The sequence below is a fragment of the Sulfitobacter sp. IGS-18 genome, assembly GCF_059628195.1.
The window spans coordinates 1,009,564-1,232,311 of record NZ_CM184556.1; the positions used below are offsets into that span (position 1 = coordinate 1,009,564).

Consider the following 222,748-nt stretch of genomic DNA (forward strand, 5'->3'; position numbering starts at 1 on the left):
CGGCCGCGCTGCTGCCACTCATCGCCATCGCCGCGATGCTGGCGGGGGCGCTGGTGCTGCTGGTGCCGACCTTCCTGAAAACCCGCTTTGGCGTGGATGAGGTGGTGACAACCCTTCTGCTGAATTTCGTCGTGCTGCTCTGGGTCTCCATGCTGCTGGAGGGGCCGTTGAAGGACCCGATGGGGCTGGGCTGGCCCAAATCCGCCCGGCTGGTGGCCGAGGCGCGGCTGCCGCGCATCATCGACGGGCTGCGCCTGCACTGGGGCTTCGGCCTTGCGCTGATTTCGGCGGCTGTGGTCTGGGTGATCCAGCGCCGCACCACGCTGGGCTATGAGATGCGCGCCGTGGGGCTGAACGCGGAGGCCGCGCGTTTTGCGGGCATCCCGGTCAATGCCACGCTGATCAAGACCGCGCTGCTGTCAGGCGGCCTCGCCGCGCTTGCCGGGTTCTCCGAGGTCTCGGGGCTGAAGGGCAGCCTGACCTTGGATATCTCGCCCGGCTTTGGCTACACCGGGATCATCGTGGCGATGCTGGCGCTGCTGAACCCGCTGGGCGTGGTGGTGGCGGCGCTGTTTGTCGCGGGCATCTTCGTCGGCGCGGACAGCATGAGCCGCGCGGCAGGGGTGCCGACCTATCTGGCCGACATCATGCTGGCGGTGGCGCTGCTCCTGATGGTGCTGGCGATCATGCTGACCAAATTCAGGGTGAGGCGCGGCTGATGGACATCCTTGATATTCTCATCTCCGCCAGTTTCTGGACCGCCGCGATCCGCATCGCCTCGCCGCTGATCTTTGCCGCATTGGGCGAGCTGATCTGCGAACGCGCGGGCGTGCTGAACCTCGGCATCGAGGGGATCATGGTGGTGGGCGCCTTTGCCGGCTGGCTGACGGTCTATCTGGGCGGCGGCCTCTGGTTCGGGGTCTGCGTGGCGATGCTGGCGGGCATGGCATTCGGGTTGCTGCACGGTGTGCTCTGCGTGCCCTTTGGGCTCTCGCAGCATGTGGTGGGGCTGGGCATCACCCTGCTGGCGACTTCGCTGACCTATTATTGCTACCGTCTGGCCCTGCCGGAGGTCACCTCGCCGCCCAAGATCGCGGCCTTCCAGCCCTGGGAGGTGCCGCTGCTGTCGGATCTGCCGCTGGTGGGCCCGGCGCTGTTTTCGCAGACGCCGCTGACTTATCTGGCTTTTGTGCTGGTGGTTGTGGTGAGCGTGGTGCTCTACCGCACGCCGCTGGGGCTGGCCCTGCGCGCGGCGGGTGAAAACCCGGCGGCGGTGGAGGCGCAGGGCCTGAGCGTGTCGGCCATCCGCATCGGCGCGGTGATGGCGGGCAGCGGGCTGATGGCGGTGGGCGGGGCGTTCCTGACCATGAGCGCCTTCAATTCCTTCTTCTTCGAGATGGTGAACGGGCGCGGCTGGATCTGCATCGCGCTGGTGGTCTTCGGCTCGTGGCGGCCCGGCAAGACCCTGCTGGGCGCGGTGCTCTTTGCCGCTTTCGACGCGTTGCAGGTGCGGTTGCAGCAGACCCCGCTGGGGGCGGGGATACCCTATCAGTATTTCCTGATGGCGCCCTATATCCTGTCGATCCTGGCGCTGGTGGTCATGTCGCGCCGCGCACAGGTGCCTGCGGCGCTGATGGTGCCCTTCAACAAGGGGGAGCGTTGAATGACCTCTATTTATCCACAAAGGACAGCCCCCGACCGCGGGTGGGGGTGAAGCCCCCGCCCATGGGGGCGGTCGGGGGCTGTCCGGCCCGAGGCCGGACGGAACTTAACTGAAAGGACAGCTCCATGTTCGACATCATCATCAAGGGCGGCACATTGCCGGACGGCACCACCGCCGACATCGGCATCGCGGGCGACCGGATCACCGCCATCGGCACGCTCGACACGCAAGCGGGCGAGGTCATCGACGCTACCGGTGATCTCGTCTCGCCCCCCTTCGTCGATCCGCATTTCCACATGGACGCCACGCTCAGCTACGGCACCCCGCGCATCAATGCCTCGGGCACGCTGCTCGAAGGGATCGGGCTCTGGGGCGAGCTGAAGGGCGTGATGACACAACAAGAGGTCTTTGACCGCGCGCTGGAATATTGCGACTGGGCGGCCTCGCTCGGCCTGCTGGCGATCCGCAGCCATGTGGACACCTGCGACGACCGCCTGCTGGGGGTCGAGGCGCTGCTGGAGGTCCGCCGTGCCGTCAGCCCCTATATCGACCTGCAGCTGGTGGCCTTCCCGCAGGACGGGCTCTACCGCGACCCCACCGCCTATGCCAACACGCTTCGCGCGCTGGACATGGGGGTGGATGTGGTCGGCGGCATCCCGCATTTCGAACGCACCATGGTGGATGGCGCGCGGTCGGTCACCGCCCTGTGCGAGATTGCCGCCGAGCGCGGGCTGATGGTGGACCTGCATTGCGACGAAACCGACGACCCCCATTCGCGCCATATCGAAACCCTGGCCTATGAGACGCAGCGCCTTGGCCTGCAGGGCCGGGTGGCCGGGTCGCATCTGACCTCGATGCATTCGATGGACAATTACTATGTCTCCAAACTGCTGCCCCTGATCGCCGAAGCCGGGGTTGCCGCCATCCCCAACCCGCTGATCAACATCATGCTGCAGGGCCGTCATGACACTTTCCCCAAACGGCGCGGGTTGACGCGGGTGAAGGAGATGCAGGCGCAGGGCATCACCGTGGGCTGGGGGCAGGATTGCGTGATGGACCCCTGGTATTCGATGGGCACCGGCGACATGCTGGACGTGGCCTTCATGGGCCAGCATGTGGCGCAGATGAGCAGCCCGGAAGAGATGCTGCGTTGTTTCGACATGGTGACAGAGGTGAATGCGCGGATCATGGGGCTGCAGGATTACGGGCTGCAGGTCGGCGCGCAGGCCTCGCTGGTGGTGCTGGACGCGGGCAATCCGATCGAGGCGCTGCGCCTGCGGCCCGACCGGCTGGTGGTGGTGGCGAAAGGCAAGGTGATCTCGCGCCAGAGCCGCAATGACGCGCGGCTGAACCTGCCGGGGCGGCCCGCATCGGTGCGGCGCAGGCATCCCGCCCATGGGCGCGCAACGGACGGGGCAGCAGGACAGGGTTAACCCTGTGCCGGTAGAACCCCATCTGTCGCGACATCCGCATCCGGTCTGACACGCCGGGCGCATTCGGAGAAACAGAGGCCCGTCCTCAGCGGGCCACTTTGAACCGTTCAACGTGCAGGGTCATCCCTGTCTCATCCATCCGATCCGGCGGCGCCGCCATTTCAACGGTCCCCACAGATCCACAGACCCAGATAAGGCAAGCAAAGCGGGCCGCTGCGGCGGGCGCTAAAGCGATGCGTTGGAACGCGATGAAATATCTGATTTCAGACGATCCCGGATCACTCAGGCCGAAGCCGCAACCATAGGCTTTGCACCGCTGTCATCTGCCGCCACTGCCCTGCTACCTGCTACCTGCTACCTGCTACCTGCTGCCTGCAGGTGAAGACATGTCATGATAGACCTGTCATTTTTGACATGTCATGTATGACATGTCTTCCCCTGCAGTATGGCGCGCCAAGTTGCGTCCTCGGGGCCGGGCGCGAACCTCTGTCGGGCACCCGCTTCAACGCTGCAACTTCGATTCCGACCTAGTATGGCGGAAACGAAATGCGCATCATTTCCCACTGCCCCCGGATCGCTTGCGATCCGGTTCGCACCGGACCCCGCCCCCGTCAAACCGCAGGTTTGCCTTCGGCAAAACGGCGGGTGCGAAACTCCGACCTCGCAAGATGCTGCGAACTATGGAAAAATGGAGATGCCCCGCCAAATGGAGGGCCGCCCTCGGGGTCGGGTGCGAACCTGCCGTTGAGAGCTGCATTTAATGAACCGAACTTTGATTCCGGGTGACTAGGCTTCCTGCTGCGCGGCCTGACGGGCCAGCGCAAAGGCCCCCTGCATGGCATTGCCCTGCGGGGCGACCAGGTTGCGCACCACGTCCTCGGACAGGTAGCCGCGGTAATGCGGCCCCACGCCGCCGGTCAGGCAGAGCCTGTCGCCGGGCGTGAAATCAAGCGCCGCCAGCCCCTTTTCCAGAAAGTCCACCGCCCGGGCGATGATCTGCATCGCGGCAGGGTCCTGTTCCTGCGCGCCGCTCAGCACCTCGGGCGCGAGGGTCGCGTAATCGGTCGGCGTGGCGGTCAGGCAGAACCGGCGCATCTCGTGCAGCCCGCCCATCCGGTCCAGCGTCCGGCGGGTGAGGGCGCTTTGCGGTTCGATCCCGTCGTGGGCCAGCAGCGTGCGTTCCAGCAGCCGGTGGCCCAGCCATGCGCCCGAGGCCTGATCGGAGATCTGGAAACCCCAGCCCGACACGGTGCTGACCACGCCGCCGCACTGGCGCGAGATGAAGGTGCCGGTGCCGATGCCCAGCACATAGCCGTCATGTGCCCCCAGCGCCCCGGCGACGGTGGTTTCCTTGTCGCCCGACACCATGGTGTGGCCATAGGGCAGGGCGGCGGCAACCTCGGCCATCGTCTCGGGGCTGTTGGCCCCGGCGGCGCCGACATGGCCGATGATCCGCTCCAGCGGTGTATCGGCAAGCCCGGCCTGGGCCAGCGCCGCGCGCACGGCGGCGGTGATATTGGCGATCGCCCCGCCGAAATTGTTCTCGACATTGGCGGGCCCGCCCCGCGCATCGGCCAGGATGCCGCGTGCCGCAGTGCCGGCCGCGGCCCGGCACCCGGTGCCGCCTGCGTCCACCGCAATCAGAATGGGTTCATGCATATTGGTCATGGCGGCTTCTATAGGGCACCTGCACGCGCAGTACAGGGTGAAAATGCGACTTGCCCCGCTGCTTTTTTGAGCACACCCCCCGCGCCGGGCAGGCGGCCGGGCACGGGCGCGCCCATTTCACTTTATCCCCGCACGTCCCGGCCTTCGGGTCAACTTTGCGTGATGCCGCCCGTTGGGCGAGGTCGGAAAATCCCGCGCGCCGGGTCAAAGCCGTGTCACGCTGCACAAATCGGAGGCACTCCGCCGCGTCGGCGGGATTGGAGGTTGTAATTTCCTCTTGTTAGCGCTAACGAGAGCCAAAGACGTATCCAGATGTCCTGCAACAGGCGGGATGCGCGGTGTCGCGCGGAATGGACCGGTCCGGAAGGGGAGAGAAATATCATGACCACGAAAATCGCAATCAACGGATTTGGACGGATCGGGCGCAACGTGCTGCGTGCGCTGCTGGAAAACGGCGCCCGGGGGATCGAGGTGGTGGCGGTCAATGACCTGGCCCCGGCGGCGACCCTGCTGCACCTGCTGAAATATGATTCCGTACACGGGCGGCTGACCGAAACGGCACGCCTGGACGGCGACACATTGCGCGTCGGTGATCATACCATCCGCCTGACGGCAGAGCGTGACCCGGCCAGGCTGCCCTGGGCCGACGTGGACATCGTCTATGAATGCACCGGCATCTTCACCACCCGCGAGGGCGCGGCCAAACATCTGGAGAACGGATCGAAGCGGGTGCTGATCTCGGCCCCCGGCAAGGGGGTGGACCGCACGGTGGTCTATGGTGTGAACCACGGCGATCTGACGGCGGATGACGTGATCGTTTCCAACGCCTCCTGCACCACCAATTGCCTGGCCCCGGTTGCCATGGTGCTGGAGCAGAATTTCGGGATCGAGACCGGCTATATGACCACGATCCACGCCTATACCGGTGACCAGCCGACCCATGACGCGCCGCACAAGGACCTGTATCGCGGGCGCGCGGCGGCACTGTCCATGGTGCCGACCTCGACCGGGGCGGCGGCGGCGATTTCAGAAGTCCTGCCGGGTCTGAAGGGCAGGCTGGAAGGCTCTGCCGTGCGGGTGCCGGTGGCCAATGTCTCGATGGTGGACCTGTGTTTCCTGCCCGGGCGCAAGGCCACGGTGGCAGAGGTCAATGCGGCGCTGGCAAAGGCCGCGCAGGGCCCGCTGAAAGGGGTTCTGTCCTATGAGACCGATCCGCTGGTCTCGGTGGATTTCAACCATGATCCGCATTCCTCCTGCTTTGCCGGCGCGCAGACCAGCGTGACCGATGGCGGTCTGGTGCGGGTGGTCAGCTGGTACGACAATGAATGGGGTTTCTCCAACCGGATGAACGACACCGCCCGCGCCATGGCGGCGCTGCTCTGACCCGGGTGGATCAGAGCGAGGCGGCAGCCCGGCTGGCCTGATCGTATTGCCCCGACATGGTGCGCAGGCTGGCGGCGACCAGACGCAGGTCGTCGCCGCCCAGATCCATCCGGTTGAGCCCGTCGAGAAAGCAGGTCTCGCGGATCGCGCGGTAGGCATCGCAAAGCGCGGCACCGGTCTCCGAGGTGCGGTAGAACACCTCCTTGCCGCGTTTTTCGGCCACCAGAAGGTCCGACTTCAGCAGCTTTTTCAGCGCGTAGTTGACGGTATGGGTGTCCTCGATGTTCAGCAGGAAACAGATGTCCGTCAGTCGCTTTTCGCGGCTGCGGTGGTTGGTGTTGTGCAGCACCAGGATTTCCAGCGGCGTCAGGTCGGCATTGCCCGCCGCCGCCATGCAGCGCGACATCCAGCGGGTGAAGGCGTTGAAGGCGATGATCATCCCGTATTCCAGCTCGGAGGCTTCCCAGCCCTCGCCCTCTGCCAGGTGGCGGGAAGAGACGATACGACGCCCCGGCAGGGCTTTCGGCGGCTGGGACATGACAACTCCTGAACCAAGGTAACCCGTCTGACGTTAACAAATCGCCGGTGTTTTGCAACGGTATTTGTGGTAAATGATGGGCGGATTCCGTGGCAGACGCTGCCGGAAGGGGGGGCTCAGGCCATCTTCACCCCGCCGCGCCCCGGCGCCGGGGGGAAGGCCAGACCGCCCCAAAGGTTCCGGCCCGACATCAAGGTCATTTTGCAACACCCTGAAAAATGACATGATTATGGCTATGCAGGTCGGGCAAGCTTTGCTACCTATGGGGTAATAAAAAACTGAGGCAGGCAGAACGAGCAATGAAAACGGGCTTTAAGGGCACGTTTGTCATCAGCTGGTCGCAAACAGAAATAGACGGCCTTGAAGCCGCGCCGGTGCAATCTCTCTCTGTAGGGGCGGCATGGGCCTGGCGAGGGGACGCGATCCGGGTCGATGGCCCGAATGACGTATTGCGGCTGGACCAGGCAGACGAGGCGGAAAATCTGCGCAAACGCGCTGCCAGAATGGTGCGGCGGCTGGTCGGCGCGGCGCTGGAAGAAAGCGGCGGCGTCTTCAGGGGCGGTCTGCGCGGGGCGGGGCAGGATACCGGTCCGCTGATGGACAACAGCTTTGTCGTGACCGACGGCGGGCGCAGCTATACCGTGACGCTGATCGAACTGGGCCGTGGCAGCCAGCCCCTGCTGATGTTTCTGGATGAGATGCCGCCGCGCAACTGCGATCTGTGGATCGTGCATCACACCCTTGGCCCCTCCTGCGGCAATGCGGCTTCGGACACTGATGGCGGCGTGATCTGTTTCACCCCCGGCACCCGCATCCGCACGCCCCAAGGCCAGCGCCTGATCGAGGACCTGCGCGAGGGCGATCTGGTACAGACCAAGGATGACGGCGCCCAGCCGATCCGCTGGGTCGGCAGCAGGCGCATGTCCGGGGCGCGGCTGTTCGCGATGCCCAAGCTGCGCCCGGTGCGGATTGCGGCCGGCGTGCTGAACGCGGGCGAGCCCGATGCGGATCTGATCGTGTCACCGCAGCACCGCCTGCTGATCAAGGGGCCGACCGCGCAGGAGCTGTTCAACACCCCCGAGGTGCTGGTCGCCGCAAAGGACCTGATCAACGGCGATACCATCACCGTGGATCTGAAAATGCGCGAGGTCACCTATATCCACGTGCTCTTTGATTCCCATCAGGTGCTCTGGGCCAACAGCGTGGAGACCGAAAGCTTTCATCCCGCCTCCGCGGCGCTATCCGCGCTGGACGAGGGCGACCGCAAGCGGTTGCTGGCCACCCATCCGGAGCTTGAATACGATCCGCATACCTATGGCAGTTTCTCGCGGCGCAATCTGTCGGCCTCCGAAGCGGCGATCCTGAACCACGCGGCGTGAGGGGGCGAATTCTTTGAAGAATTCGGTCCGGCGTTTTTGAAAACGCCGTTGGGCGTTGCGACATGGTCTGCGGGTTGGGCTTTTTCGAGGCGGTGCGCCGCTGCGCATTCTTTGAAGAATTCGGTCCGGTGTTTTTGAAAACGCCGTTGGGCGTTGCGACGCGGTCTGCGGGTTGGGCTTTTTCGAAGCGGTGCGCCTTTGCGAATTCTTTGAAGAATTCGGTCCGGTGTTTTTGAAAACACCGTTGGGCGTCACGCCGCGGTCTGAGGGTCGGGCTTTTTCGAGGCGGTGCGCCTTTGCGAATTCTTTGAAGAATTCGGTCCGGTGTTTTTGAAAACACCGCCGGGCGTTGCGACACGGTCTGCGGGTTGGGCTTTTTCGAGGCGGTGCGCCGCTGCGAATTCTTTGAAGAATTCGGTCCGGCGTTTTTGAAAACGCCGCTGCACGTCACGCCGCGATCTGCGGGTTACAGCTTCGCGGGGCCGCTCCCGTTAACCGCCGGCGCGCTCTGCGATCAGCGCCTTGATGATCGATTTTGCGCTGTCGCTGGACCAGTCCGCATCCCCGCGCAGCCGTGCGATCTCGCGGCCTTCGGGGTTCACCAGCACGGTGATCGGCAGGCCGAAAATCCCCATCTGGCTGGCCAGGGCCTGTTTCGGATCCTGGTGGCGCGGCAGGCTGGTGACACCGGCCTCGGCAAAGAACTTCTTGATGCCTTCGGGGGAATTGCGCCCCGCTGCGATGGTCAGCACCTCGAAATCATCGCCGCCGAATTCCCTTTGCAGCGCGTCGAGCTGCGGCATTTCCTTGCGGCAGGGCGCACACCAGGTCGCCCAGAAGTTCACCAGCACATATTTGCCCCGGTAATCGGCCAGCGTCCCCTTGCCCGCCCCGTCGGCCAGGTCGAAGGCGGCATCGGAGGTGGCGGCAGGCGTGTCATGCACCACCAGCTTTTTCATGTCCCCCGCGCGCAGGCCCAGAATGTCCACCGTCCCGGCCAATGCGGGGTTTGCACCTGCCAACAGGGCCGTATACACGAGGCCGAACACGAATTTTCTCATCTGTCCCTCCGAGGGTTTGACATGACTGACACGACTTCCAACAAGATGTGGGGTGGCCGGTTTGCCGCCGGGCCAGACGCGATCATGGAGGCGATCAATGCCTCGATCTCGTTTGACAAGCGGATGGCCGCACAGGACATCGAAGGCTCGCGTGCCCATGCCGCCATGCTGGCCGCCACGGGCATCATCACTGATAGCGATGCGGATGCGATCCGGGAAGGCTTGCTCACGATCTTGTCAGAGATCGAAAGCGGCACATTCGAATTCTCCGCAGCCCTTGAGGACATCCACATGAATGTGGAGGCGCGCCTGAAGGATCTGATCGGCGCACCCGCGGGCCGGTTGCACACCGGGCGCAGCCGCAACGACCAGGTTGCCACCGATTTCAAGCTCTGGACCCGCGATCAGTTCGATGCCTTTGACGCCGGTCTGGTGGCGCTGATCCATGCCCTGCTGGCACAGGCAGAGGCGGGTGCCGATTGGGTGATGCCCGGTTTCACCCATTTGCAGACCGCCCAGCCGGTGACCTGGGGCCATCACATGTTGGCCTATGTGGAGATGTTCGGCCGCGATCTTTCCCGGGTGCGCGACGCCCGCAGGCGGATGAATGAAAGCCCGCTGGGGGCCGCGGCGCTGGCCGGCACCTCCTTTCCCATCGACCGCGACATGACCGCGCAGGCGCTGGGTTTCGACCGTCCCTGCGCGAATTCGCTGGATGCGGTCAGCGACCGGGATTTCGCGCTGGACTTCCTGTCCTGCGCCAGCATCTGCGCCATGCACCTCAGCCGCTTTGCCGAAGAGCTGGTGATCTGGTCCTCGGCCCAGTTCCGTTTCGTGGCGCTGTCGGACCGGTTTTCCACCGGCTCCAGCATCATGCCGCAGAAGAAGAACCCCGATGCCGCCGAGCTGATCCGCGCCAAGATCGGCCGCATCTTTGGCGCCAATACCGCGTTGATGATGGTGATGAAGGGGCTGCCGCTGACCTATTCCAAGGACATGCAGGAGGACAAGGAACAGGTCTTTGACGCTGCCGACAACCTGATGCTGGCGCTGGCCGCGATGGAGGGCATGGTGCGCGACATGACCGGGCAGCGCGACAACCTTGCCGCCGCCGCAGGCAGCGGCTTTTCCACCGCCACGGATCTGGCGGACTGGCTGGTGCGGGTGCTGGGCCTGCCGTTCCGCGATGCGCATCATGTCACCGGCACCCTGGTGGGCATGGCGGAAAAGGCGGGCTGCGATCTGCCCGACCTGACGCTGGAACAGATGCAATCGGTGCATGGCGGGATCACGGATGGTGTTTTCGATGTCTTGGGCGTGGAAAATTCCGTGAATTCGCGTATGTCTTATGGTGGGACGGCACCGGCGCAGGTGCGCGTTCAGATCGAACGGTGGAAGGACATTCTGGCATGAGGATCATCCTGGCCCTTTTGGGCATCTCGGCGCTGGTGGCCTGCGGCGCGGACGGCGAGCCGGTGCAGCCATCGGCGAATTCGACCGTCACCCTGTCCAGCAGCGGCATGCAGGCGGACACCAGCCTGGGGCTGCGGCAGGGGTCCTTCGGGATGTCGCTGGGGCTGGGCCTGTGAGGGCCGCCCTGATCATCGCGGCGCTTGCGGCTCTGGTCTCTTGCGGGCCGAAGAACCCCGATGACGATCCGGCGGGCCGGGCGGATACGCGCCAGCAGCCGACCAATCTGACGCCGGGGGTCAGCATCTCGGGCTATGCCAACATCGGCGTGAAGAAAAGGTTCTGACATGTCGGCACTGCGGATGACATTCCTCGGGCTTGCGGTCTGGGGAGCAATCCACCCGATGTATTATTTCATCACCTGGTTTCAGGCCAATGGCTGGGACATCATGGCGATGGGGGCGGCCTGGCATGCCAATGCGGCGGCCAGCGGGCTGGTCTGGGACCTGACCATCGCGGCGGTCACGCTGACGCTCTGGATCCTGGCCGAGGTCGCGGTGCGGCGCAACTGGGGAGCGCTGATCGCGATTCCCGCGACCTTCTGCATCGGGGTGAGTTGCGGGCTGCCGCTCTATCTGTTTTTGCGGACGGCGCCGGTCCGATAGGACGGGAGCCTCCGGCGGGGAATATTTAAGGCCAAAAAGAACATGGATCACTTTCTCTACCGCGACGGCGCGCTTTTCGCCGAGGATGTTGCTGTGGCCGATATTGCCGCCGCGGTCGGCACGCCGTTTTACGTCTATTCCACCGCCACCCTGCTGCGGCATTTCCGGCTGTTCGACGAGGCGCTGGAGGGCATGGATCATCTGGTCTGCTATGCGATGAAGGCCAATTCCAACCAGGCGGTGCTGCGCACGCTGGCGCAGGCGGGTGCGGGGATGGATGTGGTCTCGGGCGGGGAATACCGGCGCGCCCGGGCGGCAGGTGTGCCGGGCGAACGGATCGTGTTCTCCGGCGTGGGCAAGACCCGCGAGGAGATCCGCACCGCACTTGAGGGCGGCATCCGCCAGTTCAACGTGGAAAGCGAGCCGGAGATGGCGGTGCTGGATGCCTGTGCGCGCGCCCTGGGAAAGATCGCCCCGATCACCATCCGCGTGAACCCGGATGTGGATGCAAAGACCCATGCCAAGATTGCCACCGGCAAATCCGAGAACAAGTTCGGCATCCCGATCGCCCGCGCGCGGGAAGTCTACCGCATGGCTGCGGCCATGCCGGGGCTGGAGGTGGTGGGCATCGACGTGCACATCGGCTCGCAGCTGACCGATCTGGAACCCTATGAGCTGGCCTATCGCAAGGTGGCGGAGCTGACCGGGGTGCTGCGCGCCGACGGCCATGAGATCCGGCGGCTGGATCTGGGCGGCGGCCTGGGCATCCCCTACGAGCGCAGCAATGCCGATCCGCCGCTGCCTTCGGATTACGGTGCCATGGTCAAGCGGACGCTGGGGCATCTGGACTGCGAGATCGAGATCGAGCCGGGCCGGCTGATCGCGGGCAATGCGGGGCTGATGGTGAGCGAGGTGATCTATGTCAAATCCGGCGAGGGGCGCGATTTCCTGATCCTGGACGGGGCGATGAACGACCTGATCCGCCCGGCGATGTATGATGCCTGGCACGACATCATCCCGGTGGTGGAACCCGCTGTGGGCGTGGAACGTGCGCCCATCGACGTGGTGGGGCCGGTCTGCGAATCCGGCGATACCTTTGCAAGGCAGCGGATGATGCCGCCGCTGGCGGCGGGCGATCTTGTCGCCTTCCGTTCTGCGGGCGCATATGGCGCGGTCATGAGCAGCGAATACAACTCCCGGCCCCTGATTCCGGAAGTTCTGGTGCATGGGGATCAATTCGCGGTTATCCGCCGACGTCCGAGCTTTGACGAAATGATAAATCGCGATACCATCCCTGAATGGTTGTAAGGCATATTGCCTGCGGCCGCGCCGGAGGCAATTCCTGATGAACACATCCCCCAACACCGACCGCAAGGACGCCTTGTCCGCCCTGCGCTGGCCGCTGCGCCTGACATGGGCGGGGATGCTGGCCGAGGGGTTGGTGCAGGCGCTCTGGCCGCTGTTGAGCGTCACGCTTCTGGTGCTGGCGGCGCTGATGATGGGCCTGCAGGACGTGGTCAGCCTCGAAGTGGTCTGGGGCGCTGCGGTTGTGGCGGGCCTGGGCTGGCTGGCGGCGCTGGTCCATGCGCTGCGCCGGTTCCGCCTGCCCACGCAGGGCGCGGCCATGGCGCGGCTGGACCGCAGCCTGCCGGGGCGTCCGATTCAGGCGCTGCTGGACGATCCGGCCATCGGCAAGGGCGACCCGGCGGCGATGGCGGTCTGGCGCGCGCATAAGGCGCGGATGGCGGCGCGCGCGGCCACGGCCCGGGCGGTGCCTGCCGATCTGCGGGTGTCGCGGCGCGACCCCTATGCGCTGCGCTATGTGGCGGTGCTGGCCTTTGGCATGGCGCTGCTCTTTGGTTCGGTGCTTCGCGTGGCCTCGGTGGCGGATATGGCGCCGGGCCGGGGCGGGCTGGCGCAGGGTCCGGTCTGGGAGGGCTGGGCGGAGCCGCCGCGCTATACCGGCAAGCCGACGCTGTATCTGAACGATCTGGACGCCGGGCCGCTGACCCTGCCTGCGGGCACGCTGATCACCCTGCGGTTCTATGGCGATGTGGGCGCGCTGACGCTGGCGGAAACCGTGTCGGGGCGCACCACGGATGTGCCTGCGGCCTCTGACCCGGCGCAGGATTTTGCCGTGGTGCAGGATGGCAGCATCGCGATTGACGGGCCCGGCGGGCGGCGCTGGGATGTGACCATGCTGGCCGATACCGCCCCCGAGGTGGAACAGCTGGGCCCGCCCGAGGTCTCGGCGCTGGGCGAGATGCGCCTGCCCTTTGCCGCGCGGGACGATTATGGCGTGGAGGCGGGCGAGGCACGGATCACGCTGGATCTTGCCTCGGTCAGCCGGCGCTACGGGCTGGTGGTGGATCCGGACCCGCGCCCGGAGGTGATTGTGCCGCTGCCGACCCCGATCGCGGGGAACCGCGCGGATTTCGAGGAAAACCTGATCGAGGATTTCTCCAAACACCCCTGGGCGAACCTGCCCGTCCGGATCAGCATGAGCGTGCTGGATTCCGCCGAGCAGATCGGCCAGACTGCACCGCGCCAGATGATCCTGCCGGGGCGGCGCTTTTTCGACCCGGCGGCGGCGGCGGTGATCGAGATGCGGCGCGACCTGCTGTGGTCCAAGTCGAACACGACGCGGATGGCGCAGGTGTTGCGCGCGGTGGCCTACCGGCCCGGGGATCTGTTCCGCTCGGAGGTGACGGCGCTGCGGCTGCGCGATGTGATCAACCGGCTTGAGCTTCATGCCCGCTATGGTCTGAGCGACGAGATTCAGGACGAGTTGGCAGAGGACCTCTGGGGGCTGGCCATCGAGCTGGAAGAAGGCGTGCTGGCCGATGCGCTGGAGCGGATGCGCCGGGCGCAGGACCGGCTGAACGAGGCGATCAGGAACGGCGCCTCCAAGGAGGAAATCGCCGAGCTGATGGATGAGCTGCGCCGTGCGACAGAGGAATATCTGCAGCAGTTGCAGCGCCAGCAGGCGCAGGAGAACGAACAGAACGGCGACCCGCAGCAGCAGGGCGAACAGGGCGAGACCATGCAGATGACGCAGGACGACCTGCAGCGCATGATGGACCGCATTCAGGAACTGATGGAACAGGGCCGCATGGCCGAGGCCGAGGAGGCGCTGCGCGAGTTGCAGGAGCTGATGGAGAACATGCGCGTGACCGAGGGGCAGCCCGGCCAGAACGGGCAGTCTCCGGGGCAGCAGGCGATGGAGGGGCTGTCGGAGACCCTGCGCGAGCAGCAGGGGCTGAGCGACCAGGCATTCCGGGATCTGCAGGAGCAGTTCAACCCCGGCGCCCAGGCCGGCGAAAACCAGGGCAACGAGGGGCGCAACGGCGGCCAGGGCCGCGGCGAAAGCCACGAGGGCCAGAACGGGCAGGGTCAGGGCCAGGATCAGCAGCAGGGCGAGAACGGCCAGCGCGGCGAACAGGCCGGACCGGGACAGGGCCAGGAGGGGCTGGCGGAACGTCAGCAGGCGCTGCGCGAGGAATTGCGCCGCCAGCAGCAGAACCTGCCGGGTCAGGGCACGCCCGAGGGTCGCGCGGCGCGGGATGCGCTGGACCGGGCGGGCCGGGCCATGGACGGTGCCGAAGAGGCGCTGCGCAACAATGATCTGGCCGAGGCGATCGACAACCAGTCGCAGGCCATGGAAGCGCTGCGCGAGGGCATGCGCGCGCTGGGCGAGGCGATGGCCGAACAGGAACGTCAGCAGCAGCCCGGACAGGGCGACACCGAACAGGGCGGCCGCGCCAACCGTGACCCGCTGGGCCGCGAGGGCGAAAGCGCCGAGGGCGGATTGTCGGACGGCGGCCGCATCGGCGAAGGGCCGGATGCCAGTGACCGCGCCCGCCGCCTGCTGGATGAAATCCGCCGCCGCTCGGGCCAGACCGAGCGTCCGGAACTGGAACGCGATTATCTGAACCGGCTGCTTGACCGGTTCTGACGCGGGTTCGGAGGGGGCCTGAACTACAGCGTTTCGGGATAGGCTTGAAACATCCCGCGTCACTTTTCGCGTAGGACCGAAGGGAGAGGCAGCGAACAAGTGATTCAGGTATATCCCGAAACGCTTTAGGTCAGCACGTAGTTGCTGGCCTTGAGCGGTTCGGGTGCCGGTTGTTCGAGGGCTTCGGCCACCGAAATCTCGATGGTGCGGCACATGGCATCCAGCGGCAGCCCGTTGTGGACGTTCTGGAACGGCAGCTCCAGTTCATTGGTCACCATCTGCAACCCGAAAAAGACGTAAGCGACGACGGCGGCAAAGATTGGTGCGAACCAGCCGGTGGCTTCGATCAGGGCAAAGGGCAGCAGCCAGCAGTAGAGATAGGTCGTCCGGCGGATGAGCAGCGAATAGACGAAGGGCAGCGGTGTTGTCAGGATGCGTTCGCAGCCCGCCTGTGCAAGGGCCAGGGAAGAGAGGGTCTGTGAAATGGTCATCTGGCCAAAGCCGCTGATCGCCTCCTTTCCCGTCAGATTGCCGATCTGGTCCGCCATCGAACGCAGGGCGGCATCTGCGGGGTTCTGATGGGCGAGCATGGCATCGGCTTTCTTGGCGCCGACCCAACCGACGATATCGCCGCGCGTATCCACCTGCCGCAGGTAGCCGCGATGCAGATGTGCAAATGCCACGGCACAGGACAGGATCCGCGCGCGGTCCGTGCCGTTGCCGACAAAGATGCACATGTGCCGGCCCAGGTTGCGCACATCCGCGATCATCGACCCCCAGAGCTTGCGCGCCTCCCACCACCGGTCATAGGCGGCGTTGTTGCGAAACCCCAGAAACAGGGAAAGCGCCACGCCGAAGATGCCCATGGCCGAGATCGAGATATGGGGCAGGCCGACATGGTATCGGTCAAGGTAGAGCACCAGGCCGGTCAGCACCGCGATGCCCAGGATCTTGCCCATGATCTTTGGCACGATCGAGCCTTGCATGACGATAAACAGCTGCAGTGTTGAGGGATGGTCCCGGACAATCATTCTGATCTGGTCTCCTGGCGGGTTACCTGTGGGAAATGCGGAAACGCGGGGTCTGGAAGGGGGTGCCCCGTGAGGTTTTCTTAACGGCTGGGGCGGGGATTGGCGGGTCACGTTGCGCCGTTGCAGCGTGCAAAAGCGCCTTGTCCGGGAGAAGGGCCGGTTTGCAATTGGTCAAGGGGGGGCGAGGTGGTTGGCGCAGGAAAGCCCGACGCGGCAATCCACCGGGCGCTGCCCGCCCCGGGCGAGACACAACCTGATCTCCTCGCGCCTGAGGTGACAGAGAGTGCCGTGATGACATGTCATATTTGACATGTCATCACGGCAGTCTGATGAAGGCAGTCTGATGAAGGCAGTCTGATGAAGGCAGTCTGATGAAGGCAGTCTGATGAAGGCAGTCTGATGAAGGCAGTCTGATGAAGGCAGTCTGATGAAGGCAGTCTGATGAAGGCAGTCTGATGAAGGCAGTCTGATGAAGGCAGGCTGCGCGTCACCCCAAAACCCGGTGGCCCGTGCCCGGAACATTGCCCGTACCCGGAACAATGGTTCGCAGCTGCGCTAAGTGTTTGAGATGCAACATCAGACCCGGCCCCTGAGCCTCCGGCCCGAACCACGCCCGAACCGCCCGTCACGGGCGTTTTTCAGGCCGGGGAACGGGAAACACCCTCAGGGTGTGGATTGCGCCGCCAGTGAATCCAGCCAGATCAGCAGGTCCTGAACATTCCGGTCAAGCCAGAGCCGGAGCTGGTCAACGCCGCTGACATAGGAGGACAGATAGGGGTCCACCTGCGGCACCGCGCGGGCGATCTGCGGGGCAAAGACATAGATGGCAATCAGGATTGCCGCGCAGAGGATCACCAGCACGAAGCCACGGCCGAAACCGCCCCCGCGCGCGGTGACCGGCAGATCACCCTCGCCCGGCGCGCTCTGGGGGGTGCCGCGCTCATGATCGCTGCGCAGGGTGGAGTTGATCTCTTCGATGTCGGGCAGCAGCTCCCGGCGCGAGGACATGGCGGCGGCGCGGGCCTCTTCCTCTGACAGCGGTTCGGGTTCGCCCCGCATCCGCGCCATCCGGCGGCGGGCCTCCAGCGCGCGGCGTTCGCGGTCGTCTTCGGGGTCGGCCACATCCAGCCCCAGATCGGGCTGGCTTTCCAGCGGCTGCGCCTGCTCCTGGCGGCGTTTGCGCGCCTCATGCTCGGCTTCCGCTTCCTGGCGCAGGATGTCGGCCACCGCCGGATCCAGCTTGCGCCGCTCCGGCGCCGGGGCGGGCCGGGCGGGTGGCGGCGGGGGGGCGGTTTCCTCGTCCGGTGCCGGGGCATCGGGCGGCGGCACCTCCACGGCGTCTTCACTTACCTCTTCGGGGGCATGGTCCGGGTGATGCTGAAACCAGGTCTGGCCGCAATTGGAACATTGCACATCCCGCCCGGTTGCCGGCATGACGTCATCGGGCACTTCATATTGTGCATCGCAATTCGGACAGGTCAGCCTCATTGATGTTCCCGCTGCTCTCCATGGTCCCGTTTCGGGCCGTTAACCATTTTCGACCAGCATAGTGCAAGATTTCCGCAGGAAAAGTGCAATCTCGACGCTGGACCCCGATGTGGTGCATTGAATCCCCGGCGGTGCTCAGGCACAACAGGTCGACAAAACCCGGGGAACCTGCGTGATCGAGCTGGAAAATGTGGCCTACAGCTATGGCGGCGGCGAATTGCTGTCGGACATAACGCTGAAACTCGCGCCCGGGTCCTTTCATTTCCTGACAGGCCCCTCGGGTGCGGGCAAGACAACCCTGATGAAGCTGTGCTACGGTGCGCTCTTGCCCACGGCGGGCCATGTGCGCCTGTTCGGGGCGGATGTGCGCGGGCTGGGCCGGGATGACATTGCCATGGTGCGCCGCCGGGTCGGCGTGGTGCATCAGGATGTGCAGTTTCTGGACCATCTGGATGTGTCGGAAAACGTCAACCTGCCGCTGACCGTCTCGGGTCGCAACGCCGAGGCCGCGGGCGGTGACCTGGCCGAGCTGATGTCCTGGGTCGGGCTGACCAACCGGGCCAATGCGCTGCCGCCGGAGCTGTCGGGCGGCGAACGCCAGCGCGCCGCCCTGGCGCGGGCCGTCATCATGTCGCCCGACGTGGTGCTGGCGGATGAGCCCACGGGCAACATCGACTGGGACATGTCGCAACGCCTGCTGCGGCTGCTGATCGAGCTGAACAAGATGGGCAAGACCGTGCTGATTGCCACCCATGACCTGAGCCTGATCCGCGCCACCAAGGCGCATGTACAGGCCCGGGTGCTGCGCATCGCAAACCGCCGCGTCCAGCTGGCGGGGGCGGACCTGTGAAGCCGGGGGCAGGCAGCCTGCGCGCCCTTTTGGCGGGAGACCGGCAGGCGGACCGGGTGGTCCCGCCTTCGGGCTTCACCGCGCAGCTGACCCTTTTCGCGGCCGGTGCCATGGCGTTTCTCGCGGTCTTTGCGCTGGCGCTGTCGCTGGCGGCGGGCCGTCTGGCGGAACGCTGGGGGTCGGAGCTTGCCCGCACCGCCACCGTGCGCATCGTGGCCCCGCTGGACCAGCGCGCGGCCCAGACCGAAGCGGCGCTGCGCATTCTGGAAACCACCAGGGGGGTGGCAACCGCCCGCGCCCTGACGGATGCGGAACAACAGGCGCTGCTGGCCCCCTGGTTTGGCCCGGACCTGGCGCTGGACGCGCTGCCGGTGCCGCGGCTGATCGAGGTGATCGAGGACAGTGACGGCATGGATGCCGCAGGCCTGCGCCTGCGGCTGGCCGCCGAGGTGCCTGGTGCGGTGCTGGACGATCACGGGCGCTGGCGTGAACCGCTGGTGCAGGCGGCCTCGCGGCTGCGGCTGATCGGCTGGGTCTCGATCGCGCTGATCGCGGCGGCGGTGGCGGCGATGATCACCCTTGCCGCACAGGCCGCCCTTGCCGCCAATGCGCAGGTGATCGCGGTGCTGCGTCTGGTGGGGGCCACCGATGATTACATCGCCCAGGCCTTTGTCCGCCGCTTCACCCTGCGGGCACTCTCGGGGGCGGCGGCGGGCACGGTTGTGGGCCTGATCGCCGTGGTGCTGCTGCCCAGCGCCTCCGAAACCGGCGGTTTCCTGACCGGGCTGGGATTTCGCGGGCTGCACTGGCTGCTGCCCGTCCTGATTCCGCTGCTGGCGGGGGGCGTCGCCTTTGCCGCGACGCGGGCCGCGGCACGGCGCACCTTGAGAGGGCTTTCGTGATGCTGCAATGGATAAGGTCGATCCTTTACGTGGTGCAGGTGACAGTGGCGATGCCGCTTGTCGGCCTGGCCTTCGCCCCCTGGGCGATGTTCTCCAAACGCGGTGCCTATACCGCCTGCAAGACCTATGCCGCCTGGTGCATGTGGTCGGCGCGCTGGCTGATCGGACTGCGTTGCGAAGTGCGCGGCCCGGTGCCGCAGGGAGAGGTGCTGATCGCGGCCAAGCACCAGTCCTTCCTCGACATCATCATGATCTTTCACGCCCTGCCGCGGGCCAAGTTCATCATGAAGCGCGAGATCCTCTGGACCCCGGTGATCGGGCAATACACCAGGCGGATGCAGATGATCGCGGTGGACCGGGGCAAGCGCGGCAAGGCGATAGCCAAGATGATCGCGGATGTGAAGGCGGGCAAGATCGAGCCGGGGCAGATCGTGATCTATTCCCAGGGCACCCGGGTGGCGCCGGGCAAGCGCATTCCCTACAAGATCGGCAGCGCCGCGCTCTACGAGCAGTTGCAGCAGACCTGCATCCCGGCGGCGACCAACGCGGGCTATTTCTGGCCGCGCCGGGGGCTGTACCGGCGGCCGGGGGTCGCGGTGGTCGAATTCCTCGATCCGATTGCGCCGGGGCTGGACCGGGCCAGCTTCATGCAGCGGCTTGAAGAGGTGGTGGAACGCCGGTCGGACGCGCTGTTGCAGGAGGCGGGCTGGCGTGCGGCGGATTGAGGATATCGCGGCGCTTGAGGCGCTTTACGGCAGGCCCGGCGCGCCGTCGCTGCGCAAGGTGGCGGACCGGCTGACGCCGCTCTACCGCAAATGGATCATGGCGTCGAAGCTTTGCATTCTGACCACGGTGGGGCCTGACGGCACCGATGGCAGCCCGCGCGGCGACGATGGCCCGGTGGTGCTGGAACTGGATCCGCAGCGGCTGGCGCTGCCCGACTGGCGCGGCAACAACCGGCTGGATTCACTGCGCAACATCGTGGTGGATGGCCGGGCGTCGCTGATGTTCCTGGTGCCGGGGTCGAACAATGTGGTGCGGGTGAACGGCACCGCGATCCTTACCGACGATGCCGATCTGCGCGCGCGCTTCGACAAGTCCGGCCGCCAGCCCGCCACGGTGATCGTGATCACCATATCCGAGATCTATACCCAATGCGCCCGCGCGCTGATGCGGGCAGGCACCTGGGCCGGTGTGGACGAAAGCACCGGGTTGCCCAGCGTGGGAGAGATCCTGGCCGAGATGACCAGCGGCGAAGAGGGCGGCGCGCCCTATGACGATGCCTGGGGCGCACGGGCCGCCAGGACGATGTGGTAATGGCAACCTCTGCCCCATAGCAAAAGGGGGCCTGTATCGCGACACGCCCCCCGCTCTTTTTGGCTCATAAATATCCCTGCGCAACGCGTGCCGGTCCCGCCACCTCACATGTGGATCGGGCCATCCCCGCAGGCCAGCGCGGCTTCGCGGACCGCTTCGGAATAGGTCGGATGCGCGTGGCATGTCATCGCCAGATCCTGCGCCGAGGCGCCGAATTCCATCGCCACGCAGACCTCGTGGATCAGATCGCCGGCGCCGGGGCCGATGATATGGGCGCCCAGGATGCGGTCGGTCTCCTTGTCCACGATGATCTTGACGAAACCGTCGCCTGCAAAAACCGCCTTGGCCCGGGCGTTGCCCATGAAGGAGAACTTGCCCACCTTATAGGCGCGGCCCGCTTCCTTGAGGGTGGCTTCCGTTTCGCCCACCGATGCGACCTCGGGGTGGGTGTAGATCACGCCGGGGATCACGCCATAGTTCACATGGCCGTGCTTGCCCGCGATCACCTCGGCCACGGCCATGCCCTCGTCCTCGGCCTTGTGGGCCAGCATCGGGCCTTCGATCACGTCGCCGATGGCATAGATGCCCTTGACGGAAGTGGCCCAGTGGTCATCGACCGCGATCTGGCCGCGCTTGGTCAGCTCGATGCCCAGGGCATCGAGACCGACGCCGTCGTGATAGGGTTTGCGCCCGGTGGCGACCAGCACCACATCGGCGTCGATCACATGTTCGCTGTCGTCCTTGCGCAGCTTGTAATGCACCTTGGCCTTGGTCTTGGTCGCCTCGGTCTTCTGCACGGCGGCCCCCATGATGAAGTCCAGCCCCTGCTTTTTCAGCATCCGCTGGAAGGTCTTCTGCACCTCGGGGTCCATGCCCGGCGTGATCGCATCGAGGAATTCCACCACGGTGACGTCCGAGCCCAGGCGCGCATAGACGCTGCCCAGCTCCAGCCCGATCACGCCGGCGCCGATGACCACCATCTTCTTGGGCACCTTGCCCAGTTCCAGTGCGCCGGTGGAAGTGACGACGACTTTCTCGTCGACCTCGACGCCGGGCAGGGACGCGGCCTCGGACCCGGTGGCGATGATGATGTTTTTCGCCTCATGCACCTCGTCGCCGACCTTGACCTTGCCGGCCTCGGGGATGCTGCCCCAGCCTTTCAGCCAGTCGATCTTGTTCTTCTTGAACAGGAATTCGATGCCCTTGGTATTGGTGTCGATGGTGGATTGCTTGTAGCTCAGCATCTGTTTCCAGTCGACCGAGGGGCTTTTGCCCTTCAGGCCCATCTCGGCAAAGTTGTGCTCTGCCTCATGCAGCATGTGGGAGGCATGCAGCAGCGCCTTGGAGGGGATGCAGCCGACGTTCAGGCAGGTGCCGCCCAGGGTGTCGCGCCCCTCGACGCAGGCGGTCTTCAGGCCCAGCTGCGCACAGCGGATGGCGGCAACATAGCCGCCGGGGCCGGAGCCGATTACGATGACATCATAGGTGGACATGTGTGTCTCCTTGGGTGTTGAGCGTGTTGACAGCGAGGGTAGGGGGGCCAGCCCCCCGGCGCAAGCGCCTCCCCCCGGTGGTATTTACTGGAACAATGAAATCAAAAGAGCGCCACCAGCAGCATCAGCAGGGTGGCAATGAAACCGGCAAACCAGATCAGCGACCGCCAGGGCCGCCAGCCCAGCGCATAGGCAGGCACATAGAGCAGCCGCGCGATCAGGTAGACCCAGCCGCAGAGCGCGGTGAGCGCATTGTTCTGCCCCGACATCTGGATCACGCCCACGGCAATGGCAAACAGGATCAGCCCCTCGAAGTGGTTGTCAAAGGCGCGGCCCAGACGCGCGGTGCGGTCGGTCAGCGTGTTGTTGGGGGGCCGGTCGCGGGCGGACATGGTGAAGCCGGGCCCGAGCTCGCGGTTGGCGGGCACCGCGTAGAGCGCGAATTGCAGGTATTGCAGGATCGCGGCGAGGGTGAGGGCGGTGAGTTCCGGGGTCATTTGGTGTCCAGAAAATACGCCGAAGAGGAGGTGACCGTGCCGCCATCGTCCGAGGCCAGGGCGTTGGACCTTTCGATCCATTGCTGCGCCTTGTCGCGGTCGTTGACCTTGAGCAGGAAGAAGGCATGGGTGTCGCTGTCGGCGTCCTTCCAGACCTGCAGCACGGTCAGCCCCGCGTTGCGCCGCGCCTCGTCATCCTTGTCGAAGGCGGCTTTCCAGTCGGCGAAGGAGGTGACGTGCTGGTGGACGATCATCTGCATGGCAGGTCCTTTCAAAGCGCCTGGAGATAGAGGACGGCGGTGGCGATGAAACCCGCCAGCCAGGCCAGCGTGCGCACCGCAGGCACGCCAAGGGCATAGACCGGCAGGTAGATGATCCGCGCGATCATGAAGACCTGTGCGGCCAGCAGGGTGGTGGCATTGGTCTTGTTCAGGACCTCAAGGATCAGCACGGCGGGAGCAAAGAGGGTCATTGCGACGAGGGAGTTGTTCAGCGCCCGTTCGATCCGCGCCACCATGCCCCGGGTGCCGCGGTTGTCGTCGCGCGAGGACATGATGTAGCCCATGGAAAGCTGGTTCATGGCGCCCATCACCTGCAACAGGATGGTGATCATGACCAGCAGGCCATAGGCGATGAGGATGGTGATTTCGGTCATTGGATGCGATCCTTGGTTAGGACATGTGGTGGATCGGTAGGGTGGGGTTTTCCCCCACCCTGTCGGTTTACAGATCCATCAGCAAGCGGCGCGGGTCTTCCAGTGCCTCTTTCACACGCACGAGGAAGGTGACCGCCCCCTTGCCGTCGACGATGCGGTGGTCGTAGCTGAGGGCGAGGTACATCATCGGGCGCACCACGATTTCGCCGTTCACCACCATCGCGCGGTCCTGGATCTTGTGCATGCCCAGGATGCCGGATTGCGGCGGGTTCAGGATCGGCGAGGACATCAGCGAGCCGTAGACGCCGCCGTTGGAGATGGTGAAGGTGCCGCCCTGCATGTCGGCCATGCTGAGCTTGCCGTCGCGCGCCTTGACGCCCAGGGTGTTGATTGTTTTCTCAATCTCGGCAAAGGACATGGCGTCGGCGTTCCTGACCACCGGCACCACAAGGCCGGTGGGGGTGCCCACGGCGATGCCCATGTGGACATAGTTCTTGTAGACCACATCGGTGCCGTCGATCTCTGCGTTCACATCCGGCACTTCGTTCAGGGCGTGGCAGCAGGCCTTGGTGAAGAAGGACATGAAGCCCAGTTTCACCCCGTGTTTCTTTTCGAAGAGCACCTTGTATTCGTTGCGCAGGTCCATCACCGCGGTCATGTCGACCTCGTTGTAGGTGGTCAGCATCGCGGCGGTGTTCTGCGATTCCTTGAGACGGCGCGCGATGGTCTGGCGCAGGCGGGTCATCTTGACGCGTTCCTCGCGGGCGGCGTCATCGGCGCTGGAGGGCGCGCGGGGGGCGGATTTCGCCTCTGGTGCCGAAGCGGCGGAGGTGCCAGCGGCGATGGCCCTGGCCACGTCCTCTTTCATCACCCGGCCATCGCGGCCGGTGCCGGTGACGGCATCGCGGCTGATGTTGTTTTCCGCCATCGCCTTTTTCGCGGAAGGCGCGTCTTCGACATCCTTGCCGCCCTTGCTTTCGGCGGCGGGGGCCGCTGCGCTTTGCTTTGCGGGGGCGCCGGCGCCGGCGCCTTCGCCACCGGAGATCACCGCGAGCTTTCCATTGGCCTCGACGGTGCTGCCTTCCTCGGCCAGGATCTGGGTCAGGGTGCCGGCGGCGGGGGCGGGCACCTCGACGCTGACCTTGTCGGTTTCCAGCTCGCAGAGCATTTCATCCTGCGCGACGGTATCGCCGACCTGTTTGAACCAGGTGCTGACGGTGGCCTCCGTCACGCTTTCGCCCAGGGTGGGGACCATGACATCGACATCATCGGCAGGGTCGCGGGGTTTCATTTCCTCGGCCCCGGCATCGACGGATTTCGGCGCCTCCTTGCCGGTGTCAGCCGCCTTGCCCCTGGGCGCTTCATCCCCGGCGGAGATATTGGCCAGCAGGGCATCGACGCCCACGGTTTCGCCTTCGGCGGCGACGATGTCGGCCAGGGTGCCTGCCACGGGGCTGGGCACTTCGACGGTGACCTTGTCGGTTTCCAGCTCGCAGAGCATTTCATCGACCGCCACGCTGTCGCCGGCTTTCTTGAACCAGGTGGCGACGGTTGCTTCGGTCACGGATTCGCCCAGGGTGGGCACACGTACTTCGGTCATGGGTTACTTTCCTTTGATGGTCAGCGCTTCGTCAACGAGAGCGGCTTGTTGTGCTTTGTGCTGGCTCGCCAGGCCCGTGGCGGGAGAGGCGGCGGTGGCGCGGCCGGCATAGGCCGGGCGGCCGTGTTTTGCACCGATGCGGCCCAGGACCCATTCGATGTTCGGTTCGATAAAGCTCCAGGCCCCCTGGTTCTTGGGTTCTTCCTGGCACCAGACCATTTCGGCATTCTTGAAGCGTTCCAGCTCCTTCACCGCGGATTGCGCGGGGAAGGGGTAGAATTGTTCGAAACGCAGGATGTAGATGTCGTCGATCCCGCGGCTGTCGCGTTCTTCCAGCAGGTCGTAATAGACCTTGCCGGAGCACATGACGACGCGCTTGATCTTGTCATCGGCGACCAGTTTGGTTTCTGAATTGCCCTTTTCCGCGTCGTCCCACAGGACCCGGTGGAAGCTGCTGCCGGTGGTGAATTCCTCGGCCTCGCTGACCGCCATCTTGTGGCGCAGCAGGGATTTGGGCGTCATCAGCATGAGCGGCTTGCGGTAGCTGCGGTGCAGCTGGCGGCGCAGCAGGTGGAAGTAGTTGGCGGGCGTGGTGCAATTGGCCACGATCCAGTTGTCGCCGCCGCACATGGTCAGGAAGCGTTCCAGCCGGGCGGAGGAATGTTCCGGCCCTTGCCCTTCGTAGCCGTGGGGCATCAGGCAGACGAGGCCGGACATGCGCAGCCATTTGCTTTCGCCCGAGCTGATGAACTGGTCGAACATGATCTGCGCGCCGTTTGCAAAGTCGCCGAACTGGGCCTCCCACAGGGTCAGGGCGTTGGGTTCGGCCAGCGAATAGCCATATTCGAAACCCAGCACCGCATATTCCGACAGCATGGAATCGATGACCTCGTATTCCGCCTGCCCCTCGCGGATATGGTTGAGGGGGTAATAGCGGTCTTCGGTCTCCTGGTTGATCAGGGCGGAATGGCGCTGGCTGAAGGTGCCGCGGGCGCTGTCCTGACCGGCAAGGCGGACCTTGTAGCCTTCGGTCAGCAGGGAGCCAAAGGCAATCGCCTCGGCGGTGGCCCAGTCAAAACCCTTGCCATCCCTGAACATCGCCGCTTTCGCCTCAAGCAGACGGCCCACTGTCTTGTGCAGGGGGAAATCCTCGGGCGCGGTGGTCAGCGCCTTGCCGACTTCGGCCAGCGTTTCCTTGGAAATTGCGGTCTTGCCGCGCTGGTATTTCTTTTCCTTGGACTTATCGAGATGGGACCATTTGCCATCCAGCCAGTCGGCCTTGTTGGGGCGGTAATCCTTGCCCGCCTCGAATTCCTCGTTCATCTTTTTCTGGAAATCGGCCTTCATGTCCTCGATCTCGCCCTCGGGGACAAGGCCGTCCTTGACCAGCCGGTCGGAGTAGAGGCTGAGCGTGGTCTTCTGGCCCTTGATCTTCTTGTACATGATCGGGTTGGTGAACATCGGCTCGTCGCCTTCGTTGTGACCGAAGCGGCGGTAGCAGATGATGTCGATCACCACATCCTTGTGGAACTTCTGGCGGAATTCCGTGGCGACGCGGGCGGCGTGAACCACTGCCTCCGGGTCGTCGCCGTTGACGTGGAAGATCGGCGCCTCGACCACCAGGGCATTGTCGGTGGGATAGGGCGAGGAGCGCGAGAAATGCGGCGCGGTGGTAAAGCCGATCTGGTTGTTCACCACGATATGCATTGTGCCGCCGGTCTTGTGACCGCGCAGGCCCGAGAGGGCGAAACATTCCGCCACCACGCCCTGACCGGCAAAGGCCGCATCGCCGTGCAGCAGGATCGGCATCACCTTGGTCCGCTCGCGGTCGTGCAGCTGGTCCTGCTTGGCGCGCGCCTTGCCCAGGACAACGGGGTTCACCGCCTCCAGGTGGCTGGGGTTTGCGGTCAGGCTGAGGTGGACGATGTTGCCGTCGAAATCGCGGTCGGACGAGGCCCCGAGGTGGTATTTCACGTCGCCCGAACCATCCACGTCTTCGGGTTTGAAGCTGCCGCCCTGGAATTCGTTGAAGATCGCGCGGTAGGGTTTCTGCATCACATTGGCCAGCACCGAGAGGCGGCCCCGGTGGGGCATCCCGATCACGATATCCTTGACCCCCAGCTGGCCGCCCCGCTTGATGATCTGTTCCATCGCGGGGATCAGGCTTTCGCCGCCGTCCAGGCCGAAGCGTTTGGTGCCCATGTATTTGACATGCAGGAACTTCTCAAAGCCCTCGGCCTCGACCAGCTTGTTCAGGATCGCCTTGCGGCCGTTCTGGGTAAAGGAGATTTCCTTGCCATAGCCTTCGATCCGTTCCTTGAGCCAGCCGGCCTCTTCGGGGTTGGAAATATGCATGTATTGCAGCGCGAAGGTGCCGCAATAGGTGCGTTTCACGATGTCCACGATCTGGGCCATGGTGGCCACTTCGAGGCCCAGCACGTTGTCGATGAAGATCGGGCGGTCCATGTCGGCCTTTTCAAAGCCATAGGCCCTGGGGTCCAGTTCGGCATGGGTGCCGGTGTCGCGCATGCCCAGCGGGTCCAGGTCGGCGGCGAGGTGCCCGCGGATCCGGTAGGCGCGGATCAGCATCAGGGCGCGGACCGAATCCAGCACCGCGCTGCGCACCTGCTCCTCGGTGATCTGCGCGCCTTGTTCGGCGGCTTTTTCCTTGATCTTGCGGCCTGCGGCCTCAGCCTCGACCGGTTCGGGCCAGATGCCTGTCAGCGCGCCGATGTTGTCGCCCATGGGTGCCGGGGGCCAGTCGCTGCGCGCCCAGGAGGGGCCTGCCGCCTCCGCCTTGACGGCTTCGCCGTCGTCGCCCATGGCCTTGAAGAAGGCCGCCCATGCCGCGTCCACCGCATTGGGGTCGTTGGCGTATCTGGCATACATCTGTTCAAGGTATTCTGCGTTTTCACCTTCCATGAAGGATGACGCGTGGAACTGTTCGTTTCCGGGTTGTTCGGTCATGATGTGGCCTCGTTCGGGCGGGGGTTATGGTCAAATTCGGTTTCTAGAGGGCTTGCCTCAACGGCCTTCGTCCGTCGGGTGCGGCTGCGGCCCAGGTGCCCCCAAGGCAGGGGGCGGTCTGCTGCGGCGCGCTGTGCACCCCTGGCGGGGAGGCGTCAAGGTCACTCAGCGTGGCGGGGTCGATCAACTGGCGCAGGCGGTTGTCGCGCTGAACCTGGGCGGCGATGCCGCGCAGCCATTGGTCGATGCGGTGACGCTCATGCGTACCAAGATCGTTGCGCGACAGGGGTGACTGGGCGCGATGCGCGGGAAAGCTGCTAGCGATGTCGGCGGCGGTGAGCCCCTGCGCCCAGGGTTCGATGCCGTCCAGATGGCGGCGCTGACGGGCGGCAATTGCGGCAGCCTGATCCGGGGCGAACAGGGTCAGCGGGCCGTCACCTTCGACATTTGCGGCGCGGGTGATCGCAAAGAGACGCCGCCGCAGCTGGTCCGCCCCGGCGGCATCCGGTGTCGGGGAAAGGGTTTCGAGGTGCCAGAACACATGGCCCAGGCCGATCGTTGTCAGATAGCCCGGTGATACATTCACGCGCGGGACATCACAGGTCACGCGGCCCTTGAGCGGGCCGTCAAAGCCGGCCATCGCCATCAGGCGTTCGGGCAGCGCAAGTGCGCGGTCCGGGCTGTGGTAGGGGGCGGCGATGACATGGAAGCCGAGGTCTGAAAGCTGCCGGAAACTTTCGGCGTAGCGCTGGACCGGAAACGCCTCCAGCCCGCGCGTGCCGAGATCCAGGCGGGCGTTCATGGTCTTGAGTTTCTGAACATAGGCGCTGGTCAGAAAACCGGCCTGTTCGCGGATCAGGACCAGAAGATCAATCCGGTCGAAGCCGAGCGTGGATACCGCGTCATGCAGGTGGCGCGCCGCGCGCTGGCGGCGGGTGTCGTCCTCGTGGGGGTCGAATTCGTTTAGGAATCTGCCGTCGACCAGCAGCATCTGTGACAGCCGCTCTGCCGAGAGGATGACCGAGGCGTCCGGATGTGCCGCGCAGAACTGGCCAAAGCGGTCGATCAGATCGCTTTGTTCCGCCCTGCGGTCCTCCGGGGCGGCCAGAAAGGCATGGGCCAGCGGTGCGCCATTGGCATTGGGGTTCAGCAGGTCCAGTGGCAGGACCAGACCGGCATCCGCCAGCACGGCGGCATTGCCCCGGAGCCAGTGCTGAAAGCTGCTGGTGCCCGTCTTGAATGGCTCGATATGCAGGATCAGCCGGCGCATCACAGGATGCTCGGTCGGGGGCGGACGGTAAGGGCGGGCGGCTGTCGCATCATGTCTCGCGGGTTGGATGGGGAGCGAAGGGCCGGCCTGCTGTCGGCCCTTCGCCTGGTTCGGGCAGGGGATCAGCCCTTTTCGATCGCGGCCTTCACGGCCTCGCCCAGGGTGGCGGGGCTGTCGGCGACAACGATACCGGCGGATTTCATCGCTTCGATCTTGTCCTCGGCACCGCCCTTGCCACCGGCGACGATGGCACCTGCGTGGCCCATGCGGCGGCCCGGAGGGGCGGTGCGGCCCGCGATGAAACCGGCGGTGGGTTTCCAGCGGCCCTTCTTGCGTTCGTCGGCCAGGAATTGCGCGGCTTCTTCCTCGGCGGAGCCGCCGATTTCGCCGATCATGATGATGCTCTCGGTCTCATCGTCGGCCAGGAACATTTCCAGCACGTCGATATGTTCGGTCCCCTTGATCGGGTCGCCGCCGATGCCCACGGCGGAGGATTGGCCATAGCCGAGATCGGTGGTCTGCTTGACCGCCTCGTAGGTCAGCGTGCCGGAACGGCTGACCACGCCGCAGGAGCCGCGTTTGTGGATGTGGCCGGGCATGATGCCGATCTTGCAGGCGTCGGGGGTGATGACACCGGGGCAGTTCGGCCCGATCAGGCGGGATTTCGACCCTTCCAGCGCGCGGGCGACGCGCATCATGTCCAGCACCGGAATGCCTTCGGTGATGCAGACGATCAGCTCCATCTCGGCGTCGATGGCTTCAAGAATGGAATCGGCCGCGAAGGGAGGCGGCACATAGATGACGGAGGCATTGGCCCCGGTGACATGGCGCGCCTCGTGGACGGAGTTGAACACGGGCAGGTCCAGGTGGGTCTGGCCGCCCTTGCCGGGCGTCACACCGCCGACCATCTTGGTGCCATAGGCGATGGCCTGTTCGGTGTGGAACGTCCCCTGCGAGCCGGTGAGGCCCTGACAGATGACTTTTGTGTTTTCGTCTACAAGTACGGCCATATTGGCAGTCTCCTTTGGATAGTGTTCTTGGTTGGCGAAGTGCCGGTCAGTTCTGTTGCAGCAGGAAGGCGTGTTCGTTCACGCCAAAGGCTCCGCCCTGGAATTCCTGATGTTTGAGGATGGATTTCTTGCCATTCACGACAATCTGCGCCACGCCGTTGCGGTGCGGGGTTTGCAGCGCGTTGAAAAAAGCTTCCCGCACATTGGTTGTGTTCTTTTGGTCCACCACGACGGTGACGGCGCATTCATGGGCAAAACGGGTGTTCACATTGACCTGAAATGACACGGGTGTCGCGCCGGTGAACTGTGCGCCGTAAATCGACTTGCCCTCACGCTCCAGGTCGCTGAACCCAGCGTCTTTGGCGGCAGAAAACAGCGCGCCAAGGTCCGGGGCATGTGCCATACAGGTCCGGGCAAAGGCGCGAATGGGGCCTGCGATACCGGCATCGGCCTTGACGTCGGGGAATATTACATCGGTCACATCTGCGGGGGAGATGCCAGCCACCGCGACAGGGGCACCGGCGCTGGTCCGCTGCGCCAGTGCCGAGGTGCTGGGGTGCACGGCTTGCGGCCCGTTGCGGATACCATCGTTGGCGGTGTTGTAATTGCACCCCGACAGCGCGGCACCCAGCAGGAGGATACCGGCGAGGCCTGCGGGAGTCTGTTTCTTGTGGTTCATCATTCTTTCCATTGTGTCAGGCGGCCGACTTGCGCAGCAGGACCGAGATATTGTCGTCGACCGGCAGGGTAAAGCGGTTGACCAGCCAGGTCCTGAACCCGATCTGCGCGGCGCATTTGCGCAGGCTGGACAGGGTGAAGTAATTGACGTGGTCGGGGTAGCGGAAGCCGCACCATTTCGGGCCGATCACGCGGCGGTTCAGCGAGGCGAAGTTCGGCACGCGGATGAAGACCCCGCCGTCGGGTTTCAGCGCCCGGTGCGCGCCCTTCAGCACGCCGGTCACATCGGTCTCATGTTCGAGATAGGAGAACATGACGATGCCGTCGAACTGGCCCTTGTCGAAATCCCAGATCGCCTCGGCGCCCGCGCCATGCAGGCAATAGCCGCCCTGCGCGCGCATCCGTTTGTCCGAAATCCTGTGCAGCGCGGTGGACAATTCGATGCCGTAAGGCGTCATCGGTGCCGTGATCCGCTGGCCCCAGCCCGACCCGATGTCAAGCACATGGCCATCGTTGAACCAGCGCCGGAAGCTGTTGGTCTTGTCACGGTACATGCCCAGCGCATTGCGCAGCCTGCGCACATAGGGGCTGAACCGGGTCGATCCCCTGGAGGCGGCTTTCTTGTCCTCGTAGGTCTTTTCCCAGGCGAAATCCTCTTCCAGCGCCTCGTAGGCGGGGGGATTTTGCAGATAGGTCATGGTGCAGCCATTGCAGGTGGCCACCTGCCAGGGGTCCGGCGAATAGGCGGGAAGCGGGGTGGCATCCGTGCCGTGGCAGACCGGGCAGGGACGCGGGGCGCTTTGATCCATCATGACCCCTCCGGCAGGCCAAGCCCGTCATAGAGGCGGTCAACCGCCATGAAGGTCACCGGGGCATGGGGCGCGTTGCGCAGGCCCACATGGACCACGGCAACTCGGCCGCGCAGCAGTTCGCGCCCCTCGATCAGGGTGGTGCCGGGGGTGACCGCATGGGTATCGGGCAGCGGAATCGGGGTGCCGAAGACCGGCGGTGTCGCCATCTGGATGCGCAGCGCCTCGATGGCTGCGGCGGTATGATCGCCGTCAAAGGCCACTTCGCAGCGCCGTTCGACACCGCGCTGGGCATCCGCCGGGCGCGGCTCAAGACTGTCGTCCCAGAAGGTCAGGGTGAAGGGGGCGGTTCCCGCGCTCATGTTGTCGCGGGCCTGGGCCTCCGTCTGACCGGCCTTGAAGCACCAGGCGTTGAAGCTGTCGATGGCCAGCTTCGCCTCGTTTCCGGATGCCAGAACCGGCCCTGCCGCAAGATATGCGGTCAGGGTTACGGTCAGGGTCACAAGGCGAAGGGAGCGCATCAGATGGCCTTTGGTTCGGGACTTAGCCTTTGACGGCTTTCACGATCTTTTCGGCACCGTCCTTGAGATCGTCAGCAGCGATCACATCGACATCGGAGTTGTTGATGATCTCCTTGCCCTTTTCGACATTGGTGCCTTCGAGGCGGACCACCAGCGGCACCTTGAGGCCCACTTCCTTGACCGCGGCGATCACGCCCTCGGCGATGACATCGCAGCGCATGATGCCGCCGAAGATGTTCACCAGGATGCCTTTGACTTGCGGGTCGGAGGTGATGATCTTGAAGGCCTCGGTCACTTTTTCCTTGGTCGCGCCGCCGCCCACGTCGAGGAAGTTGGCAGGCTCGGCCCCGTAGAGCTTGATGATGTCCATGGTGGCCATCGCCAGGCCGGCGCCGTTGACCATGCAGCCGATCTCGCCGTCCAGCGCGATGTAGTTCAGGTCGTATTTGGAGGCTTCGAGTTCCTTGGGGTCTTCCTCGGTGGTGTCGCGCAGTTCCGCGATGTCGGCGTGGCGGTAGATCGCGTTGCCGTCAAAGCTGACCTTGGCGTCCAACACCTTGAGGTCGCCGCCGTCGGTGACGATCAGCGGGTTGATCTCCAGCATCTCCATGTCTTTTTCCAGGAACGCCTTGTAGAGCAGGCCCATCAGCCCGACGCATTGCTTGACCTGCTTGCCTTCCAGCCCGAGGGCAAAGGCGATGCGGCGGCCGTGGAAGGCCTGGTAGCCGGTGGCCGGATCGACGGAGAAGGACAGGATTTTCTCGGGCGTCGATGCGGCGACCTCTTCGATGTCCATGCCACCCTCGGTGGAGCAGACAAAGGAGACGCGGGAGGTCTGGCGGTCCACCAGCAGGGCCAGGTAGAGTTCGGTTTCGATGCCGGAGCCGTCTTCAATGTAGATGCGGTTGACCTGTTTGCCCGCCGGGCCGGTCTGATGCGTGACCAGGGTGCGGCCCAGCATCTTCTTGGCCTGTTCGGCGGCCTCTTCCACGGATTTGGTCAGGCGCACGCCGCCTGCGTCACCGGCATCTGCTTCCTTGAACTTGCCCTTGCCGCGGCCGCCTGCGTGGATCTGCGCCTTGACCACCCAGAGCGGGCCATCCATCTCGCCGGCGGCGTTCTTGGCGTCCTCGGCCTTGAGGACCACGCGGCCATCGGAGACGGGCGCGCCGTAGCTGCGCAGGAGGGCTTTGGCCTGGTATTCGTGGATGTTCATCGCAAAAGGATCCCGTAGTTGGTTCAAGAGCAGGGCGCAGCGCGCGCGAGTCTTATCTGTCGGGAACCAGACTTTCTCAGTTGCGGGGATATTGAAAGTGGAAACTGCTGTTTGTGATCACACGCGGAAAAGGTGTGATCACAAAATCGGCGACTTTAAGCGGATGTCAATGAAACATGGGTGAACCCGGGTCTGGAGTTCACTTTTTACCCCCTTGGGGTTCGGTGCGGGCCGCGGGGATTCTGTGCGCCGGGGCCGCGCCGCGCCGCCCGTCATCCGGCGGAACTGCCCTGCGCGCCGTGCTCCAGCCAGGCGCGGTCCTGTGGCCCGAGACGGGCGTCCATCATGGCGTCATAGGCTGCCAGTTCGGCATCGCTGAGCTTGCCGATCCATTTGCCGCCACTGGCGCTGTGGAAGAAATCGGAATCCTTCTTCATGAAGCCGGTGCCGCCGCCCGGTGCATACCGCGCGGCATGGGCCTTCATGTTGTCGAAGGTGGCGGCCTGGATCAGCGCCTCCATCAGGGCGGCGGGGTGCGTTATGCCCAGCAGCCCGGCCACCCTTGCAAAGGTGCCGGGCAGATCGCGGGTCATGTCGGCATAGTGAAACAGCGCGACATTGGGGCGGTCGGCGAGGGCGGTGGCGGCCTTGTAGTGTTGCAGGATATGCGCAAGCGGCATGGCATCGGTATCGAAGCCTTCGGCCCCGCCGTCCAGGAAGCGGCGGAAGGTGGTGCCGTCGCGGTCATCCTCCGGATACCAGAAGTCGAGCAGGTGCATGGGGATGTTGCGCAGGTGTTTGCGGTAGGAGAAATGCGCATCCAGCGGGTGGCGGAAGACGCAGATATATTGCGCCTGGTCATCCAGCGGCAGACCGTCCATCGGCGTGTGGCTTTTCAGGCAGCGCCGATGGGACATGGCTTCGAGCCGCGCGGCCACCTCCGGCAGTTCGCGCAGGCGGATGTCGACCCATGGCATCCGGAGGGCGACTTCGGTTTCGACATCGGGGTCGCCGGAGAACAGCAGGGCGATGATGGTCTGCATCCAGGTGGTGCCGCATTTCGGCGGGGAGGCGACGATGACGTCGTCGGGGCGGATATTGACACTGTCCCAGCGGCGGTTGTCGGTCAGGGCACCGAGGTAGAGTTTTCGGCGGGTCATGTCTGGGCCTCCTGCAGGGTCCGGTACAGGGAAAGTGCTGTGCGGGCAGAATGCAATGGGAAAATGGCCGGGGGGGCTGTGCGAGGTGTGGCTGCCGTCGATCACTAGCAGCCAAGGCCCGGAACAAGCCGAAGGCGCCGGGCCATCGCCTGCCCGTGCCCCGGGTAGGCGATTTGGTGAAGCTGGGTGTCCCACTGATGGGATTCATCACGGTTGAGAAATAAAGTGGCATGAACATAGGTCAGCATCGCCTCCCCCGGGCAGGCGATGACCCGGCTTGCGCTTCAGATCGCAACGCATTCAACGATGCCCGGTGTGTGGCCAAGCCCGGCATCGCGGTACGTAGCCCTCAAGCACCCCGCCCGGCGCAGGCCGGGCCATCGCCTGCCCGCCCGTGGCACCGAAGGTGCCCCGTGAATCGTCGGCATGCCTTTGGCATGACGGGTAGGCGATTTGGTGAGGCTGGGTGTGTCCCCGATGGGGCTCATCACGGTTGAGAAATAAAGTGGCATGAACCAAGGTCAGCATCGCCCATCCCGGGCAGGCGCTGGCCCGGCTTGTGCCTTATCTCACACCGGCATCAGCGCCCAGTAGTCGAGGTCGAGCAGGACTTCGGGCAGGTATTTGCCGTCTTCGCCTTTCAGCCTGAAGGGCTCGCCCCCCCTGGTCGCCACCAGCCGCAGGCGGATGGCGCCGACGCCGGGGGTGGATGTTTCGGCCTTGTCCAGCACTTCGGACCAGGCGCGGATCGTGTCGCCTGCAAGGCAGGGGTTGGCATGTGCCCCGCCGTTCAGGCCCACGACCATCTGCGCATTGGCCAGCCCGTTGAAGGACAGCGCCCGGGCCATGGAGATCACATGGCCGCCATAGATCAGGCGGCTGCCGTCGGGGCGGGCGGAGGTGTCGAAATGCACCTTGGCGGTGTTCTGCCACAGGCGGGTGGCCAGCATGTGTTCGGCCTCTTCCACCGTGACGCCATCGACGTGGTCGATCTGTTCGCCCACCTGGTAGTCGCCCCAGCGGTGCGGCTCGCCCGCCAGTTCGAAATCGTAGTGCGTGAAATCAAGCCCCTTCGGGATCACCAGATCGCCCGCGTCCAATGCCGCGGGCAGCTCGGGGACAATCGTGTCGGGCGCGGGGGCGTCGAGGTTCCTTTTGCGCACCATGACCCAGCGGACATATTCCAGCACCGTTTCGTCATGCTGGTTCAGCCCGGTGGTGCGCACATAGACCACGCCGGTCTTGCCGTTGGAGTTCTGCTTGAGGCCGATCACCCGCGATTCGCTGCGCAGGGTGTCGCCGGGCCAGACCGGGCTCAGCCAGCGGCCCTGGGCATAGCCAAGGTTCGCCACGGCGTTCAGCGAGACATCCGGCACGGTTTTGCCAAAGACCACATGGAAGGCGATCATATCGTCCAGCGGGCTGAAGGGCAGGCCGCAGCCCTGGGCGAACTGGTCGGAGGAATAGAGCGCGTGGCGCGCGGGGTAGAGCATGTGGTAGAGCGCCCGTTCACCCGACGTGACGGTGCGCGGCACCGCGTGGCGAATGGTCTCGCCCAGGGTGTAATCCTCGAAGAAACGCCCGGCGTTGGTCTTGGCCATCAGTGGTCCCCCAGCCTGGTGTCGGGGGTATAGGTGCCTTCGACCTCTTTCACGACCGACTGGCCGCAGCGCATGACTCCGGCGGCGTGATCCCATGTCTGGGTGGGTGAGCCGTAAAGTTCCCAGCCCTTGTTCAGGGCAGCGGTGACCTTGTGGCAGAAGGCGGACGTGTCTTCTTCGGACAGGAAGCGATAGAGTTTCATGCAGGCTCCGTGCGGGTTCAGGAGGGGAAGGGCGAGACGCCCAGCCAGCTGTGGATCGTCACAACCACGGCAAAGATGACGGCGGTGATCACCACCAGCCGGATATAGGTGGCGCGCCCGGCATGGGGGGGCGGGGTCCAGCCGGGTTCGGCGCGGTTGATCAGGATGACGCTGACCACGGCCCAGGCCAGCAGCCCGCCGAAGAGGATGATCGAGGCCAGATCGCCGTTCACCAGCAGGTGCGCCACGGCCCAGGTCTTGACCGCGAGCAGCTGCGGATGGCGGGTCCTGTAGGCGGGCCAGGCCTTGGCCCCCTTGGCGGCGGAAGAACCGAAGATCCAGAAGGCCAGCAGCATCAGCAGGTTGTTGATATGGACCATGAAGGCGGGCGGATTCCAGACCGGGATGAAGTCGGCACCGCGATAGCCGATGATCATCAGCGCCACGCCGGCCACGATCAGAACCGCCACCAGCCCCTTGCCGGGTTCGCCGAGTTTCGCCCGGGCATCGGGGGCGAGGCGTTTGAAATAATGTGCGCCCACCCAGAGGATGAGACCGAGGATCAGAAGGAACATGGCGCTACTCCGCGCTGAGGGCTGCGATTGCCTCCAGTTTTGCCAGTGTTTCGCGGGCAGTTGCAACATGCAGGTTTTCCACGATCTTGCCGTCCACCACCGCGACGCTCTGACCGGAGGCGATGACTTCCTCGTAGGCGGCGATCTGGCGGCGGGCGAGATCGGCTTCTTCCTCGGTGGGAGAGAAGGCCGCATTGGCCACCTCAAGCTGTGCCGGGTGGATCAGTGTCTTGCCGTCAAAGCCCATGTCGCGGCCCTGATCGCATTCGGCGCGCAGGCCCTCGTCGTCCTTGAAGGCGTTATAGACCCCGTCGATGATGGCGCAGCCATGGGCCTTGGCCGCCAGCACGCAGAGGCCGAGGCCGGTCATCAGCGGCAGGCGGTCGGCGCGGAACCGCGTTTGCAGGTCCTTGGCCAGATCGTTGGTGCCCATGACCATGGCCTGCAATGACCGGTGCGCGGCGATGGCGGGGGCGTTCAGCATGGCGCCGGGGGTTTCCATCATCGCCCAGAGCGGCCTGTCACCGACGATTTCAGCCAGTGCTTCGAGGTCGGCGGGGCTGCCCACCTTGGGCAGCAGGATCGCGTCGGCATCCATGTCGCGGGCGGCCTGCGCATCGTCCTTGCCCCATTCGGTGTCCAGCGCGTTGATGCGGATCACCTTGAGCCGCGCGCCATAGCCGCCTTCGCCGAGCGCCCCGGCCAGGGTGGCGCGGGCGGCGGATTTCTCGTCCGGGCTGACCGCATCCTCAAGGTCAAAGATGATCGCATCGCAGGGCAGGCTGCGGGCCTTGTCCAGTGCGCGGGGTTTGGAGCCGGGAATATAGAGCGCGGAACGCAGGGGGCGGGTGATCTTGGACATGGGGCCTCCGATGGGGTTGGCCGCGCCGGGCGGCGGCGTGTGGACATATTGTTGCGCGCAGATGCTCATTTTTGATTGAAAAGTTCAAGGGGAAACACGCCGCAGCGCAGCGAAAATCAAATTGAACAGGTTCCGTACGCATCGTTAACCAGTATTTCAGGGAGTTGCCCGCATCCTTTGCCCCGTCGCCTGTTCAGGGGAAGATGGTTCCGGCAGGGCCGCCGGACACCCGGTCAGCAGGCACATTGGCACGTAACCTGGCCCACCCAGGTCGCACGGGCAGAGCCCGGACAGGTCCGCCGATCAGGGTGCAGCCTTTCGAATGAAGGCAGTGAAATGAAGCAGATGATGAAAATCTTCAATCTGGCCGCGCTGACGGCGGGGGCGGTGGCCTATCTGGCTGCAACCACGGATGTGGCCGCGCAGACCCGGCGCAACTGCGGGCCGCGCGATGTGGTGGTGGCACGGCTGGCGGAGGGATATGGCGAGACGCGCCAGTCCATCGGGCTGGGGGCGAACAATGCGGTGGTCGAGGTTTTTGCCTCTGACGAGACGGGAAGCTGGACGATCACGGTGACAATGCCGGGCGGGATGACCTGCCTTGTGGCCTCAGGTCAGGCCTTCGAACAGGTGGCGGAGGCGCTGCCCGCCCGGGGGCAGGATGCCTGAGGGCGGAAAATTCTCAGAAAAGTCATATGTCAGGTGACATATGAATGGGGTGGTCCGGCGTCAGGTCAGGCCATCCCAGATCAGCTTGGTCCCGGTGATCAGAAGCAGGGCATAGGTGATGCCAAAGAACAGTTTTTCCGGCACCACGTGATGTGCGCGTACCCCCGCCCAGGTGCCCAGAAGGGCGAAGGGCGCCAGCAAGAGATTGGCCGTAAAGGTCTGGCTGGTGAACATCCCCAGCGCGGCATAGGGGAAGAACTTGATCAGGTTGAAGACGCAGAAGATCAGGACGGTGGTGGCCTGGAACTGTGTCTTGGTCAGACCGCGTGTCAGCAGGAACACCGCCGCCGGGGGGCCGCCCGCATGGCTGACGAAGGTGGTGAACCCGGTGACCGAGCCGATGAACAGCCCGGCGCGGTCGGAAAACCGCAAATTTGTCAAGGGAAGCCAACCCCTTGCAAGGCTGACCTTCCAGAACACGAAACCGACGGAGACACCTCCGATCAGCAGGCGGAACACATCTGGTGAGGCGACCCGGTAGAGCGCCGCGCCCAGGGCGATGCCGGGCAGGCCACCGAGGATCAGCAGCCTGGCGTCGCGGGTGCTCCATTTCTTCCAGTAGGGTCTGAGCGAACTGGCGTCGATCAGCATCAGCAGCGGCAGCATCACGCCAAGTGCCAGGCCGGGTTCGACAACCAGCGCCAGGATGGTGGCAGCGGCAAAGGCCGCGCCCGAGCCGAAGCCGGCCTTGGACACCCCGGCAAAGAAGACCGCAGGCCCGGCGACCAGAAAGAAGAACAGATCGAAGGTCAGCATGTCTTAGTTTATACCCACCTGAAATCAGTGGATTTTCCGTGGAACTTGCCTGGCATCTGTCAGTTCGTCCTTCAATCGGTGCGTGACACCGGACACATACGAAGGAGTAGTATTATGAAACGCTTTCTGAGCACAACTGCCGTCATCCTTGCCCTGACGGGCGGCGCCTATGCGCAATCAACCGCAGAGGTGAACACCAACATGGGTGCGGTTGAATTCGAGCAGGGCGATTTCTATGCCAGCAACCTGATCGGCATGCGCATCTATAATGCGGAACAGGGTGTCAATGCGGACCAGCCCGTTGCGGCGGGGGCCGAGGCCGAATGGGACGACATCGGTGAGATCAACGACATCATCGTGGCCCAGGACGGCAGCGTGCGCGCCGTGATCCTTGGCGTTGGCGGGTTCCTCGGGCTGGGCGAACGTGACGTGGCCGTTTCGATGGACGACATCACGGTTGTCCGGCAGGACGGTGACATGAATGACCGGTTCCTCGTGGTTTCCACCAGCAAGGAAGCGCTCGAAGCCCTGCCGGAGTTCGACCGCAACATGGGCGATGAAACCCTGAACGGCGAGACTCTGGAGCAGAACGCGGAAGCCACGGCACAGGACGCTGAAAACATGGCTGAAAACGCGGCTGAGGCAGCCGAACAGACGGCAGAGGACGCCGGGGCCGCCGTTGCCACCACCGCCGACAACATGCAGGACGAGATGACCCGTCCGGCCTATGAGCGCGAGGGGTATCAGAATGCCGAGATGGCCGAGGTCGAGAAGCTGACGGCGGAAGAGATCAACGGCTCTTACGTCTATGGCTCCAATGACGAGACAGTGGGCGAGATCGACAACCTGATGGTCGGCGATGACGGCAAGCTGACCGAAGCCGTGATCAATGTCGGCGGTTTCCTGGGGATTGGCGAAAAGCCGGTTCTGGTAAGCTTTGACGACATCCAGGTGCTGAAAAGCGAAGATGGCAGCGACTATCGCTTCTACATCAACAGCACCAAGGAACAGCTGGAACAGATGCCTGAATATCAGGACTGAACACCCGGAACATGACTGAAAACCGGTCATGCTGTTCGAAAAGGTCGCCCTTTTGGGCGGCCTTTTTCTGTCGGGCGGTCCGGAACCGGGTGGTTGAAAGGCCGAACTTGCAGCACGGGCCGCATTTCGCTATGCCGCAACGAAATGCAACCCTGACGGAGAACATACCATGGCCAGACCCAAAATCGCGCTGATCGGCGCGGGGCAAATCGGCGGTACACTTGCACACCTCGCGGCACTGAAGGAACTGGGCGATGTCGTTCTTTTCGACATTGCCGAAGGCACGCCAGAAGGCAAAGCGCTGGACATCGCGGAATCGGGCCCTGCGGGCAAGTTTGATGCGACCCTGTCAGGAACGCAGGATTACGCGGATATCGCCGGTGCCGATGTCTGCATCGTGACCGCCGGTGTCGCCCGCAAGCCGGGGATGAGCCGCGACGACCTGCTGGGCATCAACCTCAAGGTGATGAAATCCGTGGGTGAGGGCATTGCGGCCCATGCGCCCGACGCTTTCGTGATCTGCATCACCAACCCGCTGGATGCGATGGTCTGGGCGCTGCGCGAATTCTCCGGCCTGCCGCATGAAAAGGTCTGCGGCATGGCGGGCGTGCTTGATTCGGCGCGCTTCCGGCATTTCCTTGCCTCCGAGTTCAACGTGTCGATGAAAGACGTCACAGCCTTCGTGCTGGGCGGCCATGGCGACACGATGGTGCCGCTGGTGCGCTATTCCACCGTTGCCGGCATCCCGCTGCCGGATCTGGTCAAGATGGGCTGGACAAGCCAGGAGAAACTGGATGCGATCGTGCAGCGTACCCGTGATGGCGGCGCCGAGATCGTGGGCCTGCTGAAGACCGGTTCGGCCTTTTATGCGCCCGCGACCAGCGCCATCGAGATGGCCGAAAGCTATCTGAAAGACCAGAAACGCGTCCTGCCCTGCGCGGCCTATGTGGACGGCGCCTATGGTCTGGACGGTTTCTATGTCGGCGTGCCGACAGTGATCGGCGCAGGCGGCGTGGAGCGTGTTGTGGAGATTTCCATGAACAAGGACGAACAGGCGATGTTCGACAATTCCGTCAAGGCGGTCAAAGGCCTGGTTGACGCCTGCAAGGGCATCGACAGCAGCCTGAGCTGATTGGCGGAGAGATGCCAGCCGCTTTGGTCTGGCAGGATGATGTGCAATGCCCCCGCAGATATCTGCGGGGGCATTTGCGTTTGAGGCGTATGTTGTCATTGCCGGGCAAGACCGACCTTTGCGTCACTTCGCTGACCCGGAGCGTGGCGCTACGTCCGAAGGAGGGGCGGGGGCCAAGCGGACACTCGTGAAAAATGCTGCGAACGGCGGGAAAGAGCCCGGAGTGACATGAGACACAAGCCGGGCCAGCGCCTGCCCGGGGTGGGCGATGCCGACCTATGTTCATGCCACTTTATTTCTCAACCATGATGAATCCTGTCGAGGGAACACCCAACCTCACCAAATCGCCTACCCGACCGGCGGGCAGGCGATGGCCCGGCGCCTTCGGCTTGTTCCGGGCTTTGGTTGCCAATGATCAACGGCAAGAAAGTCCCGCACAGCGGACCCTCGCGCGTCTCACAGGCGCGGGTCTGGCGTCAAAATGGGCAAGTGAGTCGCAGGTCTGTGATCACACAAAATATCCGTGTGATCACAAAACGAAAATTCTTGCGGATTTCTGCATTTTTCCGCCAAGCTTCCCCATAAAACCGCGTGTTAGCCTGTTCAGCCCTCGTGACACTCCTGCAAAAACCGCTATCACTAGGTCAGCCAAGGACCAAAATACAGCCACTCACATCAAAGGACCAGACTTATGGCCGATGTAAACCGGGGCAACCGCCCGCTGTCACCGCATCTGACAATCTACCGCCCGCAACTGACCTCCATGACGTCGATCCTGACGCGCATCACCGGCAATGCCATGCTGGTCGCGGCGCTGCTGATCGTCTGGTGGTTCCTGGCGGCGGCGACCAGCGAAGGGTATTTCGACGTGGTCAACGGTTTCGTGACCAGCTGGTTCGGCGATCTGATCATGTTCTTCAGCGTGCTGGGGCTTTGGTATCACACGCTGGCCGGCATCCGGCACCTGATCTGGGACAACGGCTATGCGCTGGATGTGCCCACGGCGGAAAAGCTGGGCTGGGCCTGCATCGGCGGTGCGGTGCTGCTGACGGTGCTGACCGTCATTATCGTGTAAGGAGAGACTGATGGCTTATCTGACAGACCGCAAACGCGCCACCGGCCTCGGCTCCGCCAAAACCGGGACCGCCCATTTCTGGGCGATGAAGGTCAGCTCCGTCGCGCTGCTGATCCTGATCCCGCTTTTTGTCTTTACCTTCGGGTGCGCGCTGGGCGGCACCTATGAAGAGATCCTGGCCTATTACAGCCGTCCGGGCCCCGCGATCATCGCGGCGCTGACGCTGGTTGTCGGCTTCAAGCACTTCAACGACGGGGTGCAGGTATTGATTGAGGATTACGTGCACGGGACGGCGCAGAAACTTGCGATCATCCTGATGACCTGCCTCAGCTACGGCGCGGCGGCGGTGGGCGTTTTCGCCATCGCGCGCCTGGCGCTCTGATCCATTCATTCCCGAGGGGAGACCGAACATGGCTGCATATGAGTATGAAACCCACGAGTATGACGTGGTTGTTGTTGGGGCGGGCGGTGCAGGCCTGCGCGCGACATTGGGGATGGCGGAGCAGGGGCTGCGCACGGCCTGTATCTCCAAGGTGTTCCCGACCCGGTCGCATACCGTGGCCGCACAGGGCGGCATTGCCGCGTCGCTGTCCAACATGGGCCCGGACAACTGGCAGTGGCACATGTACGACACGGTGAAGGGCTCGGACTGGCTCGGCGACACCGATGCGATGGAATACCTCGCCCGCGAGGCGCCCAAGGCGGTCTATGAACTGGAACACTACGGCGTGCCGTTTTCGCGGACCGAAGAAGGCAAGATCTATCAGCGGCCTTTTGGCGGCCATACCACCGAATTCGGTGAAGGCCCCCCGGTGCAGCGCACCTGCGCCGCCGCCGACCGCACCGGCCATGCGATTCTGCACACGCTCTATGGTCAGAGCCTGAAACAGAACGCGCAGTTCTACATCGAATATTTCGCCATCGACCTGATCATGTCCGAAGATGGCGTGTGTCAGGGTGTGCTGTGCTGGAAGCTGGACGATGGCACCATGCACCTCTTTGCGGCCAAGATGACGGTGCTGGCGACCGGCGGCTATGGCCGCGCCTATTTCAGCGCCACCTCGGCGCATACCTGCACCGGTGACGGTGGCGGCATGACCGCGCGGGCCGGCCTGCCGCTGCAGGACATGGAATTCGTGCAGTTCCACCCGACCGGCATCTATGGTGCCGGCTGCCTGATCACCGAAGGTGCGCGGGGCGAGGGCGGATACCTTACCAACTCCGAAGGCGAGCGGTTCATGGAGCGTTATGCGCCCACCTACAAGGACCTTGCCAGCCGTGATGTGGTCAGCCGCTGCATGACCATGGAGATCCGCGAAGGCCGGGGTGTGGGCGAGAACAAGGACCACATCCACCTGCACCTGAACCACCTGCCGCCCGAAACGCTGGACCTGCGCCTGCCGGGGATCAGCGAATCCGCGCGCATCTTTGCCGGGGTGGACCTGACGAAAGAACCGATCCCGGTGCTGCCGACGGTGCACTACAACATGGGCGGTATCCCCACGAACTATTGGGGTGAGGTGCTGGCCCCGACCAAGGACAAGCCCGACAATGTCTCGCCCGGCCTGATGGCCGTGGGCGAAGCGGGCTGCGCCTCCGTGCACGGGGCCAACCGCCTCGGCTCGAACTCGCTGATCGACCTGGTGGTCTTTGGCCGCGCCGCCGCGATCCGCGCCAAGGAAGTGGTGGATGCCAATGCCCCGGTGCCGGTGCCCAACAAGCGCTCGGTCGAGGCGGCGTTCAGCCGGTTCGACGGGCTGCGCTATGCCAGTGGACATGTGCCGACGGCAGAGCTGCGCCTTGAGATGCAAAAGACGATGCAGGCCGATGCCGCCGTCTTCCGCACCGACAAGACCCTGGCCGAGGGCGAGGAAAAGATGAAGAACGTGGCAGGCAAACTGGATGACCTGCATGTCACCGACAAGTCGCTGGTGTGGAATTCCGACCTGATGGAAACGCTGGAGCTGACCAACCTGATGCCCAATGCGGTGGCCACGATCACCGCCGCTGCGGCGCGCAAGGAAAGCCGGGGCGCCCATGCCCATGAGGATTATCCCGACCGCGACGACGAGAACTGGCGCAAGCACAGCCTGATCTGGTTCAAGGGCAACGAGGCCTCGCTGGGCTTCCGTGGCGTGCATCTGAAGCCGCTGACCAGCCATAACGAAGGCGGCATCGACCTGAAAAAGATCGCCCCCAAGGCGCGGGTGTATTGAGATGCGCCTTGCAGGCATCGCTGTTCTTGCCCTGGCCATAGCGGGCTGTACCGAAGTGACCGAGGCGGTGGACAGCACCGCGCGGGCGGGGGCAAAGGGGGTTGTCACCGAAACCCTTGCCACCCGTTTCCCGCAGGTCCCCAAGAAGCTGATCACGCCCTTCACCGATTGCATCATTGATTATGCCGATGCGCTGGAAGTGCGCGAATTCGCCCGCGCCGCCGTTGTCGGCGTGGACGATTCGACCGTGACCATCGTGCGCAACATCCTGGCGCGGCCCGACACGCAGACCTGTCTCAAGGCGCGCACCCTCGAAGCCGGGTTGAGCTGACCCATGAACGCCCTGCCGCATCCCACCTTCGAGCCGGTCGCGGAATCGCTGACCCTTGAGGCGATGCGCGCGGCGTTCCGGGCGGCGGACCGGCCGCTGCGGCAAAAGCTGATGGCGGCGCTGCCGCCTGCGGTGGTCGAATTCGCGGGCATCCGCATGTATGTGGACCCGCGCGACAATTACACCGACCGGATGATCTGGCTCTATGGCCAGCCGCCCGAGATGAAATCGCTGACCGCATTGACCGAAGTGGTCGAGGGCAAGAATTCCTTCATCCTGGATATCGGGGCCAATTGCGGGGCCTTTGCCGTGCCGCTGGCGGTGGCGGCGGGCAAGGGCAGCCGGGTGATCGCCTTTGAGCCGAACCCGGTGATGATCGGGCGTCTGGGCCATAACGTGCAGCTGAACGGGCTGGGCCATATGGTCCGGATCGAAGGCTGCGCGCTGGGCGCGGAACGCGGCGAGGCGATGCTGAATTTTCACGGAAACAACTTTGGCCAGGCCTCGCTGCTGCCGGTCAAGCGGCGGTCGCGCAGTGGCGGCAGGCTGGTGCCGGTGCGGCCCCTGCTGGATTTCGTGCAGGAGGCGGCGGGTCACGATGTCTCGGTTTTGAAGATCGACGTCGAGGGCGCGGAGCCTGCGGCCCTTGGCCCGCTGCTGGCGGCGGGCGGCTGGCTGCCGGATGTGATGCTGGTGGAAACCGATCACGCCGCGGATTGGGACAGCGACCTGCTGGGCATGATCGAAGGTCTGGGCTTCAGGGCCGCGATGCGGGCCGAACAGAACACATTGTTTGTCCGTTAGGGCAGGCGGAATTGAACGCCCCCTGGCGGGGTCTGATTGAAACCGGCGGCGACGCCAGAACAGGAGATGCTACATGGTTCAGCTGACGCTCCCCAAGAATTCCCGCATGACCAGCGGCAAGACATGGCCCAAGCCCGAAGGGGCCGGCAACCTCAAGGAATTCCACATCTACCGGTGGAGCCCGGATGACGACAAGAACCCGGCGCTGGACACCTATTTCGTGGACATGGACAGCTGCGGCCCGATGATCCTGGACGCGCTGATCAAGATCAAGAACGAGATCGATCCGACCCTGACCTTCCGCCGGTCCTGCCGCGAGGGGATCTGCGGCTCCTGCGCGATGAACATCGACGGGATCAACACGCTGGCCTGCACCTATGGCGTGGCCGAGGTGAAGGGCGTGGTCAAGATCTATCCGCTGCCGCATATGCCGGTGGTCAAGGACCTGATCCCGGACCTGACCCATTTCTACGCCCAGCATGCTTCGATCCAGCCCTGGCTGGAGACCGAGACACCGGCCCCCGCGAAGGAGTGGAAGCAATCCACCGACGACCGCGAGAAGCTGGACGGTCTGTATGAATGCATCATGTGCGCCTGCTGCTCGACCTCCTGCCCCAGCTACTGGTGGAACGGCGACCGCTATCTCGGGCCGGCCGCGCTGCTGCACGCTTACCGCTGGATCATCGACAGCCGCGACGAGGCCACGGGCGAGCGTCTGGACGACCTTGAGGACCCCTTCAAGCTCTACCGCTGCCACACGATCATGAACTGCGCCAAGACCTGCCCCAAGGGGCTGAACCCGGCCAAGGCGATTGCGAACATCAAGAAACTGATGGTCGAACGGACCGTTTGATCCTGAACAATTGAACATATGGACGCGCGGCGGGTGTCATAACCCGCCGCGCGTCCCAGGCTCCGGACCATGCTTGCACCGATCTTCTTTGTCATCGCGGTCATTGCCGTCGCCATCTATGCCCACCGCCACGCCGGCACACGGCAATGCCGCTGGCGCGAGGACCGCGCGGGGGCCAGGGGAGCGCTGATGAAATACAATTGCGTCACCTGCGGGGCCGAGGCCTTTCGCGCCAAGGGCAAGCCGGACCGCTGCCTGGCAAGGCTGAACCGGCCCGGTCTCTGAACACAGTTGCTTTCCGGTCCTGACCCGCGCAGGCTGCGGTCATGACCAAGATCGAATTCCTCTTCCCGCCCGACCTGCTGGGCCGCATCCCCGCGCCGCAGCCTGCGGCGAAATTCCTGCCCGAATGGTTTCGCGATCTGGACCGCGAAATGGAGATGAAGGATGCCCATGGGCTGCCCGGGCTGACGGTGCGCGCCTGTCTGCCGGTGGCCGATGTGATGGCACAGGGCTGGATCATTCCGACCCCTTTCGACATCTGGACGGTGGTTGAACCGCAGACCCGCGCGATGGAGTTTCGCTGGGCTTCCGATCTGCCCTTTGCCGCGTTCAACGGGACAGTTGACTGCGATGCGCTGGATGTGCCCGTCAATGTCCCGTTTCTGTGGACCAGCACCCGGGGGGCGCTGCGGATGCCCGCAGGCACGCCGATGGTGCAGGTGATCCCCTTTGAACGTGCGGCCCAGATGCGGCAGGCCGAGGTGCGCGCGGAAACCGCCGGGGAACAGGCGCGCCGTCAGGCCGCCAACAGCCGCAAGCACAGCGAGGAATCGGTCTATGCCCGCGAATGGCGGCGGCGTCATGAAAAGTCGCCTTCGGGGTGACGGCGGGCAGGATAGGCAAAGGGGGAGGCCATGACACAGACATCTTTCCAGGCAGATGTGATCATCGTGGGGGCAGGGCTGGCCGGGATGGCCGCCGCCCATGAGGCGGTGCAGCGGGGGCGCCGGGTGCTCCTGCTGGATCAGGAGGGGCCGCAGTCGCTGGGCGGGCAGGCCTTCTGGTCGCTGGGCGGGTTGTTCATGGTCGACACGCCGGAGCAGCGCCGTCTGGGGATCCGCGACAGCGCCGAGCTGGCGCTGAGCGACTGGATGGGATCGGCACAATTCGACCGGGAAGAAGACGCCAACCCCCGCGCCTGCGCCGAAAGCTTTGTCGATTGGGCGGCGGGGGGCATGCGCCAGTGGTGCCACGATCTGGGGATGCGCTGGTTTCCGGTGGTGGGCTGGGCCGAGCGGGGCGGCGCGCTGGCGGGGGGGCATGGCAATTCGGTGCCGCGTTTCCACATCACCTGGGGCACCGGCACCGGCGTGGTGAAACCCTTTGTCCGGCTGATGACGGAACATGCCGCCGCAGGGCAGCTGAAACTGGCGTTCCGGCATCGTGTGACCGGGTTGATCACCCGTGACGGCGGCGTGACCGGGGTGCAGGGCGATGTGCTGGAGGACAGCACCGCGGCGCGGGGGGAAAGCACCTCGCGCAGGGTCACGGGGCAGTTCGAATACGGGGCAGAGGCCATTGTGCTGACCACCGGCGGCATCGGCGGGAACCATGCGCTTGTGCGGGCCAACTGGCCGCGCGACAGATTGGGCGCGCCGCCCGCGCGGATGGTGTCCGGGGTGCCCGATTATGTGGATGGCAAGATGCAGGGGATCGCGGTGCAGGCCGGGGCAGGCACGATCAACACCGACCGCATGTGGCATTACTGCGAGGGGATCGAGAACTGGAACCCGATCTGGCCCAACCATGGCATCCGCATCCTGCCGGGGCCATCCTCGCTCTGGTTCGATGCGCGTGGCACCCGGATGGAAGCGCCATGTCTGCCCGGTTTCGACACGCTGGGGACGTTGAAGCGCATCCTGCAGGCGGGGGAGCACAGCTGGTTCATCCTGACGCAGAAGATCATCGAAAAGGAATTCGCCCTGTCCGGCTCGGAGCAGAATGCCGATCTGACCGAAGGCGGCTGGCGCGAAGTCCTGCAGGCGCGGCTCGGCAAGGGGGCAACCCCGGCGGTGGAGGCCTTCAAGGAGAAGGGCGCGGATTTCGTGGTTGCCGATGATCTGGAGAGGCTGGTGGCGGGGATGAACCGGCTGACGCCGGAACATCCGCTGGAGCTGGAGCAGATCCGCGCGCAGATCAGGGCGCGCGACCTGCAGCTGACCAACCCGTTTTCCAAGGATGCGCAGATCACCGCGATCCGGGGGGCGCGGGCCTATCGGGGCGACAGGCTGATCCGTACCGCGAAGCCCCATGCGATACTCGATCCCGCCAACGGGCCGCTGATCGCGGTGCGGCTGAACGTGCTGACCCGCAAGTCGCTGGGGGGATTGCACACCGATGTGCAGGGCCGCGTCCTGACGCCCTCAGGCGCGGTGCTGCCCGGCCTTTATGCGGCCGGAGAGGTCTGCGGCTTTGGCGGCGGCGGGTATCACGGATACAACGCGCTGGAAGGGACCTTTCTGGGCGGTTGCCTGCATTCCGGCCGGATGGCGGGGCAGAACGCCTGAGGTCAATACAGGCGCTGCGCCTGCCCGGTGGTCAGATCAATCCGCCACATCGCCTCCTGCGTGGGGCAGCAGCGCGGCTCGCCGGGGCCGGGCATGGTGGTCAGCAGCTGAAGCTGTCCGTTCTGGAACTGTGGCGCGCGGGGCTCGTGACCAAAGAGGTTGTAGACGGGTGTGGAGAGCTGCCAGCCCTGCACCGTCTGCCGGAATACCCCGGCCCCAAGTGCGACGTTGCCCGCCGAACCCGGGATATGGACATAGGCAATGCCAAGGCTGACCCGGGCCTGCGCGGGATCGGGGCTGTCGGGCATCCAGTAAGACGCCTCCATGCTGCCGGTGGTCGACAGGTTGCCGAGCAGCAGCGCATCGAGGTTGCCCCAGCCTTCCTGCGCCAGGGCGCCCTTTGCCGCCAGCAGCAGCGCCAGCATCGCTCCGATGATCCGCATCCCGTCCTCCGTCCCTTGATCCCGGGCCATGATTGCGCCCGCCGCAGGATCAGGCAAGCCCTTTGCACCGGGGGCGGGCTGGGCTGTGATGCTGAGGCATCTTTACTCTGCCCGCGCGCGGGGGCAGCTTTGCCAGGACCAAACCGGAGACCCGCCATGTCCCTTGCCCCGCCTGACGCCGATGCCCGCCGCGAGGTGGCACCCGTGATCTGCTATCCGGTGGAGAACCTGCCGCCGCCGGACATGGCGCTCTATGACGCTGCGCGCGCCAGTCTTGCAAAGACGGCGGAAGTCATTGTGCCGCCGCGCGAGGCGGGTGTGTTCACGGTGCCTGCGGGCCATTTCTTTCGGATCACCAGTGTCGAGGGGCCGCAGGTAGGCGACCTGAACCTGTGGCATCTGAATGACCTCTCCGAGCGGTTCTACTCCGGCAAGACCCGCGCCCTGCATGGCACGCATCTGACGCGGGGGGACCGCATGTGGTCCGCCTTTCCCCATCTGCGGCCGCTGGCCACGATCACGGCGGATACGCTGGGCTGGTACGGCATCGACGGTTACGGCGGGTCGGTGCATGATGTGATCGGCACCCGCTGCGATCCCTATACCCACAATCTGCTGTCAGGCGGCCAGTATCACCATTGCTGTCATTCCAACCTGACCCGCGCCCTTGCCGCGCATCTGGGCATGGACCTCTCGGAGGCGGAGCGCCATGTTCACGACGTGCTGAATGTCTTCATGTGTACCGGTTTCACCCGCGACACCGGGCAATATTTCATGAAGGCAAGCCCGGTGCGGCCCGGCGATTTTCTGGAGTTCTTTGCAGAGGTGGACCTGCTGGGCGCGCTCAGCGCCTGCCCGGGGGGCGATTGTTCGACCCTGCATTCCTCGGATGTTGCCAGTTGTCATCCGCTGCTGGTGGAGGTCTTTGCGCCGGAGCCTGCGACCCTGACCGGATGGCAAAGCCCCGCGCGGAATGCCTATGTGGGCGGGCACGGCAGCTGAGCCGTTGTCAGTGCTCGCGCAAGGATATTGCCTTTATCCGGTTCGTAAAGCGCTGCAACCTGTCGGAACCGCTTATCCGGGGCGCCCGGAAGCGGTTCCCGTTTTTAGGCTTTATGCGCCCGGTGCTGATCCGCAAATGAAGACATGTCAAAAATGACATGTCAAAAATGACATGTCATCATTTGCAAAGTACCGGGGGGGCGGGCAGGCGGAAAACATCGGGGGCTGGCATGTCGCGTAACTGGGAGGCTTCCCGACGCATTTTCTTAATCCCGTCAACAGGCCGCGCCGGGCGATCCTGACCCGGCTGCCAGGCATTTCCGGCCCGGACCGGACATTGATCCTACCGAACCAAAGCACTGCTGTGGTCGCCAGGGCAAGGCAGGGAGTCGCGTGGAAATCCGTCAACCGAAGGTCTGCTGCCAATCGTAGAGTTGTCCGAGAATATCACCAAGCGCGGATCCTTTGCGCGTCAGGGAGTAACCGACACGTTGACGCGCGTCACCTTTGGGGGTTCGCGCAACCATCCCGTTTTCCTCGAACTCTTTCAACTGGGCCCGCAGCACCTTTCGGCTGACGCCTTCCATCTCCCGCTGAAGCTCAAGAAAGTGACGCTCTCCTGCGGTGAGGCAATGAAGGATTTTTGGCCCGTGCTTTCCGCCCAAAATGCGCAAAGTCTCTGCCACCGGACATTGCCCTGTCACCGGGTCAGCCCATGGGCGGGTCGTTGGAGTTGCGTCTTTCATCTTTGATCTCCGGTTACAAAAAGGTGCCCAATTTCGCGCCCCCTCGGTTCAGGGCAATGTCGCCTGACCTTAGCAACGGCGGACCGCGCTCATGACCAAGCCCCAGATCGAGACTATCCCAATTCTGCCTTTGGGGATGCTTAATTCCTTCCTCATTATACACGGAGAGGATGCCATTCTTGTGGACACCGGGCTACCCGGGTCCGAAGCAAAGATTTTCAAGCGGTTGAAGAAACTAGGCCTGAGTTGGCTCAATGTAAAATTGATCGTTCTGACGCACGCGCATATTGATCATGCCGGGTCTGCCATCGGGATAAAGGCTTTGACCGCCGCTCCGATCTGCGCCCATGCGCTTGAAGTTCCATATTGTTCTGGTCAGCCACCCAGGCTTGCGGCAACGGGTCCGTTCGGTAGGGCATTCCAAAAGACCGGAGCAATTGAAAGACCGTTTTCCTATTTCAAACCGGATGAGATCATGGCGGCAGGGGAAATGGGCCTTGAGGATCGCGGGTTTCCACTGAAAATCATTCACACTCCCGGGCACACGCCGGGATCGGTTTCGGTGCTGTTGGAAGATGGCCGCGTCATTGCGGGAGATTTGGCAGCTTCCGGCGTGCTGCTCGGTGGTATTTTGATGCGCAGCAAACCCAAGCGCCCGCCTTTTGAAGAAGACCAATTGGCGGTGGCAGCCTCATTGGAGCACTTGTTGCAGCGCGGGTGCAAGACGTTCTACCTTGGCCACGGAGGGCCTTTGAGCGCGGATCGGATAAAGGAACACGTGTCAGCTCTGAGACGCGTTCAAATGTGATCCATGCGTCGCCACGTGCCAAGACCTCCTTCGCTGCCACCACGTAGCACGGTCAATATGGGCTCGTTCCGGACTTCCGCAGCGACATCCATGAACCTGCGCCATGCGTCCGGTGCTGATCCGCAAATGAAGACATGTCAAAAATGACATGTCTTCATTTGCAAAGAACCGGGGGGGCGGGCAGGCGGAAAACATCGGGGGTTCTGGCATGTCGCCGCAAACCTGAACCGCCCATGCCCTGCCGCTCGGCACCGGTCCCCATTGCACCTAACCGCCGTCAAACGCCGCCTTCAGCGCAATCTCGACCATGTCGCCGAAACTGCGCTCGCGCTCCGCGGCGGGCAGGGCCTCTCCGGTTTGCAGATGGTCCGAGACCGTCAGCACCGCCAGCGCACGGCGGCCGTGACGCGCGGCGAGGGTGTAAAGCTCTGCCGCCTCCATCTCTACCCCCAGGATGCCATGGCGCACCATCTGTTCGTCCAGATCGGGGCGTTCGGCATAAAAGACATCCGAGGAATAGATCCCGCCGACATGGGTCGTGACCGCCTTGGCCTCCGCCGCGGCCACGGCGGCGCGCAGCAGCGACCAGTCGGCACAGGGGGCAAAATTCACCTCCCGGAAGATGCCGGAGGAGGGCGATGTGATTGTGGTGGCCGTCATCGCGATGATGACATCGCGGATGCCCACATGGGGCTGCATCCCGCCGCAGGAGCCGATGCGGATCAGGGTCTGCGCATTGTAATCGCGGATCAGCTCGTTGGCATAGATCGACAGCGAGGGCATGCCCATGCCGGAGCCCTGAATGGTGACGGGATTTCCCTGCCAGGTGCCGGTGAACCCCAGCATCCCGCGCACTTCATTAACCAGCCGCGCGTCTTTCAGAAACGTTTCGGCGGCCCATTTCGCGCGATAGGGATCGCCCGGCATCAGGACAGTTTCGGCAATATCTCCGGGCTTTGCGCCGATATGAATGGTCAAGGCGTTCTCCTGTGTTGTCTGGGGACAAGCATGCAGAACCCGCAGGGCGGGGGCAAGTTGCAATGGCGGTTCGCAGTCTGATCCGGTTTCCGGGAATTGGCGGTTCCTGCGCCAATTCCCGCTGCGCTTTGACTACAGCAGCCGCCAGGACCAGGGGGGCTGACCTCAGATTTTCATTTTCGCAGGGTCGGTGCCTTTTTCAACTTCAGCGCGATACCAATTCGGCTGACGGCCTTTTCCTGTCCAGGTTTGCGACCGGTCCGCAGGGTTTGCGAATTTCGGCCTGGAGGCTGCTTTCGGCTTTGCCGCCTTCTTTGCCTTGCGCGCCGGTTTCTCGTCATCGGTCAATTCGCTCAGCGAGAAGCCGAATTCCGCAGCCGCCTTTTCTGCCGCCTTGCGTGCTTCACGACGGTCGCGGGCCTGCGCATTGGCCAGCGCCTTTTTTACGTCAGAAAGGATCTTCTCCAATTCCTTCGCGCTTTTTGATTTAAAATCCAATTCCATTGGTTCTTCCTTTTAGTCTGTCTAGACCTCAAGGCTGTAATACAAATGGCAGAGGATTCCAGTTCAAATTTGTGTCAGAGCTATTGCGCTGCAACCGCTGCGGGATCCACCAGGGTCACGATATCGGCCATGATGGTATTCAATTCGAAATCCTTCGGGGTATAGACCCGCGCAACGCCCATCGCCTTGAGCCGTTTTGCGTCTTCCTCGGGAATGATGCCGCCCACGATCAGGGGTATTTCGCCCAGGCCCGCTTGACGCATCTGCCCCAGCAGGTCCTCGACCAGCGGAATATGAGAGCCCGACAGGATCGACAGGCCAATGACATGCGCCTTGTCGTTGCGCGCGGCTTCGACGATTTCGGCGGGAGTCAGCCGAATGCCTTCATAGGCGATGTCCATGCCGCAGTCGCGGGCCCGCACGGCGATCTGTTCGGCGCCGTTGGAATGGCCATCCAGCCCCGGTTTGCCCACCAGGAATTTCAACCGGCGGCCCAGCCGGTCGCTGACGGAATCCACCGCGGCGCGTAGGTCATCCAGCCCTTCGGTCTTGTTCGACTGGCCTTTTGCAACGCCGGTGGGGCCACGGTATTCGCCATGGACGGCGCGCATCTGTGCGGCCCATTCGCCGGTGGTCACCCCGGCCTTGGCGGCTGCGACCGACGCGGGCATGACGTTGCGCCCTTCTGCTGCGGCGGCGCGCAGGTCCGCAAGTGCCGCCTTGACCGCACCCTCGTTGCGCTCTGCGCGCCAGGCGTTCAACCGCTCGATCTGGTCGGCCTCGGTTGCCGGGTCCACCACCATGATGCCGCCGTCGCTGGTCATCAGCGGCGAGGGCTCACCCTTTTGCCATTTGTTCACCCCGACCACGATGGTTTCACCGGCCTCGATCCGGGAAAGACGTTCGGAATTGGATTCGACCAGCCGACCTTTCATATAGTCGATGGCAGAAATTGCCCCGCCCATGCCGTCGAGATTGGCCAGTTCGGCGCGCGCGCCCTGTTTCAGCAATTCCACCTTGGCATCGACGGCCGGGTTGCCGTCGAAAAGATCGTCGAATTCCAGCAGATCGGTTTCATAGGCCAGGATCTGCTGCATCCGCATCGACCATTGCTGATCCCAGGGGCGCGGCAGGCCCAAAGCCTCGTTCCAGGCGGGCAATTGCACGGCACGCGCGCGGGCCTTTTTCGACAGGGTCACTGCCAGCATTTCGATCAGAATGCGGTAGACGTTGTTTTCCGGCTGCTGTTCGGTCAGCCCCAGGGAATTGACCTGCACGCCATAGCGGAAACGGCGGTGTTTCGGATCTTCGACACCATAGCGTTCGGCGCAGATTTCATCCCAGAGATCGACAAAGGCGCGCATCTTGCACATTTCGGTGACAAAACGGATGCCCGCATTCACAAAGAATGAAATGCGGCCCACGAGTTTCGGGAAATCCTCTTCGGCCACGCGGGGCCGCAATTGATCGAGCACGGCGGTGGCGGTGGCCAGGGCAAATGCCAGTTCCTGCTCGGGCGTCGCGCCGGCCTCTTGCAGGTGATAGGAACAGACATTCATCGGGTTCCATTTCGGCACATGGGTATAGCAGTATTCGGCCACATCCGCGATCATCTTGAGCGATGGGGCAGGGGGGCAGATATAGGTGCCCCGGCTGAGGTATTCCTTGATCAGGTCGTTCTGCACCGTGCCCTGCAATTGCGAAACATCCGCGCCCTGTTCCTCGGCCACGGCGATATAAAGCGCCAGCAGCCAGGGGGCGGTCGCGTTGATGGTCATCGAGGTGTTCATCTGTTCCAGCGGGATCTGGTCAAAGAGCGCGCGCATGTCGCCCAGGTGGCTGACCGGCACGCCGACCTTGCCGACCTCGCCCCGGCTCAGCACATGGTCGCTGTCATAGCCGGTCTGCGTGGGCAGATCGAAAGCCACCGAAAGTCCGGTCTGCCCCCGCTCAAGATTGGAGCGGTAAAGCGCGTTGGAGGCGGCGGCGGTGGAGTGGCCGGCATAGGTCCGGATCAGCCAGGGGCGGTCTTTCTGGGTCTCGGTCATCGGTCCATCCTTGAATCGGTTCGGCAATATTGTTGCGTTGACCCGTATCTAGAGGAAACTTTGCGCAACTGTCAATTCGCTGCGTTGCGGCATTTCCATCTCACCTCAAACCCCGGACCGGCCCTGTCAGATGTGACAGATCATCCGTGTCGCGCTGCGAAAACCAAAGATCAGGCGGAAAGGGCCAAGGTGTTCCTGGCCCGTGGCTTCAAAACCGAACCGTTCATAAAGCGCGCGGGCGCGCGGGTTGGTGTCGATGACATCAAGCCGGATGGATGATTTGCCCTGCGCCTTTGCCGTCTCCCTGATCGCATTCAGCAGCGCGCTGCCAAGCCCCTGACCACGCGCTTCACCTGCGACACAGATCCCATCCATCAGCAGCGTGTCATCCGACAATTCCCGTTCGACAAGGCCCAGCAGCGGACCGCGCCAGCAGGCGGAGAGGAAACCGTAGCTGCGCGCGATGTCCCGCAGGTTGCCGCCGATCAGCGATCCTTCGGCGGTCTTGAAGCCCGCCACGCCCTGCACCCTGTGACCGGCGTCGCGGGCCACCAGGGCAAATGCCGGGTTCAACTGGTCGGACAGGAACCGCAGCGCCTTTGCGGGCGGGCCCAGGACATAGCGCAATTTGCCGGAAAAGGCGGCCCAGTAGAGATCGGCGACGCGGCTTCGCTCATCCTCCGAAAAGCCTTTCGATATGGTGAATTCCATTGCGCTGCCTTTCCTGTCCCCCAATTACATATTGTCCTTGCCCCCTGCCGCTGCAAGGGTGCGCCCATGACGCAGATTGTCGAACTGCCGCTGTGGCTCTTTATCCTGATATTGCTTTTTGCCGCAGTCACGGCATTGAGCCACCTGCTGCTGCCCTCTGTCCGCTGGTTTTTCCGCCTGCGGCTGGAACGGGCGGTCAAGCGGCTGAACCGGCGGCTGAAACGCCCCATCGAGCCGTTCAAGCTGGCGCGGCGGCACGACATGATCCAGCGGCTGATCTACGACCCGGATGTCACCCGCGAGATCGTCAATTACGCGGCCAAGAACCGGGTGCCGGAAAACGTGGCCTTTCAGAAAGCCCGTGAATACGCGCGGGAGATCGTGCCCAGTTTCTCGGCCTTTGCCTATTTCAGTTTCGGGATCCGGGTGGCGCGGCTGCTGGCCAATTCGGTCTACCGGATCAAGACCGCCGACAGCAATGATGCGACCTTCGATGCGATCCCCAAGGATGCGACGGTGGTTTTCGTGATGAACCACCGGTCCAACATGGATTACGTGCTGGTGACCTATCTTGCGGCGCGGGATTCGGCGCTGGCCTATGCGGTGGGGGAATGGGCGCGGGTCTGGCCGCTGAGCTGGCTGATCAAGTCGCTGGGGGCATATTTCATCCGCCGCCGGTCGCGCGGCGCGCTCTATCGCAAGGTGCTGGCACGTTATGTGCAGCTGGCCACGGCAGGGGGCGTCAACCAGGCGATGTATCCCGAAGGCGGGCTGAGCCTGACCGGGGCGCTGCAACCGCCGAAGATGGGGCTGCTGTCCTATGTGGTGGAGGGGTTCGACCCCGAAAGCGAACGTGACGTGGTGCTGATGCCGGTGGCGATCAACTATGACCGGGTGCTGGAGGACAAGGTGCTGATTGCGGCCGACCAGCGTGGCGACAGACGCTTTGGCGCGCGGATCACGGTGGTGGTGGGGTTCATCCTGCGCAAGCTCTGGCAGCGGCTGACCCGTCAGGAAACCCGGTTCGGCACGGCAGCGGTGGCATTCGGCGCGCCCCTGTCGCTGCGCGAGGCGGGGGCGGATGCGACGGTCGAGGCCTTGTCGGACGAGCTGATGGCGCGGATCTCCGGTGCCATGCCGGTGCTGAGCGTGCCGCTGATCAGCACCGTCCTGCTGGAAGGCCAGGCGCTGGAGACGCAGGCTCTGCTGGACCGGGCCGCCCAGGTGCTCGGCCAGGTGCCGCTGGCCAACCGGGCGGTGGATGCATCGGAGCTGGAAACCGAATTGCGCCAGGCGTTGAACGGGCTGCGCGCGCGCGGCGTGGTGCATTGTGACCAATCGACCTGGCGCGCCAACCCGGAAGAAGTGGCGGTGCTGCGGTTCTATGCCAATTCGATTGCCCATCTGCTGCCGGAGAATGCTGCGCCCGCATTGGATGTTTCTGCGACTGCGAGGTCATAAAATTACAAAAATGACCCCTGAGAGGTTGCATAATTGCGCAACCAGTCATATTCCGTCCTGACAACCGGCGATTCTGCATCGCGGCACAATTGATTCACGGACAGGAGGCCCGCATGGCACTCGACACGACCATCGCGCAATACGACGCACCTGAGAAGGACCTCTACGAGATGGGCGAAATGCCCCCGATGGGGTATGTTCCCAAACAGATGTATGCCTGGGCGATCCGCCGGGAACGTCACGGCGACCCGGACAAGGCCATGCTTCAGGAAGTGGTCGATGTGCCGAAGCTGGACAGCCAGGACGTGCTGGTCCTGGTGATGGCGGCGGGCATCAACTACAACGGGGTCTGGGCCGCGCGCGGTGTGCCGATCAGCCCCTTCGACGGCCACAAGCAGCCCTATCACATCGCGGGGTCGGATGCCTCCGGCATCGTCTGGGCCGTGGGCGACAAGGTCAAGCGCTGGAAAGTCGGGGATGAGGTGGTGATCCACTGCAACCAGGACGACGGCGATGACGAACATTGCAACGGCGGCGACCCGATGTATTCGCCCAGCCAGCGGATCTGGGGATACGAGACACCGGACGGGTCGTTCAGCCAGTTCACCCGCGTGCAGGCCCAGCAGCTGATGCCGCGTCCCAAGCATCTGACCTGGGAGGAATCGGCCTGCTATACCCTGACGCTGGCCACCGCCTACCGGATGCTCTTCGGCCACGAGCCGCATGACCTGAAACCGGGCCAGAACGTGCTGGTCTGGGGGGCGTCGGGCGGTCTGGGTTCCTATGCGATCCAGCTGATCAACACCGCCGGTGCCAATGCGATTGGCGTGATCTCGGATGAATCCAAACGCGACTTCGTGATGGATCTGGGGGCCAAGGGCGTGTTGAACCGCAAGGATTTCAACTGCTGGGGGCAATTGCCCACGGTGAACACCCCCGAATATGCCACCTGGTTCAAGGAGGCCCGCAAGTTCGGCGCGGCGATCTGGGAGATCACCGGCAAGGGCAACAATGTCGACATGGTGTTCGAACACCCCGGCGAGGCGACCTTCCCGGTGTCCACATTTGTGGTCAAAAAGGGCGGTATGGTTGTGATCTGCGCCGGCACCTCCGGTTTCAACCTGACCTTTGACGTGCGCTACATGTGGATGCACCAGAAGCGCCTGCAGGGCAGCCACTTTGCCCATCTGCAGCAGGCGGCCTCTGCCAACAAGCTGATGCTGGAGCGGCGGCTGGACCCCTGCATGTCGGAGGTCTTTACCTGGGCCGACCTGCCCGAGGCGCATATGAAGATGATGCGCAACGAGCATAAACCCGGCAACATGTCGGTGCTGGTGCAGGCGCCCACCACCGGGTTGCGCACCCTGGAGGACGCGCTGGACGCCCGCGGCTGATCGCGCGCCCCATTTCCGTCATTTCCGACGCCCGCGAATCACTCTCGATTCGCGGGCGTTTTCCGTTCCGGCACGGTGCCCTGTTTCATTCCGGGGGGTTGGCATTTCCGCCCCCCGCCATTTCTGGGGAGGGGAAAGCGGCGAATTTTCGTCAAAATCTCCTACATGCTATGATTGAATTAACCTACCATTAACCATTTGGAAGCGAGGCTGTGCATGCGTAGTGACTGGATTTTGGACGTTCTTGCCGACCTCAGGACTTTTGCCTTGTCAAGCAACCTGCCCGCCCTTGCGGAGCAACTGGATGACGCGGCGCTTGTGGCCATGGCCGAGATCGCCGCTCTGGAACAGGGAACGCAGGGTACGGTGAATGGTCAAGACACGGCAGATAGATTTCATAATGGAGGCGCTGGAGCAGGCTGACTCCCACGCCGGATTGCAAAGCGCGACGGAGGCGCTGCGCGATCTGCTGGGCATTGACCATGTGCTGTATCACTGGGTCGATTCAACCGGCGAACAATACGGCTGCGGCACCTATTCGGTCGCCTGGCAGGAACGTTACATCGCGCAGAATTATCTGCGCATTGATCCGGTGGTGCTGGGCTGTTTCCAGCGCTTTCACCCGGTCGACTGGAAACAGCTGGACTGGTCGTCCAAGACCGCAAGGGCGTTTTTCGCCGAAGCGCTGGAATATGGGGTCGGCAATCAGGGGCTGTCGGTGCCGCTGCGCGGCCCGAATGGCCAGTTCGCGCTGTTCACGATCAACCACAGCTGCATGGATGCGGAATGGGAGGCCTTTGTCGCGGAGCACCGGCACGAGCTGATCCTGATTGCGCATTTCCTGAACGAAAAGGCGCTGGAATTCGAACCGGACCGGCTGCCGGAAACCGCGCAGGCCCTGTCGCCGCGCGAGGTGGATGCGATGACCCTTCTCGCCGCCGGTCAGAGCCGCGCGCAGGTGGCCGACCAGTTGCAGATCTCGGAACATACGCTGCGGGTCTATATCGAAAGCGCGCGGTTCAAGCTGGGGGCGCTGAACACCACCCATGCGGTGGCACGGGCGTTGAGCCGGGGATTGATCGTGGTGTGATCCCGGGGGGGCGCGGGTACAGGGGGCGCTGCCCCCGCAGCCTTTGGCTGCCCCCCCGGGAATATTTAAGGCCAAAAAGAGTGAAAGGTGTTGCGCCTGTCCGGTGAGCGGCGTGCGCGGTGCCAGCGCTGTGTTAACGGGTCTGCGGCTAGGGCTTTGGCATCTTGTCAGAGCGGAGAAGCCCATGCTGCGTTACCTTTATGCCGATCAATTGCACCAGCACCCCCAACTGGCCCGGCAGATGTTCCGGGACCGGGCCGATCAGTTTCGCACCCGGCTGGGCTGGGAGGTGCAGGTCGATGCAGCGGGCGAGGAGCGGGATGCTTATGATGCGATGAACCCGCTTTATGTGATCTGGGAACAGGCGGATGGCAGCCATGGCGGGTCGATGCGGTTTCTGCCCACCACCGGGCCGGTGATGGTGAACGATCATTTCGCGCATCTGCTGTCGGGCCCGCTGCGCAGCCCGCTGATCTGGGAATGTACGCGGTTCTGTCTGGCGCGCAGGGCGGATGCCCATGTGGCGGCGGCGCTGATGCTGGGCGGCGGCGAGATCATGCGCGGCTTTGACATCCGGCATTTCGTCGGGGTCTTTGATGCGCGGATGGTGCGGATTTACCGGATGATCGGCTCCAGCCCCGAGATTCTGGGCAGTGCCGGGCAGGGGCGTGACAGGATCAGCGTGGGTCTGTGGCACTATAGCGAAGCGGCACAGGCGCAGGTGGCGCAGCGTGCCGGGATCAGCCCGGAGCAATCGCGGTTCTGGTTCGATCAGGCTTTTGGCAGCCGGATGCCCGTGGTTTTGCAGCAAAGCGCCTGAACCCGCTGGCCCCCGCTGGCGGGCTCGCCTAATGTCGGCGCATGACTCTGCCCAGCCTTACATATTCCGACGATCAGGCCACCGCCTATGACGGTGTGGCCGAGATGCTGCGCGGCGCCGGGATCGACCTGGAAGACAGCCTGCTGATGCCACCGCCCGGCGGGGCCGACCAGGTGATGGCGGTGACCGGCAAGGCGGGATCGGGCAAGACGCTGCTGCTGGCCGAGCTTTACAAGGCGCTGGAAGAGGCCGGGGTCGAGGTGGTCTCGGGCGATTACGAGAGCCGCAAGCGCCGCGACAAGCGCACGCTGGCGATTCTCGCGCCCACCAACAAGGCGGCCTCGGTGCTGCGGCTGCGCGGGGTGCCCGCGACCACGATTCACCGCATCCTCTATACCCCCGTCTATGACCCGGAATACGAGCGGATCGCGGAATGGCTGGCGGGCAATGGCGAACGGCCCGTGGATGTGGAGGGGCTGACGGAACTGGCGCTGGACCGCGCCGCGGCCTTTTATGCGGGCAACAAGTCGATCCCCGGCGCGCTGGCAGCGGCGGGGCTGCGCGGCTCAGATTTCATCACCGGCTGGAAACGGCGGGAGGAACCGCTGGACATCGGCTTTGTCGATGAGGCCTCGATGCTGGATGACAAGCAGTTCGAGGACCTGAAAGAGATTTTCCCGACCCTGCTGTTGTTCGGGGATCCGGCGCAGCTGGCGCCGGTGAACCAGTCCGGCACCATGGTATTCGAAAAATTGCCGCAAAAGCGGGTGATGAACCTGAACCGCATCTTCCGGCAGGATGCGGATAATCCGATCCTGGATCTGGCCCATGCGCTGGCTGATCCGGACCTCGGCTTTGAACAGTTCGAACGGATGGTGGAAGAAACCGCGCGCCGCGACGATCGCGTGGTCTGGGGTCAGCGGGTCGAGGTGGACCTGATGGCGCGGTCCCCGGTGCTGGTCTGGCGCAATGCCACGCGGATCCGGCTGATCAATGCTTTCCGCAACGTGCATGGCGCGCCGGAGGATGCGCTGCTGGAGGGCGAGCCGCTGATCTGCGACGGGCTGGAACTGCCGCTCAAGCACCGCAAGAAGCGGCTGGACCTGGAGGCGCGGGGTCTGATCAAGGGGGCGCAGGTGATCTACCTCGGCGCGGGGCGCAAGCCCGGCTTCAGCCGGTTGCACGTGATGGGGGCAGAGGACCCGCAGGTGAGCGCCGCCAGCATCGTGAAAATTGAAAAACCGGATGAGGAAGAACCCTTCATCCCCTTTGCCGCGCGCATGGGGGCGACCTTTCTGCATGGGGCCGCGGTGACCATTCACAAGGCGCAGGGCAGCCAGTGGGAAACGGTGCAGGTCTTTGCCCCCGATCTCTACGCCGCCGCGCGCATGGGCCGGATGGAGGCGGGGCAGCCGCTGTGGAAGCGGCTGGCCTATGTGGCCATCACCCGCGCGCAGGAGCGGCTGATCTGGGTGGTGCGCAACCGGTTGTCGAAACCCGGCGGGCCGCTGGTGGTGGACGACCTGCGCAGCCAGCCTGTGGCACCCCTGTCGCTTGAAACCACCACGGAGGATTTCGGATGAAGAGCATCATTGTCACCGGCGCCAGTTCCGGGATCGGCCGGGCCACGGCGGAGCTGTTCCTGGAAAAGGGCTGGCGCGTGGGGCTGATCGCGCGGCGGGCGGAGCTGCTGGCGGAGATGGCGAAGGCCCATGCCAATGCGGTGGCCCTGCCTGCGGATGTCACCGATGCCGGTGCCATGGCCGCGGCCTTCGACACTTTCGGCAGGCTGGACGTCCTGTTCAACAATGCGGGCAGCTTTGGCAAGGCAGGCCCGATTGACGAGATCCCGCTGGAAAACTGGGAGCAGGTGCTGGGCGTCAACCTGCATGGCATGTTCATCGCGGCAAGGCTGGCCTTTGGCGCGATGCGGGCGCAGGGCGGCGGGCGGATCATCAACAACGGCTCGCTCTCGGCCCATGTGCCGCGCCCCGGATCGGTCTGCTATACCACCACGAAACACGCCATCACCGGGCTGACCCGGTCGCTGTCGCTGGACGGGCGGCCCTTTGGCATCGCCTGTGGCCAGATCGACATAGGCAATGCGGAAACCGATATGGTGGCGGCGCTGAAGGTGGATAATCCGCAGATGGACACGATGGAGGTGCGGCATGCGGCGGCCTCGGTCCTGCATATGGCGGAACTGCCGCCGGAGGCGAATGTGCAGTTCCTGACGGTGATGGCGACGAACATGCCCTTTATCGGGCGCGGCTAGGGGCGACCAATGGGTGTCACCCTTTGTGCCGCCGTTCTGCGGTGCCTGCGCAGGAGAGAGCTCTGTGGTGTCGCGGTGGAACGACATCATCCTTCTGCAAATGAAGACATGTCAAAAATGACATGTCTTCATTTGCAGATACGCGGTCGGGGGAAAGGCAGGGTTGCCTGAATGCCGGTGTCGGCGCGCAGGCGTTTCACCTGCGGCTGCGCTCCAAACCCCGGGTCAGGAAGTTTCGCTGAATCAAGAAACGCGGCCTCAGAGATTTTCGAATTGCCCAATAGCCTCGGTCGAAATACCTGAAACACCAGGCATGAGGTAACGCGAGTCAGGTTTTTCACATGACGCTTTAGCGGCGCAACATGTTGAAGATGGCGGAGGCGCCCCAGCCTGCGCCGATGGCGATGACCAGCGACATCAGCCCGTAGAGCAGGGCGTTTTCCCGCGACAGGTTGAACAGCCAGCGTTCCAGGCCGACCTTGCGCACGTCGATGACGGTGTCGTATCTGGCCACGACCCTGCCGGCCCGTGTCAGGAAGATGCGGGCGGCATAATCGCCCTCTGTCAGGGCGGCGGGCAGGCGCACGGCGGCGCGGAACAGCGTGTCTTCATCCAGTTTCACACCGCCCTCGATCACCTGGTACTGATCGGAGCGGGTGCGGATGCGGATCAGCGCTTCGGTAAAAAGCGTGGCATTGGAGATATGCATCGGCGCGCCGACAGAGCGGATCGCGCGGGGGATGGAGATCTTGTGGCGCAGGTCCTCGACACGGGTCAGGACGCGGTTCAGCGGCCCGGAGGTGACAACGGCATAGTAGCTGGGCGCGCGGTCGACCTCGACCGCATCGGTGTTGAGCCAGATGCCGAATTTCTTTTCCTTGCGCCGCACCAGCACCGGGACAGAAGGGCCGGAGACGGTCACGACCACCCCGAGCGGGCCGATGTCCGGCGGCGGGGCGTCGCGTTTGACCGCGCCATAGACCAGGATTTCGGAGCCGTCGAAATTGGTGGTGATGGAGACTTCGGCCTGGCTGAGGCCCAGCACGATCTCCTCTTCCTGGGCGGAGAGGGACATGGGCATCAGCAGGGACACCAGGGTGGCGACCAGACGCATCATGTCAGTTTCACCGGGGAAATGGAGTAAAGCTCTGCCGGTTCCAGCAGCAGTTCGAGCGCCAGTTTGCCGCAGACCACCAGCACCAGCAGGGCCAGCAGGATGCGCAATTGCTCGGCCTTCATCTTGACCCCGATGCGGGTGCCGACCTGGGCACCGATCACCCCGCCGATCAGCAGCAGCACCGCCAGCACCACATCGACGGTATAGTTGGTGGTGGCATGCAGCATGGTGGTGAAGGCGGTGACGAAGATGATCTGGAACAGCGATGTGCCGATCACCACCTTGGTGGGCATGCCCAGCAGGTAGATCATGGCAGGCACCATGATGAAGCCGCCGCCGACCCCCATGATCGCGGCGAGAATGCCAACCAGAACCCCCACCATCAGCGGCGGAATCACCGAGATATACAGCCCCGAGATCCGGAAGCGCATCTTGAAGGGCAGCCCGTGTACCCAGTTGTGTTTCTTGCGCGGTGCAAGTTTGCCTTTCCTGACATTGCGCAAGGCACGCAGGGATTCCGCGAACATCAGCGCGCCGATGATCCCCAGAAAGACGACGTAGAACAGCCGGACCAGCAGATCCACCTGGCCAAGCGACCTGAGATAGTTGAACAGGATGATCCCCAGCGCGGCCCCCACCAGCCCGCCGATCAGCAGCACCGATCCCATGCGCAGGTCCACCGTGCGTCGCCTGAAATGGGCCAGTACCCCGGAAAAGGAGGATGCGACGATCTGCGTGGCGCCGGTGGCAACCGCCACGGCGGGGGGGATGCCGATGAAGAACAGCAGCGGGGTGAGGAGAAAACCGCCCCCCACACCAAACATGCCCGAGAGCACGCCGACCAGCCCGCCCAGTCCCAGCACGAGGAAAGCATTGACCGAGACTTCTGCAATGGGGAGGTAGATTTGCATGCGCTCCATTAGCGCAGGTCATTTGACAAAATCAACTGTCCTCGCTGCTGCGCAGCAATAAGGACCGATGAAATGCAACGATCTGGCCCTATGTGGGGGGGTGAAATTCAACCTGAGGTTTGGTGCGGATTCGTGTTATCCTGCGGCCATTCAAAGCCAAGGGATTATCCAGATGCGTATTGCCGCCTATAACGTCGAGAACCTGTTCGACCGCGCCCGTGTGTTCAACGACGACAGTGGCAGCCACCAGCAGGTTCTGGATGCCCATGCCGAGATCAACACGCTTTTCGAAAAGCCGGTCTATTCGGAGGCCGACAAGGCGCGGATGCTGGAACTGCTGAGCATGCTGGGGATGCTGAATGACAACGAGGGCCCCTTTGTGCGCCTGCGCAAGATCCGCGGCCAGCTGATCCGGCGTCCGCGCGACCGCAGCAAGCCGCGTGAGATCGTGGCGGCGGGGCGCGAGGACTGGATCGGCTGGGTCGAGCTGAAGACCGAAACCGTGGATGCCACCGCGATCCTGCTGACCGCCCGGGTGATCTTTGATGCCGGGGCGGATGTGCTGGCGATGATCGAGGCAGAGAGCCGTCCGGTGCTGAAGACCTTTCAGGAGATCATGGCCAGGAAGCTGAACCTGCCGGAGACCTATGCCCATGTGATGCTGATCGACGGCAATGACCAGCGCGGCATTGACGTGGGGCTTGCCACCCGCGCGGGTTTTCCCATCGGGCGGGTGCGCAGCCATGCGGATGACCGCAGGCCGGACGGCAATGCGATTTTCAGCCGCGATTGCCCGGAATACGAGGTTACGACCCCGTCGGGGGCGGTGATCATGGTGCTGGCCAACCATTTCAAGAGCAAGTTTGGTGGCAATGATCCCACCTCGCGGGCCAGGCGGCTGGGGCAGGCGCAGGCGGTGGCGGGTTATTACCGACGGCTGCGCGACGAGGGGTTTGAACATATCGTGGTGCTGGGGGATCTGAACGACACGCCCGACAGCGCGGAGCTGGCGCCGCTGCTGGCCAGTGATCTGCGCGATGTGTCGGAACATCCCAATTTCACCGAGTTCGCCTTCAATGCCAACAACGGGCAGCGCGGGATCGGGACCTATGCCCTGGGCAACGACGATGACAAGATCGACTATCTGCTGTTGTCGCCCGCACTGTTTGACCGGGTGACCGGCGGGGGGATTTTCCGCAAGGGCGCATGGCCCGGGTCGCGCCCGCCGCGCTGGGAGGTCTATGCGGAGCTGACGGCGCGGCATCACGCGGCGTCGGACCATCATCTGATCTGGGCCGACATCGACATTTGAGCGGCGGCACCGAATTATTGGAATAATTCGGACCGGAGTTTTGCAAAACTCCGGCACCCCGAGGTGTCAGCGCGCGCAGGGACGGCGGGATTGGATATTTGGGGCCAAAAAGAGCAGGGGCTCAGCGTTCCTTGACATAGGGTTCGCCCCCGGCGCGCGGCGGGATCGCCTTGCCCACGAAACCGGCGAGGATGACAACCGTCATGACATAGGGCAGCCCGCCCAGCAGGGGGCCGGGCACCTTGAGGCCGATCACCGCCTGGATCACGTCGGGGCGGGTTTCCAGCGCGCCGAAGAGCCCGAAGAGCAGGGTTGCCCAGAGCGCGTACCAGGGCCGCCATTTGGCAAAGATCAGCGCGGCCAGGGCGATGAAACCGCGGCCTGCGGACATGTCCTTGACGAAGCCCGCCTGCAGCGCGGTGCTGAGGTAGGCGCCCGCAATGCCGCAGAGCACGCCGCAGATCATCACGGCGGCATAGCGCAGCCCGACAACCGAGACACCGGCGGTATCGACGGCGGCGGGGTTTTCCCCCACCGCGCGCAGGCGCAACCCGAAGCGGGTGCGGAACAGCACCCACCAGGTCAGCGGCACGGCGAGGAAGGCGATATAGACCAGCACCGAATGGCCCGAGATCAGATCGGCATAAAGCGGGCCGATCACCGGCACATCGGCCAGGGCCTCGGCCCCGGGCAGGGTGATCCCCTCGAAGCGGGCATTGCCGGCCAGCGGCGGGGTGCGTCCGCCTTGGCGGAACCAGTCCTGGGCGATCAGCACCGTCATGCCGGCGGCCAGGGCATTGATCGCGACGCCCGAAATCAGCTGGTTGCCGCGAAAGGTGATGGAGGCGACCCCGTGGATGCCCGCCAGCACCAGCGAGGCCGCGATGCCGCCCATCAGGCCGATCCAGGCCGATCCGGTCAGCGAGGCGACGGCGGCGGTGAAGAAGGCGGCGGCCAGCATCTTGCCTTCCAGCCCGATGTCGAAGATGCCCGCACGTTCGCTGAACAGGCCCGCAAGGCAGGCCAGCAGCAGCGGCGTGGCAAAGCGCACGGTGGAATCGAGCAGTTGGATGAGGGTGGTGTAATCCATTATTTCGCAGGCTCCGCCGGTTTGCGTTCGGGGCCGGGCGCGCGGCGCAGGCGGGCGGCGAGGAACATGCGTTCAAGCGGCATCCGCACCATGTTGTCCAGCGCCCCGGTGAACAGGATCACCAGCGCCTGGATCACCACGATCAATTCGCGCGGGATGCTGGTCCAGAGCGCCAGTTCGGCACCGCCCTGGTAGAGAAAGCCAAAGAGGATCGCGGCGATCACCACGCCCACCGGGTGGCTGCGCCCCATCAGCGCCACGGCGATGCCGATGAAACCTGCCCCCTCGGTCGAGTTCAGCAGCAGTTTCTCGCTTTCGCCCATGACGGTGTTCACCCCCATCAGCCCGGCCAGCCCGCCCGAAATCAGCATGGTGATCACAGTGATGCGCACCGGGTTGATGCCTGCGTATTTCGCTGCCGATTCCGAATGGCCGAAGGCGCGGATCTCGTAGCCCAGCCTGGTGCGCCACATCAGCACCCAGACTGCCACGGCGCTGGCCAGGGCGATCAGGAAGGTGACGTTCACGCTGTCGTCCTTGGAGGCCTTGATGCCCATGCCGGTCAGCACGGAATTCAGCGTCGGCAGGTCAAGATGGTCGGCAAAGCGCGCGCTGGAAGGATCGGCCTGGCCCACGGGTTTGAGGAATTCGTTCAGCAGATAGATCAGCAGGGCGGAGGCGATGAAGTTGAACATGATCGTGGTGATCACGATATGGCTGCCGCGTCTGGCCTGCAGGTAGGCCGGGATGAAGGCCCATGCCGCCCCAAAGACCGCAGCCCCCAGCGCGGCGGCAATCAGACCGATGGTCCAGTGCGGCCAGGGGATGAACAGCAACGCCAGCGCCACGCCAAGACCGCCCAGCATCGCCTGACCCTCGCCGCCGATGTTGAAGAGCCGCGCATGGAAGGCCACGGCAACCGCAAGCCCGGTAAAGATGAAATTCGTCGCGTAATAAAGCGTATAGCCCCAGCCGCGCACCGATCCGACGGCCCCTTCGACCATCAGCCTGGTCGCCGCCACCGGGTCTTCGCCGATGGCCAGGATCACCAGCGCCGAGATGATCGCCGCCAGCAGGAGCGAGATCAGCGGGACAAGGACCACTTCGGCCCATTTTGGCATCACGTCCATGTCAGATTCCCTTTTCCGCAGCGTGGACATGGGCGAGGTTGGCTTCGATCTCTTCCACGGAATGCGCGTGTTCTGTGTCGGTGATGCCGGCCATCAGCAGGCCCAGTTCCGCCTCATTGGTCTGGTCGGGCAGGCGTTCGCCCATGATGCGGCCGTCGAACATCACCGCGATGCGGTCGGACAGGGCGAGGATTTCCTCAAGCTCGACCGAGACCAGCAGGATCGCCTTGCCCTGATCGCGCAGGGCGACGACCTGTTGGTGGATGAATTCGATGGCGCCGATGTCCACGCCGCGCGTGGGCTGGCCGATCAGCAGCAGGTCGGGGTTCCGCTCGATCTCGCGGGCGAGCACGACCTTTTGCTGGTTGCCGCCGGAGAAATTCTTGGCCGCCAGCCGCGGGTTCGGGGGGCGCACGTCGAAACGTTCCATTTTCCCGGCGGTATCGGCGCGGATCGCGGCGTTGTTCATCAGGATGCCGCTGCGGTAGGCGGGATCGTCGTGATAGCCGAAGGCGGTGTTTTCCCAGGCCTGGAAATCCATGATCAGCCCTTCGCGCTGGCGGTCTTCGGGCACATGGGCGATGCCGTTCCTGCGCCGGGTCTTGCCGTCGGACTGGCGGCCCGTCAGGTCCAGCGGCTGGCCGTTCAGCATGACCTTGCCCTGACCGGTCTGCATGCCGCCCAGCACTTCGAGCAGTTCCGACTGCCCGTTGCCCGCGACGCCCGCGATGCCGACGATCTCTCCGGCGCGGACCTGCAGGTCGATGCCGCGCAGGCGTTCCACCTTGTGTTCGTCGATGACCCGCAGGCCCTGCACGTCCAGCACGACATCGCCCGGTGTGGCGGGGGTTTTATCCACCCGCAACAGGACCTTGCGGCCCACCATCAGTTCGGCGAGTTCAGCGGGGGAGGTCTCCGCGGTCTTGACCGTGGCGGTCATTTCGCCGCGCCGCATGACGCTGACGGTATCGGTGATCTCCATGATCTCGCGCAGCTTGTGGGTGATCAGGATGATCGTCTTGCCCTCTTCGCGCAGCCGGGCGAGGATGCGGAACAGCTGATCCGCCTCTGCCGGGGTCAGCACGCCGGTGGGTTCGTCCAGGATCAGGATATCGGCCTGCCGGTAGAGCGCCTTGAGGATTTCCACCCGCTGCTGCATGCCGACGCCGATGTCTTCGATGCGGGCGTCCGGGTCCACGTTCAGCCCGTAATCCGCCGCCAGTTCCACCAGCGCGCGGCGCGCCTTGGCCAGCGAGGGTTTGAGCATGCGCCCGTCTTCGGCCCCCAGAATGATGTTTTCGAGGACGGTAAAATTTTCAACCAGTTTGAAGTGCTGGAACACCATGCCGATGCCGCTGGCGATGGCCGCCTGGCTGTCGGTGATATTGGCCTTGCGGCCGGAGATGAAGATTTCGCCCCTGTCAGCCTTGTAGAAGCCGTAGAGGATCGACATCAGCGTGGATTTGCCCGCGCCGTTTTCGCCGATGATGCCGTGGATCGTGCCGGGCATCACGCGGATGGAAATGTCCTTGTTTGCCTGGACCGGGCCGAAAGCCTTGGAAATGCCCTTCAGCTCGATGGCCGGGGCAGCCGTCTCCGGCTGCCCCGTGTTCTTGTCCGCTTCCATGCGCTTAGAAGTCCAGCGCCGGGCAGGTGTCGTCGGACATGTAGTCGTGGACCTGAAGCGAGCCATCCGCAATTTGTGCCGCTGCGGCGTCCACGGCGGTCTGCATCTCTTCGGTCACCAGGTCGGCGTTGTTTTCGTCCATCGCATAGCCGATGCCGCCATTGGCAACACCCATGACGTTAAAGCCCTTTTCCATGCCGGGGCCGTCGGTGAAGGCCTGATAGACCGCGTTGTCGACGCGCTTGAGCATGGAGGTCAGGACCTTGCCGGGGTGCAGGTGGTTCTGGTTGCTGTCCACACCGATGGAGAGGATCCCCTCATCGGCGGCGGTCTGCAGAACGCCCACGCCGGTGCCGCCCGCAGCAGCATAGACCACGTCGGCACCCTGGGAGATCTGCGCCTTGGTCAGTTCGGAGCCTTTCACCGGGTCGTTCCAGGCGGCGGGTGTGGTGCCGGTCATGTTGGCGACGACTGTTGCATCCGGATTGGCCGCCTTGACGCCCTGTGCATAGCCGCAGGCGAACTTGCGGATCAGCGGGATGTCCATGCCGCCGATGAAGCCGACGGTGTTCGATTCGGAGGCCATGGCCGCCATCATGCCGACCAGATAGGACCCTTCGTGTTCGTTGAACACGACGGAGCGGACGTTGGGCTGATCCACCACCATGTCGATGATCGCGAAATCGGTTTCGGGATAATCGGGCGCGACCTGGCTCAGCACGTCACCAAAGGCAAAGCCGGTCATCACGATGGGATTGTTGCCCGCTTCGGCGAAACGGCGCAGGGCTTGTTCGCGCTGCGCTTCGGATTGCAGTTCGATTTCGCGGAAGGTGCCGCCGGTTTCCTCGGCCCAACGCTGCGCACCGCCAAAAGCAGCTTCGTTGAAGCTTTTGTCGAATTTGCCGCCAAGGTCAAAGATCAGTGCGGGTTCGGCCAGTGCGGCACCGGCGCAAAGCGCGGTGGCGGCGACGGCACCCATGAATTTGGTCATAAGGGTCATATCAGTCTCCCAGTTTTTCATGTTGGGGCGGGGCGCCTGTGGCACCCTGCCCAAGATCAGATGATCAGGATCAATTTAGGGCGCAGGCAGGGGGGAGGGTCAACAGCTTTCTGTGGCCATGGGGGCTTAATCGCGGAGCTTACCGTACGGAAGGTAGCGCTGCATGATCAGGGCGTCGGCATTCGGGCCGGGGGTGCGGCGGTAATAGCCCGGGCGCGTGCTGATCACCGCAAAGCCGTGGCGCTGATAGAGCGCGCGGGCCGGGGTGTTGTCGGCGGCAACCTCAAGAAAGGCAGTGGCGGCGCGGGTTTCAAGCCGGGTGAGCCAGCTTTGCATCAGGCTGTCCCCGATGCCCTGGCGCTGGTGTGCGGGGTCCACCGCCAGGGTCAGCAATTCGGCCTCGTCCAGGATCAGCCGGGTCAGGGCAAAACCATGCGGATGGGGCAGCAGGATGACATGCGGGCTGTCCAGAAGGCCGGCCATTTCGGTGGCGGACCAGGGGCGCTCATGGGTAAAGGCCGCCGCGTGCAATTCTGCCAGCCGTGCCGGGGTCATGGCAGGATGGTCGGCGGGGCGTCGCGGGCCGGGGCGGCATCGGCAGGCCGCAGGTAGAGCGGGGCGGGCCGTTGCGTGGTGGTGGCATGGCGGCGGGCCGCAAAACGGGCGATGGCCTCGGCCACCGGGTGGATCGGGGGCTGGCCGCCCGCGCCGATCAGCGGGCCGTCGAATGCGGGCAATGCGGTGCTGTCGAACAGCGCCGGGGTCTGAGAAAGTGACGGGTTTTCAAAGATTTGCAGATAGACCTGCCCGCGCCGTGCATCGACGGCGCAGGCGCAGGGGCCACTTGTGCCATGGCGCAGGGCGTCAAAGTTCGACACGCCGACCGCCGGAATGCCCAGACCCAGCGCAAGGCCCCGCGCGGCGGAAACGCCGATGCGGATGCCGGTGAAATTGCCCGGCCCGATGCCCACGCCGATGGCGTCCAGATCGCTGTAGCTATAGCCTGCGCTTTCCAGCACCCCGGCGCAGAGGTCCATCAGGCGCTCTGCCTGGCCCTTGGCCATGTCTTCATGCACCGAGGCGAGGATCCGGTCACCCGACAGCAAAGCGGCCGCGCAATGCGCGGCCGATGTGTCGAATGCCAGTACCAAAGGCCCTGCGCCGTGGTTGTCAGGCAACCGGACGCACCTCTGTCACTTCGGGGATGTAATGGCGCAGCAGGTTCTCGATCCCCATCTTGAGGGTCAGGGTGGAGGAGGGGCAGCCCGCGCAGGCGCCTTGCATGTGCAGGTAGACCACGCCCCGGTCGAAGCCGTGGAAGGTGATGTCGCCGCCGTCCTGCGCCACGGCAGGGCGCACGCGGCTGTCCAGCAACTCTTTGATCTGGCCGACGATTTCGCCGTCTTCACCGGTGTGATCCGCATGGCCGGAGGTGGCCTTGTGATCCTCGGCCATGACGCTGTCACCGGATTGGTAATGTTCCATGATCGCGCCGAGCAGGGCGGGTTTCACATGATCCCATTCCACCGCGTCCGCCTTTGTCACCGTCACGAAGTCGGTGCCGAAAAAGACGCCGATCACCCCGTCGACCGCAAAAAGCCGTGTTGCCAGCGGCGAGGTCTGCGCCGTATCCGCTGTCGGGAAATCGGCTGTGCCCATCTCAAGCACGGACTGGCCCGGCAGGAATTTCAGCGTCGCGGGGTTCGGCGTGGATTCGGTCTGGATAAACATGGTTTTCCCTATCTCTGGTTATCATAGATATGCGGGTTGAGGGCCGCCAAGTCAAGATGTCTGGAATGATTCTAAATCGGGCGCACCGCCCCGGCGGGCTGCGCGATCAGCGGGCGGGCGGTGCCGAAATAGTGTTTTGAGTTCCCTCCGAACAGGCGTATTTCCATGCCCATCGGGACATGAGTCGCGGGCACGCCCGCACTGCACTGTCCCTTTTCATGGAGAAGGAAATGGACATTATTCTGGGCCTGAGCGCGGCAAGCGTGACGGTCTTGATGTTTTGCTGGGCCTACAGCGCGCATCGGCGTGCGGAACCGGCCCGCTGGACCCGTCTGCCGGGGCTCAGCATGTTGACCTGTGTGGTGCTGACCATGCTTGGCCCGCTCAGCCTGGGCCTGTTTGTCAGGGCAGTGCTTGCGCCGGGCAGGGCGGTGGAGAGCTTCAGCCTCGAAGCGGCGCTTGTCGCCCTGGCGCTGATGGCGCTGGCGGCGCTGATCGGGCCTGTGATGTTGCGCAGCGCAAGGCGCCCCGCAGCACCAAGGGGCCAGAACCTCAATCGGGCCCCTGCCGCCGCCAAGGTGCGTTCGGCGGCCTGATCGCGAAAAGGGGCGGCTCAGCTGATCGCTTCGAGCCGCTCCTTGCTCATGTCGCCGGGGACGATGGTGACTGGCACCGGCAGTGACCCCGCCGAACGCGACATCTGGGTCACCAGCGGTCCGGGCCCCTTTTTCTTGTCCGCAGAGGCCCCGAGGACCAGGACGCCGATGTCGGAATCCTCGGCGATATGGGCGATGATCTCATCCGTCGGCTCGCCCTCGCGGATGACCAGGTCAGGGTCCACGCCCTGCTTGTCGCGCATCCATTTGGCAAAGACCTCGAAATGGACCTCGATCCGCTCGCGGGCTTCCTGACGCATGATGTCGCCCACGCCGATCCAATGGTTGAACTCGTCCGGCGGAATCACCGCCAGAACGGTCACGCCGCCACCTGTGCGCGCGGCGCGCAACGCCGCGAAACGCATCGCGTTAAGGCATTCGGTGCTGTCGTCCAGCACCACGAGGAACTTGCGCATCTGGGTCTCCCTTACAGGCGCGATCATGACCCCTGGGGCAGAACAGGGCAATCGCAAACTGTGGCTTGTCGGATCGGGTCGTGCCTGTCGGCCTAGGCCTGCGACGCGGCCCAATCCCAATACAGCGCCCGCGCGCGCCGGGTGACCGGGTTGGCGTTGGGGCCGATTTCATAGGTGGTGTCATCAAAGGCGCTGACCGGCGTGACCTTCATCATGTTGCCCGAGAGGAATACCTCGTCGGCGGCATGGAAATCCTCGAACGACAGCACGGTTTCATGTACTTTCAGGCCATCGGCCCTGAGGTTGGAGATGTGCCGCGCGCGGGTGATCCCGGCCAGGAAGGTGCCGTTGGGGATGGGGGTGAAGACCTCGCCGTCCCTGACCATGAAGATATTGGCGGTCGCGGTTTCCGCGACATTGCCCATCGCATCCGCGACCAGCGCGTTGCCAAAGCCTTTTGAGCGCGCCTCGTTAAGCATCCGGGCATTGTTGGGGTAAAGACAGCCCGCCTTGGCGTTGACCACATTGTCCTCCAGCACGGGGCGGCGGAACCGGGTGCGGGTGAGGGTTGTGGCCGCTTCCGGCGGGGCCATCGGAATTTCCTCAAGCGAGATGGCAAAGCCGGTGGCACCGGCGCGCGGCACGACGCCCAGGTCGTCGCCTTCCAGCGCCCAGTACATCGGCCGGATATAGACCGACTGGTCCCTGCCATAGCTTTCCAGGCCTTCGCGGATCAGCGCGACCATCGTGTCGGGTTCCACTGTGGGGGTGATCATCAGCGCGGCGGCAGAGCGGTTGACGCGGGCGCAGTGCTTGTCGAGGTCGGGCGACATCCCGTCGAACAACCGCGCGCCGTCGAATACGGTGGTGCCCAGCCAGGCGCCATGGTCCGCCGCGTTCATGATCATGCGGTCGCCGTCATGCCACTGGCCGTTGAAATAGGTCTTGATGTTGGTGCCGGTGGCCATGCTGTCTTCCTAGGGTTTCGGGGTGCTTCGGTAGATGCCTTCGGGCAGGTTCAGCGCGGCGGTGAGGTCGCGCAGCTGCTCGGGCGAAAGCGTGATTTTCGAGATCCGGTCGGTGCGCGGGTCCCATTGTTCGAATGTGATCTCGGAATCGAAGGCCTGTACGGTCACATCCTCGCGCAGGGGGGCGCTGCCTTCGTCGACCAGGGTGATCACACTGGCGTCGAATTCGTGTTCAATCGTAAACATGAGGCGAAACTGGTCCTTTCGGAGGCTCATTGCAAGAGGTCGCGTTAAAGTGGTGTGATCGGGGTGGCTCCTGTCGTGGGCTGTGCTAAAACGGGAGCGACCGAAAAGCCCAGAGGACCACCCCCCGATGATCAAGAAGACAGCCCTTGTTCTGGCCGCCGTTGCCATGCTGTCGGCCTGCGACGTGGTGCCGGTCGAGCCTGTTCCGGCGCCTTCCGGCACCGGCGCTGCCAGCGCGCCGCGGATCAGCAGCAGCCAGGCCGCGCGCAGCTTTGTCCAGGTGATCAAGACGGTGGAGCCGGTGGCGGAGCGTGAATGCCGGGCGCGCACCAGCGGTGTGAACTGCGATTTCAACATCGCGGTGGATGACCGGCCGGATCAGCCCGCCAACGCCTATCAGACGCTGGACAAACAGGGCCGCCCGGTGATCTTTTTCACCCTCGGCCTGATCGCGGATGCCCGCAATGCCGATGAGCTGGCCTTTGTCCTGGGGCATGAGGCGGCGCATCACATTGCGGGGCATATCAACCGCCAGCAGCAGAACGCGGTGGCGGGGGCGGTGATCTTTGCCGGGCTGGCGACGCTGAGCGGCGGCAGTGCCGAGGCGGTGCAGAACGCGCAGCGGCTGGGGGCCGAGGTGGGCGCGCGCCGCTATTCCAAGGATTTCGAGCTGGAGGCGGATGCGCTGGGCACGATCATCACCGCGCGGGCGGGCTATGATCCCTTGCGGGGGGCCGAGTTCTTTACCCGTATTCCCGATCCGGGTGACAAGTTCCTGGGCACGCATCCGCCGAACGCTGCGCGCATCGAGGTTGTGCGGCGGACCGTCGCGGGACTTTGACCGTCGGACCGGGCATGACCCGAAAGTTGGGGATCATCCTGACGGACCGGGGGTCGAAATACGCGGTCTCCGGCGCGGCGGTGCGGGACCGGGCCGGGGTCGATGCCGTTCTGAAAGAGCTGAAGCGGGACAAGGCCTATGCCAAGGCGACGCATAACACCTGGGGTGTGCTGCTGTCGGAGGCAGGCCCGCTCAAGGGTGACGATGGCGAGGCAGGGGCCGGCATGGTGATCCTGCGGATGCTGGAACGGGCGGGGCTGGAGGACCATCTGATCATCGTGACCCGCTGGTATGGCGGCAAGCATCTGGGCGGCGACCGGTTTCGCCACGTCCAGACCTGTGTGTCAGCCTACCTGGAGGGCGATGGCCACGGCGGCAAAGAAACAGGTTGAGGCGCTGAGCACGAAACTGTGCCAGATCGCGTTCTGAAAGCGGAATGCCGGTTTGGCAAAGACCCAGGCCCCTACCGAATAGATGATGCCACCCACGCTGACGAGGAACAGCGCCGCCGGGGGCAGCACCTGCCACATGGGCCAGAACAGCAGCACCGCCAGCCAGCCCATCAGGAGGTAGAGCGCCAGTGATCCGCGCCCGTCGGTGCCCCAGAACCACAGTTTCGCCACCGCGCCCACAAGCGCCAGCGCCCAGACGATGCCCAGCACCGCATAGGCAAAGCCGCTGCCGATCAGGGCGACGAAGGGGGTATAGGTGCCGGCGATCTTGAAATAGATCGCCGCATGGTCGATCCGGTTCAGCAGCGGGCGGGTCCGGTCGATGGGCGACAGGTGGTAGATGGCCGATGCCGCAAAGGCAAAGATCATGCAGCCCGCGTAAAGGGCGGCTGCGGTGGTCAGCCGCTGCGAACCCGCAGCCTCAACCAGCAGCAAGACAGAGGCGGGAATGGCCAGCACGAGGCCCGCGACATGCACCGCGCCGTCCGCCCAAGTTTCAGATCTGGAATATGGATAAGCCATGAGCGAAGGCTAGCATGCCGTCGTAAACTTTCCATGATGACCTGTCGTCAGCTTTACTGACGCGGAGGATGATATCAGCTTCGCTGACGCGGGGGAGATATCAGCTTCGCTGACGCGGAGGATGAATTCAGCCTGGCCGACGCCGAAGGCGTCAGCGCATATGCCGGTATCGGGCCTTGCCCTAGCGCGGCTTGTTGCTGTCGATCCAGCGCGACATCAGCGTCTTGTCCCGGAAACACTCCGGCGGGACGCTGCCGCGTTTCAGCCGTGCGATGCGTTCGGCAAAGGCGACCTGTTTGGAAGACGGGTAGTTGGCGAACCTGCCCGCAGGTGGCGCAGCCTTATGCGCCTCGATCCAGCTTGAGAGTGCCGTGCGGTCGCGTTCGATCCCCTTGGGCAGGGCGACGCCGGATTTTGAGGACAGGATGCGCGCATAGCTCATCTGCTTTTCAGTGGCGGGAAGCGGCTGATCCAGCGGCAGGTCGGGCTGCGCCCTTTGGCTGTCGAAGAGGTCGGCGGTGGCTGTGTGTAGGGACATTTCATGTACCTCGCGGGATGTATTGTTCAACATGTAGAACATAGGGGGAACATTTGCAAGTGTTCCTTTCTGCGATCCCCCATCTTGAGGCTAGATGTAGGTGCATGGTCAGGGATTTCAGCTAGATGTGCGCCATTTCCCGCCGATGCGCAGGTGGCTGTTCCGCTCCGCCGCAGCCCGCCGGAAGGCTGAATTTCTATCTGTGGTAGAAAGAATCCTTGACCGGTGACAGACACCTGATATGCAGGAGATGCACGTATTAAGTGCATTTTTTAAACAAACTACATTTTTTAAAGGAAATTGACATGACGACGTATCATGAGTTTGACCACGACCAGATCAACGCGGCCATTGAATCGGCCCGGGCACATTTCAGTGAAAACAACCTGGCCGAGATGTCCGCGACATCGGACATCACCGGCAACACCCACATGCAGTTGTCGGGTGGCTGTATCAAGGTGACGGTCGAGAACGGCAAGGTCTGCCTCAGCCTGCCGCTTGGCATCGGCAAGATCTGCCTGCCGATTCCCAGTGTGATCCCGAACGGCACGGCGGCCCAGGCCTGCCTGCACATCTGCACGACCTTCGGCATTCCCACCGGGGTCGAAGTCAACGTTTCCGTTGCCGGCGTGACGGTGGTCAAGCAATCCTTCGGGAAGTGCTGAGACCGCCGCACCGGCCTAGACAGCGGTGACAGAAGTCAGATGCCGGCCCCGGGTGATCGGGGCCGGCATTTGTTTGTGACAGGCATCTTCTGTGTGACGGGTATCAGGCCGGGACAACCCGCCCCCAAAGATCGTATTCGCCCGCTTCCTCGACCTCGACCGTGACGATATCGCCCACGGACAGCTCGGAAAAATCCTCGTCGATGAAGAGGTTGCCGTCGATCTCGGGCGCATCGGCCCTGGTGCGGCAGGTGGCGGCGTCCTCGTCGATCTCGTCCACGATGACCTCCAGCCTGCGGCCCACCTTGGCGGCCAGCTTCGCCTCGGAAATCGCCTGCGCCTTTTCCATGAAGCGGTCCCAGCGGTCCTGTTTGACCTCAGCTGCCACATGGTCCGGCAGGTCGTTGGACCGCGCGCCCGCGACATTCTCGTATTGAAAACAGCCGACGCGGTCGAGCTGCGCCTCGTCCAGCCAGTCCAGCAGGGTCTGGAACTCCGCCTCCGTCTCGCCGGGGTAGCCGACGATGAAGGTGGAGCGCAGGGTGATGTCCGGGCATTGCGCGCGCCAGGCGGCGATTTCGTCCAGGGTTTTCGCCGCAGCGGCAGGGCGGGCCATGCGTTTGAGCACATCCGGATGCGCGTGCTGGAACGGGATGTCGAGATAGGGCAGCACCAGACCGCCCGATTCCGATACCACATCCATCAGCGGGATCAGGTTGCGCACATGCGGATAGGGATAGACGTAGTGCAGCCGCACCCATGCCCCAAGCGACCCCAGATCGCGGGCCAGATCGGTGATATGGGCGCGATGCCCCCGGTCTTCGGCATGTTTGATGTCAACGCCATAGGCGGAAGTGTCCTGGCTGATCACCAGCAGTTCCTTCACGCCGTTTGCGACCAGTTTCTCGGCCTCGCGCAGCACCGCATGGGCCGGACGCGATTGCAACCGCCCGCGCATGTCGGGGATGATGCAGAACTTGCACTTGTGGTTACAGCCCTCTGAAATCTTGAGATAGCTGTAGTGGCGCGGGGTCAGGGAGACCTGTTGCGCCGGCAGCAGGTCGACAAAGGGATCGGGCGAGGGCGGCACGGCGGCATGGACCGCATCCAGCACCTGTTCATATTGGTGCGGGCCTGTCACCGCCAGGATGCGGGGGTGGTGTTCGCGGATGTAATCCGGCTCTGCCCCCAGGCAGCCGGTGACGATCACGCGCCCGTTCTCTGCCAGCGCCTCGCCGATGGCCTCAAGGCTTTCCGCCTTGGCCGAATCGAGGAAGCCGCAGGTGTTCACGATCACCGCATCGGCCCCGGCATAATCGGGCGAAACGCCATAGCCTTCGGCGCGCAGGCGGGTCAGGATGCGTTCGGAATCCACCAGCGCCTTGGGACAGCCGAGGCTGACCATGCCGATGGACGGCTGGCCGGGGCGGCTGGGGTCGCTGATCCGGGCGCGGGGGGCCAGATCGGGGCGAAGATCAGGTGGGTTTGTGCTCATGATCTGCGCTATAGAGGATGCAAAGGGGCTGGGAAAGCCTCATGGTTTGAGGAGTGCGGTTATGAAATGGATTGTTCGGATCATCGGCGCATTGGTGCTGATCCTGGTTCTGGTGGTGGTGGGGCTGCTGATGCTGCCCGCCGACCGGATCGCGGGGATAGCGGCGGATCAGCTGCGCAAGGTGACGGGGCGCGATGTGACCATCAGCGGCGGGGTGTCGATGACCTTCTGGCCGGTGCTTGGGGTCAGGGCCGGCGAACTTGAGGTCGGCAATGCCGACTGGGCCAAGGAAGGCGCGATGCTGAGCACCACGAATGCGGCCATCGGCGTGGATGCCATGGCGCTGCTGCGGGGCGAGATCAGGATCACCAACATCGAGGCGGAAAGCCCCACGATCCGGCTGGAAAGCCGCAAGGACGGGCGGGCCAGCTGGCAGTTTACCGATGCCAGCGGGGATGCGCAGATCGAAACCGCAACCTCGCCGGAGCGCGCGGCGCGGCCCGTGACCATCGAAAAGCTGAACATCACCGATGCGACGCTGATCTATGATGCCGAAGGGGCGGACCTGGTGTCTTACTCCGGGGTGGACCTTTCGCTGGACTGGCCCGAGGCCAGCGGCCCGGCGGACCTGCGCGCGGTGCTGCGCCCGGCGGCAGCGCCAGTGACGGTGACGGCACGGATCGGCGCGTTCTCGCAATTCCTGGCCGGAGAGGTGCAGCCGGTGAAGGCGACACTGACGGCGCAGGCGGGCAAGGCCAGCCTTGACGGGCGCGCGGCGTTGAACGGGGCGGTGGCGGGCAAGGTCACGCTTGAGACAGGCGATACCCAAGCCTTCCTGGCCGCCCTGGGCCAACCGGGTGTGGCGATGCCGCAGGGGTTGGGCCAGCGCCTGAATGTCACGACAGCGCTGACGCTGACGCCGGAACGGCAGTTGTCCCTGCGTGAGCTGGTCGCGGATCTGGGTGGCAACACCCTGCGCGGTGCGGCGGATGTGGGGCTGAACGGCACACCGCAGGTGAATGCGCAGCTGACGGCCGGGGCGCTGGACCTCTCGGGGCTGACCGGCGGTACGGAGGGTGCCGGGTCCGGTGGTTCTGGTGACAGCGGCGCAGGCTGGTCAAAGGCGCCGATTGATGCCTCCGGCCTTGCCGCCTTCAACGGGGCGATTGCGCTGAGCGCAGAGAGCATCGACCTGGGCGCGCTGAAGCTCGGGGCCTCGCGGACCCTGCTGACCAATGACCGCTCGCGCATGGTCTTCGAGATGCGCGAAGTGGCGGCCTATGGCGGGCGTCTGACCGGGCAATTCGTGGCCAACAACCGCTCCGGCCTGTCGGTGGGCGGCGCGGTGCAGGCGCTGGGCGTTCAGATGAACCCGATGCTGAGCGATCTGGCCGGGCTGACCCGGTTCAGCGGGCAGGGCGATGCCGAGGTGTCTTTCCTGGGTGTCGGGCAGAACGTGGATGCGATCATGCGGTCGCTGTCGGGCAAGGGCGCGGTCAAGGTCGGGCGCGGCACCATCGAGGGAATCGACCTGGATGCGCTGCTGGGGTCTTTCGACGTGAAGGGCGGCACCACGGTGTTCGATTCGCTGGGGGCGAAATTCACCATGGACGGGGGCGTGCTGCGCAATGACGACCTGTTGCTGCTCTTGCCGAATTTCAACGCGACCGGGGCGGGGCAGGTGAACCTTGGTGCGCAGACGCTGGATTATACCGTGACCCCCAAGGCGCTGCGGGTGAACGGCGACAGGGGTCTGGCGGTGCCGGTGCGCATCAGTGGCCCTTGGGCGGACCCGTCGATCCGGCCCGACCTGAAAGCGGCGGTCGATCTGAACTTTGCCGAGGAGAAGGCGAAGATCGAGGATCAGGTGAAGCAGAAGCTGGCGGAGGAACTGAACCTGAGCCCGCAGGGGGGCCAGTCCATCGAGGATGCGGTGAAGGACAAGGTCGAGGACAAACTGAAGAAGCGGCTGCTGAAGATCCTGGAATAGCGGCTTCAGGGCCCGGGGCCGGTTAACCCTTTGGCAAGCATGTCTTGGCAGGTTGTGGGCATGTCCTTCATGCCGCCGCATATGACGCCTGATCGCTGGCTGGGCCAGCTGTTCGCCTCCAGGGCGGCGCAGCGGGGCGGGGTCGTGCGCCGGTCGGCGCGGGATGTGGTGCGGATCGTCGGCTGTACACGTTTCGAGGAAGAAATACGCAGGCGCGGCTTTCGTGCGGTGCGCAACGGGAAAGACTATGTCGTCTTCTGCAATCGTGAGCCTCTGCATCTGATCGAGTGAGGCATTTCCCTGCAGGGAAATGGCCAAGACTTTTGCAAAAGTCTTGGGGTTCCGCCCGCCGCGCCGCTGCGCTACATCTGCTGCGCGCAGACGCAGGAGCATCCCATGGCAAACGACCTATTCAACAGCTTCATGAACGGCCCCGACGAAAAGGGCCGTTTCGGCGATTTCGGGGGGCGTTTCGTTTCTGAAACCCTGATGCCGCTGATCCTGGAGCTGGAAGAGCAATATGAGAACGCCAAGACCGATGAGAGCTTCTGGGCCGAGATGGATTTCCTTTGGAAACATTATGTGGGCCGCCCCAGCCCGCTCTATTTCGCCGAGCGGCTGACCGAGGAGCTGGGCGGCGCCAAGGTCTATATGAAGCGCGACGAGCTGAACCACACCGGCGCGCACAAGATCAACAACGTGCTGGGCCAGATCATCCTGGCCCGCCGCATGGGCAAGAAGCGCATCATCGCGGAAACCGGCGCGGGCCAGCACGGGGTGGCCACCGCCACCGTCTGCGCAAAGTTCGGGCTGCAATGTGTGGTCTACATGGGCGCCCATGATGTGGAGCGGCAGGCCCCCAACGTATTCCGCATGAAGCTGCTGGGCGCCGAAGTGGTGCCGGTCACCTCCGGTCGCGGCACGCTGAAGGATGCGATGAACGACGCGCTGCGCGACTGGGTGACCAATGTGCGCGATACCTTCTATTGCATCGGCACCGTGGCCGGGCCGCACCCCTATCCGGCAATGGTGCGCGATTTCCAGGCCATCATCGGCAAGGAGGTGCGCGGCCAGATGGAAGAGGCCGAGGGCCGTCTGCCGGATACGCTGGTTGCCGCGATCGGCGGCGGGTCCAATGCGATGGGGCTGTTCTATCCCTTCCTTGACGACAAGGGGGTGAACATCATCGGGGTCGAGGCCGGCGGCAAGGGCGTGAACGAGAAGATGGAACATTGCGCCTCGCTGACCGGCGGCCGTCCCGGCGTGCTGCATGGCAACCGGACCTATCTGCTGCAGGATGAGGACGGTCAGATCCTGGAAGGATTCTCGATCTCTGCCGGGCTGGATTATCCCGGCATCGGGCCGGAACATGCCTGGCTGCATGAAATCGGACGGGCCACATATGTCGCGATCACCGACCGCGAGGCGCTGGCGGCCTTCCAGAAGTGCTGTGAGCTGGAGGGGATCATCCCGGCGCTGGAACCGAGCCATGCGCTGGCCCATGTGATGAAGATCGCGCCGGAGCTGCCGAAGGATCACATCATCTGCATGAACATGTGCGGGCGGGGCGACAAGGACATCTTTACCGTGGCCAAGGCGCTTGGCTTCGAGATGGGGGAATTCGCGTAGACGCGAATGCGAGAGCTCTGCTCTCGCGCACTCGGGATATTTTGGGCCAAAAAGAGACTATCTGGTCAGTTCGAGGATGTCGAAGTCACTTTCCACCGCGGGGGCGGGGAACATCAGCCTTGCGCGGCTGGGGCTGACGCGTTCGAAGACCGCGACATTGGTCTGCACGCGCCCGTCTGAGGTGAAATCGGCGGGCAGGTCGGCGTAATCGGCGGGGTCTTCGTCAGCGGTATAGCCGACGCCTGCATAGATCGCCCGCCCCTCGCGGAAGGTGATCGTGCCGCGGGTGCGTTGCGAGCCTGTCAGTTTCTCGAAACCGAAGCTGCCGTCCGGGCGGAGGGTGAAGCGGCATTTGAAATCGGTATAGACCAGCAGTGGCGACAGCCCGCCCAGTTTCATGGTCCGGCAGGACCAGTCGCCTGCCAGGGTTTCATCGAAGGCCACTTGCGCCGTTCCCGACAATGCCTTGGTCAGGGCCGCCACATCCTCCGGCGCGCTGCCGGAGAGCGCCCGCAACAGGGCGCTTCCGGCCGAGGCATCGAAGCGGTCGAGCCGCGCGGCATCGCCGGGCCGCAGATCGCCTTGTGCCAAGGCCGCGCCGCTGCAGACCAGCAGCGCCAGAAGAGCGGCGAGACGCCTCATGATTGTCTGACCCTGAACATGTCGAGGTGGCGCCGGATCGGCGGGAAGAAGAACAGCACCAGCCCGACGTTGAAATAGAGCCAGATCATCCCCGGCAGCCAGAGCAGGGCAATCACCAGCCCGACGGCACCCGATATCCTTGTGGCGGTGGCGGCGGGCAGGAAGCGGAGCAGGACAAGCTGGAACAGCTTGCCGCCGTCGAGCGGATGTACCGGCAGCAGGTTGAACAGGGCCAGGAACAGGTTCATCACCGCCAGCCAGTAGATCGCCCAGGCGGCCACCCCATAGGCGAAATAGGGCGCGATGAGCGCGGCCACCGCCCAGATCACCAGGTTGACGATGGGCCCCATCGCCACGATCAGCTCCTGTTCGCGGAAACTGGCAGAGCGGGATTGTTCGCAGAACCCGCCGCCGCCGTGGATCATGATGCGCCGCACCGGCACGCCCTGCACCCGGCAGCCCCAGGCGTGGCCCAGTTCGTGCAGCAGGATCGAGCCGATCAGCATCCCGACAAAGATCAGGTCATAAAGGATCGCGCCGGCGCTGAAGGAAACGAAGATCAGCGGCAGGATGATGATGGTGCCGCCGATCTGTACCGGGATGCCCCAGGGGCCGTTGAATTGCCAGATGGGCTTGTCATTGCCGAACATCGGCGGTCTCCTCAGTCAGTCTCGGTGGCATGGGCGCGCAACACCTCCAGCGGCACGATATCCAGCGCGCGGCGGTGGGTTGCGGCAAGGTGGACCTGCGGCGCGCAGCCTTCGTCGGCGGCCTGCATGAAGCGGCCCGCGCAGAGGCACCAGGGGTCACCGGGTTTGAGCCCGGCAAAGCCGTATTCGGGGCGGGGCGTGCTCAGGTCATTGCCGACGTATTTGGAATAGGCGAGAAATTCGGCGGTCATCACGGCACAGACTGTGTGGCTGCCCTGATCGGCGGCACAGGTGTTGCACTGGCCGTCGCGGAAAAAGCCGGTCACCGGGTCGGTGCCGCAAATGGCCAGGGGTCCGCCCGTCACGTTGATGCTGTCTTCTGGTTCCATCTGGCTTCACATCTCCTGGGCGATGGCGCGGAACATGTCCACATTCTGCTGGTTTGCCCCCGGTTCGCGGAACTGGCGGTCTGCGGCGGTGGTGACGATGACAACCTGCCGCGCGGTGTCGATGTAGATATATTGCCCGTAGACGCCGCGGGCCATGTATTCGCCGGGGGCTGATCCGTCAGGTATCCACCATTGATAGCCATAGCCCGCCCCGCCCGGCGCGCTGGCCCTGGTCGAGGCGTCGACCCAGTCGGCGGGCACCACCTGCCGGCCCTGCCATGTGCCGCGCTGGGCGAACATTTGGCCAAAGCGGGCATAATCCCTTGTGGTGATGTTCAGCCCGCCCAGCACAAAGGCGGTGCCGACACCGTCACTCACGTAATAGGGGGCGTATTCCAGCCCCAGCGGCTGGATGATCTTTTCGCTGAGCAGGTCGGCCACCGTGCGGTTGGTCGCGCCGCGCACCACCATCCCCACCACATGGGTGTCGATGGAGACATATTGCCAGGTCTCTCCGGGCGGGGCGAATGTTTCTGTCAGACCGGCGGCGAAGTCATCCATCCTGCCGCCCAGGGCCAGCACCCGGCCCATGCGGTTGATGTCCGAATTGAAGTCCAGGTAATCCTCGTCAAAGGTCACGCCGCTGGCCATGTTCAGCACCTGCCGCAGGCTGGCCCCGTCATAGGCCCCGCCGGCCAGCCGCGGGGCGTATTTGGTGACCGGATCGTCGATGGAGTCAATCGCGCCCTCTGCCAGCAAGACCCCGACCAGCGCGGAAAGATAGCTTTTGGCCACCGACCAGCTGATCCGGCGGTCTTCTGCGCCGGTTCCCTTGTAATAGCTTTCATGGACGATCTGGCCGTCCTTGAGCACCAGCAGCGAGGTCAGGCTGCGTTCCTCTGTCCAGGCATCGGCGCCTTCGGGCAGCGCCTTGTCAGGGCCATAGGGCAGCGGGCTGGTCGGGCCATTCCCCCGCGGCACTTCCACGGTCAGGAAGGCCTGATCCATATGGCTGAAGTTGTTGACGATCTTTTCCTCGGAAAACAGGGAGTTGACGGCCATCAGCCGGGCAATCTCCTCGCGTTTCCAGAGCCCGACCGCGAGGATCACAACGCCCAGCAGCAAAAGGCCGCGGAAGGTCCATTTCAGAAATCTGCGCATGGGGTGGTTCCCTTTGTTTGCGGCTATCCAATCACAGGGCCGCGTGCGGCACCAGCGTCAGGCGCAATTTCAACCATGGGTCCATTTGATCCAGCGGCCATGGAAATCGGCGCGCCCCAGGTCCAGGGTGATGTCACCGGGCCAGAGCCGCAGGGACAGGGCCGCGCCGATCTTGCCGCTGGTGTCGCCGTCGCTTTCCATCGACAGCCAGGCCAGCGGGCGGTTGGCCGTGGCCTTGGCACCTGCGGCCTCGATCATCGCGCGGCCCCGGTCGCGGACGGGTTTCGGGAAATACTGCCAGGCGACGGTATGCTGGATCAGGTGCAGCCGGCCCTGCGGGGCGCTTGGCAGGCGTCGGGCCAGCCAGTCGATCGCGTCGCCCCTGGCCACCGGGGTCGTTGCCACGGAAGCCGCCGCACGCGTCAGCACCAGACGTTCGGGCTGGTCGGCCCAGAGATAGGCCGTCAGGCGCAAAAGATCTTCGCTGCGGCCGGGATCCAGCGGGTTCAGATCAACGCCGGCGCGGGATGCGACAAGGGGCCGGGCCGCGGGGGGCAGCGGCCCCGTCCATTCCGGCGTGAGGGTCAGCACCGGGGTCTGCGCGCCAAAGCGTGTGCCGTCGATTTCAAGGGCGAAGTGATCCCACATCAGGTTCAGACCGCCGCTGGCCCCCAGCTCGCTGAGGTGGATGGGCAGGTCGAAATGCTGCAGCGCCGCATGTGCGCCTGCAATCAGGGCGGCGGAACGGCGGACCTCGTTGGTTTGCGGTGCGCTGTCGGTCCAGTCGAGCAGGAAGGTCTCATGTCTGGACAGGGCCGCCAGCACGGCGTCGCGCAGTGCCGCATCACTGGTGGCATGGGGCGGATAGAGTGCTGCCAGATCGGGGGCGGCGCGGTTCAGCACCAGCGCGTGCAACCCGCCCGCGATGCGCAGGGGCAGCGAATGGCCTGCCGGACCGATGTCGCCCTCAAACGCCGCGAACTTGCGGCCCAATGCGCTGTCCGCAGGCCAGTCTGCCGCCAGGATGGTCAGCAGTTTCCCCATGAAGGGGGAGCCCATGCGGCTGCAGGTATCGGCTTGATATTCAAAGGCTTCCTGCAGGTTCATCGAAAGCGTTCCATCAGTTTTTGCAGCGGCGATTTCTGCACTGTCTGCGGTTCATCTGCCGGGGCGGATTCAGGTGCAGGCTCAGGCGCAGGTTTGGTGCCCTGCGGCCCCTTGCTGCCGGTGCCGGAGCGCGCGGGGCTGACCCGCATCGCCACCGTGTTCAGGAACTTTGCCGTGTCCCAGGCCGCCAGCTCCGCAGCGCCATCGCTGACGCCGCGCAGGACATCGTCGAGCCAATCCTCATCCGCCTTGGGAAAATCGCGCAGGACATAGCCCGGCACGGCGTCCTTGTGGCCCGGATGGCCCACCCCCAGCCGGACGCGGTGGTACGCCGGCCCGATATGCTGGTGCAGCGAGCGCAGCCCGTTGTGGCCCGCGTGACCGCCGCCGGACTTGCATTTGACCTTTCCGGGGGCGAGGTCGATTTCATCGTGCAGAACAATGATATCCTGCGGTTCGATCTTGTAGAACTTGGCCGCTGCCTGCACCGACTGGCCGGAGTTGTTCATGAAGGTCTCGGGCTTGAGCAGCACGGCGCGCAGGCTGCCGAACCGGCCCTCGCTGATGGCGCCCTGATGCTTGCCCTTCCAGGCGGGAAACCCGTGGTCGGCGGCGATCCGGTCCAGCGCCATGAAGCCGATGTTGTGACGGTTCCGGGCGTATTTGGCACCGGGATTGCCGAGGCCGACGATAAGTTTCATGCGTGTCTCCTGCGTGGTTCCGGTGCAGCTTATCAAAGGCAGGCTGGAAGTGGAACGCGCAACGGCAACCGGCAGGCCTGCGCCCGGCGCTGCGCCGACGGGGCGGCAGATGTGTGGGGATAATCGCTGGCAGAAGGGTGAAGACCCCGGCCTGGATCAGCTGGTGATGATGACCTGATCCGCCGTCATGCCGGTGGTCCCTTCAAGCCGGATGACGGCGATGCCGGGCACCGACCCGCCGCTGCGTGGCGTGAAGGTGATCCGCACGTCGGTATGGCTGCCATCGGGCGCTTCGATCAGTTCGACCGCATCCACCGCGTTGCCGGTCTGGAAGGTGCCGACCTGAAGCACATCTTCTGCCGGGTCGAAATCGGTCATGCGCAGGTAGAAATCATCGGCCTCTCCGCCACCGGCATTCCAGACGCGGGCGTCGATGGTATCGGCCCCGGCGCCACCGGTGATGACTGCCGCGCCGTCGCTGTCGCGGAACTGGTTCCACAGGGTAAAGTGGTCGTCGCCGTCACCGCCAAAGGCCGTGCCGCCCAATGCCACCTGCAATGTGTCGTTGCCGGCATCGCCATGGCCGGTTGTGCCATTGTTCACGTTCAGAAAATCGTCGCCCGCGCCGCCAAAGGCCTCTGACCCGATGCCGCTGACGTAAAGGCGGTCATCGCCGGCTTCGCCCCGCAGCAGGTTTGGTCCTTCGCCGTAGCCATTCAGCTGGTCGTTGCCGTCGCCGCCGTTGGCCGTGCCGCCGACAATCGTGAGAGAATCGTCACCCGCGCCGCCCTCGACCGTGGCAGAATTGGCCTGAACCATATCGTTGCCTTCCCCGCCATGAATAATGGCATCGTCGCCCCGTGCTTCGATGGTGTCATCGCCCAGCCCGCCGATCAGGGTCACATCGTCATTGTCTGTTTCAAGAATGTCGTCGCCATCCGCGCCATCGACGGTGATGCCATCGGCATCGGCAGAGAGCCAGTCGGTTTCTTCCGTCCCGGTTGTATCTTCAAACACCGGCAGTTCCGGCACACCTTCGCGGGTGACCACGTAATCCTGCGGCAGGAAAGTGACCAGTTCGTCGCCGTCTGTATTGGCCTCAAGGTAGTATCCGGCAACAGGCGCATTGGCCGTGATCTCTCCGATGCGGTCGGAGGGGTCTTCGCTGACATGAGGGACCCCGAGCAGATCGACCACACCCAGCAGTTCGAGGCCGTTTTCTTCTTCGAAATCCGCCAGTTCGTACCCGCTCGGCGGTCCACCGTAACTGTCCCCCCCGGGGATGTCGAATTGGGTTTCCCAGCTTGCCGATGACCAGTCCACCCCCTCCGGCACGAGGTAGAACCGCGCCTCGTCGACTTGCAGATAATCGTCGGGGTTCCCGGAATCTTCGGTGTCGGTGTAGTAGATGACGGCCAGCGAGCCGGTCTCATCCTCGCCCAGTTCGATCTGCACGCCCTGTTCGGTGGCGTCGAAGGTTGCGCCGGTGTCGGGTGGCGTTTCCGGTTCTTCGGGGTCGACGGGCGTGTCCGGATCATCGGGATCGACCGGGGTTTCCGGTTCTTCGGGGGTGTCGATGGGCGTGTCGTCGTCGTCCGAACTCAACGTGGCGGTGAGCAGCAAACCGGACAGCAAGGCCAGCAAGGCGATTGAACCCATGGTGTGCTCCCTATCGAAACGCGCGAATCATCAAGGATTATAGTAACATAGACTTCGTTAAAATGGACAGACGCCCCTTTGCTGGCTGTCTGGCCGGACCTCGGGCGCCGGAAGCCGGGTGGCGTTTCGTGGCCAGGATTTTTCTTATTCTGCGCCCATTGCCGCCAGATTTGCACGGCAGGATGCGCCTGCGCGGAAAGCACCGACAGCCGGGACCGCGGAAGCAACAGGGCAGTTGATCTGATGAAGCATGATATCGTCACGGCAGGCACGGCGCAGGGGGCTGACCTGCGGGTCGAAGTTGTCGACACCCAGGCGGGGTTCGCGGCCCTGAAAGAGGCCTGGCAGGCGCTGGAGCAGCGCGACCCGGAAGGCACGGTATTTCTGTCCTGGGACTGGCTGCGCGAGGCCTTTGCCGATCAGCTGTATCGCTGGAGCGTTCTGGTGGTCCGCGACGGCGGCGGCGCTGTGGTCTGTCTTGTGCCGCTGAAATACCGGGTGCATTGGAGCGGCAGCCGGCAGGAGTTCCAGACCCAGTTGCAGGCGGGGGGGCGTCTGCTGTGGAGCGAATATACCGGATTTCTCTGCGCGCCCGAATGTGCGCAGGCGGCGCTGGAGGCCGCGGCACGCCATCTGGCCGCGATGCCCTGGATCTCGCTGTCGATGCGCTATGTCGCCCAGCAGGAGCGCTGCCGCATCTTTACCGATGCGCTGGAGGCGGCGGGGATCGCTGTGCGCTATCTGCCCTATATGATCAACCGGGGCGAGACGGATAATCTGAAATGCCCGCAGGTGGCGCTGCCGGCTGATTTTGACACCTATCTTGGCACCCGGGTGAGCCGGAACAAGCGCCAGCAATACAACCGCTTCCGGCGCAAACACCTGGAGACGGAGACCTACCGGATCACCCATGCCACCGAAGAGACGCTGGAGGCGGATCTGGATTGTCTGATGGGTTTCTGGGCCGACACATGGGGCGAAAAGAAGGGCCGCCAGACCGCCGGGATCGTGGCGCAATACCGCAGGATGCTGACAGCCGCCGCGCGCACCGGCAACCTGTTCCTGCCGCTGCTGTGGCAGGGGGACAGGCCGCTGGGCGGGCTGGGACATGTGGTGGACCCGCGCCGGGGCATGGTGCATTTCATCCTGGTGGGCCGGGATCAATCGGCAGAGGAGCCTTTTGTCGGGGCGGCGCTGCATTATCATTCCATCGCCTGGGCGATTGAACAGGGGTTCGGCTGCTATGATTTCAGCCATGGCAACGAGGCCTACAAATACAGCTATGGGGCGGAGGACATCGAGGTGCTGTTCTTTGAGGCGCGCCGCCGGGCGCCGGGTGATGACAATGTGTTCGATTCACTCTGCCTGGGAGCCGCCTTGACGCGGTTGCAGGGGTTCATCGAAGAGGGCGATACCGGTCGTGCGGCCCGCGCCTGTGCCCAGTTGGCGCGGATCATGTCCTGAATGTCGGCAGGCCGGTAGGCCGAGATTCAACTGTCGGGTCGGCGATCTGCACGAAATGGGGCAACCTGTCGTCTCGTTGATGCGGTGCCTTTGCCAGAAGCACTCCGGCCCGGCCTGCGCCTCAGGTCAGATTTTTTTCATCCGTATTGGGGAAATTCCGCATCCCCCAAACGCAAACGGGGCCGCCCATGGGCGACCCCGTTGTCCGTTCCGCTGAGGAATGGATCAATCTTCGCTGGCTTCGGCGTCACCCATTTCGGATGTCGGCACTTCGTCTGCTGCCACATCCTCTGCCTCGTCGTCATCCTGCGATGCAAGACCGGAGGGCGCGGAGACCTGAGCGATCACGAAGTCGCGGTCGATCACGGGCTTGGCGCCTTCGGGCAGCTTGACGTTTGCGATTGTCGCGCTGTCGCCGATTTCCAGGCCCGACACATCCACGGTGATGCTTTCGGGAATGTCGGCAGCTGTCACGACCAGTTCCACCTCGGGGCGGACCAATGTCAGCACGCCGCCCTTCTTGAGGCCGGGAGACACGTCTTCACCCGCAACCTGAACGTTGATGAACAGGTTGATCTTGGTGGTGCGCTTGAGACGCATGAAGTCGACATGTGTCGGCAGGTCCTTGACCACGTGGCGCTGCACGTCGCGGCAGATGACGCGCACGTCGTCGTGGCCTTCCACCTTCATGTTGAACAGGGTCGCCTTGAAGCGGCCCTTGCGCAGCATGGTCAGCAGTTTGTTGAACGGGATGTTGATCGGCAGCGGGTCTGCGTCGCCACCAAAAACAATCCCCGGTACCATGCCATCACGGCGTGCCTGACGAGCGGCGCCCTTGCCTGTCCCCGTCCGTACCTGGGCTTCAAGATCTGGAATCTCTCCGGCCATTTTAATCTCCAATATGTTACGGGACGCCTCCAAGGCTGTCGTCCCCAAGAAACGGGGCCCCTGAAGGGGGACACCCGCATGAAGCCGCGCGTATAGACGCGAAAAGCGCGTATGAAAAGGGCAAATTCGCATCCGGGGCCTTGGCAAGGCGGCAGGTGCATGGCAGGGGCGGGCATGGGTTTGAAACAGGATCTCTATCTGTCGCGCAGGCCGCTGGCCGGGTTTGTCGCCATTGGCGTGGCATGGGCCACCTATTTTGCGCAGATGCCCGTGATCAAGGCGCATGTCGGGGCCAGTGACGGCGCCTATGGTATGGCGATTCTGCTGGCGTCGTCGGGTGCGGTCGTTGCCATGTGGCTGGCACCGCTGTTCCAGCGGGCGTTCAGCCGGGTCGCTGTAACGCTGGGCATCGCGATCCTTGCGCTGGGCATGCTGATGTCGGGCATATCGACGACACTGATGCTGCTGGTGGTCGGCATTGCGCTGGCCTCCATCGGGTCGGGGATCGTGGACGTGCTGATCAATGCCCGTGTCTCGGAGATCGAGGCGCGGCAGGGGCGCAGCCTGATGAACCTCAACCATGCGCTCTACAGCTTTGCCTATGCCGGGGCGGCGCTGGCCACCGGCGCGCTGCGCGAGGCGCGCATCGCCACGGGGGCGGTGTTTCTGCTGCTGTTCGCCGTGCTGCTGATCCTGGCCCATGCCGCCCGCGACCGGGTGGCCGAGGCAGAAGAGACCGCGCTGCCCGACTTGCCCGGTCAGATCCCCCATGGCGTTGTCCTGCTGGTGGGGCTGGTGGTGCTGACTGCTTTTCTGGCCGAGGCCGCGTCGGAGGGCTGGTCGGCCCTGCATCTGGAGCGGACATTGGGCGGCACCGCGGGCGAGGGGGCGCTGGGCCCCGCCGCGCTGGGGCTGACGATGGGGATCGGCAGGCTCTTTGGCCACGGCCTGTCGCGATTCATCCGCGACACCCGGCTGATGCTGCTGGCAACGCTGCTTTCGGCCGCCGGGATCGGGCTGGCCGGGCTGGCGCCAAGCGTGCCGGTCGCGCTGTTGGGTTTTGCCATCGGGGGCCTGGGCATTTCCGTGGTGGCCCCGCTGGCACTGGGGCTGCTGGGCCGCCTGGTGCCACCCGACATGCGGCTGGCCGCGATCAGCCGCGCCTCGGTCCTGGGGTATGGTGCGTTCTTCTTTGGTCCGCCGCTGATGGGGCTGGTGGCCGAAGGCTTCGGCCTGCGCGCGGCCTTTGTGGCGGTGGCGGGGATCCTGTGCCTGACGGCCCTGGCCGTGCTGCCCGCGCTGGCGCGGCGCAGCATGACGCAAACAATTGCTAGCCCTGCGGCGTGATCAGATGCCCCTGCGCGGCGATGATGCGGTCGTAAAGCGCGAACTCGGGCGCGCGGGCGGCGCGCAGCAGGGCCAGTGTTTCCGCGCTTAGCCCGGTATCCGCACCGGGGGAGACGTTCTTTGGCTTCAGCGTCACGTCGGTTTTCAGCCTGTCGGCCATGAATTGCCGGAAACCGGACTGGTTTTCATAGGCAAAGACATGTTTTGCCATCACCCTGCCGTCACCATCGGTCAGGAAATTGAACTGGCTGCCGATCTGGGCGCGCGGCGGGGGGGCGTCGCTGATCACTTCGCGCACGTAGGTGTCAAAACTGATGCCCCGCGTGCTGAGATCCGTGCCCGTCAGCCGGTCAGCCCCGCGATAGCGGAACCAGCTTGCAATCTGGTCGGTGGGGTTGCGCATGATGGCCACGGCGTCGGGGCGCACGCCAAAGGTGTCTTCCAGAAACGGCGCGATCTTGCGGGAAAAGCGCAGGGCGGTGACATGTTTGCGGTTCTTGCCGAAGATGATCTCGGCGCGGGGCCGCAGCGCCATTTCCACGGCGGTGGTTCCGGTCTTGGGCGTGGCCAGAAAGGCAAGGCGGTGGCGCAGGAAGATCAGCATGGATCATGCTTAGCATCGCGGCATCCTGTTGCAAGGCGCTTTGCAGCGTCCCGCCATTGGCCTGAGACAGATCGCATCGGCAACGTCCCGAGAACGCGTAGCGCGGCAGGGTATTGGCGATTCAATTTCAAGGCGGGGCGCGCGTTACACTCACGGTCTCTTTGCGCAGAGGACAATGGGCCCTGACCCAGCCGTGTTCGGGTGATGCTGACCTGCCCTCAATCCTGCCAGTTGCCGCCGAAATCCCGGGGGATCAGCAGGTTGTGACGGCCAAGGTCGGTTACTTTCGTCTCACCGCAGAGCGCCATGGTGATGTCCAGTTCGCGGTGGATGACCTCCAGCGCTTTTGTCACACCTTTCTGCCCCATCGCGCCCAGCCCATAGATGAACGCCCGCCCGATGAAGGTGCCCTTGGCCCCCATCGCCAGCGCCTTGAGCACGTCCTGACCCGACCGGATGCCGGAATCGAGGTGGACTTCGACCTGATCGCCCACCGCGTCCAGGATCGCGGGCAGCATGGCGATGGAACTGAGCGCCCCGTCAAGCTGGCGGCCGCCGTGGTTCGACACCACAATGGCATCCGCCCCGACCTTGAGCGCCATTTTCGCGTCTTCTGCATCCAGGATGCCCTTGAGGATCACCTTGCCGCCCCATTGCTCCTTGAGCCGCGCGATCTTGTTCCAGTCCAGCGTCTGGTCGAATTGTTCGGCGGTCCAGGTGCCAAGGCTGGAGGCATCCGATATGCCCTTCACATGGCCCACGATATTGCCGAATTCGCGCCGCTTGGCACGCAGCATCTCGATGCCCCAGGCCCATTTGGTGGCCAGGTTGGCAATTGTTCTTGGCGTCAGTTTGGGCGGGGCGGACAGGCCGTTCTTGAGGTCCTTGTGGCGCTGGCCGAGGATCTGCAGGTCAAGGGTGATCACCAGGGCGGAGCAATTTGCGTCTTTCGCCCGCTGGATCAGGCGGCTGACGTAATCCGTGTCGCGCATGGTATAAAGCTGGAACCAGAAGGGCGCGCCGGTTGCCTCGGCCACATCCTCGATCGAGTTGATCGACATGGTGGACAGGGTGAAAGGCACGCCGAAATCACGCGCCGCCGTCGCCGCCTTGATCTCGCCATCCGCGTGCTGCATGCCGGTCAGCCCGACCGGGGCCAGGGCCACGGGCATCGACACATCTTGTCCGATCATCTGGCTGGCGGTGCTGCGCCCGGACATGTCCACCGCGACGCGCTGGCGCAGGCGGAGCTTGTCGAAATCGGAGGTGTTCTCGCGGAAGGTCTGCTCGGTCCAGCTGCCCGATTCGCAGTAGTCGTAGAACATCCGGGGCACCCGACGTTCGTAGATCCGCTTGAGATCCTGGATGTTGGTGATGACGGCCATGCGAAAACTCCAATATTGGTCTGCTTTCTTTACCAATCCGGCGATTTGAGATCAATCGAAAGGTTTGGGGCGATTGGTGCGATATTGCACCAAATGGAGGGATTCCATGAATCTGTCGCGCCGCAAGGCCATAACCCTGATCGGAGGCGGCACCGTTCTGGAGAGCCTGATGGCCCTGGGCCTGCTGAGCCGCGAGGCACAGGCGGATCCCGCCAGCACAGGCCTCAGACAGGGGCTGGAGATCTATCGCAGGATGCGCTGCAGCCGGTGCTGGTACGCCTGCGCGAGGTCATGGACGCCGCGCGGGACTGACGTCAGAACCGGTGATTTCCCGGCATATGCCGCGCCCGTGGATTCTGTCGTGCAGGGATATTTATCTGCCAAAAAGAAAGGAACAGGGTGTCCGCCATATCGGGCGGTCAGGCGCTGTGGGCACCGTCGGAGAGGGTTTTCACAAAGGCCAGGACATCTGCCGTGCTGTCGCCCCGGGCGATGCGTGATACGATGGCGGAGCCGACCACGACCCCATCCGCAACCCCGGCGATGGCGCGGGATTTCTCCGGCGTGTTGACGCCGAAGCCCACGATGACCGGCAGGCCGCTGGCCTTCTGGATGCGGGTGACCTCGGGGCCGACGTCGGTTGCCTCAGCCTCTGCCGAGCCGGTGATGCCGGTGATCGAGACATAATAGACAAAGCCCGAGGTGTTCCGGGCAACGCGGGGCAGGCGCTTGTCATCTGTTGTCGGCGTGGCCAGGCGGATGAAGTTCAGACCTGCGGCCTGGGCGGGCAGGCACAGCTCTTCGTCCTCTTCGGGGGGCAGATCGACGACGATCAGCCCGTCGATGCCTGCGGTCCTGGCGGCCTCCAGGAAGGCTGCGACGCCCATGGAATAGATCGGGTTGTAATACCCCATCAGCACGATTGGCGTGGTGTCATCCGCTTCGCGGAAGGCCGCTGCCATCTGCAGGGTCCGGCGCAGGGTCATGCCGCCATCCAGCGCGCGCTGACCGGCAAGCTGGATCGTCGGCCCGTCGGCCATCGGGTCGGTGAAGGGCAGGCCCAGTTCGATCACATCCACCCCCGCGGCAGGCAACCCGCGCATCACCTCAAGGGATTTATCGTAATCCGGATCGCCCGCCATGATGTAGGAGACAAAGGCCTTGCGGCCTTGAGATTTGAGCGCGGCGAATTTGGCGTCGATGCGGGTCATGGGCGGGCCTTTCGGAATGCTGGTACCGCTGCATGCCCAAACTTGCGGCAAAACGCAATCGGCAGCTTGGCAGACAGGGGGATTTCATCGGCGTGGCAGGGGCTCTGTCCCGCCTCAGGTCCACTATCTGGCCAGAGATCACCCCGGTGCCCTGAGGGGCGGCACCACTTCAACTGTCGGAAAACGCCCCTATATGGATGTCATGAATTACCTGCTTGCCATCCTTTTGCCGCCGCTTTCGATCTTTCTGACGGGGCATCCGATCCTGGGGATCGTGATCTTTCTGATCTGGATTCCCGCGCTGCTGTTCAGCGGCGGGCTGACCCATCCGATGTTCATCCTGCTGGCCTGGTTCCTGATCTTCTCCTCGCGCGAACGTGCCGCCCGTGCGCAGGACTTGCGCGCGCGTCGCTGACCCCCTAGGAGGGCTCAAACGCAAGAGCAAGGGGCCGCATCATGGGTTTCAAAATGGGTATCGTGGGTCTGCCGAATGTGGGCAAATCGACGCTGTTTAACGCGCTGACCCGCACGGCGGCGGCGCAGGCGGCGAACTTTCCCTTCTGCACGATCGAGCCCAATGTGGGCGAGGTTGCCGTGCCCGACGCGCGGCTGGACCAGCTGGCGGCGATTGCCAATTCCAAGTCGATCATCCCCACGCGCATGACATTTGTCGACATCGCGGGCCTGGTGAAAGGCGCGTCCAAGGGCGAAGGTCTGGGCAACCAGTTTCTCGCCAACATCCGCGAGACCGATGCCATCGCCCATGTGCTGCGCTGTTTCGAGGATGGTGACGTGACCCATGTCGAGGGGCGCGTGGACCCGGTGGCAGATGCCGAGACCATCGAGACCGAGCTGATGCTGGCCGATATCGAGAGCATCGAGAAACGGTTGCAGAACATCGTGCGCAAGGTGCGCGGCGGTGACAAGGAGGCGGTGCAGCAGGAACGGCTGATGCGCGCCGCGCTGGAGGTTCTGGAAGCGGGCAAGCCTGCCCGCGTCGTCGAGGTGGACGAGGAAGACCGCAAGGCCTGGCGCATGTTGCAGCTGCTGACCACCAAGCCTGTGCTTTATGTCTGCAACGTGGGTGAGGCAGAGGCGGCCCAGGGCAATGCGCTCTCTGCGAAAGTGGCCGAAATGGCCGCGGCCCAGGGCAATGCCCATGTGATCATCTCTGCCCAGATCGAGGAAGAGATCAGCCAGCTTGACCGCGAGGAAGCCAAGATGTTCCTTGAGGAAATGGGTCTGGCCGAAGCGGGGCTCGACCGGCTGATCCGGGCCGGATACGAATTGCTGCACCTTGAGACTTATTTCACTGTCGGCCCGAAAGAGGCGCGCGCCTGGACCATCAAATCCGGCACTTCGGCCCCCAAGGCCGCCGGGGTGATCCACGGCGATTTCGAAAAGGGCTTCATCCGCGCGGAGACCATCGCCTTTGACGATTTCGTGGTACTGGGCGGTGAGGGCCCGGCGAAAGAAGCAGGCAAGATGCGCGCCGAAGGCAAGGCCTATGTGGTCAAGGACGGCGACGTGCTGCACTTCCTGTTCAATACCTGAGCTTTTGAACGCGTGGCCAGGCCGGAACCGGCTTGCGCCCTGCTGGCGTCCTGACCACCGGTCAGGGCCTCGCCCGGCTCTGCGGGGCAGGGCCGGGGCTGTCCTGCGCATGCGGGACTGCGTTTTGCGGGGGATTTTCCCGCCACCATCAGGATTTCGCAGCCGTGGCAATTTCGCCTTGTAATCCCCATGGACGCTTGGCTATACGCGTCGGTGGAGACGTGGCCGAGTGGTCGAAGGCGCTCCCCTGCTAAGGGAGTAGGCCCGGAAGGGTCTCGTGGGTTCGAATCCCATCGTCTCCGCCACATGACCTGTAGGCCACGGGTCAACCTGCAATTTTCCGACAACGAAACCGGCAAATCCGGCGCCTGCTGCAAATCGCTGCTACAGCGGGAGCGTCAGGACGGGCATTGCTCCGCATCTCGTGCCTGGCGGCAGGATATTTTGTTTACGCATGGCAGTGCCGCCGCCCCGTCAAAAAGATGGGTCGGGCCGGGGCCGCGACATCTTTGCGAACTGTTGACCGAAAAGAAGCCAGGTTAACGCTTTGTTGAAGAGTGCCTTCGGGCAACGCCGGAAACGTATTCTGCGCTCGGTTGCGGTCGCTGTCGTCCTGCTCTTTCGCAGGCCAGGGTCGCAACTGAATTGCGAAGTGCTTTCGGTAAATCTTTGATTTTTCTGCGCCCTTCCTTGCGCCCTGGGCGTCGCGCATATCCGCTGTGCGTATTTCAGCACTGGTGGGGCAGGGCAGGCCGCCCCACCTTTGATCCGAAAGGAGAATACCGATGCTCGATACCTACACCATTCGTCAGACCGAGATGCCTCAGGAAATGCGGTTTCTCTTCAATCAATATCCGCGTGACAGCTGGGAGGCTCATCCCGGTTTCAAGGAAAAGACCAGAGACTGGCTTGGCGCGCATCAGATGTTCCGCCGGGTGGCGGAGCGTGTCCGGCTGGATACGGAAACCCTGCTGGACCGCGCTATGGGGCTGGAGGATTACGCCGGGCGTCTGTCCTACTACGGCGGCAATCTGGTCGGGAACCTGCATGGCCACCACGGCTGGGAAGACCGCAGCTACTTTCCCGAACTCTCGGCGGCGGACCCGCGATTTGAGGCGGGGCTTGAGGTGCTGGAACAGGATCACGCCGATCTGGACAGGGTGCTGGACGATTTCACCCGCACGGCCAACCGTCTGATCAAGCTCTCTGCGCTGGATGAGGCGCAGGCCCATGAGGAAGCCGGACAGGTGCATGCCAAGGCCGCGACGATCGAGGCTTTCCTGAAGCGGCATCTGACCGACGAAGAAGAGCTGGCAGCGCCGATCATCTTGCATCACAGGCTCAGAGGGTGAAACTGGCACCATGAGTGACAGATCAACCGAAGAAGACCAGACCGCCATCAGGCAGCGCCGCGCGCGGGGAGAATTCGTGCGCGGCGTCAGCGGTTTTCGCCATGCCATCGGCGATCCCGAATTTCCGGCGGAACCGGGCCGCTATCACCTCTTCGTCGCGCTCAATTGCCCCTGGTGTCACCGCGTCACCCTGGCCCGTTCCGTGCTGGGGCTGCAGGACAGCATCACAATGGACGTGGCCTTTCCCAACCGCACCGGAGACGACGATCCGGAAGGGCCGAACCTGTGGGAATTCGCCCCGGACCGGATTGCGAGCCTGACGGGGGCAGTGCTGCCCGAATGCACGTCTGAGACCGGCACCGGCAAGGCGTTGCGTCTGGCCAGGCAGATCTACCAAGCCGAAGGCTCCGACGAGCAATCTGTCCCGATCCTCTATGACAAGATCGCGGGCCGCATCGTGAACAACGAAAGTGCCGAGATCATCCGCATGCTGGATGCGCAGGCGGAGCCGCTTGGCAGCAATATCGCGACGGATCGTTTGCGGCTTTTCCCGGAGGTTGAGGCGCTGCGCCAGGACATTCGTGAGTTGAACGACCTGATCTATACCACGATCAACAACGGGGCCTATAAGGCCGGGTTTTCATCGGATCAGAAGGTCTATGAGGCTGCCTTTGACGCCTATTTCGCGACCTTCGAAAAGCTGGAGGAGCGTCTGTCGGATGGACGCCCCTTTCTGACGGGCGACAGGTTCACCGAAGCCGATTTGCGCCTGTTCCCGACGCTTTATCGCCACGACCCGGTCTATTATGTGCGCATGAAACTCAATGGCGCACGGGTGCTCGACTATCCGCATCTGTGGCGATGGCTCTGCCGCGTCTATGCGCTGCCCGGCGTGGCGGAGGCGGGATCGCTGGTGCATTGCCGTCAGGGATATTTCGGGCGCAGCTGGAACCATGTCGTGCCACGCGGGCCGATCAGACCGATGGGCTATCCCGAAGCCTATCTTCATGCCGAGCTTGCAGTGAAGTAGCGGGGAAGACCCTGCGAAGGCTTGTGTGCGTACTGATCGGTCCCGGGCCTTCCGTATCTCCAGTTTGCCATATTGTCCCCGTCAGCGGCCTTGACCGGGGTCGCTGACAGGGCGGCGTAAGCCCCGGTGTCAGACGTAGCCCGCGACGACCTGCAGGATCTTGTAGGCGGTGCCCGCGTCGTTCTCGACCACGGCGAGGAATTCCTCCGCGCCGATGCGCAGGCAGGAGAGGTCGGAGGCGGCGCGCATGTCCAGGGCGCGGGGGACGTTGCGGATCAGGCCCAGCTCGCCCACCAATGCCCCCGGGCCGGAGGTGGTGATCAGCCGGTCTTCGGCCCCTTCCTGCGGCAGCAGCAGATCGGCCTCGCCGGACAGGATGAGGTAGGCACCGTCGCCCGGATCATCGTCCTTGCGGAACACGTAATCCCCCGCTTTCGCATCGTACCAGCGCGCGCCGAAGGCCAGCAGGCGCAACTGCTTGCGCTCTAGACCGGCAAAAAGATCGGTGCGTTCAAGGGCGCGCAGCTTGCGTGCCAGATCGGCGCTGACCGTCTGATCGGCGGTGTCCTCGACCTGGCCTGCCAGCGACGACAGCCGGCCCTGTTGCACGACAAAGCGCCGGTCGAACGCCTCGCTGTCCTCGAAGGCCGCGGAGAGGCAGATGATTGTCGTATCGGGCAGCAGGTCGCGCAGACGGTCTTGCAGACCCTGCCGCTGTTCCGCGCCATAGCTGGCCAGCACATTGTCCAGCACAAGCACATCGGGCCGTTTGATCGCGGCGCGGCTGAGGGCCAGCGGTTCGCTGAGCTGTGCGGGCAGGTTCGCGCCGCCGATGCTGAGCGGCAGGTCAAAGAGCAGATGCAGCACCGCGCTTTCCAGCCCGGCCTCGCGCAGCTGGGTTGTCACCAGGGCCTGTACGACATCGCTTTCGGCGCCGTCGCGGATCTTGCCGAACAGGACGTTCTCCAGCACGGTCATTCCTTCGATGGGGGCTGTCACGTCCAGCGGCTGAAACACCCCGGCCATGCTGTCGCGCAGGGCGGCACCATGCCGGTCGCGCATCTGCAGCACGCGGTTGATGATGTCCTGCGGGAAGGCGGTGCCGATCTTTTCCGCCGGGATCACGAAAGGCACGGCCAGAAGCTGCGCCTTCTGCGCGATGGTCAGCGGTTCGGCGCGTCTGTGGCGCGGCAGCAGGTCCAGCGCGGCGCCATATGTTTCCGGGTCCAGCCCCAGCTTGCGGAACAGCGGGTGATCGGTGCCGTCATGGCCGAAAATCTGGCGCAACAATTCGACAAGATCCGCGGCAAGGTGCAAAAGGTCCTGTTCCAGATCCAGTTGCTGCAAGAGGTCCATGAAGTCGGTTTGCTGCGCCAGCAGCGCCGCCGTGACCGGAACGCGGGGGGTGGCAAACAGCAGGTTCTCCGCCACCGCGAGCGTGGTGGTATACTCCTGCGGGTCGAAAAAGCTGATATGGCCCGGCAGGTCCGCTTCCGCGATGGACTTTGCCAGAGGCGCGCGCAAATCGACAAGGGCGGCGGCAAGGTCGGGGTGCGCCGCGCTGTCGAGCCTTTGTTCCATCGCGCGGCGGAACAGCGTGTCTTCGATCCCCATGCCGCGCACCAGGCGCATCCACCAGGCACTGAGTTCGGCAAAATCTCTGGCCCCGCCGACCGACATGTCCAGCCATTCTGCCGCAATCGGGTCGGTGCTGTTGCCCGTGCGCAGGCTTTCAAAGGCACGGTTGTCCTCGATCTGCGCAAGGGGCGCGCGGCGCAGGGCCATGTTGATGTTTTCGCCCAGATTCCCCTGAAACAGCACCGGGTTGGAGGAGGCATAGCCGATCCGGGCCGCAATCGTGGCCTGATGCAGCTGGTCGAAAGCATGACCGGCAATCGTGACGCTGCCGCTGACCGGCATCACCTCGCGGGTCAGCAGGGCCGCCAATGCCCGGCGGTCCTCTTCGCTGGCGGCGCTGATGGCCACAGTGCTGCCCTTGGGGAAAGTGGCGGTGATGCTGTCCAGCACGGCATTGCCTTCCGCATCCTCGACGGAGACGGCGTTGAGTTCCAGATCGCCGGAAAGTGACGGCAGATCCTCGGGGAAGCCATCGAACAACCGGTCGTCGATCATGTCGGCGGGGGCGAACCTTTCGGTGATCGTCTCCCAGCGCACGGCCATGTCCTGTGACTGGTTGTAATAGGCCAGCAGTTCCTTCCAGGGGCTCGCCAGATCCTTGTAGGCCGCAAGGGCGGCAACCAGGGCACCCACGGTGATGTCGCCGGTGATCGCGAGGTATCCGCCGATGCTGTAAAAGAAAAAAGGCGTCAGTTGGCCGATGAAGTTGTTGAGGAACTTCATGAAGAACTTCTTTTGGAAGATCTCGAAGCGGATCACGTAGAGCTGGCCGAGCCGGTCCGAGATCAGCGCCAGCCGGTAGCGCCAGCCACCATTGGTGCGCAGCGTCGCGGCCCCTGCGGCGCTTTCGCCGATTTCGGCGGCCAGCGCCCGGACCTGGATCACACGGCTTTTGTTCAGCAGGTTGATGCGCCGCTGCAGGCGCGGGATCAGCCAGGCCTGAAGCGGGATCAGCGCGCAGGCGGCCAGCCCGAAAGCCACGCTTTGCAGGAACAGGAAGACCAGGATGGTCAGCATCTGCCCGGCCTGCAACACCGGCTGCGCCACCGCATCGCCCATCAGGCCGCCCATCGGTTCGGCCTCTGACGTGACCATGGAAACCAGCTCACCCTGGCTGGTGCGTTCGAAATAGGGGGCCGGAAAACGCAGGATGCGTGCAATCAGCGTATAGCGCAGCCGTCTGAGCAGACGTTCCGACAGCACGCCTTTCATCGTGTTGATGCGCATCTTCATGATCCCGTGCAGCAGCACGGAGACAAGGAACAATCCGCACAGGATCATCAGGAAGGAGACCTGACCGATGTCATATCCCAGCACCACCACCCGTTCGGAAGAGGCGCCGATGGCATCGTTGATGATGCGCTTGGGCAGTTCAAGGGTCAGGTAGAGCAGTGGAAAAAGGGTCAGCGTGACCAGCAGCAGGATAAGCTGATCGCGTTTTGAATACTTCCATATGAAGGAAAACAGGGAGCGTTCGATCGGAAATTTCCACTTTGGTTTGCAGGCGGGCCGGTTTCTTGCAGGGCAGATCCCGCTCAAAGGGTAGCAAGACCGCCTGCATCAGATCAAATCATTTGCGGTGGCGGGGGAGCAGGTTAAGCTGTTACCACTTCGGAGGGAAATCTGTGACGCATGAAATGCAAATGGTGTTGATTCTGCTGACCCTTCTACAGGTAAAGCACCTGTTTGCGGATTACTTTCTGCAGACCCCGCGCATGTTGTCGGACCGGGCGCGCTATGCGCATCTGGGCCGGGTCCAGCATGCGGGTGTCCATGCGGGGCTGTCGCTTGTGGCTCTGTTGCTGGTCGGGGTGGGGCCATTGTTTGCGCTGGTGATCTGCCTCGTGGAAGGGGTGGCGCATTTCCACATCGACTGGATCAAGGGCCGCCATGCGGAAAGCTCGGGCAAGGGGCCGGATCAGGCGGGATACTGGCATGCCTTCGGCGTGGATCAACTGATGCATCAGCTGACCTATGTTGCCATGCTCTGGGCAGTGGTGGCCTGCGGTTAGGGCGCTGATCCGAAGGGGGCAGTACATCAGCCGATTGCGGCCAGGTCATCCCTGATGCGGTTTTCCATCAACGACCAGCGGATCTGGCCGACGGCATGCCGCGCCTCCTCAAGGGCAGCTCTGGCGGCATCCTTCTTGCGTTTGGACAGCAGCGCCATGCCCTTGCCATGCAGCGCCTGGGCAACCACGCCGGTCATGCCGACGTCGCGGCCCATCTCCAGCGCCTGTTCGAAATGCGCCAGGGCGCGGCTTTTGGCAAAAGGGGCCTCGCGCAGCAGGAACATCGCGTTCCGCGCCAGCATGCCGAGGCCGGGTTTTTCGTCACCCCGCGCCAGCATTAGATAGATCGTCCCGAGCGAGATATGCGACATCGCAGCGCCATGGCTGTTGCCCACCTCCAGCGCGCGGTCGATGGCACCCCGCAGCCATGCCACGCCGCCACCCAGATCGCCGCGCAGGGCCTTGGCCAGTCCGATGGGACCATCGACAATATTGGCAACGCCACGATATTCCAGCTGCAAACCGTCCTCATAGACCGCGTTCAGCAGCTTCTCGCCGCCCTCGGGATCGCCCTGCATGACCATGGACAGCCCCTTGAGCCCCAGGCTGACCATCTGGTCGACCTTGCCGCCGGCCGCTTCGGCTCCCTCGCTGGCATGGCGGATCGCGGCATCGAAATTCTCCGAATAGGCCTCGTTGAAGGCCATGCAGATCGCGCCATAGCCAACCGCGCCTGGAAAATTCTCTGCCTTGCCAAAGTCATAGAGCCGCTGACCCTCTTCCAGCGCCTGATCAATGTCGCCCCTGATCGAATGGCTCCAGGTTTCGTAGAATTCCAGGTAGGTGCGATAATAGGGCTGCGCGTTCTCGCCCCAGAGGTCGTTGATCCGCGTGCTCAACGCGCGCACCTTGTCCCAATAGCCCGGACCGGGGGCAGAGCAATGCATGACCATCAGGCCAAGGCAGCCATGGGTGATCGCATCGTCGTCGCCGCTGCGCTCGCCGATCTCGATGGCCTGCTCGAACAGTTTTTCGGCGGATTTGAAGTGCTTGTTCTGGCAATAGGCGGTGCCGGCCAGCGCCAGGATGCGCGGATAGGTCGGATGCCCCTCGATCCGGTCGACACGGGCGCGCTGGGTCTCGAACAGGGTCACGATCCGCCCGAATTCGGCACGCCACTGCTGGACCTCGAACCATCCTGAAAAAAGCTCTCCCATCAGCGCCGGGTCCGGATCCAGCTTGAATTCCTCGGTCAGTTCAAAGGCGCGGGCAAAGGAGGTGCCCGCCACCTCCAGCGAGAACAGGTTGAGGTTGCGGCTGCCGGCGGCGATCAGATGGGGCACCGCCTTGGCCGGCATTTCAGCCTCGTCGAAATGATAGGCCAGCGCCTCCGCCGTCTCTTCGGCACGGTTGGAGAACCGATGTTCCAGCGCCTGCGCGATCCTGGCGTGAAGGTCGCGCCGCTGGCCGCGCAGCAACGTGTCATAGATCGCGTCCTGCACCAGCGCGTGTTTGAACTGGTATCCCGATCTGGTGGGCAGAATGACTTCGGCCGCGACCGCTTCCTCCAGCAGGGCAGGGTTGAACGGCGCTGCCCCGGCCACGATGCCATGCGCCATCTCGGCGTCAAAGCGCCGCCCGATGGCAGAGGCCGCCTGCAACAGCTTGCGGCAGGCGGGGCCGAGCTTGTCAAAGCGGGCCATCACCATGTTTTGCAGGTTGGTGGGCAGCACGATGTCCCCCGACAGGGGCGCGCCTGCGTCGATGCTTGCCTGACGTTGCAGCAGGAACTTGGCGATTTCCTCGGCGTAGAGCGGGTTGCCTTCGGCCTTTTCGATGGCCAGGGCGGCCAGTTGATCGGCCTGGTCGGATCCGGCCAGCACCGCCTTGATCAGGCCCGACACCGCTGCCTCGCTGATCGGTTTGGGCAGGATGCGGGTGGCGCGGGCATGCATCAGCCAGGCCTTCTGAAAGCCGGGCCTGCAGGTGCCCAGGATCATCAGCGGCACATCGCTCTCAAGCGACAGCAGCCGTTCGATGATCTGCAGGGTGCCGGGATCGGCCCAATGCAGGTCCTCCACGATCAGGACCAGGGGGCGTTCCCGGCTGGCATTCAGGATCAGGTCGATGATCACCTGGCGGATGCGCGCCCCGATCATATCGGCGCTTTCGCCACGCATCGGCGCGCCCTCACCGGATTTGCCCAGCAGGGCCATCAGGTAGGACCGGGTGGTGTCAGGCTCCAGCTGCAGCCGCGCGATCAGGGCATCCACTGCCGTTTCGGCCTCGGCCGCGGTGGATTGCGCCTCAAGGTTCAGGGCCGTGCGCAGGATATCGGCAAAGGGCAGAAAGGGCACCGTGGTGCCATCCGCGCGGCAATCGCCCTTGAGCACCCGCACCTTGTCCTCCGGCAGGGTCTGCTGGAATTCGTGCACAAGCCGTGATTTGCCTATCCCCGGCTCGCCCTGGATGCCCGCCAGGGTGATCTGACCGGCAAGCGTGCGCTGGAACACATCCTCAAGCTGCGCCAGTTCGAGATCGCGGTCCACAAGCCGCGACAACCCGCGCGAGCGGGAGGCCTCGAACCGCGAAATCCGGTGGCGCACCTCCGTCAGAGCGTAGATCCGCACCGGCTGCGCCTTGCCCCGGACCTCATGCGGGCCGAGATCCTGCACGCTCACCTGCCCCTCGACCAGCAAAAAGAGGTCGCGGGTGATCAGCACCTGTCCCGGCTCGGCCAGCCCTTCGAGCCGCGAGGCGACATTGGCGGTGTCCCCGATAATGGTCACATGCGCCTTGTTCCGGTGGCCCACGTCGCCGACCACCAGAGGGCCGCAATGCACCCCGACACGGACCTGAGGTGCCGCACCATAGGCGCGGGTCATGTCGGCCTGGGTTCCGGCAATCACCTTCTGGATGTCCAGCGCCGCCTGACAGGCGCGCAACGGGCCGTCCTCAAGCCCTTCGGTCACGCTGAACAATGCCATGATCCCATCGCCGCGGAATTCGCCGATGGTGCCTTCCTGCGCGTGGATGGCCGCCTGCATCTTGGCGGTGACATCCTGGATCATCTCGAAGGCCATCTCTTCGCCGATCTTCTCGGCAAAGGACGTAAATCCCACGACATCGGCAAAGAGCACCGTGCCACTGCGCTTCTGGCTGTTGACGGTATCGACTGACATGTAACCTGTTCCCCGCGCCAGTGTTGCGCGGCGCGCCTCTCAGTGCAAGGCATCAGCGCGGATTGGCGCAACCTTTGTCAGGCAGGCGCAGGGTTTTTCAGCTGCATGGTTGAATCGGTCCTCTGCCTACTCCGGGGGTGGGGCGGCGCGGCCCGCGGCGGCTTTTCTGCGGGCGTCCTGCGCGGCGGCATAGATCGCCACCCGCGCCCGGTTGATCGCGCCCATCGGGTAATGTTCCTCCGATGCATGACCGGGCGAGAAGGCAAGGTCGTTTTCCATCTCTGCGGGTGCCTCGACCGGCTGGCCGGAGGGAATGCTGATCTCTGCCAGCGGCACAAAGCGGGCACCCTGTTCCTCCCAGTCCACGCGCGGATTGTCGATGGGCTGGGTCTTTGGCGTATTGCGCAGGATCACCCCGAAGGAAAACAGCCCCGGCCCCCAGGCCAGCTGCGTCTTGAGCGCGTGGCGCCTGCCGTCCTTGCCGCGAATGCGCGGGGCTGGGCGGTTCGGGCCGATCGGCATGACCTTGTATTTCACCACCTGTTCAGGGCCCAGCCGGTAGGGTGTCGTGCTCCAGTAGCTTACGCTGAGCGGGGCATTGGCCCGGCGCAGGGCCAGCCGCAGCAGGACAGGCAGCAGATGCAGGTTGCGCAGCACCAGAAGCCCCATCCTGAGCTTGCCCATCAGGTTCAGCTTGGCTTCCATGAAGGCCGCATCAAAGGGGATATAGGTGCGCAGGTCGCCGATCACGAAGACCGGGCTGTCGATAAAGATGAAGTCCTGCACCGCCACGCCCGCGTCATCGCGTGGCGCGCTCGGCATGGGGACATCCAGCACCTTGACGGCCATGCCATGGGTGTCGCGCTTGTCATCGCGCTGCATGGCACTGTTGGAGAAGCGGATGATCGCGTCAAACCGGCCCGGTTTTGCGAACAGACCGACGCGGCATTCCTCGGGCAGGTGGTCCAGCACGGTAAAGGTGGCGCGCAGGTCCGCGACCCCCTTGCCATGTTCGGAACGCTGGGCGGGGGTTGGGCTTTCCCTGGCAAAGGCAAGGTTGATATCGACCAGCGCCTTGATCTGCTCGGGTTCGGAGATGTTCGGGGGCAGGTCGGTCATGTGGGGTCCACCACGCCAAGGGCAATCATGTTGAGGGTGTTGAGGCTGGGGACAAAGAAATATTCGCCGCCCCGTGTTTCGATGAACTGGGGCAGTTCGTTCATCACCCAGGGGGTGTCCTCCCCCTCCGGATCGGCCTGGATCATGAATTTCGAGCCCGGCTGGTGGTAGCCCAGCAGCGGGCAGGTGTCATTGCCCGCGTTCAGGTCGAGCCCATAGTTCATCCATTGTTGCAGGACGAATTCGAATTGGCGGAACAGGTTTGCGCAGATGGCGATGAAGATCACGCCGCGTTCGGTCCTGTCGTCGGTATTGTCCGGCTCGAATGCGCCATAGGGCAGGCCGCGCCGCAGGATGCGGCGGCGGTTGGTCAGCGCCGATCCGGTCCAGTCGCGCGGATTGGCCGAAGCGATGCGCGGATCCAGCATGTCGCGCATGTTGCCGCGCCGGATATGCGCCGAAATCGGACAGCTGACGCCGACCTGATCGTCGCGGTACCTGAAGTTGATCATCTGTTCGTTCCAGGCATCCAGCCGCGCCTGCTCGGCAGTGGTGCGGGCGCCGGATTTGTTCCGGATCGCGGGAATGTCGGACCATGCCGCGTCAAAGCGCAGCATGTCTGCATAGGTGGGGGCCGCCATCAGCGGCACGCCATTGGGCCAGCGCCCGACCATCTTTGCCTTCAGCGTCAGGCGCGCCTCCTCCTGCGGGACGCCGTGCACATCGGCATAGATGGCGGCTTGCTTGTCGACATAATCGTGAAACAGGCCGACGTTTTCATGCAGCTTGCGGAACGCGAGGAAGGTGCCGTTGAACATGAACCTGGGCGGCCGGGTCGAAAAGGGGATCTGCTGGGATTCATCCACATGGCCAATCAGGAATTCGCCCGTTGCCAGCGGTGCCCATGTCTGGTCCGGCATGATCTTGCCCCGGCCCTTGACACGGCGGGCTTCGACCTGCGGAGGATACTGGCCGGCAAAGACCGGGTTGCCGATCCCGTCCTCGAAGCCGAAATGTTCCTGGGCGTCGATCATCATGGTGCCGTCGCCGCGCGGCACCAGCCTTGCGCCCCCCTGCTGATAATCGCCCGAGCCATCCTTGTTATGCCCCGTGAGCAGCGTCATGCCCTCGCCTGCGCCGAGATTGCGCAGCCAGTCGGTCATCTCTTCCAGCTCGGGCACCGGCGTGCCGTCGGGCAGCATCCGGGCATTGAGCGTGACCAGAACGTGAATGTCGCGGCCGGGCTCCTTCTCGATCGGTGCGCGCCAGACCGGGTCCCAGTTGTGATGCCCGCTTGGGCCGGTGTCGGTCAGGATATGTTTGCGCGGGGCCATGCCGTCGATGAATTCACGCGGGAATTGCGACAATGTCTCGGTGGGCAGGTCCAGCACCCGCAGCCCTTGCCAGGTCAGCGCGATGTTCAGCGTCACGGGCGGCGGCGCAGGCAGGTTGCCGTGGTCGTCTTCCCAGGCGTGGCGCCAGCGTTCCGACGTGGTAACCCGGGGGTGCAGGGCGGCCAGAAACCTGCGCCCGGCCACAGCCTCGTGGATGTGAAACAGAAAGTAGCGCGCATGGGGAAAGCCGTAGCGGCCATAGGCGCGGACGATGTTGCCCTGGATGTCGCGCAGGTCCAGCGTCTTGCTCATTTGTTGCCGCCATCCGACCAGAGCACACCCGGCTTCTGGCGCGGCCCGTCGACATCAAGCGGCCTGTTGGTCTCGCAATAGGCATCAAAGGCCCTGCGCAGCTCCGCTCCGCCCTTGCCCAGGTTGTCGATCCCGAATTGCAGGAAGCTCTGCTGCACATGAAGTGCCTTGAGGATCGAAGGCAGATCGCTGTCGGGTGCTGCCGGAAATGGCGTCAGGCCGAACCTGGCCACGATGGCGATGTTCACAGCCACCAAAGCGAACGATGTGGTGAAAAACAGGCTCCAGCCGCCGCCGGGCCAGAAGCCCCAGTGCAGCGCCATCACGGCCAGCACGACCATCAGCGCAGAGGCTGCGGCCATCCAGCGGGTCGGGCTGGGCATCTTGGGCTCATAGGTCCAGTAATCGTTGAAGGGCAGGTTGGTATGCACCTGGCCCTGCTTCACGAATGCAAAGAATGTCGCGGCATCGCGCACATCGCCAAAGCCGTCGCAATGTCGGTAGAGCATCCGCAGCTCTGCAGCCATATGCACCCAAAGCCCGTCGGTATAGGCCCTGAGCGCGACCTCGCTGCCATCGGGCGCGTCGAAATCGGCGGCAAGCACAAGGTAGGCATGGGGCAGGGCGTCCACCTCCTCGGGAATGGTCAGCTGAACATTTTCCAGCAGGTCGATGATCGGGTTGGAGGGGCGGCGCCCGTTGTAATGCAGCGTGTCGATCATGAAGAGATGCGCGAAATGGGTGCCCGGCACCCGCGCAAAAGGGCTCATCAACCCGCTCTCGGCGCTGAAATGATCCTGTTGGGCTGTCGGCAAAGTCGCCAGCATGTGCCGCACATGGTCAATGACCGAACGCCTAACGCCATCCACCATGACAAAGGCGTCGCGCTGGAGCGGGGCCATCACGGTGAGGAAGTAATGGCCTGCATCATAATTCGCCATCAGATGCCTCCCCTCTGGTCGTCTTCATATGGGGTAATGCCCGGCGGCAGCCCCCGCCATTCCGCGTTGACGCCCTCCTGGCGCAATTCCTGCGCCCGTTCGGTCGGCAGGCTGGAGACCACGCCGGGGCCCGGTGCGCCAAGGTCGTTCTGGATGGCGGTGAACATGCGGTTGTATTCCTGCTCGAAGGCGATGGGATCGAGGTAGGGCCGGATCTGCGCAAGCGCCCGCACCGCGCGCCAGACGCGCAGGGCCGCGACGACATCGCGTTTCGCGGCACCGGGGGTCGCGTTGTAGTAATAATCCGTGTTGATCTGGTTGTCCCTGATGTAGCGCTGGAACGGCTGCAGCGGGATCGAACCGGGATAGCGGTAGTCGCGGAACCACGCCAGATCCAGCATATAGGGGATGCCGTCGGAAAAGGCGTCGATGTACTGGTCCCAGGTTCCGTTGAAGTTGCTGCAAAACAGCGTGTAATCATAATGCAGCCTGGGAGCCGCGCGCCCGAAACGCGGCCAATCCTGCCGTTTGATGATGACCCAGCGGGCAAAGTGGATCACCGACAGGCCGCGCAGACCCGCCATCAGCACCGGAAAGGCGCGCACCACGACAAAGATCAGCGATTTGACCCAGCCATTCAGCCGGGTTGTCGGGGTTACGACGTTCAGGCAATAGGCTTTGCCAGCCACATTCGACATGAAACGACTTCCCTCAATAGTAGTATAAAAGCCCGAGTATTGGCGTGGCGTCAGCCATGCGTCAATGACCTTGGTCCATGCCCGCCGCATTGATCGCTTGATTTATTATGTTGTCTCTTTATCGTCATGGTTGAATTTTACCGATGCAACGGAGGTGTGGATGACGCGGGTGATACACAGCAAGGCGTTGGCATCGGGTGGCATTTTCATGTGCATTTCCGCCGCTTTGCATGTCTTTGCGATCTTTGTCGCCGGGTTCTACGTCTCTGCGATCCTGCTGTTGCTGGTGGGGCTGGCCTATGCCGCGATTGCGCGCAGCCTGATGTCCGGCTCTGAGCTTTGGGCCAAGGCCAGCTTGTTCATCATGGCGGCTGGGATCCCGGCGGCATTGCTGATGATCTGGCTGCATGCCGCGGTGCCGCGCTGGTGGCTCTGGCCGATTGTCTGGGCCGATGTCGGTGTTTTCCTGTCACTTGGTTTGTATGTCTGGCGGCGCTGACGCCGGTTTGTTTTGTTTTTGATTTAAGAAATTACGGACCGTTTGCGCGGTCAGGGAGAAGCAATGTTCAAATATGTTGTCGCCGGTCTGGGTGTCTTCTGCGTGGCCTTCGTCGCGATCTGGATTGCCGTTGATCCCGGCATCCGCAGTTGCATCACCATGGCAGAGCGCGGCATCCCGCCCGTGGCCGCCACGCGGGAGGAACGGTTTCTGGGCAAGGTGCTGTATGACACGGCCAATTGCCGGGGCGGCAGCGTGGCGACGGCATCGCGCGGCACGCCCTGGGTGGATTGGTCGAACTACTGGGGCACAGGTGACGATGCATCGCGGTCCAGCAATTACAACCCGGTCACCTTTATCGCCAGGCATCTCAGCGGCACCGGGCGGGGCATCGACGGCGCGCTGCTGGATCTGGAACGCCAGCGGGTGGAACTGATCAAGTTCAACCTTTTCGACAATGGCACCTATCCCGATTACGTGCTGGGGCGCGATGGCAGGGACGGGCGGACGCTGAAAAGCTGGCCGGAACTGCGGCTGCCGCCCGGACACCCCGATTATGCGCGTGTCGGTGGCCCCGGTGCACAGGTCTGCCGGGGCGAGATGCTGCGCTTTCGCAACCTGCAGGGCACCTGCAACGATCTGCGCAATCCCGGCATGGGGGCGACCGGCGCGGTCTATCCCCGCAACGTCGAGTTCGAATCGACCTTTCCCATCGTCGCCGCGTCGCAAGGCAACAGCATTGCCGCCGCGCGCCATGCGGGCCGGATCGACATGATGACCCCCGATCCGCAGGTGATCAGCCGCGCGCTCTTCACCCGCGATCAATCCGCGCCGGAGCTGTGCAATGCGGGCTATGGCCTGCCCGGCAACGATGTCACAGCCCGGTGCGATTACCAGAAAGCCCCGTTTTTCAACGTCTTGGCGGCCTATTGGATCCAATTCATGACCCACGACTGGTTCAGCCATCTGGACGAGGGCCGAAATGATGAAAGCCGTCGCATCTCGATGGGATGCCACAGCACCGGGGTGGGGGAGGCAAAGCGCCCCCTGACGCCCGCGGAAGTGGCCGAACTGGGTTGCAATCCGGCGGCAGAGGAATTTGGCGCAAGGTTCCACCAGACGTCGCCGCCCGGCAGTTTCGACGGCGGATCGCGCCTGCGGCGCGCCTACAAGACCACGTCGAACACGGTGACGGCATGGTGGGATGCCTCGCAGATCTACGGCTATGACGCGGTGTCGCGCGCAAGGGTCAGGCGTGATCCCGAAGACCCCGCAAAACTGATGATGCGCAGCGTTGCCCTGCGCAGCGATCAGGGCGATGCCGCCGGATACCTGCCGGTGATGGTTGCCGAATGTGCCGCCGCTGACACCTCTTGCACGCCCGCGCCGATGAACCCCAAGTGGAGCGGGCAGGAAGCCACCGCATTTCCCGAAAACTGGTCCATCGGGATGAGCTTTTACCACAACCTCTTTGCGCGTGAGCACAACAGTTTCGTCACCGCCTTCCGCAACGAGGCGCGCCGCCATCCGCGCCGGGATTCCGGCCTGCGCCGCCCGGAAGCCCCGCTGGCCCCGGTGGCCTACCGCGACGTGACGGATGAGGAAGTGTTCGAGATCGGCCGCCTGGTCGTTGCCGCGATGATTGCCAAGATCCACACCATCGAATGGACTCCCCAGCTGCTCTATGACGAGCCGCTTTATACGGCAATGAATTCCAACTGGTACGGGTTGTTCCATGATTTTCCCGGCATCGACCGCATCCTCAGCCGGGTGGTGACGGACCTTGGCAGCTCTGGCGACGGGGAAAAGGAAACCACCTGGTATTCGGTGTTTTCATCCGGGGCCGGGATCGTCGCCACCGGCACGCTGAACAGGAACGGGTCGATCACGGATCTGGATTACGACAATGACGGGGTGAACCATTTCGGCTCGCCCTTCAATTTTCCCGAGGAATTCGTGAGCGTCTACCGCCTGCACCCGCTGCTGCCCGACCTGATCGAGCTGCGCGATGCCCAGGCGGACCCCAACCGGATCGTGGCCAAATTGCCCATCGTGACCACCTTTCGCCACAAGGCGACGGATGCGATGCATGAAACCGGGCTTGAGAACATGGCGCTCTCCATGGGCCGGCAAAGGCTGGGCGCGCTGGGGTTGAAGAACCAGCCGCAATTCCTGCAGAACCTGTCGATGCCGTCACGCCCCGAAGGGCCGACCAAGGTGGTTGACGTGATGGCGCTGGACATCATGCGCGACCGCGAACGCGGCATCCCGCGTTTCAACGAATTCCGCCGCCAGATCGGGCTGCGGCAGATGACCAGCTTCAGCGATTTCGTGGACCAGCGGCTGGCGCAGAAAGAGGACAGGACCGACGAGGAAGACAAGACACTGGCCCAGCAGCGGGCGCTGGCGCAGAAACTGCGCGAGGTCTATGGCCAGCACGTCTGTGATGCCTCCAGGATCATCAGCACCACGCAATTGTCCCCCGACGGGGCGGCAGGCGGCACCGGGCAATCGGCTTTTCCCGATGATTGCCTGGGCCACCCCGATGGATCGCTGGTGGATAACGTGGAAGATGTGGACACGGTGGTGGGGTATCTGGCCGAAAGCACAAGGCCCCATGGTTTCGCGATATCCGAAACGCAGTTCCAGATCTTCATCGTCAATGCCTCGCGCCGTCTGTTTTCCGACCGGTTCTTCACCTCGTCCTTCCGGCCGGAATTCTATTCCACCTTCGGCCTCGACTGGGTGATCAACAACGGCCCCGACAAGCAGGTGGAGCGGGGGCGCCCCAACGGTCACAAACAGGAGGTCATGCCCCTGAAACGGGTGCTGATGCGCAACCTGCCGGGGCTGCGCGACCAGCTTGACCCGGTGATCAACGCCTTTGACCCCTGGGCGCGGGACAGGGGGGATTATTACAGCCTGGATTGGGTGCCGATCAAATCGGCGCGCAGCGACCCTGCCTTTGACACCGAGGAGCCCGCGAAATGAGCCAGCGCCCCCCTTTGACCTGGATCTTCCGCCGCACGGTGTGGAATTCCATCTCCCTGCTGATCTTCCGTTTCAAGAAGGCCAGGAAGATCCCGCTGCCGCCGCGCAATCCGCAACCGCTCAAGCTGGTGCCCGTGGCCGAGCGGATACCCGGTGTGGAGGTCACCGACATCTACATGGCCGACCGGATACCGCCGGGCGAATCCGACAGGATCATGCAGGCGTCGTTCTCCTTCCGCATCTGGCTGAGCCAGGTTCTGCCCCCGGTCCGGCCCGGACTGCCGCAGATCGACGCCGATATCAACAAGGCCATGGAGGCGGCCTGCCGTCCGGCCTATCGCAGGCTTTACCCTCCGCCCGCGCTGCCCGATGCCTTCCGCCACGCGGGTCTTCCCGACCTGGGCGAGATGGCAACCGCCAGCCCCTATGCCTGCTTTCTGGAAAAGAACACGGCGGGCGAACTGGTCTGGGATTTCACCGATCTGGATCAGCACGAGATCTATCCGGGTCTGCGGCCGCTTGGCTGCTGTGTGTATTTCCAGGTAAAGAAAGCTTCGGGCAGGCTGACAGCCACCCGGATCACCTGCGTGCTGGGCGATATCAAATCCGATGACGGCCGCTGGAACGAGGCGGTGCGCACGGCGATGTGCGCGGCTTCGACCAGGATTTCGCTGGTGAACCATTTCGGCTGGGTGCATCTGGCCTGTGGCGGGCCGCTTTCGGTCGCCACGCGCAACCACCTCTACCGCGATCATCCGATATGCCGCCTGATGTGGCCGCATATGTTCGGCACGCAGAATTCCAACTACCTGGTGGCCAAGGGCCAGATGCTGCGCGGCGGTGACTTCGAGACCGTGTTTTCCTTCACCCACGAGGGCATGACCGACCTGTTCCAGCGGACGTTCAACAGCTACCGCGCCTCGGTCATGGTGCCCGCGCTCGACTGGCGCGACAGGGGGCTGCCCGAGGGGGAATTCGACACCCCGGTGCAGGATAACCTGCGCGACCTTTATAACGTGATGCACGCCCATACGACCCGCTATATCAACGCCTATTACGACAGCGACAAAGCGGTGCAATGGGACGAAACAATCATGGCCTGGTTGCGCGCCCTGAATGACCATATCCCCAACGGGATTGATGGCGTCACCGGCGGCGTGGTGACGCGCGAAAGCCTTGCCACGCTTTGTGCCGGCTTCATCTACATGGCCTCTGTCCAGCACGAGGCGCTGGGCAGTTGCATGTGGAACTACCAGATGTGGGTCGACAAGAATCCGGTGCGGATCCAGACCAATGGCAAAAGGGAGCCTGTGGACGTGTTCCAGCGCCTGCTGAATGCCAATTTCAACCTGAATGTGGACCGTGCGAAACTGATGCAGGATCTGTCCTATTTCGCGGTTGATGAACGTGGTGCCGAGGTGTTTCGCCTGTTCCTGAGCGATCTCAAGGCGCTGGAGCGGAAGCTGGCGGACGAACCCTATGCCACCTGGCGCGTGACACCCAAAATGCTTGAGGCGAACATCAACGCATGAAGGCGCCAACCGGTGCTGCAGGCGTTGTTTCCAGCGGTTTTTTGCCGTGATATGTCCTATGCCATAGCTGGTGCAAAATCACCACGTTACACCTGTTTTGGGGCCCGTTGAAGTTTGACAGAGTCCAGTAAGCAACCCATAGTGGTATTTGTCGAGGGAAGAGGTCTGTTTGGTTGTCATCATAATTCGCGCGCACCAGCAAGTTTGGTTTGCGGCAAGGTTGGTTAAGCGATGAAAAGACTGGAGTTGATGCTGGTGGCAGTCTGCCTGCTGGTCACGGCGGCTCTTTTCGCTGTCAGCGTCAGCCAGACCCAGCAGAAAGCGAAATCGGAGTTTGAGCATCTGAGCGAAGAGGGTGTCGATGCTCTGCGCTACCGGATGCAGACCTATCTGCAAGCCCTGAACGGTCTCGCCGCGTTTATCAGTGCCTCCGAGAACGTGAGCGAGACAGAATTCGAGACCTACGCCGAGACTCTGGATCTGGACGATCTGCTGATCGGGATCGACGGTGTCGGCTTTATCGAACCGGTCCGTTCGGAAAACATGGATTACTTCCTGGGCCGGACCCGCGTTCATACCCGTTCCGACTTTGCGGTACATCCGCAGACCGAGGGGCCGGACCATTTCATCGTCTCGCGTGTCGCGCCGCTGGACCGGAATATCGGGACGCTGGGGCTGGACATCACTTTTGAAGAGATGCGCAAAGAAACCGCCCTGCGCGCCCGCGAAACCGGGATGCCGCAGCTTACGCCGCGCATCCTGCTGTTGCAGGACGAGACCAGGCAACCGGGCTTCCTGCTGTTCCGCCCCCTGTGGAAGAACGAATTTGTCCCCGAACGCGGCGGCATGGTGCGTGGCGCGTTCCACGGTTGGGTCTATGCGCCCTTCGTCGGCTACAGGTTGTTGGCAGGATTGTCGCCCAACCAGGGGCGCAGCTATCATATTTCCGTATTCGACGGGCTGGTTGCCGATCCCGACAACCTCATTTTCGACAGCGCCAAACAAGCAGGCGCGGTCAACACCACGGCTGGAAAGCAGGTGGTTTCCTACACGATCACGAACTATGGCAGGCCCTGGACGGTGGTTTACACAAGCACACCGGTCTTCGACGCTTATTTCCCTTATCATGCTGCCATCGGTGTCCTGGTGGCGGGCCTCCTGCTGACTGGTATGCTGCTGTTCCTGATCCGCTCCGTGCGCGTGCGCGGTGACGCCCTGACCGAAGTGGCCGAGCTGCGCGCCCGTCAGGTCGACGCACAGGAAAAGGCCAATCGCGCCGTCGTCGACAATGCGGTGATCCCGGTTTTCATCATGGATGGCGATGGCCGCATCCTTTTTGCCAATCAGGCGGCGCACGATTGTTTCGGCTATCCGCCGCAAGCGATGGTCGATCTCTATTTTGACGAGATGGTCAGTGACCTGACCAACCTGTCCGGGGGGCAGATTTTCAACGCCACCGGCACCCGGCGCGATGGTCAGGGGCTGATCCTGGATTTGCAGCGGAACAATTGGCTGACGCATGAAAACGCGGCGCGGACGACGGCCATCGTGCGCGACATGACCCGGGAATACCGCGCTATCGAAGAGACGAACGAGCTGAAGGCCCGTTACGACAAGGCGCTTCAGGGCGCGCAGATCGGCGTGTTCGACATCGACCTGAACACCGGAAAATCCGAAGTCAGCGACACCTGGCGCAAGATCATGTCGATTCCCGACGAAGAGAAGCTGGATGATCCCCAGCAGATATTCCTGGACCGGATTCACCCCGAAGATCTGCCTGCCCTCAAACAGGCGGACCGCGATTGCATCAACCAGAAAACCCCGCGGTCGATTTCGGAATACCGGGTCCGTTTCGGCGATGCCATCTGGCGCTGGATGCGGTCGGATGCCGTTGTCGTGGAACGCGACGAGAACGGCAGGGCGCTGCGCATGATCGGTACGCAGACGGATGTGACCAACCTGCGCCACGCGCGCAACGCGCTTGAAGCCAGCGAACACCAGTTCCGGCAGGTCCTGGAAGCAGCGCCCATCGGCATGGTGGTGCTGGGCGAGGACGGCGTTTTCGAAAGCGTCAACCCGGCGTTCTGCGCGATCAGCGGCTATGAGCAGCAAAACCTGACGTCCGGTATGCGGATGTCGGATATTCTGCCCAAGGAAGAGGTGAAGGCAATCGCCACACGCGTTTCGGAAATGCTCGAAACCCGCAGTTCGCAGATCTACAGCGGCCAGCACCGATTCATGCACAGCAGCGGCGAAGAAAGATGGTGCCTGCTGCATATCTCCTGGTTCTTCGACAAGAACGCCGGCAGCAACTCCTTCATCGGTCAGGTGAGCGATATCACCGAACTGAAGAAGGTCGAGCAGATGAAGAACGAATTCGTGGCAACGGTCAGCCATGAACTGCGCACGCCATTGACGTCGATCAAGGGGGCCTTGGGGCTGATCGGCGCGATGAAGGACGTCGAACTGGCTCCCAAGGTTGAGCGTTTGCTGGAAATCGCGCGCAACAATGCCGACAACCTGGCCGATATCGTGAACGACATTCTGGATCTGGAAAAGATCTCTTCCGGCGAAATTGCCTTTGATTTTCAGCGCGTCACGATGAACGAGATCATTCGCGCGGCTGTCGAGGAACTGGCCCCCTATGCGCTGGCACACAAGAATACGCTGACGGTGGATCTGCCTGCAGCGCCACTCTATGTGTCCGCGGACGTCGGGCGCACCCGGCAGCTTCTTGCCAATCTGATTTCCAACGCCTGCAAATATTCCAACGCCGGGACGCCGGTGCTGGTCAAGGCCGAGCTCGTCTCCGATCAGGTCATCGTCTATGTCCAGAACACCGGACAGGCAATTCCCGAGAGCTTCCGTCACCGGATCTTCGACGCCTTTACGCAAGCGGATAGTTCGGACACCAGGACCAAGGGAGGCACCGGGCTGGGGCTGAACATCGCAAAACGGATTGTCCGGCGGCATGAGGGCGATATCGGTTTTGAAAGCACCGGGCACGGTGTGACGGTTTTCTGGTTCACCTACCCGCTGGACCGGCAGGCGCAGACGGAAATCCCACCGGTCCGGAAGGCCACTAGCAGGCGGCGCTCGGAAAAGCTGAACGTCCTGCATGTGGAGGATGACCAGGACTTCGCGGAGATCCTGCAATCGGGCCTTTGCGACATTGCCGATGTCCGGCATGTAAACAGCATCGCGCAGGCACGCGCGGTGATGGAGGGGCGGGAGCAGCTGGACGTCATCATCCTTGACTGGTCACTTCCCGACGGGGATGCGGTCTGCCTTTTGGATGAAATCGAAGACCTTCCCTATCCCGTGCGCATCCTGGGCTTGTCGTCGGATGGTCAGCGCGCACAGGACGGCAGGGTCAGCGCAAATCTGGTGAAATCGCGGGCTGAGCTGGATACGATCGCGGAGCACGTGGCGGGGCATCGGACGCAGGCCTCGTGACATGGTAAATATGGTGAGGACAATCTTGTTCCAATTTGCCATATTTCTGACAGTTTATTACGGCATGACTTTCTAACGGTTGATGCCGTCCTGTCGCGAGACGGCTAAATTGGAAGAAAATTCGAGGCAAAATTATGCGTTCGCCTGAAATAAAATTGAATACATTCAAGAGCTTATCGCTTGGTGGCGCTGCGGCGGTCAGTTGGTACTTTGCCTCCGATGCCTTGCTCACGGGTCCGTTGTCCAATGTTGTCCCGGTGGTGGGTGCAGTGGCCATTGCGGCCCTTTTGCCGTCGTATTTGGGTGTCCGCCGTGCGCGATATATCACCGATAAACAATCACTGGCGCTGGGCCAGCGCATCGACGTCTTGAATGAACATGCCATTGTGAACGTCGTCGACAGAAGCACCAACCTGACGGAAGTGAATGATCGATTCCTTGAGGCAACCGGCTACAGCAGGGAAGAACTGATCGGAACGTCAGTGCACAATCTGTACTGCGACGAAAATCAGAAACTGGCGCCGACGATCCATTTGCTACTGAGCATGGGCAAATCCTGGAGCGGCGAGACCCCGATCCGCCGCAAGGACGGCTCTGTCTTCTATACCCATACGACCGTCCGTCCGATCTATGATCTGAAAGGCAAATGGATCGGCTCGATCTCTGCCCGCACGGATGTCACGCAAACCCATGAATTGCTGGCCGCGCGCGACATCGCGCAGGTGACGGACGAAATGAAGGACGATATCTGGATCGTCGATTGCGACATGATGGCCGCGACCTACATGAACAAGGTGGCTCTGGGCCGTCTGGGCCTGCGCCGTGCGGCCGAACAGCTTATTCCCCTGTCCCAGCTTAAAGGCGTGGACGGTGTCGGCAGCATCCTGGCGACCTGCCGCGACATGCGCAGTACCGGTGCGGACAACGCCCAGTTCGAGACAGAATATTGCGGCAAGCCGTTTCATATCGGCGTCACGCGTCTGAAGGCCGGTACGCTCAAGGGGCGCTTCATGATCGTGATGGCGGACATGACAAAACGCGTATCCGAAGAGCAGCGCAAATCTGATTTCATTTCCACGGTAAGCCACGAGCTGCGCTCTCCCTTGACCTCGATCAAGGGGGCGATGGGCCTGTTGTTGTCCCGCGCTGCCGGAGAATTGCCGGACAAGGCGGTCAGCATGCTGGAAATCGCGCACCGCAACGCCGACCGGCTGGTGCTGATCATCAATGATATTCTCGATCTGGAAAAGATCGCCGCCGGGCGCATGGAGTTTGACCGGCAGGTTGTGAATATTTCCGACCTGATCACGGAAACCAAAAACGCGAATGCCACGATGCAGCAGCGTTTTGCCGTGAAAGTCGAAAGCAATAGCGAAGATACGCCGATCTGGATAAATACGGACCCGAACCGGATTATTCAGGTCCTCAACAACTTCCTTTCCAACGCCTGCAAATTTTCCAAGCCAGGCAGCACGGTTCGGATCGTGATCGAGGATCAGGGCGATTCGGTGCGGGTCGCGGTGAAGGATCAGGGCACCGGAATTCCCATCAAGGACCAGCACAAGGTCTTTGAACGGTTTGCGGATATGGAAAATTCGAACCGATCTGCAAAAGGTGGCACCGGTTTGGGCCTGAGCATCTGTAAAGCTATTGTAGAGGGGTTGGGTGGCAATATAGGCTTTGAGACGACAGAAGGAATAGGAGCGACATTCTATTTCGTCCTGCCCAAAACCGAAGCCAACATGGAAAGCACACCTGCGGATAATGTCGTAAAGATGCGCAGCGCCTCCTGACAGAGAGTCCCTAATGCTTAAACTTATTCATGTAGAAGACGATGCGGACATTCGTGAAATCGCCAAGATGTCTTTGGACCTTGCAGGGGATTTCGATGTGATCCAGTGCGAGTGCGGCGAGGAAGCTCTGGCGCGGGTGCAGGATTATACCCCTGACGTCATTCTGCTCGATATGATGATGCCGGGCATGACCGGGCGTCAGACGCTTGAGGAAATGCGCAAGCTGCCGCATCTGGCCAATGTGCCGGCGATCTTCATGACCGCCCGCGCCCAGCACGCCGAGATTGAGGAACTGCGCAATGTCGGCGCGGCCGATGTGATCAGCAAGCCCTTCGACCCGATGTCGTTGGCCGACCAGATCAAGAGCGCGATCCGCAAGTAACCATCGGGAAAAGACAAAGGGCAAGAAAAAGCCCCGGACGCAGTTGCAGCCGGGGAGGGAGGGATGTTCTTTCGGGAGCTGACCCCGGCCGGATGGAGAACAGGGGCCGGATGGGGATCAGGTCAGCGTGCTCAGCGTTTCTTCGCACTGCTTCACGAAGAGATCCATGTGATAGATGATTTCCCCGGGGCAAATCGCCAGATCGGCATCCGGGCCTTCGAGATGTGCAATGACTTCGCCCTCGCAGGCGCGCGCAGCAACCCCAAGATCGGTGAATCCGAGTGAACCGGCCGTTCCCGCAATCTGGTGCAGGATGGCTTTTGCCGCCTCCAGGTTGCCGTTGATGTCATCCAGGGTCTCGCCTTCCCAGGCGCTCAGGGCGTGTTCCGCAATAAGGGCCTGACGGTCCACCAGCATTTCCAGAAACCGTGTCCTTACCTTGGCCAGACCGGGAAGTTCATCTACCATGTCTTTCATGCGATCTGTCCCATATTCCAGTAGTCGGTCTGCGACTTGCCATGGGCCGCGCTGGCGGCCTCGGCGGTCGCATGTGCCGTTGCCAGCGCATCCATGACCGCGGCACCGCTTTTCCAGATCAGGCGGACGACGTCGCCGCCCGAGACCCGGGGATGCAGCCGCTCACCGGCTTTATTGTAAAGTTCCGTGCGCGCCAGCGACAGGTTCACCGCATCGACAAGCCTGCCCATATCGGGGCGCCAGCCGCTTTCGGTGATGCAAACGAAGGTTCCGCTGCCTGCGTAGGACATCAGGAACTGGTGCCCCTGTAGGGTGTCCGAGATGATCTCGGCCATGTCGGAGATCAGGCTGTAGAACTCGAACGGGCTCATCGCCGCGTGATATTGCTCGATCTCGCGCATGGTGAAGGCAAAGGTCGATGACCCGAACAGCGAACTGCGGGTCAACTGCTGGACGTAGTTTTCCATCGCCACGTATTCGATGACGTTGTCGACATCATGGATGGAAATCGGTTCGTGCAGTTCGATCGTGGCGGAGCCTGACTGTGCCCCGACAGCGCTTGCGGCAAAGATCTTGCGGGTGCGCGCCCGGCGTCCCTCGATCATGCCGGCGACCAGACCCAGACGGGCCTTCAGCTCGGCCACTTCGAAGGGCTTGGTCACATAGTCGGTGGCCCCCGCAGCGAAGGCGCCGTCGATATAGCGTTTGTCCGCCATCGCGGTCAGCATCAGAACCGGCGTTTCGGCATAGCGCGACATCATGCGGATGCGGCGGGTCAGTTCGATCCCGTCCATGTTCGGCATCTGGATGTCGAGCATGAAACAGTCGAAAGTCCCCTTCGCTTCGGCACGCAGGAGATCCAGCGCTTCGCTGCCCGATTCCGCCGTAACCAACTCATGGTCACCCACAGCCTGAACGAACTGCGTCAGCAGTTCCAAGATGATCAGGTCGTCATCCACTGCCAGAATTCTCATCGGTTTCTCCACCACAATTGACATCAGCGCAGTTTGCACAGGGGCTAACTATCAATTTTACGGGGAAGTGTGGCGTAATTTTGGCAACTTGAGAAAAAATGCCAATAAAATTAGTGGACTGTTTCCTTTACCGCAGGTTTTTGGTGCGGCGGATGCATCGGGCCGATGCATCCGCCGGGGGGTCAGGTTTTTTTCCGGTCGTCCACGATGGTCATCTGCGCAAGACCACTCTGGCCCAGATCGACGGCTGCAAAGGGCCCGCCCTGCAGCATTTCGGCCGGATCGGTCACGTCGGCGGCAGGGGTGTCGGCCAGAACGGCCTCGGCAAATTGCTCTGCATTGTCCTTGGGCCGGTAGCCCAGGAAGGCGGCTTTTGCGTTGTCCACCGGCGCGCGGTCGTTGTTGGACACGCCGTAGATCACGGTAAAGCCGACAGAGGGCGTGTCGATGGCCCGTGTCACCAGGTGGATCAGATCGTCATAGGACAGCCAGGACCCCAGCGCGCGTGCGTTGTTGACCTGTGCGGCGGACAGGATGCGCAGATGCACGCTCTCCATCTGGCGCTTGTCCCAGTACATGGAACCCAGGTCTTCGGTGAAGCATTTGGCAAGGCCGTAAAAGGTATCGGGCCGGTGCGGCGCATCGGTGCCGATGAAATCGCGTTTCTTGTGCATGCCCACCGCATGGATGGACGAGGCATAGACGATCCGGCGCACGCCATGCTGATAGCCCGCTTCCCAGATGTTGTAGGATCCGATGAAGTTCGGACCCAGCAGTTCCTCGAAGGGTTTCTCATCCACGATGGCGCCGAAATGCACCACCATATCGGCACCTTCCAGCAGCGGGTGGATTTCATCGAATTTTGCCAGGTCCGCGCGGGCATAGCTTTCACCGGGATAAAGCGTTCCGATCTCCTCGGCGATGTCGGTGCTGAGCAGTTCGTCGCACATTTTCGACAATGGCTCGCGCAGATATGACCCCAGCCGTCCCGCAGCCCCTGTCAGCACAAGTTTCTTGAATTTCATGGTATTGGCCTTTCTTTGGTCAAAGCGGCAATCGTCAGATTATCGCTTTTTCGAGGAATGATTTCTGCGCGCCTATGCGGTCAAAGGCAAAGGCGGTCAGGTCGATGGTGCGGAATTCGTGGTAGGTGATCCATTCTGCCACACCCCGCCCGATGGCGGGGGCCTGTTGCAGGCCATGGCCGGAAAAACCGTTCACGAAGATGAAGTTTGCCACCTCGGGGTGCGGCCCGACAATCGCGTTCTGATCGAAGGTGTTGTAGGCATAATGACCCACCCATTCGTTGATCACCTTGACCTCTTCAAAGGCGGGCACACGGGTGGCGATGGCGGGCCAGACCTTGTTTTCCCACAGGCTGTGGTCAAAGCCGAAATCGTCGTAAGCCACATCCGGGTCGTCATCCGGGGGGCAACCGGCAAGATAGTATTTCCCTTCGGAGCGCACATGGACCCCCGAGGGGTCGATGGTCAACGGCAGATCCCGGTCCAGCGGATGGGCGGCGTCAAAGACAAAGGAATAGCGCTTGCGCGGGTACACCGGCAGGTCCAGCCCCGCCATCCGGGCGGTGGCAAGCGCCCGCGGGCCTGAGGCATTGACCACGGTCCCGCAAGACAACGTATCGCCTGATTTGAGGGTGACGCTCTGCACCGCTGTCCTGCTGTCGTTCAGGGTCATCGCGGTCACTTCATCGTGGATGTATTCGACCCCGGCACGGCGGGCCATGCGCTTGAACCAGTCAAACATGGTGCCGCCGTCGAAATAGCCTTCGTCCACGGTATTGTGGTTGCCCGCGATGATGTCGTCGAGGGCGTAGAAAGGATAGGCAGCGGCGATCTCGTCGCGCGTCATGTGACGGGTCTGCGCCCCCAGTGCTGTCTGCACCTGCTGGGCCTGATGCAGGGCGGTGGCGAATTCGGGTGTATCGGCCAGATAGAGATATCCGAAACTTTGCAGGGTCAGGTTCGGCACATCCGGATCACCGCCCATGAAGTCACGGAAATTCTTGATGAATTCCGCGCCGAACTGTGACACGCGGATGTTGGCCTCGTTGGTGAATTGCTGCCGGATGCAGGAATTCGTATGGCTGGTCGAGGCAAATTCATAGCTGGGGTCGCGTTCGACCACCAGAACGCTGCCGTCAAAGCCCGCCGTGCGGGTCAGCCACCAGGCCAGCGCCGAACCGTGCATGGCACCGCCGATAATGACAACATCGTAAGAGGATTGTGCAGCAGCACCCATAGTCGCATTCCCGATTCGATTGACCGTCCTGATCCCGCGTACCGCAGAATGCCCTGCCGGGTAAACTTCTGTGAAACACCAAAAGACGGACAGCGCGATTTGCGGGTCCTTATTGGCCTGCGAAGGGGCGGATTAGGCACGGCAGGGGGCAACAAATGCCGAATGCCTGTTTGACTTACCGGCCAAGAGCCTCAAGTTACCCCTGGTGCGGGAAGTGGTTTCCGCGCGTCTGAAGTATGTCGCTGGGCGGAGACCGATTTAGAGTATGGACCGCGAAGAGATAGAGCGCCTGATCGCACGGGTGGCCCTCAAGGATCGTGCAGCCTTTGAAGAACTTTACGATCGTGTCAGTGCGAAACTTTTTGGTGTGTGCCTGCGTGTGTTGAACAATCGCGCCGCAGCAGAGGACGCCATGCAGGATACTTTTGTCAAAATCTGGAACAACGCCGATCGCTATCAGGCGAATGGCCTGTCGCCGATGACATGGTTGATCACCATCGCACGGAACACCTCGATTGACCGTCTGCGCGCGCGCAAGAAGGGCCATCAGGACATTGATACGCCGGGTATGGAGCTTGTTGCGAGTGGCCCCTCGCCCGAACAATCCGCCATCGCCGCTTCCGAGGCCAGCAAGCTGACCGGTTGCCTCGATGCGCTTGACGCCGACCGGGGCGCGGCCATCCGTGGCGCCTATCTTGACGGTGAAACCTATGCCGATCTGGCCGAAAGGTTCAAAGTACCGCTCAATACCATGCGGACCTGGCTCAGACGCGGGCTGATCTCCCTCAGGGAGTGCATGAGCCAATGACAGATCTGCCGCCCCCCACACCGGAAGAGGAAAGCGAATTTCTGGCCGCTGAATATGCGCTGGGACTTTCCGAAGGTGAGAACCTGACAGAGGCCCGTGACCGCGCGCGCCGTGACAGCCTGTTTGCCGGCGCCGTGGCCGCATGGCAGGAACGCCTGGTCGCGATGACCGATGCCATTGCGCCGGTGGCGCCGCCCGCGCGGGTCAAGAAGGCGCTGATCAAGTCGCTGTTCCCCAATATCCGCGTGCCTTTCTTGCAGCGGCTCTGGGTCTGGCAGGGGCTTACCTTCGCCTCGCTGGCGATGCTGGCAGTCCTTGCGATGCCGATGCTGCGGCCTGATGCCCCGACGATTGCCGGCCCGATCTATGGCACTCAGCTGACCGGGACAATCGACGATCTGCAGGTCTATGCCGTGCTTGATCCGTCCCGTGGCGGTATCGCCGTGACCCGAACGGCCGGTGCCCCGCCATCAGGGCGTGTGCTGGAACTCTGGGCTTTGCTGCCCGATGCCGCGCCGGTCTCGCTGGGGCTTGTGCCGGATGATGCGACCCATCTGAAACTGCCGCCGGAAATTGCGGCGCAGATTGATAACCTGACCCTGGCAATTTCCGACGAACCGCCCGGCGGCGCGCCCGAGGGGGCACCGACAGGCGAAATCCGCGCTGTTGGTACGGTCGAGGAAATCTAGCGGTCACTTGTTGACAGCCACCGCTTGGGTTTGACGGACTTTTGCCGTACCGCCTGCGAAGGGGCGGCAACAATGTCTCTGTCCATCAGCGGCAATGGTGCTGCCGGGCTGTCCGCCGTATCCAGGGCGCGTGTCCCAGCCAGAACGCGCCAAAAAAATCAAGGACATCGGGGAGATTTCCCAAAAATTCATCAAATTTAAATTTTTTTGCAACTTGTTGGAAACCGCAACGTGTCTGTTTCAGGAGCCACGTAAGACGGAGGTCACACTCTGGTTTCAGCGGGGTTCAGACCGGGTTGCAATGTGTTTGCCCGGTTATGTGATTTAACAAGTCCGCAGATGTTTCCTGCGCAGTGACGAGTAATGCCGGGCTGGCGGCTTTTGGCGTCAGCCCGACATTTTTTCCGAGGAGGTCATGGACACAGCTCAGCCACATCTTTCTCACCGCCGCGCGATGGGCGCCGATGCCCTTGTCCTGATGGGGCGCTTTTGCATTGCGGCACTATTCGTGACGGGTGCCGCCCAAAAGATCTATGCGCCGGAAATCGTTCGGCAAATGCTCGCGACACACCATTGGGTTGAATTCCTGATCTGGCCCGCCGTGGCGCTGAACCTGTTTGGGGCGATCTTTCTGGTGACGGGGTTCTTTCTGGTGCCGACGGCATTGATCCTGGCCGGCTATTGCATGGTGACGAGCATTTTCCATTTTCTGCCGGACGACCCCTGGCAAATGTCAATCTTCGTGAAGAACTGAGCGATTGCTGGCGGTCTGCTGATCCTGGCCGCCGCCGAATTGCGCGCGCCGCGCGGCTGACAGCGGGGCGGGCAAGGCCCAGTTTTTCATTGAGAAACCGCAGCACCCCCGCCATGCTGCCGGTATGAAGGCACCGTTGATCGACAACCTGCAATACGCGAATTTCTCGCCTGCCATCTTTGAGCAGATGCGCGCAGGCGGGGTGGATGCGGTCCATGTGACCATCGCCTATCACGAGAGTTTTCGCGAGATGGTGCTGAACCTGGAACGCTGGAACCGCTGGTTCGAGGATCATGCGGACCTGATCTTCAAGGGGACCACGGCTGCGGATGTGATCCATGCGCAGGAGAGCGGGCGCACTGCGGTCTTTTTCGGGTTCCAGAACCCCAGCCCGATAGAGGATGACATCGGCCTGGTGGAAATCTGCCACCAGCTGGGCATCCGCTTCATGCAGCTGAGCTATAACAACCAGTCCCTGCTGGCGACGGGCTGCTATGAGGACGACGACACCGGCCTCACCCGGATGGGCCGCGCCGTGGTGGCAGAGATGAACCGCGTCGGCATGGTGATCGACATGTCCCATTCCGCCGAACGCTCCACGCTTGAGGCGATTGACCATTCCACCCGTCCCATCGCGATCACCCATGCCAACCCGCATTGGTGGCATCCCGCCCTGCGCAACAAATCCGACAGGGTGCTTAAGGCTCTGACCGGGGCAGGGGGGATGCTGGGCTTTTCGGTCTATCCGCATCACCTGAAGGGTGGATCGGACTGCAGTCTCGACAGCTTTTGCCAGATGATCGCCGAAGCCGCCGCGCGCTATGGCGCGCAGAACCTCGGTATCGGCACGGACCTGTGTCAGAACCAGCCCGACAGCGTCGTCGAATGGATGCGCGTGGGCCGCTGGACCAAGGCGATGGACTTTGGCGAAGGATCGGCCGCCAACGCCGGTTTCCCGCCAATGCCCGACTGGTTCAGGGACAACCGCGATTTCGGCAACATCCGCCGGGGTCTGACCGCGACAGGGCTGAGCGCGGCAGAGGTCGACGGCATCATGGGCGGCAACTGGCACAGGTTCTACGCTCAGGGCTTTGGCCCTTCATGAGGGACGAGGCTCAGCCACCGCAGACCGCGCTGCGCCCCCCGGAAGAGGTGATGCGGCTGGCGCGCATGGGGTCGATGTTCCCCACGCGGCTGAGTTTCCTGCGCAGTCTGATCCGCCGTCTTGCTGCCGAAAAGGTCACTGTCACCCGCGCGGTCTGGCAGATGGAGGCAGGCGGTTTTGGCCATGCCGTCTATAGCCTGCGCCTTGGTGGCCATGAGTATGCGCTGGTCGCCGTATCCTCCGACCTGCCAGCCGACCAGCGGACCGACCGGGTCATCGCCACCGCCTGGGACAGCGCCTTTGTGCTTTACGACGGCATCCCGGAGGCGGCAGAGATTGACCGCATCATTGCCAGCGCACCCAGGCAGGAGGCGGCGCGGTTTACCGAACGCGACCTGATCCTGAGCCGCGCGAACAAATCCCTGCGGCTTTTTGCCCATGTCACGCAGGCCCTGCAGGAGGGCCGCCAGCCGGATCCGGAGATGATCCGCGATGTGGGTTACCTGATGCGCACGACTGCCGTTTACGGCAATGGCAAGTTCGGCATCGCCGACCGTCACCTGATTGCCCGGCGTCCGGGGCTGGAAGGGCCCTTTGCCGCAGAGATGCTGACCGTCTGGCTGATCCGGCACTTCACCCATGACCTGGCGGAACATGTGGGCGGCGGCAGGCTCGACCGTGCCCTGAAACGCCACCTTGGCATCGGCAATGCCACCGGGCTGGGCATGGCCCCCTTTCTGGTCACCCATCCGGTGCTTCTGAACAACTGGATGCAGGCGCGCGAAACCGCGCTGGCCCGTGTGCGGGCCTTGCCGCGGCTGACATCTGCGCAACAGGACAGGCTGTACTTGCTTGCCGCCCGCGCCGCCGCGCATCTGCGCGAATGGCAGGTGCCCGACCCCGCGCATCATGCCCGTATCGTCGCGTTGCGCGGCGATTGGGAAGCGGCGTGCAACGCGCTCGATCTTTCCGGCTTGCGCCCCCTTGATGCGGCCATGCACCGGATCAGCGGGGCAAGCCTGGATGTACAGGAATTGATGGCCGGGCTGATCCTCGAACCCTTCGGCGATCTGGTGGACGATCTGGCCGCAACCATGGGCGATCCCTTTGGCCCGCTTTGCGCGCCACTCCCGGACACCGTTGAACTGCGCGCGCGGATCACGAGCGATTTCCGCTGGGCGCTGGCGCCCGACTACGATGCGCCAGAGGCCTGCGGCCAGTTCTGGTACGTGTCAGCGGCCAAGCAGGAACCCCGCCTCGGGCGGCGTTTTGCCGAAGAGGGCGCCGATCAGGAAACCCCGCTGGACATCGGCCGCCGGGTCAAGGCGCTCTACCAGGACCTCGAAGGGGAAAATGCCCCGCTGAGCGCCTTCCTGTCCCGCCATCCGGATCACGCGCTGGCGGCAGAGCGTGTGGCCATGGCAGGGCGCTACCCCTATGGCGAAATCCGCGACAACCTGATTGCCGAAGACTGCCTGCCCATCGACATGCTGCGCTGCAAGCTGGCATTCTTTGGCGCGGCCAAGTTCGACCCCAAATCGGACCGATGGACCCGGATCACCCTGTGCCAGGGCGCGCCGCTGGCGGATGAACTGGGGCCGGGGGCAGACGATTGGTGGCTGCCGGTCTTTGCCTCATGAAGCTCTCCGTCAATGAGGTGATGGGCCTGGCTGCCCGGGCCGCGCGCGGGGCGGGGGCACCACCGGCACAGGCCGCCGCCTTTGGCCGCGCGGCGATGTTCCACCTTGCGGCGGAGCGGGCGGAGGGCACCCTGACTGCCGCGCTTGAGGCCTTGCCACGGGGGCCGATCCTGACCCTGCCTTTGGCCTTTATCCGTGTTCTGACCGAAGAATGCAGCGATACCCCGTTGCCCCCGGATGTGGACACGGCACTGGTGCAAAGCTACGCCGAGGCGCAGACTTTCCTAACCACGCTGCGCCCCGAGGGGCCGCAGATGCAGATCACTGTCGATCGCAAATCCGCATCGCCCGGACCGGCGATATCCCGGATCACAATGTCGGAAGAGCTGTTCACTCTTCTCAACCACCTGGCCGCGCGCATCCTCGTCCCTGAAAGCGAAGCCTCGCGCATCGGTGGTGCGGGTGCGGGCCTCACCGACAACGACTGACCCCGGGGTTCTTTTTGCCAGAATACGCGGGGGTTTGGGGCAGGTTCCCGGGAACCGCGCCGCGGGCGCGTATTCTCTCTTCAAGCGCGGCTTGGCGCTTTATTATCATTTCGAGCGCGGCTTGGCGCATTTCTACTATTTTGTGCGCGGCTTCGCGCATTTCTACTATTTGGTGCGCGGTTTGGCGCGCAACGTGGGGTCCGCCTGCGTCGGGTCCTCCGGCCAGGGATGCTTGGGGTATTGCCCCCGCATGTCCTTGCGCACATCCGCATAGGACGAGGCCCAGAACCCCGGCAGGTCCGTTGTCACCTGAACCGGACGCTGGGCGGGGGAGAGCAAAGTCATCTGCACCGGCTGTCCCGCCACCATCGGGTGTCGCGTGACGCCAAAGACCTCTTGCAGGCGCAGTGCAATCGCGGGCTGCGCGCCGTCATAGTCGATGGGGATGCGGCGGCCCAACGGCGTTTCGAAATGCGCAGGCGCGGCGCGGTCCAGCGCCTGCTGCTGGTCCCAGTCAAGCCGTGCCCGAAGGGCGGGCAACAGGTCGAACCCTTTCCAGTCCCCGGCGCTGCGCAGCCCGGTCAGATGCGGCAGCAGCCAGTCCTCCAGCGTTGCCATCAGATGGGCTTCGGAAAAATCGGGGAAGGGCGGGGGCATCAGCCTTGCACGGGCCAGAAAGCGCCGGGCCGCGGCACCGGGCAGCAGTCCCAGCTGCCGCACACCCTCCAGCATCGCCAGCGCCACCTGATCTTCCGGCGCATCGGTCCAGTTGCGGTCCTGCAGGACCAATGCACCGAATGTTTCCTGCTGACGGGTCAGCACCCGGTTGTCACGCCGCGACCAGATGCAGACGTCTTTCCAGGTAATCTGACCCTCGAATGTCGCGCGCAGATCGGCCTCTTCCAGCCGGGCGGCCTGCCGGATGCGCGCCTCGCGCGGATCGCCGTCCAGATCGGTGGCCACGATCAGCCGCGCCTGGGCCATCGCGTCACCCTGTGGCAGCATGGCGCCCTTGCCGCCCGACAGGACATAGCGCGGCGCGTCGCCGGGCCTGCGCAGGCCGACACGGTCGGGATAGGCCAGCGCCGCCAGCACTGCGATATCCTCGGGGCCCTGCGCCGTCTGGCCTCTGGCGAGGCGCTTGGCCTCCTGCCGGATGCGCGCCACCGTTGCCGCATGGGCCTGCGGATTGCCGCGTAGGATGGCCTGGATGCGCAGCGTCAGGTCCACACCGGTGCCGCGCAGCGGATCACGCTCTGCCAGCAGGGCCGCAAGCATCGGTGCCCGCGCGCCGCCCCGTGCCACCATATGCGCAAGGCGGGGGTGCAGCGGCAGGCGCGCCAGCGCCCGGCCGTGATCGGTGATCCTGCCCTGCGCATCCAGCGCTTCCAGCAACTGCAGAACGCGCCGCGCCTCGGCCAGACGGCCCTCATGCGGGGGCGTGACAAAGCGCATTTCTTCGGCCTGACCACCCCAAAGCGCCAGTTCCAGCGCGAAACCTGTCAGGTCTCCGGCCTCGATCTCTGCGGGCGGATAGGCGGCCAATGCGCCCTCCTCCCCCTTCGTCCAAAGCTTGTAGGCCACCCCGGGCGCCATCCGGCCCGCCCGGCCCGCGCGTTGCGCGGCCTCGGCCCGGGTGACCCTTTCGGTGATCAGCCGCGACATGCCGGAGGCGGGGTCAAAGCGCGCCCGGCGCGCCCGGCCCGCATCCACGACGATGGTGATCCCCTCGATGGTCAGGGAGGTTTCCGCGATGGAGGTGGCAAGCACCACCTTGCGGCCCGACGGGGCGGGGGCGATGGCGGCGCGCTGGGCCTTGAAGTCCATCGCGCCAAAAAGCGGGGCAATGGTGCATCCCTTGGGCAGCTGATCGCGCAGGATCGCCTCGACCTTGCGGATCTCGCCCTCACCGGGCAGGAACACCAGCGCCGATCCCTCCGCCTCAGCCAGGGCCTGCAGCACAAGATCTGCGGTCGCCTGTTCGAGACGTTTGTTGACAAAGGGTTTGTCCAGCCAACGCGGGGTGACCGGAAAGCTGCGCCCCTGTGAGGTGACCACAGGTGCGGCCATCAGATCGGCCACCGGGGCCGCGTCCAGCGTGGCAGACATGGCCACCAGTAGCAGGTCGTCGCGCAGCGCCTCCGCCACCTCCAGACAAAGCGCCAGGCCGAGGTCCGCATTGAGCGAGCGTTCGTGGAATTCGTCAAAGATCACGGCACCCACGCCGGGCAGGTCCGGCTCTGCCTGCAACATCCGGGTGAGGATGCCTTCGGTCACCACCTCGATCCTGGTCGTCCTGCCAACCGCCGAAGCCCCGCGCACGCGGTAGCCGACCGTCTGGCCGACCTCTTCGCCCAGGGTGGCGGCCATGCGTTCTGCTGCGGCCCGCGCGGCAAGGCGGCGCGGCTCCAGCATCAGGATCTTGCCCTTTGTCAGCGCCGCGTCGAGCATCGCCAGGGGGACGCGTGTGGTCTTGCCCGCGCCGGGCGGAGCCTGCAGCACCAGACGGCCGGTTTCGCGCAGGGCGGCGATGGCCTGCGGCAGGACCGCGTCGATGGGCAGGGTAAAGGACATGTCGTCTTATCCGGCAAACCGCCTGGCGCGCCAACGGCCGGGGCTGGACATTTTTGCGCTGTCCCGCAAAAGATGCGCCATGGATATCAAGGACCTTGCCAGCCGCATCCGCGCACAGGAGCGCCGGGCGCTCGCGCGTGCGATCACGCTGGTGGAATCGGGCCGCGCCGATCACCGCGCCGCCGCCGCCGAATTGCTGGCTGCCCTGCCGCAGGAGGGTCAGGCGCTGCGCATCGGTCTGTCCGGCACCCCGGGCGTGGGCAAATCGACCTTTATCGAAAGCTTTGGCATGATGCTGACCGGCATGGGCAAGCGGGTGGCGGTGCTGGCGGTCGATCCGTCCTCCTCCCGCTCCGGCGGGTCGATCCTGGGCGACAAGACCCGGATGGATCAGCTCAGCCGCGATCCCAATGCCTTTATCCGGCCCTCGCCCAGCCAGACCCACCTGGGCGGCGTGGCGCGGCGCACCCGCGAGGCCGTGCGCCTGTGCGAGGCGGCGGGTTTTGACGTGGTGCTGATCGAAACCGTGGGTGTCGGCCAGTCCGAAACCGTGGTGGCAGAAATGTCCGACCTTTTCGTGCTGCTGCTGGCGCCGGCGGGCGGGGACGAATTGCAGGGCGTCAAACGGGGCATCATGGAAGTGGCGGATGTGATCCTGATCAACAAGGCCGATGGGGAACTGAAGGCGGCGGCCACCCGCACCTGCGCCGATTACGCGGGCGCGCTGCGCCTGCTGCGCAAGCGTCCGCAGGACCCGGCGGGCTATCCCTGTGCGATGACGGTTTCCGCGCTGGAGGAGAACGGGCTGGATCAGGCATGGCGGGCGCTTGAAGACCTGGCGGACTGGCGGCGCGAAAACGGATTCTGGGACCGGACCCGTGCCGCGCAGGCGCGTTACTGGTTTCTGGAGGACGTGAAGCAGCGCTTGCTGGCGCAATTGTCCGAAGTTGAAACTCAGGCGCGGCTCACCGCGCTGAGCGACGCCGTTGCCGCCGGGGAGCAGGACCCCTCAGCCGCCGCTCAGGATTTTGTGGACGGGATGCGCAGGTCGGTATCCTGACGGAATTTTCGAAAATTCCGGTTCGATTTCTTTGAAGAAATCGGCGGTTCACGCGGTTTTCATGGGCTTGATATGACGGCGGAGTTTTCGAAAACTCCGGTCCGTTTTCTTTGAAGAAAACGCATGTTTTCCGAACCTTGAGGTGTAGGGAAAGTCACAAAGTCGGAATTTTCGAAAATTCCGGTTCGATTTCTTTGAAGAAATCGGCGGTTCATGCGGTTTTCAGGGACTTGATATGACGACGGAGTTTTCGAAAACTCCGGCCCGTTTTCTTTGAAGAAAACGCAATCTCATCCCGCCTTGGGATGCGCCCGGTTGTAGACCTCCATCAACCGCGCCGTGTCGACCGCCGTATAGGCCTGGGTGGTGGAAAGCGAGGCATGGCCCAGCAATTCCTGGATCGCGCGCAGATCGCCGCCCGCGTCCAGCAGATGGGTGGCAAAGCTGTGGCGCATTGCATGGGGTGTCGCGGTCGCAGGCAGGCCAAGCTGCATGCGCGCATCCGCCATCACCTGCGAAATCGCGCGCGGCCCCAGGGGCCCCCCACGCACGGCGCGAAACAGCGGGCCATCGGCCTCCTGCGGGAAGGGGCAGGCGCGCAGATAGGCACCGACCGCCTCGCGGGCGGCGGGCAGAACCGGAACCACGCGTTCCTTGCCGCCCTTGCCGGAAATGCGCAGCGACTCGGGCAGGGGGGCATCCGCGCCCCTGAGGCCAAGCGCCTCCGATATCCGCAGACCGCAGCCCCAAAGCAGGGTCAGCACCGCGACGTCGCGGGTTGCAACCCAGGGGTGACGCGATTGCAGTTCGACACAGTCGATCATCGCACGCGCGGCATCCACCGCCAGCGGGCGGGGCAGTTTCCTGGAAAACTTCGGCGCTCGGGTGGTCAGGACCGCTGTGGGTTCAAAGCCTTCGCGTTCTGCCAGCCAGCGGTAAAAGGCTTTCACCGCGGACAGCTTGCGCGCCATGGAGCGGGGGCCGACGCCGGGGCCGCGTGTGCGGGCCATCCAGGACCGCATGTCCGAAATCGTGATCTGTGCCAAGGCGCCCAGGCCCTGCGGTGCCGCCTTATGGGCGGTCATGAAGGCCAGGAAATCCGCGACATCGCCCTGATAGGCGGTCAGCGTATTCTCTGCCGCCCCTTTCAAGGCGCGCTGCTGGTCCAGCCATGTGGCCAGCGCATCGCGCGCGGCGGGGCTGATCAGCCCGGTCTGTGCTGCTGTATCGCCGCGCTTCAAGACAGCCAGCGGCGCATCGCGCGCTCGAACACACCGGTAAAGAAGGTCAGCAGGTCGGTGCCCTGCTGGGGGCCGAACATATGCGGATCCTCCGCCCCCAGAACCAGCAGGCCGGGCAGGCGGCCCGCGCCGAAATCGAGCTTCAGGCAGGCTTCGGATCGGATCCAGTCGGATTTCTCGCCATAGATCTGATGCGCCCCGTCCTGCACGCCGCGCAAGGTCACCTGGCGGGGCGCGCCGCCGCGGCCATGGGTCAGGTAGCTGTCGATAAAGCCCGGTTCTGCCACGCTCAGCACATCACCCAGCCGCTGCACCGCCGGGTCGTTGTCGTTCTGAACCGATTCAAGAACCAGCTTTACCGCATCGACGCGCAGGATATCAGCCACTTCGCCGCCCAGATCGCGCAGGAAGGGTTCGAATTCGACCGGGTCGAGCATCCGCAGGATGGCACGGTGGATCTGGTTGGTCCCGGCCAGGTTTTCATAGGCGGCGGCGATCACGCTGCGGTGCGTGTCCTCCAGCCGGTCGAGCCGCGATTCCAGCCGTTCCATCGCGATGCCGCGCAGATCGACGATATTGCCGCCCATCGCCCTTTCATTGGCAGCGATCAGGGCCTGCATCAGATCGGTGTCGTCGAGTATCACATCGGGTTGCGAAATGATCGCCTCGCGCAGGGCGTCGTCAATCTTGGGGCTGCTGCTCATATCAGTCTCTGCTTGATTTGCTCCGGTATAGCACCGCTGGCCGGCAATTGCCGCCCCTTTTTCGCCATGCCGGGGCAAAAACCCGTGGCGTTGCGAAATTGTGCCCTTCGGGGTGCGGGGCGGGCATGCCGCCCCGAAACCGGGTCAGAGGATTTTCTGGCCGGTCTTTTCCCAATCCTTGGTGAACTGCTCAAGCCCCTTGTCGGTCAGCGGGTGGATCGCCAGCTTCTTGATCACCTCGGGCGGCGCTGTCATCACATCGGCACCGGCCAGCGCACATTCGTGGACGTGGTTCACCGACCGGATCGAGGCGGCGAGGATGTTTGTCTCGAACCCGTAGTTGTCATAGATCGTGCGGATGTCGTGGATCAGGTCCATGCCGTCGATGTGGATGTCATCCAGCCGCCCGATGAAGGGCGAGATGAAGGTCGCACCGGCCTTGGCGGCCAGCAGCGCCTGGTTGGCAGAGAAACACAGTGTCACATTGACCATGCGGCCCTCGCCGGACAGGATCTTGCAGGCTTTCAGCCCGTCCCATGTCAGCGGCAGCTTGATGGTGATGTTGTCCGCAATCTCGGCCAGCTTGCGGCCCTCGGCGATCATGGTCTCCGCATCCAGGGCTACCACTTCGGCACTGACCGGGCCGGTGACCAGAGCGCAGATCTCGCGGGTGACCTCGATGATGTCGCGGCCCGACTTGAGGATCAGGGAGGGGTTTGTGGTAACGCCGTCTACCATGCCCAGGTCGTTCAGCTCGGCAATCGCGTCAATCTCTGCGGTGTCTACGAAAAATTTCATCTCGGTGTCCTTATCGCTTGGAATGGTGGCGCTAACGGTTATCTCTGTCGCCTTGGCTTTATCGCATGATCTGCGATGCTGAAAGCCTTCAATTGTGAATTTCCAAGGTGGGGCATCCGTGGACGGTCCGGAATTCTTCGATCAAGGTGACCTGGTGGCGGTGCTGACGACCCAGCCTTTGGGCCGGGCGCTGGATTACCGTGCGCCCGAGGGGGGCTGTCACCGGGGCGCGTTTGTGGAGGTGCCGCTGGGGCCGCGCAAGGTGCTGGGCGTGGTCTGGGGGGCGGGGCAGGGCGATTATGACCTGTCAAAAATCCGCTCCGTGATCCGGGTTCTGGATGCCGCGCCGATGCGCGAGGAAATGCGCAGTTTCCTTGCGCGGGCCGCCGCCTATACGCTGACGCCAATGCCCGCGATGCTGCGTCTTGCCACCCGTGCGCCGGGCCTGGGCGACCCGCCGTCGATGCGAAGGGTCTACCGGCGCGGTGTGTCGGAGCCCGAGCGGATGACCGACGCCCGCCGCCGCGTCCTGGCCACCCTGCAGGATTATGGCGATCTTTCCTTTACCCTCAAGGAACTGGCCGAGATGGCCGGGGTGACCGCATCGGTGGTCAAGGGGCTGGTGGCACAGGGCGCCGTGGCCGAGGAAGAAAGCCCCCGCGATCTGCCCTTTCCCCGGCTGGACCCGGAACTGCCGGGCAAGGCGTTGACCGAGGATCAGGCCGCCGGGGCAGAGGTTCTGGCAGAGGCGGTGCGCAGCCAGAGCTATGGCACCACCCTGCTGCGCGGTGTCACCGGCTCGGGCAAGACCGAAGTCTATCTTGAAGCCGTCGCTGCAACTCTGCGCATGGGCCGTCAGGCGCTGGTGCTGCTGCCCGAGATCGCCCTGACCGAGCAATTCCTGCACCGGGTCGAGGAACGCTTTGGTGCGAAGCCCGCCGAATGGCATTCGGGGGCCACCATGACCGAACGCCGCCGTATCTGGCGCATGGTGGGACAGGGACACGCTCAATTGGTGATCGGGGCGCGGTCGGCCCTGTTTCTGCCGTTTCAGAATCTCGGGCTGATTGTCGTGGATGAGGAACATGACACCTCCTACAAGCAGGAGGACGGCGTGCTGTACCACGCGCGCGACATGGCGGTTCTGCGGGCCTCCATCTGCGGCGCCCAGGTGGTGCTGGCAAGCGCCACACCCTCGCTTGAGACCTGGGCGAATGTGGAAGCAGGCAAATACCGGCGTCTTGAACTGACCTCGCGATTCGGCCCTGCGGTGATGCCGCAGATGGGGGCCATCGACATGCGCGACGAGGGGCTGCCCTCTGACCGCTGGGTGTCACCGACCCTGCAGGGCGAGGTGAACAAGCGGCTGGAAAAGGGCGAACAGGCAATGCTCTTCATCAACCGCCGCGGCTATGCGCCGGTCACGCTGTGCCGGGCCTGCGGGCATCAGATCGGTTGCGACCATTGCGATGCGCGCATGGTGGAGCACCGGTTCCTCAAGCGCCTGATCTGTCACCAATGTGGTGAAAGCAAACCCATGCCCGAAACCTGCCCCTCCTGCGGGGCGGAGGACCGGCTGGCCCCGGTGGGTCCGGGGGTCGAAAGGCTGGGCGAGGAGGCGGCGGCGCTTTGGCCCGATGCGCGGGTGGCGGTGCTGTCCTCGGACATGTACGGATCGGCGCGGGCGCTGAAGGCCGAGATCGCAGGCATTGCGGCGGGGGCGGCGGACATCATCATCGGCACGCAACTGGTGGCCAAGGGACATAACTTTCCCAATCTCACCCTTGTTGGCGTGATCGACGCGGATCTGGGGCTGATGGGGTCTGACCTGCGGGCGGCGGAGCGGACATTCCAGCTGATGCGCCAGGTGGCAGGCCGGGCGGGCCGGGCGGAGGCACCGGGGGCGGCGCTGTTGCAGACCTATCAGCCGGATCATCCGGTGATCCGGGCAATCCTGGCGGGCGATGAAGAGGCTTTCTGGTCGGCAGAGGCAAAGGAACGTCACCAGGCCGGGGTGCCGCCCTATGGCCGGATGGCGGGGATCATCCTGTCCGGCCCGGATGTGGCGCAGGTGTTTGATGCGGGCAACCTGCTGGCGCAGCGCGACGCGCCGCTGCGGCGCATCGGTGCGCAGGTCTTTGGCCCGGCCCCGGCACCCATCGCCCGGGTGCGCGGGCGGCATCGCGTCAGGCTGCTGGTCAAGGCGGAAAAATCCGCGCCCCTGCAGGAGGCGCTTGCGCAATGGGTGGCGCAGGTGAAGCTGAAAGGTGAGCTGCGCCTTGCAGTGGATATCGACCCGCAGAGCTTCTACTGACCCTGCCCGGTCACCGCTGCGACGATCCATCACTTTTTGTGAAGTGATCCCGCATAAACATTCATTTCAATGATTGGCTGGCGCTCCCTATCTATGGCTCACACAGCATAGGAGTCTACCATGTCACTTCAGGAACAATCTTACAAATCTTCACAGATGCATGTCCGGATGACCGCCCCGGTCGCCCTGCTGATCGGCGCGGTTTTTGCCGCTCTTCTGGTCTGGGCCGTGCAGGGCACCGACGCTGCGGGCGACGGGCCGGTCTGGTACGGCAATTCCGGACCCGTCGCGGCGCAGACATCGCTTTGATGGGCGCGGAACGTCGCGCAGCGCTGTTGCGCTGCGCGCAAGCCGCCCCGCCCGCCGTCCCGTGTCGCCGTGTCGTCTGACATGGAGAGGGTCCATGCGGGGAGGCGTCGCGCAGGGATATTTGGGGCCAAAAAGAATGCGGAGCGGTGCATTCGGGAAGGGCGGATGTGCGTTTTTGGCCTCGTCTTTGGCCTGATGCAGGCGTATTAGCGCTGGCATGACGCATTTCGTGACCCTTGAAGACGCCAAGCATCAGCCGTTCTGGCGGCGACCCGTGGCCTTGCTGTTCCTGATGGCGCTGGCGATGCCGATTGCCTTCAACACCTGGTCGGCATTGCTGAACAACTTCGTCATCGAGGTCGCGGATTTCGACGGCTCCGACATCGGGCTGCTGCATACGGTGCGCGAGATTCCGGGTTTCCTCGCGGTGGGGGTGATCGCGATCATCATCTTCGTGCGCGAACAGGTGCTGGGGTTGGTGTCGCTGGCCCTGCTGGGCGCTGCAACAGCGGTCACGGCCTGGTTCCCCTCCATGGGCGGCATTCTGACGATCACCATGCTGTCCTCCATCGGGTTTCATTATTACGAGACGGTGAACCAGTCGCTGCAGCTGCAATGGCTGAAGATCGAGGATGCGCCGCGCATGCTGGGCTGGCTGCTGGCGGCGGGATCCTTTGCGACGCTGGTGGCCTATCTGGCGATCATGTCCCTCTGGGAGACGCTGGATCTGAGCTATAACGCCGTCTACCTGGCGGGGGGCGGGGTGACGCTGCTGATCGCGATCTTTGCCATGGTGGCCTATCCGCAGTTCGAAGCCCCCACGCCGCAGATCAAGAAGATGGTGCTGCGCCGCCGCTACTGGCTCTATTACGCGTTGCAGTTCATGGCGGGCGCAAGGCGGCAGATCTTTGTGGTATTTGCAGGGTTCATGATGGTGGAACGGTTCGGCTATGAGGTGCATCAGATCACCACGCTCTATCTGGTGAACCTTGTTGCCAATATGGTGCTCGCCCCGATGATGGGCCGTGCGGTCGGCTATTTCGGTGAGCGCCGCACGCTGGGGTTCGAATATATCGGGCTGATCATCGTCTTTCTCAGCTATGGTGGTGTCTATTACCTGGGCTGGGGCGTGATGGTGGCCGCCGTGCTTTATGTGCTGGATCACATCTTTTTCGGGCTGGCGCTGGCGCTCAAGACCTATTTCCAGAAGATCGCGGACCCGGCGGATATTGCGCCGACTGCGGCGGTGGCCTTTACCATCAACCATATTGCGGCGGTGTTCCTGCCGGTGCTGCTGGGGCTGTTGTGGCTGGTCTCGCCTGCTGCGGTCTTCTTCCTTGCCGCGGGGATGGCGGGCGTTTCACTGAGCCTTGCCATGCTGATCCCGCGCCACCCGGCGCCGGGGAACGAGACGATCTTTGCCAGTGCGGTGCCGCAGGCGGCCGAGTGATGGCCGAACAGGGCCGTTTCCTGACCGGTGGCACGATGGGCCATGTGGTGCGGATGACGGCGACCGGGGCGATGGGGATCACCTTTGTCTTTGTGGTGGATGCCGCCAACCTGCTGTGGATTTCGCAGCTTGGCGATCCGAGGCTGGTGGCCGCCATCGGCTTTGCCTATGCGGTACAGTTCTTTTCGGTATCCATTGCCGTGGGGCTGATGATCGCCACCACGGCGGTGATTTCGCGCAGCATCGGGCAGGGCGCCCATGCGCAGGCGCGCAGGCAGGCGGCGGCGGGCACGGTGATCGCCGCCGCGATCCTGACCCTGGTGGTCGCGGCGATTGTCGGCTTCCGGCATGAGCTGATTGCGCTGGCCGGCGCCACCGGAGAGACGGCGCGCCTCGCGTCACGCTACCTGGCGATCACGATCCCCTCGCTGATCCCGATGTCGGCGGCGCTGGCCTGTTCCGGCGTGCTGCGGGCCCATGGCTATGGGGCCAAGGCGATGTATGTCACGCTGTTTTCCGGATTTGTGCTGCTGCTTCTGGACCCTGTCCTGATCTTCTATCTGGGCTGGGGGCTGGACGGGGCCGCGATCGGGCTGGTGCTGTTCCGCTTTTCGCTGCTGGGGCTGGCCCTGTATTACGCCGTCGTGCAGATGGGGCTGCTGGAGCGTCCCCGGCTGCGCACCCTGCGCAACATCGCGGGGCCCTTTGCCGCCGTGGCGATCCCGGCGGTTGCCACCCAGATGTCCACCCCTGCGGGCAACTACTTTCTGACCATCGTCATGGCGCAATACGGCGATGACGCAATGGCGGCCTGGGCGGTGATCGGGCGGCTGACGGTTGTGGTCTTTGGCGGCGTCTTTGCCCTGTCGGGGGCGATCGGCGGTATCTTCGGACAGAACTACGGCGCGGGCCGGATGAGCCGCGTCCGCAGCACCTACCGGGACGCGCTGCTGTTCTGCGGCATCTATACATTGCTGGCCTGGGGGCTGCTGATCATGGTGACGCCTCATGTGATCGCGCTTTTCGGGCTGAGCGGCCTGGGCGCGGATGTCCTGCGCTCTTTCACCTTTGTGGGTGTAGGCGGCTTCATCTTCATCGGGGCGCTCTTCGTGTCGAACGCGGCATTCAACAACCTCGGGCGCGCCGGGCGCTCCACCCTGGTGAACTGGATCAAGGACGGGCTGCTGAGCTGGCCTGCCGCTGCGTGGCTTGCGGCCCTCTTTGGGGCGCAGGGGGTGATCTATGGTCAGGCGCTGGCAGGGGGTGTCGTCGGGATCGGGGCGGCACTCTGGGGCTGGTTCTATGTCAGGGGGCTGCGCGACCCTGTGGGCGCGCCCCTTGACCCCGGCACGCCACGGCCCTACCCGAACCCTGACAGATACCGGAGACGCTGATGCCCACCTTCACCGCATTGACCACCCTCGAAGGCCGCGCGCCCGCCTACAAGCTGGGCGAGGCGATGGAGGGGATGACACCCGAACCCACCGGCATCGGCGTGTTCGAGATGGAAGACGGATCGGGCCTCTGGGAGGTCGGCGGTTATTTCGAAGAGGCCCCGGACGAGGCAAGCCTGGCCCTGCTGGCCGCAGCGATGGGCGCGAAACCCTTTGTGGTATCAGAGTTGCCAGAGACCGACTGGGTCGCCCATGTGCGCCGGGAACTGGCCCCGGTGGAGGCCGGACGTTTCTTTGTCTATGGCAGCCATGATGCGGACAAGGTGCCGGAAGGGGTCGAGCCGCTGCTGATCGAGGCGGCAATGGCCTTTGGCACCGGGCACCACGGCACCACGTTGGGATGCCTGCGGGCGCTGGACCGGCTGGCGACGGGCGGTTTTGCCGGTGCGAATGTGGTGGACATCGGCTGCGGCACGGCGGTGCTGGCCATGGCGGCGGCGCGGATCTGGCCGCAGAACGTGCTGGCCAGCGACATTGATGAGGTCGCGGTGGAGGTCGCAAAGGCGAATGTGGCGGCAAATGGGCTGACCGGCCGGGTCTCCTGTGTCGAGGCGGCAGGCTTTGGCCATCCTAATCTCGCAGCGGCGGCGCCTTTTGACCTGATCTTTGCCAACATACTAAAGGGTCCGCTGATCGCGCTGGCCCCCGACCTTGCCGATTCCCTGCAACCGGGCGGATATGCGATTCTCTCGGGGATTCTGAACGAGCAGGCCGACGAAGTGATCGGCGTTTATGCACGATGCGGCATCAATCTGGTCGAACGGGAGAGCATTGTCGACTGGACGACACTCACACTGCAAAAAAACACCTAGATTGAAGGGGTTTTAAGGTACATTTGAGGCAGTTGCCCAGAATTTGCCACATTCCTTGTCTAATTCTGATTTCAACAGCGGTGGGGGCCGATGTTGAGAGAAATAAGACATGGTTGAGACACACGACCACTTTGTTGCCCGCCTTTCGAACCTGGGGAAAAAGCACGCGAAGTTGGCGCATGGCTATTCCACCAAGGTGGGTCGCGATGGCCTGATCATCGTAACGCCGAAACGCCGCCGCCGCGGATTTCCCTTCAAGCTTCTGATCATGTTCGGGCTTGGCTTTCTTGGCCTCAAGGTCTTCATGGTCGCGGCTGTTGGCCCGGTGACCTACAATGATCGCCTGGCGAAACTTGAAAGCGGCAGTGTCATCGAACAGGCGGGTGCAAAGGTTCTGGCGATTGATCCGGTGACCGAAACGCTTGCCAGCATGACCGGCCCGGTCCTGCGCTGACGAAAACGGCAGTGCCCCGGTCACGGGCTGCTGCATCCGCCATTCTCCGACAATCCGCTGTCCGGCAAAGAAAAACCGCGTTCCCCAGGCTTGGAGAACGCGGTTTTTTGTCTAGGCGTGGCGGCGGGAGAGCCCGCCGCGCCGCGATCAGCGGATCAGGTTGGATTGAGCAACCAGGTCGATGTCGCCACGGACCAGGCCGATATCGTCAAGTTCGCGGTCGGTCAGCGAGGACAGCGCGCGGCGTGTTGCGCGGGCGTCGTTCCATGCGACCAGCGTTGCCGCCAGTGTGTTCAGACCGGAGAAGAAACGAGAAACGGCAATGATGGAGCCGTATGCGGTGCGGGTGGTGTCAATAGCTGCCATTGGAGCCGTCCTTTTTACATTAGTGTTATGCCGGTTTTCCCGACGGTGTGCTGCGCAAATAGGCGGATATGAAACCCGGCACAATCACCAGAAATGCATGTGTGTTCTGCGGCTATTGCATAGGTCCTCCTTGCGCGTAAAACGCTGAAAATTAATGGAAAGAGGCCCGCAGTTCCTGTCGTTTGCGGGTGATTTTACGGCGCAAACAGGCCGCGTGTCTCAAAAGCGACGCAAGGCATGTCGCAACCAGGCCTCACGCGAAAGGACTTGGTGAATGTTCGCCTTTCGTGCTAGTGCATCAAAAAAACCACATAGAGGCGAATTCGGACAGGATGATACGGGTAATCGGCATTGATCCGGGGCTGCGCAACCTTGGTTGGGGGGTGATCGACGTGGCCGGACCTCGGCTTTCCCATGTGGCCAATGGCGTGATCGTGTCGCAGGGCGATGATCTGGGGCAGCGGTTGCTGTCGCTGCACGCGCAGCTGACGCGGATCTTCGCGACCTATCGCCCCCAGGCCGCGGCGGTGGAGCAGACCTTTGTCAACAAGGATGGGGCCGGCACGCTGAAGCTGGGGCAGGCGCGGGGCATCGCGATGCTGGTGCCGGCGCAGGCGGGGCTCTGCGTTGGCGAATATGCGCCCAACACGATCAAGAAGACGGTTGTCGGCGTGGGCCATGCCGACAAGGGCCAGGTCGCCCATATGGTGCGGATGCAGCTGCCGGGGATCGAGATTGCCGGGCCGGATGCGGCTGACGCGCTGGCCATTGCCATCTGTCATGCCCATCACGGCGGGGCCTCGGGGCTGGCGGCGGCCGTGGCGCGGGCCAGCGCATGATCGGCAAGATCACGGGACGCATTGATTACCGCGCGGCGGATCACCTGCTGATCGACGTGCGCGGTGTGGGCTATCTGGTCTATTGCTCGGACCGCACCCTTGCCGCCCTGCCCGGTGTGGGCGAGGTCGTGGCGCTTTATACCGATCTGGTGGTGCGCGAGGACCTGATGCAGCTTTTCGGGTTCCAGACTCTGGTGGAAAAGGAATGGCACCGCCTGCTGACCTCGGTGCAGGGGGTCGGGGCCAAGGCATCGCTGGCGATCCTGGGCGCATTGGGGCCGGATGGCGTCAGCCGCGCGATCGCGCTTGGCGACTGGAACGCGGTCAAGGCGGCCAGGGGCGTCGGCCCCAAGATCGCGCAGCGCGTGGTGCTGGACCTCAAGGACAAGGCCCCCGGTGTCATGGCAATGAGCGGCACGCTGGCGCAGGCGCAGGGCGAAGACCCCGCCGAGGTGATCGAGACACCGGTTTCCCGCCCTGCGCGGGCGGCGCCTGCCGCCACATCGGCGCAGGCCGACGCTTTGTCGGCGCTGGGCAATCTGGGCTATGGCCCCGGCGACGCGGCAGGCGCGGTGGCACAGGCAGCAGGCGACATGCCCGGGGCCGACACCCCCGCCCTGATCCGCGCGGCGTTGAAACTGCTGGCACCGAAGGGGTAGGGTGCCGTTCAACAGCCCCAAGGGCCGGCAATGGCGCGGATGACAGATGACCGAGATTGACCCCACAGTGCGGCCTGACCCGCTGCCCGAAGACCTCGACCGCGCCCTGCGGCCGCAGATGCTGGACGAATTCGTAGGCCAAGCCGAGGCGCGGGCGAATTTGCGGGTGTTCATCCAGTCGGCGCGCCAGCGCGGCGAGGCGATGGACCACACGTTGTTTCACGGCCCTCCCGGCCTGGGCAAGACCACGCTGGCGCAGATCATGGCGCGCGAACTGGGGGTGGGGTTCCGCATGACCTCCGGCCCGGTGCTGGCCAAGGCGGGGGACCTGGCCGCGATCCTGACCAATCTTGAAGCGCGCGATGTGCTGTTCATCGACGAGATTCACCGGCTCAACCCGGCGGTGGAGGAAGTGCTTTACCCTGCACTGGAGGATTTCGAGCTGGACCTCGTGATCGGCGAGGGGCCCGCGGCGCGCACCGTGCGGATCGAGTTGCAGCCTTTCACCCTGGTGGGAGCCACGACGCGGATGGGATTGCTGACGACACCGCTGCGGGACCGTTTCGGCATCCCCACGCGGCTGGAGTTCTACAGCGAGGACGAGCTTTTCATCATCGTCGACCGCAATGCCCGAAAGCTCGGCGCACCGGCAGACGAACATGGTGCTCGCGAGATCGCCCGCCGCGCGCGGGGTACCCCCAGGATCGCCGGACGGCTCTTGCGGCGGGTCGTGGACTTCGCGCTTGTGGAGGGCGACGGCAGGGTGACAAGGGCGCTGGCGGACATGGCCCTGACACGGCTGGGGGTGGATCATCTGGGGCTTGACGGGGCCGACCGGCGCTACCTGACCCTGATTGCGGAGAATTATCAGGGCGGGCCGGTGGGGATCGAGACATTGTCGGCGGCCCTGTCGGAAAGCCGCGATGCACTGGAAGAGGTGATCGAGCCCTTCCTGTTGCAGCAGGGATTGATCCAGCGTACCCCGCGCGGGCGGATGCTGGCGGCGAAGGCCTGGGCGCATCTGGGGATGGCACCGCCCAGGGGCCAGAGCGATCTGTTTGGCTGAACTGTCGGTGATGTGTATTTTGGGAACAATGAAACATGGATGCTGAACAGGTCGAGGCGCTGTTTACCCGTGGGGACGGGAGTTTTGCCTTTGCGCGCTGGGGGCGGCCTATCTGTCCGGTGGTCTTTGGTGTGGACGATGCCACGCTGAGCGTGGTCAAAGGCGCGGTCGAGGCGGTGTGTGGTCTGGCGGGTCACGAGATGGGCGAGATGGACGCGGAGCTGGGCAGCAATCTGATGATGTTTTTCTTCCGCGACTGGAACGAGCTTCTGGATGTGCCGGGCATGGACCGGCTGGTGGAGGACCTTGCACCGCTGGTGGGCCGGCTGGAGGCGGCGGAGGCGAACCAGTACCGGTTCTTCCGCTTCGACAAGCGCGGCGCGATCAAGGCCTGTTTCGTCTTTCTGCGGATGGATGCGCATCTGAGCACCGTGCCTGCGCATACCCTGGCCTTGAGCCAGATCGTGCAGTCCATGCTCATGTGGTCGGATGGGGCGTTTCAGGACCGGTCACCGCTGGCCGTGGCGGGCGAGACGACGGTGCTGCAGCCGGATGTGGCCGCGTTGCTGCGGGCGGCCTATGATCCGGTGCTGCCGGTTGCGGCCCGGGACCCGGCCCATGCATTGCGGCTGGCTGCAAGGATCGGTGTGTTGCAATGAGCCATCGTTTCCCGATCCGCATCTTCTATGAAGATACCGACATGGCCGGTATCGTCTATTACGCCAATTACCTGCGCTACATTGAACGGGCGCGCTCCGATATCGTCGAGCAGTTCGGGCTCGACCAGCGCGAGATGCGGGCGCAGGGCATTGTCTTTGTCGTCACCAGGGTCGAGGCCGATTATCTGGGCACCGCCGGGTTCGGAGACCGTCTGGAGGTGCGCACAACACATTTCGCCAAGGGGGCGACGCGCTGGATCTTCCATCAGGATGTCTGCCGGGAGGACAAGGTGATCTTCCGCGCCCTTGTCACCGCAGTCTGCATGACCACCGATGGAAAACCCACCAGATTGCCAGCAAAACTCCGCTCACTGCCGAAGGATGCGGCGGGTTAACGCCAATGTTCTGGCTTTCCCGCTTGCACTGGGATAAGTTTGCGCCAAATAGCGCCTTGGAAAACAGGGCCGCAGAGGCATGCAGCCGCGACGTGGCGGCACAACAAGAGCAGGAATAATGGAAGCAGAAACGCTGGCATTGGCGCAGGAGATTGATTTCTCCGTGTGGGGACTTTTCGCGCGGGCAACGCTGGGAGTCAAACTGGTCATGATCATTCTGATCATCGCCTCCTTCTGGTCGTGGTCGATCATCGTGCAGAAGCTGTTGCAATATCGCCTTGCGCGTTCGGAGCAGAAGGCTTTCGATCAGGCGTTCTGGTCCGGGGAGCCGCTGGACGGTCTTTTCGATCAGATCGGCCCGGACCCCAGCGGGCCTTCGGAAAAGATATTCGCCTCCGGGATGACCGAATGGCAACGCTCGCACCGGGATGATGGCGGGCTGATCCCCGGTGCCACGGCGCGCATCGACCGGTCGATGGATGTGGCCATCGCCAAGGAGGCCGAGCGCCTGCAAGGCGGGCTGACGGTGCTGGCGACGGTCGGGTCATCCGCGCCCTTCATCGGCCTTTTCGGCACGGTGATCGGCATCATGAACGCCTTTGTCGAGATTGCCGCCCAGCAGAACACCAACCTTGCGGTTGTCGCCCCCGGCATTGCCGAGGCGCTGCTGGCCACCGGTCTGGGGCTTCTGGCCGCGATTCCGGCGGTGATTTTCTACAACAAGCTCAATGCCGACAGTGAACGTATCATCGGCGCGCATGAAGCGTTCTCCGATGAATTCGCCACCATCCTGTCGCGTCAGCTGGACAGCTGAGCATGGGCGCAGGTGCGATCAAGAAACAGGGCGGCGGACGCGGGCGGCGGCGCGGGCGCGCCCAGCCGATGTCCGAGATCAACGTGACGCCTTTCGTGGACGTGATGCTGGTTCTGCTGATCATCTTCATGGTTGCGGCGCCGCTGCTGACCGTGGGTGTTCCGGTGGAACTGCCCAAGACCGCCGCCGGTGCCCTGCCCGCAGAGCAGGAGGAGCCTCTGACGGTGACCGTCAGCGCCGATGGTGCGGTGCAGATCCAGACCACGGATGTGGCGCGCGACCAGCTGGTGACGCGGCTGCGCGGGATTGCGGCGGAACGGGCCAGCGACCGCGTCTATCTGCGTGCCGATGGCAAGGTGCCCTATGCGCAGGTGATGGAAGTCATGGGCGCGCTGAACGCGGGTGGTTTTTCCAACATCGGGCTGGTGACCGACATCGGTGGTCCGGCGTTGGACAGCCCGGGGTCAGAGTGACACTTGCACCGCAACGATCTTCATATCGGGCATTATGTATCGGGAGCCGGCCACCTGACGGTGATCGGCTGGCTGCTGCTGGGTAATGTTTTCACCTCCGAGCCGCCGCCCTTCGAGATGACAGAGGTGTCGGTGATCTCAAGCACCGATTTCGATGCGCTGGTGGCAGGGCAGCAGGCGCCCGACACGGCGACAGAGGTGGCACAGCCTGCGGCACCCGAGGTGACACCTGATCAGCCTGAGGTCGCGGCGGAGCCGGACACGCAGGTTGAACAACCCGCACCGGCCCAGGCCGATCCGCCCGCCGATGACACGCCGCCCGATGTGGTGGAGCTGGCTTTGCCGCCGCAAACGGATGTGGCGGATACGCCGCCGGTCCTGGATGAACCTATTGGCGATCAGGCCGTATTGGTGCCCGAGGTCGCGCCCGAAGCCGCCCCGCGCCCGGTCGAGCGTGTCGCACCCGAGCCTGTCGCGCAGCCCGAGCCCGAGGCAACGCCGGATCCGGTGCAGCAGGAAGCCGTGGCACCGGACGAAACCGGCGATGCGCCGCAGGAAACCCAGGAAGCCACCGCGCCGGAGGAGGCGACAACCGAGATCGTGACGGAGGCCACCAAGGCACCCGCCGCTTCGCCGCGCCCGCCCGGGCGGCGCCCCGCGGCCCCGGTGGTCGCCGAAACGCCGGTGGAAACTCCGACCGAGACGCCGCGCGTGGCCGAGACACCGGCCCCGACCAGGACACCGGATGCAGACGTAGATGCCGACGCCATCGCCGCTGCTGTCGCCGCGGCCCAGGCGGCAACCGAGACACCGGCCAAGCCTGCGCCAAGCGGTCCGCCGCTGACCTCCGGGGAAAAGGAGAATCTGCGTGTTGCGGTGTCGAACTGCTGGAACGTCGGCTCGCTTTCTTCCGAGGCGCTGCGCACGACCGTGGTTGTCGCGGTGAACATGGCGCAGGATGGGACCCCCATCATCGGGTCGATCCAGATGATCGGCAGCGAGGGCGGGTCATCCGCCGCCGCCAAACAGGCGTTCGAGGCGGCCCGCCGCGCGATCATCCTGTGCGGATCGAAGGGCTATCAGCTGCCGACCGAAAAATACAGCCAGTGGCAGGAGATCGAGATGACCTTCAACCCCGAGAGGATGCGGGTAAAATGATGGAACATGTGTCGTTTCACCGGCATTATTCCGCTATGGTGTTATTTTGCGTGAACTTCCCCTCGAATTATCGGCAAAGCCGCGAAATAGTGGATTTACGTTTAAGCCCGAAAGGATGCTGACGAGATGAAATTGCGTTTTTTGAGCCTGTTCCTGGTGCTGATCTGCGCCCTGTCCGGTGCGGTTGCGGCCCAGCAGGGGCCCCTGCGGATCGAGATCACCGAAGGGGTCATCGAGCCTTTGCCCTTTGCGGTGCCCAGCTTCCAGCCTGAAAGCGCGGAATCGGGGCAGCTTGCCGGTGACATCTCCCGGGTGGTGTCGGAGGATCTGACGGGAACCGGCCTGTTCCGCGAGGTTCCGGCATCGGCCTTTATCTCTACGGTCAGCGATTTCAACGCGCCGGTGCAATATGCCGACTGGAAGGCGATCAACGCGCAGGCGCTGATCACCGGGGCGGTGAATGTGCAGGGCAATTCGGTCAGCGTGAAGTTCCGTCTCTATGACGTGTTCTCGGGCGCGGAACTGGGCGATGGCCTTCAGTTTTCGGGGACCACCGAAGGCTGGCGACGCATGGCGCACAAGGTGGCGGATGCGGTCTATAGCCGGATCACCGGCGAGGGCGCCTATTTCGACAGCCGCGTGGCCTATGTCTCTGAAACCGGGCCGAAGGATGCGCGCCAGAAGCGGCTGGCGATCATGGATTACGACGGGGCGAATGTTCAGTACCTGACCGATTCAGGCTCCATCGTGCTGGCACCGCGCTTTTCGCCCTCGGGTGACCGGGTTCTCTATACCAGCTACGAAAGCGGCTTTCCGCGGATCTATGTGCTGGACATCGGTTCGGTGCAGCGGCGGGTGCTGGAAAGCGCCGAAGGCACCATGAGCTTTGCGCCGCGCTTCTCGCCCTCCGGACAGACCGTGGTCTATTCGCTGACCCAGGGCGGCAATACCGACATTTACACAATGGACATCGCCAGCGGCCAGTCCGTGCGCCTGACCAATACGCCCGCGATCGAGACCGCGCCCAGCTTCAGCCCCGATGGCGGCCGTATCGTGTTCGAGAGCGACCGTTCCGGCACCCAGCAGCTTTACATCATGTCCGCCACCGGCGGCGAGCCGACGCGCATCTCCTTCGGCGAGGGGCGCTATGGCACGCCGGTCTGGTCGCCGCGTGGCGATCTGGTGGCCTTTACCAAACAGAACAAGGGCCGTTTCCACATCGGTGTGATGCGGCTGGACGGTTCGGAAGAGCGTCTGCTGACCGCTTCCTTTCTGGATGAGGGGCCGACATGGGCCCCCAATGGCCGGGTGATCATGTTTGCCCGCGAAACCCAGGGGGCGGGCGGGTCATCGACCCTTTATTCCGTGGACATTTCCGGACGCAACCTGCGGCCGGTGCGCACACCGGAAGGGGGCTCGGACCCGTCCTGGTCGCCTTTGCAAAAATAACACGAAGTTGTTGTAGCGAATTTCCAATGGCCGCGGGCCTGTGCTACTAAAGGTTAACAAAAGTCGCCACCAACGAGAGGCACCACGATGAACAGATTTCTGACAAGCGGTATTTTGATTGCAGCATTGGCGCTGGGTGCCTGTACCAACCCGGACCGCTTTGGCGCCGATGGTGCCGGTGCAGGGGCAAACGCAGGTGCCGGTGCCAATGGTGTGGTGCCGGGCAGCGCCAATGACCCGACCTCGGCTGCCTATTTCCAGCAGTCGATCGGGGACCGTGTATTGTTTGAAGTGGATCAGTCGAACCTGACCGCCATCGGCCGCGCGACGCTGGACGGGCAGGCGCAGTGGCTGATGACAAACTCGGACTACCAGGCCGTGATTGAAGGTCACGCGGACGAACAGGGCACCCGTGAATACAACCTGGCCCTGGGGGCGCGCCGTGCCAATGCGGCGCAGGAATACCTGATCTCAAAGGGGGTCCCGCCGGGCCGTCTGCGGGTCATAAGCTATGGCAAGGAACGCCCCATCGAGATCTGTTCCGAAGAATCCTGCTATGCCAAGAACCGCCGCGCGGTGACAGTTCTGGCAGGCGGTCTGACAAGCTGAGGCTGATCTGATGAAGATGCGTTTGGTAATGGGTATGATGCTGGGGCTTATGGTCAGCCCCGCGGCCGTGTTGGCACAGGATGATCAGACGCTGGCAGATGTGCGTCAGGAACTGAACATCCTGTTTGTCGAGGTCCAGAAACTGCGGCGCGAATTGTCCACCACGGGTGGTGTTTCGACCAGCACCGGGGGCGCGTCGGTGCTGGAGCGCGTGGGCGCGATGGAAAGCGAATTGCAGCGCCTGACCTCCAAGACGGAAGAACTGGAAAACCGCATCAACCGTATCGTCGACGACGGGACCCGCCGGATCGGCGACCTGGAATTCCGGCTGGTCGAACTTGAAGGCGGCGATGTGGGCAAGCTGGGCCAGACCACCACACTTGGGGGAGAGGGGCAGGCTTCGGTCTCGGCTCCGCTGACCGCCCCGGCCACACCGACTGACGAGGCCTCTCTTGCGGTTGGTGAAGAGGCCGATTTCAAGCGGGCGCAGGAGGCGCTCGCATCCGGTGACTTTCGCGCCGCCGCAGACCTCTTTGCGACCTTCAATCAGACCTATCCGGGCGGTCCGCTAGCCGCCGAGGCCGAATTGCGCCGGGGCGATGCCCTGCAGGGACTGGGCGATTCAAAGGAGGCGGCACGCGCATTCCTGACCGCTTTCAGCACTGCGCCCGAAGGGCCGATGGCGCCACAGGCGCTTTTTGAACTGGGACGCGCCCTTGGGCAGCTTGGGCAGACCCAGGAAGCTTGCGTCACGCTCTCCGAAGTCGGCGTGCGCTTTCCATCGACGCCAGCGGTTGCCGAGGCCGAGAACCAAAGGCTTGCGCTAGGATGTAGCTGACGTGACCATGGCCTGGCTGACCCAGCAAGTGTCCAGCGCTTTCCTGCCCCATCCGCCGGACAGGGTTGCGGTCGCGGTTTCGGGCGGTGGCGATTCCATGGCGCTGCTGCATCTGATGCACGGATTTTGCAGGCTGCACGGATCGCGTCTTTTTGCTGTGACAGTGGATCATTGCCTCAGGCCGGAGGGAGCCGAGGAAGCCGAGGCTGTGGGTGCCTATTGCGCGACGCTTGGCGTGCCCCATGATATCCTGATCTGGGATGACTGGGATGGCATCGGCAATCTTCAGGCAGAGGCCCGCGATGCGCGTTATGAATGCGTATCGGATTGGGCAAAGGAGCGCGGAATCCGCACCGTCGCGGTGGGACATACCGCCGATGATCAGGCTGAAACGGTTCTGATGCGTCTTGCGCGCCGCGCCGGTGTGGATGGGTTGTCGTCAATTTCGCCCCGGATGTTACGCCATGGTATCCATTGGGTGCGGCCTTTGCTGTCTGTCACCCGTGAAGACCTGCGGAGCTACCTGCGCAGCCAACAGGTCAGCTGGGTAGAAGACCCGAGCAATGATGACACGAGTTTTGAACGCGTCAGGGCACGCAACGCGCTGGCAGAACTGGGCAAGCTGGGTATTGATGCAAGTGCTCTGGCCACCGTGGCCGAACAGATGCGTCAGGCGCGGGCTGCGTTGAACTGGCAGACCTTCCTCGCCGCCCGCGATATCGCACGTGTGGAGAAAGGTGCCATTGCACTGGATGAACGGCGGCTGCGGATCCAGCCTGAAGAAATTCAGCGCCGCCTGCTGGTTCATGCGCTGAGCTGGATCAGCGGCAATCCCTATCCGCCCCGACGGGCCGCTGTTGCCACGCTGATGGCGGCGCTGCGCCGGGGGCTGGCCTCGACGCTGGATGGGTGCCACGCCCTGCGCGAGAAAGAGAGCATCTGGGTGTTCCGCGAGCATAAGGCGGTGCAGGACCTGCGGGTGCCTGCGGGTCAATTGTGGGATTCACGCTGGCGCGTCAAACCGGCCACTGAAGAGGCTGCCCGCAAGTGCCACTATGTGGCCGCGATGGGCCAGCAGGGGGTCGAGCAATGCGGAGATTGGCGTGCATCCGGGCTGCCGCTGCAGGCGGTCATGTCCTTGCCTGCCGTGTGGCAAGATGACGTCCTTCTCGCCGCCCCCCTTGTCCGACCGGACCAAAACTGGCATGCGGCACTGGAAGGTGGAGAAGAGACCTTCTTTGGCGGGCTATTATCGCATTGAATCTACTGTGATGATCCCTATCTTAGGTCAGTGTTCGATAAGACCATTCGACATGCGCAACTCAGCCTGGACAGGCGCAAATTGTTGTTATTAGGAGAACTTCCTTGGGAAATATGCGTAACCTCGCGTTTTGGGTCGTCTTGCTTTTGCTGGTGTTGGCGCTGTTCAACCTCTTCAGCGGCTCAAATAATGCCCTGCAGAGCAACGAAGTCACCTATTCCGAATTCGTAAGCTCGGTTGAAAAGGGCGAAGTGCGGAACGCCACCCTGGACGGAGAACAGGTCCGGTTTCGCAAGGCGGACGGGTCTGATTACGTCACGGTCAAACCCGAGGACGCGGAAATCACCAACCTGCTGATCAACAACAACGTGCCGATCAAGGTGCGGCCACAGGAACAATCGGGCTTCCAGACGTTCCTGATGTCGCTGCTGCCCATCGCCTTGCTGATCGGTGTGTGGATCTATTTCATGAACCGGATGCAGGGCGGCGGCAAGGGCGGGGCCATGGGCTTTGGCAAGTCCAAGGCCAAGATGCTGACCGAGAAACATGGCCGGGTCACCTTTGACGACGTGGCAGGCATCGACGAGGCCAAGGAAGAACTTGAGGAAATCGTCGAGTTCCTGCGCAATCCGCAAAAATTCAGCCGCCTTGGCGGCAAGATCCCCAAGGGCGCGCTGCTGGTCGGCCCTCCGGGCACAGGTAAGACACTGCTGGCGCGCGCCATTGCGGGCGAGGCGGGCGTGCCTTTCTTCACCATCTCCGGTTCCGACTTTGTCGAGATGTTCGTGGGTGTGGGCGCGAGCCGTGTCCGCGACATGTTCGAACAGGCGAAAAAGAACGCGCCCTGTATCGTCTTCATCGACGAGATCGACGCCGTGGGCCGCCATCGTGGTGCAGGCTATGGCGGCGGTAACGACGAGCGTGAACAGACGCTGAACCAGTTGCTGGTCGAGATGGACGGCTTTGAGGCCAACGAGGGTGTGATCATCCTGGCCGCCACCAACCGCCGCGACGTGCTGGACCCCGCGCTGCTGCGTCCGGGCCGTTTCGACCGTCAGGTCACCGTGCCGAACCCCGACATCAAGGGCCGCGAGAAGATCCTTGGCGTTCATGCCCGCAAGACGCCACTTGGCCCCGACGTCGACCTGCGCATCATCGCGCGCGGCACGCCCGGGTTCTCGGGTGCGGACCTCGCCAACCTGGTGAACGAGGCGGCGCTGATGGCCGCGCGTGTGGGGCGGCGTTTCGTGACCATGATCGACTTCGAGCAGGCCAAAGACAAGGTCATGATGGGGCCTGAACGCCGCAGCATGGTCATGACCGCCGAACAAAAGGAAATGACAGCCTACCATGAGGCCGGTCATGCGCTGGTCGGCATGTCGCTGCCGAAATGCGATCCGGTCTACAAGGCCACGATCATCCCGCGCGGCGGTGCGCTTGGCATGGTGATGAGCCTGCCCGAAATGGACCGCCTGAACATGTTCAAGGACGAATGCCACCAGCGCCTGGCCATGACCATGGCGGGCAAGGCTGCGGAAATCCACAAATATGGGCCAGAGGCCGTGTCCAACGGCCCGGCCGGCGACATCCAGCAGGCCAGCGCGCTGGCCCGGGCGATGGTGCTCCAGTGGGGCATGTCCGACAAGGTCGGCAACATCGACTATTCCGAAGCCGCGCAGGGCTATCAGGGCAATACGGCGGGTTTCTCTGTCTCTGCCAACACCAAGGAACTGGTGGAGAAAGAAGTCCAGAAGTTCATTCAGGACGGCTATGAATGGGCGAAGAAGATCATTTCCGAGAATGAGGAAAAATTCGAGCGTCTCGCCCAGGGCCTGCTGGAATACGAGACCCTGACCGGGGATGAGATCAAGCGCGTGATGGACGGGCTGCCGCCTTCCGACGAAAATGACGAGAGCGGCCCGGACGAGGGCAACGCCCCCAGCGTCACCGCGATTCCCAAGGCCAAGGGCAAGGGCAAGAAACTGCCCCCCGCGGATGGCGGTCTGGAACCGGAACCGACCACCTGATCACAACCGCTGATCAAGGCGTAACAGAATGTCATAAGGCCCCGCCACGGCGGGGTCTTTTCTTTTGCGCAGGGTCTGACCAAAGTGGCGGCGACCACAAGGAGCCTTGACCATGCCTGAACTACTGCCCACCGATCATACCGCGACCATCGTCTGGATGGGGATGGTGCCGCAGGACCGCAGCGATATCCGGTCACAGGAAATCGACCGCGCCCGCGCCACCTATGCCGGGTTTGCAGGCGATTTCCACGCGGGGCTCACCAGACCATCCTGCGTGCGGGTGAAATCGCAATATCCGCAGGGCACGGAGATCCGCAACACGCGGCAGTTTTCGATCCTGTCGGCAGAGGAACTGGCCGAGATCGCCGCCGAAATCGGCGTGGACAAGCTGGACCCCCGACTTTTGGGAGCGTCGATCGTGGTGCAAGGCATTGCCGACTTTACCCATATCCCGCCCGCGTCGCGGTTGCAGTCGCCCTCCGGCACCACCCTGACCGTCGACATGCTGAACGGCCCCTGCAACCTGCCCGCGCGCGAGATCGAAAAGGAAGCGCTGGGGCATGGCAAGGGGTTCAAGGCGGCAGCGCTGGGGCGCAGGGGCGTCACCGCTTGGGTGGAGCGCGAAGGCGACCTGGCCATCGGCGATACATTGCGTCTGCATGTGCCGGGGCAGCGGGCCTGGGCGCTCCTTTAGCGACGATCGTTTCCAAAAAGAAACGGTTTATCGGTCCACCGCCGCATCGGGTGGTGGAAATGTCGGAATTGCGACCTGTGGTCCGGACGATTGCACGATAAGAGGGGCAAACGGCACATCGGTCTTTAGGGGAACCCTCACATGGCTTACAAATCCGACATCGAAATCGCACGCGCAGCGAACAAACGCCCCATCCAGGAGATTGGTGAGAAGCTTGGGATCGGCAGCAAGGACCTGCTGCCCTATGGCCATGACAAGGCGAAGGTCAGCCAGACATTCATCGACAGCGTCCAGGGCAACAAGAACGGCAAGCTGATCCTGGTGACAGCGATCAACCCGACCCCTGCGGGTGAGGGCAAGACCACCACCACAGTGGGTCTGGGCGACGGGCTGAACCGGATCGGCAAGAAGGCCGCGGTCTGCATCCGCGAAGCCTCGCTCGGGCCGAACTTCGGGATGAAGGGCGGCGCGGCAGGGGGCGGCTATGCCCAGATCGTGCCGATGGAAGAAATGAACCTGCATTTCACCGGCGACTTCCACGCCATCACCAGCGCGCATTCGCTGCTTTCGGCGATGATCGACAACCACATCTACTGGGGCAACGAGCTGGAAATCGACACCCGCCGCGTCGTCTGGCGCCGGGTCGTGGACATGAACGACCGCGCGCTGCGCCAGATCACCACCTCGCTGGGCGGGGTCGCCAACGGCTTCCCGCGCGAAGCGGGCTTCGACATCACCGTGGCCTCCGAAGTCATGGCGATCCTCTGCCTTGCCAAGAACCTTACAGATCTGCAGGAACGTCTGGGCAACATGATTGTCGCCTACCGCCGCGACAAGTCGCCGGTCTTTGCCCGCGACATCAAGGCGGACGGCGCGATGACCGTCCTGCTGAAGGACGCGATGCAGCCGAACCTGGTGCAGACGCTTGAGAACAACCCGGCCTTCGTGCACGGCGGTCCCTTCGCCAATATCGCGCATGGCTGCAACTCGGTCATTGCGACGACAACCGCGCTGAAACTGGCGGATTACGTGGTGACCGAAGCGGGCTTTGGTGCCGATCTGGGGGCCGAGAAGTTCCTGAACATCAAGTGCCGCAAGGCGGGTCTTTCGCCCTCTGCCGTGGTGGTTGTGGCAACTGTCCGCGCGATGAAGATGAACGGCGGCGTCGCCAAGGCCGATCTGGGCGCCGAGAATGTCGAAGCCGTGAAATCGGGCTGCGCCAACCTGGGCCGCCACATCGAGAACGTGAAGAGCTTTGGCGTGCCGGTGGTGGTGGCGATCAACCACTTCGTCACCGATACCGATGCCGAAGTGCAGGCGGTCAAGGACTACGTGGCCAGCCAGGGCTCCGAAGCGGTGCTGTCCAGGCATTGGGAACTGGGCTCCGAAGGCTCTGCCGATCTGGCGACCAAGGTTGTCGAGACAATCGAGAAGGGCGAGGCGAATTTCGCACCGATCTATCCCGATGAGATGAGCCTTGCGGACAAGATCAACACCATCGCCACCAAGATCTATCGCGCCGACGAGGCGGTGATGGACGGCAAGATCCGCGCCCAGCTGAAGGAATGGGAAGATCAGGGCTATGGCAACCTGCCGGTCTGCATGGCCAAGACGCAATACAGCTTTACCACCGATCCCGAGCGGCGCGGCGCGCCCACCGGTTTCGACATTCCGGTGCGCGAAGTGCGCCTCTCTGCAGGTGCCGGTTTTGTCGTGGCGATCTGCGGTGAGATCATGACCATGCCCGGCCTGCCACGTGTGCCTTCGGCCGAGAACATCCGTCTGAACGCCGACGGCGACGTCGAAGGCTTGTTCTGATCAAGAGTGGTGCGCAGTAAATGCGCACCCTACGAAACCCTTGTAGGGTGCGCATTTACTGCGCACCTCAGGAAAGATAACATGACTGCAATGATCATCGACGGAAAAGAATTCGCCGCCCGCGTGCGGGCCAAGGTGGCCGGGCATGTGACCCGTTTGAAGGATCAGCACGGCATCACGCCCGGTCTGGCAGTGGTGCTGGTGGGCGAGGATCCGGCCAGCCAGGTCTATGTCCGCTCCAAGGGCAAGATGACCGTCGAGGTCGGCATGAAATCGGTAGAGCACAAGCTGGAGGCCGACACTTCGGAGGCGGAGCTGCTGGAGCTGATCGACCGGCTGAACAACGATCCGGAAATCCACGGTATCCTGGTGCAACTGCCCCTGCCGAAGCATCTGGACGAGGATCTGGTCATCAACTCGATCAGCCCGGCCAAGGATGTGGACGGTTTCCACATCTCCAACGTCGGTCTGCTGGGCACGGGACAGAAAAGCATGGTGCCCTGCACGCCGCTGGGCTGCCTGATGATGCTGCGGGATCATCACGGATCGCTCTCCGGCATGGATGCGGTGGTGATCGGACGCTCCAACATCGTGGGCAAACCGATGGCTCAGCTTCTGCTGGGCGACAGCTGCACCGTGACCATCGCCCATTCGCGGACAAAGGATCTGGCCGATGTCGTGCGCCGCGCCGACATCGTTGTCGCCGCCGTGGGCCGCCCCGAAATGGTGCCGGGCGACTGGATCAAGGAAGGCGCCACCGTGATCGACGTGGGCATCAACCGGCTGGACGCGCCGGAAAAGGGCGAAGGCAAGACCCGGCTCGTGGGCGATGTGGATTATGACAGCTGCGCCGCGCGTGCGGGGGCGATCACCCCGGTGCCGGGTGGCGTCGGCCCGATGACCATCGCCTGCCTGCTGGCCAATACCGTGACGGCCTGTTGCCGGGCCAACGGGCTGGATGAGCCCGAGGGCCTGACCGCCTGAGGGCATGACACCCGGGGTCAGATCCTAGGAGGCCACACCAAAGACCACCGCATGCATGATCCGGCCGGGCAATAGAGTGAAGCCCCCCGCGATGATCAGCGCACCAAAGACCAGCGTCCGCATGATGCGGGCGTGTGTGCCCCGGTCGTGCCGCCGCGCGGCCCGCACCCCGAGAACCAGACTGATCAGCGTGACGACCGACAGGATGTGGATCGGGCCGAAGGGGCCGATCCAGCGCATCTGATTGATCCAGAAACTGGACAGCGCCACGGCAGCCATCATCAGAACCCAGGTCCAGCCGAGGGTGCGGTGCAGGGGGTTGCCCTTGCGCAGGGTGAGGATGCATGCGGTCAGCACTACTGCGGCCAGCGCCAGAAAGGCATGGATCTGAATGACAGCAGGGGCGGCGAAAAGCGGATCGAATGACATGGTAAACCTTGTGTTTTGACGGGTTGCCTTTGCATGGCAGGATGGCCCATTCAGACACAGTGGAATTACGTGAAGCGCAGCGCTGCTTCGTGAATGGCAAAGAGAAGGCGGCAGATGCATCTGACGCATCGCGAGTGGCAAAGGCTTGGTTTCCTGGTGGCTTTATGGTTGCTGGTGACACTGCTTTGTGCTGTTGCTGGCCCCTTCGGCACCCATGAAGCGCTGGGTTTTGCGGGCCGCGCCGCCTATTGGGCGGGGGTCGTGGCGCTGTCGATCCTCTGCACCACGTTGCTGCGGCGGTTCGTGCCTGACAGCCTGCCGCGCAAGATTGCCTTCTGGTCCGTCTTTGCGCTGGTGCTGGCCACCTTGATCCATGGGATCAACTCTATTGTCTTTGGCGGACAGGTGGGCGGGGGCCTTGGATATATGATCGCCATTGTCGGCGCGACTGTGCTGGTGGCGAACGGTCTGGTCTATCTTGCACGCAGGTGGCTGGCCAACCCGCAGCCGACAGAGGCACCCGCCGACCCCGCCGCCTTGTTTCTGCGCCGTCTTCCGCTTGAACTGCGCGGTCCGCTGGTGCGGATCGAGGCGCAGGACCATTACCTCAAGATCGTGACGGAGCGGGGCAGCACCCTGATCCTGATGCGGCTTGGCGAGGCTGTCGAAGCGCTGGACGGGGTGCGGGGCCTGCAAACCCACCGCTCCCATTGGGTCAGCCTGGATGCGGTCACCGCCCATCGGCGCATGCAGGGGCGGGATGTGCTGGTGATGTCGGATGGTGCCGAAGTTCCTGTCGCGCGGGGCAAACGTGATGCGGCAAGACAGGCGGGCTTGTTCTGACCCGGTAAGGGGTCAGATCGGCACAGGCACCATTGTGCCTTGCAGGATGGCGATGCGCTTTTGCCTGCCATCCGTTTCCGCAAAAACTTCCGCTGTGACAACGCAAAGCCGCTTGCCGGGTTTCACCACCTTGCCAATGGCAAACAGGCGGTCGCCGCGCGCCGGGGCCAGCAGGTTGATCTTGATCTCGGCGGTGACCACCTCATTGTCCATCGGCAACACCGACAGCGCCGCATAGCCCGCAGCAGTATCGCCCAAGGCAAAGGTCAGCGCCGCATGGCCAAAGCCCTGCTGTTGCCGTGCGCCCGGCAGGATCGGGGCCGAAATGCGGATCTCGCCACTGGCCACCGCATCAAGGGAAGCCCCCAGCGTGGCCATCATGCTTTGCGCGGCAAAGCTGTCGCGGATGCGCTGAACGGCTTCTGGTGACATCGGGTATCCTATCTTGGCATGGGGATGGCGAGGGGGGTCTTGCCGGTCAGGATGGCGCGGGCTTCGGGGCGCATCAAGGCGCAAAGCACCTCGGTGTGACTGTGCAATCCGCCGGTATAGGTGCCATAGGCGGGCAGGATCAGACGGTCGCTGTCATGCAGGAAGGCAGGCCGGGTGATGCGGGTGTTGCGGGTGCTGACGCTGGCCTTGGGATGGTAATGGCCCGACACTTCGCCGCTGGCACCAGCCTGGGCGATATGGCGAAAGGTCAGCGGCGCCAGGGGCAGTTCCACCAGATGACTGCCGCCAAGGTCCATCGGGCCGGGGTCATGGTTGCCCTCGATCCAGATCCAGCGCCGCCCCGCCTGCAGCCGCGCGATCCACAGCCGCTCCTCCTCGGGCAGGGCGCGGGCCGCCTGCGCATCATCAAAGCTGTCGCCAAGGCAGACCACCGTCCGCGCCCCTGACAGCGCAAGGTCAGCGGCCAGCCGGGTCAGCGTGTCGCGGGTGTCATAGGGCGGCAGCGCAGCCCCGCCGCGCCGGGCGATCCGCTCGGATTTGCCAAGATGCAGATCGCTGATGCAGAGCAGGCTTTGCTCCGGCCACCAGAGCGCCCCGGACCCCAGCGCGGTCAGCTGCGTGCCGGAAAGGGTGAAGTCACATCCGTTCATCCTTTGTTCATGTTTTAAATGACCCGGTTTGGCAAGGGGATGGATGAAGGTGTTTGGATGTAGTTGTAGCGTGACAGGGGTTCTGCAGGGATTTACGGAGAGGTTTGCAGCAAACAGTTTTTGACATCCAGCTCACTTCGCATCCAGTTTTCTTCACCTCGCATAGTGTTCGAATGCTAGCTTTGAACCCAGTTCCTTCATGCTATAAGAAAGTCTTGTTTGGCGGATTCCGGACTTTCTCTGCGCCCGCAAACGCATACCTAAATGGACATGGAAGCGGGCATTCCGCCAAGGTCATGTCGCCCAACCCGGCGTCGCTTATACCGAGGGTGGGAAGCAATCCTACTCTGCGTACGGCTGGAATGCAGAATCACCGATCATGTCGGTGAATTCGCTTCCCACTACATGAGATCATTGTTCAGGGCCAATGTGCAGTCCGAGTGCGGCCGGAGGAAATGGCATCGCAAAAATGGCGACGTACATGGCGGACAGACAATCAAGAACAGCCAGAAGCGATCTTTCCACCTCCTGTTGGCTAATTTGATGGGCTTCTTTTGGATGAACAAGGCGATTGCGAATTTTTATTGACAAGAGTAGCTCTGAGAACCAAGCACCCTTTGAGGCCTCCAGATCAGGCGAAAATCTCGCTAATAGAAACTCAGTCCTGTCTTCAAGCCGGTAAAACTTTGACTTATTGGTAAGAGAAAATTTTCCTTTTACAAGCGCAACCTCTTTCTCAGAGAGAAGTGACTTTTCTGAAATGCTGAAGTCAGGTGAGTTTGAAAAATGCGAAGCGAGATAGTTTAATTGAGCTTCCAAAAAGAAGAATGAATGCGTCAGCGCTGATCGTAGAAGTCTCTGCTTTTCAGATGGTGTGCTTGCAGATTTCGCGTCTTCCAGAAATTTTTTAGCTGAGACCAAAAGCTCGTTCGAGTAGGCTTCAAACTCGCTCACCCGAGCTTCTCCCGCATAGCTTTGGCGCGCAAATTAGCTTGCTTGGCTTCGTATTCTTGAATTGCAAGCTCAATGCCACTTTTCGTTATACCAGCCCCCTTTTCCGCTTGAAGCCAGAAAAGTTCGGCAAACCTCCCGCGCTCTTTGGGGTCTGAGCGATATCCAAGTCCACGATAGTTTGCAGGATCTGTGGAGTGCCGGCCATCCGCGAGCAAGTCTGCCCGCAGAGGATCTTTCGCGCCTCCCTTTTCAGAAAGCGCGTAGTGCCGCTTCAAACGTTGCGGGTTCTTCGACAAACAGCCAGCAACTAACGCCCATCCTGCCAATAGCGCCAGATTCTTAGCTTTGTGACGGAAGTCGGCTGGACCACTGTACTTCCCTGATTTGCTGTCCAAAAATGCGTCCATCTGCGCAATTCTCAGCTTTGCAAATGCTTTGCCTGCGGCCTGCAGATCTTTGTCATCCCACAAATCCGGATTATTTTGCTTGGCCTCTTTCCAAATTTTTGGGTCACGCTTTCCCGCGTCAACAAGTTGTGGGGTAGTATCCCGGGTGGAAAACTCCGTATCCGGCACGGCTTTTCCAAGGTAGTAGTTGCAAATGAAAGACCGCGCTTCTTTTACGGTGATTGGATTGCCTCGCCCTGGCTTGTCTGCGAAGTCTTGCTTCTCTTCCAGCAATCCGCATTTTTGACACCAATCGCGAAGTTCCGCTCCAGCAAGTGTCTCGTACATCCTGTCCAAAAGCTCTTTTGAAACTGAAATGTTCGTATTCGATATAATCTGAACATCAAGGCGCTGCTCGTTGTCGAGCTGAAGGTAAACCTTTACTCCATGCTCAATATCGACTCCTTGCTCCAGAGCCTCTTTGATTGCTTCGTAACGGTGTTGTCCACCAATGATTTTGAGAGGTTTCGGGTCTCCATCGACAAATTCGGCTACGATGTTGCTAAATCGTCGTCCTTCCACGGCGTCATTTCGCATTTGCTCGAAGGCCGCATGGTCAGCCACCACATCTCTGTTGGCTCGATAGTCGGGCGATGCATCAGCATCTAACGGCACATCAGTAGTACCAAGGTCAGAAATTTTTGAAGCCGATATGTGGCACTCTATAAAAACGGCTTGGGTCCTGTGATCTCTCAGGAGCGTTAGATTGCTTATCTCCAGAGGCGAGAAAAGTTTAACAAAGCTCTCAATATCATCAATGAACTCGTCAGAGTTTAGCCCACTATCAAAAACATGAACATCAAATTCATTAGTTTCCGTCATCGGTTGTGCTCCATTCACCTTGCCTGCAGACAGTCGCCTGCGGTGCAACGGATTTCAAGAAGTGAAGCGCTGGCCTTACTACCTATAATCAAAGGCCGACAGCAGCTCTGAATCGGAATCTCATCTTGGTCCGCACTGCTGACCTGTGTCTGCCAGACCAAAATGCGTGAGGCTGTGGACGGCCGGTTAAGGGAGGACGCACTGCAGCGGCGGGCCGCACCATGAAAGTCCGATCCGGGCCGTGAGCTCTGCGGCCCTTGAGGCCACCTGCATCTGCGTTCAGAACCCCGCCCTCCATTTTGGTTTGTTCGACGGTGCCGGGGTGATCTGCGCAAGGCCGGAGGTTTCCATCAGGCGCGCGGCCTCTTCCGCCAGCAGGCGCTCCTCGGCCGCGCCCTGGACCGGGACGCGGCCCATTTCCAGGAACAGGGGTGCGGCCAGCGGTGTCACCCGGGACAGGCGGCGGTGGTCGATGCGGCCGCCGATGCGGGTCAGCATTTCTTCGATGCGGCCGAAATCCACCAGCCCACGCAGGGCCTCTTCGCGGGTGATCTGCAGCATCAGGTGGTCCGGGTCGTAGCGCATCAGCGTGTCATAGAGGATGTCGGAGGAAAACGTCGCCTGCCGCCCCGACTTGCGCGCCGAGGGCGTGTTGCGTTCGATCAGCCCCGCGATGGTGGCGGAGGCGCGGAAGGTGCGTTTCATCACCGCATTGCCTGCCAGCCAGGTCTCCAGCCCCTCGTGAAGCGCTGCGGGGTCAAAGAGCGGCGCGGGGTCCTTGAGCGCCTCCAGACCCCAGATCAGCGTGGCATAATCGGTGGCGACAAAGCCCAGGGGATGCAGGCCCAGTTCCTCCATCCGCTTGGTCAGCAAGAGGCCCAGGGTCTGCATCCCGTTGCGCCCGGCAAAGCCGTAGACGACCGTCTGTTCGCGCCCGTCATGGGGGAAACTCTCGACCAGCAGGCGGCCTGGCTGCGGCAGCTGGCTGACCTCGCGCTGCAGATGCAGCCATTCGGCGGTGTGGCGTGGCAGGTCGGGCCAGTCGTCTTGCGTGAACATCTCCTGCACCCGGGCGGAAAGCTGCGTCGATGTGGCGAATTTGGTGCCCATGAAGGTGGCGATCTTTGGCTTTCGGGCCGCATCCCGGCTGACCTCCACCGTCATCTCGCGCAGGCCCTCGTATTTCACGATCTGTCCGCCGATCAGGAAGGTATCGCCGGGGGTCAGGCTGGCGGCAAAGCCTTCCTCGATCTCGCCCAGCGGCTTGCCGCCCCGGTTGCGGCGCAGGCGGACCTTGAGCGTGTCGGTGTCCTGAATGGTGCCGATGTTCATGCGGATGCGCTGTGCCGCGCGGGGGTCGCGCAGCTGCCACCGCCCGTCGGGGCGCTGCAGCAGGCGTTGCCAGCGGTCATAGGCGCGCAGGGCATAGCCGCCCGTTGCGCAAAAGGCGAGGCAGGCGTCGAATTCGGCGCGGGACAGGGCCGCATAGGCCCCTGCGGAAGTGACTTCGGCAAAAAGCGCCTCGGCGTCGAAGGGCCCGGCGCAGGCGGCGATCAGGATGTGCTGGCACAGCACGTCGCGCGGGCCGGGGCCGCGCGGGTCGCCGTCCAGATCCACCGCCAGCACCGCGTCGAGGGCAGCGACACATTCCACCACTTCAAAGCGGTTGGCGGGCACCAGCAGCGCCTTGGAAGGGGCGTTGTAGCGGTGGTTGGCGCGGCCGATGCGCTGCACCAGACGTTTGACGTTCTTGGGCGCGCCGATCTGGATCACCAGGTCCACATCGCCCCAGTCGATTCCCAGATCGAGGCTCCCGGTGCAGACGATGGCGCGCAAGTCGCCACGGACCATCGCCGCCTCTACCCGCTGGCGCTGGTCGCGGTCTAGGCTGCCGTGGTGGATGCCGATGGGCAGGCTGTCGTCATTGGCGAGCCAAAGGTTGTGAAAGAAGATCTCGGCCTGGGCGCGGGTGTTGTGGAAGATCAGCGTGGTCTGATGCTTGCGCACCTCTTCCAGCACCGCGGGGATGGCATAGGCCGCACCGCCGCCGGACCATGGAGGAGCCTCTTCGGTGCGCAGCATCCGGATGTCGGGGGCCGGGCCGGGATCGGCCAGCAGGATCTCGCAGGGGTCGGGATGGCGGGCCATCAGATGGGCAATGGCGGCGGGGTCTTCCACCGTGGCGGAAAGCCCCACGCGCTTCAGATCGGGGCAGAGGGTCTGCAACCGCGCCAGTGCCAGCATCAGCTGGTCGCCCCGCTTGCTTTCCGCCAGGGCATGGATTTCGTCGATCACCACCCGCTTGAGGCCGCGAAACATGCGCGGTGCATCCTCGTAGCTGACCAGCAGAGCGAGGCTTTCCGGTGTGGTGAGGAAGATATTGGGCGGGTCGGCGCGCTGGCGGCGGCGGCGCGCGGAGGGGGTGTCGCCGGTGCGTTCGTCGATGGTGACGGGCAGCGACATCTCCTGCACCGGGGTGGTCAGGTTGCGTTTGATATCGGCGGCCAGCGCCTTCAGCGGCGAGACATAAAGCGTGTGCATCCCCTCGTGCTGCCCATCGGCAAGGTCGATCAGCGTGGGCAGGAAGCCCGACAGCGTCTTGCCCCCGCCGGTGGGTGCGATGAGCAGAAGGGCGGGGTCATCCGCGCGGTCCAGCATTGCCTGCTGGTGCGGGTGGATGGACCAGCCCTTGGCGGCGAACCAGTCGGAGAAGAGGGGGGGCAGGGGGTGCATGTCGGGCAAGGTAGCATGGGACAGACCGGGGGCCAGCCCCCGGACCCCCGGGAATATTTGGGGCCAAAAAGAAATGGATTACAGCGTTTCGCGTTTACCTTGAGGCAGTTCTTGTCATCTGAGCGTTGAAATCTCTGATTTCAGGCAGCGTCAGGTCACGATAATCGCTTTTGAATGCGGGTCGTGGCGCGGAAAACAGCGCCTGATTTTCGTAAACCCCTGGTGAACCAGGTGCCGTTCGCGTCAGCCGGTCGGATTGGGTGCATCTACTTCACGATATGTTCGTCCTTCACGAACATGTTCGCCCAGGCGCGGTCGATCAGATCGGGGCTCATCTGGTAGGGGATGCCTTCGAATTCACAGATCGCGATCATCTGGTCGATCAGGAAGATCGGCTGGTAATTCGCATAGATGTTGTCGATCGTCGGGTATTTCACCTTGAGCAGATGCACCAATGTCGCCTCGTCCAACGGCATGCCGCGTTTCTTGGCGACCATGGCAAAGATCTTGAGGAAGTTCTGCTGGTTCGGGCCGTCGATCTTGATCTTGAAGAAGATGCGGCGCAGGGCGGCCTGGTCAAAGATCTCGTTCGGGTGGAAGTTGGTGGAAAAGATCACCAGCGTGTCGAAAGGCACCTCGAACTTTTCGCCCGATTGCAGGGCAAGGATGTCCTTGCTTTCCTCCAGCGGCACGATCCAGCGGTTGACGATGGATTGCGGCGGTTCCTTTTGCCGGCCAAGGTCATCGACGATGAAGATGCCCCCGGTGGATTTCAGCTGCAGTGGCGCCTGATAGGTGCGCGCGGTGGGGTTGTAGACCAGATCGAGCATGTCGAGCGACAATTCGCCCCCGGTGATCACCGTGGGCCGTTCGCAGCAGACATAGCGCATGTCATAGCGGGTGACGCGGCGCAGCGAGGTCGGATCCTGCACTTCGTCCTCGGCCTTGGAATGCACGATAGGATCATAGACCGTGATCACCTGGCTGGCGTATTCGATGGCGCGCGGCACATAGACCCTGTCGCCGAGCGCGTCGCGGATGCCGTTTGAGATCGAGGATTTGCCGTTGCCGGGTGGGCCGTACATCAGGATCGACCGGCCTGCGCCGACAGCGGGGCCGAGGTGGTCGAGCAGGCTGTCTGGCAGCACCAGGTGGCCCATGGCGCCGGTCAGCTGTTCGCGGGTGATCTGCAGGTTGCGCACCGACTGGCGTTTGACCTGTTCGCGGTAGACGTCCAGCGGCACCGGCATCGGGCCGAAGTATTCCGACTGCGCCAGCGCGTCCAGCGCGCGGGCCTTGCCTGCGTCCGTCAGCTGGTAGCCCATTTCGTTGCCGTTCTGGGCATTCAGCGTGCCTGTTGCCTCCAGCAGGCGCTGGGTGCGGGCCATGTCCACCAGTTCCTGGGTCACCGGGATCGGCAGGCAGATGGCAGCCGAGAGTTCGCTGACAAGCTCGACGTTCTTGCGGAAGATCGTCTTGAGCAGGATGTCCCGCATCATCACGATCGGCAATTTCATGTCTTCGAGCCGCTTCGGCGGCGGCGGGGCCATGACGGTGGTGGTCTGCATGTTCACGGTGCGGCTCCTGTCGGGCGGGGCGTTGCTGCTCAGACGGGGTTTAACGGCGGATTATGGCGTTTATCAGGCGCCATAGAGGGCACCCAGGATCAGATAGATGGCCAAAGTGGGGCCAAGGGCGAGGCCCATGGGGAATTTCTTGGTCTGCTCCCAGCTGACCCATTCCGGGGCCATCCGGCGCAGGGGGGAATATTTGGCCCCCTTGTGTGCCACGACAGCCGCCAGAAGGGTCACCATGAACAGCGAGATCAGCAGCCGCAGGTCACCCAAGGCGATGTAAGGCGCGGCGGCCGCGGCGAATTTGGCGTCGCCCGCGCCCAGGACCCCGGCCGCGTTCAGGACCACACCCACTGCCAGCACAATCAGCAGTGCCGCAAGCCGCCACAGGTAGACGTCGAAAGGCAACAGGAAGAAACCCAGCACGACAAAGATCAGGGCCAGCAGGATGACAGCCTTGTTGGTGATCTTCATCAGCGCCATGTCGGTATAGGCGACGTAAAGACAGATCGGCAGGACAAAGGGCAGGAACCACAGTGCGTCCGTGGCGCTGATCGTCAACAGACTAGCTTTCCAAAGCGCGCAGCGATCGCACGGCGGCCTCGAAATGCTGCGGATGGGTGTCAATGGCTTCGCGCAACAGCCCTTTGCCGGTTTCCACATCGCCTTTCTTGATCGCGGACAATGCCATGGTGTGCAGCAGTTGCGCGCGCTCTGTCTGGTCCATCGGGATCACGGGCAGGGTGTAGTCGCGCTGTGCGGCGCGGGCCAGGATCAGGTTGTTCTTGGCGGTGAACAGGGTGGTGTCCTGACGCACGGCTTCAGAGAACAGCCGCTCCGCATCGGCATAATCGCCGCGGGTCAGTTTGGAATAGCCCCAGTTGTTCATGACGGCACCTGGCGTGGTGGTCAGCCCGACTGCGATCTCGTAAAAGCTGTCGGCCTTCTTCCATTCCTGCTTGCTGTCGGCGACCAGCGCCTCAAGCCTGTAGCGCTTGAATGTCTCATGGGTGGGCGGCACGCCATCGAGGATTTTTTCCGCCTTGGCCCAGTCGCCCGCGCGGATCAGCGCATCGGCATATTCGACGCTGTCGTCGCTGGTGGCGCCCTTCATCTTGGTCACCTTGGACCAGGCGACGGCGCCCTCTGTCACCCGTTTTGCCCGGATCAGCGAGGATGCAAGGCCGCGCTGGTGGCTGATGTCATCGGGTTTCTCGGCGGTGGCGCGTGCGAAATAGGTCACCGCCTCGTTCGGGTCCGCAACCGTCAGCATCACATCGGAAAGATTGCTCTCGTCGACCACGTTGACGTCCTTGAAGGCGCGTTCGACAGTGGCGTTTGCGTCTTTTTCACCGCAGCCTGCAACAGCGGTCACGCCTGCGATGCAGACGGCCAAAAGAATAGGGTGGCGCATGTTTGCGTCCTTTTCTGCTCTACCTCGATACCGGTGTCGTTAAAGAGGGGCTGTGATCAGAAAATCACCGCCGCCCCGGCGCACCAGCTTATAATCGTTGTCGTCAAGTTCTACGTTATCAGAATTTTGCGATTTGGCGAGTGCCAAGCGAAGATTGTCGCGGATTGCGTCACTTTGGCCATTGTCGAGCGCATAGGCCTTCTTGAAGATCTGCTCGGCCTCGACGGTCTTGCCCCGTTCCATCAGGACAACGCCCAGGTTGTTCCAGACTTCGGGCTGGCTGCCATCTTCCTTCACGGCGCGGCGCAGCAGGGTTTCGGCCTGTCCCAGACGGCCAAGCCCGAGGTTGGCGGAACCGAGACCCGACAGCACTTCGCCGTTGAGCCCCTGGTCGAGCGCTGCACGGTTGAAGGATTTGATGGCCAGTTCGTATTGCCCGGCGGCAATCAGGCGGTGGCCCACTTCGACACCGTCAACCGCCTCTGCCCGCTGGTCGACGCCGGGGGCATAGACCTGTTCGGATTTCGACGCAGAAAAGCCGCCCGGTGAACAGGCGGCCAATCCAAAGATGGTTGTCAGGGCAAGGGCACGGATAGATCCGCGCCCGTGTCGTGGTGTCATTATTCCGCCAGTCCACCCATATTGCCAAGTTGCGTGATGCCATGGACCGAAGGACCCACAAGAATGATCAGCAGCGGCGGCACCGTGAGCATCATTGTGGCAAGGGTCATCTTGGTTGGCAACTTGTTTGCGGCCTCTTCCGCGCGCATCACGCGTTTATCACGCATTTCCGCGGCATAGACCCGCAGCGCGTCCGAGATCGACGTCCCGAAGGCGGCCGATTGCACCAGCACGGTCACAAAGGACGACACGTCCTGCACGCCGCAGCGTTCGCCCATGTCATTCAGGACCGTGATCTTGTCCTTGCCGGCCTTCATCTCGTAGGCGACGATCTGGAATTCCTCGGACAGGGCGCGGTAGGAGGCGCGCAGTTCGGCGCTGACGCGGACGATACATTGGTCAAGCGACTGGCCGGCCTCGACGCAGACCAGCATCATGTCGAGCGCGTCGGGGAAACCACGGGTGATTTCCTCCTTGCGGGCCTCGACGCGGCGCGTCACCCAGTATTTCGGCAGGAAATATCCCAATGCGCCGGGCATCAGGGTGTAGATCATTGTCTTTTGCGTGCTCATGCCTTCGCCACCGCCCAGCACACCGGTGTAGAAGATGCCCGCAGCCATGCCGAGCAGCCCCAGCGCCATCTGTGCGAAGTAGAAGATGCGCACCGCGTCGCGCGACTGATATCCGGCCTGGCGCAGCATGAGCTGTTTGGCGGAGAGTTCGGCAACATCCTCGGGTTCGAGGAATTTGGCAAACTTCTGCAATTGTGCGTTCTGGTCGGCCTGGCGCAGCCTGGCGTTCTGGTCTGCCTTTCCCGGGTTCGCCGCGTTGCGCTTGAGCTTGGTCAGCGGGTCTTCGGGCTGGCGCAGGTACATGATGGCGGCGGTGGCCACCATGACAAAGCCCACGACACCAGCGATGATGATCAACCCCATCGGGCCGAGGGTCCGGGTGACCTGATCGTTGATCTGCAAAAGGATATCCATGTCTCTGCCTTACACTTTGATGTCGGTGAGAATGCGCATCACAAAGAGGTTCATCGCCAGGAAGATACCCACGAGGAAACAGGCGGGAATGAACAGGGCGTGGTCGCGCACTTCGTCATAGTAATGCGGGTCGGAGACGTTGATCACGATCAGCGCCACGATGGGGAAGGCGGACAGGAACTTGCCGGACCATTTTGCCTCTGCCGTGATCGCCTTGACCCGGCGGAACAGGCGGAAACGGGCGCGGATCACCTTGGCCAGACCGGCGAGGATCTCGGCCAGGTTACCACCTGATTGCTGCTGGATCGTCACGGCCACGGCGAGAAAGCGCAGATCCTGCATGTCCAGGCGTTCGGCCATGTCTTTCAGCGCCTCGCCCACGTCGCGGCCATAAGCGGATTCATCGGCGATCACCCCGAATTCGGAGGCCAGCGGATCCTGGATTTCCTTTGAAACAATGGAAATGGCGTTGGAGAACGGATGCCCCACCCGAAGCGAGCGCACCATCAGCTCCACCGCATCGGGCAGCTGTTCCTCGATCATGCCCATGCGTTTGTTCGCCTTGGCCGAGATCCAGAAATAGACCCCGCCGACACCGATGCCGACCGACAGAAGGGCGCGCACCGGCGCGTCGGTTTCGGTGCCCACGGTCAGCGCCATGAAGGCCGCGGCAGAGACCCCGGCCATGATCATCAGAAGCTGCTTGGGCGTAAAGGCGATGGCCGCCTTTTGTGCCTTGATCGACAGCAGCGAATACAGCGGGATGGTCTTGGCATCCATGTGCTGCTGCATTTCCTTGCGCAGCTTGTCCAGCACCTCCTCGCGGCGGGTGCCTTTTTCCAGCATCTCAAGGCGGCGGTTCACGCGGCTGTTGAGGCTGATGGATTTGCCAAAGGCGACAAGGTAAAGGCCTTCGACCAGCACCAGAACACCGATGAAGATCAGGCCGTAGATGATTGGTTCGGCGCTCATTGCACTAATTCCTTACAGGGCGGATGCATTCTTGTGACGCGGCCCGGCGGGCCGGGGGTTTCCTGGGGTACGGCCTATTGGGCCGCAATCGGTTCATAGATGGACGAGGGCAGGTCATAGCCCCACATGCGGAAGCGTTCCGCATAGTGGCTGCGCACCCCGGTGGCGGTGAAATGGCCGATGATCTTGTTGTCGGGTGTCAGGCCCACGCGCTGATAGCGGAAGATTTCCTGCATGGAGATGACATCGCCCTCCATGCCCGTGATCTCGGTGATCGAAGTCATGCGGCGCGAACCGTCCTGCAGGCGGCTGGCCTGCACGATCAGGTTCACAGCCGAGGAGATCTGGCTGCGCACGGCTTTCAGCGGCATTTCGATCCCGGCCATGGCGATCATGTTCTCCAGACGGGACACGCCGTCGCGGGCGGAGTTGGCGTGGATCGTCGTCATCGAACCGTCGTGGCCGGTGTTCATGGCCTGCAACATGTCGATGACTTCCTCGCCACGCGTCTCGCCCACGATGATCCGGTCAGGACGCATCCGCAGGGCGTTTTTCAGACAGTCGCGGGGGGAAACCTCGCCCTTGCCTTCGACGTTGGCGGGGCGGCTTTCCATCCGGCCCACATGGGTCTGTTGCAGCTGAAGTTCCGCCGTATCCTCGATGGTCAGGATACGCTCGGCGTTGTCGATAAAGGACGACAGCGCGTTCAGCGTCGTGGTCTTGCCCGAACCGGTGCCGCCCGACACGATGATGTTCAGGCGGGTCGCCACGGCGGCTTGCAGATAGGCGGCCATTTCCTCGGTGAAGGCACCAAAATTCACCAGATCGTCGATCCCCAGCTTGTCTTTCTTGAACTTACGGATGGAGACAAGGCTGCCGTCCACCGCAACCGGCGGCACCATCGCGTTGAATCGCGAGCCATCCTGCAGACGGGCGTCCACATAGGGGTTGGATTCATCCACCCGGCGGCCCACGGCGCTGACGATCTTGTCGATGATGCGGAGCAGGTGTTTTTCGTCCTTGAAGGTGATATCGGTCAGCTGCAGCTTGCCGTCGCGTTCGACGAAAATCTGCTGCGGGCCGTTCACCAGGATATCGTTGACCGTATCGTCCTTGAGCAGGGTTTCCAGCGGCCCAAGGCCCGTCACCTCGTCAAAGAGCTCGGAGTTCAGCGTCATCCGGTCTTCGCGGTTCAGAACGATGCTTTTCTCGGCCAGAATCTCCGCCGAGATCGCGTTGATTTCCTGACGCAGGTCGGCTTCGCTTGCATGTTCCAGCGCCGCCAGGTTCAGGTTGTCCAGCAGGGCGCGGTGCAGTTCCAGCTTGATCTCGCCCATCCGCTGCTTGCGCTTCACATCCTTGTCGATGGGTGCAGCTGCGGCGGGTTGCGCGGCCTTGCGCACCACCGTTTTGGCCGCATGGGCAGCGGGTGGCGGTGCGAGGTCAACCACCGCTGCCGGTTTGCGGGCCGCTGCGGTCTCTGGCGTCTTCTTGTATTTCGAAAACATGGCAGGCTCTTTCAGTTCGGGGATCAGGCCGCTTCGGCCTGGTCGCCTTTCAAGTGATGGATTGAGGCGGCAAGCTTGGCGATTTCGCGGCGCAGCGGGCTTTTCGGCGCGGAATTGGCAAGCGGCAGGCCGTGGTCATTGGCCTGCGTGATCGGCTTGCCCCCGTCCGGCAGTTGCACGTCGATGGAGATGCTCAGCGATTCCGCCATCCGCTTGACGCGGCTCTTGCCGTTCAGGTCCGTGAACTTGGGCGCGCGGTTCAGCACATAGCGCAGCTTTTCAACCGGCAGATCCTCGGATTGCAGCGCGCGTTTGAACCGCAGCGTGTTCTGCGCCGACCGCATGTCGAGTTCGAGCATGGCAAAATAGACATGCGCCTGGTTGAGAACGGTTTCAGACCATTGCACCAGCGTCGAGGGCATGTCGATCACCACGTAATCGAATTGGCTGCGCGCGATGCTCAGCACACGTTCGATGTCTTCGGAGCCCAGCAGGTCCAGCGGCAGCATATCCGTGGGGGCGGTCAGCACGTTCAGCTTGTCTTCATAGGTCAGCATCGCCTGACCGAAAATTTCGTCGTCCATCGCTTCGGTGTCAGACAGCATCTCGTAGACCGCCTCGCGGCGCGGCAGGTCGAGGAAGGTCGCAACGGAACCGTACTGGAAATCGAGATCCAGCAGGCACACGGAGGGCGCGTTTTTCTTGTCGGCCGTGGCCAGTTCCCAAGCCAGGTTCACCGCCATTGTGGTGCTGCCGGTGCCACCGGCAAGACCGTGTACCACGATCACCGCGCCATTCTTGTTGGCACCTGCACGCAGGCTGGGTCCGCTGGCTTCGACGTGCTGCTGGACCGCCTGGTCGACCATGCGCACGCGGTCGATGGCCTGCGCCAACTCGCCTTCGGGCAGGGGATAGGGAACAAATTCATCCGCGCCCTGCCGCAGCAGGCTGTGCAGCGCGGCGGGGGTGACATCCTCTGCGATCAGGATGACCTTGATATCGTGGGCCTTGGCCTGGCTGATGATCTGGGTCATCAGCACCAGGTTGTCCTCGTCCTCCTGGTCCATCGCCAGGGCAATGAATTCCATCGCATTGGCTTCTGGCTGGTTGAAAAAGGCAAGTGCCTCGGCAAACCCGAGATCGCCCCAGCTTTCGCCCATGGAATCTTCCATGTCCTCGATCAAAAGATCGAAGTTCTGTACGTCACGGCTGACGGTACAGGCAACAATCGGCGCTGTTTCTGGTTGGGGCATTACACTACTCATAGCCTTTATCCTCTACTCACAAGGGCTTGGCGGCTGGAGCTGCTGCAGGTTCAATGCAGTTTCGATCCCGCGCGGTCACCCATGTCTGGCATTTTGCACAGACACATCTGTCCTATTGCGTGAATATCGCGGCAAACTTGGGCGAGATTGGGGCCAAAACGGTCTGATTGTTGGGTATGTTGAAACGATCAGGCGCTGCGGTTGAGATTGATCAGACCGCTCCGTCGGGGCCAAAAGGGCAGGGAGCGGGCAAGAAGAAGGGGGCCAATGGCCCCCTGCTGTCCGGTTTACTGGCCGCCGACCCCTGCGGTCAGCGTATCGCTCAGCTGACTGGGGGGCACGCCGCTTGCGACGTAGTCGCGATAGATGATCTGCGCGTATTTGCCATCCAGAACGGTGGGGTGGCGTTCCACAAAACCACTGACCTCGGTCACGGTACGGCGGTTCCTGCGCTCGCGGCCCTGTGTCACGATCAGGGGCTGGGTTTCACCAAAGGACACCACAGCTTCGAGACGGCTGCGGCTGATGCCGAGTGTCGACAGATAGCTCACGACAGCATTGGCGCGGCGCAGGCCAAGGCCCTTGTTATAGCGGTTCGATCCCACCGCGTCGGTGTGACCGTAGACGCGGAAGCGGATTTCCGGGAACTGGCGGATCCAGCCGGCCTGCTGGCGCAGGATCGCCTGGGCGTTGCCATCCAGCTGCGATGAATTAAAATCGAAGTTCACGACTGATGTCACTTCGTTGGCAAAGCGGTTGGCCAGATCGAAGGTATATTGCCGCTCGCCCGTCATCACCAGACGGTTGTTCAGCGTCGCATTGCCAAAGTAGCCGGTATCGGCCAGCGCGCCCGCCTCGCTGTAGAACTGGGTATAGACCGGATCGGAACTGGGCGCGCAGCCCAGAAGGGCGGCCAGAGCTGCCGAAGCAGTGGTTACTTTGAGTTTCATGGCCAGCATTGGTGTCATCTGTTCAGTCCAGTACATAACCATATGACCCGCCAAAGTCCTGTTTGGCAACCTCGCCGGCGGCACCCTTGCTCGGGGCGCGTGTGCCTTCTGCGGTGCGGCCATAAAGGAACAGGTCCTTCTCGGTAGGCGGCTTGATCCGGTCGGTGGGCAGCGCAAGCGCTTCGCCACGGGTCGGTGTGACCAGATGCGCGGTCACGATGATGACAAGTTCGGTCTGGCTGCGCTGATAATCCGCGGAGCGGAAGAGGGCGCCCAGGACCGGCACATCGCCAATCCACGGCAACTGCCGGGAATTGTCGGTAAAGTCGTCGGTCAGAAGCCCCGCGATGGCAAAGCTTTCACCGTCACGCATTTCAACTGTGCTGGAGGTCTCGCGCCGGGTGAAGGCGGCAATCGAGATGCCGTTGCCCAGTTCGAGGCTGTTGGTCGGGTCGATGGCGGAAACCGCCGCCTTGAGTTCGAGGTTGATCAGATCCTTGTCGACCACGCGGGGGATAAATACCAGTTCGACGCCAAAAGGCTTGAATTCGACCGAGATCCGGTTGTCCGTCTGCGCCACGGGGACGGGATATTCGCCACCGGCGAGGAATTTTGCCTCCTGCCCGGAAAGGGCAACCAGGTTCGGCTCTGCCAGGAACCGGACAACACCTTTTTCTTCCAATGCTTCCAACAGGATACCAACCTGGGTCGATCCTGCATTGAATCCGAAGAGGACCGCGCCCGCGTTCTGGTTGCCGGCTGGAATGTTGCCACCAAGCGAGCCTGCAACCCCGCCGGAGGTATTTGTCGTTCCGGTGCCGCCGTTGATCCCGGTGCCGCCGATGGCCCCGTTCAGCGCCAGCGATGCGCCAAGCGATTTGGAAACGTTGCGCTGCATTTCTGCAAAGCGCACTTTCATCATCACCTGCTGGATACCACCGACGCTCATCAGGTTGGACACCCGTTCGGGGGCGTAGCGCTCCGCGAGGTCCAGCGCGCGTTGAAGCCGCTGAGTGGAAGAGACGATGCCCGACAACACGATGCCGTCATTGGCGGTGCGCACTTCGATATTCTCGCCGGGCATGATCTGCCGCAGGCGTTCCTTGAACTCCGACACATCCGCCGCGACGCGCACATCGACGTTGGTGATCAGCTGGCCGCTTGCGTCAAGCAGTGTCAGCGTGGTCAGACCCGGCGATTTGCCCAGCACATAGATGGTGCGATCGGAGAGCGATGAAATATCCGCGATACCGGGGTTGGCGATGCTGAGCTCGGCAAAGGGGATATCGCTTTCCACCACCACCGCACGGTTCATCGGCACGTTGAGCGCCGCGTTCGTGCCACGTTTCATGACCCGCAGCGTATCCGCCTGGGCGGTCAGGGGAGCGAGCACTGCGACAGGCGCAGCGGTCAGTGTCAGGCCCAATAGAGCCGCTTTCAGAAATCTGTCGATTTTCATGTGACCTGCCTTTTTGATCACGCCTCAATGTAGGGTCTTTTCGCCCGTCGTTTGAAACACTCTGCGTCAGTTTCGATTTTATTGCAAGAATCAAGGTGTTCGGCTGGTTTTCTTATGTGGACAAATAGCAACATAACGCAAAACCGACCCGGCGCCGCATCACTGCGGCGCCGGGTCAAGCGATTGGTTTCCAACAACCTTGATGGCCTTGGGGCTGGTCAGTTGGTGCAGGGGATCGGCAGTTCGACCACTTCAGCACCGCGCCGTGTGCGGATGGTGCAGACCTTTTCCTTGGCAACTTCGGCCTTGATTTCCTCGGCAGCGATGCCAAGCAGCGCGCGTTGGTCCACTTCGATGGCTGAGGCCACCGTGTCATCTTCGGCACCCACCAGCGACAGCGAGAGGTTCCCGGTCGATTGCGCCTGGGCAAGCCCGGCAACCTGCTGCGGGCTGACGGCAACGGTGACGGTGCGGGCGATGGTCGCCTCGCTCAGCTCGCCACCGGCGGATTGGTCCACCGCGATCAATTGCACGCCGGCCTCGATCAGCTTGGTGACTTCGGTGCTGGGTGTGTCGCGGTTGATGCTGACGCGACCCGTCCAATAGACATCGACCTTGTCGCCCGGACGCAGGAAGCCCGAAACACCGCTGGAGACGTCAACCTTGATGGTAAACGCGCGTTTGCCGCGTTCCAGCCGCGAGGTCAGACCGGTATCTTCACCAGGTGCAGTGACCTTGAGCGCCATGATTGCTTCGTCTTTCTCCATGGCGCGCAGGACAACGCGGGGTTCATCCGTATTTTCGGGGAAGAGGACCGCATAATCTGTAAAGGCACCTTCGGGGATGGCATTCTCGGGCCATGCAACTTCGCGCACGTCCTCCGGGGTCAGCCGTTGCCCGTATTTCAGGGGGCCTTCGGCGACAAAGACCGAAACCGTGGGCACAACCTGGGACAAGGCTTCCTGAGCGCGCGCATTCGCCAGTTGGTATTGCGCGATCCGATCCTTGGCCAGATATACCGCCCCGCCGGCAAGCGCGATGCCCACCAAAAGGACCAGTCCAAATACCATCCGCATGTTATCACCTCTTGCTCATTCGTGCCGGGATTGCCCGACGCCTCTTTGTCAACATCCGGCCTAGCAGCCGAATATGACGAAACTTTGCCTCTCCGGTGGAAAGGGTTGGGCGCCCGCCGCCGCGACGCTGACAGGGTCAGGATCATCGGAGAAGAGCGCCCGAAAGGCCGACCCGGAGGCCGGCCCGTCAAGTCAGTTTGTGGTCAGTTCCCGACCAATCGATTGCCCAGCCAGGTGCCAGTGCCATCGCCCACGCTTTCTGCGCCGTTGTGGATCGCCACGACAATTACAACCGCCAGTGAGACGACTGCAGCAGTCAGGACAACCCAATCCACCGTGACTGCGCCACGTTCGGATTTTCGGAATTGCTTCAGTTTGCGCAACATGGTTGTGCTCCTCTTAAAGAGGGTTGACCCGATCGTCCGACCGGGACGAAAACGGGGCCGCAGTCTGATCATCAGAGTGCGGCCCCGCAATTTCACACCATCAGGTGAGAATTAGTTGGTGCCGGGAGTACGGTTGTCCAGGTATGTCGCTGTACGGTCGGTCAGGCCGGAAGCGCCGGTCTGGATCGAGGAGTAGGCTGCGACGGCCAGGCCAACAACGGCGGCGGTCAGCACGACCCAGTCAACAGTCACGGCGCCGGATTCGTCAGATTTGAAGTTTGCGAAGAAGTTCATCATGGTTTGTCCCTCCAAGGATCAGGTTTTAAGGTTACACCCTGCCGTCCGTTGGTGGCGCCGTTCTCTCAGTTGAGCGCCTGTCCGACTTGGTATGACGCTATATAGCTGTCTGATTGGGGCATGAATTTGGCGGCAAATGTGACTTTTTGGTTTTTTTGCCCATCTCTGGCCAGAAAATTTACAAGCACATGTTATCAAACGAATTTTCCCGCGATACACGTGTGGGTTTAGTTAAATTCGAAAGATCTTGGGGCGAATTATGGCGAAATTGCCGCAATTCCTGCCTCGATTTAGGGGTTTTGGCAGTGCGCGCGGCGCGATTTACTGGTTTCGACAGTGATTTTGTGGGAAGCTGTCTGAAAATCGAGCCGATAAACAAACAACGGCAGGCAGGCATGTATCGTATTCTGGCAATCGCGCTCTTTTCGGGCGCCATGGTGGCGGCACCGCTATGGGCGGAGAGCGCGCGTCCCTTTGCAGATTTCAGCGCCAAGCGGATCAAGGCCCCCAAACCGGGAAGCCGGCCACGGATCGGCATCCAGATCGACCCGGCGGTTCAGGCCGCAACGCTGAAGCCCAGGGTCGGCCCCGACGTGGTGGCGCAGCCATCGGGGGCCATCACGCCCAGGGAACCTGGTCAATATGACTGGTTCTGGGAAAAGGTATCTCCGAATATTGCGCAATCCGGTCCGGGACGTCTGGAAACCGCGATGGCAACGCTGGCGGGCGCGGCCGACCGCGTCAACAGCCCGCGCCTGCAGCAGATGCAGGATATCGCCAAGGTCAACGGCATCGACATCCTGCGTTCCACCATCGGGACGCAGGTTTCGCCCGCGCTGGTGCTGGCGGTGATCACCGTGGAATCCGCCGGAAAGCCTGATGCCGTCAGCCGGGCCGGTGCGCAGGGGCTGATGCAGCTGATGCCGGCCACGGCGGAACGGTTCGGGGTGACGGACAGCCTGGCGTCTTCCCAGAACATCACCGGCGGGGTGAAATACCTGAACTGGCTGATGGACGAATTTGACCGCGACCCGATCCTGGTGCTGGCAGGGTATAATGCCGGAGAGGGCTCGGTGCGCAAACACGCCGGTGTGCCGCCCTTTGCCGAGACGCGCGACTACGTGCCCAAGGTGCTGGCGGCCTTCCAGGTGGCCAAGGGCTTGTGCAAGACCCCGCCCGAGCTGATCTCGGACGGTTGTGTATTTGCCGCGATGAACTGAGTGGCGAGAAACGGAGTTTTTGAAAACTCCGGCCCGATCTTTTTGAAAAGATCGCGACACCCGGCCTTGCAGACATCGAAAACCTCCGCCAGTCACGGATGTTTTCGCCGCCCGCCGCTCACCAGAGGGCAGAGCGGCATGGTCAGCGGGAGAACCGGAGTTTTTGAAAACTCCGGTCCGATCTTTTTGAAAAGATCGCGACACCCGGCCTTGCAGACATCGAAAGCCTCCGCCAGTCACGGATGTTTTCGCCACCCGCCGCTCACGAGAGGGCAGAGCGGCATGGTCAGCGGGAGAACCGGAGTTTGTGAAAAGATCGCGACACCCGGCCTTGCAGACATCGAAAGCCTCCGCCAGTCACGGATGTTTTCGCCACCCGCCGCTCACGAGAGGTCAGAGCGGCATGGTCAGCGGGAGAAACGGAGTTTTTGAAAACTCCGGTCCGATCTTTTTGAAAAGATCGCGACACCCGGCCTTGCAGACATCGAAAGCCTCCGCCAGTCACGGATGTTTTCGCCGCCCGCCACTCACGAGAGGGCAGAGCGGCATGGTCGGCGGGAGAAACGGAGTTTTTGAAAACTCCGGTCCGATCTTTTTGAAAAGATCGTGCAACTCAGCCTTCAGACGTTGAAGGCGTCCGCCCATTCCGGATGTTTCCGCCGCATCGCGTTCACGAAGGGGCAGAGCGGCACGATCTTGAAACCCTCGGCACGCGCATCCTCGACCAGCCGTGTCACCAGTTTCAGACCGGCGCCAGTGCCTTTCAGGGCTTCCGGTACGCCGGTGTGATCCGCGATCACCTGGGTTTCACCAAGGCGCGAATAGGTCAGCTCCGCCTCGTGACCGTCCTGTGTCAGGACATAGCGGCCCTTGCTGCCGCTGACCTCGCGGGTGATCTCAGACAATCGTCGCCTCGGTCGCCGCGCGCAACTCGTCCTCGGTGACGCCATCTGCGCATTCGACAATTCTCAAACCGCCTTCGACCACGTCCAGCACTCCAAGGTTGGTGATGATCCGGTCCACCACGGCCTTGCCGGTCAGCGGCAGGCTGCATTCCTTGAGCACCTTGCTTTCGCCGGCCTTGTTCTGGTGGTCCATCACGACAATGACCTTGCCGACCCCTGCGACAAGGTCCATCGCGCCGCCCATGCCCTTGACCAGCTTGCCAGGGATCATCCAGTTCGCCAGATCGCCGTTTTCGGCCACTTCCATGGCCCCCAGGATCGCCGCGGCAATCTTGCCACCGCGGATCATGCCGAAACTCATGGCGCTGTCGAAATAGGAGGTGCGGGAAAGTTCGGTGATCGTCTGCTTGCCCGCATTGATCAGGTCGGGGTCCTCATCGCCCTCAAGGGGGAAGGGGCCCATGCCCAGCATGCCATTCTCGGATTGCAGGGTGATGTCCTTGTCACCGACATAATTGGCCACCAGCGTCGGTATCCCGATGCCGAGGTTCACATACATGCCGTCTTCCAGCTCTTGTGCCGCGCGTGCGGCCATCTGATTGCGATCCCAGCCCATTATGCTTCCTCCCGCTTGCGCGTGGTGCGCTGTTCGATGCGTTTCTCGTGGGTGCCCTGGACGATCCGGTGCACATAGATGCCCGGCAGGTGGATCGCATCGGGGTCAAGCGACCCGCGCGGCACGATTTCCTCGACCTCTGCGATGCAGACCTTGCCGCACATGGCGGCAGGCGGGTTGAAGTTGCGCGCGGTCTTGCGGAACACCAGGTTGCCGGTGTCGTCGGCCTTCCAGGCCTTGACGATGCTGAGGTCGGCAAAAATGCCCTCTTCGAGGATGTAATCCTCGCCGTTGAACTGTTTGACTTCCTTGCCCTCGGCGATCTGGGTGCCGACACCGGTCTTGGTGTAGAAACCGGGGATGCCGCAGCCGCCCGCGCGCATCCGTTCGGCCAGGGTGCCTTGGGGATTGAATTCAAGCTCCAGCTCACCGGACAGATACTGGCGCATGAATTCCGCGTTCTCGCCCACGTAGGAAGAGATCATCTTTTTCACCTGCCGGGTCTGCAACAGGATGCCGATGCCAAAATCGTCCACGCCCGCGTTGTTGGATGCAAAGGTCAGGTTCTTTGCACCATTCTCCTTGATCGCCTGCAGCAGCAATTCCGGAATGCCGCAGAGGCCAAAGCCCCCGGCGGCGATCAGCATGCCATCTGACAGAACGCCTTCCAGCGCCTCGGTGGCGGTTGCGTAGATTTTGTTCATTCTGCATGATCCCCTGTCGCTATGGTCAGAAGAACTTGTGACGCCGCGTCGCGGCAAAGTCAATTCATGCAGGGGTTGCGCACCGGCCGGCGGATTACACGATACGCACCTGCGTCCCGATCGGGGCGATCTGGTACAGGGCTTCGATCATGTGGTTGTAAAGCCCGATGCAGCCGTCAGAGCTTTGCCGCCCGATCTTGCGCGTGTCATGGGTGCCGTGGATCAGATAGGCGGGCCAGCTCAGGTACATGGCATGGGTCCCCAGCGGATTGTCGGGGCCGGGGGGCATGTATTTCAGCTCCGGGTCGCGTTCGATCATGCTGGGTGTCGGGGTCCAGTCGGGACCGACGCGCTTGCGCACGATCTTTGTATACCCGCGCTTGGTCAGCTCGTCGCTGCGGGGCACGGAGGTGGGGTAGACATTGTAGGTCTTTCCGTCACCGCTCCAGAAATGCAGCGCGCGGCTGGTGGTGTCGGCAACGATGGCGGCCTTGCCCAGGCTGTCAAAGTGGTCCTGCCAGCGTTGCGAGACAAAGCTGGTCGCATTGCGCCGCACCGGGTTGAGGTCACCGGGGTCTGCCCGCAGGACAGTCGGGGCAAACAACGTTGCCGTTGCCCCGATGATGAAACCGCGCTTGCTCAGATGCTCTGTCATTGGTCTGCCTTTCGCCTCAAGTTTTGCCACTGGTCTGGCAAGCTTCGGGGGCAGGTTCAAATCACAAGTCTTTGATCAGCGGTCATTTTGTCGCAGTCAGGCTTTCTTGACAGCGGGTTTTTTGGGGGCGGCCTTCTTTTTCGCAGCCGGTTTTTTCTTTGCCACGGGTTTTTTCTTGCCGGACTTGGCCGCGCGTTCGTCGATCAGGGTGATCGCCTGCGCCATGGTCAGATCTTCGGGGTCGATCGTGTCGGGAATCGTCGCATTGATCTTTTCCCACTTCACGTAGGGCCCGTATTTGCCCTTCATCACATTGACGGCGCCGCCCGCTTCCGGATGCTCACCCAGTTCGCGCAGCGGTTTCGCGGCCTGTCCGCGTCCGCCCCGGCTGGCGACTTTCTCGGCCAGCAGCTGCACCGCGCGGTTCATGCCGACGGTAAAGACCTCTTCGATGTTTTCCAGGTTGGCATTGGTGCCGCCCCGGTGCGAGGTGCTTTCCGCGTGTTTGAGGTAGGGGCCGTAGCGCCCGATGTTGGACCAGACCATGACGCCATCCTCGGGGTGCGGACCAATCTCGCGCGGCAGCGACAGCAGCATCAGGGCGCGTTCAAGCTCCAGCTCCTCCGGCGGCCATTCCTTGGGGATCGACTGGCGCGGCGGCTTCTTGTTCTCTTCCGTCACCTCTCCGCGCTGGACATAAGGCCCGAAGCGGCCCTTGAAAACGCGGATCTCCTCGCCCTGATCGGTGCCCAAAAGCTTGCCGTCGGGGGGGATGGCGCTGGCCTCGGCTTCCGGGTCGGGCGGGCCAAAGGGGCGCGTATAGCGGCACTCAGGATAGTTGGAGCAGCCGATGAACGCCCCACCGGACCGCGCGGTGCGCATCGAAAGCCGACCCGCACCGCAATGCGGGCACAGCCGCGGATCGCTGCCGTCTTCGGTGGGCGGGAACAGATGCGGCTCCAGCACCTCGTTGATCTTTTCCAACACCTCGGTGATGCGCAGCTCGGAGGTTTCCGCAATCGCGGCGGAAAAGTCGCGCCAGAACCGGCCCAGCACATCCTTGTAATTCGCATCGGCCGCAGAGACCTTGTCGAGCTGGTCTTCGAGATCGGCGGTGAAATCATAACCGATGTAGCGGCGGAAGTAGTTTTCCAGAAAGGCGGTGACCAGACGGCCCTTGTCCTCGGGGATCAGGCGCTGGCCCTCGCGGCGCACATATTCACGGTCCTGGATCGTGGTGACGATGCTGGCATAGGTGGAGGGGCGGCCGATGCCCAGTTCTTCCATCCGCTTGACCAGCGTCGCCTCGGTATAGCGCGGCGGGGGCTGGGTGAAATGCTGTTCGGGCGTGACGGCGCGCTTGTCCATTTTGTCGCCTTCGCTGATCTGGGGCAGGCGCTTGTCGTCCTCGTCCACCACGTCATCGCGGCCTTCTTCATAGACGCGCAGAAACCCGTCGAAGAGCACGACCTGACCGGTGGCGCGCAGGCCGACCTGACCGTCCTTGCTGCCGACCTCGACCGTGGTCCGCTCCATCCGGGCGCTGGCCATCTGGCAGGCAAGGGTGCGTTTCCAGATCAGGTCGTAAAGCTTGGCCTGGTCCGATTCGAGCTTGAGCGAGGCCGCATCACGGGTCATGTCCGTGGGCCGGATGCATTCATGTGCTTCCTGCGCGTTCTTCGCCTTGTTCTTGTAGATGCGCGGCTCACCGGGGACATAATCGGCGCCGAATCGTTCCTTGATCGCGTCGCGCGCCATGGTCACGGCCTCGGGCGCCATGTCGATACCATCGGTCCGCATATAGGTAATGTGCCCCGCTTCATATAGGCGCTGCGCGGTGCTCATGGTCTGGCGCGCGCCCATGCCGAACTTGCGGCTGGCCTCCTGCTGCAGGGTCGAGGTCATGAAAGGGGCGGATGGGTTGCGGGTGGCCGGTTTCGCCTCGACGCTGGTGACGGTGAGATCGCGGCTGGTGATCGCCTGCACAGCCATTTCGGCCCTGGTGCCATCGGAAAGGTCGAATTTTTCCAGCTTGTCGCCCGCCAGCGTGACCAGCCGTGCCTCGAATTCCTGACCCCGTGGTGTCGCCAGCAGCGCCTTGACGGTCCAGTATTCGCGGGCGCGGAAGGCTTCGATCTCCATCTCGCGCTCGACGATCAGGCGCAGGGTGACCGATTGCACCCGGCCCGCCGATTTCGCACCGGGCAGCTTGCGCCACAGCACCGGAGAGAGGTTGAACCCCACCAGATAATCCAGCGCGCGACGGGCCAGATAGGCCTCCACCAGCGGCATGTCGACCTGACGCGGGTTTTTCATCGCTTCGGTTACCGCGGCCTTGGTGATCGCGTTGAACACCACGCGGCTGACCGGCGTGTCCTTCTTGATCGACTTGCGGGCGGTCAGCGTCTCTTGCAGGTGCCAGCTGATCGCCTCGCCCTCGCGGTCGGGGTCGGTTGCGAGGATCAACTCGTTGTCGTTCTTCAGCGCATCGGCGATGGCCTTGACATGTTTCTTGCTGTCGCTGGCGACTTCCCATTTCATGTCGAAATCATGCTCGGTGTCCACAGACCCGTCCTTGGGCGGCAGGTCGCGGACGTGGCCGTAAGAGGCAAGAACGGTGTAATTGTCCCCCAGATACTTGTTGATCGTTTTGGCCTTGGCAGGAGATTCGACAACAACAACTGGCATGAATTCAGTACCTTGATAATAAAAGCGGGCGCGTTCGTGCGTTGTGTCATGTGGGATGGCGGGGTGGATTGTCAATGCGCCTCAGTCCGACGGGCCGATCCCCGAAGGCTGCGGGAGGGGCTGATCGTGGCGGTCAGCATGGCGGCAAAGGCTGCTCTGCCGACGATGCGATGCGCGCGGCAAACTGCGGCCCTGGCCGCTGCGCCTGCCTCCTGGTCCGGGGCGGCAAGGCTCAGCGGATGAGGGCCGCCTTTCCCGGCCGCCACCTTGTTTCATCTGCCGCCTTGTGAGGCGGATCGGGCGATCTTCAAACCACTCTGGTCAGCAGGCCGCCGGGTTGCCGCGCGATTTGTCCGTCAAGTTCGAGGTCGACAAGCGCCGGTGCGACCTGCGCCGGTGCGGCTTTCAGATCGCGGATCAACTGGTCTTCGGCAAGGGGCGACGGGCCAAGACGTGACAGGATCTGCTGGTGCAGGCGCGCGGCGTCCTTCAGGCTGTGCCGGGGCGGTGGCGCCGAGGCGGGCGCGCGCAGGCCCGAGAGGTTTTCAGCAATGCCCGGTACCGTGCCATTGAATGGGGTGCTTTCCGACAGGGCATCCAGGACATCCACCGCCGACCGCACCAGCATCGCCCCGTCGCGGATCAGCATGTTGCAGCCCGCCGCACGCGCATCCAGCGGATGACCCGGCACCGCCAGCACCTCGCGGCCCTGATCAAGCGCATCGCGCGCGGTGATCAGGCTGCCGGATTTCGCGGCAGCCTCCACCACCACCGTGGCGCGCGACAGGCCCGATATGATGCGATTGCGGCTGGGAAAGTGGCGCGCCATCGGTTGCAGGCCAAAGGGCTGTTCGGAAAGCCGCAACCCGCGGCGGCCAATGTCGCGGGCCAGTTCGGCGTTTTCCGCAGGATAGATCACGTCGACGCCGCCCGCCTGAACGGCGATGGTTCCGCTGTCCAATGCGCCCAGATGTGCGGCGGCATCGACCCCGCGCGCAAGGCCGGAGACCACGACATATCCCGCGGTACCAAGATCATGCGCCAGGGCGCGCGCCATCCTAGTGCCCAGCGACGATGCATTGCGCGCACCCACCAGTGAAACCATGGGCCGCGACAGCAGTGCGGGATCGCCCAGACACCACAGAAAGGGCGGCGCATCCGCAAGTTCCGCCAGTTGTTCGGGATAGGGGGTTTCCCCCAGTGCCAGCAATTGCGCCCCCGCAGCACGGGCGGTTTTCAATTCAGCGAGAATCACGCCCTCGGGGCAGGGGGTATAGCTGGAAACGCCTGCGGCGCGCGCCACCTCCGGCAGCGCGGCCAGCGCGTTCTGCGCAGTGCCGTATTCAGTCAGCAGTCGTTTATACGTCGCTATTCCGACCCGGCGCGAGCGCAACAGACGAAGCCGGGCAAGCTGTTCGTCTTCCGGGGTGGGTGGGAGTGGGGGGTGAGTGGAAGAAGGATGTTGGTCCTTGTCAGTCATCCCGTGTCTCCGTCCGTTGCAGAATCAGGTATAGGACAGCGCGGTTAACAGGGCGTGAATCAACTGCTGCCGTTTTGGCACAAACTGCCTGCCTGACGGCAAGGGTCGGTATACCATGACGGGCGCAACGGCAGCGCCGGTTCAGGTGGCAGAGCCGCCCACCGTCAGCCCGCCGATCATCAGTGTCGGCTGGCCCACGCCCACCGGCACCCACTGGCCCTGCTTGCCGCAATTGCCCATGCCGGGGTCAAGGCTGGGGTCATTGCCGATGGCCCTGATCTGCTTCAGCGCGGTGGCACCGTCGCCGATCAGCGTCGCCCCCTTGACCGGTGCACCGACCACGCCGTTCTGAACCCGGTAGGCTTCGGTGCAGGAGAACACGAACTTGCCATTGGTGATATCGACCTGACCGCCACCGAATCCCACCGCGTAGATGCCATCGCGCAGGTCCGCCACGATATCGCCGGGGGCTGCATCGCCGCCCAGCATATAGGTGTTGGTCATGCGCGGCATGGGAATATGCGCAAAGGATTCGCGCCGCCCGTTGCCGGTGCTCTTGACCCCCATCAGCCGCGCATTCTGCCGGTCCTGCATGTAACCCACCAGCCGCCCGTCCTCGATCAGCACATTCCTGGCCGAGGGCGTGCCCTCGTCATCGACGCTGATCGACCCGCGCCGGTCCGGGATCGTCCCGTCGTCCAGCACCGTGACACCGGGGGCGGCGATCTGCTGGCCCATCAGCCCGGCAAAGGCCGACGACCCCTTGCGGTTGAAATCGCCCTCCAGCCCGTGGCCAATGGCCTCGTGCAGCAGGATACCGGGCCAGCCGGGGCCCAGCACCACATCCATCACACCTGCGGGGGCAGGCACGGCATCAAGGTTGACCACCGCGACGCGCAGCGCCTCGCGCGCCTTGGCCTGCCAGTCTTCGGGGGCCAGCATGCCATCCAGCCCGATCCGCCCGCCGCCGCCTGCCGTGCCGCTTTCGCGGCGGCCGTTCTGTTCGACGATGACCGAGACATTCACCCGCGTCATCGGGCGCACATCCCTGACGGAGGTGCCTTCCGGCCGGAGAATCTCGATTTCCTGCAGCGAGGCCGAAATGCTGGCGCTGACCTGCACCACCCGGCTGTCCAGATCGCGGGCAAAGGCGTCGATCTCGCGCAGAGTCTGGATCTTGACGGGAAAGGCGGCCCCGGCGATCGGATCCTCGTCCGTATAGAGCTTGCGGTTGGTCCCTTCCGGCGCATCGGCCCAGGTGCCGCCGCCGTCTGCCACGGCCAGGCGCGCAGTCTCGCAGGCGCGTTCCAGCGCGGCATGGGAGACTTCGGTGGAATGGGCGTAACCCGCCACCTCGCCACGCACCGCACGCAATCCGAACCCTTCGGAGGCATCATAGCTTGCCGTCTTGAGCCGCCCGTCATCGAACATCAGCCCCTCGGACCGGCGCCGTTCAAAGAACAGTTCGCCATCATCGGCACCGGCAACGGCCTCGCGCAGGGTTTTCAGGGCCGCATCGCGGTCCAGCAGGTCGTTGAAGGGGGAAAAGGGGGTGCTGCTCATGAAATTGTCCTGAATTGGTGCCACAAAATGCGCATCGCGTCTGTTTGCCGCAATCGAAGTGGCTTTATCTTGAGGATAGAATATGATTGTAAGCACCCAGATTACAACGGGGCGGGCAGGGATCATCTGCTTCTTCCGGCGAAACCGTAGCCAAACATGGTCACAAGATCAGGACGACTTATGAAAAAACTTCTCTCTCTTAGCGCGCTCTTGGCAGGCCTCGGGGCCATGCCGGTACTGGCCCAGGACAATCTGCGCATTGATGGGCTTGAGGTCATCGGTACGCCCGTGGACGGCAAAATGGGCTTTCAGCCTGCCGTGACTCGGCTGGCACAGGATATTCATGATCTCGACTGGCTGATCCTTGTCATCATCACCCTGATCACGCTGTTCGTGACCGGTCTGATCATCTGGGTGATCCTGCGCTACGGCAAGAAGCGGAATCCGAACCCGTCGTCCTTTACCCACAATACACCCATCGAAATCGCCTGGACGGTTGGTCCGATCGTGATTCTGGTGCTGATCGGCGCCTATTCGCTGCCGATCCTGTTCCGCCAGCAGGAAATTCCCGAAGCCGACATCACCATCAAGGCGACCGGCAACCAGTGGTACTGGTCCTATGAATATGTGGACGAAGGTTTCGGCTTTGACAGCTACATGATCGGCGCGCCCGCCACCCTGACCGCCGAGGACGAAGCCGCAGGTGCCATCGCCAACACCCTGGACGATGTCATGGTGGCCAAGCTTGAAGCCGCCGGTTATTCGCGTGACGAATGGCTGCTGGCGACAGATACCGCTGTTGTCGTGCCGGTGGGCAAGACCATCGTGATGCAGGTCACCGGCTCTGACGTGATCCATGCCTGGACCGTTCCGGCCTTTGGCGTGAAGCAGGATGCGGTGCCGGGCCGTCTGGCCGAACTGTGGTTCAGCGCGGAGCGTGAAGGTGTGTATTTCGGCCAGTGTTCCGAACTTTGCGGTCAGGCCCATGCCTATATGCCGATCACGGTCAAAGTGGTGTCCGAAGCTGCCTATGCCGACTGGCTGGGCAAGGCCAAGGAGGAATACGCCGGTATTCCCCAGACGCTGACAGTCGCTTCGGCTGACTGATCCTCGCGGCGCGGTGTCCGTCACCGCGCCCGACCTGCAGGCCCCGAGCGGCCTGCAGTGATTGTATGGTGGATGCTGTCCACCCTGTTGCCAGCTAAAGGTGTCCCATGACCGACGTCAGCCAAACGCCAGCCTTGGAAAACGAAGCGGAACTGGGTGATTACTTTGCCCTGTTGAAGCCGCGCGTGATGCAACTGGTGGTCTTCACGGCCCTGGTCGGCATGCTGGCCGCACCGGTGTCGGTGCATCCGGTGATCGGTTTCGCCTCCATCCTCTTTGTGGCCATTGGCGCGGGGGCCTCGGGTGCGCTGAACATGTGGTGGGACGCGGACATCGACTCGGTGATGCGCCGCACGGCCAAGCGGCCCATTCCGGCAGGCAAGGTGCAACCGGGCGAGGCGCTGGCGCTGGGCGTGGGGCTTTCGTTCCTCTCTGTCATGATGCTGGGCCTCTCCGCGAATCTTCTGGCAGCCGGCATGCTGCTGTTCACCATCTTTTTCTATGCCGTCGTCTATTCCATGTGGCTCAAGCGCGCGACACCGCAGAACATCGTGATCGGCGGCGCGGCGGGGGCCTTTCCGCCGGTGATCGGCTGGATCATCGCAACCGGCAGTTTCTCGGTCGAGGCCTGGCTGATGTTCGCGCTGATCTTCATGTGGACACCGCCGCATTTCTGGGCGCTGGCGCTGTTCATGCGGTCCGATTATGACGATGCGAATGTGCCGATGCTGACCGTGACCCACGGCCGTCCGGCCACACGCCGTCACATCATGGCCTATACCGTGCTGCTTGCGCTGCTGGCTGTCGGCACCGGCTTTACCGCCATCGGCGGCTATATCTATCTGACCGTATCGGTGGTGCTGAACCTGCTGTTCCTGATCGGCGCATGGCGCATCTGGCAGCGGGACGAGGCAGCGGCCGAAGCGGACAATTATATGGTGGAGCGCAAGTTCTTCCGTCTGTCACTGTATTACCTGTTCCTGCACTTCGGCGCGATCCTGGTCGAGGCGACGCTGCGGACCTGGGGCATGGGAGGCTGGTAATGGCCATTCGCGCAGAGCATGAGATTCACACCAGACGCAAGGGCCGCAACGTGGGCGTCGGCCTGATGCTGGGCGGCTTCGTGGTGCTGGTCATGGTGCTGACCTTTGTCAAGATTACCCAGACCGATTTCACCCGCGCGCCGGGAACAGCCAATCCGCCCGCCGCCGTCGGGGGGCAGGACTGATGGCAATTACCGGTCCGCAGAAGACAGTTCTTCAAACCGTTTCTGTTGTGGTCCTCATGGGCGGGCTGGCATGGGCCTCCGTGCCTTTTTATGACTGGTTCTGCCGGGTCACCGGCTTTGGCGGCGTGCCGCAGGTCGTGGGCGGCGGCGGCGACAACATCCTCGACCAGACCATCAAGGTCCGCTTCGACGGCAACCTCAACAGCGGCATGCCCTGGGGCTTCAAGCCGGTGGAGCGCGAGATGGAAGTGCGCATCGGCGAGACCGCCCTTGCCTTCTACGAGGCGCATAATCCCACGGATCGGCCCATCGCCGGGCAGGCCAGCTATAACGTGACGCCCTATTCCGCGGGGGCGTTCTTCGACAAGATCGACTGTTTCTGCTTTACCGAACAGGTTCTCGCCCCCGGTGAGACCGTGCAGATGCCGGTCAGCTTCTATGTCGATCCCGAAATCGTCAATGACAGGGATGGCAAGTATGTACACACCATCACCCTGTCATATACATTCTACGAAATTGATCTGCCCGAGGGCTATGCCGCCCTTGATGCAGAGACAGCAACAGACCTGAATTAATCAAGAGGGACCCCGGCACATGGCCCATGCTAAGAACCACGACTACCATATTCTCGCCCCGTCCAGCTGGCCGCTGATCGGCGCGATCAGCGGCTTTGCCATGCTGTTCGGCGCTGTCCTGTGGATGCATGACGTGACATCGTTCCTGTTCTGGGGCGGCTTTGTGGGCGTGCTTTACGTGATGTTCGCCTGGTGGAAGGACGTCGTCGCAGAAAGCCACATCGGCGATCATACTCCGGTCGTGCGCATCGGCCTGCGCTATGGCTTCATCCTGTTCATCATGTCCGAGGTGATGTTCTTTGTCGCCTGGTTCTGGACCTTCTTCAAACAGGCCCTCTACCCGATGAACGAATACGTGGGCTCGGAATACGTGCCGCCGGTCTTCGACCCGGTGAACGCCTTCCACCTGCCGCTGATCAACACGCTGATCCTGCTGCTGTCGGGCTGCGCCGTGACATGGGCGCACCATGCGCTGGTGCATGAAAACAACCGCAAGGACCTGGTCAGCGGGCTGGCAATCTCCATCGTGCTGGGCATCGCCTTTACCGCGCTGCAGGCCTATGAATACGGCGAGCTGCTTTTGCATCACGAATGGACCTTTGGCGGCGACGCGTTCTTTTCCGCCTTCTTCATGGCCACCGGTTTCCACGGCGCACATGTGATCATCGGCACCGTGTTCCTGACGGTATGCCTGATCCGCGCCATGCGGGGTGATTTCACACCCGAGAAGCATGTCGGTTTCGAGGCCGCTGCCTGGTACTGGCACTTCGTGGACGTCGTCTGGCTGTTCCTGTTCTTTGCCGTCTACATCTGGGGCGTGCCTGCGGGCTGATCCTTCGCGCGGGGTTGCATCCGCCGCCCCGTCGCCTAAAACCCCAAAGCGCGCGATCCGCTTCGCGCGCTTTTTCGTTGCAACACGGACCCCTGCATGAGCCGCGCGCTTTTTGTCATCCTCATCGGTCTCGGCGGTGCCGCCATCCTGATCAGCCTCGGCGTCTGGCAGGTGCAGCGCCTGACCTGGAAACAGGGCATCCTGGCCGAGATCAATGGCAGGATCGAGGCCCCCGCCGTCCCCCTGCCGGAGCAGCCCGACCCAAAAGAGGCGGCCTATCTCCCCGTCGAGGTCACCGGAAGCTTTGAAGGGCAGACCCTGCGTGTCCTTGTCTCGCAGAAAGATCAGGGCGCGGGCTACCGTTTGATCACCGCGTTGAACACCGGAGATCGCCGGGTGCTGGTGGATCGGGGTTACATCCCCAACGAGGCGGTTGCACCCCCACTGCCGGACGGGCCGGTGACGATCACCGGCAACCTGCAATGGCCGCAGGAGACCGACAGTTTCACACCCGCCCCGGACATTGACGGCAACATCTGGTTCGCCCGCGATGTCACCGCCATGTCACAGCTCTTGCAAAGCGAACCGGTGCTGGTGGTTGCGCGCGCCCTGTCGTATGACGCGGCACCGGTGTCGCCCTTGCCCGTGGACACGTCGCGTATCCCGAACGATCATCTGCAATATGCCATTACATGGTTTTCGCTGGCGGCAATCTGGGCCGCCATGTCCCTCTATTTCCTGCGCCGCCGTGCCAAAATCGAAAGCTGAACCCATGCGCTATATCTCCACACGGGGCCAGGCCCCCGCGCTGACCTTTGAAGAGGCGATGCTGACCGGGCTGGCGCGCGACGGCGGGCTCTATGTGCCGGAGGTGATTCCGACCCTGACCTCCGACCAGATCGCGGCGCTGCACGGCAAGAGCTATGAGGAAACCGCCTTTGCCGTCATGCGCCCCTTTATCGGGGATACCTTCAGCGACGACGCCTTCCGCGCCATCATCGACCGTGCCTATGCCGGGTTCAGCCATGGCGCCCGCGCGCCGCTGGTGCAGCTGGCCCCCGGCCATTTCCTGCTGGAGCTGTTTCACGGCCCGACGCTGGCGTTCAAGGACTTTGCCATGCAGATGATCGGCCAGATGTTCCAGGCGGCGCTTGCCCGCCGGGGCGACCGGGTGACCATCGTCGGCGCGACCTCGGGAGATACCGGATCGGCGGCGATCGAGGCGTTCCGGGGTTTGAGCAACGTGGATGTCTTCATCCTCTACCCGCATGGCCGGGTCAGCGACGTGCAGCGCCGCCAGATGACCACGCCGTCGGAATCCAACGTGCATGCGCTGGCCGTCGATGGCGATTTCGACGATTGTCAGGCCCGGCTGAAGGATATGTTCAATGATTTCGAGTTCCGCGACAGTGTAAAGCTGGCAGGCGTCAATTCGATCAACTGGGGCCGGGTGCTGGCACAGGTGGTCTATTACTTCTCTGCCGCTGTCAGCCTCGGCGCGCCTGAGCGCGAGGTCAGCTTCACCGTGCCCACAGGCAATTTCGGTGACATCTTCGCAGGCTATATCGCCAAGCGGATGGGGCTGCCGATCCGCGACCTGGTTGTGGCCACCAACCAGAACGACATCCTGGACCGCTGCCTGAAGGGGCAGGGGTATCACAAATCCACTGTACATCCCTCGATCAGCCCTTCGATGGACATCCAGGTCTCCTCGAACTTCGAACGCGCGCTGTTTGATGCCTACGGGCGCGACGGCAACGCGGTGGGACAACTGATGGCCGAGCTGGGGCAGGGCGGTTTCGACGTGAGCCAGGGCGCGATGCAGGCCCTGCAGGCCATTTACCGCTCGGGCCGCGCCTCGGAAGAGGAGACATCCGCCACCATCGCAAGCGCCCGTGAAACCATGGGCGAACTGCTCTGTCCGCATTCCGCCGTGGGGGTCAAGGTCGCCGAGGAACATCGTGACGCGACCACGCCAATGGTCACACTGGCCACGGCACATCCGGCAAAATTCCCCGATGCGGTCGAGGCTGCCACCGGATTGCGCCCTGACCTGCCGCCGCATATGGCGGACCTTTTTGACCGGCCGGAGCGTTTCACACGCATCGACAACGATCTCGGTGCCCTGAAAAAACATATCAAGGAAAATCTTTCCGCATGAGCCTGAACCAGACCCGCCTGCCCAATGGCTTTCGCATCGTGACCGAACATATGCCGGGGCTCGCCTCGGCCTCCGTCGGGGTGTGGGTGACTGCTGGCGGTCGCCACGAGACGCCGCAGCAGAACGGCATCGCACATTTCCTTGAACATATGGCGTTCAAGGGCACGGCCAGACGCAGCTCGCTCCAGATTGCCGAGGCGATCGAGGATGTGGGCGGCTATATCAACGCCTATACCTCGCGCGAGGTGACGGCCTATTACGTGCGGGTGCTGGAAAACGACGTGGCGCTGGGGCTGGACGTGATTGCCGACATCCTGCGCAACCCGGTGCTGGACCCCAGGGAGATCGAGGTCGAGCGCGGCGTGATCCTGCAGGAAATCGGACAGGCGCTGGATACCCCCGATGACGTGATTTTCGACTGGTTGCAGGAAGAAGCCTATCCTGATCAGCCGCTGGGACGCACCATTCTTGGGCCGACCGAACGGGTGTCGAATTTCAACCGCCAGGACCTGCAGGGTTTCATTGCCGATCACTATGGCCCCGACCAGATGATCCTTGCCGCCGCCGGTGCCGTGAACCACGACGAGATCGTGAAGCTGGCAGAGACCCTGTTTGGCGACATGCAGGCCAAGCCGATGTTCCAGATGCAGAACGCGACCTTCCGGGGCGGCGAGACCCGCCAGATCAAGGCGCTGGAGCAGGCCCATTTCGCGCTGGGTTTCGAATCTCCCGGCTACCGTGCCGACGATATCTACGTGGCGCAGATCTATGCCTCCGCGCTGGGCGGCGGCATGTCGAGCCGCCTGTTCCAGGAGGTCCGCGAGAACCGCGGGCTGTGCTATACGATCTTTGCCCAGGCCGGGGCCTATGCCGACACCGGCATGACCACGATCTATGCGGGCACATCTGCCGCGCAGCTGCCGGAACTGGCCGAGATCACCATTGACGAAATGAAGCGTGCCGCCAGTGACATGTCGCCGGCCGAGGTTGCCCGTGCCCGCGCACAGATGAAAGCGGGCCTGCTGATGGGGCTGGAAAGCCCCTCCAACAGGGCCGAACGGCTGGCGCGGCTGATCCAGATCTGGGATCGCATCCCGCCCCTGTCCGAGACCATCGAGAAAATCGACGCCGTGACCACCGGTGATGTGCGCGACCTGGCGCAACATATGGCAGAGATTTCGCCGGCGGCACTGGCGCTCTACGGCCCGGTGGAGAACGCGCCGACGCTGGATGCGTTACAGGCCCGACGCGCTGCCTGATGCTGTTGGTCAAACGGAAAATACGCATCGAAACAGAGAGGCTGACCCTGCGTCCGCCGCAACATGCCGATTTCCGCGACTGGACCAGCCTGAGGATCAGAAGCCGCGATTACCTGACCAAATGGGAACCGGCCTGGGCCGAAGACCACCTGACGCGCAAGGCCTTTACCAACCGGGTCTACTGGGCGCAGCGGTCGGTGAACTCGGGCACCGCCATGCCGCTGTTCCTGATCCGGCGCGAGGACAAGACCCTGGTGGGGGCGATCACGCTGGACAACGTGCGCCGGGGCCCCGCGCAATCCGCCACGCTGGGCTATTGGACCGGCGAAACCTTTGCCAGGCATGGCTACATGCGCGAGGCGATCGAGGCGATGGTGCATCACGCCTTTACCCGCATGGACCTGAGCCGGATCGAGGCGGCCTGCCTGCCCGAAAACGGCCCCTCGCGCGGGTTGCTGGAAAAGACCGGTTTCAAATATGAGGGCGTTGCGCAGAGCTATCTGCAAATCGACGGGCGATGGCGGACCCATGTCCTCTATGCCGCGCTGCGCGGTGACCGGCGGGGCAAATCGGAAGCGGGATAGGGCTGGGACCGCGCGGAGCCGATACCTCAATGTCACCGGCCCGGTGCAAGCCGCCCCCGCGCGTTCTAATGTACAGTTGCCGTCCGCGCCTGCGCCTCTACCGACAACAGGGCGTTGCTGAGGGTCTCGGCCTGGGTGATTGCATAAAGACTGTAGGCAACGCGCCAGTCCGGGCCATCCCGGCGTTCCAGCCACGAATAGGTCTGATAGGGGGGCTGTAGCAATTCCTCGCCCCGATAGATGCGCGCCTCATGCAAGGATTCGACCAGGTTCTTGCTTTTGAACTTGGCCTCCACGCAATGCCGGACCACCCGGGTCACGCCGCGTTCGCGGTAGTTGGCGCGCACGGCGCGGAAGATCTGGTGCAGTGTTTCCCTGTCGGTCACAAAACGGCGCCCCTCGATGGTTTCGAGATGCTGGGGCAGGATGAAACAGGGCGCAAATGCGTCGAAGTCGCCGCACATCAATGCGACGCCGGTGCGGCGCAGAAGATATTCGGCTATGTCACTTGCCTTTTCGAACTCGGTGGACACGGGGGCAATCCCTCCTTGGACATTGGCGAAACTGGTACCAAACGCACAACCGCCGTCCCCTGGGTCGCACGCGAACAATTACGTCGGGGTGATCATACACGGAATTCCCCGAACGCGATGACGAAACAATCACACAACAATGGCGATTCTATGGAAACAGACGGGTTTCGCCCGGATTTTTCGCGGCATGCCCTGCTTAGGCAGAATTTTGCCCTCCCGCATTGCCGCCCACGAAATGCAGCCTGTCGAAGGTTGCCCGAAAGGCGCGCACCTCCTCCGCCATGCCGGCGGGGTCGTTTGACCGCAGCGCACGGGCAATCATGGCAGCGAGCGGTTTGGCATCCGCCACACCCACACCCCAGCGCACCAGTTCGGGCGTGCCGATGCGCAGGCCGTTCATGTCGCCCGGCACCTCCGCGATCGGCAGGCCGATGCCACAGGCCAGGAACCCGGCCTTGCGCAGCGTCTTTGATGCGGTCTGGCCGCCGCCGAAAGTCTCGGCCTCGACCGCGAACTGATGCGACCGGGTAAAGCCGCGCGCCTTGCCGAACACCGTCAGCCCTTCGGCGTCCAGGGCTTCGGCCAGCGCCTGGGCCACCGCAATCATTTCAGCAGCATAGGCGGCCCCGTAATCCACCCAGTCCAGAAGGGTCAGGGCCAGAGCCGCCGATTTGGCCGCATCGAAATTCGCGGTCATGCCGGGAAAGGCGATGGCGTCCAGCCGTTCGGCAATGGCCGCATCGTCGGTCACGATCAATCCGCCAGCCGGTCCGCCAAGGCTCTTGTAGGTGCTCATCGTCATCAGATGCGCACCCTCCTTCAGAGGATTGCGCCAGGCGCGCCCGGCGATGATCCCGCATTGATGCGCCGCATCGAACAGCACTTTCGCGCCGACCTCATCTGCGATGGCCCGCACCTGCGCCACGGGATGTTCGAAAAGGTTCAGCGAGGCCCCGACCGTGATCAGCTTGGGGCGGGCCTCATGGGCCAGCCTGCGCAGCTGGTCGATGTCCAGCGAATAGCCGTCTGCATCAACCGGTGCGGGCACGGTCCTGAGCCCGTAGAGCCCGGCGCAACCGGCCGCGTGATGCGTCACATGCCCCCCGACAGAGGCAGGCGGCGCAATGATCGTATCCCCCGGCTGACAGAGCGCCATGAAGCCGTAAAGGTTTCCCAGGGCACCCGAAGGCACGCGGATTTCGGCATAGGCCGCGTCAAAAACCTGTGCGGCAAGTTCGGCGGCAATGACTTCGATCTCTTCGATGGCCTCAAGACCCATTTCGTACTTGTCGCCGGGATACCCCAGCGAGGGCCGGGTGCCGATGCCACTGGCAAGTGCCGCTTCGGCGCGGGGTGACATGACGTTGGTGGCCGGGTTCAGGTTGAAACAGGCGCGTTCGTGAATTTCCCGGTTCTGCGCGATCAGCGCGTCAATCCGCGTCGCGGTCCGGCCGGTATCGGCGGCAGCGGTCCGGGTGGCAACCCGCTGGACAAGGGCTTCGCTGGCGGCAGGCACCCAGTTTCTTTTGGCAAGCATCTCAGGTCTTTCTGCTGTTTTTCGGGCAGCATGCATCGCCGCAGCGGGATTTGGCAAACCGCATTGTTCAAACCGCTCGAAATATCGAATTCGCGTGTTAGTTTGATCGGCAGGGGGTCTGCCATGTTGCCTCGATGTTTCACCTTGATCCTTGCCGCGCTGGTGCTGCCCGTCGCCGTCTCGGCGCAGGACCGCACGCCAAGCCATTGCATTGCCTTGGCGGATGCCACGCCGGGCATTGCTCATGTGATCCCCGCCAACCTGCCCGATGTGGCGCCCGAAACGGTCCACCTGCATTACATCGCCCATGCCTCCTTTCTGATCCGCAGCCACGGCGGGCTGAACATGGTGACGGATTACACCGGCTTTACCGGGACACTGCCGCTGATCCCGGATGTGGTAACGATGAACCACGCCCACGACAGCCACTGGACCCCCTTTCCCGACCCGGCGATTCCCCATGCGCTGCCGGGCTGGGGCCCGTTCGGAGAAGGCATCGACCACGAGGTCGACCTGGGCGAAGTGCTGATCCGCAACGTATCCACCGACATCCGCTCGCAGTTTTCCGAGGTGGAGCCGGAGGGCAATTCGATCTTTGTCTTCGAGATGGCAGGCCTGTGCATCGGCCACCTGGGCCATCTGCACCACGAACCGACCGAGGCGCAATATGCCGCGCTGGGCCGGATCGACGTGCTGATGGCCCCGGTCGATGGCGGATACACTCTGCCGCTGCCGGTGATGATGCAGGTGATCCGGCGGCTCAAATCTTCCATCGTGATCCCGATGCACTGGTTTTCAGGCCATGCACTGGATGCCTTCCTGATCGGGATGTCGGATGAATTCCAGGTGGTGGAACTGGAAAGCGCCAATCTCAGCGTCTCGATCGACCGGCTGCCGTCGCGGCCCACGATCATGGTGCTGAACCCCTCCTATATCAACGTCGCGCGATAAAGTGTTTCCGGTATTCCTTGCAACAAGGCATCGCCGATGTCCCGGGAGCGCCGAAGGCGTGGCAGGGTATTGGCGTTTCAACGTGAACCGGAAACGCTATTGGGCTTGCATCCGGCGCGGCCAGGGCTGATCAAGTGGCATGCTGAACCCTGCCGATAAAGATTTCGAAGCCCTTTTGCTGGACCATTTGCCCGCCGAAGTCCTGCGCCCCGTCGAACCGCGCTATGCCGAAGAGCCGCGGGGCTATTTCAAGGGCCTGATCGGCCTGCTGGCCCTGCCGCGCACGGTCGAGGAGGTCTCCACCCTGATCCGCTGCGCCAATGCGGCGCGTGTCGGCGTGATCCCCTATGGCGGCGGCACCGGGCTGGTTGCGGGGCAGGTGATCCCCGACGGGCCTGCGCCGATGGTCCTGTCGCTGGAACGGATGAACGCGGTGCGCGAGGTCTATGCCGACGAAAACGTGCTGGTGGCCGAGGCGGGTGTGATCCTGGCCGATGTACAGGCGGCCGCACATGCGGCGGACCGGCTGTTCCCGCTGTCACTGGCCGCCGAAGGGTCGGCGCGGATCGGGGGCAACCTTGCCACCAACGCGGGCGGCACCGGGGTGCTGCGCTATGGCAATACCCGTGACCTCTGCCTTGGGCTGGAGGCGGTGCTGCCTGACGGGCAGATCTGGCACGGGCTGACCCGGCTGCGCAAGAACAACACCGGCTATGATCTGCGCAACCTGCTGATCGGGGCGGAGGGGACCCTGGGGGTGATCACCGCTGCCGCCTTCAAGCTCTTTGCGCAGTCAGAGCAGACCGGCACGGCGCTGCTGATTGTGCCATCTCCCCGCGCGGCACTTGAGCTGCTCTCGCTGGGGCGCAGCCAGCTGGGCGAGGCCATCAGCGCCTTTGAACTGATGAACCGTCAGGGGTTCGACTTCCTGACCGAGGTGCTGCCGCATGTGCGCCAGCCTTTTGCCACGCCGCCGGAATGGTGCGTGCTGATCGAACTGGGTCTGAACGGCGGTCTGGATGCCGCCGAAGCGATGGAAAGGCTGCTTGTGGCCGCGCTGGAGGCGGGGCTGGTCACCGATGGGCTGATTGCACAAAATGCCCAGCAGGCTGCGGATTTCTGGGCCGTTCGCGAACAATTGCCAGAGGCCAACCGCATCATCGGCGCGGTATCGAGCCATGACATCTCCGTCCCGCTGCGCGCCTTGCCCGATTTCATCGAAGCGGGGGCAAAGCGCATCGCCGATCTGGGTGACTTCCGGATCAACTGCTTCGGGCATCTGGGCGACGGCAACCTGCATTACAATGTTTTCCCTGCAAAAGGAAAATCCCGCGACGCCTACAGCAGTCAACGCGACCAGGTGCAGCGGTCCGTTCACGACCTGGTTCATGAGGTCGGCGGATCTTTCAGTGCGGAACATGGCGTCGGGCGGCTCAAGGTCGGGGAGCTGGAGCGTTACGGCGACCCCGCGAAGCTCTCTGCGATGCGGGCGATCAAGGCGGCGCTGGACCCCAGGGGCATCATGAACCCGGGCGCTGTGCTGCGGATGGGGGCATCGTGATGCAGGCCTGTTTCACCGCTGGCAACAGCGGCAGTTACCAGGCCTGCTGACGGGCTCCGCAGCCGCTGGCAGGTCAATGCTACGGGTGTAACTTCCGTCCTGTTTGGCGCAACCGCCCCACAGGCAGGCCTCCCGGCATCCGCCAGACGGTGGCTGATCCTAGGTCGTGTTGACATTCATTGTCGCCCACCCGCGCGAGACGGATATTGCCGCTGGCGCCCTGATGTGAGCGCAGCAATGTGATCATTGGAAGCGAACATCCGGGATGGCAGAGGCAAAATCCGCCGCGCCCCGCAGGGGTTTCGCCAAAATTGCCCATTTCTGCGTTACAGCGTCCCGCCTTTACTTTAAGGCAAATCACTTCGCCAATGTCCCGAGAGCGCGTAGCGCGGCAGGGTATTGGCGCTACAATTTCAAGGCGGGGCGCGCAAAGAGAGCTTGAAATAGCTGGCTATTCCTGCGCTCTCTTGCCTGGAACTGAGCAATTTTGGACTGAAACGGGTGGGCGACAATGAATGTCAACACGACCTAGTGACCGTCAAAGGCGCAAAGGGCATGCACTTCCATGCCCATGGCTTCCAGCTTCTTGCGGCCGCCCAGCTCCGGCAGATCTATGATGAAGGCGGTCGAAACGATCTCGCCGCCCAGCCGCTCGATCAGCTTGATGCCTGCCTCGGCGGTGCCGCCGGTTGCCAACAGGTCGTCCACCACCAGCACTTTTTCACCCGGCTGGATGGCATCATCGTGGATCTCCACAATCGCCTCGCCATATTCCAGCTTGTACTCCTGGCTGATCGTGGTGCCGGGCAGCTTGCCCTTCTTGCGGATCGGCACGAAACCGACGCTGAGCTGATGCGCGATGGCACCGCCCAGGATGAAGCCCCGCGCCTCCAGCCCCACCACCTTGTCGATGTCGATCCCCGCATAGGGGTGCAGCATCTGGTCGATGGCCATGCGGAACCCGCGCGGGTCGGCGAAGAGCGTGGTCACATCGCGGAACATGATCCCCTCATGGGGGAAATCGACGATGGTGCGGATATAATCTTCGACGCGCTTCATGCGGTGGCCTTTCTCAGCGTTGCGGTCAGAACCCCCATGCCGATCAGGGCGCTGCCCCCGGCGCGGGTGATCCAGGTCAGGATGGCGGGGCGCGCGATGACGCGGCGCAGCCGGTCCGCCAGCAGGGCATAGGCCAGCGCGTTCAGCGCGGCCAGCCCCACGAATGTGCCCGTGAGGATCGCGAATTGCGGCAAAAGCGCCGCATCGGTCCTGACGAACTGCGGCACGAAGGCAATAAAGAAGGCGATGCTCTTGGGGTTCAACGCCGTGACCGCCGCCGCATGGCGAAACACCCCTGCGGCACCGATATCGGCACTGCCCGGCACATCCAGTCCCGCGGCGGGGGCGGAACGGATCAGCCGGATCCCCAGCCAGACCAGATAGGCGGCACCGACCCACTTCAGCAGGGTGAAGAGGGTGGCCGAGGCCAGCACAAGCGTCCCCAGCCCGGCAAGCGATGCGCTCATCGCAACAAGATCGCCAAGCGCCACGCCGGCGGCGGAGGCCAGCGCCACCGCGCGCCCCTTGCTGAGCGCATAGCTCAGAACAAGCAAGACGGTGGGTCCGGGGATCAGCAGCAGCGCGGTGGAGGCCGCCACGAATGTCAGCCAAAGGTCAAATGTCATGAATGGGCTCCCTTCTCCGTTTCAACCAGCAAAGACAGGATCGCAAAGGGGCTGCAACCCCCTGTTTTCATTGTTCCCAAAATACACAAGAGCAACATCTGCCGCCCAGGCATACATCCGCGATTGCCGCTCAGCTCACAACATGCGCCCCGCAACCGCGTCCAGTTTTGCCAGCATTTTCGGATCGCGGGCCTCCGGTTGCGTTATCATCGCGAATTCCAGCGCCCGGTCACAGCCATGCGGGCAGGGCGCCCGGTCCGCCCCCAGCAGTCCGGGCAGGCGTCCGACCATGTCACGGGCCTTGCCGGCATTGCCCGTCAGGGTGGCGATGATCCGGGTCACATCCACCTCCCCGTGGTCGGGATGCCAGCTGTCGTAATCGGTGATCATCGCGACGGAGGCATAGCAAAGCTCCGCCTCCCGGGCGAGCTTGGCCTCGGGCATGTTGGTCATGCCGATCACATCCGCGCCCCAGCTTTCGCGGTACATCCTGGATTCCGCCAGCGTGGAGAATTGCGGCCCTTCCATCGCCAGATAGGTGCCGCCGCGATGCACCTTTATGCCACTGTGCCGCGCGGCGGTCTCGCAGGCGTCGCCCAGGCGCGGGCAGGTGGGATGCGCCACGCTGACATGTGCCACGCAACCGGGCCCGAAGAAGGATTTCTCCCGCGCGAAGGTGCGGTCGATGAACTGGTCCACGATCACGAAATCACCCGGCGCCATTTCCTCGCGGAAGGAGCCCACGGCAGATACGCTGATGACATCCGTACAGCCCAGCCGCTTGAGCGCGTCGATATTGGCGCGGTAGGGCACGGAGCTTGGCGTATGCACATGCCCCCGACCGTGACGCGGCAGGAAGGCCATCGACACGCCGTCCAGCCTGCCGGTCAGGATCGCGTCCGACGGCGCGCCCCAGGGGGTCTCCACCTGCGTCCATTCCGCCCCTTCCAACCCGTCGATGTCGTAAATGCCGGAGCCGCCGATCACGGCGATCTTGGTGGAAGTCATATGGGCCTCATCCTGCTCGGTTCTGGTCGGTTCGGGCCGAGTTTGCATGGATGTGCAGGCGGGGGAAAGCCCGAAAACAGGTCCGTTCACGCACCGGTTATCACCTGTGCCAAGCACCTGAGCCAACCGGTTGAACCTGTCCGATCCCCCCGATACCGCCCGAACGGGGAGGTACCGCGTCATCAACGCAGGGAATTTGCGCGGTCCTGCGGGTTTCATTCCGCGGCAAAGCTTGTTAGGAGCCGCGCGAGCGGCGTGCCGTTTGTCCATTGCCCCAAAGTTAATCCAAGACAGGATGCCAGCCCATGGTGCGCACCACCTTTCGCAGCTTCACCAAGAATCTCGACGTCACCGATCTGCGCTGGATGCCGGGCGAACGGTTCTCTGCCGGGCGTCTGCGGATCGAACTTCTGTCCGGCCTGACCGTCGCACTGGCCCTGGTGCCGGAGGCGGTGGCCTTTGCCTTTGTCGCGGGGGTGCATCCGCTGGTGGGGCTTTACGCCGCTTTCCTCGTGGGGCTGATCACCGCCCTGATCGGCGGGCGGCCCGGCATGATCTCGGGCGCAACCGGTGCGCTGGCCGTGGTCATGGTGGCGCTGGTGGCCCAGCACGGGGTGGAATATCTCTTTGCCACCGTGGTGCTGATGGGGCTGATCCAGATTTTCGCAGGCGTCATGCAATGGGGCAAGTTCATCCGCCTGGTGCCGCATCCGGTGATGCTGGGCTTTGTCAACGGGCTGGCCATCGTCATTTTCCTGGCGCAGATGAGCCAGTTCAAGGTGCCGGGCACGATGGTGGACACGGGCCACGGCATGGGCGGTGGCGAATGGCTGTCAGGCCAGCCGCTGTACCTGATGCTGGCGCTGGTGGCGGCGACAATGGCGATCATCTGGGTCACGCCGCGCGTGACCAGGCTGATCCCGGCACCGCTGGCGGGGATTGGCGTTATCGCGGTGGTGGTCATCGCGACCGGCATGAACGTGCCGCGCGTGGGCGATCTGGCCTCGATCGAGGGGGGCTTCCCGTCGTTCCATCTGCCCTTTGGCGAGGGGATTGGCCTTTACGGCACGGCGCTGGCGCCGATGACGCTTGAAACGCTTTATATCATCGCACCCTACGCGGTGATCCTGGCGGCCATCGGGTTGATCGAGAGCCTGCTGACGCTGAACCTTGTGGGCGACATGACAGGCACGCGGGGCGGGGCGAGCCAGGAGTGCATCGCACAGGGCGTGGCGAACACGGTCACCGGTTTCTTCGGCGGCATGGGCGGCTGCGCCATGATCGGCCAGTCGATGATCAACGTGAAATCGGGCGGGCGCACGCGCGTTGCGGGCATTGCTGCCGCTGTCTTCCTGCTGCTCTTTATCCTTGTCGGCTCGTCTTTGATCGAACAGATCCCGCTGGCGGCTCTGGTGGGTGTGATGTTCATGGTGGTGATCGGAACTTTTGCCTGGAATTCCCTGACCATCCTGCGCAAGGTGCCCCTGACGGATGCCTTCGTGATCCTGCTGGTGACGGTGGTCACGGTCTACAAGGACCTTGCGGTTGCGGTGGTTGTCGGCGTGATCGTCTCGGCGCTGGCCTATGCCTGGAACAACGCCCGCCGCATCCATGCCAAGAAATACGAGACACCGGAAGGTGCCAAGGTCTATCAGGTGCAGGGCCCGCTGTTCTTTGGCTCTGCCGAGGGGTTTTCCGAGCTTTTCGACGTGGCGAACGACCCCTCCCGCGTGATCGTGGATTTCGCCGACAGCCGCGTGGTGGATCAATCCGCCCTTCAGGCGATCGAGGCGATGGCCGCGAAATACGAGGCGGCGGGCAAGGTGCTGGAACTGCGCCACCTCAGCCGCGACTGCCACCGCCTGCTGACCAAGGCCGGGCACCTTGTGGTGGACAGCGACGATGACCCCGAATACCAGCTTGCGGTCAATTACCAGGTCCGCACCGGAATCCTGGGCGGGCACTGAGCCGTCACCGGGCGGGCGCGGACGAAAGATACCCGATCTTCCGTCCGCCACCGGCTACTTGCGGTTGTCTTTCACAATGCCCCGCACCATCTTGCCAAAGGCGCGGTCCTTGGCCCGCCGTTGTGCCAGCGTGGCCGAATTGAACGCCTCTTCCGCCAGCAGCTTGCGCCAGCGCGCCAGCCGGTCGCTGTCGATCTCTCCGGTCTCCAGTCCGGCACGCACGGCACAGCCCGGTTCCGTATCATGCGCGCAATCGTTGAACTTGCAGGAGGCCGCCAGCGTCGCCAGATCGGCAAAGGTTTCCTCCAGCCCGGCCGAGGCATCGGTCAGCTGCAGCTCGCGCATGCCCGGCGTATCCAGCACGGCACAGCCTGCGCCGGTGATGTGCAGCTGCCGGTGCGAGGTGGTATGCCGCCCCCGCGCGTCGTCCTCGCGAATGCCCTGCGTGGCCGCCTGTGCCGTCTCCGACAGGGCGTTGGTGAGTGTGGATTTCCCCACGCCGGACGAGCCAAGGAAGGCCACGGTCTGTCCCGGTTTGCACCAGGGCGCCAGCGTGCCGCGCGCCTCATCGCCCCGCGCATCCAGCGACAGGACAGTGATCCGGTCGGAAATGCTGCGCGCATCGGCAAGATAGGGGGCCGGATCGTCGCTCAGGTCTGCCTTTGTCAGCAGGATCACCGGCGTGATCTGCGTCTCCATCGCCAGGGCCACATAGCGTTCCAGCCGGGCCAGATTGAAATCGGCGTTGCAGGAGGTGACGATGAATGCCGTGTCGATATTGGCCCCGATCAGCTGCTCTTTGCGGTCATGCCCAGCCGCACGCCTTTTGATCAGGCTCTTGCGGTCCAGCACCCGGCTGCGCTGCGGATGATCGGCGTCGAATAGCAGCCAGTCGCCCACGGTCGCCTCCGGCCCCGGCGGGATCTCGGTGGCAATGCCGTCACCCAGGACGCGAAGGCCGGAACGCTGGACTTCCACCACCCGGCAGGGCGGCGTCGCGGCCATTTCGTCGACATCGGTTTGCTGCGCAAAGAAGTTTTGCCAGCCCAACCGGCTGAGGATGGAGAGTTCTTGTCGCGGAAGGCCGGATTTGTTCGGGCCGAGAAATTGGGAATAGTCCCGTGTCATCACTGTGATCTTTCATGTCGTACCGGCCATTGCCGGTTGGTAAGTTCTGGTGTTCCAGGCACATCTGAAGCGTCCCGCGCTGCTGCGCAGGACCCGCTGGTCAGGGTGTGCATCGGGGTGGCGCGCTGCCGCCCCACATTACCGGGACATGAAACCTCCATTCTGGCTGGAGACAGGATAGGCGCGATCCGCAGCGCGATCAAGCGCGCTGGGATCGCATCGGGCGGCCTCAATCGTCCGGACGGGCCAGTTCGAACACCTCGCGCACGGCGGTGTATTCGCGGTATCCCATCCGGCTGAGCGGGATATAGGTCGCGCTTTCGAATTTGCCGTCCACCAGGCAGTCGTCACGCAGGTGGATGCCGGTGACCTCGCCCAGCACGACGAAGTTGTTCTTGCCCACCAGCGGAACGATCTGCGTCAGGCGACATTCAAGTGCTGCGGGGGCATTGGCCACGCGGGGGCAGTCGATTGTCTTGCATTCGGTCTTTTCGATGCCCGCATGGGCAAATTCGTCCACATTGCGCGGCAGCATCTCCGAGGAAGCGTTCATCGCATCGCGGTCGGCCAGGCCGACGACATTGACGCAGAACACACCGGTTTCGCGAATATTGGCCACGTTGTCCTTGGTATCGCCGGCGTCCTCTTTTGTCCCGGTCGAGGAGAACATCACCTGGGGCGGAACATAGGCCGCGCCGTTGAAGAAGGAATAGGGTGCCAGGTTGTCGTGTCCGTCCTTGCCCCTGGTCGAGATCCAGCCGATGGGCCGTGGCGTGATAAGGGCGTTGAACGGGTTGTGTGGCAGGCCGTGGCCGTCTTCGGGGCGGTAGAACATCAGGTACTCCATGATCGTTTGCCCCCATGGCTATCCGCATGTTAGGGGCTTTGCCACCGCAAACCTAGAACGGCCGCCCACTTGTACCAGTTCAGACCCGAAACACCGGACGACCATTGGGAGGTCGAAGCACTTTATGACACCTGTTTCGCGCCGGGGCGCGAGGCACTGTCCTCCTATCGCCTGCGCGATGGTGTCCGCCCGGTGCCGGGCCTCAGCCGGGTGGCGCGGGATGAAGCTGGCATTCTGGCCGGGGCGATCCGTTATTGGCCGGTGCATGTCGGCACATTCGACGCGCTCTTGCTGGGTCCCGTTGCGGTGCACCCGACCCGGCAGGGCGAAGGGCTGGGGCGTGACCTGATCGAGGACAGCCTGTCGCTGGCCGCGCCGCTGGGCTGGGACCGCGTGATGCTGGTCGGCGATGCGCCCTATTACGGGCGGTTCGGCTTTGTGCGGCTGGACGATGTGGTGATGCCGCCGCCGACAAACCCCGACCGCGTGCTGGGCCGGGCGCTTGTTCCCGGTGCCTGGGACGGGGTCCGGGGCAATGTCACCCGCTGGGTGGATTGAAAAGCAGGCCGGCCTGACCCACATTGAGGGGATGGAGGACCGCGCATGGACATCAAGACCAACCTGCCTGCCACGATAGATGTTGATGCTGAACTTGACCGTCTGGCAAAACGCTATCGCGCCGCCAACGGGCTGGGGATGAATGTGCTCAACCTGATTGGTGGCAGTGCGGAGAATTTGCTGGACCGGCTGCCAAAGGCGCTGCGCACCAACCTTGAACGTGCAACGCTCAGCGCCCTGCAACAGGCGATGAAGGCGGCCCATTCCAGCCGCAGCGTCGTGCCGGATCAGAAAAGCTGGCTCAACCAGGCGGTTTCTGCCGCGATGGGGGCGGCAGGCGGTGCGGGCGGTTTGCCCACGGCACTGGCCGAATTGCCGGTCACCACGACGCTGCTGCTGCGGGTGATCCAGGGGGTTGCTGTCGAACACGGCTTTGACCCCGGCGCGGAGAATGTGCAGTTCGATTGCGTGCAGGTCTTTGCCGCCGCCGGGCCCTTGTCGGGGGATGACGGGGCCGATCTGGGATTTCTTGCCGCCCGGATGACGCTCACGGGCAAGGCGGTGCAGGCGGTGGTCCACCGTGTCGCGCCAAAGCTTGCGATTGTCATGGGGCAGAAACTGGCCGCCCAGACCGTGCCGGTGCTGGGCGCGGTGGCAGGGGCAGCGACGAATTACGCCTATACCAGCTATTACCAGGAAATTGCCCATGTGCATTTCGGGCTGCGCAAACTTGCCATTGACGCCGATGTCCCCCATGCCGAACTGCTCAAGGGGCTGGAAGCGCGCATGGCACGCACGCCGGTCAAGACCTGAGCCTAACGCCCGATGCTGCCCGGTGCCACGGTGGTGGCTTTCAGGATGGCATGGCAGGACATGCCGGGCACCAGTTCCATTTCCCGCACGGCGCGGGCGGTGACGCGGGCCAGCAAGCGGTCGCGCCCCGCGCGCAGCCCGATGGCGGCTCCCGGCCCGTCGCCGGGATGCACGCTGTCGATCACCACCGGCAGGACATTGACCGAAGACAGCCCTTCGGGCCGTTCCCGCGACAGGATGACATCCTGCGCCAGCACCCGCAGCCGCACCCTCGCGCCAACGGCGGCCTGCACGCCGGGCAGTTCCAGCACGCCAGCGTCGATCCGCAGCGTCGACAGGCCATCCTCGGCATGGGCCGTGATCTCGGCCTCGATGACCGCCCCCGCTTCGCGGACCCCAAGCAGCGGCACCGCGGCGGGGTCGGCCATGACGTCATAAAGCGGACCCTGGGCGCGCACCTGTCCGTCCTGCAGCAACACAAGCGTATCGGCCAGCCGCGCGACCTCGTCCACCGCATGGCTGACATAGAGGATCGGCAGCTTCAGCGGCCCGTCACGCAGCCGTTCCAGATAGGGCAGGATCTCTTGCTTGCGTGGCCCGTCCAGGCTGGCCAGCGGTTCATCCATCAGCAACATGCGCGGATGGCTGAGCAGGGCACGCCCCAGCGCCACGCGCTGTTTCTCGCCCCCCGACAGGGTCGCGGGGGCGCGGTGCAGCAGGTCGGACAGGCCCAGAAGGGCGACCACATCGTCAAATCCCGCACCGGTCGCACCGGCGGGGCGGAACCGCGCCCCGAACATCAGGTTTGCGCGTGCGTCCATATGCGGAAACAGCCGCGCATCCTGGAACACCACGCCAAGCCGCCGCGCGGCAGGCGGCACAAAAAGCCCGGTTTGCGCATCGAAAAGACGTGTGCCGCCGATGGCCACATGGCCCGCATCGGGCCGCAACAGCCCCGCGACGGCATTGATGACAGTGCTCTTGCCCGCGCCGGAACGGCCAAAGAGGGCGGTGATCCCCGGACCGGCCTTGCAGGCCACATCCAGCGTGAAATCGGCAAATCGGTGCCGGATGTGCAGATCAAGCGTCATGTGCCCGCGATCCTTGCCGCCACCCGGCGCGCCAGCGCTTCGGACAGGACCACGGCCCCCAGCGCCACGACGCAGGCCATGATCACCATCGCGACCGCCTGGCTTTCACCCCCCGGGATCTGCAGGGCGGACCAGATCGCGCTGGGCAGGGTCTGGGTCTGGCCCGGGATATTCGCGACAAAGGTGATCGTGGCGCCGAACTCGCCCATCGCCTTGGCAAAGCCCATCACCGAACCGGCCAGGATTCCCGGCAGAATCAGCGGCAGGGTGACACGGGCAAAGATCGCATGGCGCGGTGCGCCCAATGTGGCAGCGGCCTGCTCCAGCTTTGGGTCCACCGCCTCGATCGCAAGGCGCATGGCGCGCACCATCAGCGGAAACCCCATGACGATGGCCGCCAGCACCGCGCCGGTCCAGTGAAAGGCCAGCCTCAGCCCCAGCGATTCCAGCAGTTGGCCCAGCGGGCCGGTGCGGCCAAAGGCCATCAGCAGCAGGTACCCCGTGACCACCGGCGGCAAGACCAGCGGCAGATGCACAAGCGCGTTCAGCGCGGATTTGCCCCAGAAGTCACGCCGCGCCAGCAGCCATGCCACCCAGAGCGCCAGCGGCATGGCCAGAACCGTGGCCCAGCAACCCACCCAGAGCGACAGGCGCAGGGCCTCCCATGCGGCGGCATCCAGGTTCACGGCGCGCGAAACCCGTGCCGGGCAAAGACTGCGCCCCCCTGCGGGCTGACCAGCAGGTCGAGAAAGGGCGCGCCTGCCGCGTTCAGCGCCGCCGCCGGATAAAGGATCGGACCGGTAAGCTGCGCGGGCACCTCGTAAAGCACCGATACTCCGGATTCCGCCGCCGCATCCGTGGCATAGACGATGCCCAGCGGTGTTTCGCCCCTTGCCACCAGTGCCAGGGCCGCACGTACATTGTCGGTTTCAGCCAGATGGGTGCTGAGATCATCCCATAAACCCGCTGCACGCAGCCAGCTCTGGGCATAGGCGCCGGCCGGGACCGCGTCGCGCTGACCCATGGCCAGCCGGTTGCCCTGCAATCGCGCGGCAAGGTCTTCGGGGCCGTCAAGCGGGGCGGCTCCGGCCGGGCCGATCACCACCAGGGCATTGCGGGCCACGATGGCGGGATTGATCGCAGCCGCGACGCCTTGTTCCGCCAGCCAGTCCATCCAGAGCGGGCTGGCCAGCATGATCACATCCGCCGGCGCCCCCGCCGCGACCTGCCGCGCCATGGTGCCGGAGCCGCCGAAAGACAGGATCACCTCGTCCTGTGACAGCGCTGCGACATCTTCCAGCACACCGCGCAGGGAGGCGGCGGCAAAGACTGTGATTCGCTCCGCCAGCGCAGGGCCGGAGAACAGCAGAAACAGACAGAGAAGAGGCATCAGGCGGATCATCAGGCGCACTATCGACGAAGGGTCGGGGGCGCACAAGTCCTGCCCATTGGTGGTGGCCTTTGCCGGATGATTGCTTATACTTGGATGGCAGGCAGGATGTATTGGCAGGATCCGTGAAAGAGTTGAAGATCAAGCAACTCCCGATTTCGCTCTATGGTGCGCGAAAGGATGAGATGCGGACCCAGTTCGCGGCGCTTTGTTATCGCATCCGGCGTGGCAAGGTGCAGGTTTTGCTGGTCACGTCGCGCGGCTCAAAGCGCTGGATCGTGCCGAAAGGCTGGCCCATGGATGCAAAGACACCTGCCGCCTCTGCCCTGCAGGAAGCCTGGGAGGAAGCGGGGGTTACGGGCCGGGCCGATGACCGCTGCCTGGGCGTCTTTACCTATGCCAAGGAGGTCGGACAGATCAGCGATGTGCCCTGCCTTGCCATGCTCTTTCCGGTCGCTGTGAAATCGCTGTCCAAGCAGTTTCCCGAAAGCGACCAGCGCCGCCGCACCTGGGTCTCGCGCAAGAAGGCGGCGCGCATGGTATCGGAGCCGGAACTGGCCCGGCTGATTCTGGATTTCGACCCGCGCCTGGTGTCGGGGTCCAAAGATGTTTCTTGACGCGCCTGTGGCGCGCACCCATTTCAATAGAAACAGGATATCAGGAGACGACCTGCGGCCATGATCAGCTACACCCTCAAATGCAAGGCGGGCCACAGCTTTGACAGCTGGTTCCAGTCGGCTGCGGCATTCGAAAAGCTGGTGGCAGCGCGTCAGGTGACCTGCGTGGAATGCGGATCGCATGAGGTGAGCAAGGCGGTGATGGCGCCGCGCCTGTCGAAACGGCCGCAAACATCTGAAACGGACCAGCTGGCGCCGGAGGCGGATGACACGCCGATGCTGAGCGTGCCGAGCACCGAAGTGCAGCAGGCGCTGGCGGAACTGCGCCGCAAGGTGGAGGCGAATTCGGACTATGTCGGGGAGCGGTTCACCCAGGAGGCGCGGGCAATGCATCTGGGCGAAAAGCCGACGCGTTCGATCTATGGGGAGGCGCGGCTGGACCAGGCCCGCAGCCTGATCGAAGACGGTGTGCCGCTGATGCCGCTGCCGTTCCGACCGAAACAGAAGCTCAGCTGAGAGGCGTCTCATGACAATTCTGATTACCGGTGCCAGCCGGGGCATCGGCGCAGGCCTGGCCGCGCATTACCGGGCAGAGGGTCAAGAGGTGATCGGCACCGGCCGGTCGGTCACGGCGCAGATCCAGCTGGATGTCACCCGCCCGCAAAGCCATGCGGCCATGGCGCAGGCCCTGGGCGAGACGGCGATTGATCTGCTGGTCTGCAATGCGGGTGTCTATCTGGACAAGGGGGCCGATCTGGATACCGGCTATGGCGCCGATCTCTGGGCGCAGAGCTTTGCCACCAATGTGACCGGTGTCTTTCTGACGGTTCAGGCGCTGTTGCCGCATCTGCGCCGGGCGGAGGGGGCCAAACTGGCGATCATCGCCTCGCAGATGGGCTCCACCACCCGCGCACCGGGGGGCAGCTATATCTACCGCGCCTCCAAGGCGGCGGCGCTGAACCTGGGGCGCAACCTGGCAACGGATCTTGCGCGAGAGGGGATTGCGGTGGGCATCTATCATCCCGGCTGGGTGCAGACCGACATGGGCGGTGCGGCAGCCGAGATCACCACGCAGGATGCGGTGCGCGGGTTGGCCGCGCGTTTTGCCGCGCTCAGCCTTGAGACAACCGGATGTTTCGAGACATGGGACGGCCGCGCCCACGCCTACTGATGGGAAAATGAGCGGCTGCGCCGCATTAGATTGATGAATTTGGGTTCCCCAAATTGCTGCGAGGCGCTGCCTCGCGCTCCGGTGCATTTTTGGAACAATGAAAGGGGCGCAGGCTTGCAGTGGGCTGCGCTTGCGCGTAAACCCCGCCGGGATTGAAAGGCGGGGGTGATATGCCTGTTTTGGTGATGAAATTCGGCGGTACGTCGGTGGCGACCCTCGACCGGATCAGACGCGCGGCCAAGCGTGTGGGCGTGGAAGTGGCCAAGGGCTATGACGTGATCGTCATCGTTTCGGCCATGTCGGGCAAGACCAACGAGCTGGTCGGCTGGGTGAACGAGACGTCGCCGCTTTATGATGCGCGTGAATATGATGCGGTTGTGTCCAGCGGCGAGAATGTCACCGCAGGTCTGATGGCGCTGACCTTGCAGGAGATGGACGTCCCGGCGCGGTCCTGGCAGGGCTGGCAGGTGCCGGTGCGCACCACCTCGGCCCATTCCGCCGCGCGGATCGAGGAGATCCCGCCTGCGAATATCCGCGCCAAATTTGCCGAAGGCATGAGGGTTGCCGTGGTGGCCGGTTTCCAGGGGGTCAGCCCGGAGGGCCGGATCACCACGCTGGGCCGGGGCGGCTCTGACACCACCGCCGTCGCATTTGCCGCCGCATTCGAAGCGGAGCGCTGTGACATCTATACGGATGTTGACGGGGTCTATACCACTGATCCGCGGGTGTCCTCCAAGGCGCGCAAGCTGGACCGCATCGCTTTCGAGGAGATGCTGGAACTGGCCAGTCTTGGGGCCAAGGTCCTGCAGACCCGGTCGGTGGAACTGGCCATGCGCTACAAGGTCAAGCTGCGGGTCCTGTCGAGTTTCGAGGAACAATCCGACGATGCGGGAACGCTCGTTTGCGATGAGGAGGAAATCATGGAAAGCAATGTGGTCGCAGGGGTCGCGTTTTCGCGCGATGAGGCAAAGATGACGATGGTCTCGGTCGCGGACCGTCCCGGCATCGCCGCCACGATCTTTACCGCGCTGAGCGATGCGGGGGTCAACGTGGACATGATCGTGCAGAACATCGCGGAAGAGGGGCGCACGGATATGACATGGTCCTGCCCGGTGGATCAGGTCAAACGTGCCGAGCGTGCCATTGCCGGCGCCAAGGAAAGTGGCGTGATCAACTTTCAGGAGCTGATCGCGGATGAGGATGTGGCGAAGGTATCTGTCGTGGGCATCGGCATGCGCAGCCACACCGGGGTGGCGGCCAAGATGTTCCAGGTGCTGCGCGACGAGGGGATCAACATCAAGGTGATCACCACCTCCGAGATCAAGATCTCGGTGCTGATCGACCGCAAGTACATGGAACTGGCGGTTCAGGCGCTGCATGATGCCTTTGAGCTGGACAAGGCGGCCTGAGCCTTTGGGCATGTTCATCACGGCAGCCTGAGCGCGTGCCGTGAAATTGGGCAGCCATGGCGCGCGCGCGGCTGTGACCGCGCTGTCGATACACGCTGAGGTGGACAGTCAGGCACTTTCCGTTTTCTGTGGACTATGCTCTAAGCCGGAACAGCAAAGGGGGGCGTGTCAGCATGGCAGAGCGTTTTGAAAGCGAAAGCCGCAAGCTGCTGGGGCGTCTGCGCGACGCCATGGCATCCGATGATGCGGGCCAGGCGCGTCTGAACAAGATCACCCATCTGATTGCCACCTCCATGGGCTGCGAAGTCTGTTCCATCTACCTGTTCCGGGATGAGGAAACCCTTGAGCTTTGCGCGACAGAGGGGCTCAAGGCGGAGGCGGTGCACGAGACCCGGATGCGGATGGGCGAGGGGCTTGTCGGCCGTGTGGCCAAGCGCAAGCAGGTGATCAACACGCCGGATGCGCCACAGGCGCCGGGTTTCCGTTTCATGCCGGAGACGGGTGAGGAAATCTATTCCAGCTTCCTCGGCGTGCCGATTCAGCGGCTGGGGGAGACCCTTGGCGTTCTGGTGGCGCAGTCCAAGCAGGCGCGGGAGTTTTCGGCCGACGAAGTCTATGCGCTGGAAGTGGTTGCCATGGTGCTGGCCGAGATGACCGAGCTTGGCGCTTTCGTGGGCGAGGGGGCGGCAATGTCTGCCCGTCACTCCCAGCCGGTGCTGCTGCGCGGTACGGTGGGGCAGGAAGGCGTGGCCGAGGGCCATGTCTGGCTGCATGAACCGCGCGTGGTGGTCTCCAACCCGATCGCGGACGACCCGGTGCTGGAAGAAAAACGCCTGATTGATGCCGTGGACCAGCTGCGCGTCGGTGTGGACCAGATGCTGGCCATGGCAGGGGGCGACAAGGACCAGACCCAGGTGCTGGAAGCCTACCGCATGTTTGCCAATTCCAAGGGCTGGATGCGGCGGATGTGCGAAGACATCCAGAGCGGGCTATCCGCCGAAGCGGCGGTGGAAAAGGAACAATCGCTGGCGCGCTCCCGCATGGGGCAGGCCACGGATGGCTATCTGCGCGAGCGGCTGAGCGATCTGGATGACCTGTCCAACCGGCTGCTGCGCATCCTGACCGGGCAGGGCCATGACACCGGGGCGGAACTGCCTGCGGACCCGATCCTGGTCGCGCGGAACATCGGCCCGGCGGAATTGCTGGAATATGGCCGCTCGCTGCGCGGGATCGTGCTGGAGAATGGCTCTGTCGGGTCACATGCGGCGATTGTCGCGCGGGCGCTGGCGATTCCGCTGGTGGTGCATGCCGGCCGGATCACCAATGATGCGCTGAACGGCGATCACATCATGGTGGATGGCGAGCAGGGCGTCGTGCACCTGCGGCCCGATGAAAGCGTGGCTTCGGCGTTTCGCGACAAGATTGCGATGCAGGCGGCGGCGCAGGAAAGATATGCCTCGATCCTGGACCTGCCCGCGCAGGCGAAATGCGGTGCCGTGGTGTCGCTGCACATGAACGCGGGGCTGATGGCGGATCTGCCCTCGCTCACCTCTTCGGGGGCTGAGGGGGTGGGGCTGTTCCGCACCGAACTGCAGTTTCTTGTGCGCAACCAGATGCCCAAGCGGATGGAACTTGCGGCTCTCTATTCACGGGTGCTGGACGCGGCCCATGGCAAGCGGGTGGTGTTCCGGACCCTCGATATCGGGTCGGACAAGGTGCTGCCCTATATGAAGCCCAATGATGAGCCGAACCCGGCGCTGGGCTGGCGCGCGATCCGGGTTGGTCTGGACAAGCCGGGTGTGATGCGGATGCAGCTGCAGGCGCTGATCCGCGCGGCGAACGGGCGGCCTTTGACGGTGATGTTTCCCTTTGTCGCGCAGTTCGAGGAATTCCGTGCCGCCCGTGCCGAGATGGACAAGACATTGGCGCGCGAGGAACGGCTGGGCCATGTGCTGCCCTCCAAGATCGAAGTGGGCGCGATGCTGGAAACCCCCAGCCTTGCCTTTGCGCCGAAGCAATTCTTTGAAGAGGTGGAGTTTCTGTCGATTGGCGGCAATGACCTCAAGCAGTTCTTCTTTGCCGCTGACCGGGAGAACGAGCGCGTGCGCCGTCGTTATGACACGCTGAACCTGAGCTTTCTGAATTTCCTGGAAGGCATTGTTGAACGGTGCCGGGAAACCGGGACAGATGTGTCATTCTGCGGCGAGGATGCGGGGCGGCCTGTGGAAGCGGTATGTTTCGCGGCCATCGGGTTGCGGTCGCTCTCCATGCGGCCAGCTTCCATCGGCCCGGTCAAAAGCCTGCTGCGGCGCTGCAATCTGGATGAGGTGCGTGCGATCATAGAAAAGGCGCGCGATCAGGGGGATATGTCGGTGCGTCCGGCAGTGATGGAATACCTGCGCGCCCAGCATTCGGCGTGATCAGATCTGCAACCTGACGACATGGCCCGGCGCATGGGCCAGCCTGACCCGGGTGATCCGGCCCGCCTCGCTGAAGGTTTCGCGGTAGAGGACCAAGAGCGGCGTGGCTTCCTCGCATTCCAGATGGCGGGCGTCGAAAGCCGTCGCGCCCTCTGACATGTAGGACATGTTGCCATGGTCGAAGGGGGCGTTCTGGACCAGCCATTCGTTTGCGGAAAGAATGGTGAAATCGGCAGAGCCCGCCGCCGGTATATGGGTCAGGTCAATCTCGCGGTCTTCGATGCCATAGGGGGCGCCATCGGCCTGGTGCAGGGTCTGCAGGCTGAGCAGGGAGCCCGCAACCTTCCGCATTAGCAGGCGGTGGCCATAGGTTTTTCCCAGCGCCTCGACCTCCTTGCGCAGGACCGCGACGGACATTTGCGCCCGTCTCAGCGGCGACAGCGCGACCCTGGTGCCGGCACGCCTGCGGCGTTCCAGCCAGCCGTCATCGGCCAGCGCCTGAAGCGCCCGGTTGACCGTGGCGCGGGCGCAGCCGAATTCTCGGGCCAGGGCGACCTCACCGGGGATCAGCCCGCCGGGGGGCCATTCGCGGTTCTGGATGCGGCGCAGGACTTCGGCCTGTACCTCTTGCCAGCCGGTGCTCACATCGCGTCCTCAAGCCGCCGCAGGGTGGCGCGGTAGGCTGCGGTGATCGCATCGCGGGCGACATGGGTGCCGTCCCGGACCACATGGCGCCCGGCGGCCCAGACATCGCTGACGGCGGCGTCGGTGCCTGCGAAAATCCAGGTGTCCAGAAGCTGATCGCCCCTGCGGCCGATGAAATCCGTGGCGTCACCGCCAAGCGCCACAAGATCGGCCCAGTGCCCCGGCGCAATCCGGCCTGCATCGCGCCCGGCGGCCTGCGCCCCGCCCGCACAGGCCATGTCGTAAAGGACGCGCCCGGTGGATTGGTCCGGCGTTGCCAGAACCGCGCGGTTCTGCGTCACAAGGCGTTGCGAATATTCCAGCGTCCGCAGCTCCTCTTTCAATGAAATCAGGATGTTGCTGTCCGATCCGATGCCAAGGGTGCCGCCCGCGTCGGCCCATTCGACGGCGTTGAAGATACCGTCCCCCAGTGAGCTTTCCGTGAGCGGGCAAAGCCCGGCGACAGCACCCGATTGCGCAAGGCCGCGGGTCTCGGTTCTGGTCATCTGGGTGCAGTGGATCAGACACCAGCGCGGCCCGAGGTCGAGGTGATCAAGCGCCCAGGTCACCGGGCGCGCGCCATAGGCGGCTTTGACCTCCTCCACCTCGGCCTTCTGTTCGGCCAGGTGCATGTGCAGCGGCCCCTTGTACTGCTGCAGATGGCGCAGCGCATCGGGTGTCACGGCCCGCAGGGAATGCGGTGCCACGCCCAGCCGCGCATCCTCGGCGAGTGCTGCCACCGCCTGTTCCGCCCCCCCCATGATCTGCATGTAGCCGTCCATGTCATTGCCGAACCGCACCTGACCGGGTGCCAGCGCCCGGCCATCGACACCGCCCTGCATGTACATCACCGGCAGCAGCGTCAGGCCGATTCCGGTCTGGTCGGCGGCGGCGCAGATGCGTTGGGCCATCTCGGCGCGGGCATCATAGGGGCGGCCACCGGGCTGGTGATGCAGGTAGTGAAATTCAGCCACGGCGGCGAAACCGGCCTCCAGCATCTCCATCTGCACCTGCGCGGTGATTGCCTGCACGTCGTCCGGTGTCAGCTTGTCGAGGAAGCGGAACATCAGCTGCCGCCAGGTCCAGAAACTGTCCGTCTTCTCCGCGCCGCGCTGTTCGGTCAGCCCTGCCATGGCCCGCTGGAAGGCGTGACTGTGCAGGTTTGTGGGGGCGGGCAACAGGATGTCGACGCTTGAGCGGGCCTCCTGCTGAACCCCGGTGACAAGGTCGGTAATGCGCCCGCCCTCAAGGTAGAGCGTCACATTGCTGGCCCAGCCATCGGGCAAAAGCGCCGTTTTCGCAAAGATGCTGTTCATGGTCTGCCCTCTTGACGACTCGGGGTGGGGTATGAATATGTCTATACATATTGAACAACCATTCCGTGAGGTCAACCCATGCAGCAGGTGCTCTGCAACGCGAGAATCGCCACGATGGAGGGGGCAGGCTATGGGCTGGTGGAGAATGGCGCGGTGGTGCTGGACGCGGGCCGGATTGCTTGGGTCGGGGCAGATCTGCCCGAAGCCTACGCCGATCTGCCCCGACAGGACCTGCAGGGCAGGCTGGTGACACCCGGTCTGATCGACTGTCACACCCATATCGTACATGGCGGCAACCGCGCGGCAGAATTCGAGATGCGGCTGAAGGGGGCCAGCTATGCCGAAGTGGCGCAGGCGGGTGGCGGCATCGTCTCCACCATGGCGGCTACACGCGCGGCAGGCCAGGACGCGCTGATCGCTTCGGCCCTGCCACATCTGGACGCTTTGATCGCAGAGGGGGCCTGTGTGGTCGAGGTCAAGTCAGGCTATGGGCTGGACCTGGAGACAGAGCTGACCATGCTGCGCGCCGCCCGCGCCCTGGGCCGGCTGCGCCCGGTTCGGATCATCACCAGTTTCCTTGGCGCCCATGCGGTGCCAAAGGACTTCGGCGCAGGGCCGGATGCCTATATCGACGAAGTCTGTATCCCCGCCCTGCGCGCCGCGCACGACGAAGGACTGGTGGATGCGGTTGACGGTTTTTGCGAGGGAATCGCCTTTGACCCCGGTCAGATCGCCCGCGTCTTTGACGTGGCACGCGACCTCGGGTTGCCCGTGAAACTGCATGCAGAGCAGCTTTCCCACCTTGGCGGCGCGCGAATGGCGGCCCGGTATGCTGCGCTGTCGGCGGATCACCTGGAATATGCCGATGAGGCGGATGCCCGCGCCATGGCAGAGGCCGGCACCGTGGCCGTCCTGCTGCCCGGTGCCTTTTACACCCTGCGAGAGCCGCAGGCCCCGCCTGTGGAAGCCTTCCGCGCCGCCGGAACCCGGATCGCTCTGGCCACCGACTGCAACCCCGGATCATCGCCGCTGACGTCATTGCTGTTGGCGATGAACATGGGCTGCACGCTGTTCGGCCTCACCCCGGAAGAGGCACTGCGCGGCGTGACGGCCCATGCCGCCGCGGCGCTGGGCCTGACGGATTGCGGGCGCATC

General features: G+C 63.3%; 215 protein-coding genes and 1 tRNA gene (2 of these 216 running past the window's edge). 108 read left to right on the forward strand and 108 right to left on the reverse strand.

Annotated elements, in window-relative coordinates; genetic code table 11:
- From ACWNZ3_RS04895 to ACWNZ3_RS04905, 3 genes are all read left to right on the forward strand, one after another.
- Nucleotides 1-719, forward strand: the 3' portion of a protein-coding gene (locus tag ACWNZ3_RS04895; RefSeq protein WP_496901412.1) for an ABC transporter permease. 331 nt of this gene lie to the left of the window's left edge; the window shows 719 of its 1,050 coding nt (coding positions 332-1,050); the start codon falls outside the window, past its left edge; the stop codon is at nucleotides 717-719.
- On the forward strand, nucleotides 719-1,663 hold the full coding sequence (locus ACWNZ3_RS04900; protein WP_114274795.1) for an ABC transporter permease: 945 nt from the start codon (nucleotides 719-721) through the stop codon (nucleotides 1,661-1,663). The genes ACWNZ3_RS04895 and ACWNZ3_RS04900 overlap by 1 nt, the downstream gene beginning before the upstream one ends.
- A 125-nt stretch (nucleotides 1,664-1,788) precedes the next feature.
- Nucleotides 1,789-3,096 (forward strand): amidohydrolase family protein, encoded by a 1,308-nt coding sequence (locus ACWNZ3_RS04905; protein ID WP_496901413.1) that lies wholly within the window; start codon nucleotides 1,789-1,791, stop codon nucleotides 3,094-3,096.
- Nucleotides 3,097-3,882: 786 nt separating this feature from the next.
- Here ACWNZ3_RS04905 and ACWNZ3_RS04910 read toward each other — a convergent pair.
- A complete protein-coding gene (locus tag ACWNZ3_RS04910; protein WP_269362273.1) occupies nucleotides 3,883-4,764 on the reverse strand; it encodes a glucosamine kinase nucleotide-binding domain-containing protein in 882 nt (293 codons plus the stop codon).
- A gap of 381 nt (nucleotides 4,765-5,145) precedes the next feature.
- Between ACWNZ3_RS04910 and gap the strand changes: the two genes are divergently transcribed.
- A complete protein-coding gene (gene gap / locus ACWNZ3_RS04915; protein WP_496901414.1) occupies nucleotides 5,146-6,147 on the forward strand; it encodes a type I glyceraldehyde-3-phosphate dehydrogenase in 1,002 nt (333 codons plus the stop codon).
- Nucleotides 6,148-6,157: 10 nt separating this feature from the next.
- Here the strand turns inward: gap and ACWNZ3_RS04920 are convergent, their stop codons facing one another.
- Nucleotides 6,158-6,685, reverse strand: a complete 528-nt coding sequence (locus ACWNZ3_RS04920) for a winged helix DNA-binding protein (protein ID WP_269362269.1) — start codon at nucleotides 6,683-6,685, stop codon at nucleotides 6,158-6,160.
- Nucleotides 6,686-6,984: 299 nt separating this feature from the next.
- Between ACWNZ3_RS04920 and ACWNZ3_RS04925 the strand changes: the two genes are divergently transcribed.
- The gene (locus ACWNZ3_RS04925; protein ID WP_496901415.1) at nucleotides 6,985-8,064 is read left to right on the forward strand and encodes a Hint domain-containing protein; all 1,080 of its coding nucleotides are present in this window, start codon (nucleotides 6,985-6,987) and stop codon (nucleotides 8,062-8,064) included.
- A 491-nt stretch (nucleotides 8,065-8,555) separates the two neighbouring features.
- Here the strand turns inward: ACWNZ3_RS04925 and ACWNZ3_RS04930 are convergent, their stop codons facing one another.
- Nucleotides 8,556-9,125 (reverse strand): TlpA family protein disulfide reductase, encoded by a 570-nt coding sequence (locus ACWNZ3_RS04930; protein WP_114274790.1) that lies wholly within the window; start codon nucleotides 9,123-9,125, stop codon nucleotides 8,556-8,558.
- Between the two features lie 21 nt (nucleotides 9,126-9,146).
- Between ACWNZ3_RS04930 and argH the strand changes: the two genes are divergently transcribed.
- The 6 genes from argH to ACWNZ3_RS04960 are packed head-to-tail and all read left to right on the forward strand — an operon-like array spanning nucleotide 9,147 to nucleotide 15,155.
- Nucleotides 9,147-10,538 (forward strand): argininosuccinate lyase, encoded by a 1,392-nt coding sequence (gene argH / locus ACWNZ3_RS04935; protein ID WP_496901416.1) that lies wholly within the window; start codon nucleotides 9,147-9,149, stop codon nucleotides 10,536-10,538.
- Nucleotides 10,535-10,714 (forward strand): hypothetical protein, encoded by a 180-nt coding sequence (locus ACWNZ3_RS04940; protein ID WP_496901417.1) that lies wholly within the window; start codon nucleotides 10,535-10,537, stop codon nucleotides 10,712-10,714. The genes argH and ACWNZ3_RS04940 overlap by 4 nt, the downstream gene beginning before the upstream one ends.
- Nucleotides 10,711-10,881, forward strand: coding sequence for a hypothetical protein (locus ACWNZ3_RS04945; RefSeq protein WP_496901418.1), 171 nt, complete (start codon nucleotides 10,711-10,713; stop codon nucleotides 10,879-10,881). Before ACWNZ3_RS04940 ends, ACWNZ3_RS04945 begins: the two co-directional genes overlap by 4 nt.
- Before the next feature lies 1 nt (nucleotide 10,882).
- Nucleotides 10,883-11,200, forward strand: coding sequence for a DUF2834 domain-containing protein (locus ACWNZ3_RS04950; RefSeq protein ID WP_496901419.1), 318 nt, complete (start codon nucleotides 10,883-10,885; stop codon nucleotides 11,198-11,200).
- A gap of 42 nt (nucleotides 11,201-11,242) precedes the next feature.
- Nucleotides 11,243-12,508 (forward strand): diaminopimelate decarboxylase, encoded by a 1,266-nt coding sequence (gene lysA / locus ACWNZ3_RS04955; protein ID WP_496901420.1) that lies wholly within the window; start codon nucleotides 11,243-11,245, stop codon nucleotides 12,506-12,508.
- Between the two features lie 37 nt (nucleotides 12,509-12,545).
- A complete protein-coding gene (locus ACWNZ3_RS04960) occupies nucleotides 12,546-15,155 on the forward strand; it encodes a TIGR02302 family protein (protein ID WP_496901421.1) in 2,610 nt (869 codons plus the stop codon).
- 125 nt (nucleotides 15,156-15,280) lie between these two features.
- Here ACWNZ3_RS04960 and ACWNZ3_RS04965 read toward each other — a convergent pair whose 3' ends face one another.
- Both ACWNZ3_RS04965 and ACWNZ3_RS04970 read right to left on the reverse strand, forming a co-directional pair.
- Nucleotides 15,281-16,186, reverse strand: a complete 906-nt coding sequence (locus ACWNZ3_RS04965; RefSeq protein ID WP_496901422.1) for a bestrophin family protein — start codon at nucleotides 16,184-16,186, stop codon at nucleotides 15,281-15,283.
- Nucleotides 16,187-16,849: 663 nt separating this feature from the next.
- Nucleotides 16,850-17,674, reverse strand: coding sequence for a zinc-ribbon domain-containing protein (locus tag ACWNZ3_RS04970; RefSeq protein WP_269362254.1), 825 nt, complete (start codon nucleotides 17,672-17,674; stop codon nucleotides 16,850-16,852).
- A 172-nt stretch (nucleotides 17,675-17,846) separates the two neighbouring features.
- Here ACWNZ3_RS04970 and ACWNZ3_RS04975 point away from each other — a divergent pair, with 172 nt between their 5' ends.
- From ACWNZ3_RS04975 to ACWNZ3_RS04990, 4 genes are read left to right on the forward strand one after another with little or no spacing between them, the layout of a single operon-like run.
- Nucleotides 17,847-18,524 (forward strand): cell division ATP-binding protein FtsE, encoded by a 678-nt coding sequence (locus tag ACWNZ3_RS04975; RefSeq protein WP_269362252.1) that lies wholly within the window; start codon nucleotides 17,847-17,849, stop codon nucleotides 18,522-18,524.
- A complete protein-coding gene (locus ACWNZ3_RS04980; protein ID WP_274576999.1) occupies nucleotides 18,521-19,426 on the forward strand; it encodes a cell division protein FtsX in 906 nt (301 codons plus the stop codon). Before ACWNZ3_RS04975 ends, ACWNZ3_RS04980 begins: the two co-directional genes overlap by 4 nt.
- Nucleotides 19,426-20,151, forward strand: a complete 726-nt coding sequence (locus ACWNZ3_RS04985) for a lysophospholipid acyltransferase family protein (protein ID WP_496901423.1) — start codon at nucleotides 19,426-19,428, stop codon at nucleotides 20,149-20,151. The genes ACWNZ3_RS04980 and ACWNZ3_RS04985 overlap by 1 nt, the downstream gene beginning before the upstream one ends.
- Nucleotides 20,138-20,743, forward strand: a complete 606-nt coding sequence (locus ACWNZ3_RS04990; RefSeq protein WP_496901424.1) for a pyridoxamine 5'-phosphate oxidase family protein — start codon at nucleotides 20,138-20,140, stop codon at nucleotides 20,741-20,743. Before ACWNZ3_RS04985 ends, ACWNZ3_RS04990 begins: the two co-directional genes overlap by 14 nt.
- A gap of 104 nt (nucleotides 20,744-20,847) precedes the next feature.
- Here ACWNZ3_RS04990 and lpdA read toward each other — a convergent pair whose 3' ends face one another.
- From lpdA to ACWNZ3_RS05075, 17 genes are all read right to left on the reverse strand, one after another.
- Entirely contained in the window at nucleotides 20,848-22,236 is a 1,389-nt protein-coding gene (gene lpdA, locus ACWNZ3_RS04995; RefSeq protein ID WP_496901425.1) for a dihydrolipoyl dehydrogenase, read from the reverse strand.
- Nucleotides 22,237-22,337: 101 nt separating this feature from the next.
- Entirely contained in the window at nucleotides 22,338-22,733 is a 396-nt protein-coding gene (locus tag ACWNZ3_RS05000; protein ID WP_269362244.1) for an MAPEG family protein, read from the reverse strand.
- On the reverse strand, nucleotides 22,730-22,993 hold the full coding sequence (locus tag ACWNZ3_RS05005; RefSeq protein WP_114274776.1) for a hypothetical protein: 264 nt from the start codon (nucleotides 22,991-22,993) through the stop codon (nucleotides 22,730-22,732). Before ACWNZ3_RS05005 ends, ACWNZ3_RS05000 begins: the two co-directional genes overlap by 4 nt.
- An 11-nt stretch (nucleotides 22,994-23,004) precedes the next feature.
- A complete protein-coding gene (locus ACWNZ3_RS05010; RefSeq protein ID WP_269362240.1) occupies nucleotides 23,005-23,388 on the reverse strand; it encodes an MAPEG family protein in 384 nt (127 codons plus the stop codon).
- Nucleotides 23,389-23,455: 67 nt separating this feature from the next.
- Nucleotides 23,456-24,988 carry a 2-oxoglutarate dehydrogenase complex dihydrolipoyllysine-residue succinyltransferase gene (gene odhB, locus ACWNZ3_RS05015; protein WP_496901426.1) on the reverse strand — a complete coding sequence of 511 codons (1,533 nt, stop codon included), beginning with the start codon at nucleotides 24,986-24,988 and terminating at the stop codon, nucleotides 23,456-23,458.
- A gap of 3 nt (nucleotides 24,989-24,991) precedes the next feature.
- Nucleotides 24,992-27,955: a 2-oxoglutarate dehydrogenase E1 component gene (locus ACWNZ3_RS05020; RefSeq protein ID WP_496901427.1), complete on the reverse strand. Its 2,964-nt coding sequence runs from the start codon at nucleotides 27,953-27,955 to the stop codon at nucleotides 24,992-24,994.
- Nucleotides 27,956-27,998: 43 nt separating this feature from the next.
- Nucleotides 27,999-29,225: a hypothetical protein gene (locus tag ACWNZ3_RS05025; RefSeq protein WP_496901428.1), complete on the reverse strand. Its 1,227-nt coding sequence runs from the start codon at nucleotides 29,223-29,225 to the stop codon at nucleotides 27,999-28,001.
- A 122-nt stretch (nucleotides 29,226-29,347) separates the two neighbouring features.
- On the reverse strand, nucleotides 29,348-30,235 hold the full coding sequence (sucD, locus tag ACWNZ3_RS05030; protein ID WP_269362231.1) for a succinate--CoA ligase subunit alpha: 888 nt from the start codon (nucleotides 30,233-30,235) through the stop codon (nucleotides 29,348-29,350).
- A gap of 46 nt (nucleotides 30,236-30,281) precedes the next feature.
- The gene (locus ACWNZ3_RS05035; protein WP_496901429.1) at nucleotides 30,282-30,914 is read right to left on the reverse strand and encodes a hypothetical protein; all 633 of its coding nucleotides are present in this window, start codon (nucleotides 30,912-30,914) and stop codon (nucleotides 30,282-30,284) included.
- 16 nt (nucleotides 30,915-30,930) lie between these two features.
- On the reverse strand, nucleotides 30,931-31,725 hold the full coding sequence (locus ACWNZ3_RS05040; RefSeq protein ID WP_496901430.1) for a class I SAM-dependent methyltransferase: 795 nt from the start codon (nucleotides 31,723-31,725) through the stop codon (nucleotides 30,931-30,933).
- Nucleotides 31,722-32,243: a hypothetical protein gene (locus ACWNZ3_RS05045; protein WP_269362228.1), complete on the reverse strand. Its 522-nt coding sequence runs from the start codon at nucleotides 32,241-32,243 to the stop codon at nucleotides 31,722-31,724. Before ACWNZ3_RS05045 ends, ACWNZ3_RS05040 begins: the two co-directional genes overlap by 4 nt.
- Before the next feature lie 22 nt (nucleotides 32,244-32,265).
- Nucleotides 32,266-33,459 carry an ADP-forming succinate--CoA ligase subunit beta gene (sucC, locus tag ACWNZ3_RS05050; RefSeq protein WP_269362226.1) on the reverse strand — a complete coding sequence of 398 codons (1,194 nt, stop codon included), beginning with the start codon at nucleotides 33,457-33,459 and terminating at the stop codon, nucleotides 32,266-32,268.
- Nucleotides 33,460-33,731: 272 nt separating this feature from the next.
- Nucleotides 33,732-34,619, reverse strand: coding sequence for a sulfotransferase domain-containing protein (locus tag ACWNZ3_RS05055; protein WP_496901431.1), 888 nt, complete (start codon nucleotides 34,617-34,619; stop codon nucleotides 33,732-33,734).
- Nucleotides 34,620-35,188: 569 nt separating this feature from the next.
- Nucleotides 35,189-36,220, reverse strand: coding sequence for a MaoC family dehydratase (locus ACWNZ3_RS05060; RefSeq protein WP_274577016.1), 1,032 nt, complete (start codon nucleotides 36,218-36,220; stop codon nucleotides 35,189-35,191).
- Nucleotides 36,220-36,423 (reverse strand): DUF1737 domain-containing protein, encoded by a 204-nt coding sequence (locus ACWNZ3_RS05065; RefSeq protein ID WP_269362222.1) that lies wholly within the window; start codon nucleotides 36,421-36,423, stop codon nucleotides 36,220-36,222. Before ACWNZ3_RS05065 ends, ACWNZ3_RS05060 begins: the two co-directional genes overlap by 1 nt.
- Before the next feature lie 17 nt (nucleotides 36,424-36,440).
- Nucleotides 36,441-36,998: an NnrU family protein gene (locus ACWNZ3_RS05070; protein ID WP_269362219.1), complete on the reverse strand. Its 558-nt coding sequence runs from the start codon at nucleotides 36,996-36,998 to the stop codon at nucleotides 36,441-36,443.
- Nucleotides 36,999-37,002: 4 nt separating this feature from the next.
- A complete protein-coding gene (locus tag ACWNZ3_RS05075; protein WP_269362217.1) occupies nucleotides 37,003-37,860 on the reverse strand; it encodes an HpcH/HpaI aldolase/citrate lyase family protein in 858 nt (285 codons plus the stop codon).
- A gap of 348 nt (nucleotides 37,861-38,208) precedes the next feature.
- Here ACWNZ3_RS05075 and ACWNZ3_RS05080 point away from each other — a divergent pair, with 348 nt between their 5' ends.
- Entirely contained in the window at nucleotides 38,209-38,529 is a 321-nt protein-coding gene (locus ACWNZ3_RS05080; RefSeq protein ID WP_443069515.1) for a hypothetical protein, read from the forward strand.
- A gap of 60 nt (nucleotides 38,530-38,589) precedes the next feature.
- Here the strand turns inward: ACWNZ3_RS05080 and ACWNZ3_RS05085 are convergent, their stop codons facing one another.
- The gene (locus tag ACWNZ3_RS05085; protein ID WP_269362215.1) at nucleotides 38,590-39,345 is read right to left on the reverse strand and encodes a sulfite exporter TauE/SafE family protein; all 756 of its coding nucleotides are present in this window, start codon (nucleotides 39,343-39,345) and stop codon (nucleotides 38,590-38,592) included.
- A gap of 114 nt (nucleotides 39,346-39,459) precedes the next feature.
- On the opposite strand from ACWNZ3_RS05085, the gene ACWNZ3_RS05090 reads away from it, so the two are divergent.
- The 11 genes from ACWNZ3_RS05090 (at nucleotide 39,460) to ACWNZ3_RS05140 (ending at nucleotide 49,367) form a co-directional block, all read left to right on the forward strand.
- Entirely contained in the window at nucleotides 39,460-40,386 is a 927-nt protein-coding gene (locus ACWNZ3_RS05090; protein WP_496901432.1) for a PRC-barrel domain-containing protein, read from the forward strand.
- A 169-nt stretch (nucleotides 40,387-40,555) separates the two neighbouring features.
- Nucleotides 40,556-41,518 (forward strand): malate dehydrogenase, encoded by a 963-nt coding sequence (gene mdh, locus ACWNZ3_RS05095; RefSeq protein ID WP_114274756.1) that lies wholly within the window; start codon nucleotides 40,556-40,558, stop codon nucleotides 41,516-41,518.
- A gap of 691 nt (nucleotides 41,519-42,209) precedes the next feature.
- Nucleotides 42,210-42,593 (forward strand): succinate dehydrogenase, cytochrome b556 subunit, encoded by a 384-nt coding sequence (sdhC, locus tag ACWNZ3_RS05100; protein ID WP_269362210.1) that lies wholly within the window; start codon nucleotides 42,210-42,212, stop codon nucleotides 42,591-42,593.
- 10 nt (nucleotides 42,594-42,603) lie between these two features.
- On the forward strand, nucleotides 42,604-42,975 hold the full coding sequence (gene sdhD / locus ACWNZ3_RS05105; protein WP_269362208.1) for a succinate dehydrogenase, hydrophobic membrane anchor protein: 372 nt from the start codon (nucleotides 42,604-42,606) through the stop codon (nucleotides 42,973-42,975).
- A gap of 28 nt (nucleotides 42,976-43,003) precedes the next feature.
- On the forward strand, nucleotides 43,004-44,809 hold the full coding sequence (gene sdhA, locus ACWNZ3_RS05110; protein ID WP_269362206.1) for a succinate dehydrogenase flavoprotein subunit: 1,806 nt from the start codon (nucleotides 43,004-43,006) through the stop codon (nucleotides 44,807-44,809).
- Nucleotide 44,810: 1 nt separating this feature from the next.
- Complete coding sequence (locus tag ACWNZ3_RS05115; RefSeq protein WP_114274752.1) at nucleotides 44,811-45,140, forward strand: hypothetical protein; 330 nt, start codon at nucleotides 44,811-44,813, stop codon at nucleotides 45,138-45,140.
- Nucleotides 45,141-45,143: 3 nt separating this feature from the next.
- Nucleotides 45,144-45,944, forward strand: a complete 801-nt coding sequence (locus ACWNZ3_RS05120) for an FkbM family methyltransferase (protein WP_496901433.1) — start codon at nucleotides 45,144-45,146, stop codon at nucleotides 45,942-45,944.
- A 73-nt stretch (nucleotides 45,945-46,017) separates the two neighbouring features.
- Entirely contained in the window at nucleotides 46,018-46,797 is a 780-nt protein-coding gene (locus ACWNZ3_RS05125; protein ID WP_269362202.1) for a succinate dehydrogenase iron-sulfur subunit, read from the forward strand.
- A gap of 69 nt (nucleotides 46,798-46,866) precedes the next feature.
- A complete protein-coding gene (locus tag ACWNZ3_RS05130; RefSeq protein ID WP_274577030.1) occupies nucleotides 46,867-47,082 on the forward strand; it encodes a hypothetical protein in 216 nt (71 codons plus the stop codon).
- A gap of 41 nt (nucleotides 47,083-47,123) precedes the next feature.
- The gene (locus ACWNZ3_RS05135) at nucleotides 47,124-47,684 is read left to right on the forward strand and encodes a hypothetical protein (protein WP_496901434.1); all 561 of its coding nucleotides are present in this window, start codon (nucleotides 47,124-47,126) and stop codon (nucleotides 47,682-47,684) included.
- 30 nt (nucleotides 47,685-47,714) lie between these two features.
- Entirely contained in the window at nucleotides 47,715-49,367 is a 1,653-nt protein-coding gene (locus ACWNZ3_RS05140; RefSeq protein ID WP_496901435.1) for an FAD-binding dehydrogenase, read from the forward strand.
- A gap of 2 nt (nucleotides 49,368-49,369) precedes the next feature.
- Here ACWNZ3_RS05140 and ACWNZ3_RS05145 read toward each other — a convergent pair whose 3' ends face one another.
- Nucleotides 49,370-49,840, reverse strand: coding sequence for a hypothetical protein (locus ACWNZ3_RS05145; protein ID WP_496901436.1), 471 nt, complete (start codon nucleotides 49,838-49,840; stop codon nucleotides 49,370-49,372).
- Nucleotides 49,841-49,966: 126 nt separating this feature from the next.
- Between ACWNZ3_RS05145 and ACWNZ3_RS05150 the strand changes: the two genes are divergently transcribed.
- Complete coding sequence (locus ACWNZ3_RS05150; protein ID WP_496901437.1) at nucleotides 49,967-50,812, forward strand: urea carboxylase-associated family protein; 846 nt, start codon at nucleotides 49,967-49,969, stop codon at nucleotides 50,810-50,812.
- Between the two features lie 404 nt (nucleotides 50,813-51,216).
- On the opposite strand, the gene ACWNZ3_RS05155 is transcribed toward ACWNZ3_RS05150, so the two are convergent.
- Nucleotides 51,217-51,558 carry a winged helix-turn-helix transcriptional regulator gene (locus ACWNZ3_RS05155; RefSeq protein ID WP_496901438.1) on the reverse strand — a complete coding sequence of 114 codons (342 nt, stop codon included), beginning with the start codon at nucleotides 51,556-51,558 and terminating at the stop codon, nucleotides 51,217-51,219.
- 91 nt (nucleotides 51,559-51,649) lie between these two features.
- Between ACWNZ3_RS05155 and ACWNZ3_RS05160 the strand changes: the two genes are divergently transcribed.
- A complete protein-coding gene (locus ACWNZ3_RS05160) occupies nucleotides 51,650-52,366 on the forward strand; it encodes an MBL fold metallo-hydrolase (RefSeq protein WP_496901439.1) in 717 nt (238 codons plus the stop codon).
- Between the two features lie 267 nt (nucleotides 52,367-52,633).
- On the opposite strand, the gene deoD is transcribed toward ACWNZ3_RS05160, so the two are convergent.
- The 4 genes from deoD to ACWNZ3_RS05180 all read right to left on the reverse strand — a co-directional run bounded on the left by deoD (nucleotide 52,634) and on the right by ACWNZ3_RS05180 (nucleotide 56,607).
- Nucleotides 52,634-53,344: a purine-nucleoside phosphorylase gene (gene deoD, locus ACWNZ3_RS05165; RefSeq protein ID WP_496901440.1), complete on the reverse strand. Its 711-nt coding sequence runs from the start codon at nucleotides 53,342-53,344 to the stop codon at nucleotides 52,634-52,636.
- A gap of 165 nt (nucleotides 53,345-53,509) precedes the next feature.
- Nucleotides 53,510-53,848 carry an H-NS histone family protein gene (locus tag ACWNZ3_RS05170; RefSeq protein WP_274577039.1) on the reverse strand — a complete coding sequence of 113 codons (339 nt, stop codon included), beginning with the start codon at nucleotides 53,846-53,848 and terminating at the stop codon, nucleotides 53,510-53,512.
- Nucleotides 53,849-53,928: 80 nt separating this feature from the next.
- Nucleotides 53,929-55,896: a methylmalonyl-CoA mutase family protein gene (locus tag ACWNZ3_RS05175; protein WP_496901441.1), complete on the reverse strand. Its 1,968-nt coding sequence runs from the start codon at nucleotides 55,894-55,896 to the stop codon at nucleotides 53,929-53,931.
- 126 nt (nucleotides 55,897-56,022) lie between these two features.
- Complete coding sequence (locus ACWNZ3_RS05180) at nucleotides 56,023-56,607, reverse strand: GNAT family N-acetyltransferase (RefSeq protein WP_496901442.1); 585 nt, start codon at nucleotides 56,605-56,607, stop codon at nucleotides 56,023-56,025.
- Nucleotides 56,608-56,673: 66 nt separating this feature from the next.
- Here ACWNZ3_RS05180 and ACWNZ3_RS05185 point away from each other — a divergent pair, with 66 nt between their 5' ends.
- The 6 genes from ACWNZ3_RS05185 (at nucleotide 56,674) to ACWNZ3_RS05210 (ending at nucleotide 63,647) form a co-directional block, all read left to right on the forward strand.
- Nucleotides 56,674-58,068: a 1-acyl-sn-glycerol-3-phosphate acyltransferase gene (locus ACWNZ3_RS05185; RefSeq protein ID WP_496901443.1), complete on the forward strand. Its 1,395-nt coding sequence runs from the start codon at nucleotides 56,674-56,676 to the stop codon at nucleotides 58,066-58,068.
- A 113-nt stretch (nucleotides 58,069-58,181) separates the two neighbouring features.
- Nucleotides 58,182-59,462: a crotonyl-CoA carboxylase/reductase gene (gene ccrA / locus ACWNZ3_RS05190; RefSeq protein WP_114274740.1), complete on the forward strand. Its 1,281-nt coding sequence runs from the start codon at nucleotides 58,182-58,184 to the stop codon at nucleotides 59,460-59,462.
- 370 nt (nucleotides 59,463-59,832) lie between these two features.
- Nucleotides 59,833-60,552, forward strand: a complete 720-nt coding sequence (locus ACWNZ3_RS05195) for a helix-turn-helix transcriptional regulator (RefSeq protein ID WP_269362178.1) — start codon at nucleotides 59,833-59,835, stop codon at nucleotides 60,550-60,552.
- 184 nt (nucleotides 60,553-60,736) lie between these two features.
- Nucleotides 60,737-61,372 (forward strand): acyl-homoserine-lactone synthase, encoded by a 636-nt coding sequence (locus tag ACWNZ3_RS05200; protein ID WP_496901444.1) that lies wholly within the window; start codon nucleotides 60,737-60,739, stop codon nucleotides 61,370-61,372.
- 41 nt (nucleotides 61,373-61,413) lie between these two features.
- Complete coding sequence (locus tag ACWNZ3_RS05205; RefSeq protein WP_269362175.1) at nucleotides 61,414-62,955, forward strand: ATP-dependent DNA helicase; 1,542 nt, start codon at nucleotides 61,414-61,416, stop codon at nucleotides 62,953-62,955.
- Entirely contained in the window at nucleotides 62,952-63,647 is a 696-nt protein-coding gene (locus ACWNZ3_RS05210; protein WP_274577047.1) for an SDR family oxidoreductase, read from the forward strand. The genes ACWNZ3_RS05205 and ACWNZ3_RS05210 overlap by 4 nt, the downstream gene beginning before the upstream one ends.
- Before the next feature lie 349 nt (nucleotides 63,648-63,996).
- Here ACWNZ3_RS05210 and ACWNZ3_RS05215 read toward each other — a convergent pair whose 3' ends face one another.
- Nucleotides 63,997-64,764, reverse strand: coding sequence for a TIGR02186 family protein (locus ACWNZ3_RS05215; RefSeq protein WP_496901445.1), 768 nt, complete (start codon nucleotides 64,762-64,764; stop codon nucleotides 63,997-63,999).
- Entirely contained in the window at nucleotides 64,761-65,675 is a 915-nt protein-coding gene (locus tag ACWNZ3_RS05220; protein ID WP_269362169.1) for a sulfite exporter TauE/SafE family protein, read from the reverse strand. The genes ACWNZ3_RS05215 and ACWNZ3_RS05220 overlap by 4 nt, the downstream gene beginning before the upstream one ends.
- A gap of 172 nt (nucleotides 65,676-65,847) precedes the next feature.
- Between ACWNZ3_RS05220 and ACWNZ3_RS05225 the strand changes: the two genes are divergently transcribed.
- Nucleotides 65,848-66,987 (forward strand): endonuclease/exonuclease/phosphatase family protein, encoded by a 1,140-nt coding sequence (locus ACWNZ3_RS05225; RefSeq protein ID WP_496901446.1) that lies wholly within the window; start codon nucleotides 65,848-65,850, stop codon nucleotides 66,985-66,987.
- A 121-nt stretch (nucleotides 66,988-67,108) separates the two neighbouring features.
- On the opposite strand, the gene ACWNZ3_RS05230 is transcribed toward ACWNZ3_RS05225, so the two are convergent.
- From ACWNZ3_RS05230 to ACWNZ3_RS05260, 7 genes are all read right to left on the reverse strand, one after another.
- Nucleotides 67,109-68,077 carry an ABC transporter permease gene (locus ACWNZ3_RS05230; protein WP_274577051.1) on the reverse strand — a complete coding sequence of 323 codons (969 nt, stop codon included), beginning with the start codon at nucleotides 68,075-68,077 and terminating at the stop codon, nucleotides 67,109-67,111.
- A complete protein-coding gene (locus ACWNZ3_RS05235) occupies nucleotides 68,077-69,207 on the reverse strand; it encodes an ABC transporter permease (RefSeq protein ID WP_269362164.1) in 1,131 nt (376 codons plus the stop codon). The genes ACWNZ3_RS05230 and ACWNZ3_RS05235 overlap by 1 nt, the downstream gene beginning before the upstream one ends.
- A 1-nt stretch (nucleotide 69,208) precedes the next feature.
- Nucleotides 69,209-70,834, reverse strand: a complete 1,626-nt coding sequence (locus ACWNZ3_RS05240) for an ABC transporter ATP-binding protein (RefSeq protein WP_496901447.1) — start codon at nucleotides 70,832-70,834, stop codon at nucleotides 69,209-69,211.
- A gap of 4 nt (nucleotides 70,835-70,838) precedes the next feature.
- Nucleotides 70,839-71,834: a BMP family lipoprotein gene (locus ACWNZ3_RS05245; RefSeq protein WP_114274729.1), complete on the reverse strand. Its 996-nt coding sequence runs from the start codon at nucleotides 71,832-71,834 to the stop codon at nucleotides 70,839-70,841.
- Nucleotides 71,835-71,960: 126 nt separating this feature from the next.
- On the reverse strand, nucleotides 71,961-72,389 hold the full coding sequence (rimI, locus tag ACWNZ3_RS05250) for a ribosomal protein S18-alanine N-acetyltransferase (RefSeq protein WP_496901448.1): 429 nt from the start codon (nucleotides 72,387-72,389) through the stop codon (nucleotides 71,961-71,963).
- A complete protein-coding gene (tsaB, locus tag ACWNZ3_RS05255; protein ID WP_496901449.1) occupies nucleotides 72,386-73,012 on the reverse strand; it encodes a tRNA (adenosine(37)-N6)-threonylcarbamoyltransferase complex dimerization subunit type 1 TsaB in 627 nt (208 codons plus the stop codon). The genes rimI and tsaB overlap by 4 nt, the downstream gene beginning before the upstream one ends.
- Nucleotides 73,005-73,565, reverse strand: coding sequence for a NifU family protein (locus tag ACWNZ3_RS05260; protein ID WP_496901450.1), 561 nt, complete (start codon nucleotides 73,563-73,565; stop codon nucleotides 73,005-73,007). Before ACWNZ3_RS05260 ends, tsaB begins: the two co-directional genes overlap by 8 nt.
- Nucleotides 73,566-73,795: 230 nt before the next feature.
- Here ACWNZ3_RS05260 and ACWNZ3_RS05265 point away from each other — a divergent pair, with 230 nt between their 5' ends.
- Entirely contained in the window at nucleotides 73,796-74,161 is a 366-nt protein-coding gene (locus ACWNZ3_RS05265; protein ID WP_496901451.1) for a hypothetical protein, read from the forward strand.
- A gap of 17 nt (nucleotides 74,162-74,178) precedes the next feature.
- Here ACWNZ3_RS05265 and ACWNZ3_RS05270 read toward each other — a convergent pair whose 3' ends face one another.
- From ACWNZ3_RS05270 to ACWNZ3_RS05280, 3 genes are all read right to left on the reverse strand, one after another.
- A complete protein-coding gene (locus tag ACWNZ3_RS05270) occupies nucleotides 74,179-74,637 on the reverse strand; it encodes a universal stress protein (RefSeq protein WP_067296911.1) in 459 nt (152 codons plus the stop codon).
- 92 nt (nucleotides 74,638-74,729) lie between these two features.
- Nucleotides 74,730-75,605 (reverse strand): branched-chain amino acid aminotransferase, encoded by an 876-nt coding sequence (locus tag ACWNZ3_RS05275; protein WP_269362155.1) that lies wholly within the window; start codon nucleotides 75,603-75,605, stop codon nucleotides 74,730-74,732.
- A gap of 9 nt (nucleotides 75,606-75,614) precedes the next feature.
- Complete coding sequence (locus tag ACWNZ3_RS05280; protein WP_114274702.1) at nucleotides 75,615-75,851, reverse strand: DUF8831 family protein; 237 nt, start codon at nucleotides 75,849-75,851, stop codon at nucleotides 75,615-75,617.
- 127 nt (nucleotides 75,852-75,978) lie between these two features.
- On the opposite strand from ACWNZ3_RS05280, the gene ACWNZ3_RS05285 reads away from it, so the two are divergent.
- Together ACWNZ3_RS05285 and ACWNZ3_RS05290 are read left to right on the forward strand one after the other, a co-directional pair.
- A complete protein-coding gene (locus tag ACWNZ3_RS05285) occupies nucleotides 75,979-76,692 on the forward strand; it encodes a M48 family metallopeptidase (protein WP_269362153.1) in 714 nt (237 codons plus the stop codon).
- A 14-nt stretch (nucleotides 76,693-76,706) separates the two neighbouring features.
- Entirely contained in the window at nucleotides 76,707-77,084 is a 378-nt protein-coding gene (locus tag ACWNZ3_RS05290) for a YigZ family protein (RefSeq protein WP_114274700.1), read from the forward strand.
- Here ACWNZ3_RS05290 and trhA read toward each other — a convergent pair.
- Together trhA and ACWNZ3_RS05300 are read right to left on the reverse strand one after the other, a co-directional pair.
- Entirely contained in the window at nucleotides 77,037-77,666 is a 630-nt protein-coding gene (gene trhA / locus ACWNZ3_RS05295; RefSeq protein WP_496901452.1) for a PAQR family membrane homeostasis protein TrhA, read from the reverse strand. The two genes, ACWNZ3_RS05290 and trhA, sit on opposite strands and share 48 nt — an antisense overlap.
- 181 nt (nucleotides 77,667-77,847) lie before the next feature.
- Complete coding sequence (locus ACWNZ3_RS05300) at nucleotides 77,848-78,204, reverse strand: hypothetical protein (protein ID WP_269362148.1); 357 nt, start codon at nucleotides 78,202-78,204, stop codon at nucleotides 77,848-77,850.
- 305 nt (nucleotides 78,205-78,509) lie between these two features.
- Between ACWNZ3_RS05300 and ACWNZ3_RS05305 the strand changes: the two genes are divergently transcribed.
- On the forward strand, nucleotides 78,510-78,869 hold the full coding sequence (locus tag ACWNZ3_RS05305; protein ID WP_269362146.1) for a hypothetical protein: 360 nt from the start codon (nucleotides 78,510-78,512) through the stop codon (nucleotides 78,867-78,869).
- Nucleotides 78,870-78,972: 103 nt separating this feature from the next.
- Here ACWNZ3_RS05305 and rimO read toward each other — a convergent pair whose 3' ends face one another.
- Nucleotides 78,973-80,364 carry a 30S ribosomal protein S12 methylthiotransferase RimO gene (gene rimO, locus ACWNZ3_RS05310; protein ID WP_496901453.1) on the reverse strand — a complete coding sequence of 464 codons (1,392 nt, stop codon included), beginning with the start codon at nucleotides 80,362-80,364 and terminating at the stop codon, nucleotides 78,973-78,975.
- Nucleotides 80,365-80,425: 61 nt separating this feature from the next.
- Between rimO and ACWNZ3_RS05315 the strand changes: the two genes are divergently transcribed.
- From ACWNZ3_RS05315 to trpB, 3 genes are all read left to right on the forward strand, one after another.
- Complete coding sequence (locus ACWNZ3_RS05315; RefSeq protein WP_496901454.1) at nucleotides 80,426-82,354, forward strand: AsmA family protein; 1,929 nt, start codon at nucleotides 80,426-80,428, stop codon at nucleotides 82,352-82,354.
- A gap of 60 nt (nucleotides 82,355-82,414) precedes the next feature.
- On the forward strand, nucleotides 82,415-82,645 hold the full coding sequence (locus ACWNZ3_RS05320) for an N-(5'-phosphoribosyl)anthranilate isomerase (RefSeq protein WP_496901455.1): 231 nt from the start codon (nucleotides 82,415-82,417) through the stop codon (nucleotides 82,643-82,645).
- 105 nt (nucleotides 82,646-82,750) lie between these two features.
- Entirely contained in the window at nucleotides 82,751-83,983 is a 1,233-nt protein-coding gene (gene trpB / locus ACWNZ3_RS05325) for a tryptophan synthase subunit beta (protein WP_269362140.1), read from the forward strand.
- Nucleotides 83,984-84,040: 57 nt separating this feature from the next.
- Here trpB and ACWNZ3_RS05330 read toward each other — a convergent pair whose 3' ends face one another.
- The 7 genes from ACWNZ3_RS05330 to ACWNZ3_RS05360 form a co-directional block, all read right to left on the reverse strand.
- On the reverse strand, nucleotides 84,041-84,625 hold the full coding sequence (locus ACWNZ3_RS05330) for a DUF4893 domain-containing protein (protein ID WP_269362138.1): 585 nt from the start codon (nucleotides 84,623-84,625) through the stop codon (nucleotides 84,041-84,043).
- Nucleotides 84,622-85,275 carry a site-2 protease family protein gene (locus ACWNZ3_RS05335; protein ID WP_269362136.1) on the reverse strand — a complete coding sequence of 218 codons (654 nt, stop codon included), beginning with the start codon at nucleotides 85,273-85,275 and terminating at the stop codon, nucleotides 84,622-84,624. Before ACWNZ3_RS05335 ends, ACWNZ3_RS05330 begins: the two co-directional genes overlap by 4 nt.
- 11 nt (nucleotides 85,276-85,286) lie before the next feature.
- The gene (locus ACWNZ3_RS05340) at nucleotides 85,287-85,664 is read right to left on the reverse strand and encodes a DUF2237 family protein (RefSeq protein ID WP_274577075.1); all 378 of its coding nucleotides are present in this window, start codon (nucleotides 85,662-85,664) and stop codon (nucleotides 85,287-85,289) included.
- Between the two features lie 6 nt (nucleotides 85,665-85,670).
- The gene (locus tag ACWNZ3_RS05345; RefSeq protein WP_496901456.1) at nucleotides 85,671-86,825 is read right to left on the reverse strand and encodes a serine hydrolase domain-containing protein; all 1,155 of its coding nucleotides are present in this window, start codon (nucleotides 86,823-86,825) and stop codon (nucleotides 85,671-85,673) included.
- Between the two features lie 69 nt (nucleotides 86,826-86,894).
- On the reverse strand, nucleotides 86,895-87,932 hold the full coding sequence (locus tag ACWNZ3_RS05350; protein WP_496901457.1) for a DUF2332 domain-containing protein: 1,038 nt from the start codon (nucleotides 87,930-87,932) through the stop codon (nucleotides 86,895-86,897).
- On the reverse strand, nucleotides 87,929-88,633 hold the full coding sequence (gene pth, locus ACWNZ3_RS05355) for an aminoacyl-tRNA hydrolase (protein WP_496901458.1): 705 nt from the start codon (nucleotides 88,631-88,633) through the stop codon (nucleotides 87,929-87,931). Before pth ends, ACWNZ3_RS05350 begins: the two co-directional genes overlap by 4 nt.
- A gap of 156 nt (nucleotides 88,634-88,789) precedes the next feature.
- Entirely contained in the window at nucleotides 88,790-90,292 is a 1,503-nt protein-coding gene (locus ACWNZ3_RS05360) for a calcium-binding protein (protein WP_496901459.1), read from the reverse strand.
- Nucleotides 90,293-90,535: 243 nt separating this feature from the next.
- Between ACWNZ3_RS05360 and ACWNZ3_RS05365 the strand changes: the two genes are divergently transcribed.
- On the forward strand, nucleotides 90,536-91,756 hold the full coding sequence (locus ACWNZ3_RS05365) for a GNAT family N-acetyltransferase (protein WP_496901460.1): 1,221 nt from the start codon (nucleotides 90,536-90,538) through the stop codon (nucleotides 91,754-91,756).
- A 225-nt stretch (nucleotides 91,757-91,981) separates the two neighbouring features.
- Here the strand turns inward: ACWNZ3_RS05365 and ACWNZ3_RS05370 are convergent, their stop codons facing one another.
- A complete protein-coding gene (locus ACWNZ3_RS05370; protein WP_269362125.1) occupies nucleotides 91,982-92,644 on the reverse strand; it encodes a 50S ribosomal protein L25/general stress protein Ctc in 663 nt (220 codons plus the stop codon).
- 174 nt (nucleotides 92,645-92,818) lie between these two features.
- On the opposite strand from ACWNZ3_RS05370, the gene ACWNZ3_RS05375 reads away from it, so the two are divergent.
- Nucleotides 92,819-93,991 carry an MFS transporter gene (locus ACWNZ3_RS05375; protein ID WP_496901461.1) on the forward strand — a complete coding sequence of 391 codons (1,173 nt, stop codon included), beginning with the start codon at nucleotides 92,819-92,821 and terminating at the stop codon, nucleotides 93,989-93,991.
- Here the strand turns inward: ACWNZ3_RS05375 and ACWNZ3_RS05380 are convergent.
- From ACWNZ3_RS05380 to trpA, 3 genes are all read right to left on the reverse strand, one after another.
- Entirely contained in the window at nucleotides 93,975-94,595 is a 621-nt protein-coding gene (locus ACWNZ3_RS05380) for a hypothetical protein (RefSeq protein WP_496901462.1), read from the reverse strand. The genes ACWNZ3_RS05375 and ACWNZ3_RS05380 overlap by 17 nt on opposite strands.
- A 218-nt stretch (nucleotides 94,596-94,813) precedes the next feature.
- Nucleotides 94,814-95,980, reverse strand: a complete 1,167-nt coding sequence (locus tag ACWNZ3_RS05385) for an alpha-hydroxy acid oxidase (protein ID WP_496901463.1) — start codon at nucleotides 95,978-95,980, stop codon at nucleotides 94,814-94,816.
- A gap of 419 nt (nucleotides 95,981-96,399) precedes the next feature.
- On the reverse strand, nucleotides 96,400-97,191 hold the full coding sequence (trpA, locus tag ACWNZ3_RS05390; RefSeq protein WP_269362116.1) for a tryptophan synthase subunit alpha: 792 nt from the start codon (nucleotides 97,189-97,191) through the stop codon (nucleotides 96,400-96,402).
- A gap of 202 nt (nucleotides 97,192-97,393) precedes the next feature.
- Between trpA and ACWNZ3_RS05395 the strand changes: the two genes are divergently transcribed.
- From ACWNZ3_RS05395 to ACWNZ3_RS05415, 5 genes are all read left to right on the forward strand, one after another.
- A complete protein-coding gene (locus ACWNZ3_RS05395) occupies nucleotides 97,394-97,606 on the forward strand; it encodes a hypothetical protein (RefSeq protein WP_114275026.1) in 213 nt (70 codons plus the stop codon).
- Between the two features lie 41 nt (nucleotides 97,607-97,647).
- Nucleotides 97,648-98,745 (forward strand): redox-regulated ATPase YchF, encoded by a 1,098-nt coding sequence (ychF, locus tag ACWNZ3_RS05400; protein ID WP_496901464.1) that lies wholly within the window; start codon nucleotides 97,648-97,650, stop codon nucleotides 98,743-98,745.
- Between the two features lie 215 nt (nucleotides 98,746-98,960).
- A tRNA-Ser gene (locus ACWNZ3_RS05405) sits at nucleotides 98,961-99,050 on the forward strand.
- A gap of 480 nt (nucleotides 99,051-99,530) precedes the next feature.
- The gene (locus ACWNZ3_RS05410) at nucleotides 99,531-100,097 is read left to right on the forward strand and encodes a hemerythrin domain-containing protein (protein WP_496901465.1); all 567 of its coding nucleotides are present in this window, start codon (nucleotides 99,531-99,533) and stop codon (nucleotides 100,095-100,097) included.
- A gap of 10 nt (nucleotides 100,098-100,107) precedes the next feature.
- Complete coding sequence (locus ACWNZ3_RS05415) at nucleotides 100,108-101,127, forward strand: glutathione S-transferase C-terminal domain-containing protein (protein ID WP_496901466.1); 1,020 nt, start codon at nucleotides 100,108-100,110, stop codon at nucleotides 101,125-101,127.
- A 129-nt stretch (nucleotides 101,128-101,256) separates the two neighbouring features.
- On the opposite strand, the gene ACWNZ3_RS05420 is transcribed toward ACWNZ3_RS05415, so the two are convergent.
- Nucleotides 101,257-104,304 carry an ABC transporter transmembrane domain-containing protein gene (locus tag ACWNZ3_RS05420; RefSeq protein ID WP_496901468.1) on the reverse strand — a complete coding sequence of 1,016 codons (3,048 nt, stop codon included), beginning with the start codon at nucleotides 104,302-104,304 and terminating at the stop codon, nucleotides 101,257-101,259.
- A 104-nt stretch (nucleotides 104,305-104,408) separates the two neighbouring features.
- Between ACWNZ3_RS05420 and ACWNZ3_RS05425 the strand changes: the two genes are divergently transcribed.
- The gene (locus ACWNZ3_RS05425) at nucleotides 104,409-104,777 is read left to right on the forward strand and encodes a DUF3307 domain-containing protein (RefSeq protein ID WP_269362110.1); all 369 of its coding nucleotides are present in this window, start codon (nucleotides 104,409-104,411) and stop codon (nucleotides 104,775-104,777) included.
- Between the two features lie 26 nt (nucleotides 104,778-104,803).
- Here ACWNZ3_RS05425 and ACWNZ3_RS05430 read toward each other — a convergent pair whose 3' ends face one another.
- From ACWNZ3_RS05430 to ACWNZ3_RS05450, 5 genes are all read right to left on the reverse strand, one after another.
- Nucleotides 104,804-107,959, reverse strand: a complete 3,156-nt coding sequence (locus tag ACWNZ3_RS05430) for an ATP-binding protein (RefSeq protein ID WP_496901469.1) — start codon at nucleotides 107,957-107,959, stop codon at nucleotides 104,804-104,806.
- A 126-nt stretch (nucleotides 107,960-108,085) separates the two neighbouring features.
- Nucleotides 108,086-109,078 (reverse strand): catalase family protein, encoded by a 993-nt coding sequence (locus ACWNZ3_RS05435; RefSeq protein WP_496901471.1) that lies wholly within the window; start codon nucleotides 109,076-109,078, stop codon nucleotides 108,086-108,088.
- On the reverse strand, nucleotides 109,075-110,724 hold the full coding sequence (locus ACWNZ3_RS05440) for a Dyp-type peroxidase (RefSeq protein WP_496901472.1): 1,650 nt from the start codon (nucleotides 110,722-110,724) through the stop codon (nucleotides 109,075-109,077). Before ACWNZ3_RS05440 ends, ACWNZ3_RS05435 begins: the two co-directional genes overlap by 4 nt.
- A complete protein-coding gene (locus ACWNZ3_RS05445) occupies nucleotides 110,721-111,665 on the reverse strand; it encodes a hypothetical protein (RefSeq protein ID WP_496901473.1) in 945 nt (314 codons plus the stop codon). Before ACWNZ3_RS05445 ends, ACWNZ3_RS05440 begins: the two co-directional genes overlap by 4 nt.
- Entirely contained in the window at nucleotides 111,665-112,363 is a 699-nt protein-coding gene (locus tag ACWNZ3_RS05450) for a hypothetical protein (protein WP_496901474.1), read from the reverse strand. The genes ACWNZ3_RS05445 and ACWNZ3_RS05450 overlap by 1 nt, the downstream gene beginning before the upstream one ends.
- Nucleotides 112,364-112,523: 160 nt before the next feature.
- On the opposite strand from ACWNZ3_RS05450, the gene ACWNZ3_RS05455 reads away from it, so the two are divergent.
- The 6 genes from ACWNZ3_RS05455 (at nucleotide 112,524) to ACWNZ3_RS05480 (ending at nucleotide 123,016) form a co-directional block, all read left to right on the forward strand.
- Nucleotides 112,524-112,862: a hypothetical protein gene (locus ACWNZ3_RS05455; RefSeq protein ID WP_496901475.1), complete on the forward strand. Its 339-nt coding sequence runs from the start codon at nucleotides 112,524-112,526 to the stop codon at nucleotides 112,860-112,862.
- A 63-nt stretch (nucleotides 112,863-112,925) separates the two neighbouring features.
- Complete coding sequence (locus ACWNZ3_RS05460; protein WP_496901476.1) at nucleotides 112,926-115,853, forward strand: peroxidase family protein; 2,928 nt, start codon at nucleotides 112,926-112,928, stop codon at nucleotides 115,851-115,853.
- Complete coding sequence (locus ACWNZ3_RS05465; protein ID WP_496901477.1) at nucleotides 115,850-117,385, forward strand: lipoxygenase family protein; 1,536 nt, start codon at nucleotides 115,850-115,852, stop codon at nucleotides 117,383-117,385. The genes ACWNZ3_RS05460 and ACWNZ3_RS05465 overlap by 4 nt, the downstream gene beginning before the upstream one ends.
- A 231-nt stretch (nucleotides 117,386-117,616) precedes the next feature.
- The gene (locus ACWNZ3_RS05470; RefSeq protein WP_496901478.1) at nucleotides 117,617-120,841 is read left to right on the forward strand and encodes a CHASE domain-containing protein; all 3,225 of its coding nucleotides are present in this window, start codon (nucleotides 117,617-117,619) and stop codon (nucleotides 120,839-120,841) included.
- Nucleotides 120,842-120,975: 134 nt separating this feature from the next.
- The gene (locus ACWNZ3_RS05475) at nucleotides 120,976-122,634 is read left to right on the forward strand and encodes a PAS domain-containing sensor histidine kinase (RefSeq protein WP_496901479.1); all 1,659 of its coding nucleotides are present in this window, start codon (nucleotides 120,976-120,978) and stop codon (nucleotides 122,632-122,634) included.
- Nucleotides 122,635-122,647: 13 nt separating this feature from the next.
- On the forward strand, nucleotides 122,648-123,016 hold the full coding sequence (locus ACWNZ3_RS05480; protein WP_114274668.1) for a response regulator: 369 nt from the start codon (nucleotides 122,648-122,650) through the stop codon (nucleotides 123,014-123,016).
- Between the two features lie 117 nt (nucleotides 123,017-123,133).
- On the opposite strand, the gene ACWNZ3_RS05485 is transcribed toward ACWNZ3_RS05480, so the two are convergent.
- The 4 genes from ACWNZ3_RS05485 to ACWNZ3_RS05500 all read right to left on the reverse strand — a co-directional run bounded on the left by ACWNZ3_RS05485 (nucleotide 123,134) and on the right by ACWNZ3_RS05500 (nucleotide 126,729).
- Entirely contained in the window at nucleotides 123,134-123,493 is a 360-nt protein-coding gene (locus ACWNZ3_RS05485) for an Hpt domain-containing protein (protein ID WP_269367620.1), read from the reverse strand.
- A complete protein-coding gene (locus tag ACWNZ3_RS05490) occupies nucleotides 123,490-124,467 on the reverse strand; it encodes a response regulator (protein ID WP_496901480.1) in 978 nt (325 codons plus the stop codon). The genes ACWNZ3_RS05485 and ACWNZ3_RS05490 overlap by 4 nt, the downstream gene beginning before the upstream one ends.
- A 182-nt stretch (nucleotides 124,468-124,649) precedes the next feature.
- Nucleotides 124,650-125,492 carry an NAD-dependent epimerase/dehydratase family protein gene (locus ACWNZ3_RS05495; protein ID WP_269367622.1) on the reverse strand — a complete coding sequence of 281 codons (843 nt, stop codon included), beginning with the start codon at nucleotides 125,490-125,492 and terminating at the stop codon, nucleotides 124,650-124,652.
- A gap of 34 nt (nucleotides 125,493-125,526) precedes the next feature.
- Entirely contained in the window at nucleotides 125,527-126,729 is a 1,203-nt protein-coding gene (locus ACWNZ3_RS05500; protein ID WP_269367623.1) for an NAD(P)/FAD-dependent oxidoreductase, read from the reverse strand.
- A 265-nt stretch (nucleotides 126,730-126,994) separates the two neighbouring features.
- On the opposite strand from ACWNZ3_RS05500, the gene ACWNZ3_RS05505 reads away from it, so the two are divergent.
- From ACWNZ3_RS05505 to ACWNZ3_RS05530, 6 genes are all read left to right on the forward strand, one after another.
- Nucleotides 126,995-127,537: a sigma-70 family RNA polymerase sigma factor gene (locus ACWNZ3_RS05505; RefSeq protein ID WP_496901481.1), complete on the forward strand. Its 543-nt coding sequence runs from the start codon at nucleotides 126,995-126,997 to the stop codon at nucleotides 127,535-127,537.
- Entirely contained in the window at nucleotides 127,534-128,226 is a 693-nt protein-coding gene (locus ACWNZ3_RS05510; protein WP_496901482.1) for an anti-sigma factor, read from the forward strand. Before ACWNZ3_RS05505 ends, ACWNZ3_RS05510 begins: the two co-directional genes overlap by 4 nt.
- 415 nt (nucleotides 128,227-128,641) lie before the next feature.
- Nucleotides 128,642-128,980, forward strand: coding sequence for a DoxX family protein (locus ACWNZ3_RS05515; protein WP_496901483.1), 339 nt, complete (start codon nucleotides 128,642-128,644; stop codon nucleotides 128,978-128,980).
- Between the two features lie 124 nt (nucleotides 128,981-129,104).
- Nucleotides 129,105-130,085 carry a membrane dipeptidase gene (locus ACWNZ3_RS05520; protein WP_496901484.1) on the forward strand — a complete coding sequence of 327 codons (981 nt, stop codon included), beginning with the start codon at nucleotides 129,105-129,107 and terminating at the stop codon, nucleotides 130,083-130,085.
- A complete protein-coding gene (locus ACWNZ3_RS05525; RefSeq protein WP_496901485.1) occupies nucleotides 130,082-131,725 on the forward strand; it encodes a hypothetical protein in 1,644 nt (547 codons plus the stop codon). The genes ACWNZ3_RS05520 and ACWNZ3_RS05525 overlap by 4 nt, the downstream gene beginning before the upstream one ends.
- Nucleotides 131,722-132,213, forward strand: coding sequence for a hypothetical protein (locus tag ACWNZ3_RS05530; protein WP_496901486.1), 492 nt, complete (start codon nucleotides 131,722-131,724; stop codon nucleotides 132,211-132,213). Before ACWNZ3_RS05525 ends, ACWNZ3_RS05530 begins: the two co-directional genes overlap by 4 nt.
- A 165-nt stretch (nucleotides 132,214-132,378) precedes the next feature.
- Here the strand turns inward: ACWNZ3_RS05530 and hrpB are convergent, their stop codons facing one another.
- A complete protein-coding gene (gene hrpB, locus ACWNZ3_RS05535; protein WP_496901487.1) occupies nucleotides 132,379-134,787 on the reverse strand; it encodes an ATP-dependent helicase HrpB in 2,409 nt (802 codons plus the stop codon).
- Between the two features lie 79 nt (nucleotides 134,788-134,866).
- Between hrpB and meaB the strand changes: the two genes are divergently transcribed.
- The gene (meaB, locus tag ACWNZ3_RS05540) at nucleotides 134,867-135,847 is read left to right on the forward strand and encodes a methylmalonyl Co-A mutase-associated GTPase MeaB (protein ID WP_496901488.1); all 981 of its coding nucleotides are present in this window, start codon (nucleotides 134,867-134,869) and stop codon (nucleotides 135,845-135,847) included.
- A 290-nt stretch (nucleotides 135,848-136,137) separates the two neighbouring features.
- On the opposite strand, the gene ACWNZ3_RS05545 is transcribed toward meaB, so the two are convergent.
- The 3 genes from ACWNZ3_RS05545 to fsa all read right to left on the reverse strand — a co-directional run bounded on the left by ACWNZ3_RS05545 (nucleotide 136,138) and on the right by fsa (nucleotide 138,590).
- A complete protein-coding gene (locus tag ACWNZ3_RS05545) occupies nucleotides 136,138-137,088 on the reverse strand; it encodes a tyrosine recombinase XerC (protein WP_496901489.1) in 951 nt (316 codons plus the stop codon).
- The gene (locus ACWNZ3_RS05550) at nucleotides 137,085-137,792 is read right to left on the reverse strand and encodes a DUF484 family protein (RefSeq protein ID WP_114274658.1); all 708 of its coding nucleotides are present in this window, start codon (nucleotides 137,790-137,792) and stop codon (nucleotides 137,085-137,087) included. Before ACWNZ3_RS05550 ends, ACWNZ3_RS05545 begins: the two co-directional genes overlap by 4 nt.
- Before the next feature lie 144 nt (nucleotides 137,793-137,936).
- Nucleotides 137,937-138,590, reverse strand: coding sequence for a fructose-6-phosphate aldolase (gene fsa, locus ACWNZ3_RS05555; protein ID WP_114274657.1), 654 nt, complete (start codon nucleotides 138,588-138,590; stop codon nucleotides 137,937-137,939).
- A gap of 118 nt (nucleotides 138,591-138,708) precedes the next feature.
- Here fsa and ACWNZ3_RS05560 point away from each other — a divergent pair, with 118 nt between their 5' ends.
- The 6 genes from ACWNZ3_RS05560 (at nucleotide 138,709) to ACWNZ3_RS05585 (ending at nucleotide 145,383) form a co-directional block, all read left to right on the forward strand.
- Nucleotides 138,709-140,904, forward strand: coding sequence for a primosomal protein N' (locus ACWNZ3_RS05560; RefSeq protein ID WP_496901490.1), 2,196 nt, complete (start codon nucleotides 138,709-138,711; stop codon nucleotides 140,902-140,904).
- A gap of 120 nt (nucleotides 140,905-141,024) precedes the next feature.
- Nucleotides 141,025-141,213, forward strand: a complete 189-nt coding sequence (locus ACWNZ3_RS05565; RefSeq protein ID WP_496901491.1) for a hypothetical protein — start codon at nucleotides 141,025-141,027, stop codon at nucleotides 141,211-141,213.
- Nucleotides 141,214-141,430: 217 nt separating this feature from the next.
- Nucleotides 141,431-142,663 (forward strand): MFS transporter, encoded by a 1,233-nt coding sequence (locus ACWNZ3_RS05570; RefSeq protein ID WP_269367634.1) that lies wholly within the window; start codon nucleotides 141,431-141,433, stop codon nucleotides 142,661-142,663.
- Nucleotides 142,663-144,057, forward strand: coding sequence for an MATE family efflux transporter (locus ACWNZ3_RS05575; RefSeq protein WP_269367635.1), 1,395 nt, complete (start codon nucleotides 142,663-142,665; stop codon nucleotides 144,055-144,057). Before ACWNZ3_RS05570 ends, ACWNZ3_RS05575 begins: the two co-directional genes overlap by 1 nt.
- The gene (locus ACWNZ3_RS05580; protein WP_496901492.1) at nucleotides 144,057-144,929 is read left to right on the forward strand and encodes a 50S ribosomal protein L11 methyltransferase; all 873 of its coding nucleotides are present in this window, start codon (nucleotides 144,057-144,059) and stop codon (nucleotides 144,927-144,929) included. Before ACWNZ3_RS05575 ends, ACWNZ3_RS05580 begins: the two co-directional genes overlap by 1 nt.
- Before the next feature lie 109 nt (nucleotides 144,930-145,038).
- The gene (locus ACWNZ3_RS05585; RefSeq protein ID WP_274576467.1) at nucleotides 145,039-145,383 is read left to right on the forward strand and encodes a hypothetical protein; all 345 of its coding nucleotides are present in this window, start codon (nucleotides 145,039-145,041) and stop codon (nucleotides 145,381-145,383) included.
- Between the two features lie 147 nt (nucleotides 145,384-145,530).
- On the opposite strand, the gene ACWNZ3_RS05590 is transcribed toward ACWNZ3_RS05585, so the two are convergent.
- Nucleotides 145,531-145,749, reverse strand: a complete 219-nt coding sequence (locus ACWNZ3_RS05590) for a DUF1127 domain-containing protein (protein WP_496901493.1) — start codon at nucleotides 145,747-145,749, stop codon at nucleotides 145,531-145,533.
- Between the two features lie 332 nt (nucleotides 145,750-146,081).
- On the opposite strand from ACWNZ3_RS05590, the gene ruvC reads away from it, so the two are divergent.
- From ruvC to folD, 16 genes are all read left to right on the forward strand, one after another.
- Nucleotides 146,082-146,588 (forward strand): crossover junction endodeoxyribonuclease RuvC, encoded by a 507-nt coding sequence (ruvC, locus tag ACWNZ3_RS05595; RefSeq protein WP_269367638.1) that lies wholly within the window; start codon nucleotides 146,082-146,084, stop codon nucleotides 146,586-146,588.
- Nucleotides 146,585-147,247, forward strand: coding sequence for a Holliday junction branch migration protein RuvA (ruvA, locus tag ACWNZ3_RS05600; protein WP_114274651.1), 663 nt, complete (start codon nucleotides 146,585-146,587; stop codon nucleotides 147,245-147,247). Before ruvC ends, ruvA begins: the two co-directional genes overlap by 4 nt.
- A gap of 46 nt (nucleotides 147,248-147,293) precedes the next feature.
- Complete coding sequence (gene ruvB, locus ACWNZ3_RS05605) at nucleotides 147,294-148,313, forward strand: Holliday junction branch migration DNA helicase RuvB (RefSeq protein ID WP_269367640.1); 1,020 nt, start codon at nucleotides 147,294-147,296, stop codon at nucleotides 148,311-148,313.
- 35 nt (nucleotides 148,314-148,348) lie between these two features.
- Complete coding sequence (locus ACWNZ3_RS05610) at nucleotides 148,349-148,972, forward strand: hypothetical protein (RefSeq protein ID WP_496901494.1); 624 nt, start codon at nucleotides 148,349-148,351, stop codon at nucleotides 148,970-148,972.
- Nucleotides 148,969-149,367: a YbgC/FadM family acyl-CoA thioesterase gene (locus ACWNZ3_RS05615; RefSeq protein ID WP_269367642.1), complete on the forward strand. Its 399-nt coding sequence runs from the start codon at nucleotides 148,969-148,971 to the stop codon at nucleotides 149,365-149,367. The genes ACWNZ3_RS05610 and ACWNZ3_RS05615 overlap by 4 nt, the downstream gene beginning before the upstream one ends.
- A 118-nt stretch (nucleotides 149,368-149,485) precedes the next feature.
- Nucleotides 149,486-150,181 carry a protein TolQ gene (gene tolQ, locus ACWNZ3_RS05620; RefSeq protein WP_114274647.1) on the forward strand — a complete coding sequence of 232 codons (696 nt, stop codon included), beginning with the start codon at nucleotides 149,486-149,488 and terminating at the stop codon, nucleotides 150,179-150,181.
- Nucleotides 150,182-150,183: 2 nt separating this feature from the next.
- Entirely contained in the window at nucleotides 150,184-150,654 is a 471-nt protein-coding gene (gene tolR / locus ACWNZ3_RS05625; RefSeq protein ID WP_114274646.1) for a protein TolR, read from the forward strand.
- 3 nt (nucleotides 150,655-150,657) lie between these two features.
- Nucleotides 150,658-151,812 carry a cell envelope integrity protein TolA gene (gene tolA / locus ACWNZ3_RS05630; protein WP_496901495.1) on the forward strand — a complete coding sequence of 385 codons (1,155 nt, stop codon included), beginning with the start codon at nucleotides 150,658-150,660 and terminating at the stop codon, nucleotides 151,810-151,812.
- 126 nt (nucleotides 151,813-151,938) lie between these two features.
- Complete coding sequence (gene tolB, locus ACWNZ3_RS05635; protein WP_496901496.1) at nucleotides 151,939-153,261, forward strand: Tol-Pal system beta propeller repeat protein TolB; 1,323 nt, start codon at nucleotides 151,939-151,941, stop codon at nucleotides 153,259-153,261.
- An 87-nt stretch (nucleotides 153,262-153,348) separates the two neighbouring features.
- Nucleotides 153,349-153,870, forward strand: a complete 522-nt coding sequence (pal, locus tag ACWNZ3_RS05640; protein WP_269367645.1) for a peptidoglycan-associated lipoprotein Pal — start codon at nucleotides 153,349-153,351, stop codon at nucleotides 153,868-153,870.
- 16 nt (nucleotides 153,871-153,886) lie between these two features.
- Nucleotides 153,887-154,708 (forward strand): tol-pal system protein YbgF, encoded by an 822-nt coding sequence (ybgF, locus tag ACWNZ3_RS05645; RefSeq protein WP_274576485.1) that lies wholly within the window; start codon nucleotides 153,887-153,889, stop codon nucleotides 154,706-154,708.
- A 7-nt stretch (nucleotides 154,709-154,715) separates the two neighbouring features.
- Nucleotides 154,716-155,969, forward strand: coding sequence for a tRNA lysidine(34) synthetase TilS (tilS, locus tag ACWNZ3_RS05650; protein ID WP_496901884.1), 1,254 nt, complete (start codon nucleotides 154,716-154,718; stop codon nucleotides 155,967-155,969).
- 104 nt (nucleotides 155,970-156,073) lie between these two features.
- Nucleotides 156,074-157,996: an ATP-dependent zinc metalloprotease FtsH gene (gene ftsH / locus ACWNZ3_RS05655; RefSeq protein ID WP_114274642.1), complete on the forward strand. Its 1,923-nt coding sequence runs from the start codon at nucleotides 156,074-156,076 to the stop codon at nucleotides 157,994-157,996.
- Between the two features lie 112 nt (nucleotides 157,997-158,108).
- On the forward strand, nucleotides 158,109-158,690 hold the full coding sequence (locus tag ACWNZ3_RS05660; protein ID WP_496901497.1) for an MOSC domain-containing protein: 582 nt from the start codon (nucleotides 158,109-158,111) through the stop codon (nucleotides 158,688-158,690).
- A gap of 141 nt (nucleotides 158,691-158,831) precedes the next feature.
- Nucleotides 158,832-160,508, forward strand: a complete 1,677-nt coding sequence (locus tag ACWNZ3_RS05665; RefSeq protein WP_274576449.1) for a formate--tetrahydrofolate ligase — start codon at nucleotides 158,832-158,834, stop codon at nucleotides 160,506-160,508.
- Nucleotides 160,509-160,589: 81 nt separating this feature from the next.
- Entirely contained in the window at nucleotides 160,590-161,492 is a 903-nt protein-coding gene (folD, locus tag ACWNZ3_RS05670; protein WP_274576446.1) for a bifunctional methylenetetrahydrofolate dehydrogenase/methenyltetrahydrofolate cyclohydrolase FolD, read from the forward strand.
- A gap of 24 nt (nucleotides 161,493-161,516) precedes the next feature.
- Here folD and ACWNZ3_RS05675 read toward each other — a convergent pair whose 3' ends face one another.
- Nucleotides 161,517-161,921 (reverse strand): DUF2306 domain-containing protein, encoded by a 405-nt coding sequence (locus tag ACWNZ3_RS05675; protein WP_496901498.1) that lies wholly within the window; start codon nucleotides 161,919-161,921, stop codon nucleotides 161,517-161,519.
- Between the two features lie 114 nt (nucleotides 161,922-162,035).
- Here ACWNZ3_RS05675 and ACWNZ3_RS05680 point away from each other — a divergent pair, with 114 nt between their 5' ends.
- Nucleotides 162,036-162,764, forward strand: a complete 729-nt coding sequence (locus ACWNZ3_RS05680) for a LytTR family DNA-binding domain-containing protein (protein WP_496901499.1) — start codon at nucleotides 162,036-162,038, stop codon at nucleotides 162,762-162,764.
- 12 nt (nucleotides 162,765-162,776) lie between these two features.
- Here the strand turns inward: ACWNZ3_RS05680 and ACWNZ3_RS05685 are convergent, their stop codons facing one another.
- The 18 genes from ACWNZ3_RS05685 to ACWNZ3_RS05770 form a co-directional block, all read right to left on the reverse strand.
- Nucleotides 162,777-163,196, reverse strand: a complete 420-nt coding sequence (locus ACWNZ3_RS05685) for a PaaI family thioesterase (RefSeq protein WP_269367652.1) — start codon at nucleotides 163,194-163,196, stop codon at nucleotides 162,777-162,779.
- Nucleotides 163,197-163,204: 8 nt separating this feature from the next.
- Nucleotides 163,205-163,867: a ligase-associated DNA damage response endonuclease PdeM gene (gene pdeM / locus ACWNZ3_RS05690; protein ID WP_269367653.1), complete on the reverse strand. Its 663-nt coding sequence runs from the start codon at nucleotides 163,865-163,867 to the stop codon at nucleotides 163,205-163,207.
- Between the two features lie 411 nt (nucleotides 163,868-164,278).
- Nucleotides 164,279-164,821: a hypothetical protein gene (locus ACWNZ3_RS05695; protein WP_496901500.1), complete on the reverse strand. Its 543-nt coding sequence runs from the start codon at nucleotides 164,819-164,821 to the stop codon at nucleotides 164,279-164,281.
- Entirely contained in the window at nucleotides 164,818-166,089 is a 1,272-nt protein-coding gene (locus tag ACWNZ3_RS05700; protein WP_496901501.1) for a hypothetical protein, read from the reverse strand. Before ACWNZ3_RS05700 ends, ACWNZ3_RS05695 begins: the two co-directional genes overlap by 4 nt.
- A 279-nt stretch (nucleotides 166,090-166,368) precedes the next feature.
- Nucleotides 166,369-168,822: a ligase-associated DNA damage response DEXH box helicase gene (locus ACWNZ3_RS05705; protein ID WP_496901502.1), complete on the reverse strand. Its 2,454-nt coding sequence runs from the start codon at nucleotides 168,820-168,822 to the stop codon at nucleotides 166,369-166,371.
- 266 nt (nucleotides 168,823-169,088) lie between these two features.
- Nucleotides 169,089-170,396: a DUF8689 domain-containing protein gene (locus tag ACWNZ3_RS05710; RefSeq protein WP_496901503.1), complete on the reverse strand. Its 1,308-nt coding sequence runs from the start codon at nucleotides 170,394-170,396 to the stop codon at nucleotides 169,089-169,091.
- 66 nt (nucleotides 170,397-170,462) lie between these two features.
- Nucleotides 170,463-170,957: a prepilin peptidase gene (locus ACWNZ3_RS05715; RefSeq protein WP_269367541.1), complete on the reverse strand. Its 495-nt coding sequence runs from the start codon at nucleotides 170,955-170,957 to the stop codon at nucleotides 170,463-170,465.
- 4 nt (nucleotides 170,958-170,961) lie between these two features.
- Nucleotides 170,962-171,810 (reverse strand): tetratricopeptide repeat protein, encoded by an 849-nt coding sequence (locus tag ACWNZ3_RS05720; RefSeq protein WP_269367542.1) that lies wholly within the window; start codon nucleotides 171,808-171,810, stop codon nucleotides 170,962-170,964.
- Between the two features lie 39 nt (nucleotides 171,811-171,849).
- Nucleotides 171,850-172,431 (reverse strand): tetratricopeptide repeat protein, encoded by a 582-nt coding sequence (locus tag ACWNZ3_RS05725; RefSeq protein WP_496901504.1) that lies wholly within the window; start codon nucleotides 172,429-172,431, stop codon nucleotides 171,850-171,852.
- Nucleotides 172,431-173,417, reverse strand: a complete 987-nt coding sequence (locus ACWNZ3_RS05730; protein WP_274576433.1) for a type II secretion system F family protein — start codon at nucleotides 173,415-173,417, stop codon at nucleotides 172,431-172,433. The genes ACWNZ3_RS05725 and ACWNZ3_RS05730 overlap by 1 nt, the downstream gene beginning before the upstream one ends.
- A 9-nt stretch (nucleotides 173,418-173,426) precedes the next feature.
- Nucleotides 173,427-174,389, reverse strand: coding sequence for a type II secretion system F family protein (locus ACWNZ3_RS05735; protein ID WP_114272678.1), 963 nt, complete (start codon nucleotides 174,387-174,389; stop codon nucleotides 173,427-173,429).
- A gap of 74 nt (nucleotides 174,390-174,463) precedes the next feature.
- The gene (locus tag ACWNZ3_RS05740; RefSeq protein ID WP_269367545.1) at nucleotides 174,464-175,897 is read right to left on the reverse strand and encodes a TadA family conjugal transfer-associated ATPase; all 1,434 of its coding nucleotides are present in this window, start codon (nucleotides 175,895-175,897) and stop codon (nucleotides 174,464-174,466) included.
- Between the two features lie 23 nt (nucleotides 175,898-175,920).
- A complete protein-coding gene (locus ACWNZ3_RS05745; RefSeq protein ID WP_269367546.1) occupies nucleotides 175,921-177,162 on the reverse strand; it encodes a CpaE/TadZ family protein in 1,242 nt (413 codons plus the stop codon).
- A gap of 287 nt (nucleotides 177,163-177,449) precedes the next feature.
- Nucleotides 177,450-178,148: an OmpA family protein gene (locus ACWNZ3_RS05750; protein WP_443069637.1), complete on the reverse strand. Its 699-nt coding sequence runs from the start codon at nucleotides 178,146-178,148 to the stop codon at nucleotides 177,450-177,452.
- Complete coding sequence (locus tag ACWNZ3_RS05755) at nucleotides 178,135-179,571, reverse strand: type II and III secretion system protein family protein (protein WP_269367548.1); 1,437 nt, start codon at nucleotides 179,569-179,571, stop codon at nucleotides 178,135-178,137. Before ACWNZ3_RS05755 ends, ACWNZ3_RS05750 begins: the two co-directional genes overlap by 14 nt.
- A gap of 218 nt (nucleotides 179,572-179,789) precedes the next feature.
- A complete protein-coding gene (cpaB, locus tag ACWNZ3_RS05760; RefSeq protein ID WP_269367549.1) occupies nucleotides 179,790-180,647 on the reverse strand; it encodes a Flp pilus assembly protein CpaB in 858 nt (285 codons plus the stop codon).
- A 203-nt stretch (nucleotides 180,648-180,850) separates the two neighbouring features.
- Nucleotides 180,851-181,033 carry a hypothetical protein gene (locus ACWNZ3_RS05765; protein ID WP_114272683.1) on the reverse strand — a complete coding sequence of 61 codons (183 nt, stop codon included), beginning with the start codon at nucleotides 181,031-181,033 and terminating at the stop codon, nucleotides 180,851-180,853.
- Between the two features lie 111 nt (nucleotides 181,034-181,144).
- Nucleotides 181,145-181,330 (reverse strand): hypothetical protein, encoded by a 186-nt coding sequence (locus tag ACWNZ3_RS05770; protein ID WP_114272684.1) that lies wholly within the window; start codon nucleotides 181,328-181,330, stop codon nucleotides 181,145-181,147.
- Between the two features lie 395 nt (nucleotides 181,331-181,725).
- On the opposite strand from ACWNZ3_RS05770, the gene ACWNZ3_RS05775 reads away from it, so the two are divergent.
- Entirely contained in the window at nucleotides 181,726-182,550 is an 825-nt protein-coding gene (locus ACWNZ3_RS05775; protein WP_496901505.1) for a lytic transglycosylase domain-containing protein, read from the forward strand.
- 620 nt (nucleotides 182,551-183,170) lie between these two features.
- On the opposite strand, the gene ACWNZ3_RS05780 is transcribed toward ACWNZ3_RS05775, so the two are convergent.
- The 7 genes from ACWNZ3_RS05780 to tldD form a co-directional block, all read right to left on the reverse strand.
- Nucleotides 183,171-183,500, reverse strand: coding sequence for a GNAT family N-acetyltransferase (locus tag ACWNZ3_RS05780; RefSeq protein ID WP_443069638.1), 330 nt, complete (start codon nucleotides 183,498-183,500; stop codon nucleotides 183,171-183,173).
- Nucleotides 183,448-184,071, reverse strand: a complete 624-nt coding sequence (locus tag ACWNZ3_RS05785) for a 3-oxoacid CoA-transferase subunit B (protein WP_269367551.1) — start codon at nucleotides 184,069-184,071, stop codon at nucleotides 183,448-183,450. The genes ACWNZ3_RS05780 and ACWNZ3_RS05785 overlap by 53 nt, the downstream gene beginning before the upstream one ends.
- On the reverse strand, nucleotides 184,071-184,775 hold the full coding sequence (locus tag ACWNZ3_RS05790) for a CoA transferase subunit A (RefSeq protein ID WP_269367552.1): 705 nt from the start codon (nucleotides 184,773-184,775) through the stop codon (nucleotides 184,071-184,073). Before ACWNZ3_RS05790 ends, ACWNZ3_RS05785 begins: the two co-directional genes overlap by 1 nt.
- A 94-nt stretch (nucleotides 184,776-184,869) precedes the next feature.
- Nucleotides 184,870-185,430: a L,D-transpeptidase gene (locus ACWNZ3_RS05795; protein ID WP_269367553.1), complete on the reverse strand. Its 561-nt coding sequence runs from the start codon at nucleotides 185,428-185,430 to the stop codon at nucleotides 184,870-184,872.
- A gap of 96 nt (nucleotides 185,431-185,526) precedes the next feature.
- Nucleotides 185,527-188,118: a type I DNA topoisomerase gene (gene topA / locus ACWNZ3_RS05800; protein ID WP_269367554.1), complete on the reverse strand. Its 2,592-nt coding sequence runs from the start codon at nucleotides 188,116-188,118 to the stop codon at nucleotides 185,527-185,529.
- A 307-nt stretch (nucleotides 188,119-188,425) separates the two neighbouring features.
- Entirely contained in the window at nucleotides 188,426-189,598 is a 1,173-nt protein-coding gene (gene dprA / locus ACWNZ3_RS05805) for a DNA-processing protein DprA (RefSeq protein ID WP_496901506.1), read from the reverse strand.
- Between the two features lie 141 nt (nucleotides 189,599-189,739).
- Nucleotides 189,740-191,161, reverse strand: coding sequence for a metalloprotease TldD (gene tldD, locus ACWNZ3_RS05810; protein ID WP_114272756.1), 1,422 nt, complete (start codon nucleotides 191,159-191,161; stop codon nucleotides 189,740-189,742).
- Nucleotides 191,162-191,341: 180 nt separating this feature from the next.
- Between tldD and coxB the strand changes: the two genes are divergently transcribed.
- The 9 genes from coxB (at nucleotide 191,342) to ACWNZ3_RS05855 (ending at nucleotide 198,907) form a co-directional block, all read left to right on the forward strand.
- Nucleotides 191,342-192,268 carry a cytochrome c oxidase subunit II gene (gene coxB / locus ACWNZ3_RS05815; protein ID WP_269367556.1) on the forward strand — a complete coding sequence of 309 codons (927 nt, stop codon included), beginning with the start codon at nucleotides 191,342-191,344 and terminating at the stop codon, nucleotides 192,266-192,268.
- Between the two features lie 107 nt (nucleotides 192,269-192,375).
- Complete coding sequence (gene cyoE, locus ACWNZ3_RS05820; protein WP_496901507.1) at nucleotides 192,376-193,311, forward strand: heme o synthase; 936 nt, start codon at nucleotides 192,376-192,378, stop codon at nucleotides 193,309-193,311.
- Nucleotides 193,311-193,496, forward strand: coding sequence for a cytochrome c oxidase system small membrane protein (locus tag ACWNZ3_RS05825; protein ID WP_114272692.1), 186 nt, complete (start codon nucleotides 193,311-193,313; stop codon nucleotides 193,494-193,496). Before cyoE ends, ACWNZ3_RS05825 begins: the two co-directional genes overlap by 1 nt.
- On the forward strand, nucleotides 193,496-194,071 hold the full coding sequence (locus tag ACWNZ3_RS05830; RefSeq protein WP_496901508.1) for a cytochrome c oxidase assembly protein: 576 nt from the start codon (nucleotides 193,496-193,498) through the stop codon (nucleotides 194,069-194,071). The genes ACWNZ3_RS05825 and ACWNZ3_RS05830 overlap by 1 nt, the downstream gene beginning before the upstream one ends.
- Nucleotides 194,072-194,090: 19 nt before the next feature.
- A complete protein-coding gene (locus tag ACWNZ3_RS05835; RefSeq protein ID WP_496901509.1) occupies nucleotides 194,091-194,903 on the forward strand; it encodes a cytochrome c oxidase subunit 3 in 813 nt (270 codons plus the stop codon).
- Nucleotides 194,904-194,999: 96 nt separating this feature from the next.
- Nucleotides 195,000-195,671, forward strand: a complete 672-nt coding sequence (locus ACWNZ3_RS05840; protein ID WP_496901510.1) for an SURF1 family protein — start codon at nucleotides 195,000-195,002, stop codon at nucleotides 195,669-195,671.
- A gap of 4 nt (nucleotides 195,672-195,675) precedes the next feature.
- Nucleotides 195,676-197,064 (forward strand): threonine synthase, encoded by a 1,389-nt coding sequence (gene thrC, locus ACWNZ3_RS05845; protein WP_496901511.1) that lies wholly within the window; start codon nucleotides 195,676-195,678, stop codon nucleotides 197,062-197,064.
- Nucleotides 197,061-198,323 (forward strand): M16 family metallopeptidase, encoded by a 1,263-nt coding sequence (locus ACWNZ3_RS05850; protein WP_269367562.1) that lies wholly within the window; start codon nucleotides 197,061-197,063, stop codon nucleotides 198,321-198,323. The genes thrC and ACWNZ3_RS05850 overlap by 4 nt, the downstream gene beginning before the upstream one ends.
- Nucleotides 198,323-198,907, forward strand: a complete 585-nt coding sequence (locus ACWNZ3_RS05855) for a GNAT family N-acetyltransferase (RefSeq protein WP_496901512.1) — start codon at nucleotides 198,323-198,325, stop codon at nucleotides 198,905-198,907. The genes ACWNZ3_RS05850 and ACWNZ3_RS05855 overlap by 1 nt, the downstream gene beginning before the upstream one ends.
- A 65-nt stretch (nucleotides 198,908-198,972) precedes the next feature.
- Here the strand turns inward: ACWNZ3_RS05855 and ACWNZ3_RS05860 are convergent, their stop codons facing one another.
- Together ACWNZ3_RS05860 and glyA are read right to left on the reverse strand one after the other, a co-directional pair.
- On the reverse strand, nucleotides 198,973-199,440 hold the full coding sequence (locus ACWNZ3_RS05860) for a hypothetical protein (protein ID WP_269367563.1): 468 nt from the start codon (nucleotides 199,438-199,440) through the stop codon (nucleotides 198,973-198,975).
- A gap of 196 nt (nucleotides 199,441-199,636) precedes the next feature.
- On the reverse strand, nucleotides 199,637-200,977 hold the full coding sequence (gene glyA / locus ACWNZ3_RS05865) for a serine hydroxymethyltransferase (RefSeq protein ID WP_496901513.1): 1,341 nt from the start codon (nucleotides 200,975-200,977) through the stop codon (nucleotides 199,637-199,639).
- Nucleotides 200,978-201,100: 123 nt separating this feature from the next.
- Here glyA and ACWNZ3_RS05870 point away from each other — a divergent pair, with 123 nt between their 5' ends.
- Together ACWNZ3_RS05870 and ACWNZ3_RS05875 are read left to right on the forward strand one after the other, a co-directional pair.
- Nucleotides 201,101-201,928, forward strand: a complete 828-nt coding sequence (locus ACWNZ3_RS05870) for an MBL fold metallo-hydrolase (protein WP_496901514.1) — start codon at nucleotides 201,101-201,103, stop codon at nucleotides 201,926-201,928.
- 139 nt (nucleotides 201,929-202,067) lie between these two features.
- A complete protein-coding gene (locus tag ACWNZ3_RS05875) occupies nucleotides 202,068-203,489 on the forward strand; it encodes an FAD-binding oxidoreductase (protein WP_496901515.1) in 1,422 nt (473 codons plus the stop codon).
- Between the two features lie 528 nt (nucleotides 203,490-204,017).
- Here the strand turns inward: ACWNZ3_RS05875 and ACWNZ3_RS05880 are convergent.
- The 3 genes from ACWNZ3_RS05880 to ACWNZ3_RS05890 form a co-directional block, all read right to left on the reverse strand.
- Complete coding sequence (locus ACWNZ3_RS05880) at nucleotides 204,018-204,548, reverse strand: adenine phosphoribosyltransferase (protein WP_269365184.1); 531 nt, start codon at nucleotides 204,546-204,548, stop codon at nucleotides 204,018-204,020.
- Entirely contained in the window at nucleotides 204,545-205,174 is a 630-nt protein-coding gene (locus ACWNZ3_RS05885) for a LysE family translocator (protein WP_496901516.1), read from the reverse strand. The genes ACWNZ3_RS05880 and ACWNZ3_RS05885 overlap by 4 nt, the downstream gene beginning before the upstream one ends.
- A gap of 135 nt (nucleotides 205,175-205,309) precedes the next feature.
- On the reverse strand, nucleotides 205,310-206,182 hold the full coding sequence (locus ACWNZ3_RS05890) for an S-methyl-5'-thioadenosine phosphorylase (RefSeq protein ID WP_496901517.1): 873 nt from the start codon (nucleotides 206,180-206,182) through the stop codon (nucleotides 205,310-205,312).
- A 305-nt stretch (nucleotides 206,183-206,487) separates the two neighbouring features.
- Here ACWNZ3_RS05890 and ACWNZ3_RS05895 point away from each other — a divergent pair, with 305 nt between their 5' ends.
- On the forward strand, nucleotides 206,488-208,149 hold the full coding sequence (locus tag ACWNZ3_RS05895) for a SulP family inorganic anion transporter (protein ID WP_274576408.1): 1,662 nt from the start codon (nucleotides 206,488-206,490) through the stop codon (nucleotides 208,147-208,149).
- A 54-nt stretch (nucleotides 208,150-208,203) separates the two neighbouring features.
- Here the strand turns inward: ACWNZ3_RS05895 and rsgA are convergent, their stop codons facing one another.
- A complete protein-coding gene (rsgA, locus tag ACWNZ3_RS05900) occupies nucleotides 208,204-209,277 on the reverse strand; it encodes a ribosome small subunit-dependent GTPase A (RefSeq protein ID WP_496901518.1) in 1,074 nt (357 codons plus the stop codon).
- Nucleotides 209,278-209,506: 229 nt separating this feature from the next.
- The gene (locus tag ACWNZ3_RS05905; RefSeq protein WP_274576405.1) at nucleotides 209,507-210,112 is read right to left on the reverse strand and encodes a flavin reductase family protein; all 606 of its coding nucleotides are present in this window, start codon (nucleotides 210,110-210,112) and stop codon (nucleotides 209,507-209,509) included.
- Nucleotides 210,113-210,193: 81 nt separating this feature from the next.
- Between ACWNZ3_RS05905 and ACWNZ3_RS05910 the strand changes: the two genes are divergently transcribed.
- Together ACWNZ3_RS05910 and ACWNZ3_RS05915 are read left to right on the forward strand one after the other, a co-directional pair.
- Nucleotides 210,194-210,682 carry a GNAT family N-acetyltransferase gene (locus ACWNZ3_RS05910; protein WP_496901519.1) on the forward strand — a complete coding sequence of 163 codons (489 nt, stop codon included), beginning with the start codon at nucleotides 210,194-210,196 and terminating at the stop codon, nucleotides 210,680-210,682.
- A 45-nt stretch (nucleotides 210,683-210,727) separates the two neighbouring features.
- On the forward strand, nucleotides 210,728-211,495 hold the full coding sequence (locus ACWNZ3_RS05915; protein ID WP_269365172.1) for an EcsC family protein: 768 nt from the start codon (nucleotides 210,728-210,730) through the stop codon (nucleotides 211,493-211,495).
- 2 nt (nucleotides 211,496-211,497) lie between these two features.
- On the opposite strand, the gene modC is transcribed toward ACWNZ3_RS05915, so the two are convergent.
- Genes modC through modA form a run of 3 tightly spaced genes read right to left on the reverse strand, consistent with a single transcriptional unit; the run spans nucleotide 211,498 to nucleotide 213,976 of the window.
- Nucleotides 211,498-212,586: a molybdenum ABC transporter ATP-binding protein gene (gene modC / locus ACWNZ3_RS05920; protein WP_496901520.1), complete on the reverse strand. Its 1,089-nt coding sequence runs from the start codon at nucleotides 212,584-212,586 to the stop codon at nucleotides 211,498-211,500.
- Nucleotides 212,583-213,272, reverse strand: a complete 690-nt coding sequence (gene modB / locus ACWNZ3_RS05925; RefSeq protein WP_496901521.1) for a molybdate ABC transporter permease subunit — start codon at nucleotides 213,270-213,272, stop codon at nucleotides 212,583-212,585. The genes modC and modB overlap by 4 nt, the downstream gene beginning before the upstream one ends.
- Nucleotides 213,269-213,976, reverse strand: a complete 708-nt coding sequence (gene modA, locus ACWNZ3_RS05930) for a molybdate ABC transporter substrate-binding protein (protein ID WP_496901522.1) — start codon at nucleotides 213,974-213,976, stop codon at nucleotides 213,269-213,271. Before modA ends, modB begins: the two co-directional genes overlap by 4 nt.
- A 185-nt stretch (nucleotides 213,977-214,161) precedes the next feature.
- Between modA and ACWNZ3_RS05935 the strand changes: the two genes are divergently transcribed.
- From ACWNZ3_RS05935 to ptsP, 5 genes are all read left to right on the forward strand, one after another.
- Nucleotides 214,162-214,593: an NUDIX hydrolase gene (locus ACWNZ3_RS05935; protein WP_269365188.1), complete on the forward strand. Its 432-nt coding sequence runs from the start codon at nucleotides 214,162-214,164 to the stop codon at nucleotides 214,591-214,593.
- A gap of 60 nt (nucleotides 214,594-214,653) precedes the next feature.
- Nucleotides 214,654-215,109, forward strand: coding sequence for a DUF1178 family protein (locus ACWNZ3_RS05940; RefSeq protein WP_496901523.1), 456 nt, complete (start codon nucleotides 214,654-214,656; stop codon nucleotides 215,107-215,109).
- Nucleotides 215,110-215,119: 10 nt separating this feature from the next.
- Nucleotides 215,120-215,764, forward strand: a complete 645-nt coding sequence (locus tag ACWNZ3_RS05945; RefSeq protein WP_496901524.1) for an SDR family NAD(P)-dependent oxidoreductase — start codon at nucleotides 215,120-215,122, stop codon at nucleotides 215,762-215,764.
- Between the two features lie 170 nt (nucleotides 215,765-215,934).
- Nucleotides 215,935-217,173, forward strand: a complete 1,239-nt coding sequence (locus ACWNZ3_RS05950; protein ID WP_269365160.1) for an aspartate kinase — start codon at nucleotides 215,935-215,937, stop codon at nucleotides 217,171-217,173.
- Nucleotides 217,174-217,346: 173 nt separating this feature from the next.
- On the forward strand, nucleotides 217,347-219,593 hold the full coding sequence (gene ptsP, locus ACWNZ3_RS05955) for a phosphoenolpyruvate--protein phosphotransferase (RefSeq protein ID WP_496901525.1): 2,247 nt from the start codon (nucleotides 217,347-217,349) through the stop codon (nucleotides 219,591-219,593).
- Here the strand turns inward: ptsP and ACWNZ3_RS05960 are convergent, their stop codons facing one another.
- The gene (locus tag ACWNZ3_RS05960; RefSeq protein ID WP_496901526.1) at nucleotides 219,594-220,238 is read right to left on the reverse strand and encodes a GntR family transcriptional regulator; all 645 of its coding nucleotides are present in this window, start codon (nucleotides 220,236-220,238) and stop codon (nucleotides 219,594-219,596) included.
- Nucleotides 220,235-221,593 (reverse strand): formimidoylglutamate deiminase, encoded by a 1,359-nt coding sequence (locus ACWNZ3_RS05965; protein ID WP_496901527.1) that lies wholly within the window; start codon nucleotides 221,591-221,593, stop codon nucleotides 220,235-220,237. Before ACWNZ3_RS05965 ends, ACWNZ3_RS05960 begins: the two co-directional genes overlap by 4 nt.
- 78 nt (nucleotides 221,594-221,671) lie before the next feature.
- Between ACWNZ3_RS05965 and hutI the strand changes: the two genes are divergently transcribed.
- Nucleotides 221,672-222,748 carry the 5' portion of an imidazolonepropionase gene (hutI, locus tag ACWNZ3_RS05970; RefSeq protein ID WP_496901528.1) on the forward strand. The gene runs 114 nt beyond the window's last position, so 1,077 of the gene's 1,191 nt are visible here — the first part of the coding sequence; the start codon lies at nucleotides 221,672-221,674; its stop codon lies off the right edge, out of view.

Bases quoted from the DNA above. Each gene is read 5' to 3' on its own strand.
- ACWNZ3_RS05340 (WP_274577075.1), bottom strand. From the start codon at position 85,664: ATGGAACCAGAAGACAGCATCAACGTGACGGGCGGACCCCTGGCCATT.
- ACWNZ3_RS04950 (WP_496901419.1), top strand. From the start codon at position 10,883: ATGTCGGCACTGCGGATGACATTCCTCGGGCTTGCGGTCTGGGGAGCA.
- ACWNZ3_RS05585 (WP_274576467.1), top strand. From the start codon at position 145,039: ATGGTTGAGACACACGACCACTTTGTTGCCCGCCTTTCGAACCTGGGG.
- pth (WP_496901458.1), bottom strand. From the start codon at position 88,633: ATGAAACTTATCGTCGGCCTCGGCAATCCCGGTGCCAAATACGCCCGG.
- ACWNZ3_RS05290 (WP_114274700.1), top strand. From the start codon at position 76,707: ATGACCCGAAAGTTGGGGATCATCCTGACGGACCGGGGGTCGAAATAC.
- ACWNZ3_RS05205 (WP_269362175.1), top strand. From the start codon at position 61,414: ATGACTCTGCCCAGCCTTACATATTCCGACGATCAGGCCACCGCCTAT.
- ACWNZ3_RS05870 (WP_496901514.1), top strand. From the start codon at position 201,101: ATGTTGCCTCGATGTTTCACCTTGATCCTTGCCGCGCTGGTGCTGCCC.
- ychF (WP_496901464.1), top strand. From the start codon at position 97,648: ATGGGTTTCAAAATGGGTATCGTGGGTCTGCCGAATGTGGGCAAATCG.
- ACWNZ3_RS05765 (WP_114272683.1), bottom strand. From the start codon at position 181,033: ATGTTGCGCAAACTGAAGCAATTCCGAAAATCCGAACGTGGCGCAGTC.
- ACWNZ3_RS05120 (WP_496901433.1), top strand. From the start codon at position 45,144: ATGAACGCCCTGCCGCATCCCACCTTCGAGCCGGTCGCGGAATCGCTG.
- ACWNZ3_RS05505 (WP_496901481.1), top strand. From the start codon at position 126,995: ATGGACCGCGAAGAGATAGAGCGCCTGATCGCACGGGTGGCCCTCAAG.
- ACWNZ3_RS05305 (WP_269362146.1), top strand. From the start codon at position 78,510: ATGACGACGTATCATGAGTTTGACCACGACCAGATCAACGCGGCCATT.
- ACWNZ3_RS05885 (WP_496901516.1), bottom strand. From the start codon at position 205,174: ATGACATTTGACCTTTGGCTGACATTCGTGGCGGCCTCCACCGCGCTG.
- ACWNZ3_RS05240 (WP_496901447.1), bottom strand. From the start codon at position 70,834: ATGGAAGCGGACAAGAACACGGGGCAGCCGGAGACGGCTGCCCCGGCC.
- ACWNZ3_RS05075 (WP_269362217.1), bottom strand. From the start codon at position 37,860: ATGTCCAAGATCACCCGCCCCCTGCGTTCCGCGCTCTATATTCCCGGC.
- ACWNZ3_RS04960 (WP_496901421.1), top strand. From the start codon at position 12,546: ATGAACACATCCCCCAACACCGACCGCAAGGACGCCTTGTCCGCCCTG.
- ACWNZ3_RS05285 (WP_269362153.1), top strand. From the start codon at position 75,979: ATGATCAAGAAGACAGCCCTTGTTCTGGCCGCCGTTGCCATGCTGTCG.
- ACWNZ3_RS05840 (WP_496901510.1), top strand. From the start codon at position 195,000: ATGAGCCGCGCGCTTTTTGTCATCCTCATCGGTCTCGGCGGTGCCGCC.
- ACWNZ3_RS05855 (WP_496901512.1), top strand. From the start codon at position 198,323: ATGCTGTTGGTCAAACGGAAAATACGCATCGAAACAGAGAGGCTGACC.
- ptsP (WP_496901525.1), top strand. From the start codon at position 217,347: ATGGCAGAGCGTTTTGAAAGCGAAAGCCGCAAGCTGCTGGGGCGTCTG.
- ACWNZ3_RS05070 (WP_269362219.1), bottom strand. From the start codon at position 36,998: ATGTTCCTTCTGATCCTCGGTCTCATCCTCTGGGTGGGCGCACATTAT.
- ACWNZ3_RS05035 (WP_496901429.1), bottom strand. From the start codon at position 30,914: ATGAACCACAAGAAACAGACTCCCGCAGGCCTCGCCGGTATCCTCCTG.
- ACWNZ3_RS04940 (WP_496901417.1), top strand. From the start codon at position 10,535: ATGAGGATCATCCTGGCCCTTTTGGGCATCTCGGCGCTGGTGGCCTGC.
- ACWNZ3_RS05590 (WP_496901493.1), bottom strand. From the start codon at position 145,749: ATGGCAGCTATTGACACCACCCGCACCGCATACGGCTCCATCATTGCC.
- ACWNZ3_RS04985 (WP_496901423.1), top strand. From the start codon at position 19,426: ATGCTGCAATGGATAAGGTCGATCCTTTACGTGGTGCAGGTGACAGTG.
- ACWNZ3_RS05155 (WP_496901438.1), bottom strand. From the start codon at position 51,558: ATGAAAGACGCAACTCCAACGACCCGCCCATGGGCTGACCCGGTGACA.
- ACWNZ3_RS05210 (WP_274577047.1), top strand. From the start codon at position 62,952: ATGAAGAGCATCATTGTCACCGGCGCCAGTTCCGGGATCGGCCGGGCC.
- ACWNZ3_RS05005 (WP_114274776.1), bottom strand. From the start codon at position 22,993: ATGCAGATGATCGTCCACCAGCACGTCACCTCCTTCGCCGACTGGAAA.
- ACWNZ3_RS05550 (WP_114274658.1), bottom strand. From the start codon at position 137,792: ATGAGCAGCAGCCCCAAGATTGACGACGCCCTGCGCGAGGCGATCATT.
- sdhC (WP_269362210.1), top strand. From the start codon at position 42,210: ATGGCCGATGTAAACCGGGGCAACCGCCCGCTGTCACCGCATCTGACA.
- ACWNZ3_RS05360 (WP_496901459.1), bottom strand. From the start codon at position 90,292: ATGGGTTCAATCGCCTTGCTGGCCTTGCTGTCCGGTTTGCTGCTCACC.
- sdhD (WP_269362208.1), top strand. From the start codon at position 42,604: ATGGCTTATCTGACAGACCGCAAACGCGCCACCGGCCTCGGCTCCGCC.
- ybgF (WP_274576485.1), top strand. From the start codon at position 153,887: ATGCGTTTGGTAATGGGTATGATGCTGGGGCTTATGGTCAGCCCCGCG.
- ACWNZ3_RS05025 (WP_496901428.1), bottom strand. From the start codon at position 29,225: ATGCGCCGGCTGATCCTGCATATCGAGCCATTCAAGACGGGCACCAGC.
- ACWNZ3_RS05315 (WP_496901454.1), top strand. From the start codon at position 80,426: ATGAAATGGATTGTTCGGATCATCGGCGCATTGGTGCTGATCCTGGTT.
- ACWNZ3_RS05940 (WP_496901523.1), top strand. From the start codon at position 214,654: ATGATCAGCTACACCCTCAAATGCAAGGCGGGCCACAGCTTTGACAGC.
- ACWNZ3_RS05080 (WP_443069515.1), top strand. From the start codon at position 38,209: ATGAAAATCTTCAATCTGGCCGCGCTGACGGCGGGGGCGGTGGCCTAT.
- ACWNZ3_RS05755 (WP_269367548.1), bottom strand. From the start codon at position 179,571: ATGAAAATCGACAGATTTCTGAAAGCGGCTCTATTGGGCCTGACACTG.
- ACWNZ3_RS05705 (WP_496901502.1), bottom strand. From the start codon at position 168,822: ATGCACCCCCTGCCCCCCCTCTTCTCCGACTGGTTCGCCGCCAAGGGC.
- glyA (WP_496901513.1), bottom strand. From the start codon at position 200,977: ATGCTTGCCAAAAGAAACTGGGTGCCTGCCGCCAGCGAAGCCCTTGTC.
- pdeM (WP_269367653.1), bottom strand. From the start codon at position 163,867: ATGAACGGATGTGACTTCACCCTTTCCGGCACGCAGCTGACCGCGCTG.
- ACWNZ3_RS05475 (WP_496901479.1), top strand. From the start codon at position 120,976: ATGCGTTCGCCTGAAATAAAATTGAATACATTCAAGAGCTTATCGCTT.
- ACWNZ3_RS05245 (WP_114274729.1), bottom strand. From the start codon at position 71,834: ATGACCCTTATGACCAAATTCATGGGTGCCGTCGCCGCCACCGCGCTT.
- fsa (WP_114274657.1), bottom strand. From the start codon at position 138,590: ATGAAATTTTTCGTAGACACCGCAGAGATTGACGCGATTGCCGAGCTG.
- ACWNZ3_RS04970 (WP_269362254.1), bottom strand. From the start codon at position 17,674: ATGAGGCTGACCTGTCCGAATTGCGATGCACAATATGAAGTGCCCGAT.
- ruvA (WP_114274651.1), top strand. From the start codon at position 146,585: ATGATCGGCAAGATCACGGGACGCATTGATTACCGCGCGGCGGATCAC.
- ACWNZ3_RS05950 (WP_269365160.1), top strand. From the start codon at position 215,935: ATGCCTGTTTTGGTGATGAAATTCGGCGGTACGTCGGTGGCGACCCTC.
- ACWNZ3_RS05515 (WP_496901483.1), top strand. From the start codon at position 128,642: ATGGACACAGCTCAGCCACATCTTTCTCACCGCCGCGCGATGGGCGCC.
- modC (WP_496901520.1), bottom strand. From the start codon at position 212,586: ATGACGCTTGATCTGCACATCCGGCACCGATTTGCCGATTTCACGCTG.
- ACWNZ3_RS05200 (WP_496901444.1), top strand. From the start codon at position 60,737: ATGCTGCGTTACCTTTATGCCGATCAATTGCACCAGCACCCCCAACTG.
- meaB (WP_496901488.1), top strand. From the start codon at position 134,867: ATGGATATCAAGGACCTTGCCAGCCGCATCCGCGCACAGGAGCGCCGG.
- ACWNZ3_RS05740 (WP_269367545.1), bottom strand. From the start codon at position 175,897: ATGTTTTCGAAATACAAGAAGACGCCAGAGACCGCAGCGGCCCGCAAA.
- ruvC (WP_269367638.1), top strand. From the start codon at position 146,082: ATGATACGGGTAATCGGCATTGATCCGGGGCTGCGCAACCTTGGTTGG.
- ACWNZ3_RS05085 (WP_269362215.1), bottom strand. From the start codon at position 39,345: ATGCTGACCTTCGATCTGTTCTTCTTTCTGGTCGCCGGGCCTGCGGTC.
- pal (WP_269367645.1), top strand. From the start codon at position 153,349: ATGAACAGATTTCTGACAAGCGGTATTTTGATTGCAGCATTGGCGCTG.
- ACWNZ3_RS05260 (WP_496901450.1), bottom strand. From the start codon at position 73,565: ATGTTTATCCAGACCGAATCCACGCCGAACCCCGCGACGCTGAAATTC.
- sucC (WP_269362226.1), bottom strand. From the start codon at position 33,459: ATGAACATCCACGAATACCAGGCCAAAGCCCTCCTGCGCAGCTACGGC.
- ACWNZ3_RS05125 (WP_269362202.1), top strand. From the start codon at position 46,018: ATGGTTCAGCTGACGCTCCCCAAGAATTCCCGCATGACCAGCGGCAAG.
- ACWNZ3_RS05010 (WP_269362240.1), bottom strand. From the start codon at position 23,388: ATGACCGAAATCACCATCCTCATCGCCTATGGCCTGCTGGTCATGATC.
- cpaB (WP_269367549.1), bottom strand. From the start codon at position 180,647: ATGCGGATGGTATTTGGACTGGTCCTTTTGGTGGGCATCGCGCTTGCC.
- ACWNZ3_RS05790 (WP_269367552.1), bottom strand. From the start codon at position 184,775: ATGAACAAAATCTACGCAACCGCCACCGAGGCGCTGGAAGGCGTTCTG.
- ACWNZ3_RS05440 (WP_496901472.1), bottom strand. From the start codon at position 110,724: ATGAGCAAGACGCTGGACCTGCGCGACATCCAGGGCAACATCGTCCGC.
- rimO (WP_496901453.1), bottom strand. From the start codon at position 80,364: ATGAGCACAAACCCACCTGATCTTCGCCCCGATCTGGCCCCCCGCGCC.
- ACWNZ3_RS05520 (WP_496901484.1), top strand. From the start codon at position 129,105: ATGAAGGCACCGTTGATCGACAACCTGCAATACGCGAATTTCTCGCCT.
- topA (WP_269367554.1), bottom strand. From the start codon at position 188,118: ATGCCAGTTGTTGTTGTCGAATCTCCTGCCAAGGCCAAAACGATCAAC.
- ACWNZ3_RS05045 (WP_269362228.1), bottom strand. From the start codon at position 32,243: ATGCGCTCCCTTCGCCTTGTGACCCTGACCGTAACCCTGACCGCATAT.
- rsgA (WP_496901518.1), bottom strand. From the start codon at position 209,277: ATGACACGGGACTATTCCCAATTTCTCGGCCCGAACAAATCCGGCCTT.
- ACWNZ3_RS05610 (WP_496901494.1), top strand. From the start codon at position 148,349: ATGGATGCTGAACAGGTCGAGGCGCTGTTTACCCGTGGGGACGGGAGT.
- ACWNZ3_RS05500 (WP_269367623.1), bottom strand. From the start codon at position 126,729: ATGGGTGCTGCTGCACAATCCTCTTACGATGTTGTCATTATCGGCGGT.
- ACWNZ3_RS05835 (WP_496901509.1), top strand. From the start codon at position 194,091: ATGGCCCATGCTAAGAACCACGACTACCATATTCTCGCCCCGTCCAGC.
- ACWNZ3_RS04910 (WP_269362273.1), bottom strand. From the start codon at position 4,764: ATGACCAATATGCATGAACCCATTCTGATTGCGGTGGACGCAGGCGGC.
- ACWNZ3_RS05935 (WP_269365188.1), top strand. From the start codon at position 214,162: ATGCGGACCCAGTTCGCGGCGCTTTGTTATCGCATCCGGCGTGGCAAG.
- ACWNZ3_RS05225 (WP_496901446.1), top strand. From the start codon at position 65,848: ATGCGTATTGCCGCCTATAACGTCGAGAACCTGTTCGACCGCGCCCGT.
- ACWNZ3_RS05185 (WP_496901443.1), top strand. From the start codon at position 56,674: ATGACGCAGATTGTCGAACTGCCGCTGTGGCTCTTTATCCTGATATTG.
- ACWNZ3_RS05220 (WP_269362169.1), bottom strand. From the start codon at position 65,675: ATGCAAATCTACCTCCCCATTGCAGAAGTCTCGGTCAATGCTTTCCTC.
- ACWNZ3_RS05060 (WP_274577016.1), bottom strand. From the start codon at position 36,220: ATGGCCAAGACCAACGCCGGGCGTTTCTTCGAGGATTACACCCTGGGC.
- lysA (WP_496901420.1), top strand. From the start codon at position 11,243: ATGGATCACTTTCTCTACCGCGACGGCGCGCTTTTCGCCGAGGATGTT.
- modA (WP_496901522.1), bottom strand. From the start codon at position 213,976: ATGCCTCTTCTCTGTCTGTTTCTGCTGTTCTCCGGCCCTGCGCTGGCG.
- ACWNZ3_RS05525 (WP_496901485.1), top strand. From the start codon at position 130,082: ATGAGGGACGAGGCTCAGCCACCGCAGACCGCGCTGCGCCCCCCGGAA.
- ACWNZ3_RS05380 (WP_496901462.1), bottom strand. From the start codon at position 94,595: ATGCTGATCTTCCTGCGCCACCGCCTTGCCTTTCTGGCCACGCCCAAG.
- ACWNZ3_RS05235 (WP_269362164.1), bottom strand. From the start codon at position 69,207: ATGGACGTGATGCCAAAATGGGCCGAAGTGGTCCTTGTCCCGCTGATC.
- ACWNZ3_RS05140 (WP_496901435.1), top strand. From the start codon at position 47,715: ATGACACAGACATCTTTCCAGGCAGATGTGATCATCGTGGGGGCAGGG.
- trhA (WP_496901452.1), bottom strand. From the start codon at position 77,666: ATGGCTTATCCATATTCCAGATCTGAAACTTGGGCGGACGGCGCGGTG.
- ACWNZ3_RS05750 (WP_443069637.1), bottom strand. From the start codon at position 178,148: ATGTACTGGACTGAACAGATGACACCAATGCTGGCCATGAAACTCAAA.
- sdhA (WP_269362206.1), top strand. From the start codon at position 43,004: ATGGCTGCATATGAGTATGAAACCCACGAGTATGACGTGGTTGTTGTT.
- ACWNZ3_RS05175 (WP_496901441.1), bottom strand. From the start codon at position 55,896: ATGACCGAGACCCAGAAAGACCGCCCCTGGCTGATCCGGACCTATGCC.
- tolB (WP_496901496.1), top strand. From the start codon at position 151,939: ATGAAATTGCGTTTTTTGAGCCTGTTCCTGGTGCTGATCTGCGCCCTG.
- ACWNZ3_RS05160 (WP_496901439.1), top strand. From the start codon at position 51,650: ATGACCAAGCCCCAGATCGAGACTATCCCAATTCTGCCTTTGGGGATG.
- ACWNZ3_RS05415 (WP_496901466.1), top strand. From the start codon at position 100,108: ATGAGTGACAGATCAACCGAAGAAGACCAGACCGCCATCAGGCAGCGC.
- ACWNZ3_RS05895 (WP_274576408.1), top strand. From the start codon at position 206,488: ATGGTGCGCACCACCTTTCGCAGCTTCACCAAGAATCTCGACGTCACC.
- ACWNZ3_RS04900 (WP_114274795.1), top strand. From the start codon at position 719: ATGGACATCCTTGATATTCTCATCTCCGCCAGTTTCTGGACCGCCGCG.
- ACWNZ3_RS05425 (WP_269362110.1), top strand. From the start codon at position 104,409: ATGGTGTTGATTCTGCTGACCCTTCTACAGGTAAAGCACCTGTTTGCG.
- ruvB (WP_269367640.1), top strand. From the start codon at position 147,294: ATGACCGAGATTGACCCCACAGTGCGGCCTGACCCGCTGCCCGAAGAC.
- ACWNZ3_RS05365 (WP_496901460.1), top strand. From the start codon at position 90,536: ATGAAGCATGATATCGTCACGGCAGGCACGGCGCAGGGGGCTGACCTG.
- ACWNZ3_RS05510 (WP_496901482.1), top strand. From the start codon at position 127,534: ATGACAGATCTGCCGCCCCCCACACCGGAAGAGGAAAGCGAATTTCTG.
- ACWNZ3_RS05115 (WP_114274752.1), top strand. From the start codon at position 44,811: ATGCGCCTTGCAGGCATCGCTGTTCTTGCCCTGGCCATAGCGGGCTGT.
- ACWNZ3_RS05265 (WP_496901451.1), top strand. From the start codon at position 73,796: ATGGACATTATTCTGGGCCTGAGCGCGGCAAGCGTGACGGTCTTGATG.
- ACWNZ3_RS05055 (WP_496901431.1), bottom strand. From the start codon at position 34,619: ATGACCCGCCGAAAACTCTACCTCGGTGCCCTGACCGACAACCGCCGC.
- ACWNZ3_RS04965 (WP_496901422.1), bottom strand. From the start codon at position 16,186: ATGATTGTCCGGGACCATCCCTCAACACTGCAGCTGTTTATCGTCATG.
- ACWNZ3_RS05370 (WP_269362125.1), bottom strand. From the start codon at position 92,644: ATGGCCGGAGAGATTCCAGATCTTGAAGCCCAGGTACGGACGGGGACA.
- ACWNZ3_RS05460 (WP_496901476.1), top strand. From the start codon at position 112,926: ATGTTCAAATATGTTGTCGCCGGTCTGGGTGTCTTCTGCGTGGCCTTC.
- ACWNZ3_RS05435 (WP_496901471.1), bottom strand. From the start codon at position 109,078: ATGACCGACCTGCCCCCGAACATCTCCGAACCCGAGCAGATCAAGGCG.
- ACWNZ3_RS05730 (WP_274576433.1), bottom strand. From the start codon at position 173,417: ATGGATATCCTTTTGCAGATCAACGATCAGGTCACCCGGACCCTCGGC.
- ACWNZ3_RS05725 (WP_496901504.1), bottom strand. From the start codon at position 172,431: ATGACACCACGACACGGGCGCGGATCTATCCGTGCCCTTGCCCTGACA.
- ACWNZ3_RS05945 (WP_496901524.1), top strand. From the start codon at position 215,120: ATGACAATTCTGATTACCGGTGCCAGCCGGGGCATCGGCGCAGGCCTG.
- ACWNZ3_RS05300 (WP_269362148.1), bottom strand. From the start codon at position 78,204: ATGTCCCTACACACAGCCACCGCCGACCTCTTCGACAGCCAAAGGGCG.
- argH (WP_496901416.1), top strand. From the start codon at position 9,147: ATGACTGACACGACTTCCAACAAGATGTGGGGTGGCCGGTTTGCCGCC.
- ACWNZ3_RS05775 (WP_496901505.1), top strand. From the start codon at position 181,726: ATGTATCGTATTCTGGCAATCGCGCTCTTTTCGGGCGCCATGGTGGCG.
- ACWNZ3_RS05350 (WP_496901457.1), bottom strand. From the start codon at position 87,932: ATGAACCTGCAGGAAGCCTTTGAATATCAAGCCGATACCTGCAGCCGC.
- trpB (WP_269362140.1), top strand. From the start codon at position 82,751: ATGGCAAACGACCTATTCAACAGCTTCATGAACGGCCCCGACGAAAAG.
- ACWNZ3_RS05615 (WP_269367642.1), top strand. From the start codon at position 148,969: ATGAGCCATCGTTTCCCGATCCGCATCTTCTATGAAGATACCGACATG.
- ACWNZ3_RS05335 (WP_269362136.1), bottom strand. From the start codon at position 85,275: ATGTTCGGCAATGACAAGCCCATCTGGCAATTCAACGGCCCCTGGGGC.
- ACWNZ3_RS05455 (WP_496901475.1), top strand. From the start codon at position 112,524: ATGACGCGGGTGATACACAGCAAGGCGTTGGCATCGGGTGGCATTTTC.
- ACWNZ3_RS05530 (WP_496901486.1), top strand. From the start codon at position 131,722: ATGAAGCTCTCCGTCAATGAGGTGATGGGCCTGGCTGCCCGGGCCGCG.
- dprA (WP_496901506.1), bottom strand. From the start codon at position 189,598: ATGACTGACAAGGACCAACATCCTTCTTCCACTCACCCCCCACTCCCA.
- ACWNZ3_RS04920 (WP_269362269.1), bottom strand. From the start codon at position 6,685: ATGTCCCAGCCGCCGAAAGCCCTGCCGGGGCGTCGTATCGTCTCTTCC.
- ACWNZ3_RS05480 (WP_114274668.1), top strand. From the start codon at position 122,648: ATGCTTAAACTTATTCATGTAGAAGACGATGCGGACATTCGTGAAATC.
- ACWNZ3_RS05275 (WP_269362155.1), bottom strand. From the start codon at position 75,605: ATGGCCACCGGCACCAACATCAAGACCTATTTCAACGGCCAGTGGCAT.
- ACWNZ3_RS05395 (WP_114275026.1), top strand. From the start codon at position 97,394: ATGAATTACCTGCTTGCCATCCTTTTGCCGCCGCTTTCGATCTTTCTG.
- ACWNZ3_RS05180 (WP_496901442.1), bottom strand. From the start codon at position 56,607: ATGGAATTCACCATATCGAAAGGCTTTTCGGAGGATGAGCGAAGCCGC.
- ACWNZ3_RS05825 (WP_114272692.1), top strand. From the start codon at position 193,311: ATGGCCATTCGCGCAGAGCATGAGATTCACACCAGACGCAAGGGCCGC.
- tilS (WP_496901884.1), top strand. From the start codon at position 154,716: ATGGCCTGGCTGACCCAGCAAGTGTCCAGCGCTTTCCTGCCCCATCCG.
- ACWNZ3_RS05230 (WP_274577051.1), bottom strand. From the start codon at position 68,077: ATGGATTACACCACCCTCATCCAACTGCTCGATTCCACCGTGCGCTTT.
- ACWNZ3_RS05150 (WP_496901437.1), top strand. From the start codon at position 49,967: ATGTCCCTTGCCCCGCCTGACGCCGATGCCCGCCGCGAGGTGGCACCC.
- ACWNZ3_RS05170 (WP_274577039.1), bottom strand. From the start codon at position 53,848: ATGGAATTGGATTTTAAATCAAAAAGCGCGAAGGAATTGGAGAAGATC.
- rimI (WP_496901448.1), bottom strand. From the start codon at position 72,389: ATGACCCCGGCACGGCTGGCAGAATTGCACGCGGCGGCCTTTACCCAT.
- ACWNZ3_RS05430 (WP_496901469.1), bottom strand. From the start codon at position 107,959: ATGTCAGTCGATACCGTCAACAGCCAGAAGCGCAGTGGCACGGTGCTC.
- ACWNZ3_RS05490 (WP_496901480.1), bottom strand. From the start codon at position 124,467: ATGAGAATTCTGGCAGTGGATGACGACCTGATCATCTTGGAACTGCTG.
- tolR (WP_114274646.1), top strand. From the start codon at position 150,184: ATGGGCGCAGGTGCGATCAAGAAACAGGGCGGCGGACGCGGGCGGCGG.
- hrpB (WP_496901487.1), bottom strand. From the start codon at position 134,787: ATGTCCTTTACCCTGCCCATCGACGCGGTCCTGCCGCAGGCCATCGCC.
- ACWNZ3_RS04905 (WP_496901413.1), top strand. From the start codon at position 1,789: ATGTTCGACATCATCATCAAGGGCGGCACATTGCCGGACGGCACCACC.
- trpA (WP_269362116.1), bottom strand. From the start codon at position 97,191: ATGACCCGCATCGACGCCAAATTCGCCGCGCTCAAATCTCAAGGCCGC.
- ACWNZ3_RS05735 (WP_114272678.1), bottom strand. From the start codon at position 174,389: ATGAGCGCCGAACCAATCATCTACGGCCTGATCTTCATCGGTGTTCTG.
- ACWNZ3_RS05495 (WP_269367622.1), bottom strand. From the start codon at position 125,492: ATGAAATTCAAGAAACTTGTGCTGACAGGGGCTGCGGGACGGCTGGGG.
- ACWNZ3_RS05090 (WP_496901432.1), top strand. From the start codon at position 39,460: ATGAAACGCTTTCTGAGCACAACTGCCGTCATCCTTGCCCTGACGGGC.
- ACWNZ3_RS05565 (WP_496901491.1), top strand. From the start codon at position 141,025: ATGTCACTTCAGGAACAATCTTACAAATCTTCACAGATGCATGTCCGG.
- coxB (WP_269367556.1), top strand. From the start codon at position 191,342: ATGAAAAAACTTCTCTCTCTTAGCGCGCTCTTGGCAGGCCTCGGGGCC.
- ACWNZ3_RS05785 (WP_269367551.1), bottom strand. From the start codon at position 184,071: ATGGGCTGGGATCGCAATCAGATGGCCGCACGCGCGGCACAAGAGCTG.
- ACWNZ3_RS05450 (WP_496901474.1), bottom strand. From the start codon at position 112,363: ATGTCGAATGTGGCTGGCAAAGCCTATTGCCTGAACGTCGTAACCCCG.
- ACWNZ3_RS05965 (WP_496901527.1), bottom strand. From the start codon at position 221,593: ATGAACAGCATCTTTGCGAAAACGGCGCTTTTGCCCGATGGCTGGGCC.
- ACWNZ3_RS05470 (WP_496901478.1), top strand. From the start codon at position 117,617: ATGAAAAGACTGGAGTTGATGCTGGTGGCAGTCTGCCTGCTGGTCACG.
- cyoE (WP_496901507.1), top strand. From the start codon at position 192,376: ATGACCGACGTCAGCCAAACGCCAGCCTTGGAAAACGAAGCGGAACTG.
- ACWNZ3_RS05660 (WP_496901497.1), top strand. From the start codon at position 158,109: ATGCCTGAACTACTGCCCACCGATCATACCGCGACCATCGTCTGGATG.
- ACWNZ3_RS05680 (WP_496901499.1), top strand. From the start codon at position 162,036: ATGCATCTGACGCATCGCGAGTGGCAAAGGCTTGGTTTCCTGGTGGCT.
- ccrA (WP_114274740.1), top strand. From the start codon at position 58,182: ATGGCACTCGACACGACCATCGCGCAATACGACGCACCTGAGAAGGAC.
- ACWNZ3_RS05665 (WP_274576449.1), top strand. From the start codon at position 158,832: ATGGCTTACAAATCCGACATCGAAATCGCACGCGCAGCGAACAAACGC.
- ACWNZ3_RS05465 (WP_496901477.1), top strand. From the start codon at position 115,850: ATGAGCCAGCGCCCCCCTTTGACCTGGATCTTCCGCCGCACGGTGTGG.
- lpdA (WP_496901425.1), bottom strand. From the start codon at position 22,236: ATGTCCACCTATGATGTCATCGTAATCGGCTCCGGCCCCGGCGGCTAT.
- ACWNZ3_RS05145 (WP_496901436.1), bottom strand. From the start codon at position 49,840: ATGGCCCGGGATCAAGGGACGGAGGACGGGATGCGGATCATCGGAGCG.
- ACWNZ3_RS05130 (WP_274577030.1), top strand. From the start codon at position 46,867: ATGCTTGCACCGATCTTCTTTGTCATCGCGGTCATTGCCGTCGCCATC.
- ACWNZ3_RS05280 (WP_114274702.1), bottom strand. From the start codon at position 75,851: ATGTTTACGATTGAACACGAATTCGACGCCAGTGTGATCACCCTGGTC.
- ACWNZ3_RS05890 (WP_496901517.1), bottom strand. From the start codon at position 206,182: ATGACTTCCACCAAGATCGCCGTGATCGGCGGCTCCGGCATTTACGAC.
- ACWNZ3_RS05850 (WP_269367562.1), top strand. From the start codon at position 197,061: ATGAGCCTGAACCAGACCCGCCTGCCCAATGGCTTTCGCATCGTGACC.
- ACWNZ3_RS04930 (WP_114274790.1), bottom strand. From the start codon at position 9,125: ATGAGAAAATTCGTGTTCGGCCTCGTGTATACGGCCCTGTTGGCAGGT.
- ACWNZ3_RS05270 (WP_067296911.1), bottom strand. From the start codon at position 74,637: ATGCGCAAGTTCCTCGTGGTGCTGGACGACAGCACCGAATGCCTTAAC.
- ACWNZ3_RS05770 (WP_114272684.1), bottom strand. From the start codon at position 181,330: ATGATGAACTTCTTCGCAAACTTCAAATCTGACGAATCCGGCGCCGTG.
- ACWNZ3_RS05685 (WP_269367652.1), bottom strand. From the start codon at position 163,196: ATGTCACCAGAAGCCGTTCAGCGCATCCGCGACAGCTTTGCCGCGCAA.
- ACWNZ3_RS05780 (WP_443069638.1), bottom strand. From the start codon at position 183,500: ATGGCGTCACCGAGGACGAGTTGCGCGCGGCGACCGAGGCGACGATTG.
- tldD (WP_114272756.1), bottom strand. From the start codon at position 191,161: ATGAGCAGCACCCCCTTTTCCCCCTTCAACGACCTGCTGGACCGCGAT.
- mdh (WP_114274756.1), top strand. From the start codon at position 40,556: ATGGCCAGACCCAAAATCGCGCTGATCGGCGCGGGGCAAATCGGCGGT.
- ACWNZ3_RS05320 (WP_496901455.1), top strand. From the start codon at position 82,415: ATGTCCTTCATGCCGCCGCATATGACGCCTGATCGCTGGCTGGGCCAG.
- ACWNZ3_RS05880 (WP_269365184.1), bottom strand. From the start codon at position 204,548: ATGAAGCGCGTCGAAGATTATATCCGCACCATCGTCGATTTCCCCCAT.
- ACWNZ3_RS05905 (WP_274576405.1), bottom strand. From the start codon at position 210,112: ATGTTCTACCGCCCCGAAGACGGCCACGGCCTGCCACACAACCCGTTC.
- thrC (WP_496901511.1), top strand. From the start codon at position 195,676: ATGCGCTATATCTCCACACGGGGCCAGGCCCCCGCGCTGACCTTTGAA.
- ACWNZ3_RS05040 (WP_496901430.1), bottom strand. From the start codon at position 31,725: ATGATGGATCAAAGCGCCCCGCGTCCCTGCCCGGTCTGCCACGGCACG.
- ACWNZ3_RS04925 (WP_496901415.1), top strand. From the start codon at position 6,985: ATGAAAACGGGCTTTAAGGGCACGTTTGTCATCAGCTGGTCGCAAACA.
- ACWNZ3_RS05675 (WP_496901498.1), bottom strand. From the start codon at position 161,921: ATGTCATTCGATCCGCTTTTCGCCGCCCCTGCTGTCATTCAGATCCAT.
- ACWNZ3_RS05485 (WP_269367620.1), bottom strand. From the start codon at position 123,493: ATGAAAGACATGGTAGATGAACTTCCCGGTCTGGCCAAGGTAAGGACA.
- odhB (WP_496901426.1), bottom strand. From the start codon at position 24,988: ATGACCGAAGTACGTGTGCCCACCCTGGGCGAATCCGTGACCGAAGCA.
- ACWNZ3_RS05575 (WP_269367635.1), top strand. From the start codon at position 142,663: ATGGCCGAACAGGGCCGTTTCCTGACCGGTGGCACGATGGGCCATGTG.
- ACWNZ3_RS05345 (WP_496901456.1), bottom strand. From the start codon at position 86,825: ATGCGCAGATTTCTGAAATGGACCTTCCGCGGCCTTTTGCTGCTGGGC.
- ACWNZ3_RS05830 (WP_496901508.1), top strand. From the start codon at position 193,496: ATGGCAATTACCGGTCCGCAGAAGACAGTTCTTCAAACCGTTTCTGTT.
- tolQ (WP_114274647.1), top strand. From the start codon at position 149,486: ATGGAAGCAGAAACGCTGGCATTGGCGCAGGAGATTGATTTCTCCGTG.
- ACWNZ3_RS05020 (WP_496901427.1), bottom strand. From the start codon at position 27,955: ATGACCGAACAACCCGGAAACGAACAGTTCCACGCGTCATCCTTCATG.
- gap (WP_496901414.1), top strand. From the start codon at position 5,146: ATGACCACGAAAATCGCAATCAACGGATTTGGACGGATCGGGCGCAAC.
- ACWNZ3_RS05795 (WP_269367553.1), bottom strand. From the start codon at position 185,430: ATGACAGAGCATCTGAGCAAGCGCGGTTTCATCATCGGGGCAACGGCA.
- ACWNZ3_RS05330 (WP_269362138.1), bottom strand. From the start codon at position 84,625: ATGAGGCGTCTCGCCGCTCTTCTGGCGCTGCTGGTCTGCAGCGGCGCG.
- folD (WP_274576446.1), top strand. From the start codon at position 160,590: ATGACTGCAATGATCATCGACGGAAAAGAATTCGCCGCCCGCGTGCGG.
- ACWNZ3_RS05445 (WP_496901473.1), bottom strand. From the start codon at position 111,665: ATGGCGAATTATGATGCAGGCCATTACTTCCTCACCGTGATGGCCCCG.
- ACWNZ3_RS05700 (WP_496901501.1), bottom strand. From the start codon at position 166,089: ATGACGGAAACTAATGAATTTGATGTTCATGTTTTTGATAGTGGGCTA.
- ACWNZ3_RS05385 (WP_496901463.1), bottom strand. From the start codon at position 95,980: ATGGCCGTCATCACCAACATCCAGGATCTCAAGCGGATCTACGAACGT.
- ACWNZ3_RS05410 (WP_496901465.1), top strand. From the start codon at position 99,531: ATGCTCGATACCTACACCATTCGTCAGACCGAGATGCCTCAGGAAATG.
- ACWNZ3_RS05580 (WP_496901492.1), top strand. From the start codon at position 144,057: ATGCCCACCTTCACCGCATTGACCACCCTCGAAGGCCGCGCGCCCGCC.
- ACWNZ3_RS05000 (WP_269362244.1), bottom strand. From the start codon at position 22,733: ATGACCCCGGAACTCACCGCCCTCACCCTCGCCGCGATCCTGCAATAC.
- ACWNZ3_RS05195 (WP_269362178.1), top strand. From the start codon at position 59,833: ATGGTCAAGACACGGCAGATAGATTTCATAATGGAGGCGCTGGAGCAG.
- ACWNZ3_RS05875 (WP_496901515.1), top strand. From the start codon at position 202,068: ATGCTGAACCCTGCCGATAAAGATTTCGAAGCCCTTTTGCTGGACCAT.
- sucD (WP_269362231.1), bottom strand. From the start codon at position 30,235: ATGGCCGTACTTGTAGACGAAAACACAAAAGTCATCTGTCAGGGCCTC.
- ACWNZ3_RS05065 (WP_269362222.1), bottom strand. From the start codon at position 36,423: ATGAAACTCTATCGCTTCCTGTCCGAAGAAGACACGTCCGCCTTCTGC.
- ACWNZ3_RS05720 (WP_269367542.1), bottom strand. From the start codon at position 171,810: ATGCGCCACCCTATTCTTTTGGCCGTCTGCATCGCAGGCGTGACCGCT.
- ACWNZ3_RS05375 (WP_496901461.1), top strand. From the start codon at position 92,819: ATGGGTTTGAAACAGGATCTCTATCTGTCGCGCAGGCCGCTGGCCGGG.
- ACWNZ3_RS05915 (WP_269365172.1), top strand. From the start codon at position 210,728: ATGGACATCAAGACCAACCTGCCTGCCACGATAGATGTTGATGCTGAA.
- ACWNZ3_RS05215 (WP_496901445.1), bottom strand. From the start codon at position 64,764: ATGATGCGTCTGGTCGCCACCCTGGTGTCCCTGCTGATGCCCATGTCC.
- ACWNZ3_RS05745 (WP_269367546.1), bottom strand. From the start codon at position 177,162: ATGAGTAGTGTAATGCCCCAACCAGAAACAGCGCCGATTGTTGCCTGT.
- ACWNZ3_RS05135 (WP_496901434.1), top strand. From the start codon at position 47,124: ATGACCAAGATCGAATTCCTCTTCCCGCCCGACCTGCTGGGCCGCATC.
- ACWNZ3_RS05570 (WP_269367634.1), top strand. From the start codon at position 141,431: ATGACGCATTTCGTGACCCTTGAAGACGCCAAGCATCAGCCGTTCTGG.